Below are 230,686 nucleotides of genomic sequence, written 5' to 3' on the forward strand. Positions count from 1 at the left end.
GAAACACAAATTGGACGAATCAGTGGCTTGCTGTCAGAAGTTAAAACCTTAACCACGCCTTTGGTTGAACAAATGGATACTTTTGCTAAGTGGTTAAGCGTGGTGATTGTCGTCTTCGCAGCTTTCGTCTTTGCTGTCGGCTATTGGTTACTCCAATATGAGTTTAGTGAATTGTTCATGGCGGTCGTGGGTTTGACCGTTGCTGCGATACCTGAGGGGCTACCGGCAGTACTGACAATCTCTCTAGCAGTCGGTGTTCAGGCAATGGCGAAACGTCATGCGATAGTAAGACAATTACCTGCCATAGAAACTCTTGGTTCCATTTCGGTTATTTGTACGGATAAAACGGGGACACTTACCCGCAATGAGATGAGCGTGGTAGCACTGGCAACTTATGGAAAAGACTATGAAGTCAGTGGTGAAGGTTATGCGCCAATTGGAATCATCAGCAATGAAAAGCAGCCAGTTGAACAGAAGTCGGAAGAAGTTTTAAGACTGATGGGGCTGGTGGCGCTGCTCTGTAATGACTCGCAACTAAAAAAAGAAGCTAACGAATGGGGGGTTGAGGGTGATCCGATGGAAGGGGCATTATTAACTTTTGCAGGGAAGATTGGCCTTGAATTAGACAGTGATAAAAAAGAATGGGCACGAACTGATCTGATTCCCTTTGATGCCAGTCATCGTTATATGGCTACCTTAAATCATGAGCATCAGGGTAATGCAGCTATATACGTGAAGGGAGCTCCGGAAAAGCTGATAGAACTGTGTACCAGGCAGCAGATAGACAGCGAGAATACAGCAGAAATTGAACATCAATTTTGGGAGAAAAAAGCAGAAGCTCTAGCCAGTCAGGGACATCGAGTATTGGCATTGGCGACAAAAAAAGTATTAATCGAACATACAGCATTAACCCAGCAGGATGTTGAAACTGATCTAGTTTTATTAGGTTTGGTGGGATTAATGGATCCTCCCCGGAGTGAAGTGATTGATGCAATCAAGGAATGTTATAGCGCTGGAATTGAAGTAAAGATGATTACTGGCGACCATGCGCTGACTGCTTCAGCCATAGGGAAACATATTGGTTTGCACAATACTGATCGAGTGTTGACCGGAGCGGAACTCGATCGACTGGATGAGGCTGAGTTGTTACAGGCAGTCAAAGAGGTCGATATTTTTGCTCGCACCAGCCCTGAGCATAAGCTGAGGTTAGTAAGTGCATTTCAGGCTGGGGGCTTGGTGGTGGCGATGACAGGCGATGGCGTTAATGATGCACCGGCTTTAAAACGTGCGGATGCTGGAATTGCCATGGGCGTTAAGGGTAGTGAGGCAGCTAAAGAAGCATCTTCGTTGGTATTGGCTGATGATAATTTTGTATCTATTGTGGCTGCAGTTAGAGAAGGCCGGACGGTCTATGACAACATTAAAAAAGTCATCAGCTGGTCAATTCCTACCAGTACTGGTGAAGCCTTCACCATTATTATTGCATTGATGCTAAGCATGGCTCTACCTATTACGGCGGTTCAGATATTGTGGGTCAATATGATAACTGCAGTGACGCTTGGCATTGCTTTAGCGTTTGAGCCGACCGAAACCAATACCATGATGCAGCCACCCAGAGTGAGAAATCAGCCATTATTGAGCGGAACCCTAGTCTGGCATATTGTGTTTATCACAGCGCTGTTTGTAGCAGGTGTATTTGGAATATATCGTTATGCGATAGAACAGGGTTACACAATAGAGCTAGCCAGAACCATGGCCATGAATACCTTGGTGGTGATGGAAGTGTTCCATCTGTTCTTCATTCGAAACATGTATGGCACTTCGCTAACCTGGAAAGCGGTAAAGGGAACCAAAATGGTTTGGTATGCCGTGATTCTGGTGATAATCGGTCAGCTAGCAATAACCTACTTACCAATAATGCAGACCATATTTAAGACAGAAGCGGTACCTTTTCAGGATGGAATATTGGTGATCGCTATTGGCGTCGCATTATTTGCGGTGGCAGAAACGGAAAAGCAGTTACGGTTAGTGACAAAAAAGTATCGCAAAGCAAATAAGGCTAAAGCACGCTAATGTGATATAAAGTTAACTATATGAAGATGGTGCCATGCAGGAAATAGAGAAAAGCCGATGAAAACTGAGATTAATGATATCGCAGCAAGAGTTGTCGATTTATTGATGGATGTGGTTTGCGTGGTCGATCTCGAAGGTAATTTTGTCTATATCAGTGCCTCTTGCGAGAAAGTGTTCGGTTATACGCAGGCGGAAATGTTAGGCACTAATATGGTTAATTACGTGCACCCTGAAGATCGGGATAAAACCTTAGCTGTTGCTGGGCAAATCATGCATGGCAAGGAGCAACCTTACTTTGAGAACCGCTACCTCAGGAAAGACGGTACCACTGTCCATATTATGTGGGCAGCGCGATGGTCGGAAAATGATAAAGTCCGGGTGGCTGTTGCAAGAGACATAACGGAGTATAAACGCTACGAGCGTATTCAAAGCTCGATCTATAAGCTCTCACAAGTTGCACATCAAGCAGACGATTTATCAGAGCTATTTCAAAGAGGCCACCATATTATTAGTCAATTAATTGCAGCGGAAAGCTACGTTGTTGCTATATCTCAGCCCGGTAGCAATAGAGCTAAGCTGGCCCATTGTATTGACGGAAAATACCAGCCTAAGGATATCATTAAACTGTCGGACAGAAGTGCGTTAGGGGAAGTGATTCGAAGTGGCAGAGCGCTTTTAGTGAACTCAGTAAAAGAGTTTGCGTTACAGCAAGAAATAGAGGCTGGATGTGAATCACAAGATCAGGGTAATTGGCTGGGAGTGCCTTTAATAACCCAGGACAATATTATTGGGGCTTTAGTAATTCGAACCCATCGAGCAGATGGTTATTCTAGGCATGATGTAAAGTTGATGGAGTTTGTGGCAGAGCAATTTGCTTTGACAATCGAAAGAAAAGAATATGAGCAGAGGCTACACCATATGGCCAGTCATGATTGGTTAACTGGCCTACCAAATCGTCTGCTATTTAATGACCGATTGGATGTGGCTATTAAGCGGGCGAGACGAGTAGAAGAAAAATTAGCGCTGCTTTATATGGATCTGGATGGCTTTAAAGATGTTAATGATTCACTGGGACATGCAAAAGGTGACCTATTACTGAGCAAAGTTGCCAATCGAATTAAGTCCTGTGTGCGTGAGTCCGATACCATAGCAAGAATGGGCGGTGATGAATTTACGGTATTACTTACAGAGATTCACGATCAAGATGCTATTAGCATGGTGCTTGAAAAAATCAAAACCGCGGTGAATAAGCCTTTTGTTCTTGAAGGAAATACAGTCAATATTGGAATCAGTATTGGGGTCGCAGTATTTCCAGAACAGGGGCAGGAAAGAGAACAGTTGTTGCGAGTTGCGGATAATGCAATGTATGACGACAAGTACTTAAAATCAAAAGAAAAGCATAAAATAAATAGCTGAGTTCTAATACCATAGAGTAAGAAATTAACTCTATGTGTGACATAGTATTCGGTCGTAAAAACACTATAGCTGGGGGAAATCATGAGCAAGTTAAAAAAGAGCACAGAGTTGCTTGGGTTGTTTGGTTGGTTGATTGTGGTATTTATCACCGCAACAATTGGCGCCATTGCTTCAGTCGACGCTGGAGAGTTTTACAGTCAATTAGAGAAGCCATCCTGGGCACCTCCGGGTTGGTTATTTGGCCCAGTCTGGACGGTACTTTATGCCTTCATGGGGATTGCCGCCTGGTTGGTTTGGCGTGAGCGATATAATTTAAATGCTTCACTAAAAAGAGTCCATGCAGGCTTAACCGTTTTCCTTATGCAGCTGGTGCTAAATGCTTTGTGGAGTTGGTTGTTCTTTAGCTGGCATCTGGGTGGTTGGGCATTTGTTGATATCGTTGTGTTGTGGATATTTATTGGCTTCACCGTGGTCGGTTTTTTAGGGGTTAATAAATTAGCAGCCTTATTAATCGCACCCTATTTATTATGGGTACTCTTTGCAGCTATCCTGAATTATGCTGTCTGGAAAATGAACCCTGCATTACTCGGCAGTTAAGTGGCGTCTTGTAGATAATATTCTTACAATAAGCGCCATTAGTAATAACCATTATAAGACATGATAGAAGTTATTATTTTGGCGCTTGCCTTAAGTATGGACGCCTTTGCGGTGTCGGTTGGTCTTGGTTCAAAACCTGTTGAAAGTCATAAGAAGCTCGCTATCTGGGCTGCTGTTTACTTTGGTCTGTTTCAGGGTCTGATGCCACTGGTGGGTTATTTAGGCGGCAAGGGCCTGTTGGGCTGGATTGAAGCGTATGCACCTTGGATAGCTTTTCTTCTTTTGCTATTTATTGGCGGAAAGATGATCTTTGAGGCTTTTTCAGAAGGTATCGAAGAAGATATTTCACAAATCACGCAGCGCGTCATGCTGACGCTAGCCATTGCCACCAGTATTGATGCGATGGCAGCCGGGTTTGCCTTGAATCTGTTGCAAGTGAATGCGCTGGTGGCTTGCCTCATCATTGGTCTGGTGACTTTTGTGATGAGTGCCATTGGAGTGTATATCGGCAAGCGTAGCGGCACCTGGCTGGAGAGCAAGGCGGAGTTGCTAGGTGGTGTAGTATTAATACTGATTGGCATCAAGATTGTGTTAGGCTAAGTAGTCCCGATACTCAAAGAATTTATCAATAAGAAAGAAGCCGATGGCACCCAAAATATTTTCGATTAAAGGAATTAAGACATTTATTTTATTGATGCTACTTAGTGGTTTTGCCTTTTCCGTTAAGGCAAGTCAGGTGGTAAGCGAGCCGCAAGCTGTAACCAGCTTTGATTGGCTCTTGTTAAGCATTTATATTTTAATCGCTTTGCTGTTTTCGTTCTTATGTTCAGTCGCGGAAGCAGTTCTATTGAGTATCACTCCCTCCTATATTGAACATCTGCAAGAAAAGAGACCCAAAAAAGCGAAAGTATTACGGACGTTGCGCATTACCAGCGTTGACCGATCCCTTGCTGCCATTTTAACGCTCAATACAATTGCCCATACGGTCGGTGCCATTGCGGCTGGTGCTCAGGCAACGGTAGTGTTTGGCAGTGGCTGGATTGGAATTTTCTCTGCAGTAATGACGCTAGCTATTCTGTTTTTTTCTGAAATTATTCCAAAGACCATTGGCGCTGTTTACTGGAAGCCATTGGCTTCTATTACAGCGGTCTTCGTGCAATGGCTAATCAAGGTTCTCTATCCATTGATATGGGTTTCTGAGGCTATTACCAAGTGGATTTCTCATGGCAAAAAGCAACACATCTTCAGCCGAGATGAGTTCCTGGCAATGGCGGGTTTGGGTGAGCGGACCGGAGATATTGATGAGCATGAGTTTAGAGTGGTGCGTAGCCTATTTCGCTTCAGACAGCTAAGAGCTAAAGACATTATGACGCCTCGAACAGTGATGGTTTCGCTACCGGCCAACGCTAAGGTTGAGGAAGTGTTCCAGCAGGTGTTGAATATTCGGTTTTCGCGAATTCCGATATATAGTGAAGATAATGATGATATCACTGACTTCGTCCTGAAAGATGATGTGCTGATGACCCAGGCTAAAGACCATGGTGCTCGAACTCTGGCTCATCTCAAGCGTAAATTAATGTGTGTGCTTGCTGAAATGCCATTACCTGACCTAATGGAAGTGTTGTTGAATGAGCGTCAGCATATAGCTCTGGTGGTGGACGAGTATGGGCAAACCTCGGGTTTGGTGACACTTGAAGATCTGGTTGAGACGTTACTGGGCTTAGAAATAATGGATGAAATGGACGAAGTAAAGGACATGCAATTGTTGGCTCGACAACAGTGGCGTAAGAGAGCGGAAAAACGTGGCCTAATCATAGATAATGACTCTGAAAGCCAATAAAATAAGTCAAAACTGACAAAATTTGTCAGCGGCTTAAGTCATATATGACTTGTTGATTGCAATTTGTTTATGAAATATTTCAAATCAGTAGTGGGATAGGTTATGAACTAACCTATTGTTTAATCAGGGAAAAAAGGAAAAATACAACAAAACCTGTCAAAACATATCAAAAGTTGTAAAAAATATTGACACTGTGACCTAGTGCTCATTATTTATATTTGTTAAAGTGATTGCAGGTCAACATGAAAAAGGCTTCAGCTATGGCAAGACGCTACGGTAATGTTCGTGTGGCCGTCTCGATTGTAGATAGTGAAAGGAAGCCAATGCCCCAAACGAGGCGCCCAATAACATTGAAATATCTAATCTCTCCTTTATTCGTAGGAGCTCTCATTTATTGGTTGAGCCTTTCAGCCTATGCAATGAATTCTGTGCCTGGCATTAAAGGTACTTTTGACGATCAACATGACAATGAGTCTGTGGTGGGTGTACAGCCAAAAGAACTGACTGCGGAACAAAAAGTATTTGATGAACTATTGTATAAAATTGATAGTGGACAAATAGAGCTAGTCACCCAACAAGATTTTGATAAGCAATTGGAAAAGCTGGAACAGCTGATCCCTGATGGGGATGAAGATAGACGTTTAACCTATGTCTATTACCAATGTCTTTTGAGTAGTATTTATGATCCACAGCGAGGGACACAAATAGCAAACGACATGATCAGTAGTGCCAAAGGGCGAGATGAGCGGTTAGAAGAAGGCATCCTCTATTTATGTTTAGCTAATTATGAAGATAGGACTGGCAATACTCCGGAAGCACTATTGAATATCGAGAAGGCTATTGATATTGGCAAAGAAGTGAATGACAAGATTTTGATGGCTGACGGTTATGTAAGCCGTTGTGGTATTCGTTCTTTACTCGGTGAGAATGACTTTGCTTTAAAGGACTGTATTCAGGCGGAAGAATTATATCGAGAGGAAGGAGTGCTGGAAGCGTCCGATGGACTGATTTTTGATATAGGTATAATTTTCAGACGATTAGGTTTTTTAGAGCGAGCTGAAAAGTATTTCAATCGATCAGAGGAAGTTGCCAAGAAGGATAACTTGGGCTTTGGATTAATTCGTGTGTATTTGCAGCAGGGATTTATGGAAGAGCAGCGAAATAATCCTGGGAAAGCTATTGAGAAGTACCTTGCGGCTTTAAAGGTTGCGGAAGGAAAGGGAATCATTACTGAAATGGTCCCAATCCGAATTGCTTTAGCTGGCGGTTATAACCTTGATGGTCAATATGGTAAGGCCATGCAAGAATTGAAGCTCGCTGAAGAAGCTAGACAGAAGATGGGCAACAGTGGCTATGACGGTATGGCTTCGATGTATTATGGCGTCGCCTTTAGTAATCTGGAACAGCCTGAGCAAGCGGAAGAATTTTTTGTTAACGCGGAGCAACTGATGCTAGCGAATAACAATAAGCGTTATTTGGCTCTGTTATATGAGGGTTGGGCTAAAAGCTATGAGCGAGTGGGTAATAGTGCAAAGGCATTGGAAAAGTATGAAAAATATATGGCGTTGCAGAAAGAGCTCGATAGACAGCGCTCGGATCAACAAACTCAAGTGCTCCGCTTTGAGTATGATAGTGAAAAAACAGAAATTGAAAACGAGCGCTTGCAGCAGGAGCAGAAGTTAAAGGATGAGCAACTAGAATCTTTACAAGCTGCAAGAAAGTGGCAAATTTTGGCTATTATTCTAGGTAGCGTCTTAACGGTTGTTCTGATTTGGTTCTCATTAAGACAGGTAGCGAATTCTCGTAAGTTTAGATTGTTGGCGCATACCGATAGTTTAACTGGTCTTGCAAATCGTAGGCAGATTGAGCGTGCATTAAAAAGAGAAATGGAGTCCTCCAATCAAAGCGGAAAGCCATTAAGCATATTAATGTATGACATTGATCACTTTAAAGTTGTTAATGACATTCATGGTCACTCGGTGGGTGATGTGGTGCTGACCAATCTATCAAACTTTAGTAAAGAACTACTGCGTGATAATGATGTGTTAGGTAGAACTGGTGGTGAGGAATTCCTGGCAGTGTTGCCTAATGCCAATTTGGATCAAGCCATTCAGGTAGCTAAGCGTTTGCAGCAAGAAGTTGACCTCAAGCAATATACAGAGATCGAAAGCGAGTTAAATGCGACCATTAGTGTTGGCGTTACAGAATATAAGCAAGGCGAACACATGGATGAATTTTTAAGACGTGTCGATGAAGCTTTGTACCAAGCGAAAGAAAATGGCCGTAACAGAGTAGAGTATGTGATTTAAAAAAAGGGCTAAAGAGTTAGCCCTTCATTAATTCGATACCAGCCTGTAAGACTAAAGCGTGACTTATTAGCTGGTAACACTTCATGCGGAAATACTTCACTTAAAAATACTACTAAAGTACCAAAACTTGGTACTACAGTTTCTATCGGTGTTTTTGAGCGCTTACGGTAAATCAATAACTCACCACCATCTTCAGGATTCCACTGTGGATTCAAATAAAGCACTGTCGTCAAACGACGATTGGTGCCACCCCGAAAGGCATCCAGATGGCGCTTGTAGAAAGCCCCCTCCTGATAGTGTGCGAACATACACTCGTAATCAAACAAACCCAGAAACAAATGACGGTTTAAGCGTAATCGCAACTCTTCTATCCAGGCGAAATAATCCTGGGCAAAAATTTGATGTAGTTCGAGCCATTGGATTTGGTCAGTACGTACAAATTCGTTGGTGTGGAAATCCTGCTCACGTCCAATGCCAGCCTGATCGAACTGATGTGGGTTGCTGTCAATTAAGCCACTGAATAAATGATTTAGGACGTCTAGAGGTAATGCATTCGGCAGAACGATATAACCCTGCTCAGTAATAGCATCACAGATACGAGTAAAGATATCGTCATCGAAGTAACCAGTAGAACTCGAAGAAACAGATGTTAGGGCGTGGCTCAATGTCGTAAACCGAAAAGTTATATGCGCGTTTTATACTCCAAAAATGAGATTTTGTGAACAAAATTTACACACTGTGGGCAATAGGATTAGGCCAGTCGCAATTCTGCTATAGCTGATTTAGACTAGTCACTATCGATGAATAGATGTGAGTACACCCTTAATGATATACAAGCAGAATGTAGCAGAAGTGATTGGTCATACCGATTTACTGAGGATACCATCCCTTTCACAGCTAACGGATTGCGAGATTCTGGTGAAGTGCGAGTTTCAGAATCCCGGTGGCTCAATCAAGGACCGGGCTGCTTTGCAGATGGTGCAGGATGCCATTGCAAGAGGTGAACTCAAACCCGGCATGACTATTGTAGAAGGCACAGCCGGAAATACCGGTATTGGCTTGGCGGTGGTGGCCAAAGCTTTGGGCTTTAAGATGCTGACTGTTATGCCAAAGGGGCAAACACCGGAAAAAGAAAAGATGATTGCTCTGCATGGCTCAGAATTAATGTTGGTGGATCCTTGCCCCTTTGCCAACCCGAACCATTTTTATCACACAGCCAAGCGCCTTGGCGAAGAGAACGACAGCTACTGGTGGGCCAACCAGTTTGAGAATATCAGTAATGCCAAAGCTCATTACGAACACACTGGACCAGAAATTTGGCAGCAAACTGACGGTAATGTAGACGCTTTAGTATCGGTGTCGGGAACTGGTGGCACTATTGGTGGTTGTTCGCGTTTTTTAAAAGAGCAAAATGAGGATGTGCAGGTATGGTCAATCGATCCGGATGGATCTGGAATTTATCACTACCTCAAAACTGGTGAATACAAAGCCCAGGGGAGCTCGTTTACCGAGGGGATTGGCATTATGCGTACGGTAGCCAATTTTGCACAGGCCAGAATTGATAAAGGCATAACCTTACCGGATGATGATTTAGTCACCGTTTCGCGCGCAGTAAGAAATGCAGATGGTTTGGTTCTGGGCAGTAGCACGGCATTAAATATTGCCGGTGCACTCTTTGCCGCAGCCAAATCTGGCCCCGGAAAAACCATTGTCACCTTTGCGTGCGATGCGGGGGAACGCTCTTATTCAAAGTTATGGAATCCGGAGTTTCTGGCCGAAAAAGGCATACAGGAAGACAGAGAAACCATAGAGCAGATGTTCAACCGTTATAAGACAATGGATGACAGCGTTATAGTGAACGTTACTGGCAAGGATTAATGATGGATAAGAAACCACATTTGAAATTACTGGATGCACAGTTTGATGTGCATCGACTGTTATCAATGACGGATTTGGAGGACTTACAAGGAAGTTGGTTTTTGTCCTCAACCGATGAAGAATTATCACTGGTTTGTGAGGCGATAAACCGTGATTTGCTAAAAGACACTGTGCAGAAAAGTGAGCTGGGTTGGCGGGCAATAAAAGTCGCAGGACCGCTCGACTTTAACCTGACAGGAATTATAGCTGGAATAAGCCAGGTATTGGCAGAAGCAGAAATCCCGATCTTTGTCGTCTCCACCTTTGATACCGACTATGTTCTGGTAAAGGAAAGAAAACTTGCTGAAGCCTTGGTTGTGTTGAAGAAAGCCGGTTATGTGTTTGTTTAAATTGATGAAGTTGCAATGGATGGCTGATTATAGCTGAAATTGCAAACCGGTCGGCAGAATGGAAAAGTGGCGAGAATGGGCGAATTAAAGCAATGATAAGTGCATGTTAAGTGAAGTTGCCAACATTTCTCTACAAATCAAACGTTAATCCCATTTTGTCACCAAACTGAACAAAAAAATAAAAATTAATAAAATAATAATACTAATAATATCAACAGGTTATATAAAAAAAAGATATAAATGAAGCTGCCTGTTGAAAGTTTGTTCGATTAGGTTCAAAAAAGCTTCTGCAATAATATTAATGATTTCAATGCGTTATGAATATAACTGAAATTAATTGAAAGCACCGATCTATCGTCAATTCCTATCACTCAAAGTAACAATTTGAAATATCAGTCTTTGCTAATCTGTATTTGTGCAGCGACAAAGTGTCGTTGTCTTAAAAAGATTTCAGACGAGGAATTAGTGATGAACAACGAAGACGATAAAAAAACTGAAGGCACTGGTGAAAGTAAACCAGAGCAAGGTGGCGAACACAAAGAGCGAGTCTACGAAGGCGAAGCTGAAGTATTAGGTACTGAGGACATTCGTGGTGAAGAAAAGACCTGGTCTATGTTTGCTCACTTGGCGGCCTTTGTTGCTATGGTTCCGTTGGTGCCGGTTATAGGCATGGTGCTCGGCCCTTTAGTGGTCTGGTTATTGAAGAAAGACGATATGCCGCTCGTTGCAGAAAATGGTAAGCGTGCTTTGAACTTTAATATCACCATGTTTATTGCTTACTGTGCAGCATTAATCCTATGCATCATCTTAATTGGTATTCCGATTTTGTTTGGATTAATCATATTCCACTTCATTGTGACCATATTGGCGGCAATCAAAGCCAGCGAAGGTGGTGTCTATGAGTACCCATTCTCAATGAAGTTGATTCAATAAGTATTAGCTTAGGACATTAAAAAAGAATACTAATAATAAGGAAGTGACTCTCCACGCGGGGCAGCGGTTGACTCTCTCAAGCTGCATCGCCCCATTCTCCCCAGCGGCAATCGAAAGATGCCGCTTTTTTTGTATCTCTGGTAATAGTGCCTATTCATTTTAAAAACAAGGTGTGTATAATTTGTAGCAACTCTCGGGGTGCGCTTGGGATTAAGACTTCCGCCAATGGGCTGTCTTGAATCAAGAGCTGAGATGCATTTGCAAACCCGTATAACCTGATCCGACTCGCATCGGCGTAGGGAAGAGTAATGTCACAAGCTGACGATCTCACCATATAAAGCTCTGTTCTCATTACTTCTTTGCGCCTTGCCTGTTATCTTTTGGAGGCTATTGTGGCAAAGAATGATCCCATCGATTTAAATAAACATAAAATAACTCGCGAACCTTTACCTAAATCACAAAAAATTTATGTGCCTGGACATCTGCATGAAGATATTCGCGTACCGATGCGCGAAATTAGTCTGACCAATGGTGAAAAAGTCACGCTATATGATACCTCTGGTCCTTACACCGATCTGAGCATTGAAATTGATGTGCGCAAAGGTTTGCAGGAAGTACGTCGTAACTGGGTGGTTGGTCGTGGTGATGTGGAAGAATATCAAGGACGTGCAGTTAAGCCGATTGATAATGGCTATGAAGATGGCGATAAAGCCTTTGTCACCCATAATCCTGAGCTGCAACGCAAACCACTCCGTGCCAAAGTCGGCAACAATGTCACCCAGCTACACTATGCACGCCAGGGAATTGTTACGCCAGAAATGGAGTATGTAGCAATCCGTGAAAATCAAAAACGTGCAGCGTTATCTGAGGAAAAGGCTAATAGCGAAAGAGAAGAGCGATTAAAAGGTGAGTCGTTCGGTGCCAATCTTCCGCCAGCAATCACACCAGAATTCGTGCGAGATGAAATTGCAGCCGGGCGTGCGATTATACCGGCCAATATTAATCACACTGAATTAGAGCCGATGATCATTGGCCGCAATTTCTTGGTTAAGATCAATGCAAACATTGGTAACTCTGCCGTAACATCCAGCATCGAAGAAGAAGTTGAAAAACTGGTGTGGTCGACGCGATGGGGTGGTGATACGGTCATGGATTTGTCGACCGGAAAAAATATCCATGCCACACGTGATTATATTTTGCGAAATTCTCCGGTACCAATTGGTACTGTACCGATTTATCAGGCTCTGGAAAAAGTCGGTGGCGTCGCGGAAGATCTGACATGGGAAGTATTCAGGGATACATTGATTGAACAGGCTGAGCAAGGGGTGGATTACTTTACCATTCATGCTGGCGTTTTACTGCGCTATGTGCCCTTAACTGCTGACCGAGTAACCGGTATCGTGTCACGCGGTGGCTCCATTATGGCTAAATGGTGTATTGCGCATCATAAAGAGAACTTCCTCTATACCCACTTTGAAGAGATCTGCAAAATCATGAAAGCTTACGATGTAAGCTTCTCGCTGGGAGATGGCCTACGTCCGGGTTCATTGGCGGATGCCAATGATGCGGCGCAATTTGGTGAGTTGGAAACATTAGGTGAATTGACCAAGATTGCCTGGGAACATGATGTGCAGGTCATGATAGAAGGCCCGGGTCACGTGCCGATGCACATGATCAAAGAAAATATGGATAAGCAGTTGAAAGAATGTCACGAAGCACCTTTCTATACGCTTGGTCCATTGACTACCGATATCGCACCGGGTTACGACCATATTACTTCCGGCATTGGTGCCGCAATGATTGGTTGGTACGGTTGTGCCATGCTGTGTTACGTGACGCCCAAAGAGCATTTGGGTTTGCCAAATCGTGATGATGTTAAAACCGGAATCATCACCTATAAATTAGCCGCGCATGCAGCAGACATCGCAAAAGGACATCCAGGCGCACGCTACCGCGATGATCAATTATCACAAGCGCGATTTGAATTCCGCTGGGAAGACCAATTCAACTTAGGACTTGATCCGGATACAGCGCGAGAATTCCATGATGAAACATTACCGAAAGATTCCGCAAAAGTGGCACACTTCTGTTCCATGTGTGGACCAAAATTCTGTTCCATGAAAATTTCACAGGATGTTCGTGACTATGCTGAGGAGAAGAAAAAAATAGAGCAAGGTATGGCAGAAAAGTCAGCGGAATTTAAAAATCAGGGCGCAGAAATTTATGTTGAGGTTAAATAGCCTCGGCTAATAGACACGGCTAGTAAACACAAGAATGAGCAACTGTATGAAGATCGGAATTGTTGGTGCAGGCATTGCAGGTCGCCTGTTGGCCTGGCAAATGGTCAAAAAAGGCTATCAGGTGACACTGTTTGATAAGAATGCATTCAATAGTGAAGCAGCGTGTTCGTTTGCTGCGGCGGGAATTTTGTCACCGTTGGCAGAATTGGAAATGGCCGAGCCCACGATCTTTGAACTGGGTGAGCGCTCTATACAACTCTATCCGGAACTGATCAAAGAACTGGATCAGCCTGTGTTCTATCGACAAATAGGATCATTAGTAACGGCTCATAGCTCTGATAAAATTGAGCTCAATCATTTTCATCGTATGCTCAAACACAAGCTGGCCGATTGCGATGATTATGTGCAGAATATTTCAGTAGCCGATAAAGAACCAGAATTGGCACATATGGGCGATGGCCTATGGCTGACTAATGAAGGGCAGCTGGATACCATTGGCTTGCTTAATGCTCTGCAACAGGTTTTGCTGAAAAAAGATGTCGAGTGGAAAGAGCAGGTTGAGGTTCAAGCGATAGAGCCAGGACAAATCAAAACCAATGCAGAAACATATAGTTTTGATTGGGTATTTGACTGTCGAGGGGTAGGTTCTAAAAATGAATTGCCCTTAAGGGGCGTGCGGGGAGAATTACTCTGGTTGCAGGCACGGGATGTAAAAATTGATCACTTAACCAGATTGATGCATCCACGCTATCGGATTTATATAGTTCCACGGCCCAATGATATTTACTTATTAGGTGCAACGGAAATCGAAAGCGAAGATTATAGTTCAGTGTCAGTTCGCTCATCACTGGAACTGTTATCCGCAGCCTACAGTTTGCATAAATCATTTGGTGAAGCACGCATTATCAAACAGGTTGTCAACTGCCGTCCGGCGTTGCCCGATAACCTGCCAACAATAGAACTGGAAGATGGGGTTGGTAGAATTAATGGTTTATACCGACATGGTATTCTGTTGGCACCAGCAGTCGTTAAACAAATGATGATAAAGTTTGACCAGGCCATAAGCTCACAGAAAGAGGGTGACAATGCAGTTAATAGTTAATGATGAAACCATGGAAGCACCAGAGAAAATGACGGTCTTGGATTTTATACAATGGTTTAAGCAGGAAGGGAACTTTGCGATAGCAGTGAATATGGAGTTTATACCAAGATCTTTGTATGGCGAGACGATGTTGAAAGAGGGTGACAGGATAGAAGTAGTTTTGCCGATGCAAGGCGGTTAAATCGCCTAATCGTTGCTGGGGCAATTTACAAATTGTAATAATGTTTCGCTTTATAGCGAGTTACTTTTCTTGTGTGGCCAAGAAAAGTAACCAAAAGAAGGCCACCCCGATATTGGGGTCATAAAGATGACTTCCTTCGTAGTCCTCAAGTCACTTAACGCACCATGAAATACAGTCCATCCATGGCCTGAATTTCATTATTCGAATCATCCAAGATTCGAATTGCTATGACATTCGGACTACTCAGCCCAATATAAGGGGATTAATGGTGCTACTCTGATGCATCGACAGGTTAGTCAAGAAAAGCGAATACGTAGATAAGTAGGGTGCGTCGTGACGCACCGCTCTTTGCACAATAAAACAACCTAACTAAAAACTTATGTTAAAAATCGGTGGTAAAGAAATTAACAGCAGATTATTTGTCGGTACGGCTTTATATCCATCGCCGCAAATCATGCTGGATTCAATTAAGGCTTCTGAGGCGGATATCGTCACTGTGTCTGTTCGACGTCAGGGTTTGGGTGGTGAGAATTTCTGGAAGCAATTACAGCAGTTGGATTGTCATTGGTTGCCGAACACGGCGGGTTGTCATTCGGCAAAAGAAGCGATTACTACTGCGGAAATGGCTCGCGAGCTTTTTCAAACTGATTGGGTTAAATTGGAAGTGATTGGTGATGAATACAATCTACAGCCGGATCCCTTTCAATTAGTTGAAGCGACAAAGGAATTGGTTAAACGTGGTTTTGAAGTGTTTCCCTACTGCACGGATGATTTAGTTTTGTGTCAGCGTTTGTTGGACGCGGGCTGTAATACTTTAATGCCGTGGGGCGCGCCGATTGGAACCGGTCGAGGCTTGACCGATCCTTATGCACTGCAGACTTTGCGCAAGCGTTTGCCTGATGTACCGATGGTGATTGATGCGGGCTTAGGGCTTCCATCTCATGCCACGCAAGCAATGGAGATGGGCTTTGATGCCGTACTTTTGAATACCGCAATTGCACAGGCTGAGAATCCAGTATTAATGGCGACGGCATTTAAAGATGCGGTGAGCGCAGGTCGAAATGCTTATCAAGCTGGTGCAATGCCACAACGTGATTTAGCAAAACCGAGCACACCTGTGTTGGGTAAACCCTTCTGGCAGCAGGAATCATGAAGGTTACAGGCAAACCAGTTGTCTGGAGTTACGCTGGGCTCGATAACTCAGGTATGGCAGGACAAGTCGCGGATATAAGAACAATAGAAGCATTAGGTGCTCACGCTTGTTGTGTAACGACAGCTTTGACTGCGCAAAACAGTCAACGTGTGGTGGCGATTAATCCGTCTGCAAAAGAACAACTTCAGTCACAGCTCGAAGCCCTGCAAGAATTAGGCCAGCCCAATGCTATTAAAGTCGGCCTGTTACCAAGTGAAGAATCGATTCAATTATTAATAACTTATCTAGAAAAAGCATCAAATCCCATCCAGTTAGTTTTCGATCCAGTGATAGAAAGCTCGTCTGGTACACAATTTATGCCTGACGAAGTATTAGAGCAGCTGGAAAAGTTATTGCCGCTGGTGACCGTGTTTACCCCTAATATTGATGAGTTGGCAAGAATAACAGGGCAGAAGATTCAGTCTATAGACGATATAGAAAGTCAGGCAAAGAAACTATTAGAGTCAGGCACGAGTGCGGTATTGGTTAAAGGCGGCCATTGGCCTTCAGAACAGGCATCGGATTTTTTCGTTAATAGGCAGCATCAGTTTTGGTTACACAGTGACAGACAAGAAACAGATAACACTCGGGGTACAGGTTGCGTTTTGTCATCAGCCATAGCCACAGCCTTAGCCTTGGATTATTCGGTGGAAGATGCTGTAGTAATTGGCAAGATGGTGTTGAACCAGGGATTAAGACACAGTTATGGCATTAGGGATCAAAAAGGCCCGTTAGCGGTTCAATCGTGGCCGGGCGATGAACGGGACATGCCTCGATTAACCAAGCAGTATGCATTGAATGAGCATTGTTTCCCTTGTCTTAAAAATCAGGCATTAGATTTATACCCTGTGGTGGATAGTGCCAAATGGTTAGAGCGATTACTACCATTGGGCATACCGACCATTCAACTTCGAGTTAAAGATTTAAAAAATAAAGAATTAGAAAATGAGATCGTGGCAGCGATAAAAATTGCAAAGCAAAACGATGCAAAGTTGTTTATTAATGACTATTGGCAGCTAGCAATAAAACATGGCGCTTTTGGTGTGCATTTGGGACAGGAAGATCTGGATGATGCGGATATCGCAGCAATCAGTAAAGCTGGCCTGCATCTAGGCATTAGTACCCACTGTTTTTATGAAGTGGCTCGCGCGCATGCGATACAGCCCAGTTATTTGGCGTGCGGCCCTGTCTATCATACCGACAGTAAGCAGATGCCCTGGATACCCCACGGTATTGAGAGTTTAGGTTACTGGAACAACGTAATGCAGAGTTATCCATGGGTTGCCATTGGGGGCATCAATGCTGATAGAATTGCAGAAGTAGCAAGCACAGGAGTGTCGGGTATTGCGATGATTTCAGCAATTACTCGGTCTCATAATCCTGAGCAGACCGCTACCAATATGATGCAACTGATTGAACAACACAGGCCTTTAGTATGAGTACGTTCGAATGGCAAGAATCTGACCAGGTGCAGTTGATAAGCCCAGAACAATTAAAACAATGGGCAAGTCAGCAGGACGCGCCCTTAGTGATCGATGTTAGAAATGAGGATGAACATAAGACTGATAAGCAACAGTTAAAGTTTGTCATAGATGAGAGCTTAAAAAATATTCCGATAACGGAGTTTGGCAGCCATATCAATCAGCTCGATCCAGACCAGCCAATAGTACTTGTTTGTCAGGTTGGGCAGAAGAGTTTTAATGCTGCGAGCCTTTTAATACAAGCTGATTTTTCCTGTGTCTACAGTTTGCATGGTGGTATGGAAGCTTTGAAACGAAGTGAAGAGTGATAACAGACTGTAACATTCTGCTACAGTGTTGTATCTTGGGACGCGTTATAATTTTACTCATCAAGTAAGCTTTGGGGAAAACCGCTTATGAGCACTGAACAAGAACAACGACAAGTTACAACTAATAACCAAGCTCGCACACAAGAACAGCTACATGATGCGAGCCTGATCGAACAGTTGCCGGATAACAGCCAGCGTCTTCATCCTGATTCCATAAAGGTTTCCAGAATTACTGTAGCGCTAGTCAGCTTTATAATTATGCTGTTGCCGACAATAGTAGCGTTATTAAGTGAAACTTATCTGATTATCGCTATTGGTGTAACTGCGGGACTGATCGTTTTTACCATTGGTTTTATCTGGGCCAAAAAATCATACGACTACACCTGGTATTGGCTGGCCGATGAAGGCCTGTATATTCAACGGGGGGTCTGGTGGCGCAAGAAAACTCTGGTCCCTTTTAATCGGGTTCAACATACTGACGTAGCGCAAGGTCCATTAGATCGTAAGTATAAATTAGGCAAATTAGTGACCCATACTGCCGGCACCCGTGATGCATCAGTTTCCCTTGAAGGAATTTTATTAGAGACAGCGCATGAGTTGCGCTCAGTATTGCAAGAAGAGGGCGAAAGCGATGCAGTCTGACACTAACGCTTACCGCTTACATAAAATTTCACCCTTATTTATTCTCTTTGAAAATATTAAAAAGCTAATATTCCCGATTGTATTAGCGCTTTTTAGTACCCGCGGAAGTTCGTGGGAGTTATTCGCCTTAGGGTTTGCGCTGATTATCAGTTTGGGCGCGATTGTCCAATACCGATTTTATCGTTATTGGCTGGAAGGCGATAAGATTCGCGTCAAAGAGGGCATTTTTTTCCGCAACGTGCGGCAAGTTCCTTATAAAAAAATTCAGAATTTAAACTTAGTTCAATCACCCTTACATCGCTTGTTTGGGGTAGTTAAAGTTCAATTAGAGTCTGCCTCAGGCGGTAGGCCCGAAGCCGTAATTAATGTTATTGACATGGCGGCGGTGAAAGAACTGAAGCAAAAAATTAATGGAGAGGAAGAGGAGCAGCAGGAAGAAGAGGTTGCTGAACCGAAAGACAGTATCTTGAGCTTAAGCTTCGGCGAGATTGTTCGTTACGGGATCATCACCAATCGTGGCATTGTTGCTGTAGCGGTTTTTATGGGTTTCACCATGCAGTTTTTGGATGACCAGATTGAGCGCTTGGTAAAAAACTATATTAGCCAATTTACCCAATGGATTGATGGATTAATTAGTAGTGTCCAGATCGAGAATGGTTGGCTGTATTTTACCCTGCTAACTTTGATCGGAATCATCTTCGCTTTGCTAGCTTTATGGTTGCTTTCTATAGTCATGGCATTATTGAAATTTCATGGTTTCGTATTAATCAAAACTAAAGAAAAGTTACAAGCGACTTTGGGACTGTTGACTCGTCTTCAAGCGACGATTCCAATGGGCCGAATTCAGTCACTGACTATTCACGAATCATTACTGCATCGTTGGTTTAAGCGGATTGGCATCACCATAGAAACAGCCGGTGGTGTTAATAACGACCAGCAAGGCGTTAGCATGAAGCAGGTGGCGCCAATAGCGCCGAATACCATGCGCACTCAATTGCTGAAAGAGATTCAGGAAGATGTAGATTGGGATGTCATTGAGTGGAAAGGGTTGAATCCAAAGGGTTGGCGTCGAGTGCTGAAAGTGATGCTAATCATTGGCCTGGTGATAGGTCTACCGACACTCTTATATTCGATTTATGCCTACCCGGTCTGGTTGCTGATATGGGGGCTGTATAGCGTCTATTATTCAAAAGCCTATATTCGCACGGCAGGATACACTTTGAGTGGTGAGGTAATTGGCTTTAAAGATGGCGTGATCTTTAGTAAATGCACCTTTGTTCGACTACCAAAAACGCAAACTATTGCTGTTAAGGAAAGCCCTTTTGATCGTCGCCATCGAATGGCTAGCCTGGAAGTGGATACCGCTGGAGCCATGGTCGGAGCACACCATATTAATATCCCTTATATCAATCTCGACGAGGCGCTGGCTATCAAAAGAAGCATCAGCGATAAGATTAAAGGTACTCAGTTCAAGTGGTAGTCATCTTGAGATGTCACTACCGCCACTAAATTAAAGCCCACTGTCATTGTGGGCTTTAACTGTTTGATAGTACAAACCCTTCAAGCCGTATAATTTTCATACTGTAGTAGAGTAAATTCACGGCGCAGATGTTAGAATATCGCCAATTTATCGGTTTCAAATGGCCTGTCATGGGCAGGTGTCTAATATTAAAAAGGTTATTTCATGAATCAAGAATTTCTCAAGCATATCCAACACAATATTGATGAAGTAAAGGAAGCTGGCCTCTATAAGAAAGAAAGGGTCATTGATTCGCAGCAAGCGGCGGATATTCATGTCACCACTGGCGAAGATGTTTTGAACTTCTGTGCTAATAACTATCTAGGTCTGGCCAATAGTCCAGAGTTGATCAAGGCCGGTCAGGAAGCGCTCGATGAATACGGTTATGGCATGGCTTCTGTGCGTTTTATTTGTGGTACGCAAAAAGTGCACAAAGAACTGGAACAGCGTATTAGTGACTTCTTGGGCATGGAAGATACCATTCTGTATTCTTCTTGTTTTGATGCCAATGGCGGTTTGTTTGAGACCTTGTTGGACGCTGAAGATGCAGTGATTTCTGACTCTTTGAATCATGCTTCGATTATTGACGGCGTACGTTTGTGTAAAGCAAAGCGTTACCGCTATTCCAATAACGATATGGCTGATTTAGAAAAGCAATTGCAACAGGCTGATACAGACGGTGCTCGTTATAAGCTGATCGTGACCGATGGTGTTTTCTCGATGGACGGCATCATTGCTGATCTGAAATCAGTGTGTGACCTGGCGGATAAATACAATGCATTAGTAATGGTTGATGATTCACACGCAGTTGGTTTTATCGGCGAAAAGGGCAAAGGCTCGCATGAGTTCTGTGATGTGATGGGGCGAGTGGATATTATTACTGGCACATTGGGTAAAGCACTTGGTGGTGCATCTGGTGGTTACACCTCAGCGAGCAAAGAAGTGGTTGAATGGTTGCGTCAGCGTTCGCGTCCTTATCTGTTCTCGAATACTTTGGCCCCAGTGATTGCAGCAGCTAGCTTAAAAGTTTTGGACATGCTGGAAAATGGTGATGAGCTACGTCAAAAGCTACGTCATAACAGCGAATACTTCCGTAAGAAAATGACCGCGTTAGGTTTCGAACTGGTACCAGGTGAGCATCCGATTATCCCGGTGATGTTGGGCGATGCTTCCTTGGCCAGCAAGTTCGCAGACATGATGCTAAAAGAAGGCATCTACGTTATCGGCTTCTCATTCCCGGTGGTGCCAAAAGGGCAGGCCCGAATCCGTACCCAAATGTCAGCCGCACATGATATCGAACACATTGATCGCGCTATTGCCGCTTTTGAGAAAGTCGGCAAAGAATTGGGCGTAATCAGCTAATCCTGTCTGGGGTAGAAACAAATGAAAACATTAAGCAAAGCCAAAGCTGAAAAAGGCATTTGGATGGTCGATCATCCTAAGCCTGAACTGGGCCACAATGACGTTCTGATCAAGATTAAAAAGACCGCCATTTGCGGTACCGACATGCACATTTATCATTGGGATGAGTGGGCACAAAGCACCATTCCGGTACCGATGACCGTTGGTCATGAATATGTCGGTGTCATTGAAGAAATTGGGCAGGAAGTGAAAGGCTTTAAAGTTGGTGACCGTGTTTCTGGCGAAGGCCATATCACTTGTGGCTTCTGCCGTAATTGTCGTGCTGGCCGTCGTCACTTATGCCGCAATACGGTTGGTGTTGGCGTGAATCGCCCCGGCGCTTTTGGTGAGTATCTGGTGATTCCAGCAGAGAATGCATACAAAATTCCAGATGATATTTCCGATGAAGTGGCTTCGATTCTCGACCCTTTGGGCAATGCGGCGCATACCGCTTTGTCATTTGATCTGGTCGGTGAAGATGTATTGATTACCGGCGCTGGTCCGATTGGTATTATGGCTGCGGCCATTGCCCGCCATGCAGGCGCTCGCCATGTGGTGATCACAGACATCAATGACTATAGACTCGACCTGGCTAAGCAAATGGGCGCAACGCGCACTGTCAACGTCAGTCAGGAAAAGCTGGAAGATGTGATGAAGGAAATTGGTATGGTCGAAGGTTTTGATGTCGGCCTTGAGATGTCCGGTGTACCTTCAGCGTTCAAATCCATGCTGCAAACGATTAACCATGGCGGCAAAATTGCCATGCTAGGTATTCCTTCCAGTGATTTGGCCATCGACTGGAACCAGGTGATTTTTAAAGGATTAATCATTAAAGGTATTTATGGTCGAGAAATGTATGAAACCTGGTACAAAATGATCGCCATGTTGCAATCCGGTTTAGATGTATCGCCAATGATCACTCATCGCTTCAAGATTGATGAATTTGAAACCGGCTTTGAAACCATGGCCAGTGGTCAGTCTGGGAAAGTGGTTTTGAGTTGGGATTAATAGGGAAGCATCAAATTTGATCTCATTACGCTGGCGAAGCTGGAATGGTTTATCCAAGAAAGAGTTGTATGACTTACTGCAGCTTCGCTTGGCTGTGTTTTGCGTTGAGCAAAATTGCCCGTATCAGGATCTGGATGGTCTGGATAAAGAGGCGATGCATTTATTGGCCTATGAGGATGGCAAGCTGGTGGGATATTTGCGTTTGTTTGAGTCGTTGGAACATTATCATGGCTTGGCTGCAATTGGACGCGTCTGCACAGAGGGTTCAGCCCGAAAAAAAGGTTTAGCACGAGAAATGATGCAGCTAGCGTTGAGCTACAGCGATGAACACTTTGCTAAAAACATTAAGATCAGCGCGCAAGAGTATCTTGAAGATTTTTATTCAAGCTTAGATTTTGTCACGGTAACGGAACCCTATCTCGAAGATGGCATCCCACATATAGGCATGATTAGACAATACGAGGATAACGATGCTTAAAGATTTTTTATCGCAAGCCGGCTGGATGACTAAAACCTTGGTTGGTATTTCGGTGCTGGTCAGTATTCTGACTATGTCAGGCACAAATGAATACACCTTATGGTTTGCTTTTAACTGGAATCTTATCTTACAAGGTGAAGTTCACCGACTAATCACCCCCATCTTTTTACACTTTATGATTGGTGCTTTCCCTATTCACTTGTTATTCAACATGATGTGGCTTTGGGATCAGGGTGGCTCTATAGAAAAAGCCAGAAACGGCTGGTACTTATTAGTGATTGTGTTAATTACTGGCGTCGCTTCAAATGTTGGCGAGTATTTTTCCTCAATTTATTTTGGCTCAGGAAGACCATATCTGTTCGGCGGCATGTCAGGCGTCGTTTATGGCCTGTTAGGCTTTAACTTTGTACGCCGTCGTTTCGATCCATTCTTCCCTGTGCATGTCCATCCAGGTCTAATGCAGTTTATGTTGTTATGGCTAGTATTAGGCTTTACTGGGCTACTAGGAAATATCGCCAATGCGGCACACTTAATTGGTTTAATCAGTGGTGGCTTGCTTGGATTCATCACGGCAAAAACCAGAAGGTTTTAGAGTAACTTTATAATGTTTAAAAGAATCAGTATTGAAGATACCAAACAGCTAATGCAAGACAAGGATGTTTTGCTGGCCGATATCCGCGACCCACAATCATTCGCGGCAGGACACATGCCCGACTCCAGGAATATCAATAATCAGAATGCCGCAGAATTTATTGAAGAGTCTGATAAAGATAAACCGCTGGTGGTGGTTTGTTATCACGGCAACAGCAGCCAACCTGCGGCTCAATATTTTGCAGGACAAGGCTTTAAAGAAGTCTACAGTATGGACGGTGGTTTTGAGTTGTGGAAGCTGAATAACCCGGTTGAACGCTAACGCCTTTACGTTAAGCTGAAAAACTTTCTATCGGATCAGGCGGCAACTCTTCATTCAATATTTCCTTCGCTCGAATATAGTTCTCTTCGTCAACCATTAGCGGTACTTCTCCCAGAGCAAATGAGTAGGTGCTGTGGGTGTGTTCGTGCAGGATGGTGGCGTTAATGCCGTGGGATTCAAGAAGACCGCGAGCGATGTGCGCCTGCATGGTGTTGGGATAGGTTTCTGCAACTACTAGTGACATAAGGACCTCCTTGCTTACTAATATTAAGCCATGAAGGTAAGGTAATTGCAATTAGGATGCTAAGCAAGATTCATGAATTGCTTCTATGGTGCTAATAAAGAAAAAAAGCGGGCGCAAGGGCCCGCTTCTAACAAGACAACAGTTTACTATGCTGCTGCTGACTGGCTGGTTTGATGATTTTGATACATGGCATCAAGTCTCGATGAATTAGCCAGCAGGTATTCAAAGGACGCCAGTGACGCTTTAGCGCCTTCGCCCATGGCCACCACGATTTGCTTATAAGGTACAGTCGTCACGTCTCCGCAAGCGTAGATACCGGGCTGTGAAGTTTCACACTTCTCGTTAATGACCACTTCACCAAAACGTGTCAGCTCAACCACATCGCCTAAGAACTTGCTGTTTGGCACCAGACCAATCTGCACAAAAACGCCATCCAGTTTTAAACTGTGGTTCGCTTCTGTCACTCGGTCCTGATATTCAATCGCTGATACCTTACCGTTGTCGGCATGAATCTCTTTGGTGGCGACATTACGCAGAATGGTGATGTTGTCACGCGCTTCTGCCTGATCGACCAATACCTTGTCCGCTTTCAGTTCTGGCATAAACTCGAATACGGTCACTGACTTTACAATGCCCGCCAAATCCAGCGCGGCTTCAATGCCTGAGTTACCGCCACCAATAACTGCGACATCTTTTCCTTTGAAGAAAGGACCATCACAGTGTGGGCAGTAAGCAACACCATTACCGATGTTTTCTTTCTCGCCGGGAATGCCCAGTTCACGCCATTTAGCACCGGTGGCGATGATTAAGGTTTTACTGTCAATCACTTCACCTGATGACAGGGTGATACTTTTGATATCACCTTGTTCAATGTTAGTCACACGCAGATGCTCTTTGACGGTAACGTCATAATCATTCAAGTGCGCCTGCAAAGCACCGGATAATTCGGGGCCAGTGGTTTTAGGCACAGAAATCAGGTTTTCAATTCCCATAGTGTCCTTGACCTGACCACCGATTCGATCCGCAATAAGGGTAACTTTTAAGCCTTTGCGGGCACTATAAATTGCCGAGCCGACACCTGCTGGGCCACCGCCAATTACAACCACATCCTGCAATGGCATTTTCTCGCTGGGACCTGCTTGCGCAATGCTGGGATCTTTCTCCAGCAACTTATCAATCAATTCTGCGGCAGTAACTTTACCGTTGGCGAAGAGTTCACCGTTAAGATAAACACTGGGCACGCCCTGAATATCACGTGCTTTAACCATGTCTTGGAACAGGCCACCGTCAATCATTTCTGCGCTGATATTTGGATTAAGCAGTGCAAACTGATTCAGGGCCTGCACAACGTCGGGACAGTTGTGGCAGCTCAGGCTGATAAAGACTTCGAACTTCATTTCCTGCTGCACATTGGCAACCATTTTCTTCAGGGATTCATCAAGCTTCACTGGACTGCCAGCAGCCTGTAATACCGCCAATACCAATGAGTTAAACTCATGGCCGGATGGGATTCCTGAGAAAGTAATACCCGTGTCCTGCTCATCTGCCTCAAGAATGAAGCTGATCGGACTGCGAACCTGACCGGACAGGTCACGTTCTTCAAGTTGCAGTTTGTCGCTTACGCTGACAAAGCTGCTTAAAAATTCTTTAAGTTCATTTCGCTTTGAATGCTCACCGGTTTGCAAAACGAAAGTCACCGTCTTTTGCATCTTGGCGGTATAGCCTTTCAAGGCTTCTAAAATTTGATTGTTCAACATTGGGTATTCACCTTTGTCTTGCGTTAATTGGTTATTCCTTCGCCGCCTAAGAACGGCAGAGAAATGCTCAAGCTCCGGAGAGCTGGCTGGCCGAAGCCAGCCATCGTTTTAGAGTAGGCCTAATAAAAGTTCTACTTAGATTTTGCCTACCAGGTCTAATGAAGGAGCAAGAGTTTCTTCACCTTCTTTCCAGGCTGCTGGGCAAACCTGACCTGGGTTGTTGCGTACGTATTGAGCGGCTTTAATCTTACGAACCAACTCTTCAGCGTCACGGCCAACACCTTCAGCAGTGATTTCCATCACTTGGATGACGCCATCAGGGTCAACTACGAAAGTTCCGCGGTCTGCTAGACCTTGCCCTTCGCGCATAACGTCAAAGTTACGGGTGATTTCGCCCGTTGGGTCACCGATCATGGCATAGTTAATTTTGCCAATGGTGTCTGAAGTCTCGTGCCATGCTTTGTGGGTGAAGTGTGTGTCAGTTGAAACTGAGAACACTTCTACGCCACGGCTTTGTAGGTCTTCGTAGTGATCAGCCAAATCGCCAAGCTCTGTAGGGCAGACGAAAGTGAAATCAGCTGGGTAGAAGAAAAATACTGCCCATTTGCCTTCGATGTCTTTGTTAGAAACTTCAACGAATTCTCCATTTTTAAAAGCTGTGGCTTTAAATGGTTTAATTTCAGTGTTGATAAGTGCCATAAAATGTATCTCCTAAGATGATTAATAAATAAGGCTTTAATTAAGTTCGGGGACTACTTTAAGGGCCTGGCGTTGATAAGTAAATTTGGATATATTGAAGTTTATGTTCTAAAATAGTGAACGTTGATTCCTGAAGATAAAACCTAACTATCGGGTGGTACCCTATGCTTTCATTCAAACAGCTCACTTATGCTCTGGCGGCCGAAGAAACCTTACACTTCAAGAAGGCAGCTGATAAATGCCACGTTAGTCAGTCGGCGCTAAGCACGGCTCTTAGCCAGCTGGAAGAACAGCTGGGCGTGCAGATATTTGAGCGAGACAATAAAAAAGTGCTGGTAACGCCAATTGGCAGAGAGGTACTGGATCGCGCCCGCGAAATCGTAGCTCAGGTCAACTCATTGCAAAATCTATCTTCAAGCCTGAAAGAACCATTGAGCTTTCCTTTATCCGTTGGAGTAATCCCAACCATTGCCCCTTATTTACTGCCCAAAATGTTCCCGATTTTGAACCAACGCTATCCGAACGCAGAATTACGGATTGTCGAAGAGCAATCGCATGTATTGGTCGAAAAGGTACGAAAAGGCGAACTGGATACCGCGATCCTGGCCTTACCCTATGCCTGTGATGGTTTACTGACCATGGAGTTTTGGCAGGAGGATTTTTATTGGGTGACGTTAAAAGGGGATAAGTACAGTCAGCAAAAAGAAATTACCAGCGATGAGATGATGCACAGCAATCTGATGCTGCTTAAAGAAGGACATTGCCTGAAAGACCATATTCTGGATGCCTGTAAATTAAGCAAAGAACAGACAGAACACGGCTTTGGCGCGACCAGCCTGAATACTCTGATCCAGATGGTGCTGGGTAAGCTAGGAACGACATTAATCCCGGATATGGCGCTTGATCAGCTGATTTCACAAAATAAAGAATTAACCGCGGTGCATTTGAAAGAACCAGGCCCGCATCGTCGCATTGCCTTTATCATTCGCCCAAACTTTACCCGTCTATCGAGCGTTGAAGCCCTGAAGCAAGTCTGCAGAGACGCTTTGGCTGGGCAGAATGCCTAACACTTGGGTATTGTGAATAAGATCCAGTACAATGACCGCACTTTAGTTTAGCCTGACATCATGATGAATTTTAATCACTGGCAAAATGCAGACGATACAGCAATAAAGGAGCTTCCCTTTCATGTAGCCGAATGGCTCGCAGAGTTTGGCTCTTTAACAGAAAAGCTGTCGCGCAATGTAAAGCAGGTAAAGCTTGATGTATTGCAAGAAGGTGCTGGTATTTTAACGACGGAAGAGGCTACTGCACTAAACACAGAAGGTGATGTAAACTGTCAGGTTCGCGAAGTGGTGCTCTATGGCCCGCAGCAGCCTTGGATTTATGCACGTACTACCATGCCTGTTTCGAGCAAACATTTGATTGAAAAACTGGGCGATAAACCACTGGGAAGTATCCTTTTTTCCGATGAAGAATTAAGACGCCAGTTTTTACAAGTGTGTCAGCTCGAAGAAACCAGCCCGCTCTATCAAAGTGCTATTCAATATTTAGAAAATGAAAACTTATTAGTGACTCCCGAACAACCAAAACTGTGGGCAAGACGTTCACTATGGAAAAAGAAAGATAAAAAAGATGGTATGTTGGTGTGTGAAGTATTTTTACCGGATGCGCCCTTGTATCGGTAATATTTATTTATATTGGATTTAAATTAATGCTTTGTAACGAGCGTGTGCTTCAATTGAATATAGGGTTTCGCCTTTTGGCGGCCTTCTTTTTCTTATGTGCGTAAGAATAAGAAGCGTAACTTAACAGCATATAGTCGATATACCATCAAACAAGTAAGTAGGTTTCATAGACCACTAGAGATAGCGGCTAGCACCAAATAACCCATTAAAAGTTAGCCGAAGTATTCAAAATTATAGTGTAAATTGGGCAGGATAGCCCAATTTAGCAAATTCGAAACATGGATGTTTCGTTTTGCGGCACGTTAAGTGATTTTGAATGGTGAGGGAAGCGCACAGCGCCTAACTTTTAGGGCGAGTTTTTTGGTTCGTTTTTTGCTCGATCAAAAAATGAACATAACAAAATTTTATAATGACGTTCAACAAAGGGGACGAAATTGAATAAAAACAAATGGCACCAGTATGCGTTGTTAATGCGTTTGGATAAGCCGATTGGTACTTTTTTGTTGCTGTGGCCGACGCTGTGGGCGTTGTGGATCGCAGCTGAAGGGTTACCGCCGTTATGGATTCTATTGGTGTTTTGCTTGGGTGTGTTTTTAATGCGGTCGGCGGGTTGTGTGATTAATGATTATGCAGACCGTGACTTTGATGCGCATGTGGAGCGTACTCGTCAAAGGCCCTTAGCGCAGAATAAAGTCACTTCCCGTGAAGCACTAAGTTTGTTTTTGTTGTTGGTGTTGTTAGCTTTCGCTCTGGCCTTAACCTTGAATTGGTTTGCGGTGAGTTTAAGTTTTGTTGCTATTGCACTGGCTGCAACCTATCCCTTTATGAAACGTTACACCTATTTCCCGCAAGTGATATTAGGCGCGGCTTTTGCCTGGTCAATCCCGATGGCGTTTGCTGCAATTCAGAATGAGTTGCCGTTAATCGTATGGGTCATTTATACATCCACGCTGTTATGGGTATTGGCTTACGACACTCTATATGGAATGGTGGATAGAAATGATGATATGCGACTAGGACTGAAGTCCACGGCAATCTTATTTGGTGACATGGATCTGGTCATGGTTGGCACCATTCAGGCTTTGTTTTTAATGGGCATGCATCTGGTCGGTGAGCAGTTAGAGTTTGGAATTTACTATTACACCAGCTGGGTCATTGCAGCGATATTAATTGGCATACAAATGTGGCGTTGTCGCACTCGTGACGGACAGGAATGCTTCAACGCCTTTTTGAATAATAATTATGTTGGCTTAGTCTTCTTTCTGGGTATCGTCCTGCACTACCAATTCGGGTGAGTCCTTGTCAACGAGAAGAATTTGGTCACGAGCCTGTTGACGTAAACTACGAGCAGCTTGCTGCAAGCCCTGCTGGACAGGAATGCTTAACATGCTCAAGATACTTTGATATAAATCCTTGCAACTCTCGGTGGCACGCATGCCGATGCCTTCTCTATGCTCAACCCAGCCTTGCTCTTTTAGTACTTTGACTTGAGATTTGAAAAGATTCTTATCAAAGAACTCCGGTGCATTGATGCCATAAAGAGCTGCGATACGCTGCGCCAATTTTTGGCTTTCCTGTTCGAGTTCAGCACGATGGATAACCTGTTCAGGTTGTAAACTAAATAAAATGGTAAGACTCATAGCATAACGTTGTAATGCAGGTTGCGCTGCTTGAGCTAGCAACATTAAACGTGACCACTCAGGGGCTTCGCTATCGGCAGGAATATATTCATCACCACGTTTAAACAGCAGTTTATGATCAAGCATGGTTTGAATAAGCTGATTGGTGCGTTCTTCAAGTTCATTAATATCCCAACGGACATACAGCTCTTGATGCAAGAAGGGATAAACTGACTTAACGGCATTTAGGATGTGCTCATGAGTAACATCATCATGACGTTGAAAAATTGAGGCAATTAATGACGTCAGCGCAAAGACATGCAGAATATTATTGCTGTAATAAGTAGAAAGAACCGCTTCATCACCCTCAATTGAAATGACATCACCAGCAGGGTCATTGATTTCCTGAACCATACCCAACTTCTGTGCAGTGTCTAACAACTGAGAACCGTTTTCTTCGGGGATATTGATGTGCTCACTGTAAGGCGCTTGCCGAGCAAAGGTCATCAACAAATCGAGATGGGCAATCAGTTCTTGTTTGTCCATGGCTAAACGCGGAGTCGCTAATAAAGACAGACTGACCAGACAAACACTGTTAAGGCTGACCGCAGCATTGATACGACGATTAATTTCATCTCCTAAATCAACCACAAAGTTAGACAGCCAATCAGGGCGTGCCTGAGCCTGACCCTGTAGATCGCTCCAGTCTATGTTCTGTTTGGCCAGATAATCTTCTAATGCTAACGGTTGACCAAAGTTTAGATATACTTTGCCATAGAAACGCTTAAGTGCTTTGCGAACCCCTAATAACTGTCCAACTGATTCTTGCTTTTTGGCATGGCCGCGTAATTCCCCGACGTAACTTTTGCCTTCGAACATGCGCTCGTAGCCAATATAGACAGGCACAAACATGATAGGACGACGAATGCCACGCAACATACTTTGTACTGTCATGGCCAACATGCCAGTCTTTGGGGTTAATAAACGGCCAGTCCGACTGCGACCGCCTTCCTGGAAATATTCAACTGGAATACCCTTGTTAAAAAGTCGGTATAAGTATTCGTTAAAAACGGCGGTATATAATTTGTTGCCGCGGAAACTGCGACGTAAGAAAAAAGCGCCGCCACGACGGAGAACAGAACCGACAGGCCAGAAGTTTAAATTAATCCCTGCAGCAATGTGTGGAGGAACGAGACCTTCGTGGTAGAGCTGATAGGACAGTAATAAATAATCAGCATGGCTACGATGACATGGTACATAAACAAGTTCATAGTCTTTGGCCAGTTGGCGCACCTGTTTGAGATTGTTTACTTCGATGCCGGCATAAATCTTATTCCACAATCGCGTTAAGGTGGTGGATAAAAAGCGAATCATGCGGGGACTAAAGTTAGCAGCAATTTCCTTAACGTATTTGCCAGCTTGTTTCTCGATTTGTGCACGGGTTTTTCCAGTCTTTTTTATTTCGCGCTCAACTGCTTGATGCACCAGATCCGACGCAACAATACCATCAATCAAGTCGCGACGATTTTGGGTGCGTGGACCAACAGTAGCAACCCATTGACGGTTAAAGTGAACACGTAAAATTCGACTCAGTTTATGGGCTGTTTTTTCTGGTGGGTTATCAAGATTAACCTGAGAAGAGTTAAGGGCGATTGGTTCACCGTACTGAACCAAACATTGGCGACCCAGAAAGAGCATAATGAAGAACTTGGCAAAACGACCGGATTGCTCAACGTTAGACATAAAATAGCGTAAAAATGATTTTTCTTTGCCTGGGCTACGACCCCAGTAGATTGAAACAGGAACAAGTTTAAAGGTTTTATCTGGATTAGCTTTTTGTGCTTGAACTAATTTGGCAATTGAGACTTTATGAGCAGAATTAACTCGGCTTCGACGAAAAACACTGGGTCTGTTGTTTAAGAATAAGCAGCTACCTGATTCTGGTACCGCTAATTTCTTATCAGTAACTTTAGCCGTTGGAAGTTGAAGTTGCGCAGCCTGACGGCGAAGCAACTCAATCGCAGTCACTGACTGAGTTCTTAAGATATAAATAATATGATCGTCGTTGCTTAATTCGAACTCTTGTTTTGGATCAGACGGTGCTCCTTGCTCGCGCACCAAAAGCTTCAAAGGTAAGCGTAGTAAAGATAACGAAAAATGTTTTAAAGAAGATGAAATCGACATAAAAATCTCTATTGATAAAAACAGTTAGAGCAGTAGCTCAACAGGGTGCGGGTGGCTTAAAAAATCACGCGGACTGGCGGTAAAACCATAAGCGCCTGATTGATAAACAGCTACCCAATCACCAATTTGTGCCTTTGGGAGTTCCATCTTATTGGCAAGAATATCAAGCGGTGTACATAAAGGACCAACAATATTCACCAGCTCGGTGTCAGATTGTTGCATACGGTTAGCGATCGCAACAGGATAATTTTTTCGAATAACCTGACCAAAATTACCCGATGCCGCAAGGTGGTGATGTAAGCCACCGTTAGCAATTAAATAGGTCTGGCCACGGGATACTTTTTTATCGGTAATTTGGCAAAGGTAAATGCCTGCGTTACCGACCAGATAGCGCCCCAGTTCTAAAATCAATTCACAATCATTCAGTAGCGATTGGTGTTCATCAATCAGCTTATTTAGGTTTTCGGCAATAGGCTCAAGATCAAGCAGTTTGTCTCCGGGAAAATAGGGTATCCCAAAACCTCCACCAATATTAAGGTGTTTTAAGCTAAAACCATATTCTGCATGCAGACGAGCGACCAGCGCAAAGATACTGTTATGTGCAGTAATGATAGAGCCAGCATTAAGATTTTGTGAGCCGGTAAATATATGTAAGCCCATGAAATTGAGTTTTGGATGTTCTAGTAGTTCGAACACTTGATCAAGCTGCTCAACATCAATTCCAAATTGTTGCGGACCGCCACCCATTTTCATACCCGATGATTTGAGCTCGAAATCAGGATTAAGGCGTAAAGCAATATTGGCGACACGGTCATGGCTGTCAGCAATAGTGATAATACGTTTTAGTTCGGTAATGGATTCGATGTTAATGGTGATGCCTGAAAATATAGCCATGGTCAGTTCTTGTTCTGACTTGCCAGGGCCTGCAAAACTAACTTTGGATGGAGAGATTCCGGTTGATAAGGCGGTATGCAATTCTTTAGCAGAGGCCACATCAAGCCCATCGACCTGATGAGATAAATAGTTGACTACTGCGGGCATCGGATTGGCTTTAATGGCGTAATGCAAACTGACTTTAGGAAAAAAACGGCGTAGCCTATCTACATTCTGTTTAATCACTGAGCGGTCATAGACATAGCAGGGCGTTTGTCCAGCAATGGCTACCACCTCCTCAACAGAATACCCGGCAATAACCAACTGGCCATCACGGGATTCAAATTGGTTCATGTCAGCATGCGTCTTATGACTCATTCACTCAACCTTATGATTTTTTTGATAGTCGTTTTGTAATTGCTTGCGGTCAATTTTGCCGTTGGGATTACGTGGCAATTGATCGACAAATTCAATAGCTTTCGGCTGCATATAATTGGGCAATTGTTGTTGGCAATAACGTTTAACGTCTTGCTCGGTCAAGTCACCATCAGTTTTGATCAATAGCATGATGGCCTGACCCAACTCTTCATCAGGTAATCCAATAGCAACCACCTCAACCACACCGCCCATCTGGTAAAGGCTCTCTTCAAGCTCAGCAGGGCTGATGCGATAACCTGAACATTTTATCATATCGTCTTGGCGACCGATAAAATAGAGAAAACCGTCTTTATCGCGACGCACGGTATCCCCTGACCAGACCGCCAGTTCGGGCAAATAGTCAGGATTGTTACCAATGGGCTTAAAACGCCTGGCGGTCTTATCCGGCGCATTCCAGTAGCCAAGACTGACATGCACGCCTCGATGCACCAGCTCGCCGGGCTCATCGATATCGCACTCGCTCCCGTCAGGGCGTAGCACTAATACTTCGGCATTAGGAATCGCTTTGCCAATAGAATCGGGGTGCGTATTCACATACTGAGGCTCAAGGTAAGTAGAGCGAAATGCCTCTGTTAGTCCATACATTAAATAAGGAAGTGTACTCGGTAAGACCTGACGCAATTGATTCAAGGTCGTTTTCGGCATGGCGCCACCACTGTTGGTGAAATAACGCAGGCAACGAGCCTCTTCTGGCCATTCGAGCTTTGCCAGCTGAATCCATAAAGGCGGTACTGCTGCCAGGCCAGTGATCTGATGCTGAGCCACTTGACGAATAACATCGTGAGGAAACAGGTATTCCATCAATACCACTGTTGCACCTATCAGCAATCCCGTGGTGATCTGGCTTAAACCGTAATCAAAACTGAGCGGCAGAACGGCCAGTATTTTGTCTTCCGAGTTATTGTGTAAGTACTGACTGACGCTTTGTGCACCAGCAATAAGATTACGATGGGATAAGCAGACGCCTTTGGGTTGTCCGGTTGAGCCTGATGTATAAAGAATGGCGGCTAAGTCCTGATCAATGACCTGAATGGGCGGAGCAGGAATATCTGCTGTCGCTGGCTCAGGCCAAAAGTGCTGTTGAAGGGCCATTTCAGCCTCATCATCAGCCAAGCCTTGCTCGATGATTAACAGGTGGCTAAGGTCGGAGCAGCCTTGCAGAGCTTCAGTTGAAAGTTTTGCCCTTTGTTGACTTGTGATCAGCAGCTTGACGTTACAATCATCCAGGATGTAGGCCACTTGAGCAGGCTTCAGTACTGGATTGACCGGCACAAAGACTAGCCCTGCGCGGCTGGCGGCAAGAATACTGATAACAGTTTCAACTTGTTTAGGCAGATAGATCGCAACCCGATCTCCTCGAGCCAACCCCATACTCAGAAAGTATTGCGCAAGCTGATTAATAGCGCTGTCAAGCTGGGTATAGGTCAATTGACGCTTGTTATCATCAATCGCGACTTTGTCCGCGAATTTTTGCTTGCTTGCAGTTACAATGGCGTCAAGCTGGCAGTACATGATAGATCCGATTTGAAAAGATGCGGCTATTGTAGCTTTTTCAATGAATTACGTCAGCTGTTGACGCACAACTATGTCATTCTAGGTTCAGTAGACTTCAACCGCATGGCTCGACTGAGCCGATAGCGAAATAGATTAAGAAAAAGGGTTTTATGCGGCTCATCTGGTACATCGTCATTCTGTTTATTGCCTACGGTTCTCTCTATCCGTTTGATTTTGAGTTGGGTAGAGCTTTGCCTGCGGACTTTTCACAATGGTTATTCAGTTGGCACCATCGAACCATTCGCAGCGATCTAATTGCCAATATTCTGTTATTCATCCCTTACGGATTTTTCAGCGCCCTGACCATTAAGGAAGAAAAGCGACAATGGCCATTGCTGTGGCTTGTCCTGACATTTATTGGAGGCTTTTTATTTGCGCTGTTTCTCCAGTTGCTGCAATTTTACCTTCCATCAAGAATTCCTGAAGCGGCGGATGCGCTAACCAATACCATTGGTATATTAATTGGCTTTGCCATTGCTGGATTTACCAATAGCCAGCGAGTACAGCGACTGATTCCTCGTGGTTTACGCTTCCAGTTGACGCCAGCTTTGCTGGTGCTGGTGTTATGGCTAGCATGGCAGTTTTTCCCTTATATTCCGGTATTTGAAAGTAAGCAGTTTGGCGATGGTTTAGATCAAATTGCTAAAAGCAGTTGGTCGCTGGAGTTGTGGTTGGAACGCGTGCTGTTCTGGATGGTTTTTTACTATGTTCTAGAGCGTGTAGTTGCCAAGAAATACAACATTAACGTCATTATCGGCATCACTTTGTTTGTATTGATAATCAAGCTGGCTATGTACCGAAGCTATTTGGGGTGGAGCGAAATTAGCGCTGTTCCGTTAGCAATCTTGTTGCACGCATACCTTGGGCATAGTTTCAGAGTGGCTTTAATTGCCGTCGGCGCAGCGGTTTTATTTGTCTGGCAAAATCTGTTCCCATGGCAGTGGCAAACGACCCTTAATAGTTTTGAGTGGAAGCCATTTGATAACTTTCTGACGGGAAGCACCTGGCATAATCTCAGTGCCTTATTAAGAGAGTCCCTGCTACTGGCTTCCTTTGGTTATTTCCTGGGTAAATGGTTATCCAGTTATCGAACAGCGGGTATCGTTTTAACCCTATTTGTGGTGGTGATTACAGCCTTGCAATTCTTTATCGTAGGTAAGCAACCAGATAGCACCTCAATTATTATGGCTCTGGTATTAGCGATACTGTTCCAAAGACTAGCGAGAATAGCACCATAGTCTTCGCAAGAACTATGCATAAACAGTTACGCAAAAAAAAGCACCCGACCATTGGGAGTTCAGTCAGGTGCTAAAAGGAAAGTGAAGCTATAGGTTATAGGAAAAAAAATTAATCAGGCTGATACAAAGTATAGAGTTCGTTTTCTTCCAGTGAAACGCGGTGCGTTAATACCTTGCCAACGGTTTCAAAGTCTTTCTCAAAGCTTTGTTTCTGCTCTGCGGTGATAATCGGCTTGGAATAGGTCTTACAAAAACGAATCACTGCCTGAGCGATATCATTCATTTCACTGCGGAAATCCTTAACAAGATCCATACTGGAAGAATCATCGGATAGTTTCTGCTCAAGGTAAACATAGAATTTAACGTTTTCTTTAAGTAGGTGGGCCTGAAAGTCTCGTTTAAACTGAGTTACCAGATCAGCAGTTTTTTGCCGATCATTGGCTTCAAACCCTTCGCTCCAGATACGTCCATAAAGACCAACCAAATGGTTATGATCGCCTTTGAGATTATCAATCAGATGTGGGTCATAACTAACACCGTAATGATTACGTTTCCTGGTGAAATCAACTTCTTGAATAGGGTTTGGCTCTCGAGTATCGACGGATTCCGGCCGATCACTAAAAAAGTTTTTAATAAAACCAAACATGGTGCGACTCCTCAGCTGTAGGTAAAAGTAAAACAAAATATTATCTTTTTAATCTCGCTAGTAGACACTAATTATTGATATATATCAATAGGTTAGAATGCAGAAATGACCACTGTGTCAATGCGTAAATGCATCAATAAAAAAAGTATTTTTTATGCAGGATTTATAACCATTTTGTGAAAACTACCAGTAAAAGTGATAACTATTTCAAAAACCCTATAAATAACCCTTTGGTACATATGGTTATTTTGCCAAGGGTGTGATTATTTAGAGAGGCATAGAAAAACTGTAATAAAAAGAAGCAGTTAATGCATATCTGCATTTTTTAAATGTCAGGTAAGAACAAAAAATTTTAAAACTATAGCTGAACGAAGGACGGAAATTATGATTGAACAAAAACTCTCACCATTAAAGCAGGCCTTATCCCACCATAAAGCCTATGGATTATTAAACACAACAGACAATATACGCACTTTCATGGAGTATCATGTTTATGCCGTTTGGGATTTCATGACATTACTGAAAGCTTTGCAGCGACGATTAACTTGCGTGGATATTCCGTGGCGGGAATCAAGTTATCCCACGGAAGTTGTGCGATTCATTAACGAAATTGTGATTGGTGAAGAAAGTGATTTAGATCAGAATGGACAGCCCATCAGTCACTATTCATTGTATCTGGAAGCAATGCAGGAAGTAGGTGCTGACGTGTCTAAAGTACAGCAATTTGTTGCGTCTTTGGATACAAGCATTATTCCTGAAGGTGCTCGTGAGTTTGTGGAGTACAACTTAAAGTTGGCCGAAGAGGGAACGGACGAAGAAGTGGCGGCTGCTTTTCTGTATGGTCGTGAAAAGTTAATCCCAGAAATGTTCACCGGTATTAAAGATGCACTAATCAGTGAGAACGCAGATTGTCCGACACTGATTTATTATCTGGAGCGTCACATCGAACTGGATGGTGATGAGCACGGCCCATTAGCAGAAAAATGCCTCAAATCAATATGCGGTGATGATAAGGATAAGTGGCAACGTGCATTAACCGTCGGTGAAGAGTGCCTGCAGATGCGTGATGCGCTATGGAATCAGGTCGAAAAAGCATTGCTTCAAAAGTCAGGAATTAGAGCCGCATAAGTCATTTAGTCTTGATGTCTGGTCATAAAGACCAACCCCTCGCTGCCTGCTCGCTTAGTCGAGTAGGTGGCACTTTTTTTCCGGCAGTCTCCATTAGCACTTAAAATCAAGTTTGGTTACAATGCTTGAAACTCATTCAAGAAGTGCTGCTATGCAAGATATCGTTATTGCCCCCTCTATTTTATCCGCTGATTTTGCTCGCCTAGGTGAAGAAGTCGACAATGTTCTTAAAGCTGGAGCCGACTGGGTGCACTTTGATGTAATGGATAATCATTATGTGCCTAATCTAACCATAGGACCTATGGTTTGCGAAGCACTCAGAAATCATGGCATTAAAGCGCCTATTGATGTGCATCTAATGGTCGAGCCGGTGGACAGAATTATCCCTGATTTTGCAAAAGCTGGTGCTAGCTATATCACGTTTCATCCCGAGGCCTCTAAGCATGTGGACCGCACCATTGGTTTGATTAAAGAGCAGGGCTGCAAAGCTGGTATCGTGCTTAATCCAGCAACGCCATTAAGCGTCTTAGATTATGTGATCGAAAAGCTGGATATGGTGTTATTGATGTCTGTTAATCCAGGTTTTGGTGGGCAAAGTTTTATTCCTCATACCTTGCAAAAGTGCCAACAGGTGCGTCGCCTAATTGACGAGCGAGGCTTGGATATTCGTTTGGAGATAGATGGCGGTGTAAAGGTTGATAATATTGAGGAAATCGCAGCCTGTGGAGCAGATACTTTTGTGGCGGGCTCTGCGGTGTTCAATGCGGATGATTACGGTAAAGTAATTCACACCATGAAAGAGAACGCAGCGAAAGGTCGTCTTGGCTAGTTCTCGATAAATCGTTATTTGAAAGATAAACGTCAGCTTGTTAGGTTGAGTCTATGAGAAAAGTTTGGTGGGTCTTAGTAACCTTAGTTGTCGCAGCCTTTATTGGCCACTATATTACTGATCAAGCTGCGATTGATCAGTGTCTCGATTCCGGGGGCAGTTACTTTTATGATCAGCATTATTGCTCAGAGACTGAAAGTTATACCGGTTCAACCAACTATATTGCCAATCATCTAGGCTTTATCATCCTGTTAATTTTAAGCATTGTGTTTGCGGTTGGTGCCTATTTTATCAAAGCACCGAAGCCAATGGTCGGTAAACACAAGCGCTTATTGATGATCGATAACTATGACTCCTTCACCTATAACCTGGTGCAATATTTTGCCGATTTAGGCTTGGATGTTCTGGTTAAACGCAACGATGAGCTGACGGTGAAAGAAGCAAAGGAAATCAATCCAGACTATATCGTAATCTCTCCTGGCCCAGCGACACCGAATGAGTCGGGTATCTCTTTAGCGGTCATTGAAGAGCTGGCGCATGATTACCCTATACTCGGTGTTTGTTTAGGGCATCAGGCCATGGCCCAGGTATTTGGCGGAAAGATTGTTCGTGCAAAACAAGTCATGCACGGCAAGACCTCTGAAATTCATCATACTGATAAGGGCGTGTTCAAAGACCTGCCTAATCCTCTTGAGGCAACTCGCTATCACTCATTGATTGTTGATAACAAAAGTCTGCCAAAAGAATTCGAAGTGACCGCTTGGACTGAAGATGAAGAAGGTGAGCTTGAATACATCATGGGCATTAAACACCGCAGCCTGAAACTCGAAGGCGTGCAATTCCATCCAGAATCCATCATGAGTCAGCACGGCCATCAGATGCTGAAGAATTTTATAGTGGAATATCGCGACTAATTATCAGAAAAAAACCGACCCAACAAAAAAGCCATGTGTTTCCACATGGCTTTTTCATATCAACTGACTAATAAAACTAGCGCGCTCCGAAGATCACCATAGTCTTACCTTTAACGTGAATATGACCTTGTTCTTCGAGAGCTTTTAATACTCGGCCAACCATTTCACGCGAACAACCTACAATGCGACTTAATTCCTGACGGGTCACTTTAATCTGCATACCGTCTGGGTGAGTCATAGCATCTGGCTCTTTCGCTAACTCAAGCAAGGCATGAGCGACGCGACCGGTGACATCAAGGAAAGCCAAATCGCCCACTTTACGGCTGGTTTTACGCAGACGCGTTGCTAACTGGGTTGCCAGGCGGAATAGAACGTCTGGGTTTTCGCGAGTTAACTGGCGGTATTTATCGTAGCTAAGTTCAGCCACTTCGCATTCTGATTTAGTACGAACCCAGGCGGTGCGATCATGGTCATCAGTGAACAGGCCCATTTCGCCGAAGAAATCACCAGGGTTGAGGTAAGCAAGTACTAGCTCACGACCTTCATCGTCTTCGATCAACACCGTTACAGAGCCTTCAAGCAGGAAATATAGTGTGTTTGACGAATCGCCGGCATAAATCAGGGTACTTTTCGCTGGGAAGCGACGTCTTTGACAATGATTCAGGAACCATTGAATGGTCTCGTCTTGTGCCAAATGATAAGGTAACGCCATGAAGTCGTCCTATTTTATTGTAATCTAATGAAAATATAGCATGAAATCTTAGTCATGTACCCCTTCAAAATCAAATTTGTTGTGGCACTATATAGCCCCTGAATTATACAACTGAGTCACAAAACACCATGAAAGTAAGCTTAGACTGGGTCGGCGACCTTAATTTCGTCGGAAAGAACAGCAAACGCCAACGCGTAATGTTTGGCGGGGAGGGCGATTATGTTTCGCCAATGGAGAATTTATTGATGTCAGCGGGTGCTTGCGCGTCGATTGATGTAGTCATGATCCTCGAAAAAGCACGCCAGAATATCACTGGTTGTCATTGCGAAATCGAAGCTGATCGTGCAGATGAACCACCGCGTCGGTTTACCGGCATCAAATTCCACTTTGTGGTCAACGGCAAAGATTTATCGACCAAGCATGTGCAAAAAGCTATCGATCTGTCTGTTGAGAAATACTGTTCGGTGATGCACTCACTGGATCCTAATATGCCGATCAAAACGTCATTCGATATTGTTCCAGTATAGAGAAAGTCTAGGATAACGCCATGAAACGACCAGCAGAACATTTAGGAATGCGCCATCTGGCGCTATTCGTCGACAAGTTTGAAGAAACCGAAAAGTTTTATACCGACCTCATCGGCATGGAAGTGGAATGGCGACCGGATGAAGATAATGTATATTTATCTTCAAAAGGACACGACAACCTTGCACTTCACCGCAAGCAACCAGGCCTCGACATCAGTGGCGGGCAAAAACTGGATCACTTGGGCTTCATCATGAAAACCGCAGATGATACCTACGATTGGTATGAGTTTCTAAAAGGACATGGGGTGCAAATGTTCACCGAACCGAAGCTTCATCGAGATGGCGCGACTAGCTTCTATTGCGCCGATCCAGATGGCAATCGGGTGCAGATGATCCATCACCCACCCATCTCTAGCTCTTAATCGTCGGTGAGGTGAGGCTAAGCTAAGACTTTAGAGAGATAGCAAGCCCCGAAAGAGAAGAAACATTTTCAGGGTTTGCTTTTTAAATCTTTTAATTACTATGCTCGGAAGCCTGCTTCGCAACTCTTTGGTGCAACCAGGCTAGAGCGAGTAGCGAGAGGCCCAGCCCCATAAAAGAGGCGACGCGCCATAAACCATCCAGCCCCGCCATATCCACCAGAAATATCTTTCCAATAACAAAAACTAACAACCCCATGCCAGCTCTGTAGAGTTCTTTATTACTCCAATGAGTGCCAAACAATACCGCTGGAATAGACAGCAGTAGCCAAACGATTGAGTAGGTATAAATTTCACCATCGCCAGTCGAGCGATTTAATGCCAAAGAACTGCCCTGCCATAATTGTCGGATTTCTAATGTAACGAACAACAAGGTGGCAAAGCCAGCAACTCTAAGTGCCATTTTTTTGAAGTTGGGACTGTGAAAGCGAGCTATAAGTAACGCCAACGCGATTGGCGCACCATAGGCCAGCAGAAGTATGTTGAAAATCGGTAAGCCGGAAATGGATTCACCGCTCCACCAAGGATTTTTGATAACAACACAAATAGCGTAGCTGGCTGCCGCCATGAAAAGTAGTAACTTCGAGCAGATGCGATAGAAGTTGCCAAGGGTATTGCTCAGTGTGGCACGATGATAATAAATCAATGACAAGGCAGCCCACAATGACGTATTGATAGCAGCTTCCACCAAGCTGTATTCAGAGACGAATATTTGGCCATCATACAACCAATAGCGAAGTTCAGTTCCAATGGCGAGTATTAGAAGGTGTAGAGTAGCGGCTTCAAGCCAGCGCTTAAGGGGGCTTTCAGGAGCGCATAAGCGACTAGCCAAATACGCAAATAGTGTGGAGCCACCATAGGTATAAAGTGACCAGTGCACATCGGTTGGGTAGTCTGCCAGCCAGGGGTTCAAGGTTAGCCGAATGACCACAAGGGAAAGAACGGCCTTGAGTAGTAACTCTAACCATGGGAAATGATAGCGTTTGATTAACCAGGTAAATGTTAATAGTTGCGCTGCTAACGCCAGAGATAGCAAAGCTTCACGGAAGAACAGCACGGCAGCCAGAGAATAAGCAAAATGTGCCGACAAGGTAAGCCACAAAGCGACTTGGTCCTGTTTATTTCGTTGCAATCGCAAACCAGCGACAAGGGCATAGATTAAGCCAAGTAATAGAGTGAACACGCTCCAGAGCAGGGATGGTGTATGGCCATGAACCTGTAAATAACAAAGCGAAATCCAAACCAAAGGTGCTATTAAGGCTAATGAGGCGCGGCTATGGCTGAAGCCTCGCGCGTACCATTGCCATGCAGATAGCCCCGAATAGGTCAGTGTCATGGCACTGGCGAACATAAGGAACTGCTCTTTGAGCGCATCCGGTAAGAGTTGGAATTGGTAGCCATTGCTACCGGCAACAGGCTCAAATCCAATCGCAAACCAGACCAGCCACTGAACAATCAATGCAGCCCAAGGTAGCAGGGAGAGACTTTGTCGACCAAAGCTTGCTAGAAAAACAACAACAATGAAAGGAGTGGATAAAGCAAAGGACATTGCTCCCTCTCCTTGTCTTAGCATCGAAATGCCCCATGCCAAAGTAATTAACAGCACCACCAGCTGATGCATTGAGGTGGGTTGATTGGCGATACTGAATGTGTTGTTGTCAGCTTGAGAAGCCGACTCGGTTTGCTTGTTTGATAGCAACCAGTCAAAGCGCGGAATGGCTAATATTCCCCACGCCAATAGAGCTAGATAGAACCCTTGAAAAGAGTCGGCCTGATTTGTGGAGAGAGAGATAAGCCACCAGCCTAGCGAACCGGCAACCAGACTCCACCACAGCCATTCTCGAAATACATAACGAACCAGCAGAAGTGCGGAGCCGGTGATAATTAGCGAGTAAACCAAAGCGGCTATCATGTTACCACTGTTGGTGTTTACCAATATGGGCACGATGTAAGCACCAATCAAACCCATAATGGCTAATACTGGACCATGTAACAGTGACAGACCCATGGTTAGTAAGGACACAATAGCGAGCAAGACGAAAACCCAGCTGGGCTGCATCAGTTCATAGATGTGCAGGGCGGCCAGCAAAGCGGCATAGAGTGTAATACTTGCGCCGCCCGCCAAAGATGCAAATACCGGATCGCTACCTTTATTGCGTCGACGTAGCCACTCAGCTACCGCATGAAATGTTAGCCCAATAACGATGGCTAATGTTATTTGTGTTTTCGGACCCAATAAGCCAGCGCTGATGCTGTATTTAACTAAAAAGATTCCCGCTAGTCCGACAGACATGCCTCCCAGCCAGATCATCCAGTTATCGATTAAGTGGTCGAGCCAACCTGGACTCTCTATCTTTGTCGAAGTAGAGGCCGGAGATGGTCGAGGGGAGTTTATGGGTTTTTGCGGAGTCGGAGCCTTTACTCGAGAAGGTTCTGCAGGCTGTTCTGGTTGTTTTTCTGATGCAGGAGCTTTAACTTCAGCAACTGATTGTGCTGGCGCTTGTCTGTCGTTGGCAGACTTTAACTGCTTCAGCTCATGAGATAGTCGTTGATGAGCTTCATTAAGTTTGTTGATACGGAAAAAAGAAACAAAGCCTAATATCCCTCCGATAAATGCTACCAACAGCATTAATATCACTAACATTATAAGTGACTCCATAATGTAACTCCCAATTCCCTATAACTGTTATGGATTTATTTGATAGCCCAAAATATATCAGTTTAGCGGTCAAGCAAACAGCTAATTGATTGAAATATAGAATAAATCAAAGTTTGTTCTGAAAATTACGTGTTGTAGCATCAGGTTTTACGAGGAGAGGATTGAATTTAGCAGAGGAGAGGATTACCCTATTTTTTATAAGGATATATTCTGTCCAGGATGCCTGTCTGGAAGAGCTAGGGGTAGCCAATCTCCAACGCATAATCTATGCATATCTGACTTCTTATAAATAAAAGCTATCTATCTCATAGTTCTTTATAAATGTTAGCGATTCTAGGGTGAGAGTATATTCATTAGGAACCTTGTATTTCTCATACAAAAGGAGTCGTAAAATGTTAAAAAAATCAATCCCTTTAATCTCTGCATTAGCAGTGGCGGTGTCATTAGGAATGGCATCAACCCATGCTGTAGCAGCAGATGAAACAGGGTCTATGGCCAATGAATATTGGTGGCCTAACAAACTAGACCTTGAACCTCTCCGCCAACATAGTCCTGAGTCTAATCCCTACGGTGATGACTTTGATTATGCTGAAGCTTTCAGCAAATTAGACCTCAACGCTGTTAAAAAAGATATCGAAGCCTTAATGACCTCCGATCAAGAATGGTGGCCGGCAGATTATGGTCATTATGGTCCTTTCTTCATTCGTATGGCGTGGCATGGTGCGGGTACTTACCGGGTGCAAGATGGCCGCGGTGGTGCTGGCGGTGGCCAACAACGTTTCGAGCCGCTTAACAGCTGGCCGGATAATGTGAGCCTTGATAAAGCGCGTCGTTTGCTTTGGCCGGTAAAACAAAAATACGGGCGTAGCATTTCCTGGGCTGACTTAATGGTACTGACCGGTAACGTTGCGCTTGAGTCGATGGGCTTTAAAACCTTCGGTTTTGCGGGTGGTCGTGTCGATCAATGGGAACCTGATATCGTCTATTGGGGCCCTGAAAAAAAATGGTTAGCGGATGAGCGCTATGAAGGTGATCGTAAACTGGATAATCCATTAGCAGCTGTGCAGATGGGTTTGATTTATGTGAACCCAGAAGGTCCTAACGGCAAACCTGATCCATTATTAGCAGCCAAGGACATTCGCGATACGTTTGGGCGGATGGCAATGAATGATGAAGAAACGGTTGCCTTGATTGCCGGTGGTCACACCTTCGGTAAAGCGCACGGTGCGCACAAACCCGATGAATGTATTGGGCCTGATCCCGCTGGCGCACCAATCGAGAACCAGGGTTTGGGTTGGGAAAATAAATGTGGCAAAGGTAACGCTGAAGACACTATCACCAGTGGCTTAGAAGGTGCCTGGTCAGTAAACCCAATCGCGTTTACCACTCAATACTTCGATAATCTATTCGGTTTTGAATGGGAACAAACTCGCAGTCCAGCGGGTGCGATTCAATGGATACCCAAAGATGGTCAAGCGGCAAATTTAGTACCTGATGCGCACGTTGAAGGTAAGCGTCATGCGCCCATCATGTTCACCACTGACTTGTCGCTTAAGTTTGATCCTGAGTATCGCAAAATCTCCAAGCGATTCCATGAGAATCCAGAGGAATTTGAACTAGCATTCGCTAAAGCCTGGTTCAAGTTAACACACCGTGATATGGGGCCGAAAGCTCGATACTTAGGCAGTGAGGTACCAAACGAAGATCTTAGCTGGCAAGACCCGATCCCTGAAGTAGACTACACCTTGATCAATGACGACGAAATCGCTGATTTGAAAGAGGAGATTCTGGATTCAGGTCTAACCGTAGAGCAATTGGTCAGAACTGCATGGGCTTCAGCTGCAACGTTCCGCAATACTGACATGCGCGGTGGAGCTAACGGTGCGCGCTTACGTTTAGCACCGCAAAAAAGTTGGGCAGTGAACGATCCGAAAGAACTGGCGAAAGTTATGAAGAAGCTTGAATCGATTCAGAAGGCCTTCAACAAAAGCCTTAAGAGTGGCAAGAAAGTTTCCTTAGCGGACGTGATTGTTCTGGGCGGTGCAGCGGCCATTGAAAAAGCAGCCAAAGATGGAGGCCATGATGTGACAGTTCCGTTCTACCCTGGTCGTAACGATGCGACAGCAGAAATGACGGAAGTGGATTCAGTCCAGTATCTTGAGCCAAAAGCAGATGCATTCCGAAACTACTTTGGTAAAGACAATCGTTTATCACCAGCGCAAATGATGGTCGATAAAGCCGATACATTAGGCTTGACCGTACCAGAAATGACCGTGTTAATAGGTGGTATGCGTGCCTTGGGAGCCAACACTGGCGGCGTTAAGCACGGTGTCTTTACGGCAAAACCCGGCACCTTAACCAATGACTTCTTTGTGAACCTGCTGAGCATGGACACTAAATGGTCAAAAGCAAAAGGTACGGAAGGTTTGTATGAAGGCAAGGACCGTGCAACAGGTAAAGTGAAGTGGACCGCCACTCCCGTTGATCTGATATTCGGTTCTAACTCAGAGCTTCGCGCAGTAGCAGAAGTTTATGCACAAAGTGACTCGCAAGAGAAATTTGTCAATGACTTCGTTGCCGCCTGGAGTAAAGTAATGACAAATGATCGATTTGATCTAGAGTAATTACTAAGCGGCAATAAAACTGTAAGCTAAGAAGCCACCTGCGGGTGGTTTCTTTTTATGTTGTCATAAAGCATTCTACGAAGGGTATATGAAAATAATACTGTTATTAACGTTATTCTCAGTTTTGACTGGCTGCACCTTATCAGCTAACCAAACAGTGGAAGAATCGAAACAAAAACAGAATCAAGAAGTGGTTGCTGAAAATTCTGTATCCAAAGAACTGATCACTCAGGGCGCAAAATATTTTCGCTTTCGTTGTGGCGGTTGCCACGAAATGAGTACTGAAAAAGGTTCAAGCTTTGGACCGCACCTTGAGGGTATTATTGGGCGAAAAGTTGGGGCTGTAGAAGGTTATGATTATTCAAACGCATTAAAAGAAGCTGACTTTGTGTGGACTGAAGAAGTGATGGCTAACTGGTTGGCAAAGCCTGAATCATTACTGCCGGGTATGTGCATGACCTTTAAAGGTGTGCCAGACGAAGACGTGCGCAGGGCAATGATAGCTTTTATGAAAGAGCCAGGCTTATAAGAATAAGTGGTATTAGGAAGGCAATAAGAAATGTGGTCTGAGCGTTATCGATTATATAAATAACGCTCATTGAAAGTGATTGGCTAATAAATTAACAGTCGCCAATACGTTCAGAAGTCCATCGCATATTAATTTCCATCTGCATACCTTGCATCGACATATTCATATCCATGGTGCCATGCCCGGTATCATCTTCTGCTGTATATTCTCCATTAACAGTCACTTCATTACCTTCAGCACTACAGGCCATGCCAAAAGTTAAGGTGTTGCCTGAAATGTCATTTCTAATAACTTCACACTCACCTAATTCTTCGGTCATTTCTTCTGGATTAAATGAGGTCTCGGTAACGCACTCTTCCGTGGTTGAAGTTTGTGTTTGATCAAGTAAGGAGTTGCTGGTTGTTGTAGTTGTTTTCCAAAGGCCTGGGTTGATGGATAACTCCGATGCTTGCGCAGAGGAAAAAGAAAGGGCTGTAAAAGCGATAAGAGAAAGAGAAAATATTTTAAACATAATGATGTCCCTATAATGAATAAGTAAGAAAGCTTAAAGGCAATGATTAGAGAAATCCAGTTGTAAGGGGCTACCCATAGAAAATTTTACAAAAAGATTTCTGTAAAAAGTCAGCTAGAGAGATATCAAACTAGTATCAGGATATTTGCCGGTCCACAAGCCAAAAGCTTCTGCACCTTGCTCAATCAACATGCCCAGACCATCAAATTGTAGAGCGGTGTAATCTTTAGCGGCAGTTAAAAAGGTTTCAGCTTTAGCGCCATAATTTAAGTCATAAGCTACCGCGGTATTGTCAAATTTAATCTGCGGCAAAAACTGTTCCGCATTAAAACTGACAGAGTTAACCACTAGATCCACAGCGATATCATTGGTGTAAAGTTGAATCGGACCAAGATGATTTAATGCCTCGGCCATGGCCTGTGCTTTAGATTGAGTACGATTTATTAAGTAGACTTCGAAACCATCAAGTAATAGTGCCTGAGCAATGCAACGGGCAACACCACCAGCACCCAGCAACACCGCACGCTTATTCTGAAAGTCGAGTTCTTTATGGTGCAAGTCTTTAACAAAGCCAATGCCATCTGTGCTGTCGCCTAATATTCCTTCCTTGGTTTTGACCAAGGTATTGACGCTTTGCGAATCCTTAGCGCGTTGCGTAATAATGGTCGCGTAATCAAGCGCCTGTTGTTTGAAAGGCGCGGTAACATTAAGACCATAACCGCCACTCTGGAAAAAATCGTTCAGAACACGGTTAAAGCCTTTAGCTGTCGGACAGATTTTCCCATACTGAATATCAATGCCAAACTGCTGTGCGAATTGCTGGTGCAGCTGCGGCGACATGCTGTGTGAAATTGGATTGCCCACAACACCAAGTCGTAATGGTTGGTTAGGCTCGATAATGCTACTCATATAATAGAACCTTAACCGATCAAACCAAAAATAATATACAACACGATACTAATTCCGCCTGCAAACAGTGCATAAGGTAATTGAGTTTTAACGTGATCCAGAAGATCGCAACCCGCAGCCAATGACGAAATTACCGTGGTGTCAGAAATCGGCGAAGCATGATCGCCGAATACGCTACCGCCTAAAACCGCAGCTAACACCAGACTTGGTGAAATACCTAAACTGACCGCTAAAGGAATAGCGATTGGAATCAGGATGCCGAAAGTACCCCATGAGGTTCCAGTGGTGAAAGAAATAAAACCAGCCAACACAAAAATCAGTGCTGGAATAATCCACAAAGGCAGAAACTCACCGACGGCGCCCGCGACAAATTCACCGGTTTTTAAATCGGTCATCGAATCCGATAGCGCGAAAGCAAGCAATACTAGCGTGACCAAAGGCAACAGATGACCAAGTCCCTTGAATGATTCTTCCATCAGTTCTTTAGTTTTGCGTTTGGCATCAAAGCGTAACAAACCGAAAATCAAGAGGGTTGAAAGGATCACTGACCACAGAACTGACTCGGAGCCTGAACCCTGGCGCAAATCGCCATCGCCAGTGATATACATAAACACTAGAATGCTGATCACCATAAAGGAAAGCGGCCAAAGCATATACCGTTTCTTGGTGGCTGGTGGTAAGGGCTCGCTGGGCACTTCTAATGCTTTCGATTCCTCAGCTTTTAGCGGGCCATAAACCTTGCCCGTGTAAACCGTATAAAAGACTATCAGCAAAGTAACGATGGCATAAAAGTTTAAGCCAATACTGGTCACCAACACGCCAGTTGGATTAGCAACGCCGGTTTTTTCAACATGACCGAGAATGGCTGCGCCCCATCCGTTTAGAAGAATCAGAACGCTGATTGGCGCACAGGTAGAATCGATAATATACGCCAATCGGGCACGGCTCATCTTGAATTTGTCGAATAAAGCCTGCGATGATAGGCCGGCGGTTAACACACTCATATTAGTATCGATAAAGATGCTGCTTCCGAGAATAGTTGGAAGCATGCCTGCTCGGCGTTGATTGTGAACATATTCTTTGCGCGTCAGCCAATTGACCAATGCCGAAACGCCGCCAGAAATCTTAATTAGTTGAATCAGGGCGCCAATCAAAAGGCTAAACATCAAAATCCGCGTGTTATACGCGCTCGAAAAGACGCTGACTAAACGGTCAACGGTATCGGTGAACGCATGGATAGGATTACCACCAACCAGAATCAGCTCAGCAGTGAAAATCGCCATCAACAGAGCGATGATGACTTGGCGTTTCCAGACAGCGATTAAAATCGCTACAATGGGCGGTAGGATGCTTAACCAGGACATAAAGGTAATGGTTTTGTTATTCGAGTTTTCCGTCAAAGCACCATATAGCAATCATCAGGTAAATTCAATGCAAGAGAAAACCAGCCCCAAACGCTTCGTCGCCGGCGCCACCTGCCCCGAATGTAAGGCAATGGACACTACAGTCTGCTTTTATGAAGACGACATCTTTGTACGGGAATGCACCGAATGCGGTTTTATAGAAAGAATTGGTCATGATGAAGAGCCAGACGATAAATCAAAACCGCAGATGATTAAGGTCAAAGAGTTGTAGGGGGATAGCTACAATGTATCGCATACCAAAAGATTTAGATCTTTCTAAAATGATTGGAGAGTTCACAACGCAAATAGCTGTGGGGCAGAATGACATTCAGTTAAGCTTTGGGAGTGTCACCTTTACCATTGAATCAAAAATAATGATCATTCGAGATGGCAAGATCATTGGGATATGGGAAGGCGCTAACTGGCCAACATCAGAGTTCTACGAGATTATGAACGTCCATGTGGTGGATTATAAGGTTCCAGGTGAGAGAACAATCGTCATTGTCCTTGAGAATAATATGGAGATACATATGCATGATGACTCCGACCATTATGAATGCATACAAATATCAATTGATGGTAATGTTAAATGGTTATTTAATTACAACGAATAAATGGCAAGCATAAAGAGACTAAGAAGTGTAATTCATAGCACTGCTCACCATTCCGTGAGCGGGCTTTGCTACGTGCATCCTTATTTAGGAGAAGCATGTCAAGAAGTTGGTATAAGTACGGTATCTGTGAGCCTGTCAAAAATCGAGATAAAGCCTAAACTTGAAAATGAAAGGAAGGAATTAGAGTTATCAATTACCGCACTTCGACAGAAGTTCAAGGAACTGCTGGAATCTGAACGAATGATGATGGATGAAATAAAAAGTGCGGATATTATCTTTAATTTCAGCAAAAGTATTTGGCCAGATAGTTGTTATATTGAGGTGGTAACACAAGAGGATAAAAGGATTGAGGTCGCCGTAGACTCTTTGGGTAATCCAGCTGAGATTTTAAAAGCCGAAAGGTAGGAAGTGCCCTCGGTACCGCGGTATGACACGGTAATGTTTGAGTTGGATTATTGTGAGCATAAAAAAAGGTGCGTCGTGACGCACCCTACGTAGAACGAAATATATTAACTCTTTTCGGTTAAATCACCGATCAAATCATATTCACGTCTTGGTTTAACTTCATTAGCCAGTCCTTTTTGGTAGGCTTCCTGCGCTTGGATGGGATGGCCAAGTTGGTTGTAGGCCTGGGCGAGGTAATAGTGTGCTTCAGCGGATGGAATGATCGCCAGGCTTTGCTCCAGATAACTTTTGGCTTTGCCCCACAGTTGTGCTTTAAGCGCCAACTTACCTAGAGTTGCGAGTAGCACAGCGTTATGGGGTTTTTGTTTAAGCCAACCTTCGGCGTAGGCTAATGTCTTATCGGGCTGTGGTGTGTCGATATCACCGAACAGTTGAATCAGCTCGTCCTGCCATTGGTGTTTTACTGAATCTTTAACCAATACTTCCAATTCCTGATCCTGTTGCAATTGTGCAAGGGCTCTACCGTAGGTCAGTTCTAGCTCAGGCGATTTGCGCAAATGATTGGGTATACTGCTCCAGAACTCTGAAAGTTTGTCGAAGTTGGCGGTTTCAGCCTGTTTTTGCAGCTGATGATTCCAGGCCAAAATTTCAATGGTATTCAGTTCGCTGGATTCGAACACACGGTTTTTGCGTAGCTTGGGCAAGATATCGATGACATGTTGCCAGTCATTCAAGCGTGCATACAGTTGATAAAGCAATTTCAGGACATAAGGGTGATGTGGCGATATGTCACGTAAGTGGCTTAAAGTCGCTAGCGCTTGCTCGTATTGCTTGTGCTGCATCTGTAGCTGTGCCTGAGTCAGGCCAATCGCGACCTGCGCATCAGGCTGAGTTTTAGCGGCTATATGCAGATAATGATCACGTCCCTTGTCATTACCCTGTTCCTGCGCGGCACGAGCGGCTGCTAAGTAATTAATCAGTTTGGTATTGCGAATCTGAGCGCCTTTGGCCAATAATTTTTCTGCTGTTTTCCAATGACCTTCGGCTAAGGCAATCATGCCGTCGATGGTGTTTTGACGAGCTTTACGAAGATTACGATCACCGAACCAGTTGAGGGTCAGGTTGCTGGTGCGCAGTAAATAGCGAATCAGTAACCAGACCAGCCATAATAAAACTAGGCCTAAAACAAGCAGGCCAAGCGCAACATTGTTCTTAAACTCAATGGCGGTTTTATCGAGCAGGATATAAGTCGAACCAGGGATTTTGCTGATCAGCGGGCCAATAATCAGACCACCCAACAGACCGAATAGTAGATACCATTTTAACTTCATTGGGCGACCTCCTCAGAGGTTGCTGGTGCTGGATTGCTAGCTTGAGACTGGCGCCCGGTAATTTGCTCTATGACCCGTAACGATTGCAGTTGCTGTGGCAAATTAAGCGCCACGCTCATTTGTAATAATTCATCCAGCTGTTGCATAAAAGCAGTGGTAGTTGCAGGTTCACTTTTGAAATATTGGCTGACCCAGTCTTCAATTTCACCAAGAGCATTTTGATAGACTGCATCATTATGCTGAATAGCCGCCAGTTGTGCGGTTTGTAGATTCAACAGGATGTTTTGACGCAGCAGAGCATCATGTTGTGGCGAGATAAAAGGCTTCATTGATTCATCATAATGATGCACCGTGTAATACTGGCTGAGTGCAGAACTGAAAGAATCTTTAAAGCGTTGCCAGCCAGAAGTTTCTTCTTCGGTGGTGCCATCGGTAGCTTCAGTTGATTCAGTATCTTCGGCATCAGGTAGTTGCACCGTCGCTAATTCAAGATCTTCAACCAAAGGCTTGAGGCTTTGCAGTTTTATCGCGACGCCTTCGATATCCAGTGCACCGCTGGCGCGAACAATATTGATGTCGTTATTGATAGCCTGACGTAAACTTTGCAGACTGGAATCATTCATGGCCAACACCTGACGGTCTGCAGCTTGCAATAATCCTACGATGGTTTTGGCGTTGTCTGTATAATGCAGTTTGTAGGAAGCCTGGCGAATCAAATATTCCGCCTCGGCCAGCATCCATTGATTCTGTTGCTCGTCAGTTGAGGTGATTTTTTGTTGCGTAATCTTGAGCTCGTTTTGCAATTGTTCCAGTTGCAGAGAAAGTTGATGATTAACCTGCGACAGCTCATTGGCCTGCTGGCTACTTTCGCTTTCTAAATTATTAATAACACCTTGTTGTTGCTGTACCTGCTGTTGCAGTTGATCCAGCGTACTGGCTTTTTCCTGCGCTGATTGGTAGTTGTTCCAAAGGGTCCAGCCGTAGTAGCCGCCTGCACCAATAATCGCAAGAATAATGACGATGATGATCCACTTCATGGGAGATGGTTTTTTAGCGGAGGAGGTATTACTTGCTGGTGTTTTTTTGCCAGAGTGAGCCCCTGAGCTGGCAGCTTTTTTGTCTTGAGTGGCTGATGATTGAGAATTGCTGGAGCTTTTGTCTGACTTGGCATCGCTACCAGAGTTAGAATTATTGTTTGAGGTCGCTTTGTCGTCCTGGCTGGCAGGAGTCGTCTCTTGCTTAACCGTATCTTTTGCGTCCTTATCCTTTTTGCTCATAGGTTCTCTCTCTTTACTTATTCATTATCAGTTACTTATTCATATCAGAAATAAAACATTGCTGAACGAACTTCGCAAGCTGTTGCTATCAGGGTTGGCACCAGTTTAAGCAGGCGCTAATGATTTCAGCGTTGGATGCGTCTTTAGCAGTATAACAATTTGTATAGCCCATTTGTCGAGCCAAATCACTAATTCGCGAGCTACCGCTGATAATAACTACCTGTTCGGGTGTAATCCCTGCAGTTGATAACATCTTATCGGTCAGCTCGAGGATTTGACCGCTGGTAACTACCCAGCCGATGGGCTTTTCTGCACTTGCCTGCTGCATGGCTGGCGGCAGTGCCGCTGTCAGTTCGATGCGATGATAGACCGGCAAAACGCCAAGTTGATAAGGGCCGCCCAGTTCCTGTTCCAGTAGGCCGCGTCCTTTATCGCCACGAATTAACAAAATTGGATAGTCGGCGGGCAATGAGAATTGGTTGATTAATGCCAGAATGCCTTCGCTATCCGGTGTTTTCGGAACTAACGCTGAAAGACCATAAGGCTGCAATGCCTTTTGAGTGGCTTTGCCGACGGCTATAAGGGTGTGGCCGAGAAACTGGTCGAGTTGTTCCTGGCTAAGATCTTTCAAGGCATAATCCACTGCCTGCTTGCTGACAAAAATCCACAGCTTGTGTTGCTTTAATAGTGTTAGCTGCTGTTCAGGTGAGTAATCGGTATTGGAGGTAAAGCGGATCAGTGGGCAGTGAATAGCGCGGTAACCCTCATCATTAAGCTCCTGACATAAGCTCTCGCCCATTGGAGATGGGCGAGTAACGATAATAGTTGTAGGGTTAGCCATAGCTTAAACTTTTCAATGCCCTTGAGGTTAGTGGTCGACAGTAGCTGCCAACTCTTGAATCAGTTCACGCGCACCAAGCTCCAGTAATTCTTGTGAGACTTTATGACCAATAGCCAGTGCATCTTGCGCTGGGCCTTCGGCGCTGGCTTCGATGATTTGCTGGTCAACGCCGCCAACTAATGCACGCAATGACAAAGTATCATCGTTAATAGTAGCAAAGGCTGCCACCGGAACCTGACAACTGGCCTGCAAAGTTTTGGTAATAGTACGCTCGGCAAGCACGCGCAGACTGGTGGTTTCATCTTGTAATGGCTGCAAAATAGCATCGAGATCAGGATCATTGGTGCGAGCTTCGATACCGACCGCTCCCTGGCCTGGAGCAGGTAGCATCAGCTCAGGCTCAAACTGGCTACGAATACGTTCTTCCAATCCTAGTCGCTTAAGGCCGGCAGAGGCCAGCACGATGGCATCATAGTTGCCGTCATCCAGCTTGGATAAACGGGTACCGACATTGCCACGCAAATCGGTAATCTTGAGATCGGGACGGGCTCTTAATAACTGAATTTTACGGCGCAGACTGGAAGTACCAACGTTGGCACCACAGGGTAAGTCATCCAGATTATGGTATTTATTAGAGACAAACGCATCAGTGGGATCTTCGCGTTCGCAAATCACCTTGAGTTCTAACCCTTCAGGAAATTGATAAGGCACATCTTTCATCGAGTGCACTGCAATATCAGCGCGACCTTCCAGCATGGCCTGCTCCAGTTCTTTAACGAATAAGCCTTTGCCGCCGATTTTGGTCAGTGGTGTTCCCAGAATCTTGTCGCCCTGAGTGGTCATCGGAACCAGCTCGACGGTTAAATCAGGGTGCAGTTGCTGTAAGCGGGATTGCACGTATTCGGCTTGCCACATGGCTAGAGGACTTTGGCGGGTGGCAATGCGCAGGGTTGAGATACTCATAATTGGATAGTTAACTCTTAACAGTTAAGGGTAAAAGACAGCATGTTGCGACGATCTTAGCATAAAGATATTGGCTTACGCAGAATTTGCAGTCAAAAATTGACGTACATCAGGCTGATGGCGACGACTGATTTCAGGCTTGGTTTTAGCGTCCTGAATCAGTGCCAGACAACCGCTGTCGTCCTGCTCAATACCAATTAGGTGTTGGCGATTAACCAGGGTTGAGCGATGGATACGTATAAAGTCATGGCTAAAGCGCTGTTCCAGATCCTTAAGACTTTCACTGCTTAACAGCACCTCTTTCGCAAGGTGCACTTCGGTATATTTCTGGTCCGAATGTAAAAACAGAATCTCTTCCACCGCGACTCGGCGTACGGTTTCGCGTTCTCGTATGCTCAAGTAAGCGGTTTTAGTCTGGGTAAGCTGGCGTTGTAGTTTTTGTAGTGCTTTGCTTAAGCGTTCATGCCGAATCGGTTTCAGCAAGTAATCTTGTGCGTCTACGTCAAAAGCCTGCAGGGCATATTCATCATAAGCCGTGGTAAAAATAATGTGCGGCTGTGGGTCATTTTGATTGAGCTGCTTGGCAACTTGCATACCGTTCATGACCGGCATCGAAATATCGAGGAAGATTAGATCAGGCTGCAGTGAATTAATCAGATCCAAGGCCTGCTGACCATTTTCAGCCTCGCCAACAATCTCCAAATCAGAATGAGAGTCGAGTAAGCGACGTAAACGCTGGCGGGCGGGTTGTTCATCATCAACGATTAATACAGAAATCATAATCTATCCGTTTACTTGCTTTGGTATGGTCAGCGTACAGTAAAAACAGCCATTGGATTGATGGTAATTAATCGACGCCTTGTTGCCAAACAGTACATCCAGACGCTGTTGAATATTACTCAAAGCCAGTGAGTTACCCTTGTGACTTTTGGCACTATCTTCTGCCAACGGATTAATCACTTCCAACTGAATATGCTTGTGATAACTCACTCCTTTAATAATGATGGAGCCACCTTCGGAACGAGCCTGAATGCCATGATAAACCGCATTTTCGATTATTGGCTGTAATAATAGCGGTGGCACTAGCAAGTTTGGATCAATAGTCTCAGTTTGCCACTCAAAACGAAGCTTATCGCCCAGGCGCTGTTGTTCCAGGTTGAGGTACTGGGTACATAAATGTTTTTCTTCACTAAAAGGGATTAGAACATCCGAGCGTTGCATACTGGCACGGAAAATATCGGCCATATCCAATATCATATGTTCGGTTTTAACTGGATCAACAATTGCCAGATTGGCAAGGGTGTTCAGGCTATTGAAAAGAAAGTGCGGGCGAATGCGTGATTGTAGAGCTTGAATGCGTGCCTCTGCTTCTGAGCGGATGCGGCGTAGACTTTCTTCGCGTAAGTAGAAATAGCGGAAGAATATTCCGCTGACAATAAGGGCAATGAATATATTTCGCAGCAGGAACCAGATTGAGGGCTCCTCGCTTAAATAAAAACTAATAAGCAGGCTGTAACTTAATGTGACTAGTAAGATGACTCCAATGGCTAGTGCTGAAAACCTTTGAAGGCTGACGGTTGGCAACTTAAGCAGAAAATATCTTCGCAACAAACACAGAATGCCCAGGCTGGTCAGCGAGGTCCAAAGAATAAACAGAGAGTAAAGACTGAGGTTTATCCAGAATTGATGTTGCCAGTTGGCCGTAGCAAAACTGAGTAGCAAAGCCAGAATAACGCTGGCAATAACAATCAAATAAACGGTCGCTGCCTGACAGAAGTCGGGAAGTTGATTAACTAAGCTGTTAGTCTGTTTTGCTTCATTCATGTGGCTTATAGTCGCGCAAAAATGCTGGAAAATCCATAAGTTAGTGTAAAAATAGAAGAACTCCTGCGAGTGGATACAGACCTTCTTGGTGTATAAATATTCAACAATTGTCACTTGCAGCCGATTATGCTTAGTTTTAGGATAGTTTCATCGGTAGTGGTACCGAGGCCTGGAATGATTTATGGCTGGCTAAAGGAGCTGACATGGAAGCAACAAAAGTATTCGACTGGATAGGACGACATAGGAAGACTATCCAAGCCTACATTATCCCTGGTCTGGTTGTTCTGGCTGGACTGGTTTATGTTTTAGTTTACGCCACTGGCGGCATCAAATACGTCTATTCCCATTCAATGTATATCCCCATATTGCTGGCCGGATTCATCTTCGGCATCAAAGGCGGCATTCTAATGGGGTTATTTGCTGGTTTTGTGTTGGGTCCTTTTATGCCCATCAATATAGAAACTGGTGAAATGCAACAGACCGCCAACTGGCTCTATCGAACTGGCTTCTTCACCTTGATTGGTGCCTTTAGTGGCGCAGTCAGTGATGGTGTTGGCTATTATATGCGACATCTGAAATGGTTATCGCGACATAATGATGCCACAGAGCTACCTAATCGTAGTGCCCTGTTTGATGCTCTGAAAGTGTTGCGCGAAAAACGTAAAAGCGAAAGCACAATATATTTAGTGCTGGTGTCTATTGAAAATACACTGGAGCTTAAATCTGCTTTTGGATTTAACGTGATTGACCAGGCAACCCGTCAGCTGGCAAAGAGATTGCAAGACTGCAATGGAGGGCAGGTGGTTTATCATACCGATTCAGCTCAGCTGGCATTGGTATTAACTGGCAGCGATGAGCATAATCATGATGTATTGGAGCAGTTGGGCGAAGCAGTGCAGGAGCCAGTGCTATTCAATGATATTCCGATCCATATTGAAGCGCGTATGGGTTACGCGATGCTTAATAAAATCAAAAAAGATCCGCACGTTTACTTACAAAGAGCTGAGGCTGCGCTGGCCCTGGCGCAGGAGCGTGATCAGGATGTAACCGTGTTTAGCCCTGAGATAGTCAGTAAAACGGAAGAAAATCTGATGATTCTTGGTGAGCTGAAAAATGCATTAGCCAATGGACAGATTAGTTTGCATTACCAGCCTAAGATCGATTTGAGTAATGGTAATATTTGTAGTGTTGAAGCCCTGATGCGCTGGAACCATCCAGAACGCGGTATGATTCCTCCGGGCCTGTTTATCCCAAGAGCCGAACAAAGCACCCTGATTCAGACCGTCACCGAGTTTGCGTTGGAAGAGGCCCTGAGTCAGATCAAAAGCTGGAAAAGACAAGGTATTGAAATCCCTATAGCAGTCAACATCTCTACTCGAAACTTACTACATCCTCATTTCACCGACCTTGTTTTATCCTTACTTGAAAAGTATCAGCTGAGTGGCGAATGCCTGGAGCTTGAAGTTACCGAAGGGTCCTTGATGGTGGATATGGAAAAAACTATTGATGAGTTGATTCGATTGGCTGGGGCAAAGCTGACGATTTCGATTGATGATTTTGGAACTGGCTACTCATCACTGCAATACCTGCATCGATTGCCAGCATCCTTAATTAAAATAGACCAGTCATTCGTACGGCGTCTACCCAACGACAAAGGTGCAGCGCACATCATCGACGCCGCCGTTACCCTCGCCAAGAAAATGGATATCCAAACGATTGCTGAGGGGGTTGAAACCCGCGAAGTGTATGACTACTTGCGCAACATTGGTTGCAATATGGTACAGGGCTACTATATTGCCAAGCCGTTACCGGTTAAAGAATTTAATGACTGGTACCAGCAACGGCATGGGGTTTATGGGTAAGGGGTACTGGCTATCAAGTATCCTTCTTCACAGAGGGGCGAAAAGCTAAATTAATGAATTCTAAAATCTAGCCATCAAACCTAATAGAAAAAATCACGAATACCTACTACCCCAACACTCCCTGTATATACTTCCCCAATGCCTGGATTTCTTCTAAACACACCGCGTGTGGCATTGGGTAGTCGCTCCATTGTACCTTAAAGCCATTTTCTTCAAGCACTTTGGCGCTGTATTGACCGCGTTGGATTGGGACAACAGGGTCTTGCTGGCCGTGAGCCATGAAGATAGGTGTATTAAGGTTGGTGTCAGATTTTTCGTCAGCAAGTTTGTCGGGTACGGTCAGGTAGGTTGAGAGGGCGACAATTCCTGCCAGCTTTTTGTCCAGGCGAGTTGCCAGATGTAAAGCTATGGCTCCTCCTTGTGAGAATCCAGCGAGGATAATTTTGTCGGCTGGAATGCCCTGTTCTATTTCGTGCAGTATCAGTTGTTCTACCTGCTCGGCAGATTGTCGAACGCCAGCTTCATCTTCTCGTTGAGACAGATCAGCATTGCGAATGTCATACCAGGCGCGCATTTGGTAGCCACCATTGATGGTGACCGGAATGACTGGCGCATGCGGGAAGATGAACTTTACTCCCAGCTCGGCAGGGACTTTAAGCTCCGGCACGATCGGCTCGAAGTCATGGCCATCGGCGCCTAAGCCGTGTAGCCAGATGATGGTAGCTTTGTGTTCAGCAGCAGGTTCAACAGTGACGCAAGGAAGTAATTCAGACATAAATGTAAGCTTATGGTTATAAAGTAGTGGTTATAAAAGGTACGGGTTATAAAGTAAAAGACACTGACTCGCCGGATTGTTGTGTCATAACGCGAGATAATAATTGCTCTAGCGGTTCCTTGTCTTTGTCAGTAATCCATTGGTCATGTACCCAATCCAGATGGTAGCCACCGTCTTTCGCTGCCAACCATAGTTGTTTCACTGGGGTTTGGCGATTAATGATGATTTTGCTGCCATTCTCAAGCGTGATGGTCAAAATGCCACCGCTGGTTTCGTAGTCGATATCAAGGTCCAACTCATCCAGCGCTTCTTCGATGGAGATGAGGGTGTCATCAACTTGCTGATTGAATTCTGATTCAGTCATAGTGATTCCTGGTAATCTTAGTGATTAATGCTGCCACATTGTGCCAGATTGCTGGCGTAGGGTTAAGTTAAAAAAGCATAGTGAGCCTGATTTTATGGGCGATGCAAACTTGCAGGAAACGGCAAGCTGTAGGAAGATAGGGCTAATTCTCAAATTGATGAAAATACTCAACACACAATGTGTAAAAAACGAATTGGACAGCTATTAGGACTGTCGTTGCTGGCCTTGGTGCTCAATGCCTGTGGCCAAAAAGGTGATTTGTTCTTGCCTGAGAGCGAAGAAGCAGAGAAAGCTGCTGCTGAGGAAAAAGCTCCTGAGAAAGAAATGCCTGATGAGCGTGACCCAAAAGACGGGCCAATCATGGAAAAGGAAAAGCCAGCTGAGCAAGAGAGCGCTGAGCCGCAAGGTGACCAGCCATGATTATGCCGTTCAGCAAAATGCAGGGTCTGGGCAATGATTTCGTGGTGGTGGATGCGATTTCTCAGCCGGTTTATTTGAATCAGGGGCAAATCGCTAAACTGGCTCATCGAAATTTTGGTATTGGTTTTGATCAGCTACTGATTGTAGAAGCTCCGCAACATCCTGAATCGGATTTCCATTTTCGGATTTTCAATGCGGATGGCAGCGAAGCAGGACATTGTGGCAATGGTGCGCGAGCAGTAGCTAAATATGTCAGGCAGAAAGGTTTGACCTGGAAAAGACAGTTACGTCTTTCGACCAATACAGCGACCATGCAAGCGACTTTGGAAGATAATGGCCTAGTGACTATCGACATGGGTAAGCCGAGACTGGAACCAGCTCAGATTCCGTTGCGCTTTGCAGAAAAGCAAACGCTGTATTCAATTGATGCGGGCGGCATTAGTTATAAAGTCGGTGCGGTTTCGATGGGTAACCCACATTGCGTACTTAAAGTAGATAATGTGGAGAAGGCACCAGTACAAACCGTTGGCCCCATGTTGAGTCAGCATAAGTATTTTCCGTCACAAGCTAACGCAGGCTTTATGCAAATAGTGGATCGCCAGAATATTAAACTTAGAGTCTATGAGCGTGGCGTGGGTGAAACTTTAGCCTGTGGTACTGGGGCATGCGCAGCGGTGGTGGTTGCTCGCTTGCAAGGCTTGACCGACGATAAGGTCAAAGTGATGCTGCCAGGTGGAAGCCTATGGATTACCTGGCAAGGCGAAGGCTCAAGGGTATTCATGAGCGGACCAGCCAAAGTGGTATTCGAAGGCCAGGTTGAGATTTAATAATAATAAAGCGTTAGTTGGGAATGGTTTTAGGATCGTTTTCTATTAAAGATCCATTAACGGAATATCTTTTCGGGGAAGTAAAATGACAGAAGGTAATTCAGCAGAAGATCGGTTGAAAAGGGAACAGGAAATTGCTCTCTATTTGGAGCAGCATCCTGAGTTCTTTGAAAACCATCAAGACTTATTAGACAAACTGAGATTACAGCACAAAGTGTATGGCTCAGTTTCGTTAGTGGAACGACAAATTTTAGGCTTACGAAACAAAGCCGAGAAATTGCAAACGCAACTCAACACATTAATTGATAATGCACACAGCAACGGCGATTTATTGAATAAATGTGCAGAGTTGTTTGTAGCAATGATATCGTCACATTCAACGCAAGAAATGATCGACCGATTACTGGAACACTTACGCGATAACTTTGAACTTGATAATGTTCAATTGTGGTTGTTTGATGACTCTGGAACTTTACATCATGTGAATTACAGTGATATCCAAATGATTCGCCAATTAACCGATCAACATTTTATTCAAAATGATCCCATTTGTGGGCGTGTGACTGAAAGTATTTCACAACTGTTCGGTGGTGATCATGAATTGGAATCCTATTCAATTATTCCACTGGGTGAAAACTCCCGTGTGGGTATTATTGCTCTGGGCAGTAAGGATGTGGATTTATTTACCGCTGATATGGGTACATTGTTTCTACGCTTGATTGGCGATGTGACTGAAGCGTGTCTGGATAAACAGGAGAGTTAATTTTTAACTACTGACCATGGAATCTGATATTCAACGCTATCTAAACAGACTGTTGCATGAAAAGCGCTATTCAGAACACACGGTCAATAATTACAGACGTCAGTTAGAAAGATTATTAGCCTTTTGTCATGATGCTGGTTACAGCAACTGGCAACAAATCACCACACAAGATATTCGGATGCTCATTGCTAAACGACATCGGCAAGGAGCATCGCCTTCCAGTAGCGCACTCCAGTTATCGGCAATGCGCCGTTTCTTAGAGTTCCTATTAAGCGAAAAGAAAATAACAGTTAATCCTGCAGTGGGTGTTCGTGGGCCAAAAAAGGCAAAGCGTTTACCGAAAAATATCGATGTGGATAGTCTCAATCACTTCCTCGATCAAATGCCGGAAGATGAGCCAATTGAAGTTCGTGACAAAGCCATGATGGAATTATTGTATTCATCCGGTATCCGTCTTGCAGAGCTAAGCGCCATGGACATAGATGACTTGAGTTTTTCGGATCAAAGCTTACGCGTGCTCGGCAAGGGTAATAAAGTTCGTGAAGTCCCGTTCGGTAACAGTTCAAAGAAAGTATTGAGCCTGTGGTTAAAAGAGCGAAATAATTTTGCTAAGAACAGTGATGAAAAAGCATTGTTCTTAAGCCAACAAGGCAACCGACTGACCAATCGCGCCATTCAACAAAGACTGGCGCATTGGGGCAAAAAGCTTGGATTAAACGATCGACTGCACCCACACAAGCTCAGACACTCCTGCGCAACCCATGTTTTAGAATCTTCGAGTGATTTGCGTGCGGTACAAGAGTTACTTGGCCACGCCAGTATCTCAACCACACAAATCTATACTCATCTCGATTTTCAGCATCTAGCAAAAACCTATGATGCGGCACACCCAAGAGCCAGGAAAAAGAAAGAATAGAATATGACCGAGAAACTCCGTGAAATCGATTGGCAAAAAGTCAAAGTCATCAGTTTTGATCTGGATGATACCCTGTGGGATAACCAGGGAGTTATAGAAAAGTGCGAGCAAGACCTGCTAGATTTTCTGGCAAAAGAACATCCGCCCATAGGCAAGCAATTTAACGTTGAGGCTATGCAGGCAATCTCAAAAAAACTATTAGAAGAAGATCGTCCTGAACTCGATAACATGACACTGCTGCGTAAAGAAATGATCCACCAAATGCTGGAACAAACCGGTGGTGATTTAGCACTAATTAATCCAGCCTTTGCGGTTTTCTATGGCTGCCGAAGTAACATCAAAATCCCACAACTTACTCATGATCTATTGTCTGCACTAAAATCGAAATACAGCCTGTTCGCCACTAGCAACGGCAACTCAAATTTAAGCGCCTTAGGATTGATGGATTATTTTGAACAACATTTTATTGCAGGTATTCATGGTCGCGCCAAACCATCACCAGAAATGCTGCATAACATCTGCGAACTCAAAAACATTGAACCCCAACAACTTCTCCATATTGGTGATAGCTACGACACCGACATTAAAAGCAGCATTGCCGCCAATTGTCAGCACTTAGAAATCCATGTGAAGGATATCGGGAAGTTATATGAGTGGGTGGTGGGTTAATCTAACCTTTTTCATATCACAGCTCCGTGAGAACTTCCTCCAATAGCTAACCGCGGTCAAAATCGTCTGAAGCGATTTAGAACAGCGCAGTTGACTTTGGGTGAAATACAAAGAAGCATTTAATAGGATTATGTGATGAATAAAATTATATTGCTATTGCTTGCACTAGGCTTACAAGCTTGTGGACCCTCCATAGATCAAAATTCTTCGTTAGAAAAAGTACTTAAAGTTACTAAGCAGAATTTTAAGGATAACGTTGATGAATTTGAGTTTATTAAGAATTATTACTATGACAATAATCACAAATTTATAGGTGAAGAACACTGCATTTATTACTTTGATGGAGAGGATGTAAGAGAAGATGAGTACTTTAAATCACTATCTCTACAAGAGCAGAAAGAAATCTTGAACTATGAAGAGATTTGTACAGCTTTATACAATGCTAAGGTTAATCCCTTAGGTGGAGGTGATCCTAATGGGTTCGTTCTCTTGACGTTTGATACTGTAAAGCAAAATCGGTCTCATTCATTCTCTTATGAGTATTATAAGTCACATGTATCAGAATCTTATTTGTGTGAGGAAGATTACTTAGAAAATTTAGGTGAGCGTGGAATGTGTTACTTTGAACTCGATAAAAATTGGGCTTTAGCACATCGATATATTGTTATTCCACCGAGAACGCCGATTGAAAAAAAATAGTGTAAATGGGCAAATTCCTACAGACTCTGCGTCGTCATCCTCTACAAAAGATAGCTTTCAGATTTGCACCAATAACCCCCTTAGATTGAGCTGAGTAGTAGCTAAGACATAGCTATTCAAAACAGGAAGTTTTGAATAGAAAATTCGGCTAGGTGACCGAAGGAAATCCCTTTAGGGAGATGGTACGTATTTTACGGTACCCAAGGGGCAGACGCTGCGTTAAGTGGCTTGGCGGATACGAAGAGTGTTTCGCTTGCGAAACCTCAATCTCGGGGCGCGGTTCTTTTTGGTTCTTTTTTTGGCGTTAAGAAAAAGGAACTCGCCGAGTGGCGAAACGATTAATTGAGGGAAGAGATAAAGTCACTGGATACCGCGGTCAAGCCGCGGTATGACGAAAATAGGTATTGCAGGAATGGTGCAACACATCACCCAATTACGAAGTAATTACTCGACTAATCCTCTCATATTCTCTGCCATGCCTTCTATCAATCGAATTTTTGCTTCATGGCTGGCCCAGGCAATGTGGGGTGTGATGTAGGTGTTGGGGACATCGTCTTGCAGCAGCGGGTTGTCGGTACTGGGTGGTTCGACGGATAAAACGTCGAGGCCGGCACCGCCGAGTTTGCCGCTTTTTAGTGCATCGGCAAGATGTTGTTCGTTGATTATGGGGCCGCGTGCTGTGTTGATGATAAAGCTGCCGGTTTTCATGAGGTCGATGAAGTCTTTGTTAACTAACTCTTTTGTTTCTTTAGTCAATGGGCAGTGTATCGAGACGAAGTTAGCTTGTGGTAGTGCATTGTTGAGTGGCACCTGGTTGTCGCGCATGGGTCGGCCGGGAATATTGGCAATAATAACTCGCATGCCGAATGCTTTAGCTAATTCTTCCACTTTTTGGGCGATATTGCCGTAGCCAATCAGGACTAAAGTTTTGTCGGCCACTTCCATGGTTGGGAAATCGGTCAGGGTGAACATGCGGCTTTCTTGCCATGCGCCTTGTCGCGTGAGATTGAAATGGTCATTGGCGCGGGTCGCGAAATTAAGAATAAATTGCAGGGTCAGTTGTGCCACGGCAAAGCTTGAATAGTCGGCAACGTTAAAGCATTGGATGCCTTTTTCTTTGGCAGCTTCAAGATCGATATTGTTCATGCCGGTGGCAGCCAATTGAATGGCTTTCAGGTTGGGCAGCTGATCCATCAATTCACGATCAATAACTACTTTATTGGTGATAATCACTTCAGCATCTTGGCAGCGCTCAAGTCTTTGCTTGGGGCTGGTAAGGCCATACAGTTTGCATTCGTCGAAGCATTCCACGAGCGGTGACAAATCCACTTTCGCTTTGTGGTGTTCGCTATCTTGCCATTGGCCCAAGGTATCGGCATCAAGAAAAACTGCGCGCATAAATATCGTTCCTGTCTAAAAAATAAAGTATGTAAAAAATCGAATATGCAAAGCTATCGAATCGAGAAAGTCAGATGGCCAAGCTTGCCAAAGTCGGCATCATATTGACCGCGCTCGGCTGGAATCATGGGGCCTAATGCGCCAGTGATCAAGAGGTTGCCTTCACTGACTGGATATCCTGACCGGAGACTGCGATTAATCAGCCAGGCCAATGCCTGCCACTGATCGCCCATGGCATCGCTGGCTTTTCCTTGAATAACCATCTCGCCATTGCGGGTTAATAGTGTGGAGATTTCATTGATGTTGAGAGAGCTCACATCAATTGGCTTACCGACTAATACTTTATTGGAAGCCACATTATTCACAATGAGGCCATGGCCTGTAATGTTGTCCGGGTTCTCGAAGCGTAAGTCCGGCAACTCAATCACGGGTACCACGCTTTTAATCATGGCGGGTAATTGTTCCGCGGTAACCAGCTGTGTGATGTTTTGATTAAGGATGAAGCCGATTTCAGTTTCCAGCATTAGGTTAGTGTGGTCGCTAAGTAGATAGACACTGCGGTCAAAAGCCAATCCTGGCTGAAACAGTGCACCGGCTACCGGTTCGCTAACGCCAAACTTCTTTTGGCCGGCTTCGCTGGTGAGTCCTGCCTTATAACCAATGATCGGATAGGCAACCCTTTGAACTAATTGATATTGTAGCTGATAGGCTGATTGTAAATCGTCGGCGCCCGGATTCTCGTTTTGATTGTTACTGGAGACGCATGCGACAACTAATGTCGAGAAAACGAGGCTAATGCTGAGCAATGCTTTTTTCATGGTGGCTTTTTCCCTACAATAGGCCGATTATTTTCAATAGAAGCAAGCATACCCTAATGGATGCCACTAGCATAATACAACCCCTGAACGATGCCCAGAAAGAAGCCGTTACCGCGCCTAATAAAGCTCTGCTTGTGTTGGCTGGCGCTGGTTCGGGTAAAACGCGCGTTTTGGTTCACCGCATTGCCTGGCTGGTGCAGGTGGAGCATATCTCTGCCCATTCGATTCTGGCGGTAACCTTTACCAATAAGGCGGCCAAAGAAATGCTAGGGCGGGTTGAGGACATGCTGGCGATGCCTGCTCGTGGTATGTGGATTGGTACTTTCCACAGCATTGCTCACCGTTTGTTGCGGGCTCATTATCGGGACGTTGGCTTACCTGAAGGTTTCCAGATTCTGGATGCACAGGATCAGCTGCGGGTCATCAAGCGGGTCATGAAAGAGCTCAATCTGGATGATAACGAGTGGCCACCGAAGCAGGCGCAATGGTTTATTAATGCCAAGAAAGACGATGGCCTGCGGCCCGGTGATATTCATCATCATGGGGATTTCTTTGTCAGCACAATGGTCAAGGTCTATTACGCCTATGAAGAAGCCTGTAAAAGAGGTGGGTTGGTTGATTTCAACGAGCTGCTGCTTCGAGCCTATGAGCTTTGGGCAAACAACCCTCATTTATTAAAGCACTACCAGGATCGCTTCCAGCATATTCTAGTGGACGAGTTTCAGGATACGAATGCCATTCAGTACGCCTGGATTCGCCTGCTATGCAACGACAACAACCGCATCACCATTGTGGGTGACGACGATCAGTCGATTTATGGCTGGCGTGGGGCGCGGATTGAGAATATTCAGCAGTTTGAGAAAGACTTTCCGGACTGTAAGGTATCGCGTCTTGAACAAAACTACCGTTCCACATCCACTATTTTGAAAGCAGCGAATGCGGTGATTGCCAATAATCATGAGCGGATGGGTAAAAGCCTGTGGACGGACGGTAATCAGGGCGAACCGATTATTTTGTATTCGGCTTTCAATGAGCAGGAAGAGGCGCGTTTTATAGCCGCACGAATCGAAGATTGGATTCAGCAGGGCAACAGTTATGATGACATCGCGATTTTGTATCGCAGCAATGCCCAATCGCGGATTCTCGAAGATGCCATGCTGCAGAAAGGCATTCCATATCGAATCTATGGCGGTTTGCGCTTTTTCGAACGTGCTGAGATTAAGGATACACTCGCTTATATGCGCTTAATGGCCAATCGTGATGACGATACCTCTTTTGAGCGAGTGGTTAATCAACCAGCACGTGGTCTTGGCGAAAAGTCGGTGGATTTGATTCGCGCGCAAGCCCGTGAGGAGCAGACTTCATTGTGGCAAGCGGCTAATAAAATGGTGGTTGAGCAATTATTGCCACCGCGCGCTAAAACCGCCATGGCTGGCTTTTTGCATCTGATCAATGAACTGGAGTCGAGTACTGCGGAATTGGATCTGTGGGAACAGACTGACATTGTGATTGAGCATTCGGGCTTGCTGGAAATGTACAGCAAGGAAAAAGGCGAGAAAGGTCAGGCACGTAAGGAAAACTTGCAGGAACTGGTCAATGCTACTCGCGAGTTTGATCCGGATGAAGTGGTGCCGGATGAGCTGCCCGATATGTCGCCACTGCAGGCTTTTATCGCTCACGCCACTTTGGAAGCGGGCGAGACGCAGGCCGATGAATATCAGGAGTCGGTGCAGCTGATGACGCTGCATTCGGCAAAGGGTCTCGAGTTCCCACTGGTGTTTATCGCCGGTGTCGAAGAAAAATTGTTCCCACATCAAATGTCTGTGGATGAACCCGGCGGGCTGGAAGAAGAAAGGCGTCTGGCTTATGTAGGCATTACCCGCGCCATGAAGCAGCTTTATCTGACCTTTGCTGAGAAACGCCGTATTTTTGGACGCGAGACCTATCCGCAACAATCACGCTTTATTCGTGAAATCCCCGATGAGCTGTTAACCGAAGTTCGCTTGAATACACAGGTGCAGCGTCCGGTATTTAACCGCTCGGCCAAATCGCCCATCAAGCGCAAAGGCCCAGAAGGTTTTTATCTTGGGCAGTTGGTCAAGCATCCGAAGTTTGGCACCGGCATTATCATCAATTATGAAGGTGAAGGCCCGCAGGCATCGGTGCAAATTAATTTTGAGAAGGAAGGACTGAAGAAATTAATGCTAGCCTATGCAAAGCTAGAGCCTGTTACATAACTATTTGAATAATAAGACAATAATCACAGTAAATTAAATTGTTTTTGAAGTAGGCATTATAGAAACTAATACAAAGCTACCCTTGTAATCAATTTTTCTAACTGGTATAACCACAGCCAGCCCTAATCTCCTAAGACGGAACTCGTGAGTTAGTCTTAGGAGATTAGGGCTTTTTTTTTAACTAAAAATATAGCTAAGGGGTAACTAAATGTCTTTTAAATTAAAGATGGCCTGCGCAGCATCACTATTAGCAATGGGCGTGTCTGCTCATGGGGCTAATGGTCTTGGTGATCAGGCAACCGAAGCGCCAACCACTGCAAAGGGTAAAGAGCGCGTTATCATCAAATTTAAACCAGGACATGGACGAACTGTAAAATCTGCTGCAGCAAGAGCGGGCGGTGAACTTAAAGTTGATTTGAAGCAACATAATGCTTTCGCAATTGAAGTACCAGCTCAAGCACTTAAAGGCCTGCGCAATAATCCAAACATTGAATATGTTGAGCCTGACTTAAGGCGTAAACTGATGTCGACTGATCTTAATACCACTGAAGTGGAGCCTTGGGGGCTTGCCCGCGTCGAGGCTGATCTGGTTTCTGATACTAATGCGGGTAACCGTACGGTATGTATTATTGATTCAGGTTATGACATCAATAATTCTGACTTAAGCTCGAACAGTGTTTCAGGTACCAATGACTCAGGCACTGGCAACTGGTACGAACCAGGTGGTTCACATGGTACTCATGTGGCAGGAACCATCGCTGCGGTTGCTAACGGTTCCGGTGTGGTTGGTGTGATGCCAAATGCTAATGTTAACTTACATATTATCAAAGTATTCAACGAATCAGGTTGGGGTTATTCATCTGATTTGATTAATGCGGTCGATGATTGTGTTACAGCTGGCGCAAATGTTGTGAGTATGAGCTTAGGCGGTAGCGGCTCTTCCACTACAGAAGGCAATGCATTTTCAAACTATTACAGCAATGGTGTTTTGAGTATCGCAGCTGCTGGTAATGGTGGTGACACTTCTTATTCTTATCCTGCATCGTATGATGACGTTGTTTCTATCGCTGCAGTTGATTCCGGTAACCAACACGCCAATTTCTCACAGCGCAATGATCAGGTTGAGCTTGCCGGACCAGGTGAAGCGATTCTTTCGAGCGTTGCTATTGGTGACGGTTATTTAGGTCAGTTGGAAGTGGGAGGTGTGGATTACTTCGATAATGGCGTAGTACCACAGAACTTCTACAACAGCAGTCTACAGTTTGATAATAGTGCCAATGTTGGTTCTGCTTCAGGCACGCTAGGCGTTTGTTCAACATCTGGCACCAGCTACAGCTGTCCTAGTATGGTGGGCAAAGTCTGTTTGGTGGAGCGTGGTGAGAACCAGGCTGATAACACCAGCTCAACAGAAAATAACTATCCAGAATATCGTGCAGTTAATGCCTGTATGGATGCCGGTGCATCTGGCGTAGTGGTCTACAGTAATGCTGCTCGTCCTGGATTGCAGCACCCTTTCCTAATCGATTTCGATAGTAAAATTGGCAGCACTCCTGTGGTATCAGTGGATCGTTCCACTGGACTTGAGCTTGCTAATCGAGCAGGTCAAAGCGTTGCCATGTCGAAAGACGGTGGCCAGAACTGGGAATACTATAACGGTACTTCGATGGCCACGCCTCACGTCAGCGCAGTAGCGGCATTGGCCTGGAGTTATCATTCAAGTTGTACAGCAGCTGACATCCGTAATGCTTTACGAGCGACAGCCGTTGACCTAGGTACTTCTGGGGTTGATAACAAAACGGGTTATGGACTGGTTAAAACACAGGCGGCAATAGATTACCTGGCCAATAGTAGCTGTGGTGGTGGAACTGAACCGCCTCCTAGTGGTGACGATGAACTTCAAAAAGGTGTTGTGACTGCTGATCTAAGTGGTACTCAAGGTTCAGAAACATTCTTCACTTTTGAAGTGCCAGCAGGTGCTACCGATCTAACGTTTGACATGAGCGGTGGTTCGGGTGATGCGGATCTCTACGTGAAGTTTGGTTCAGAGCCAACCACATCGAGCTATGACTGTCGTCCGTACAAAGGTGGTAATACCGAGAATTGCAGTTTTGCCTCGCCACAAGCGGGTACATGGCATGTGATGATTCGTGGTTATCAAGCCTATTCGGGTGTTGACCTAGTTGCAGACTATGTAGATGGAAGCTCTAACCCAATCAATGACACACTGAGTGAGTCTAATTTATCTGGAGCACAAGCGAGCAAGCAGTACTTTACTCTGGAAGTTCCTGCAGGCCGTTCGGCTGTTGATGTTGTGATGTCAGGTGGATCGGGTGATGCGGACTTATACGTAAAGTTTGGTTCGGAGCCAACTACCTCAAGCTATGATTGCCGTCCTTACAAATATGGTAATGAGGAGTCATGCTCATTGACCGCACAGGAAGGCACTTATTACATCATGATTTATGGCTACGAGAGCTATTCAGGCGTGAGTCTTGAAGGAAGTTCTAACTAGATAGCAAGAGACAAGCTGTCGAAATAAAAGGTCGCTTCGGCGGCCTTTTATTTTGCCTGATGATTGTGAGACAGATAGTCCAGTTGAGAAACAAACCTAATGTGAGAAAGAGGATGGTCATGAAATAGAATAGATCGTCATTACTAAAACTAATGTTATAGTTTTAGTTAATCAAGCTGCCTACATCAATTAATGTCAATAAAATTTACAGTTATAATGCTACGTACTGTTACATTCGTGATAAGTTTATATACATTAAGGATTATTTTAACTAATTTGTCGAATTAGCTGTATTGTTCCTTGACGACATTGAAAGCCCTTTGCTTTAATCGGACGCACTTTATTTGCGAGATGTCGATCGCTAGATCGGAAATTTTAGCAAATGATTAAGTTATCATTATTTAGATAGATTAAATAATGATGAAAAGAGTTATCCAGACAAGGGGTAGGTTTAATGTCTTTTAAAGTAAAGATGGCTTGCGCGGCCACATTATTAGCGCTTGGTTCAGCTGCACACGCTGAACGTGTGATCGTTTCTTACGATAGTAACGGTCAAGGCCTTAAGAAAGGTCATCAAGTTAAAGTAGAAGGTAATGGCTGGTTTGCAGCCGAGCTGGACGAAAAGGGCAAAAGCGCTATTCGTGGCAAGAAAGGCTTCAAATCAATGGAAGCTGACCATAAGCGCTTCCCATTGGCTATCTATAATGATGATGCGGGTGATCCAAGCACTCAACAATTAACACCTTACGCGATTTACCAATCTCAAGCAGACCAACTATCACTAATGCCTGGCCAAAAGGTATGTGTGATCGACTCTGGTATTGCTGGTGGTAATGGCGAGACTGGCGGTAAGAACTTTGACTTTGATTGGTCAGTTATTACGGGTACCAGCAATTCAGGTACTGGCGATTGGTTCACTGACGGTGGTCCACACGGTACTCACGTAGCGGGTACAGTCGGCGCAGCTGACAACGGTTTCGGTGTTGTTGGTATGGCTCCTGGCGTTCCAATGCACATCATCAAAGTATTCAACGCTTCAGGCTGGGGTTACTCATCTGACTTAGCATTTGCAGCAGAAAAATGTACTGAAGGTGGTGCTAATATCATTACCATGTCACTAGGTGGCGGCGGTGCTAACTCAACTGAAGAAAATGCCTTCAATACTTTCACTAACAATGGTGGCTTGGTATTAGCAGCAGCGGGTAACGACGGTAACAACGTTCGTTCATACCCAGCAGGCTACAAATCAGTAATGATGATTGGTGCTAACGATGGCAACAACAACATTGCGAGCTTCTCTCAATTCCCATCAAACACCAAAACATCAGGCCGAGGTGGTAACAAAACGACTGAAACACATGATGGTTATGGTGTAGAAATCACAGCGGGTGGTGTTGATACACTTTCAACTTACCCTGCAGGCAGCGCTACTATTGCCAGCCTAACAGTTGATGGTGTTGGTGTTCCAACTGCAGCAACTGACAACACGGGTTCAGTTTCAGGTTCAACCTACTTCATGGGTACAGGTGAAGCGGTTGACTCTGGCGCGAACGGCAAAATCTGTGTGATTGATCGTGGTAATATTTCTTTCGCAGACAAAATCAATAACTGTGGCGACTCAGGCGGTATTGGTGCTGTTGTTATAAACAACGTAGCAGGCGAAGGTGTTATCTACATGGATATCACGGGTGTTACAACTAACATCCCAGCGGTAGGCACAGCGTATGAAGATCGCTCAGCCATCGTTGGCGCTTCAAATGCCAGCATCAGCTCAGGCCCAAGTGACTATGGTTACATGAGTGGTACGTCAATGGCGACTCCTGGAGCCGCGGGTGTTGCAGCTCTAGTATGGTCAAACTTCCCAAGCTGTACGGGAACTGAAATCCGCGAAGCGTTAAAAGCAACTGCGGAAGATCAGGGCGATCCTGGCCGTGATGACTACTTCGGTTACGGTATCGTTAAAGCTAAGAATGCTTATGATTACTTGTCAGCGAATGGTTGTGCCGGTGGCGGTACAGACCCAGTTGATAGCTCACCAGTAGCAGGCTTTGATTACTCGTGTACTGATTTGAGTTGTAGTTTCACAGACACAAGTTCCGATGACAATGGTATCGCAAGTTACAGCTGGAACTTCGGTGACGGCAACTCAAGCACTGCAGCGAATCCAGGCCACACTTATGGTGCAGACGGTTCTTACACTGTGACTTTGACGGTAACTGATACTGCGGGCCAAACTGACAGTTCATCGCAAACCGTAACAGTTTCGACTGGTGGTGACACTGGTGGCGATATCAGCTTGACTGCAACTGGCTACAAAGTGAAAGGTCGTCATAGTGTTGACTTGACGTGGAGCGGTGCTTCTTCAACTAGCGTTGATGTTTACCGTGATGGTTCATTGATTGCAACAACAGCAAACGATGGAGCTTACACTGATTCAACTAACAATCGTGGTGGTGCAGTCTATAACTACCAGATTTGTGAAGCGGGAACTTCAACTTGCTCATCAGAAGTATCAGTTGTGTTCTAAAACTAGCTTTACAATGTAAAACGAAAAAGCGGACTTAGGTCCGCTTTTTTTTTGGCTAAAATTATAAGCAATGCAAGAATGCATTAATAGTACAAATAACAACCTCTTTCTCGATACAAACTGATACATAGGTGTAAGAAAGTGTTACATTTCGCATAAAATGAGCTAATTTGTACAATTAGTTTAATTATTGCTTGACGACTTTTTGATCACTTTGCTTTAATCATTATCGCCTCATTTGCTATGGATAGAATTTTGAGATTTGCAATCCATAGCAAATGGGGCTTTTTTGTGGACAGAAAAAATTCATTGATAAGATCTTCGAAAATATTCTGAAACAACACAAAAGAACATTACTGATTTATTCAAGACATAAGTTAACCAACGAGGGGTAGGTTTAATGTCATTTAAAGTAAAGATGGCTTGCGCGGCCACATTATTAGCGCTTGGTTCAGCTGCACACGCTGAACGCGTGATCGTTTCTTACGATAGTAACGGTCAAGGCCTTAAGAAAGGTCATCAAGTTAAAGTAGAAGGCAATGGCTGGTTCGCAGTCGAGTTGGACGAAAATGGCAAAAGTGCTATTCGCGGCCAGAAAGGTTTCAAATCGATGGAAACAGATTACCAACGTTTCCCAATGGCTATCTATAATGATGATGCGGGTGATCCAAGCGCTCAACAGCTGACTCCATATGCTGTATATCAGTCACAAGCAGATCAATTAGTGCTTCAGTCTGGCCAAAAAGTTTGTGTAATCGATTCTGGTATCGCAGGTGGTCAAGGCGAAACTGGTGGCAAAAATAACGACTTTAACTGGTCAGTTATTACTGGTGATAGCGATTCAGGTACTGGCGATTGGTTCACAGACGGTGGCCCACACGGTACTCACGTAGCGGGTACAGTCGGCGCAGCTGACAATGGTATCGGTGTTGTTGGTATGGCTCCTGGCGTTCCAATGCACATCATCAAAGTATTCAACGCTTCAGGTTGGGGTTACTCATCTGACTTAGCGTTCGCTGCTGAAAAATGTACGCAAGCTGGCGCTAACATCATTACCATGTCACTAGGTGGTGGCGGTGCAAACTCTACTGAAGAGAATGCATTCAACACTTTCACTAACAACGGTGGTTTAGTATTAGCAGCTGCAGGTAACGACGGTAACAACGTTCGTTCATACCCAGCAGGCTACAAGTCAGTGATGATGATTGGTGCTAACGATGCTAACAATAACATCGCAAGCTTCTCGCAATTCCCAACTAACACAAAGACTTCTGGTCGTGGTAAACAAGCCACAACTGAAACTCATGATGGTTATGGTGTAGAAATCACAGCGGGTGGTGTTGATACTTTATCAACTTACCCAGCAGGTGGCGCTACTATCGCCAGCCTAACAGTTGATGGTGTGGGTGTTCCAACTGCAGCAACTGACAACACGGGTTCAGTTTCAGGTTCAACCTACTTTATGGGTACAGGCGAAGCGGTTGACTCTGGCGCGAACGGTAAAATCTGTGTGATTGACCGTGGTAACATTTCTTTCGCAGACAAAATCAATAACTGTGGTACTTCAGGCGGTATTGGTGCTGTTGTGATTAATAACGTAGCTGGCGAAGGCGTTATTTACATGGATATCACTGGTGTTACCACTAGCATCCCAGCAGTTGGCACAGCGTTCGAAGATCGTGCAGCTATCGTTGGTGCTTCAAATGCGAGCATCAGCTCAGGTGCCAGTGACTATGGCTACATGAGTGGTACCTCTATGGCGACTCCAGCAGCAGCTGGTGTGGCAGCTCTAGTATGGTCAAATCACCCTACTTGTACTGGTACAGAAATCCGTGAAGCTTTAAAAGCAACTGCGGAAGATCAGGGTGCAGCAGGTCGTGATGATTACTTCGGTTACGGTATTGTTAAAGCTAAAGCAGCTAGTGATTACATCACTGCAAACGGTTGCCAAGGTGGTGACACAACAGATCCTACAGACCCAACGGATCCACCAGCAGGTGATTTAACTGCAAGTGGTAGTCGTTCTAAAGGTGGCGGTCAGCTGGATCTAGTTTGGAGTGGTTTCTCTAACTCTAACGTAGACATCACCCTTACTTCAGGTGGCGCTACGGTACTACAAGATACTCAAGTAAATGATGGTGCAGTATCTTACTCCGGTGCAAGCAAGCAAGCGACTTACACAGTGACAATCTGTGAGTCTGGCACAACAACTTGTGCTGCTTCATTCGACTTATAATCGAATAGTCGTGAGATAATTAGCCCCGCTTTGGCGGGGCTTTTTTATGCGCAAATGAAAAAAGTACAATGCATATTTGCATTAGAAAAACTTATTGGTAAGACCTGTACATAAAATAGAAGAATTTGTTTGATTGTATCTATATATGTTGATATAAGTACGTTGCTTTCATTAGAAAAAATAATGTTTGAGAGCAAATCTTTTAACATAAATTATATACACACTAAGGGGTAGGTATATGAAAAAAACACTAATCGCTAGCGCTGTTGGTATGGCCGTTGTGTCATTCTCAGCTTCAGCAACTCAACCAACGTATTCATCAAATGATGAGTTAAATGTACAAAATCGTTGTATCGTTAGTTTCCACGATTCAGTTGATGGTTCACAGGTTAAAGGCCTAGCAAAAGGTATGGCTCAACGCGCAAACGCATCTATTCGTCACGTCTATCAAAACTCAATCAAAGGCTTCACAGTGAATGCACCTTGCCATGCTGCAGAAAAAGCATTTGGCGGTGACATGAATGTCAAAAGCATGAGTCCTGATGGCGTGGTTAGCGTCAGCTTTAAAGGTAAGCCAGGCGGCGGTGGTGGTGGCGGTGGCCAGACTACGCCATGGAGTGTCACTCGTGTTGGTGGTCCAGTAAGCGGTTCAGGCTACACAGCTTGGGTAATCGATACTGGTATCGATGTTGACCATACTGACTTGAATGTTGATGCCAATCGTGGTTTCTCAGCATTTACTTCTGGTAAAGATGCTGGTGTCGACGATGGTAACGGCCACGGTACGCACGTAGCAGGTACTATTGCAGCACTAAACAACACGCAAGATGTGGTTGGTGTTGCTGCCGGCGCAACTGTAGTTCCTGTTAAGGTTTTGGATTCACGCGGTTCAGGTTCATATTCAGGTGTTATCGCAGGTGTTGACTATGTAGCAGCCAATGCAAACTCAGGTGACTGTGCCAACATGAGCTTAGGTGGACCAGTAAGCCAAGAGCTTGACGATGCAGTTAAAGCTGCCGCGCAAAGCTCAGGTGCTTATTTCGTATTGGCAGCAGGTAATGACGGTGATCATGCCAGCAATCATTCTCCAGCGCGTGCTAATGGCACACGAGTGTTTACCATCTCAGCAACTGACTCAAGCGATAACATGCCGTATTGGTCAAACTATGGTAACCCACCAGTAGATTATGCTGCACCAGGTGTAAGCATTCTTTCATTACGTGCTGGCGGCGGTACTACGACTATGTCAGGTACTTCAATGGCATCACCAGCTGCTTGCGCTGTGATCATGATGCGTAACGGTAACCCATCAACTGATGGCACAGCCGGCAATGATCCAGACGGCAACCCAGATCCAATCATCCATCTATAGATAAGTTTGGATATTTTGGGGTAGGTAAAGGCGCTCTTAATCGAGCGCCTTTTTTATTATGAAAGAGGCAGTAGAGCAAATAGCAGTGAATTACTTTTTGCTAACTATTGCTACAAATCGCTACAAATGCAGTTGTTTTTGTAAAGCATACCGACACTTTTCGCATAAAAAATAATTATTGGTTTGTCCAGTTCTCAATATTAAAAATAATGATTGCGCGATAAAAATTTGATTGCTATAAAAATGGAGTCTGCTGAATCGAATAGAGTTTGAGCAGAAATTTGAAACAAAGATAAATAGAGCAATTCACAAATCCTAAGGGGTAGGTATATGAAAAAATCTCTAGTCGCAAGTGCCGTTGGATTAGCGGTCCTTTCAACATCTGCATTGGCGGTCGAACCAACGTTCTCATCGAATGACGAACTTAATGTCCAAAACCGCTGTATTATAAGCTTCAACGATTCTGTCGATGCATCTCAGGTAAAAGGTCTCGCTAAAGGTCTTGCCCAACGCGCTAATTCATCAGTGCGCCACGTTTACCAAAATTCAATTAAAGGCTTTGCTGTTAACATGCCGTGTCACGCTGCCGAAAAAGCATTTGGTGGGGACGCTAATGTGAAAAGCATGAATCCCGATGGCGTAGTAAGCGTCAGCTTTAAAGGTAAGCCAGGTGGTGGTGGTGGTGGCGGTGGCCAGACTACACCGTGGAGTGTCACTCGCGTTGGTGGTCCAGTTAGTGGAGCAGGTTATACCGCTTGGGTGATTGATACCGGTATTGACGTTGATCATGGTGACTTGAATGTGGATGCCAGCCGAGGTTTTACCGCTTTTACAAAAGGTAAAGACGCTTCTGTTGACGATGGAAACGGTCATGGCACGCACGTAGCAGGTACTATTGCTGCACTTAATAATACACAGGACGTCGTTGGTGTTGCAGCAGGTGCTACAGTGGTTCCAATTAAGGTATTAGATTCACGTGGTTCGGGTTCTTACTCAGGTGTTATTGCCGGTATCGATTATGTAGCGGCCAATGCTAATTCAGGTGATTGTGTGAACATGAGTTTGGGCGGCCCAGCTAGCTCTGACGTTGATAATGCAGTTGAAGCGGCAGAACAAAGCTCAGGCGCCTACTTTGTGGTAGCGGCGGGTAATGACGGCAGTCATGCGAGCAACTATTCTCCTGCACGCGCTAGCGGCAACCGCGTTTACACCATTTCAGCTACAGACTCGAATGACAATATGCCTTACTGGTCAAACTATGGTAACCCACCGGTAGATTACGCTGCTCCAGGTGTAAGCATACTATCGACTAGAAAAGGTGGCGGTACGACGACAATGTCAGGTACTTCAATGGCATCACCAGCAGCCTGTGCGGTGATTATGCTACGTAACGGCAACCCATCAACTGATGGCACAGCCGGAAACGATCCAGACGGCAACCCAGATCCGATTATTCATCTGTAAGGGTGTTGTCTACAACTAATAATAATTAACGGATAGTTAATTCAAGCGCTCCTCGGAGCGCTTTTTTTATGTAAAAGAAAAAGAGTTGAAAATTACTGCTGCGGCTTTTCCTGATTTTGTGGCGCGGTACCGTACATATCTTGCGCGCGCTGATAAAGCACCCAGCTGGTGAAAATATATTTGTCACCTGAGACTGGCTTCTGGCCGCGGTGGGTATGGGTAAAACCTGCGGGGAAGATAACCAGTGAGCCTTGCTCAGGTTTACTTTTAATTTGCTGGTAGAAGAATTCAGTTTCGCCGCCTTCTTCTACATCATTCAAATAAAACATCCAGACTAAACTACGGTGCAAACTGTCTTGATGCGGATCGGTTGGATGTGGGTAATGCTCTGAATGCCAATGAAAATAGCCACCTTGACCTTTATCGTACTTCTGCATATTTACAGGTCCAAGGCGATAAACGGCTTTAATAAATTCGCCTAAACTGGCGTCATCCATTTTTTCCACATCAACATAGCTAAGGTTTTCCATTTCACCATCTTTGTTTTGATACTGCAGTGAAATAGCACCGGCAAGCAGGAAAGGATATTGACGCACGTAGTGAATTAAGCCGCGTAGAACAACGTTCTGCAAATGCAGCATTTCTTCCTGCCATTCATCAGGAAAACTGGTGCAGGTAATATCGGTACTGTTCTTTTTAATTTTATCGACGCCTGCGCCGGTTTGGCCTTGGTGCTTGTGCTCACTTTTCTCGAATTTATCGATACAGCGCTGACAGAACTCTGGATCTAATGCTTCTTTATAAATATTGATAAAACTGGACATACCACTATAACCCCATTTCGTAATTTGCTGTTGGTCTTTTATTAATCAAAGTTGCCATAGCCTATTATACTGGGTACATTGTTGCCAGTCCTTTTATGTGTTCAATTATAATCAAAGTAATCAATGGTAAATATGATGAAAAGAAGAAAGTTTATTGGAGCTTTGGGTGCCGGAGCAGCTGTGGCAGGTTTGGCTGCCTGCGGGGGAGCGCCGACGGAATGTAGTGACGGCCAGGTAGCGGTTAAAAGTGGCGAAAAGATTAAATGGACCATGGTAACCACTTGGCCCAAAAACTTTGCCGGTTTAGGAGAAGGTGCTGAATATCTGGCTAAGTTAATTGGTCAGTTAAGTGGTGGCAGAATGGAGGTCAAAGTTTACGGATCCGGTGAACTGGTGCCAGCTTTGCAGGTCTTTGAAGCGGTGGCAACTGGCGCTGCCCAGATGGGCCACGGCGCTGCCTATTATTGGTCTGGAAAACTCTCGATGTCACCTTTCTTTGCTGCGGTTCCCTTTGGACTCAATGCGCAAGAAATGAATGGCTGGTTATTGCATGGAGGCGGTATTGAATTGTGGCGTGAATTGTATGCGCCTTTTAATCTGATTCCAGAGCCTGCAGGAAATACCGGGGTTCAGATGGCGGGTTGGTTCAATAAAGAAATCAATTCAATCGAAGATATTAAAGGTTTAAAGATGCGTATACCAGGGCTGGGTGGCGAAGTCTGGAAAAGGGCAGGCGGCATTCCTGTATTGATGCCGGGCAGTGAAGTTTTTACCTCGCTGGACACCGGAGCGATTGATGCTGCGGAATGGGTCGGCCCTTACAATGATTTAGCATTTGGTTTATTCAAAGCAGCTAAATATTACTACTACCCAGGCTGGCAAGAGCCGGGTTCAACGCTAGAGGCGCTAATTAATAAAGAAGCCTTTGAAGCATTGCCGCAGGATTTACAAGATGTCGTTCGTCATGCTTGTCGAGTAACCAATGCGGATATGCTGGCTCACTTTACGGCAGAAAATAATAAAGCTTTGCAGACTTTGGTTACGAAACATGGTGTGCAGTTAAAAGAATTACCAAAAGATGTGCTCGATGAGTTAAAGACTATTTCCGACGCCATGATTGAAGAGCAGGCCAAAACCGAACTTGATCAGAGAATCTTAAAGTCCTTTAAAACGTTCCGCGATCAAGCGAAAAGCTGGCATGAAGTTTCAGAGGTTAGTTATTACCGAGGAAGGCAGTAAGCTAAGTAAAAGACAGAGTAAAAAGAAGGCGCCAGTTGGCGCCTTCTTTATTGGGTGCTACTACCATTAAACGGTAATACCTCCACTTTTTCCTCAAGCAATTGGGAAAAAACTTTGGAGGAATTATCAATGTCACCGCTGGTATAAAAACGAGAGAACTGCTGGTCCTTAAAGTTGAGCAGGTTGTTTTCAGCAAGAACTCTGGTTAGATGTAAGGAAACAGCATCTGCGGTGTGAATAATTTGTAGCTCTTGATTGCCGGCCACTTGTTGCGATGAAATCTGGCGCATCAGTGGTGCTAAAAAAGGGTAGTGAGTACAACCCAGTACCAGAACATCGATATGCTCATCAATCATAGGCTGAAGATATTTTTCAACCAATTGAAAAGCTTTAACACTGGATAGATCGCCGGTTTCTACCTGCTCGACAAACCCATCACAGGCAGACTCAAATACTTTCTTGTCTTTGGCATATTCAGTTAATAATTTCTTATAGCGGTCGCTCTTCAATGTATGGTTTGTGGCAAAAACACCAATCTTTCCGGTGCGCGTTGCATGTGCAGCTGGCTTAATTGCGGGCTCCATAGCGATGATAGGTATATCAAATTCACTGCGTAACCATTCGGCCATGACAGCGGTGGCTGTATTGCAAGCGATGACCATCGCTTTGGCACCTTGCTCAACAAAAAAGTTGGCGATGTGGGTGCAGCGTTTATGCAAAATATCTTTAGGCAAACGGCCATAAGGTGCATAGGCAGAATCGGCTACATACAGTAGATTTTCATTCGGCAGATGCTCGCGGATAGACTTTAGAATGGATAAGCCGCCAACGCCTGAATCAAAAACACCAATTGGTGCATTACTCATTATCATGCACCTCAATTATCCACTGACATAAGCGGGCAGCCAGGTGGCTAAAGATGGCCAGGCAGCAATCATAGCCAGCACCACAATTTGAATCGCGATAAACGGAATTACACCGCGATAAATTTGCGAGGTGCGTATACTTTTAGGGGCAACTCCACGCAAATAGAACAGCGCAAATCCGAAAGGTGGTGTCAGGAATGAGGTTTGTAAGTTAATGGCAATCAAAATACCCAACCATATCGGATCGGCTCCCATCATCAATAACACAGGCCCAACGATAGGCACCACCACGAAAGTGATTTCAATAAAGTCGAGAATGAAGCCAAGCAAGAACATGACCAACATAATGATCAGCAATGCGGTGAATAAGCCACCTGGTAAGTCGGTAAAGAAATGTCGAATTAATTCATCACCGCCATACATTCTAAACACTAGCGAGAAGATGGAAGCACCGATTAAAATCAGGAAGACCATGCTGGTGGTTTTAACGGTCGAGCGCATAACATCCAGCAAACGAGCAAGGGTTAACTTGCGACGCAAAACAGCCAATAAAATAGCACCTAAGGCACCTATCGCTGCAGCTTCCGTTGGCGTGGCGATTCCATAAAGAATGGAACCTAAAACGGCGACAATCAGAATCAAAGGCATCGATAGATTAATCAGCGCTTTCCAGATAACGGTACGCATATCAACCTTGTCATCGAACTCGATCGCTGGAGCGGCTTGTGGTCTGCGCCAGGCGACAAAAGCGATATACAGCATATAACCAACCACCAGAATCATGCCCGGAATGACAGCGCCCATAAAGAGATCGCCAATAGATGCTACTTGATCGGTCTGTAAGCCAAGACTCTTGGCTTCGGTCATTGAGTTTGCAAGCACGTCGCCCAACAGGACTAAAACAATAGAAGGTGGAATGATTTGCCCCAGTGTTCCCGAAGCACAAATAACGCCAGTCGCCAACTCAGGTTGATAGCCGCGTTTAATCATCGCCGGAAGAGAAAGCAGGCCCATCGTTACAACCGTTGCACCAACTATGCCAGTACTGGCTGCTAGCAACATACCAACAATCGTTACTGCGAAGCCCATGCCACCGCGTAACTTACCAAATAGCGTCGCCATGGAATCCAAGAGATCTTCAGCAATTTTGGTGCGTTCCAACATCAGCCCCATAAAGATAAACAGAGGGACTGCAATCAGAGTACTGCGCTCCATGATTTTATAGAGTCTGCCGGGCAGAAAATTGAGTTGAATCGGTTCGATCATGCCGGTAGTGGCGCCAATTGCGACAAAAATTAGCGATACACCCGCTAAAGACAAGGCAACCGGATAACCCCATAGCAATACCAGACATACTGATAAAAACAGGAGCAATGGCATTAAGGTAAATAAAGAATCAACCATGATGCAGCTCCTTGTCACCTGTCACTTGCGGAGCGGTTGCTGTATCTTCCTCAGCGCCATGCGGCAGAGGCTTCCAGCCTAATAAATAAGCCAGATTATGCAGGAACTGGGCAGTACCTTGAATGATTAAGGTAATCGGCAATGCTAACAATAAGGTTTTCAGGATATAGAGGTAAGGTAGGCCGCCTGGCTGGCTGGAACCTTCCTTGATTTTCCAGTTGAAGATGACGTAATCAAGGCTATAAACAATCAGGAAAATACACACCGGCAACAACAAGATTAAAAAGCCCACCATATCGACCAGTGCTTTCTTGCGGTGCGAAAAACGATGATAAAACACATCCACGCGGACATGATCACTGTGCTTTAAGGTGTAAGCCGCGCCAAGCATAAAGACTATGCCGTGCATGTAGGTGACGGACTCTTGCAGTGGGATGGCGCTAAAACCAAAAATGTTGCGAAGGACCAAAACAGCAACCACGACCAGCACCATAAACAGGGTCAGCCAGCTAATCAGCTTGCCGGTCCACTCAGTAAAACTTTCGAGGATGTGTATTAGCGCAAGAATAGGGCGTTTGACCATAGTCCTGACTCTTAAATTTATGTTTATTAAGCACTAAATGAAAATTTAGGCACGGCTTATCCACAGGTTTGAATAAATATTAACAAACCCGCATATTAATAAGGTTCTTTTAGTTGGCTTTGTAACAGCCTGAAAATACTGAGAAAATTGACGAAGGATAGATTCCCCAAAACCTATATAGGTATATTATTATGCGTTTCTCAGTTTCCCCCAAAAAGTTTTCACCATAGTTATCCACAGAAATACTCACGTTGTGGATAAAAAATAAGCAAAAACTCAGGCTGATAAAGATACTCCAAAATAGGTCAAAGATCCAATAGCCGAAGGGGTAAAAAGTAACATTTAGAACCAACTTTATACATTGAATAAATATCGTGATAGAAGTAATGGGAATAAAATGATTGGCTCAGCGTTAAACAACCGAAATGAATAGTTTTTCAGGCCGATTGTCTGCTAACAAAATAGTGGAAGAAAGTGTCAGGAATATAAAGATAAAGGAAAAAGAGGAGAATCGTATGCAATCAACAGTGAAGAGTGCTTTGTTGAGTTTGGCCATCATAGCCAGCCCAATGGCTATCGCCGATAGCGTTAACAAGAATACCCAGGAGAACACCAAAAAAGCAGCTGAACAATTAACGGAGCAAAGCGAGCAGCAACTGGACCGCTACTTTCACCGATTAGCCGGTGAGAACCGATTCCTGGGAACCGCTGTTATTTATCAAGACACCACACCGGTCTACCAAATAACTATCCAACCCAGTAAAAAAGCGAAGAAAGGTTGGGCTACTAGTACCGATCACGATCTGAAATACAAAATCGGCTCAATCAGCAAAACCTACGCCTCAGCAATCATTTTCCAGCTGATAGAAGAAGGTAAGCTAACACTCGACACCAAGCTGTCGCAGTTTTATCCCAAGGTAAAGAACGCCGATAAGATCACCATCAAGCATCTATTGAATCACCAATCGGGGATCTTCAACTACACCAGCGAACCAGACTTTATCAACTATGTTTTTTTTCCAAAAGATAAAGACTTCCTGGTCGCTAAAATCGAAAGCTTCGACTCCGACTTCGAGCCGGGCGAAAAAGCGGAATACAGCAATAGTGGTTACTTACTTCTAGGCTTCATTGCAGAAGACATCGAAAAGAAACCCTACTCTGACATTATCGAGGAGCGCATTAGCAAGCCCTATAACTTGAACAATACCTACTACGGCAGCGACATTAAAGAAGGTAACGGCGAAGTGCATTCCTATGAGTACAAAGGGAAGTGGGGAAAAATGGCCGAATGGCACATGAACATTCCGGGAGCGGCCGGAGCACTGGTCTCAAATGCAGACGATCTGAATCAATTCATCAATTTATTATTCGACGGCAAGATCATCAGCAAAGACAGCCTCAAAACCATGACCACCATGGACATGAAATATGGCCTTGGCATATTCGAAACCAGCTACGGCGAGGACGAAGATAAGCTCGAAGGCTATTGGCACAATGGCGGCATCGAAGGCTTTAGGACGCATCTAGCTTATTACCCAGACAAAGATATAAGCGTCGTCCTATTATCCAATGCCCTACGCTACGACATGCGCGAAATCTACGAAGCCATGCTCGACGCCTATCATGGTAAAACTGTGGCGGAACCAGAGTTCGGCGCACCGATTGAGCTAAGTAAAGAACAGATGGAACCATTGGTTGGCAGTTACAGCAGCGACACCTTCCCGCTGGACATCAATCTCAGCATTAAAGACGGCCAGCTCTATGCCCAGGCAACCGGACAAGGCGCATTCCCACTAACCGCCTACCCAGACGACAAATTTGAATACGTAGAAGCCGGTATCGAAATACGCTATGACCGAGACATCGACCAGTTCTTATTAATACAAGGCGGACAAGGATACGCATTTAATAAAGAAGGCGGAAAAAAACACCAAGCCTTTGCAGTACCCGAATCCCTGCTCGAGCAATATGTCGGAGTTTATGGTGCAGACGACTTCCCGCTTGATCTGGAAATCATGGTTAAAGAAGGCAACCTCTACGGACAAGCCACCGGCCAATCCGAGTTCCCGCTAACTGCCGAAAGCGAAACCCGCTTCCGCTTCAAGCTAGCAGGCATCGTCATCAACTTTGACGCGGGCAAAAAACAGCTGACCATCACCCAGCATGGTAAAGACACAGTGCTCAGTAAAAAGTAAGGAAATAACAGGAAGGGTGAGCCAAGCTCGCCCTTCATAACCTCTTCACCTTATGGCTTAGAAAGGACGCAAAGTTAAGGGGCTCGATGCAGGGAACTTGGGACTTCTTATTGGGAAAACACTAGCAATTTATTGTGGTACGATATCCTTTTACAGCCCGAGAACCGAAATGGCTTCCGATTTAGAATTTGTGGAATTTGTTGTTGAGCAAATTGCTGATGAATGTGAAACCACCTTTAGAAAGATGTTTGGTGAGTATGCACTGTATTCAAAGGGCAAGGTAGTTGCGCTTATTTGTGATAATCAGCTTTTCATCAAACCGACTGTAGCAGGCAAGGAATTCATTGGCGATTATGTCGAAGCCCCTGCTTATCCAGGAGCTAAACCTTCTCTATTAATTGAAGACCAAATAGAAGAATCAGAATGGCTGACACAACTGATTAGGATCACCGAAAGAGAGCTACCGACTCCAAAACCAAAGAAAAAGAAAACTGCAAAAAAATCGATCAAGTAAACCAAAAACAATCAAGAAACCGGTCATAACCTCTTAGACCTGAATACTAACTTCTGTACCAATATTCATCAGTCCGAATAAGCGCAACCTTTAATCTGGCCATACGTGCGCTTGTAAAAAAAGACTAATGCTAATAAAGTCCTATGCACACCATTATTGATAATAACAATATAAGGCTGTGAGGAAATAACCATGCCAAACATAGAGATTCGTCGCCCATCAAACTTCTGTAATACATTTTTAGAACACTACCTTGCCGGTGGGTTAGGGCGCATGCAAAAGCGTGACATTGATGTTCTAGTTATGCACCTTCTCATTGCTGACGGGAGATATCAGTTTCCTAAAGATACCTTCAAAGCCGCTCGTGAACTAAGCCTGACCGAAGCGCGAATCCGAAATCTCTATCAAGAAGTTCAGTTACGATATCAACAACTGCCAGAAGAGGAAGCCAAAGCCGCCTTTGTTGATCTGATAAAAAAGAAAGCCTACGAACTGAAAGGAAGCCGACTGGTCTTTGTGGTGCGTGATCCAATGCTTGGCCAATGGTTTCAGGAATGGGTAGCAGACGTCGACGGTTTTACAGACTCATCCTTTAATCCAAACCTGGTGACCGTCCATAAGAAAGTCCTAGTGGACGTACTTGATAAAATCGCAGTCGAAGACATTCCAGAGTTTGACGATGAGCTAGACCAATTTAACCAAGCAGGCAGCAGAAAATCGAAACTCCAGCTATTTGTCGATGAGTTCGTTAAATCGGCAGGAAATGAAGCCGGCAAATTAAGTGTTAAAGCACTCGCCAAAGTATTGGCGGCGCTTCTGGGAGTATCGCTTTGATAGTAAGCACGAAACATAGCTTAATACTTATCATTATCTTACTCTCTGGATGTGCCATTTCAGAAAAAAACATTCACGAAGATAGTTGCACACCTTCATTACCGTGGGTAAATGGAAAGCCCGTAGAAAATTCAACCCATAACTTGTATAAGCCATCCGAGAGCGAAAGAACTGAGGTGTTTAAGCAAATAACGGATTGGCCAAATTATGGATTAGAGTGTTGGTATATTAAAAACAATGGCAACTTAGAGCTATACTCAGAAGCATACTTAGATATGGTAAGCTACGAATTTGAACCATCTGAAGGGCACTGGATATTCTTAAAAAAGTATGAGTACATTTTTTTAGTTCATTAGTGAACGTAGGGTACCCCTAGGGCAGGATCTGCGTCGTGACGCACCGTTATCGTTAAGGCAACTGAGAATTTCGACTGAGTTTAAAAATAATCTAAATAACCATGACAAATTGGTAACGGAATAATCAATGAACAAAGATAGATGGGAAGCGTTAATGCGCGCTTTGGGTATGGCGCCTTCAGTTGAGTGCTTCGAAAAACTCCATAAAGCCTACTCTGAAAAACATCGGTTTTATCATACCACTAAGCACATAGATGCAATGCTGAACCATTTAGATCGGACCGTGGAGCTATCAGAACATCCTAATGAATTAGAATTAGCAATATGGTTTCATGATGCCATATACAAACCTTTTTCATCCACAAATGAACTTGATAGCGCAAAATGGGCTAAAGAATTCCTGATAGATAATCAATACAGTCGTGATGGCGCAGAAAGAGTTTATAACTTGATCATGGCAACCCAGCATAATGTTGAGGTTAATAGCGACGATAAACAATTGATTGTGGATATAGATCTAACTATTCTGGGAGCTTCACCAACGGTTTACGATCAATTTGAAGAAAACATCCGTAAAGAGTACAGGCTCGTACCCTCGATAATCTATCGGAAAAAGAGAAAAGATCTACTGAAATCATTCTTGTCAAAACCTAGCATTTATAATCTAGATTACTTTCAAGAGAAGTATGAAAGTGCTGCGAGAGCGAATTTAGAGAAAGCAATTGAGATTCTATAAATTAGATGGCAAGTAGATGTATGGTGCTCAATGCGACAGAATCTGTGTTGTGACACACCTCTTTAACGCTTGTAAACTCAGGTCAATACTAATAAAGTCTTACGAAGCAATTCGTGTAATGAAGCTCTTTTGTGTATGATTCAGAGCTTAACTAGCTAATATATAAGGCAGTATAGTGTGATGAGTATGTTCGAAAATGTGAAGGCAAGATGAATCGCCAAGACTATCAAAAGTCCGTTATCAACTCGCTTACTTGGCTATCTACTCAGGTATCAGTACACAATAAACTGAATCTTACGGACATAAATATTCACTCAGAAAACTTCTACCGTGATTTATTGAATCTGGCTTTTGGCTACAACTTAGTCAATATAAACATCATTGATCGTAATGCTGCTGCAATAGACCTTGGCGACGAAGTTAATAAGTTTGCTATTCAGGTGACGTCATCTTCATCACTTGCCAAGACAAGGCACACTGTTACTAAGTTTATTGAAAAAGGTTTGTACGAAAAGTACGACCGCTTAATAATTCTAAACATCACAGCGAAGACAGCACATACTACCCCAACTATTGGCAATGACATTTACAGTCTGAACACCAAAGAAGATATTTGGGACATTGGGGACTTGGCTGTAAGGGTCAATGATTTAGAAACTTCAGAAATACAGGAAATAAGCAATTTTTTAAATCAACAGCTATACAAGAAACCTACTGAAGGTCTTCCACGTAATGTAGAAACCATATTGCGGTTAATTGAACTAATCAGTGACGAAGAACACCCTGCTGCTGGTGAAGGATTTCTTGATGAGCCATTTCCAGACGAAAAAATAAATAAACGTTTTGCAGATCATTCAGACTTCCTGAAACAGGAATTTTTGACACTATATCAAGATTATGGTGCTGTTCTTGATTCTGTTGAACAGGAATCAGACATAGGGCAGGTTAAAATTCGACGGGTATCTCAACATTTGCGAGTCTACAGCGATAAGGTGTTAACTGAGTGTGGAGGGAACCCGAAAAAAGCCCTTGAAAAGCTAATTGATAACTTTATTAGGATGCTGAGTGAAAACAGTTTTGAAGCTGATACCGGTGCAGCACAGTTCTATATTGTTAAGCATCTAATTAAATGCAACGTATTTCCAAACAAGGGAGTGACAAATGGCTAACTTGTTCACAAAAGATGAAGACTTAATGAAATCAGCACCCTATATTGGGTCTGAAATATTAAAGCAGTTGCAGAGTAGTGATGATGGTCGAATTAGCATATACGATTTGGCAAAGAGTTTAAGAAAGTCCAATAAAATAACGGCAAGAAGCATCTACTATGGAATGATCTTTCTGTATTCCCTTGATATAGTTGAATTCGACGAACCATATTTGATCAAAAATGTTGCAAATTAAGAAGCTATATAGCGAACCGAAAGTTTTTGAACCTATTACTTTTAAAGATGGGTTCAACCTTATATTAGGAGAAACAACGGAAGGCAATGAAAAAACTAATGGCGTTGGAAAATCTATGGCAATAGAGTTCATCAACTATGCCTTGCTGAAACGCCACAACGATAGCCGAGTATCACTAATACCTAAGGAAGACTTATCACGTGATACAGCCGTGTGTTTAGATTTTGAAATAAATGGTCACTATATTACTTCAAGAAGGGTTATAAATAATCACGAGTGCCCGACTCTAATCATAGACGGAAAAATAAAGTCTTACTCTAGGCTTGCTGATGCTACTGATCATTTAAGCACCTTGATATTTGAAGGCGTAGGCTATGAAAACCTACCATCATTTAGAATTATGATGGGGCCATTAATACGTGATGAAGGTTCTGAGTTTAAGTCCATTATTAACTGTTTCGACACTAACAAAAGAATTCCAGCTGATTACACGCCACACCTTTTTTTGTTGCAAGTAGACCCTAGCCCATACAGCGAAGCTAAACGGTTATATTCTGAAATGGAAAACATTTCAAAAGCGAGAAAAAAGATGGAAGAAAACATAACCGCGCTCACAAACAAAAATGTATCAGAATCTAAGGCAGACTTAAACGAATTAGAGAACCAAGTTCGTAGAATTCAAGGGGACATTGATAATCTGGAGAATATCGAAGGCTTTGATACCGTAAAAGATGAAATTGTTGACATTGAAAATCAGCTTGAGCAACAACGATCAAAGCAAGGCGTTCTTAAATCAGAGTTATCAAAAATAAAGCTGTTCCGTGGCGATAACTATATTGATGGCCAGGAAGTTGCAGACCTTTACAACCAGTTCAAAGAAGGATTAGGCGATTTGATAAAACGTGAACTGAGTGAGGTTACGGCTTTCAAACAAAAGATTGATAACTTTCAGCGAAGTATAATGGACGATAGAAAGTCTTCGATAGAAAGAGAAATAAAGGTATTCGAAGAAAGTATATCTTCACTCAATAAGTTGTACAGGGAAAAAATCTCATTACTTGACCAAGAAGGTCTTCTTGTAAGCTTGAAACAAACAATCGCTATACATGAAAAAAAGGTTGAAGAGTTTTCAGCATTATCATCATTTATAAGAAAACATGCTGATTACGACAGTGAGCATAAAGCCAAAAAGCGTGAACGAGAAAGTGAGATATATCTTCTAGAGAGCTTTGTAAATAACTCAAAACAAGTAATTGATTCTTTCGAAAAAACCATACTTGATATGCACGACTATATTTTTGGAAATAGAAGAAGCTCTTTTGATATTGAAGTTTCAAAACGAAAAGAAATTTTGAAATTCGAACTCCGAACTGACTCCGATGGAAGTCACAGTATTAACAGAGAAAAAGTTTTTCTATATGACTTTTCTTTATTAATAAATCCTGAAACATCAAAGCATCACCCCGGATTATTGGTACATGATAATATTTTTGATGTTGACCAAGATACTTTGATTCAAAGTATTAATTACATTGGAGAAAATATTAAGCTGCTCAGTGGTAAGCAATACATTCTCACAATTAATAGCGATAAATTCAGTAGTTCAGATTTAGAATTACTAAACATAAATCTTAATGACTACTCCCGCGCTGCATTCACAAAAGAGAGTAGATTTTTGAAAATTGAGTACCAAGAGTTACCACGCTGACGAAAGGTGAACTTGCTCTAATAGAGTCTTCTCAACCCCTTATGACTAATCACTACGTCACAATGAGAGTCAGGAGCTGCTATTCAAAATATAAAAGTTGAGTAAATCTATAGAGTCATGCAACACACATTTCTATTATTTGTAAAGGAAGAACAATATCAATAAAGTCTCATTAATTAATGTATATAAAACTATTGAATAAACTTAGAGGTGCAAGGTGCTCGGTTTCAGCAGTGAAAAATAAGGGCGGAGCTACACCATAACCGCTAAAGAAACGGTGCCAGGGGTGGATGCTTATGGAAAGATCTGAGGCATATACCACCACAGTAGTGGTGTATATTAGGATTATTGAGAAAAGATGATAGGCATAATATTTATGAGGAAGATTTATGAACTCATTGGGAATTAGAGTAACACCCTGTTCGGTAGTTATAGCAATCTACGATGTTGATAATAGTAATATTGTAAATGTCGAAGATATTAAAATACCCAAAGCCTTGCCCACACCGGAAGCCTTGAAATATATCCGTAATTCGGTTTTAGATATTCTTAGGGAGTTTAATATAGGTATTGCAGGTTTAAGAATTGTTGAGAGTAACTCCAAAAATTTGAATATACGGCGGATTGAAATTGAAGGGGTGATTCAAGAAGCTTTTGCAAGCAGTATGTTATTGGTATATTTTTGTGGCCAGATATCTACTATAGTAGCGAAGCTGAATGTTCCCCGCGCAGATTTTAAACTATATGTTCACGGAAAAAAGCAATTTGAGGCAGTTGAAAACTGGGGTAGACATAATAAAGAAGAAAGGGAAGCTATTTTAACGGCAATAGGAGCTGCTAATGCTTAATACAACACGAACTGCTGAATTAAGTTTTCATATAGTTAAGGAGGTTGGTCAGGAAGGGAAAAACTCTACTGTGTTTACAGCGACTGATCTGCAACTAAATGCAGAAATTGTTGTAAAAAAAATGTTGAAGTCGGATTTTGAAGATATAGATGAATATTTCACAGAGTCTAGTCTATTATATTTGAGCAGTCACCCAAATGTAGTCCCAATTTATTATGCGTGCCAAGATGATGAGCATATCTTTCTTGCCATGCCGTATTTTAAAAACGGTTCACTTAAGAGAATAATACAAAATACTTCAATTAGTGTTAGAGAGATGATCGTTTGGTCGACTCAGGTTCTTAGTGGGCTACATAATATTCACTCAAAAAACTTAATCCACTTTGATATTAAACCAGATAATATCCTCTTCTCGGATAGAGGAGAGGCGCTTTTATCCGACTTTGGGTTAGCTAAGCAAATTTCATTTAGCGGTACGGCTGAGCAGGATAGAATATACGGGAATATGGTTCCCCCCGAGGCTTTTAATACGGGAAGTTTTAATCACCAGTTTGACATATATCAATTTGGGCTAACGCTTCACAGAATGTGTGTAGGGGATGCGTCATTTTATGCAGAATATTCTAGTTTTGTGGAAGACGGAGTATTAAATCGCAATAGATACAGGCATGCTGTCATTAGTGGACAGTTTCCAGGCAGAGATAACTACCCAGAGCATATTCCTCAGGCATTAGTAACTACTATTAAGAGGTGTTTAGCTATAGAGCCTAGCAATAGATACGCTTCCGCGATAGATGTCGTCAATGATATAGCTGGTATTGACGGTAATCTCTTAGACTGGCGATTGTCTCATGAGGGAGGTATTCGAAAGTGGCGTAAGCAAGATACTGATGGTCGTTGTTTTGAGCTAAGTATTGAGCTTGATGGGGGGGCGTTGGCAAGTAAAACATCGGCTAAAGGAAATACTCAAAGAATAGCAGAGTATTGCAAGCCTGAGCTAACTCGAGCAGATGTAAAGCGTTTCCTTAGGAGATATTAGTTATGGTTAATATTACAAATAATAGAGAGTCTTATAAAAGTCGTTCAAAAAATATTGGTAATGTAAAAAGCTCACATAAGAAAAGTGAGAAGATTTATCAGTACCGAGAGGAATTCAAAGTTGATTGCAATGGTTACTTTGTTTGGGGATCTGACGAAAAGCTGTAGAAAACAGTGGAGTTAATGTGATTAGGGTAAATAAAATATGCCAAACTTGACTCAGATATGACTAAGCCTCACCACAGTGAGGCTAAAAGGGCCTTAACAAACTAAGGCAACTGATACTCAAACTCATAGAAATGGTTACCGTCCTCAATATAAATATTCATCTGTCCAGACAAACCTGATAACTCACCAACGCCCGAGTCGGGCACCACTTCGAGCGTTAATTTCTCTGCGCCTAATTCCATCACTCCATAATGCTGAAGAACAAAGCTGCCTTGTTTCCCATCAAGTGAACCGACAACTTGTTCTATTGCAACATATCCAGCCGAACCTTTGGTTGGAGTCATGACACTGAGCATTTCGCCGTTACTGGTGGCGTCCAATGGGCCTGAGAACTCTTTTTCAATCGACATGCGGCGAAAGGTCATGCCATCAGTTCCATTGATGGCAGAGTCGATAGGGTTGAGTGTGACTGTGAATTGACCTTCTATCTTCATTATTAATCCTTCGTTATAAATTTCTTAATTAGATCTATTGGTAATGGGAAGACGATAGTATTGCTGTTTTCTCCCGCGATTTCTGTGAGGGTTTGCAGATAACGAAGCTGGAGTGCTTCTTCTTTTTGCCCTAACACTTGTGCAGCCTCAAACAGTTTTTGCGAAGCTTCCATTTCGCCTTGAGCATGAATCACTTTTGCGCGTCGGCGACGTTCGGCTTCTGCTTGCTGGGCGATGGCGCGAATCATGCTTTCGTCGAGGTCGACATGCTTAATTTCAACGTTGGACACTTTAATGCCCCAGGCGTCGGTCTGGCTGTCGAGGATCTCTTGAATGTCTTCGTTGAGTTGGTCTCGCGAGGCGAGCATTTCGTCCAGTTCATGTTGACCCAGTACTGATCGCAATGTGGTTTGCGCTAACTGACTGGTGGCGTCGTAGTAGTGCTCAACATTAATGATCGATTTTTGTGGGTCGACTACGCGGAAGTAGACTACAGCGTTGACTTTGACCGAGACGTTGTCGCGCGAAATAACATCTTGCGTGGGAACATCCATAACGATAATCCGCAAATCGACGCGTACGATTTGTTGCACGAAGGGGATAAGGATGATCAGACCTGGGCCTTTGACCTTCCAGAAGCGGCCAAGCATAAAGATCACGCCGCGTTCATATTCGCGAAGAATCTTAAACATGCTGGCGATTGTAAGTATGATCAGCGCCAGTATGATCGGATAAAACATATTCATAATAAATCCTTCTATTGAGCTTAAAGTTTGGGTTTACCATCCTCGACAGGGATGACGTCTAAATCTAAATCATTAACAGCTACTACCTTTACGTGTTGTCCTGCTTTTAAGGGCTGGGAACTGTGCGCTTTCCATATCTCGCCATGGATCTTTATCCAGCCTTTTTCATCAAAGTCATTCTCGACAATACCTACTTCGGACAACATTTCTTCTGTGCCGGTCACTACCGGCTTGTTTCTTGCTCTGATTGCGAGACTGAGTACAAAGCTGAGCAAAATAACGCTGACGATTGTGACGAAAATGAGAATCGGCATTGCAACAGCCATACCTGTTTCTGGCTCATCAAAGAGCAGGAAGGAACCGAGTATGAAGGCGATAATGCCGCCCATGCCGAGAATACCGAAACTCGGAGCAAAGGCTTCGACAACTAATAAGGCAATGCCTAACACTAACAGTCCAGCCGCGACATAATTAACCGGCATAATTTGCAGGGCGTAGAAAGCCAGCAGCAGACTTATGGCGCCAATGACACCGGGAATAAAGGTGCCGGGGTTATAGCCTTCGAAAATTAGGCCATAAATACCCATGATGAGTAGGATGTAAGCGATATTAGGATCGCTGATTATGCTTAGCAGCCGCGTTCTCCAGCCAGCTTCAATCTCATCAATGATCATGCCTTTGGTATCAATCTCAAACTGTCCGCTGGGAAGGCGAACGGTTTTGCCATTAATCATTGCCAGCAGTTGCTGCGGGTTTTCAGCGATGAGATCGATGACGCCAATTTCTAAAGCTTCACTTGAGGAAAGGCTTTCGCCCTCGCGTACAGCATTCTTAACCCAGTCAATGTTGCGGCCATGATAATGGGCAAGACTTCTTAGGTAGGCTTCGGCATCGTTAATGACCTTCTTTTCCATGGCGGACTTGTTGGAGGGTGCGGATTGAGAAGGTGATTGCGCTGGCTGGTCTTTAGATTGTTCAGAGTCCGCTCCGTCCTGGTTTGGCTCTTTATTTTGTTCGGATTGATTCGGCTGATCGGGAGAGGGCATACCGCCAATTGAAACAGGCGTAGCCGCTCCAAGGTTGGTGGCAGGTGCCATCGCAGACACATGGCTGGCATACAGAATATAAGTCCCGGCACTGGCCGCTCGTGAGCCCGGAGGATAAACATAAGTGGCAACCGGAACTGGTGATGACAAAATGGCGCGGATAATGTCACGCATCGCCAGATCGAGCCCGCCGGGCGTATTCATCTTAATAATAATCAGCTGATAATCCTGCGCGGCCGCTTCTTCAATGTTCTCCACTAGAAAGTGAGCCGTGGCCGGGTTGACCGAGCCATCAAGTGTCAGCTGCATGGCGCGCTTGCCGGAATTTGTTTCAGCAGAATGAAGCTGCTGCGCAGAAAAGCACAGAAGAAGAAAAGACAGCGCAATGTACAAAGCCTGTTTCATACCAAATCCTTCTAGCTAGAGCTTCCAAGATAAGGAAGCAAGAATTCATGGCTTCATGCCATAAGAATAATGTAGCGCGAATGGCTCGCGAATACAAAATTAGTATAAGAAATGAACAGCAATAAATTGTGAAGATGCAAATGAAAAGAGAAGAAATAAGATGAAAATATGGCGTGCACAAAAAAGCCCGACTATTTCTAGTCAGGCTTTCTGAATAATGGTGGCCCGGGGCAGACCAATTTGCCGGGAGCAAATTGGCATATTGCAGCTTGCTGCAATGACCGTAAGGCAAACTACAGGGATGTAGTTTGTAATTGAACGCAGTTCAATTCGATCGAGTATTTCTGCAGACACAAAAAAGCCCGACTATTTCTAGTCAGGCTTTCTGAATAATGGTGGCCCGGGGCAGAATTGAACTGCCGACACAAGGATTTTCAATCCTCCGCTCTACCAACTGAGCTACCAGGCCGCAGGACGCGTATTAAACCGATTGAGGGGCTTTAAGTCAAGCCCCTTTCTTAAAATTATTAGAATTTTATAGGCTTTGGAAATCAGGTCCTTATTTGTCTTCTTCTGGAACGTAGCCTTCGGGCTTTTCGTAGTCGCCACCGAACAGGTACATTTCCATTTGTTCGGCCAGATAAGTCTGCGCTTGTGGGTCCATCAGGCTGAGTCGTTTTTCATTTATCAGCATGGTTTGGTGGTTTAACCATTGGGTCCATGCTTCTTGTGAAATCTCGTTGTATATTTTTTCGCCAAGTTCGCCTGGGTATGGTTTGAAGGATAGGCCTTCGGCTTCTTTTTGCAGTTTTTTGCAGAATACGGTGCGTGACATTTCTATCTCCACTTGTCATCGGTTAAGTGGTTTAGTATGGCTCTTAAAAACTCAGGAATCTCCGAGGAGTTTTGATAAAAGCTTGCTGACCGGAGTGGGCAGGCCAATCTCGCTCAGCTGGTTTTGACTAAACCAGTCTGCTTGTGCGGGCTCCATGATACTCGGATGGGATTTTTTTTCCACTAATGCTTTATCGGCTTTTGAACTGAGTAAAAGGGGTTGAACCTGTAAGTCGTAGTGGCTGAATTTATGCACAAAAGGGTCAAGCTGCGAGATCTTATCAGGGCTAATGTCTTGCTGTTCAACTTCAGGCAAAGCCCACAGGCCGCCCCAGATTCCGCTGGGTGGTCTTTTGTGCAGCAGGACTTGTGTTTGGTCGCTTGTCTCATTGATGCTAATCAGCCAATAGACAGCTTTGCTTGGGCGGGCTTTCTTGGGCTTTTTGCCGGGATATTGCTCAATACTGTTATTGTGATAGGCAAGGCAGTGTTTGGATAGCGGGCAGTCTGGACAGTTGGGTTTTGTGCGAGTGCAGACCACTGCGCCAAGATCCATCATCGCCTGGTTATAGGCAGCGGTTTCTTGTGTAGGCGTGTTAGCTTCGGCTCTTTCCCATAAAGCTTTTAAAACCTTGCCATTGCCTGGCCAGCCTTCTATGGCGTAGCAGCGTGCCAGTACGCGTTTAACGTTGCCGTCTAAAATGGCTGTGGGCTGGTCAAAGGCAAAAGAGGCGATGGCGCCGGCAGTTGAGCGGCCAATGCCGGGTAGGGTTTCGATGACTTCAGGGTCTTGTGGAAAGTCTCCACCAAATTCTGTTTCGATAATTTTCGCGGCTTTATGCAGGTTACGCGCGCGACTGTAATAGCCGAGTCCACTCCAGTGTTGCATGACCTGATCATCTGTCGCATGTGCAAGATCAAGAACCGTTGGGAAGCTTTCCACGAAGCGCTCAAAATAGGGGATAACGGTGGTGACCTGTGTTTGCTGCAGCATGATCTCCGACAGCCAGATTCGGTAAGGATCCTGAGTGTTTTGCCAGGGCAGATGTTTGCGCCCAAAGGCATGATAGTAATCGATAACTTGCCGAGCAAAGTTTGTAGCTGACCAGGGTTTTGTCATGTGGTTTCAGATTAGAACTGATAAAGAATAGGCAGCGCGATGGACAGGGTAATCCACATCAGAATCACCAGCGGTACGCCAACCTTGATAAAATCAGAGAATTTATAACCGCCTGCACTCATCACCAGCAGGTTAGTTTTATAAGCCATCGGTGTGGCAAAACTCATATTGGCACCAAATAGAACGGCCATCACAAAAGGTTCGGCGGGCAGATTAAGCTGATTGGCGATACTGACCGCAATTGGCGTGCCAATAACCGCTGCGGCATTGTTTGACACCACATTGGTGAGCAAGGCTAGCAACAACATCAATCCGCTCAAAAGCACCGCTGGCGGAGCGCCATACAGCGAAGCGACAAAGGCTTGAGCCAGGTACTCGGCGGCACCAGTTTCAATCATGGCTATACCGAGCGCTAAACTTGCTGCAACAATCAGTATGACCTGAGCGCTTAAGGCATGCATGGCTTCACGCCAGGTCATGCAATGAACCAGAATCATCAGCATGGCACCGCCGAGGGCGCTGATTGCAATTGGCAGTGCACCAACAGCAGCAAGCAGAACCACCAGTCCCATAATAAACAGGGCGCGCGGAGCACGATGTGACTTTGGTAAGTCAGTGGTCGCATCAAGAATCAAGATTTCGCCGCTTTTCTTAAATTCGGCAATATCCTTCTGACCACCTTGCACCAGCAAGACATCACCGACGTGCAAAGTGACAGTGCCAAGGCCTTTGTTGTGCATATCAACAACGCTATCCCCGCGATGCAGGGCAATGGCGACTAATCCATATTGGTCAATAAACTCAACGTCTTTGAGAGTACGCCCGGCTAACGGTGAACCGGGAGTTACAACAATTTCGGAGAGCTGTTGGTTTTCAGCGGTTAACGGGTGGTCTTCGCTGATCAGCTTGCCACGGCGGAATAATTTTGCGCCTAAGACCTGTTCATATTCTTTGAGGTGTTCCGGGGAGTCGATGACTCTCAATCTGTCACCGGCTTTGATCTTGGCATCGGGCATTGGGACGATTGAAATTTCGTCACCACGTTGAATGCGGATTACCTTCATCTGGCCATCGGTTTTATTTATAACTTCAGACAAGGTTTTGCCGACCGCAAATGAACCTTCATCAATATGCAATTGGGCTGTGAAAACACGCGGAGAGGTGTTTTTCATGACTGCCTTACGTTCCGGTAATATGCGCGGAGCTACTAGCCATAAATAAAGTATCGCAACACTACCTGCGATGCTGGCGGGTAGCAGGAAATCGAACATGCCAAATTTGCGCAGGCCCAGATCTGCGGCAACGGAAACCACTAAAAGGTTTGTGGAAGTACCGATGGTCGTTGCCATGCCGCCAATAATGGTCGCGAAACCCATTGGCATCAGTAGGTTAGATGGACTACTTTTGGTACGAATGGCGACGCTAACGAGAATGGGCAGAAGCAACACAACGATGGGTGTGTTGTTAACGAAAGCACTGAGGAAACCGGCGATAACCAGAGTCAGTAATAATGAAAACAGCGGCGCAGTTTTCCACACCTTGCTCAGAAATCGGCCGATGGGTTCGAGAGCACCTGTGCGCACCAAACCCTGGCCACAAATCATTAAAGCACAAACAGCAACCAACGCTTCATGGCCAAAGCCGCTGAAAAACTGCATCGGTTCAAGTCGACCGTTGAAGTTATGGAATGGCGCGAAGCTGAAGCCCATGGTCAGACATAGCAGAACGATCACGCAGGACGTTTCTAACGGAATATCATCGCGACGAAACAGATATAACGCAAAAACCGTCAGTAGCAGCACAAAAAGAGCGTGATTGTTGGGTAAATCAGGAAACGGCATTCCTTAGTTCCACTCCTACTTATGTCATTGTTTTTATGCCGGGTCGAACTGCTCACCTTACTGATTTAGGGCTATTTTCGCAATCCTTTTTGTCTGGTCAAAGCTAATGCTGCAAATGTGTACAAAGAGTGTGCTAAAATCGCGCCAATCCCTGCAAGTCGAGATAAATCAGTGAGTTCCGAAGAGACCAAAAGCGAAAAACGCATCCGTAAAATTCGTAGTTATGTTCTGCGTGAAGGGCGACTAACTAAGGGCCAACAACGTGCCATGGAAGAGCTATTCCCGCAAATGAGTCTTGAGCTTCAAGAACAGGCTTATGATTTTGAGAGTATTTTTGGCCGTAAAGCCCCAGTGGTTCTGGAAATAGGCTTCGGCATGGGAAAATCACTCGCTGAGCAAGCTGCCCATGAGCGCGATAAGGATTTTATCGGTATCGAAGTGCACAAGCCCGGAGTAGGTGCTTGTTTAGTGCTGGCCGAAGAATACGAACTGACCAATCTGCGAGTCATTAATCATGATGCAGTAGAGATTATCGACCATTGTATTCCCGATAATAGCCTGGAACGCATTCAGATATTCTTCCCTGACCCTTGGCATAAAAAGAAACACCACAAGCGCCGTATTGTGCAAACCGAGTTTTGCCAAAGACTGCATAAGAAATTGGTTAAAGGCGGCATCCTGCACCTTGCTACCGACTGGGAAAATTACGCCGAATACATGCTCGAAGTTTTGAGTCCCATGGCAGAGTTCAAGAATTTGTCAGAGGCTGGTGATTATGTGCCAAAACCTGACTCGCGCCCGTTGACTAAATTTGAAGCGCGGGGGCAGAGGTTGGGGCATGGGGTCTGGGATCTGATGTTTTCAGCTAAATAATTGTCTATTTTGCCGATAACTTTGTTATGTCATGCTCTCAAAATCGTCATTCCCTGACTTTCTTGAAAACCTTATCGTATAAAAATTATTAAGGATTTCCTGGCTGGGCTTTGATGGTTTCACCTTGGCTGGTATGTAAAATGAGTTGACCGTCTTTTGTTATATCAAAGCGGTTAATGTTGGCCAGGTGCTTGAGGAAATTTGCTTCCTGTTCCATCAATGAGGGCTCACAGGCCATCAGTGTGGTGGTGATGGGGCTGACGGTGAGGCTTTCTCCAGTCAAACTGTAGGAACTGGTGTAGCGGTTGCAACTGGCGATGCCGGACAGTTGAAAGTCAGCATTAAAGTTTAGCGAAATGCGAGATTCTTCAGCCAGCATATGATTGGCGATTGTCAGCACTGACCAAGGGTTTTCAGTCAGTAGTGAGCGTGGCTCGCCACCGCAGCCATTGTAGTCTTGCTGCTCGGTCTTGATGGACACCGCATATGGATATGGCATGCCACTCATAGAGTCATGACACAATTTAGCTTCGGCCAGAAAAGACAGTGGTCCTAGTCGTTCGGTTTCAAGCTGAATGGGTTTGCCAGCCTCAATAATTGAGCCGCCAGGCATTGGGGCAATGACAGTTAAGTGGCCATGATCTGAAATGAGCTCGAACTGATCTTTAGTTAAAGTTAACAGCCAGCCCGGTTCATTGCCTCGTGCAGTAAAGGGTAATGTTAATCTTTTACTAACAGCATCAGGACGCTGAATAGTGACTGTTCGACAATTGGAGAATCGTTGCCCATTGAATTCGAGTACAGCGCTATCACCTTTTTGCCAGAAGAGAGTTTTGGTAGCCTTGTTTTCATACTTGCTGCCGGAAGCGCTTCGGGTCTGATTTAGTTGGTAGCTTTTATCTTCAATAGTGAGTGTTAGATCGTCTCCAAAAAAATCTGCTTTTACCAGTAAGTGAGAGCAGATATATTCTGCTGAAACTTTTTGATCCAACGTGGTTGCATCGTTTTTGTTACTGCTGTTTGCTGTGCTTTCAGAATTAGAAGAGTCTGTGTCGCAGCCAATGAGTAACAGGCAGCCGAGCAAGCCAATGGTGAGAAATCGAATGTAATCCATACCGTATATCCTTTTATTTCCTGTAGTTGCTATATGGTGTATCAATTTTTAATTAAGTGTTTTTATATTAATTTGCCCATCTTTTATGATGTCATTTTTATTCTGAGCAGGTTCGTCTTTAATAAATCTTTGTAGTAATTCGTTCAAAAACAAGGAGCCTTTCTCAGTAGGCTCAATTCTATCTTTGCTGTTGTGCAAAAGTCCATCGGCAATAGCTTCATTAATAGCTGGTTGGATGTCGCTCAGTAGCAGGCCAGTACGTTGTTGGAAATAGGTCGTTGGAACGCCATCTAATAAGCGCAGGGCATTGAGCATAAATTCGAATGGTAATTCGGGCGCAGGGATGGGCTGGCTTGTGCGAATATCAGCTACTGACTTTTGCAAATAATCTTTAGGGTGACGGCTTTTGGTGGTGCGCTGGATCTGCTCAAGATCGAGGCGGGTAATTTTGCCGTGTGCTCCTGCGCCTATGCCCAAATAGTCACCGAATTGCCAGTAATTGAGATTATGTTGTGAACGGAATTTTGGTTCGCGAGCATAAGCTGAAACTTCATATTGGCCATAACTATGCTGCTGTAATAAAGCCTGTCCCTGCTCCTGGATAGTCCACAAAGTGTCATCTATGGGTAAGGTTGGTGGCTGCTGATAAAACAAGGTGTTCGGTTCAATGGTCAATTGATACCAGGATATATGCTGGGGCTTAAGGTCAATGGCAGTTTGTAGATCGGATAAAGCCTGCTCGATAGTTTGGTCGGGAAGGCCATGCATCAGATCGAGGTTAAAGGAACTAAAACCTGCCTGATGGGCAAATTCTGCAGCCGCTATTGCTTGTTCGGGATTATGCACTCGGCCTAATAACTCAAGATGACGGGCATCAAAGCTTTGGACGCCTATTGATAGACGGTTAACTCCAGCTTGACGAAAACCAGCAAAGCGCTCGGCTTCGAAAGTGCCGGGATTGGCTTCCATGGTAATTTCAATATCACCCTCAAAGGGAATGCGTGCGCGGACACCACTGATTAAGCGATCCATACCCTCTGCCGAAAATAGACTGGGTGTACCGCCACCGATAAAAATACTATGCAAACGTCGTCCCCAGACAAGTGGTAATTCCTGTTCAAGATCGACTAATAACCTGTCGATATACTCTTGCTCTGGAATATCGTCTAGCCCACCAAGCTGCTTGATGCCGTGTGAATTAAAATCACAATAGGGGCACTTTCGAATACACCAGGGGATGTGGATGTAGAGTGATAGTGGTGGATTGGTCAGTAGTGACATATAAGTTATACGTGCTTGGCGGTTTGAAGAGCTGATAATTGTTCCATCAAGCTACGCAGGGCCTTACCGCGATGGCTGATAGCTGCTTTCTGCTCGGGTGATAACTCGGCTGCAGCGCATTGATGCTCCGGAGCCCAGAATAAGGGGTCATAGCCAAAGCCACCATTCCCTGTCTCAGACTCTAAAATACGACCTTCCCAGCTGCCCTGGCAGATAATCGGAGTTGGGTCTTCAGCATGCTCCATAAAGACCAGAAGGCATTGGTAACGAGCGCTACGCTCGGCGGTCGGCACGCCGTTGAGTTTATCGAGTAACAAGTCGTTATTAGCCTGGTCATCGGCATTGCCTTTATGCTCTGAGTCATCCAATGCAGCAAAGCGTGCGGAATAAATGCCCGGCATGCCTTTTAAATAATCAACTTCAATACCAGAATCATCAGCAATAGCTGGCAAGCCTGTCACTTTAGCGGCATGGCGAGCTTTGATAATGGCGTTCTCAACAAAGGTGGTGCCAGTTTCTGGAACCTCGGAAACATTGAGTTCCGTTTGTGGAATTATCTGGTAATCAAAGCTGGCGAGTAGTTCGCTAAGTTCTTTAACTTTTTTAGCATTACCAGAAGCGAGAACAATTTTTTGCATGAGTTGATATAAGTCTAAGAGGTCAGAGAAGGATTATAACGTAAAAAGTAGCCGCCACTTAAACAAAAGCTTAAGTGGCACAGGACAATTGGATGAGTCGAGAAGGTTATTCAGCGTAGAACTTTTGCTTAAAGCTGATGGTTTCAGGACGATCCATGCCCGGAACTTTTATCGTGAATTCAATGTCAGTTTCTTCTTCGGGACGGAACTGAAAATCAGCAATATAGTATATGGCTTTTTCTTCTTTTATTTCTTTGAAGGCCAGCTGACTGAACTGTGACAGATTATTGGTCACTTTGCCCTGAACGTTGGCTGGGACCGCTGGTTGTTTCGTTGGTTCGCCATCTTTATGAATGGAAACATTCAATACAGCCGTTAAGCCACTGCGCGGGATCTTATAGTTGCTGGCGATATCAGGTTGCAAGAAAGAGCTGTTAAATGCGTTGTAATAAATGATGTAATCGCCAACTTTTTTTTCCGCGGCAACGGCAGTGTTGGACTGTAAGCCGAAAAGTAAAGATGCCACTGTGGTTAGCGAGTAAATCAACGTTGAGATTCTGGTGTGCATAAATACCTCCCAATATTCCCTTGAGGATGAGGTTTCCTCAGTGCTTATGAGAAAACGATTTGAAGGGTTAGTTTAATACAATATTGGGCAGTATTCATTGAAGAGTTGCCCGAATGCTCAAAAAACATTCGGGCAGAGTGATAATTGTTAAAGCTGTTATGGGCTAATTAGGCTAGCGCCAAAGTTATATAAAATACCCTGTAGGAAGAATAATCCAACCAAAACGATCATTGGAGACAAGTCGATAGTGCCGCCGAGCGGCGGAATGATGCGCTGAATGGGTCTTAGAATCGGACGAGTAACCTGTATCAGGAAAATTAAACCAGGATTGTGGCGGCCGCCGCTCATAAAGCTGGCGATCATTAAACCGATAAATAGTATCAACAGCAGGTTTGAGATAACCATGAATAAGCCCGAAATAGGGCCTAGACCAACCAACACCATAAAAAGTATAACTTGGGGAGTCAGCATCAGGGCCTCTTCCGCCGAGATGAAAAAATGCTTAATGAGAAAGATCTTACCGGTGATCAAGGCTAGCGCAATAACAAAGGAGGCCAGATTAAATTTGCCCAGATCAGGCAAGACCGACCGTAGTGGATTGATCACTGGCGCTGTGAATTTATGGATAAATTGCGCTACGGGATTAAAAAAATCCGCGCTTCCAAGTTGCAGCAATACTCGCAATAGGAAAACCATTGCGAACAGGTTTATAACATACTCAAGGATCGTTAATACTGGATTCATGCGTCAGAGTCTCAAGAAAAATCAATCATGGTCAGGTTTGCTGGCAATTTCAGCCAGTTCTTTACCGCGAACAACAGAAGCGTTAACAGCTTTGGCAACTAATTCAGGAAGCTTGCCGTCGTTTAATACATCCAAGGCAGCTGCCGTGGTGCCGCCAGGAGATGTAACATTGCGGCGCAACTGGCTGATTTCAAGGTTGGGGTTGTCCTGTACCATGCGCGCTGCACCAAGTGCTGTTTGTGCCGCCAGTTGACGGGCGGTGGTTTCAGGAAGGCCTTGTTTCATGGCCGCTACCACTACCGATTCCATGTACAGGAAGTAATGAGCTGGGCCGCTGCCCGAAACCGCAGTGACCAGATCCATTTGAGATTCGTCATCAACCCAGACACTAAGACCAACCGCATCAAATATGGCGGTAGCTGCTTTTTTCTGTTGCTCGCTGGTATGTTGATTGGCAAATAAGCCAGTAGCGCCAGCACCGACTAACGAAGGTGTGTTTGGCATCGAGCGAATCACTGGCAAGCCCTTGCCCAGTAAATCTTCAATAGTTTGGCAGCCAACACCAGCAGCAACAGATATGACGCAGCAATTCAAGTCAAGCTCTTGCAAAGGCTTGCAGGCTAAGGCCATTTTCTGTGGTTTAACTGACAGCAGAAGATAATCGGCATGTTCAGCAACATAGCCATTGTCGTTGCTGGTGTTCAGATCAGGATAGCGCTCCAGCAATGCGTCAAGTTTACCCTGACTAGGGTTGCTAACGTAGATTTGCTTAGCTGGCAGACCTGATTGAATCAACCCGCCGAGAATACTGGCCGCCATATTACCGGCGCCGATAAATCCAATTTTTGCATTGGCGATAGCTTGAATTGCGTCAGACATGAGTACCTTTATTTGTTTGAGTAAAGTGAATGGACAATGTGTTTGCCAAAAGTGCGCATAGCATAACAAAGCAAGGCCTGACTGGCTATTTTACAGGCCTGTAGCACGGTTCAGTCGCGCTCGCCAAAAATTGCCGTGCCAAGCCTGATCATGGTGCTTCCAGCCAGGATAGCTGGTTCATAGTCACCCGACATGCCCATTGAAAGAGTATCCAGTTGCGGATATTCAGCCTGCAACTCCTGATAAACCGAGTGAATTCGCTCGAACTGCTGAAATTGTGTTTGTGGATCGGTTTGTTTAGGGGGAAGAGCCATTAGACCGCGTAATTTTAGTCGCGGTAGTTGCATAATCTCATGAGCGAGCTTTTTGCATTCTGCAGCATTGACGCCAGCTTTTTGGCTTTCACCAAACAAATTAACCTGAATCAGTACGTTCAACGGAGACTGATCTTGCTCTCGATGTTGATTAAGCTTTTGCGCTACTTTCAGACGATCAACGCTTTGTACCCAATCAAAATGTTGCGCAATATCTTTGCATTTACGGCTTTGAATGACACCAATCATGTGCCAATTAATGTTCAGATCAGAAAGTTGGGAAATTTTATCAAGTGCCTCCTGCACCTGATTTTCGCCAAAATCACGATGTCCGGCGGCATAAGCCTCGCGGATGCTATCCGCTGGATGCCTTTTACTTACGGCGACGAATAGCACATTATGTTTAAAAATCCGACGCTTAGCGCAGGTTTTTACGATTTGTAGTTGCAGATCTGCAAGATGAGAGGCTATCCTAGACATATTAATAAAACGCAATTATCAGGTGTGGGGTCTAACATATGGATATTACAGAGCTTTTAGCTTTCAGTGTAAAGAATAATGCATCGGATTTGCATATTTCCGCGGGTATGCCGCCTCTTATTCGTGTCGATGGTGACATTCGTCGTATCAATGTACCGCCATTTGAAGACAAGGAAGTGCACACGTTAATCTACGATATCATGAATGATAAGCAGCGAAAGGATTATGAAGAATTCCTTGAGGCCGACTTCTCGTTTGAATTAAAAGATTTGGCACGTTTCCGTGTGAATGCCTTTGTACAAAATCGTGGCCGTGCCGCCGTTTTTCGTACAATTCCTTCTCGCGTCTTAACTTTAGAAGAGTTAAATGCGCCAAAAATTTTCCAGGATATCTCATTAGAGCCACGCGGACTGGTTTTGGTTACGGGACCAACGGGCTCCGGTAAATCAACAACGCTGGCCGGTATGATCGATTATGTGAATGAAAATAAGCATGATCACATTCTAACCATTGAGGACCCCATCGAGTTCGTACACGAAAGTAAGAAATGTCTGGTTAACCAGCGTGAGGTTCATCGTGATACGCACAGCTTCTCTAACGCATTGCGTTCAGCGCTTCGTGAAGATCCCGATATTATTCTGGTCGGTGAGATGCGTGACCTTGAAACTATTCGCTTAGCGCTAACAGCGGCAGAAACTGGTCACTTGGTATTTGGTACCCTGCATACAACCTCTGCGGCTAAAACGATTGACCGTGTGGTTGACGTATTCCCTGCAGGTGAAAAGGCGATGGTTCGCTCAATGTTATCAGAATCATTACAGGCGGTTATTGCGCAAACGCTATTGAAGAAAAATGGTGGTGGCCGTGTGGCAGCCCATGAAATCTTGGTGGGTACCCCAGCTATTCGAAACCTGATTCGTGAAGATAAGGTCGCGCAAATGTACTCTGCGATGCAGACAGGTTTGTCACTTGGTATGCAGACGCTGGATCACAGCTTAAAGCAGTTGGTCAGCAAGGGTGTTGTGTCGCGCACTGATGCTCGTGCAAAAGCTAAGAGCAAAGAAGATTTCTAGGAGACACACATGGATATTAATCCACTATTAAAAGCACTAATGGAGCACAAGGGTTCGGATTTGTTTATAACGGTCCACCGTCCCCCTTGTATTAAAATCAACGGACAGATTAAACCGGTAACTAAAAGTATGCTGACACCAGCTCAGGTTGAAGCCTTGATTCATTCTTCAATGAATGAAAAGCAAATGAAGGAGCTGGAAGAAAAGAAAGAATGTCAGTATGCGATCAGTGTCGAAAATATTGGTCGTTTCCGTGCCAGTGCCTTTTATCAACGTAACCAACCTGGTTTAGTGGTTCGCCGAATTGAAACCAAAATCCCGACCACAGAAGAGCTCAAGATTCCAAGTATATTGAACGATCTGGTCATGAAAAAGCGTGGGATCATCATTTTTGTGGGCGCAACCGGTACCGGTAAATCAACTTCCTTAGCAGCGATGATTGGATATCGTAATCGAAACTCTGCTGGCCACATTATCAGTATTGAGGACCCGATTGAGTATGTGCATCGTCATGATCAATGCATTATTACTCAGCGCGAAGTAGGGATTGATACAGAGTCGTTTGAGACGGCACTGAAAAATACTTTACGCCAGGCACCTGATGTTATTCTGATTGGTGAGGTTCGCTCTAAAGAAACTATGGCCAATGCAATCACCTTCGCTGAGACTGGTCACTTATGTTTATGTACCTTACACGCCAATAATGCAAACCAGGCGATTGACCGTATTTTGCACTTCTTCCCCAAAGAAGAACATAGTCGAGTATTAATGGATTTATCGTTAAATACTCGTGCCATTATTGCTCAGCAATTGGTTCCTACTAAAGATGGTAAAGGCCGTCGTGCAGCGATTGAGATTCTGATTAACTCACCTTTGATTTCTGATCATATTCGTAAAGGTGAAGTTCATATGTTGAAAGAGTTGATGGCTCGTTCAAGAGAGCTTGGTATGCAAACTTTTGACCAAGCATTATTTGACTTATATGTCGAAGGTGAAATCAATTATGACGATGCATTGCTGTATGCGGACTCAGCTAATGACTTGCGTCTTAAAATTAAACTGCATGAAAAAGATGCGGACTCTCTTTCCGAGGGGACAGAGGGCTTGCAGGTGGAAATGGATGAAGACCGTGGTGGTCGAATGTTTTAACCCATTCAGCAGCAATAAAAAGGCCAGCATAAAGCTGGTCTTTTTTATTGCTGAGAGTAGATTAAGTCATCGCAGGAGCCGTGGTTCCATTTTTGCGAAAAATCTTTTAATTCTTGTGCGGATAGTGGCTCACTAAATAGAAACCCCTGGATATGATAGCAACCATGTTGCTTCAGCAATTGGAGCTGAGCTTGAGTTTCGACACCTTCTGCCACTACGTCTAAATTAAACTCCCGGCCAATATCAATAATGGCTTTGCTTATCGCTAAATCTGAATAACTGTTTGGCAATGATTTTATAAAACTCCGATCGATTTTAATGGTATCGATGGGTAGATGCTTTAAATAAGATAAAGATGAGTAGCCTGTACCAAAGTCATCGATTGCAAGAGATATACCATGGTTTTTTAATTGGGTAAGGGCATTGTTGTCTTCTGGGAAAAACTCTAAAGATATGTGTTCAGTGATTTCAATCTGTAGTATTTCAGCTGGAATGCGATAGTTCTTTAGGAGCTGGAAAAACTGCTTCATGAAAACTGGATCATGAAGGTTAAGACTGGATAGATTAATAGCAAATTTAGGGGCTGGAAGCTCTGATTTAAGCCAGCTGGAGATATTTTCAAATAGGCTGTGTAACAACCAGATAGAAAACTCGCGAATCAGATGATGTTTTTCAGCCAGTTGTACAAAAACTAGTGGAGAGATAGCTCTGTTGAGTTGCTTTGAATACCAACGCGAAAAGACTTCAACGCCGGTAATAGAACTGGTTTCACAGTCAATCTGTGGCTGGAACACTAGTGAAAGTTCGTTGTTCTTGAGAGCATGATGAAATGCCTGCACTAGATTAGATTCTGTGGCCAACTGCTTAATCGAATTGCTGTGATACTGAGTGCTTTTTGCGCTGGTATTTTCTAGGGTAGACAGCGCAATATTTGCTTTATGTATTAGGTCAAAAACACCGCCATCTTCTGGATAGCAAACACTTGCCAAATTGATTGGTGTAACCACTTCCTGCTCTTGTCCATCATGGCTTATATGCAATGGATTATTTAATACTGCGGAGAGGTGCTGTAAACGGCGGTCTATGAACTGTGAGTTGGGAGTGTTTCGGAAAGGAACAAAAATCGCCAACTGATCATGAGCTATGGAGCCAACAATATAATCACGTGAGAAACTATTCTTAATCCGCTTTAGAGTTTGATGTTGAATGGAGTTGATAACATCCGGAGAGTAGCCAGACAGTAACGATGTCATTCTTTTAAATTGTATGATGACCAGCAAGCCATGGTTTAGGTTAGAAAGAGTTAACTTGTGCATTTGCTCCATGAAGGTATTTTTATTAGGCAGGTCAGTGTGGTAATCCATTTGGATTTGCCTAAGTATCGGTTTATAGATACGGCGGGTAAAAATTTTATGCAGTAAAATACTGCTTAAAGCTATTGCCATAAACAGCAACAAAATATTGGTTAAGTTGCGGTAAACAGGAGCGAATAAAGCTCGTTTATCAACTTCTGCGCTAAGCCACCAGTTGACGTGCTCGAGAGGGTACAAAACCACGATGGTATTGTCAGTTATCAACTTCGTAGTATCGGTTGCACTTAAAGCGTTTCTTAATTGGCCAGAGTCGATACTCGAAGAAAAAAAATCAGCAGGTACTTTTGGGTCGTTGGGATCTACTGGACGTAATACCACATCACCGTTACTTTTGATGAGATTAAACTGACCATTATAGCTGACTGGAGTCGATAGAATTTTTTGGTGGATATCGTTGAAGGTAACATCACCAGTTACAACACCGTAAAATTGCCCCTCCATAATAATCGGCGCAGTAAAAGCGAGATAAGTGGTTGTATAGTCATCAACACCTAAATAAGGTTCTGAGATAGTGGGAACCATCGCCTCTTTAGCATTTCGATACCAAGGGCGAAGCCTTGGGTCATAACCATCTGGAAGTGGCCAAGGGTTGGAAGTATAAAAACCATTCTCCAGGCCATAGCCTAGATATTGCAATAAACCGGTATCTGCAATTCGTTCAAAGTAAACAGGTGGAATTGATTCGTGTTTTTCTGGTGGTTTGGCGGCGATTTCATTGGCTAACCCGGTCACTACCCCAGCTCTTGATAGCATCCATTCATCTAGGGTGTTGCCAGCTATTTCAGATTGATGAGTGAGTTGTTGGAAAGCATTTTCAAGCAGTTGTTCACGTTGTGCAAAGTAGGTTAATGCAGCAAAAACGACAAAGTTAAACCACAGAAGCGTTAGAAAGCTCCAGAGCAGTTTTTTGCCATTTGACAGTTTACTCAGCATTAATTCCCTTGCTGTCTCCTTGTTGTCAGTTTAAGCAGTATTGAACAAAGCCTAGTAGCTTGCAAGTCTACATTGATTATAAGCAGGTTTTAGAAGAATTGACAAATATCAAGTTAAGAGGTCTGGTGTTGTTCAAAGAAGCTTTTCAATATGAGCTCGGCGGCATAGGCATCGATCGGATTTTGCTTCAGCTTTTTGTAGCCACCAATTTCATACAGGTAATCTTTTACTTCGGCCGAACTTAGACGCTCATCATGTAGGTGTGTGGGAAGACCAAAGCGGCCATGCAATCTATTGGCAAATTTGCGTGCTTTTTGTGTAAGTTCCTGCTCACTATCATCCATATTGAGTGGCAGTCCAACGACAAAGGCTTCTACGTTCCATTCCCTGATCAGGTTTTCGATAAGCTTCCAATCGGGCTGGTCATTGGTTACAGCGAGAACAGTAAGTGCCTGACTCGACATCTGGGTTCGAACACCGGTCGCAACCCCCAGTCGTTTTTCGCCAAAGTCAAAGCAAAGATAACGCTGAGCAGTGGTTAAGGTTGTCATCAGGCGTGACCTTCCTGATCAGCTATTTGGGTCCAGTCTATACCTAGCAGCTTAGTCGCTTTTAACCAGCGTTCTTCGGGACGAGTTTTAAAAATGATCTCTTTATCAGCTGGAGCAAATAACCAGGAATTTTCTTCCATTTCTTTTTCAAGCTGGCCTTCCTCCCAGCCAGCATAACCCAAAGCAATAACCACATCCTCTGGACCTTGCTGGGTCGCAATAGCCTGCAAAATATCTTCTGAAGTAGAAAGGGCAATTTCATCACTGATAGTTAATGAGGATTCCCAGCTACCGATCGGACTATGCAAAATAAAGCCTCGCTCGCGATCTACAGGGCCACCAGCCAGTAGCAAGCGCTCGTCACTTTGATCGCTGCTGGTGTCAATATTCAGGTGCTTAAATAATTCATCATAAGTCGCTTCTAGTGGCAAACTTAGCACGATACCCAAAGCCCCTTGCTCATTATGCTCACAAATGTAGGTGACACTACGCGAAAAAAAAGGGTCATGCAGGCTGGGCATGGCAACTAGCAGATGATTGGCTAAAGATTGAATCGCTTCCATGTTGAAATGAACACTTAGAAAATAGGTTTGTGAATAGGATCTATTGTATCAATTTCTGGTATTTAAGCTATTGTCAGGTTGAAACTGCCAGGTTCTAACAATCTCTAAAATATCAGTGTTGTGACGAATGGATTCAGGAAGCGGTTCGAATGGCGCAGACAAGCGCACAATATCAAGTGCTGCCTGGTCCAGGATTTTTTCACCGGAGGAGCGAAGTATCATAACATCAAGCAGGCTACCGTCTTTATCGATACTTACTTTGAGTGTCAGGCTACCGTAGATCCCTCTTTGCTTTGCCTGTTCGGGGTAATGCAAATTACCGACTTGCTCAACTTTTTTTCGCCATAACTCCAAGTATTGTGCATCAGCTGGGGACTCATAAATAGCTGCCGAAATTTGACGCTTCTTAAGGCCACGAGTTTGCAGTTGGTTAGCAACATCCTGTTCCAGATTGTATTGTTCAAGTAGTTCCGGTGGTGGCGTGATTTCGGTAGGTTTGTCGACCTGGTCGGGAGTGTTCTGCTTGTTGTTATGGGTTTCAACAGGCTGTTCTACAGTTTGCTGTGAGTCATCAGTAGTAACCAGTTGTAGCGCTTCCTGGGATTGATGTTGCTCAGGTATCAGTTCTAAAGAAGGCATATCGGTTTGACCTTCAATATTTTTAAAGTGTTCAAGTTTTGTGGTTGCCCGCTCTGCTGTTTCTGACTCGCCAGCCCCTTGCTGGTTGGTTTGGCCCACGAAATCAGCTTTGTCGGGAGGGTCAATACTTTCACGCTGAGCCAAGGTTACATCCAATGCAATAGGAATTTGGCTTGGTTCAGTTTGCGGCAATACAAAACGAACTCCAAGGAAAAGGAGTAGGTGGAAACAAATGGCCAGAAATAGGGTGAACTTCAAACGATCACCGTCTTTTACCGGCGATTGATTGAGTTTTACCAGTTCTTTCTGAGGCGGCTGCATAACCTGGCTCATAAGCTCTTATTCATAGGTTGCTGTTAATAGTAAAGGGTTAGAAATATTCTTATTGTGTTATTTGTTGCTCAAGACCTTGGAAAAGCTTGGCAGCGATATTAATACCATATTCTTTGTCTAATTCTCGCATACAAGTTGGGCTGGTAACGTTTATTTCGGTCACAAAGTCACCAATCACATCCAGTCCTACGAAGTATAAGCCACGCTTAACCAGCTCGGGGGCGATGGTCTCGGCAAGTTGTTTTTCCTTTTCACTGATAGGCATGGGTACGCCGCTACCACCGGCCGCAAGGTTGCCACGAGTTTCACCTTTTTGAGGAATGCGCGCTAATACATAAGGAATAACTTCACCATTAACGATTAGAATGCGTTTATCTCCCTGCGTAATTTCAGGGATAAAGCGCTGAGCCATAACCAGATGCTTTCCGCCCTCAGTCAAGGTCTCAATGATGACCGAAGTATTGGGATCATCTTGCTTTACGCGAAAGATAGAGGCGCCACCCATACCATCCAATGGCTTCAAAATGGTATCTTGCTGCTCAATGACGAACTGTTTTAGAAGTCGTGCATTGGCGGAAACCAAAGTGGCTGGTGTTAGCTTGGGAAACCAAGCGGTAAACAGTTTTTCATTACAGTCTCTAAGGCTTCTGGGATTGTTGACCACCAAAGTTCCTTGGTTTTGAGCCAGTTCCAATAAGTAGGTGCTATAAATATAATTCATGTCAAATGGTGGGTCTTTACGCATAAAAACTGACCCAAATTGATGTAAGGGAACCTGCTCCGGGGCTTGTAATGCAAACCATTGCTTGGGATCGTTGAAGACTTTGAGTGACTGGCAGGCGGCTCTAACTTCACCTTGCTCCAGGTAAAGATCCTGCTGCTGACAATAGTACAAATCCCAGCCACGACGTTGCGCTTCTAGCAGCAACCCGAAACTGGTATCTTTAACGATATTAACCTGGTCGATGGGGTCCATGACCATTAATAGAGAATATGACATAAAAGAAAAAGCATGTGGTTTAATAATAAGTTATCATGAAGCATTAACCAGCAAAACCTTTATTCTTGCAAGAAAAAGGTTGCATGGATTCAGCAACAGAATTAGTCTGAAAATGTGAACTGTTTTGCGACTTCTTGACTTTTATGCTAAAAGGTAAGTAGAAATCTAAAAAAAAGTTGAAGAAAAGGCGCTAACTCTTTATTAAATAGTGAATTTTCGCTGTTCATAGGTAGCCATACATGAGTGATTTGTTCAAAGGTTTAAAAGTGATGGTGGTGGACGATAGTAAAACTATTCGTCGTACTGCTGAGACACTTTTGAAAAAACAAGGATGTGATGTTGTAACTGGTGTCGATGGGTATGACGCCCTATCCAAGATAGCCGACTACAAGCCCGATATCATTTTTATTGATATTATGATGCCTCGCCTTGACGGGTATCAAACATGTGCACTAGTTAAGAGTAACCAGAATTTTAAGAGCACCCCAATTATAATGTTATCCAGTAAAGATGGGGTGTTTGATAAGGCTAAGGGTCGAGTCGTAGGCTCTGATAACTATTTAACTAAACCATTTAGTCGTGACGAATTATTAAATGCCATATCCCAGCAGTTGCAAAACAAACCGGCTGTGGCTTGATTAAGAATTGAAGATTTTAAAGAGAGGTAATTTATAATGGCGCGTGTACTTATTGTTGATGATTCTCCAACAGAAGCACATATATTGACCGGGATGCTGGAGAAAAATGGCCACCAGGTTATTACTGCTCCAGATGGTGAGTCGGGTATAGTTTCGGCGAAAGCTAATCATCCGGATGTGATTTTGATGGATGTGGTTATGCCGGGCTTGAATGGCTTCCAGGCGACCCGTCAACTGAAAAAAGATCCTGCAACGTCTTCTATTCCAATCATTATTGTCTCCACCAAATCACAGGCCACAGACCGTGTCTGGGGTATGCGTCAAGGTGCCAATGATTATATTACAAAGCCCGTAGATGAAGCCTCTTTATTAGAGTCTGTGAATAACGTATTAGGATCATAACCTCTTATGCCTGGAACTGATGCGAGCAATATCGTCGGCATACTTGCCGACATAGCAGAACGTAGTCAGAAACATCGTGATTCGCTACCACAACATGACGTTAGTGGTGGCGCTTTCTATAGTGGGGTGAGTTTTGTGCTTAATGGCGTAAGCTACCTTGCTCCTTTGGATGAAATTTCTGAAATTATTCCCGTCCCACAGACTACTAAGGTGCCTGGCGCCAAAGTGTGGTTAAAAGGTGTAGCGAATTTGCGTGGCGTGCTTTTAGCGTTAGTTGATTTGCAGGAGTACTTAGGGCGTCCAAGTTCTAGAAATATTTTAAAACAAAGAGTTTTAGTGCTTGATCAACAAGGCTCTTACCTTGGTTTGGTTGTTGATGAAGTGCGCGGCTTGCACCATTTTGAAGAAAGTGAACAGGTCGAAGGCAGTCTTTCTGCCGATGCAGTTATTGCTCCTTATATTGTAGGGGGCTTTGAACGAAACGGGGAGTTATGGCGGGTCTTTGGGATGAAGGAGTTATCGGAAAGTCCGGAACTTCACCAGGTCGCTGTGTGAATTTTTACAACAATATGAAGTTAAGATGTCTCGGGAGCAACCTATGAGTGAGACCACAAAGAAGATGAAGAAAGCTAGCCGATCTGGTATCGGTGTTTATGCTTTTTTACTAGTCATTGTCTTGATCGCGCTGGCGGTTAATGCAGGTTATGGTTTCTTAGAAAGTCAAAACCGTATTAAGCGAACAGAGCTTGCGTCGGAAATGAAGGTATTGTCGCAGCAGATTGCAACAAATGCCTCAGAAGCAGCGCAAGGTACTCAATCAGCATTTGCTGAATTGGATGCGGCGACCAAGCAGTTCAGTGGTAATTTACGAAAACTGATCGACGGTGAGAGTGTTACTAACCTTCCTCCTGCACCAAGCAGTATTCGAGGGAATGAGCTTCGAGCTCTAGAGAATATGTGGCGTGAAGTTGAGCCACAAACTCAGTCTATCTTGGCTAACCAGGAAGTGGTAAACCGCATGTACACGAATGCGGACGACTTGGCAGAACAAATCCCAACCATGCAACGTCAATATGACAGCGTCATTGATACACTTCTTGATAATCGTGCAGATGGCGAGGAAGTACATCAGGCAACTCGTCAGAAGTGGTTGGCAGAGCGTATTTCATCTGGCATGCAGAAAGTCTTGCGTGGTGGTGAGGAAGCCGAATTAGCAGCTGAAGACTTCGGTCAAGACGTTGATACTTTCGGAGTATACCTTGAAGGCCAGTTGAATGGTGATGCTTTACTAGAGATTCGACGCGTAAACAATCCCGAGGCACGCGCGTCTCTTGAGGCAATCGTTAGTGAATTCCAAAGTGTCAGCGAAAAAGTTGATTACATTGTATTTAGTACACCAAAACTGTTTGAAGTACAAAATGCATCGGACAGCATTTATACCAATGCTGATTCGTTATTAAGAGCTACATCTAGTGTAGAAGCGGCTTTTGCTGCAATGACCACCAGCTATACTGAGCCAGGTAGTCCAATTATTTCTGGTGCATTGTTCATTCTAATCTTGTTATTACTGGTTGGTATGTATGCGAATCAGCGTAAAGCAGAGAAAGTTCGTCTCCGTGAGTCAGAAGTTTCAGCAGAACGTGAGAAAGAAGAAAATGCTCGAAACCAGGAAGCGATTATTCGACTACTGGATGAGATTGATAGCTTGGCAGATGGTGACTTGACTGTTAAAGCAACGGTAACCGAGGACTTTACAGGTGCGATTGCTGACTCATTCAACTTAACGATTGACCAGTTACGTGGTGTGGTTGGCGCGATTAACGAAGCGGTTGACCAGGTTTCAAAATCAGCTGAAGAAACGCAGCAAACATCAAGTGCGCTGGCTGAAGCCTCTCGCCAACAGGCGCAGGAAATTACCGGTGCATCAGCAGCGATTAATGAAATGGCAGTCTCAATTGAGCAAGTATCTGCTAACGCATCTGAGTCATCTCAGGTTGCGGAAAAATCGGTGGAAATTGCGAAGAAAGGTGGTGAAGTTGTACGAAATACCATCCGAGGCATGGATACGATTCGTGAGCAAATTCAGGAAACATCGAAACGTATTAAACGTCTGGGTGAGTCTTCGCAAGAGATTGGTAACATCGTATCCTTGATTAACGATATTGCTGATCAAACGAATATCCTAGCATTGAACGCGGCAATTCAGGCATCGGCAGCGGGTGAAGCCGGTCGTGGTTTCGCGGTTGTTGCGGATGAGGTTCAGCGATTAGCGGAACGTTCGTCCAATGCGACAAAACAGATTGAAGCTCTGGTTAAAACGATTCAAACAGATACTAACGAAGCGGTAATTTCAATGGAAGATACTACTTCTGAAGTTGTTCGTGGTGCTCGCTTAGCACAAGATGCGGGTGTAGCACTGGAAGAAATTGAAACGGTATCAACCAACTTGGCGGACTTGATTCAAAGTATCTCGAACGCAGCACGTCAGCAAGCTGCATCAGCTGGTCATGTATCCAATACGATGACGGTTATTCAGGAGATTACAACGCAAACTTCTGAAGGTACCCAGGAAACTGCTCGTTCGATTGGTAAATTAACAGAGTTGTCGGAAGACCTTCGTCGCTCGGTTGCAGGCTTCAAGTTGGACTCAACTAACGACGATTACTTCCGTTCGGATGATAGTATAAGCGCTGCGGACGACTCAGAAGAAAGTTTCGAGAATATGTTCGATGATGCTGATGAGATAGATGAAGAGTCATTCACTGATGATTTGGATGAATCGCTGGATAATTTAAACGAAGAGGCAAGCGAGTTGGAAGATGCAAAGGATGATTTGCAGACTTCTAATGAAGAGCTTGAAGACTTTCTTAAAGAAGCGGGTGAAAGTCTTGAGGAATTAGATGAAGATATCTTCTCTGAAGATGACTCTAAGAAAAAAGATTAATTGAGAGCGTATAGTTGAAACAAAGCTCTTTAACTCATGTACCTGATATGGAGACTGCTAGCTTTGAACGTTGGCAGTCTTTAATACGAAAATATTCGGGTATTTGGATACCAGCAAATCGGCAGCTGTTTCTTAAAACGAGTCTGCTAAAGAGAATCCGGGATCTGAATTTAAAGGGGTACGATGAGTATTACTTGAAGCTACAGGATAAAAGTTGGGCTTCAATAGAATGGTTTCAATTAATTGATGCACTGACAATTCATGAAACGAGCTTTTTTAGACATAAAGAATCGTTTGATTTAGTTCAGCATGTTTGTCAGCAGAAAATTAATCAATCAGCTAACTCAAACAGTGACTGTAATGTACAAATTTGGAGTGTCGGATGTTCCACTGGTGAAGAGCCATACAGTTTGGCAATAGCACTGGAGGAGTTAAGTCTGAACTCCTTAACGGAAAAGGGTTTACGATTCTATTATGGGATTACTGGAATAGATATCAGTTACCCCGCGCTGACTGCAGCGAGGCGTGCAATATATAGTGATAGAAAATTACACATGATGTCTCCTGATATTCAGGCATCTTATTTTAATCGTCATGACGGCAGACATTGGCGGGTTAAAGAGAGCATTCGTAATCGAGTGTTATTCTTACAAGGCAATTTGAATGATATTGCACAGTCGCCAAAGCGTAATTATGACGTCATATTTTGTCAGAACGTGCTAATTTATTTCCGCCCTGAAGATCGTATTAATATTCTAGAAGGGCTGGTTGAAAGGTTAATCCCAGGCGGTGTGTTGATTTTAGGGCTTGGAGAAATCATTAACTGGAATCATCCTGAGTTAGTAAGAATTGACGAAAAGAACTGTTTGGCATATCAGCGACAGCTATAGCTACAAAAAATGGTGTAGGCATGAGAGATAATCAAACAAAAGTAGCTTTAAATTGGGTTAAAGACGAGGTTGAAAGCACGCTTGAGCAAGCGCAAAATGCGATAAAAGCGTACGCAGAAGACGAGTCTGATAAGACCCAAATACATTTCTGTGCAAATTGCATGCACCAGATCCGAGGCACTATGCAAATGCTAGAGTTTTCTGGCGCAGCATTACTGGCGGAAGAAATGGAAGCACTAGCCGAAGCTATCGGCGAAAGAAAAGTTGAATCAAATGAGAAAGCCTATGAAGTCTTTCTTTCTGCCATTTTAAGATTCCGTAGCTACTTATCACGTTATGCTGAAGGAAAATCTGATCTACCTGTTATTTTACTGCCCGCCATAAACGATATGCGTATCTGTCGTGGTGCTGATAATCTGGGTGCAGGCAACCTGATCAGTATTCCAACCGAGGGTATTGATGCTCCTTCGCCTAAAAACAAGACAGAACTTAAAGGTGATATTTTAGCCGAAGTCAAAGCGCTTCGTTCCAAGTTCCAACAAGGATTGCTTGGGGTCATAAGAGACGTTGAAGTGCAAGCCAACATGGAGCAGATGCGTGAAGTCACAGAGTCCTTATGGGGACTGGAGAATCGTGTTCCATACCAACCTCTTTGGTGGGTTGCTTCAACCTTCCTAAAAAATATTGGTCTACTTCCTAAGAAAGATAATCCTGTTGTAAAAAGTTTACTGGGTCAAGTTGACCGTCGTATCCGTGAGCTAATAGAGCAAACGGCTAATCAGGAAGAAGCTAATAAAGTTTTAATTAATATTCTGTTCTACGTTGCTCAATTTGATACAGAAGATGAGCAAGTGAAAGAAGTACAAGATAAATTCCAGCTAAATCAATTAATGGATTCTTTAGGTGATCTTGAAAGTGAGTCTAGTGATTTGACTGGCCCTGATACTGCGAGTGTTCGAATTGCTCTCAACGTTATCAAGGAAGATCTTGGTGAAATCAAAGAGTCGCTTGATCTTTACATTCGAACTAAATCTCAGGAAAGCGAACCACTGGAAGATATGATTCCAGCAATGCAGAAAATTTCAGACACTATGTCGATGCTTGGTTTAACACAATCCAAAGAGATGATAAGCAAGCAGATGGGCTCGATTGGTGACTTGCTGGATGGCTCTGAAGCTGATCGCGAACAGGGTCTGATATATATTGCCGAGGGAATCTTGTCACTGGAAGACTACATTGAGCGTGCGCTAAAAATGGATAGTAAGCAGCTTGCTAATGAAAGCCTTGGTCAAGGCGAAGGGGAGTCATTACAGATAATTAATGCCAGATATCAGTTGGTTCAAGAAAGTCGCGGCAACTTGCATAAAGTTAAAGATGCAATTACTGATTATCTAGATGAAAGCCATAATATTAATCGCCTTGAGAATGTTCCTGAATTATTGAAAGAAGTAGAGGGTGCTTTAACTTTTGCCCAGCTTGATACACTATTAGATGTGATCACCAAGTCAAAAAACTTTGTAGTCAAATACCTTATTAGTGAAAAAGTCGTATTAAGCGATGCTGAGGTTTCAACGCTGGCTGATGCAATAAGCTCAGTTGATTATTACCTTGAAGGACTGATGTCATCTGGACTGCATGGCTTACCAGTGATCTTACAGCGAGCCATTGATAGTATTAGTGAGCTGGAAGAGCACTACGGCAACCTGGATGAAGAGCTGCTACCAGTCTTGGATGAGCCGCTTGAAATGCCTGAAATCGAAATGGTTGAAAGTGAGAATCATGACCAAGACGATGACAGTGATGAGTTGATTGATGATGAAGTCCGAGAGATTTTTATCGAAGAAGCAGATGAAGTTCTTGAAGAAATGCACAGTTTGCTTCCTGAGTGGAAGCAGGACCAGACGAATAAAGAAGCTATAAACACTATTCGTCGTAACTTCCATACCTTAAAAGGTAGTGGTCGCATGGTGGGTGCTACTGATATCGGTGAATTGAGTTGGGCAATTGAAAATATGCTCAATCGCTTGCTTGATCACAGTATTGAATATTCGCCCGCATTGTTTGTCACCACTGAAGAAGTGGCAAATATATTACCGAAAATGGTAAAACAATTTGCCGGTGGGGAAAGAACGCAATATCCAAGAGATTTGGCTGAGCGAGCAAATCGTATCAGCAAAGGTGAAATTATCACCGATATCCAACCACACCAAGAGCAAACAGAAGAAGAAGCTGATCAAGCAGCAGAGCAAGAGTTGTTTGATATATTCAAGCAAGAAGCTGAGGGCCATGTAACTAATCTTGAAATGTTTGCAAATCAGCGTCAGCAAGGTATTACCCAGAGTCAGATCAGCGACAACCTTCTCCGCTCATTACATACCTTAAAAGGTGTGGCACATATAGCAAATATTCAATCACTAACTAACGTTATAGTTCCAGTTGAAAGCTATTTTCAAGAGCTGAAAACTCGTGAGTTGTTAGCTGAAGAAGGAGATATGGCCTTAATTGATCATACTAAGGATCTGCTGAGATATATTATTAGCACACCAGAAGATGATCAGGTGATTTCAGTTCATGAAGATGAAATTCTTCAGCAATTATCAAAGCAACAAAAGAGATTTGATGAATCTGGCGAAACAATTCAGGAACAAGGCCGAGATCCGGAGCTAATAAAAGATATTTTCAATATAGCTTCAGATGTGCTGGTAGATATTGAAAGCACAAATCTACAGGAAACACCTGAGAAAGAGCGTTTAGAAAAAATCTCATATCTAATGGCATCAGTGGATCGCCTGAAGAGTATTTTGGGTGAAGCAGAGCTTAATGAGATTGAGCAAGTGGTATCTGCACTTAGTGATGCATTACAACGTAATATGACTGCCAGTAAAGTAGATACCTCGATTGGTGTTCTGCTCAATGAAACCTATAACCAACTTGAAAATCAATTTGATTGTCTGGCTGCTAACTTATCAATTACAGAAGCTAGCGACTTGGTGCAGGCGCTACAAACCTGGAGCCCAGCTGAAGCTACTGCGGGTTTAGAATTAGAATTGGAGCCGGCCACGGGAGAAGCTGCTGCTAAAGATGAGAGCTCATCTGAAGTAGAGTCAGGACTTGAGTCATCTGATGAAACATCCGCTGCTATTCCAGCAGAAGAAAGCTCTGAACCAGAGGAAAAACAAGCGACGGAAGATAACAGTATTGAGTTCAGCCTTGATGACGACTTCTTGACTACAAAACCTGAAGATAAGCAGGAAGAGAAAGATACTAGCTTTGAAGAAAAAGCCACTTCTGATGATAATTCGATAGAATTTGAATTCTCGGATGACTTCTTAGCTTCTGAGCCGGCGGAAGAAGAGTCTAGCACTGAAGAAATTGAGGACGACTCAGACATAAGCTTGGAAGATGCGGCAGAAGAACTTGGTTTAGACCTCAGTGAGGACCTTGACCTATCAGATGAGCTAGATTCGGATGAAACCAGTGAAGTGACAGAAGAAACTTCACATGAGGAAGTGCAGCAAAAAGAAACTGCTGGAGAAGACTCATTAGAGTATAACTTTGAAGAATTAGACGAAACAGCGGAAACAACAGAGACGACAGAAGACGTTGTTTCTAAGCAAGAAGAGCCGCTTGAAGCCGATGAGTTGGCGGATCAAGATGAAGCTGCCACCACCGAGGAAAAAACCGGAGAGATTATAGAGGAAGCTCCAGAAGAGGAGACCTCACAAGCAGTCGAAGAAGAGCCTAGAAAAGAGTCAGCTAAAACAATCAGTCTCGATCTTGATGTCGATGATGAGTTGCTTGAAATCTTCAGCGAAGAAGCAGAAGAACTCTTTGATAGCGATGCAGCTCTACTGCAAAAATGGCGCCAAGAACCTAATAATGTAAAAATCATTGCTGAATTACAGCGTAACCTGCATACCCTAAAAGGTAGTGCAAGAATGGCTGGCTTCTCACCAATCGGTGACTTGGCTCATGGTTTAGAAGATTTATACACCGCCATTACTGATCAGCTGTTTGCTGCTTCTGACCAAGCGATTGATCTAGCTGAGCGAGCTGAAGATCAGTTGCTTGCTATATTTAATGCAAGAAATACTCCAGACCAGATTCCTTCACCTGCAGCCATGCTCGATGAAATCCAAGGATTTATTTCGGCTCAGAAAGCTGGCAGAGCCTATGTAAGGCCACAAGCTGAAGACATTAAACCTACGGAAATAGTAGAAGAGCCACAACAGCCAGTTGAAGAGGCTAAAACTGAGTCTCCGAAAGAAGAAAATAAAGCGGAAGAACCAGAACAGATTAAGACAGAAGAACCCACGCAAGATAAAGGCGCTTTAGAAGAGGCAGCCTGGAATGAAGAGCTAGCAGAGTTATTCTTAGGTGAAGCTTCTGAACTGCTGAGTTCTTATGAAGAAGCCATTGAGCGATGGTCAGGGGACTTGCATAATACGCAACCATTAAACTCTGCCATGAGAAATCTGCACACGCTGAAAAGTGGTGCAAAGCTGGCAGCGATTACACCAATAGGTGAATTAACTCACAAGCTGGAAGGGCTTGTTGAAGCTTTAGCAAGAGACCCTCGTTTGGGCAATAGTCGTTGGGCTGATGTACTACGTCGTAGTTATGATCAACTTCATGAAATGGTTGAGCAAGTTCGTAATGGTCATATGCCTGAGAAGCCAGCAGAGCTGCTGCGCAAACTTGAAAGTGATAAAGCAACGATTGAATCTCAGCTAGATCAGCTTGATAAGCGCGATCTGGCAGAGTCTGGTGAGCAGGCTGAGGTCAAGGTTGTTTCATTAGCTGACAGACAGAAACAGAAAGAAGAAGCAGCTAAAGAAGCGGCAAATCGCGATGTGATTCGTGTCCGCTCAGAGGTTCTGGATAACTTGGTTAACTTATCTGGTGAGGCTTCGATCTTCCGTTCTCGTCTTGAGCAGCAAGTAGCCGACTTAAACTTCAACTTGAAGGAAATGTCATCGACCGTTGACCGCTTGCGTGAGCAATTACGTAATCTTGAGATTGAAACTGAAGCACAGGTTCTGTATCGCCGAGAAATTTCCGGGGTAGATTTTGATGAGTTTGACCCTCTCGAGATGGACCGTTATACCCGTCAGCAAGAGTTGACTAGAAGCCTTCTTGAGGCTGCGAGTGACTTAATGTCAATTCAGGAAACATTGGAAACGAAGGTTGGTGACGCGGAAGCAACGCTTTTGGCACAGGGCCGAGTAAATACAGAGCTTCAAGATCGCTTAATGCGTACGCGAATGGTGCCGTTTAATAGTATTGAAAGTCGTTTGCGCCGCATGGTGCGTCAGATTTCAACTGAGCTAAATAAAGATGTTGATTTAATACTCGAGTCTGAAGGTGAAATGGACCGTACGGTAATCGAGCGTATGGTTGCACCACTTGACCATATGTTAAGAAATGCAATCGACCACGGTATTGAGTCTAAAACAGAGCGTAAGAAGGCAGGTAAAGTTGAAAAAGGTACCGTGCACTTGAGCTTGTCGCGTCGCGGTAATGAAGTTTATATTCAAATTCAAGATGATGGCGCAGGTATTCGTAAAGATAAGGTTCGTGCAAGAGCAATTTCTCAAGGCATGATTGACGAATCTTATAACCCAACCGATCGTGAATTATTCCGCTTAATTCTACAACCTGGATTCTCCACTGCTGAAACAGTGACTCAGATTTCTGGTCGCGGTGTTGGTATGGACGTGGTTCACAGTGAGATTTTGCAGTTGGGTGGTTCATTAAACATCAGCTCAGAAGAAGGTCAAGGCACTACTATGACAGTGCGCTTACCATTCACTCTGTCCTCTAACCAGGCACTGATGGTGAGAGTTAAAGGCGAGCCTTATGCAATTCCATTGTCGAATATCACAACGGTAGCACGTGTTAGTGCAAAAGAAGTTCTTGAGATTTACCAAGATAAAGACAAAACCTTCTCTCACTTGGGAGAAGAATTTGAATTGCGCTATTTAGGACAAATCCTTGACCGAAACTCAGATATTATTCCACCAGTTGATGAATACGTACCAGTACTGATTATTCAAGGTGAAGACAAGCCGATTGCGGTTCATGTAGATGAATTGATTGGTTCACGTGAAATCGTTGTTAAAAACATTGGTCGTCAGATTTCGACGGTACCAGGTATTTCAGGTGCTTCGATTCTTGGTGATGGTAGCGTTGTTTTGATTCTAGATATGCAGACGTTAGTAGACAGATTCCACGAATGGGATTTCGCACACGAAGCGGGTATGGTACAAGAAGCTCCAGTTGAGAATCGCATACCAATAGTAATGGTTGTCGATGATTCGATTACGGTTCGTAAAGTAACTGCAAGGCTACTACAGCGCAACCAGTTCCAGGTAATGACTGCGAAAGATGGTGTTGATGCAATTACCCAATTGCACGACGACATTCCTGATGTCATGCTGCTGGATATTGAAATGCCAAGAATGGATGGTTTCGAATTAGCAACTATCATTCGACATGATGAGCGACTTAAGCATTTGCCTATCATCATGATTACCTCACGTACAGGTGAAAAACACCGTGAGCGTGCTGAGCAGATAGGTGTAAATCGCTATTTAGGTAAGCCCTATAATGAGGAAGCTCTATTAGGCACAATTGATGAAATGCTTAAGTTGGAAGACTAAAGGATTAAACAAGCTGTAATGAATACAATGTTGGTGCTGCTGGGCGCCTCGACAGGTGGCCCTGCAGCAGTTAAGGCTTTTATTGATGCCTTGCCTGATAAACCTTTACCGGTTTGTTTTGTTCTGGCAAACCACATTAATGAAGGATCACTGCCGAACCTACAAGCAATGCTGAATGAGCATCCATTTATCGATGCTGAAATTATCGATCAGTATAAAGATATAAAGCCAGGCAAACTTTATATCGCACCGATTGATAAAAAGATTAGTTTTGTAGTTCAGGGGAAAGTAATTCTAACTGATGAGCCTTGGAGTAAGCCCTACGCTCCAAATATCAATGAATTATTCGCAGAGTCTCTGGAGTTAAGAGATGTCGAAAAGTTAGCAATAATATTTAGTGGCATGGGCGAAGATGGTTCTGAAAATGCTGAGCTGCTAACTGAAAGTGGGGTTGATATCTGGTGTCAGACGATTGAAAGTTGCATCCAGTCATCAATGCCGGAAAGTATGATGAAAACAGGACAAGTAACTTATAAAGATGATCCAGCAGGATTAGCTGCACAGTTGGTTATTTTATTAGAAGCCTTGTTTCCAGTTGACCAATACGCGTGAGATAAAGCATGACTGATACAGTAAAAGACGTTTATAGTTTTTTGATTCCTATGATTGAAAACAGCTTGCTGTTGCCGAATGCAACAGTGGCGGAAATCGTTCCATTCATGAATGTGGATCTAGCAGAGAATGCAGAGTCGAGCGATGACTGGCAAATTGGTCAAATAATTTGGCGCAACATCAAGATTCCTGTTGTTTCATTAGAAAGAATTCAAGGTAAAAAAGATCTCGGCGAGCTGCGTCGTTCACGTATCGCGATTGTTTACACCCTAAACAGTAATCAAGATGTGCCTTATGTGGCAATCATGGTGCAGGGTATTCCGCGTTTGGTTCCAGTCGATGAAGACAATGGAAAAATGTTGGAAGAGGAGTTACCAACGGGTGTTAAGGCGTGGGTTGACCTGGATGGACGTAAGGCGCTAATTCCTGATCTGGATTTAATTGAAAACATGTTGGTTGAGCGCGTTTAACTCTAGAGGATAGTTCTAGAAGTCACCCCACAAACTATTCATGACTGATACGGCAGCTAAGGCTGCCGTTTCTGTTCTTAGTATTCTTGGTCCCAGTTGGACAGGTTTGCAGCCATGCGATTCAACCCATTCAACTTCTTCATCACTAAAGCCGCCTTCGGGCCCAACCCATAACTGAAGCTCAGACTGAGCATCAGCTATGATGGTTTTGAAACTGTGCTTGCTGTCAGGGTGCATGAAAAAACTAGTGTTATTTAGTTGAGACAAAGCATCCTGTAATTTCACTGCTGGATATAGACTGGGAATTGAGTTACGACCACACTGTTCACAGGCACTTTCAATTACTTTTTGCCAATGCTGCAGTTTCTTTTGCCAGCGTTTTGCATCAAGTTTTACACCACAACGTTCAGTAATGAGAGGGGTAAATTGTTTAACTCCAAGTTCAACTCCCTTTTGCAATGTCAGCTCCATTTTGTCACCGCGAGATATACCTTGGAATAAGTGAATATTTAATGGAGATTCGTTGTTGACCTCTATGGCTTCAACCACACGAACTGAAACCTGATTACGTTCAATAGCTTGGATTTGGGCAAAATAACTAAATCCATCACCATTAAATAATTCTATTTGTTGGCCTGTATTCATACGCAGCACGCGACTAATATGCGTCGAAGCTTCTTTATCTAGCGCCATCTCAGTGGATAGCGACAGTGCTTCAGAGGTGAAAATACGGGGTACACGCATCGGTTTAGTCCTTAGTCGCTAACTGTATACCTTGCCAGGCAATATCGGCAAGCTTATCGATCTCTTCAGGTGTAATAACATAGGGTGGCATGAAATAAACAATATTGCCTAAGGGTCTAAGCAGCGCACCTTGTGATAAAGCGTGCTCATACACACGCATACCACGACGTTCTTTCCAGTTATAAGGTGTACGAGACTTTTTATCCTGAACCATCTCGGCGGCTAGAATCATGCCGGTTTGGCGCACTTCGGCGATGTTAGGGTGATCAGCAAAATGGGCGGTTGCCTGAGCCATGTGTTGTGCCAAGACTTTATTGTTCTCAATCACCGGTTGGCTTTGAAAAATATCCAATGTTGCCTTAGCAACGGCACAACCTGTAGCATATCCAGTGTAACTATGTGAATGAAGGAAAGCAGTCAACTTTTCGTAGTCATCGTAGAAAGCCTGAAAGATTGATTCACGGGTCAGCATTGCTGAAAGTGGCAAAAAGCCAGCAGTAAGGCCTTTTGATACGCACATAAAGTCGGGGCTAATATCTGCTTGTTCACAGGCAAACAAAGTACCAGTACGGCCAAAGCCGACAGCGATTTCATCGGCAATTAAATGAACGTCAAATTCATCACACAGTTTACGTAATTCGCTAAGATAGACAGGATGATACATACGCATCCCAGAAGCACACTGCACCAGTGGCTCAACGATAATAGCCGCAACCTTCTTGTGTTCGCGCTCAACAAGCTCACGCATTTTTTCAAACTGACGTAACGAGTAATCATGCCAACTCTCGCCTTCTTCACGGTAGAAGCAGTCAGGAGAAGGGGCTGTCATAACATCAAACATAAGCGGTTTATAGGGCGCTTTATATAATCCTAAATCAGAAACTGCCAATGCTCCCGTAGTTTCACCGTGGTAACCACTTTCTAAAGCGATAAATTGTGTTTTCTCGGGCTTGCCTGCTAGCTGCCAGTAATGCAGACTCATCTTCAGGGCAATTTCGACCGCTGAAGAGCCATTCTCACCATAGAAGACACGGTCTAATCCTTCTGGAGTCATGGCTACCAGTTGCTCAGCCAGATCAATTGCTGGCTCGTGAGTGAAGCCAGCAAAAATCACATGCTCCAGCTTATCGACCTGCTCCTTCATGGCGTTGGCAATAATAGGATTACTGTGGCCAAACAGATTGACCCACCAGGAGCTGACAGCATCAATGTAGCGGTTACCGTCAAAATCTTCTAAATAGACACCTTCGCCACGCTTGATAGGTGTCATAGGGTAGCGCTCATAATCTTTCATTTGACTGCAAGGGTGCCAAAGAACAGCTAAGTCACGTTTTTTCAGGGAAGCGTTATCCATAGAAATATATTGAAACCATTGAAAAATGATGGCGCTATTATCGCGTATTTATGTAGAAGTCTCAAAGGATCCTAGTTAATAGTTATAAACTGCAAAGTCAGCTGACTTATATTAGAATGACAATAAAATAGAATAATACTTAGGAAACAATATGCTTATTAGTAGGGTGCTATCATCTACTTTAACTAATGTAGAAAATAATAAAATTGCTTTCTTAAGATTGTCGTATCTACCAATTGTATGTTTTCTCATAATTGAGATTTGGCTAATAAAATCTGAAAGCAGAATATTGCTAATACTGGCCATTCTACTAAACATTTATGTCTATTCAATATTTTGTATCGGTATCCATAGGCTAAACCTTATTGGCAAAAGAGCTAATCCTCCGTTAGGAAATATAAGACTAAAATTACGAGAGTGGAATTATATTGGCTATTTGTTAATTATTGGGCTTTTTACTGGCTTAGCCCAAATCGTGGGTTTAATACCTTATATCGGCCACTATCTGGCCATAGTATTAGTCATATATGTTTTTTCAAGGTTGGCTTTAGTTTTACCAGCTGTCGCTATTGATAGGTCTTTAAGTATTAAAGAAGCTTTGCATATCAGTAAGCAGTATCACCTAGAAACCTTTTTACTATTGGGAGTGATCCCAACTTTAACAATATTGCCTTTGTACTTATTAGATTACAGCTTGATTAGCCAAATTGTCAGTTCGATTTATACAACAACTATTATGATCTTTAATATTGGGCTTATTTCCCAGACATATGAATTATTGGTTGGGGTTGAAGAAGATGAAGATAGCTCAAGTATTAATATTTAACGACGAAGAATGAAGTGGCTTTAACTCTTATAAATATGAAAGAGTTATTGGAGAGTTAGTAAATTGAAGACAATAAAAAGCCGGCAATAGCCGGCTTTTTTATAGAGCAATGTATTACAAAAATTAGTAACGGTAATGTTCTGGCTTGTAAGGGCCTTCAACCGGTACGTTGATGTAATCTGCTTGGTCTTGGCGAAGAGTTGTCAAACGCGCACCGATTCTTTCAAGGTGCAGGCGCGCTACTTTTTCATCAAGATGTTTAGGCAGGATATAAACATCGTTGTCGTACTTATCGCCATTCTTCCACAGTTCAATCTGTGCTAACACCTGGTTGGTGAATGAGTTGGACATTACGAAGCTTGGGTGGCCGGTGGCACAACCAAGGTTCACTAGGCGGCCTTTAGCCAATAAGGTAATGCGTTTACCATCAGGGAATCTGATTTGGTCAACCTGTTCTTTAATGTTGACCCACTCGTATTTTTCCAGGCTGGCAACGTCGATTTCATTATCGAAGTGACCAATGTTACAAACGATAGCCTGATCTTTCATACGCTCCATGTGTTCATGGCGAATGATGTCATAGTTACCCGTCGCCGTTACCACAATATCTGCTTGCTCAACAATGTTTGGATCTTCAAGGTCCACAACACGATAACCTTCCATCGCAGCCTGTAGTGCACAAATTGGATCGATTTCAGTAATCCAAACTGTTGCACCTAAACCGCGAAGCGATTGAGCAGAACCCTTACCCACATCACCGTAACCACAAACGATAGCAATTTTACCAGCAATCATGACGTCAGTAGCACGCTTAATACCGTCTACTAGAGACTCACGGCAACCGTATAAGTTATCAAACTTAGATTTAGTCACTGAGTCATTGACGTTAATGGCTGGGAACGGAAGTTCGCCACGTTTTTTCATTTGATATAGGCGAGCAACACCTGTGGTCGTTTCTTCAGTCACGCCTTGGATATTGGCTAAAGTGCGAGAATAAAAGTCACTGTCTTCGGACAACTTAACTTTGATAGCTTTAAATAAGGCTACTTCTTCTTCGCTCTTTGGGTTATCTAATACTGAAATATCTTTTTCGGCACGAGTTCCAAGAATAAGAAGAGTCGTAGCATCGCCACCATCATCCAAAATCATGTTCGGAGAACCGCCATCATGCCATTCCATGATGTGGTGCGTATATTCCCAGTACTCATCCAAAGTTTCGCCTTTATAGGCAAAAACAGGAATGCCTTGATCGGCAATTGCAGCAGCGGCGTGATCTTGAGTTGAGTAAATATTACATGACGCCCAACGAACTTCGGCGCCTAGTGAAATTAAGGTTTCAATTAACATGGCCGTTTGAATGGTCATGTGTAAAGAACCCGCAATGCGAGCACCTTTAAGAGGTTGTTCTGAACCGTACTCTTCGCGAACAGCCATCAAACCAGGCATTTCGCTTTTTGCCATGTCGATTTCTTTGTGGCCCCAGTCAGCGAGAGCAATATCTTTAATGATGTGGTCAGTCATAATTTTCCTAAATTTTTTCAGGGCTCTTTAAATCGAAAGCTGATCGATAAAAGGCCGTTCAGTGAGTGTAAAAGTAAATAGATTATAATCCGGCTGCAGCACGTAACTCTTCGGCTTTATCGGTTTTTTCCCAAGTAAAGCTGTCTTCAGTTCGGCCAAAGTGACCATAAGCTGCTGTGGACTGATAAATTGGTTGTAGCAAGTTCAACATTTTAGTTAAGCCGCGTGGGCGCAAGTCAAAATGTTCGCGAACCAGGCCAACGAGTTTGTCTTCGCTGATTTTGCCGGTACCAAAGGTATTGATACTGATTGATGTTGGTTCGGCAACACCGATTGCGTATGACACTTGAATCTCACAACGATCGGCAAGACCGGCGGCAACGATGTTTTTGGCAACATAACGACCAGCATACGCTGCGCTACGGTCAACTTTTGATGGATCTTTGCCGGAGAAAGCACCGCCACCGTGACGTGCCATACCGCCATAGGTATCAACAATAATTTTACGCCCCGTTAAGCCGCAGTCGCCCATTGGACCACCGATAACGAACTTACCGGTCGGATTAACGAAATATTTAGTTTTGTCACTGATCCATTCAGCAGGTAGAACTGGCTTAATGATTTCTTCGATAACAGCTTCCTGTAGATCTTTTAGAGAAATCTCGGGGCTATGTTGAGTGGATAAAACGACAGCATCAATACCTACTGGCTGGTCATTTTCGTAGCGGAAGGTGAGCTGGCTTTTAGCATCTGGGCGTAACCATGCTAGCGTACCGTTTTTGCGAAGTTCAGCTTGCTTTTGCACTAAGCGGTGTGAGTAAGTAATTGGTGCTGGCATAAGCACGTCGGTTTCATTGCTGGCGTAACCAAACATTAAACCCTGGTCGCCGGCACCTTGCGCTTCTGGATCATCGCGATCAACACCTTGAGCAATATCAGGACTTTGCTTGCCAATAGCATTCAGTACCGCGCAAGATTCCCAATCGAAACCGATTTCAGAGCTGTTATAGCCAATTTGCTTAATGGTATTACGTGCAAGCTCTTCAATATCAACCCATGCAGTGGTCGCAACTTCACCTGCGACAATTACCATACCCGTTTTAACCATGGTTTCCACAGCAACGCGCGCATTGGTATCTTGCTTAAGGATTGCATCAAGTACCGCGTCGGAAATCTGATCGGCAATTTTGTCTGGATGTCCTTCGGAAACGGACTCCGACGTAAATACGGAATAATTGCTCATTTCTATTAAGTTACCTTTTATTTAAAACAGAATGATGTAAACCAACTTAACAACACTAAAATGCTGGTCAAAAAGTAGGCGGATTTTACACTGTTTAGACGTCTAAATCACCTATTTTTACACCCTTGACTGTGAAAATCACATGAAAAGAATTCAACATCATTATAATCAGACTAATAGATAAAGAAACCGAGAAAAAGTTACATAGATCAATAAAATCAATAACAAAAACCTCACATAAAATAATGGTATACCGTCAGGTAAAGGCTGGCCTTAAATTAGGAAGTGCTAAATAGATGTTGTTACATACCACCTATAACTAATCGTAATAATTGATTAGAATCATATTATAAGCAATGAAGATAATGACAGAGCAGGAAGGATTAATGACGCCACAACTAAAATACCGTAAGCATAAATTTGACGAAGGTGAGCCCTTATCGCCCTGGCGAGAAAAAATTCATGAAGTAATTTTTGAAGCAGACACCTTTGCTGGCAAGTCATTTGATGTGGCTTTAATTATCACAATTTTTATTAGTGTGTTAGCTGTCATGCTCGATAGCGTAAAAGTGATTTCGGTACAATACGGTAGTCTGCTGCTTGCAGCGGAATGGGCTTTCACCATCTTGTTTACTATTGAATATATCTTACGTTTAATAAGTGTCCGAAAGCCTCTGCAATATGCAAAAAGCTTTTATGGGGTGGTGGATTTACTCTCAATTATTCCTACTTATTTAACGTTAATTATTGTCGACGCAAAGTATTTCCTTATTATTCGTATTTTAAGGGTACTGAGAATATTCAGGATTTTTAAGCTGGCTAACTATATGGGCGAAGCCAGCTTGATGATGAATGCGCTGAGAAATAGTGGTACTAAAATTAGTGTATTCCTGTACACGGTTCTTATGTCTGTGGTTGTGTTTGGTTCATTGGTTTATGTCATTGAAGGTCCTGAAAATGGATTTAGCAGTATTCCGACTTCAGTCTACTGGGCCATCGTAACCCTAACCACCGTTGGCTACGGCGACATCTCACCCCAAACTCCCGTCGGACAATTTCTCGCATCCTGCATCATGATTCTAGGTTACGGCTTGATAGCAGTACCGACCGGGATCTATAGCGCAGAAATCACTCGCGAAGTTATGAAGAAAAAAGATGTTACCAATAATGCTTGCCCAGCCTGTGCCTACGAAGGGCACGATAAAGATGCGGAGTTTTGTAAGAAGTGTGGGACTAAATTGTAATAAAAGTGTCGAAAAATTGAACACAAGTCAAAAATGCATATAATACGCCTTTTATAATAAAATGGCTGGGATATGAAAAAAATACAATATGGAATCTTGTTGGTGATTCTGCCACTGGTGCTTGCGTTCAGTTATTACTTTTCACCTTCTAAACCGCTATCAATCGTAAAGGACATAGGTCAACTGCCTGTAGACGCGGGTATTATAGATATGAATAACTCTATAACGTTTGAAGGTAGCCTCTATTTTATAAGTAGAATTCCTGAGTTCGGAGCAGAACTCTGGAAGGTGGATAAAGATAATAATGTAAGTTTAGCTTTGGAAACTATTCCAGGTAGAGAGTCCAGTGGCATACGAATACTGTTTGAGTCAGAAAATATACTGTATGTCTCTGCAAAGAAACCGGGCTCAAATACTAGCTCTGTCTATTATCTTGATGATCCTAATGGTGAATTCATTGAACTTGATCTGGGAGTACCTATCCACACTGGTAACCTAAAAGAAGTAGATGGTAAATATTTTGCATTGACTAGCTCGAATGAAAATAACGTTGATACCATTGTTGAGCTTAATGGAGAAGGTAGTTTACTTCATACGATTACAGGGAATGAAAACTTTTATTCAATTCATGACGTTACTTATTTTAATAATGAAATTTACTTTAGTTTTAGCGATGGTTCGTCTCACGAATTGAGAAAGAAATCAGCTGGCGTTGTAGAGACTATTTATACTAGTGATCATCAAATATCTCGATTAATTAAAACAACCGCTGGAATTTATATAGTAGAGAATAATTATAATGTCACGCCATCTTCTTTTGATCTTAGTTTTTTGAGTGAAGATCAAATAACTCCATTAAAGAGCTTTAGCCATATAGATACTGATCAAATTTTAGCTCAAGGAGACTATTTGACCTTGCTTGCAGTGCCTGTAGGAAGTGATGTGCAACAGATTTGGGAGTTTAATGGGGCTGATATTGATCAATTGACGAATTATATCGAAGGAGAAGTATGGGATATAAGACACCTGACTCGAGTAAGTAGTACATTATATTATTATGAGTCCGGGGTAGAGGGAGAAAAGGTAAAGTTCAGTGATGGAGCCGGACTTTATGATGTAAGTACAGGATATGAATATTATGAGTTTTTTGGCCATACTAGACTGTTAGAATTGAACAGCAAAGTATTTATCCAAGGTAACAAGTATCAAGATGGGCAAGCTATACCTAGTGTGTCAGTCATAAGCAATGGTATCGCGACAGAGATAATAAGTGACCAAGAGGTATACGATTACCAGCCTTTCTCTATGGGTGATAAGGTTTATGTAATAGCTAAAAAATATAACTCTATTATCGAATTGTATGAAATAGATACCGACTTTGGAGTAGCTAACTCAAAATTAGTGTTTGAAAGTCAAAGCGTTGATTACCTTGCAGCTGATGAATTAAATAACAAAATTTATATTCTTAATGGAGAGACTGCAGGAGGCCAATACCTACTATCGGTAATTGATAATTACATAGTAAATCAATTAACAGTTTCAAGTAATACAGGCGGTAGTTATCCCAGACAATTCACTGCACTGAAAGATAAGACATACTTTATCGCGGAGCATGATGAATTAGGTACAACCTTATGGGAATCTGATGGACACGAAGCACTGCTTATCGATGCTGAATTTAATGAAATTTTGAATGTAAGTCCTGAGATGTTATTTAATGTGGATGATCATCTTATTTATTTAGTAAAAGAAGGAAGTGGCTTTAATTCAAAATTTCAGATTTGGATACATAAAGAGGGAAGCTCATATCGACTATCCCAATATACATTTAACGAAAGTGAACTATCAATTCTAAATGATGGTGTTGGATTGTACTTCATTAGCGGTTATGAAGGGGGTACAAGAAGAGCACTGTGGTTTATATCTCCTGAGGAAGCTCGAATAATTGAGGAATTAGATGGTGTTTCAAATGAGACAAAACTTATAAATACTCCACATGGAATTTACTTCACAGATGGTTTTGGGGATTCTGCAGGTCTTTGGAAGCTTGATGGCATGTCCCTGATAAAGATCGAGGATAATGGTTTGCAGTTCTCCTCATCATATGAAAGGGAAATCATTTGGGATTCGCAGCATATCTACCTAAAGCAATGTATTGATTATACAACAGTGGTATACAAAAGTGATATTGCCAATGGCTTAGAGGCTATGGATATCGGGGAGCTGTCTGGTAAGAATTGCAATGACTCAAAGTATTATCAATTATCTGAGGAAGTAGCAGTTCTGTTAAGTAGTTATGAGACAGATTTGTATGGTGTTTGGAGCTTGAAAGATGGTGTACTCAATCGTATAGATAGTTTCGCAGATGTGAGAGGTGAGGCTATAGCTATGGATAGCAGATTATATTTCAATGCACAACCAGCAGATTCTTATCGTGACTATCTTCATGTTTATGAGAACGGTGTTGCGAACAACTTGTATATAGAAAGTTCAGATGGTCTTAAAGTGGCAAAGGTTTCAACTGAGGATAACTCTGACTGGATATTTAATAAGTATGTAGGTTATCAGCTTTATCAATATAGCGAAAATGGACTTAGTGAATATGGAGTTATCCCAGACGGTTACGATAACATACATTCTATAATAAAAGTTGGAAATATTAACTTTATACAAGCTAGCGGTCAGTATGGGAGCAATCAGTTAATTGCTCTTGAGGAATCAGGAGAGTTAACTTTTCTAAACCAAGACCAAAGTATAAACTTCAGTAATAATGGTTATTATGGAGGCTCTCCGATAGGTAAAGGTCATGGAGAGTGGTTGTTTATGCAAGGGTGTAACTACATAGTAGGCTGTGAGCCTTATTCATTGAGCTTGAGTAAAACACTTTTAGCATCCTTCAATACAGATAAAAACCATTATGTTGCTGGCTATAAAGTTTCTGTAGATGGCTCTCTGTCTGAAATGGGAGAGGCTGATATTGTGGAATATAACTGGAAGTTAGTTGGTTATGAGGGTGCTCAAATTGAGAATAATGGTAATGCTCAGGCAAGTATTAAGTTACCTTTAATAGAGCAAGGTACTAATCTGACAGTTGAGTTGGAAGTTATTGATGCTAATGATAATAGTAGTACGGCAACCAAAGAAATAAGTGTTGAGGTAAATCAAGCTCCAGAAATTGTTATTAGCGCTCCTGCCTCTGCTGTAGAAGGGAGTGTAGTTAAGTTGGATGCGAATGCTTCAAGTGATAAAGAAGGAGAAGCACTAAGTTTTCAATGGAGTATTGTGGAAGGCAAAAATATTAATCTTAACAATGCACATCAAGCGATTGCTTCATTTACAGTACCTGACTTAGAAGAAGATGCAGTCATTACTTTCAAAGTTGCTGTGGGCGATACTGTTGGAAATGTTTCTGTGGCTGAGGTGCAAGTTTCCTTGGAGAAGGCTGAAGGAACCACCAACCCTAATCCAGATAATGGTGCGGGTGATGGTGACTCAGGCGGCGGTGGTTCTACAAATTGGCTACTGTTATTGATGCTTGCTTCACTGATGATGATGAGGTTCGGCTATCATCGCAGAAGAGTTAACTGAGTCACAAAAAGGGTAGCCATGAGCTACCCTTTTTTATAGGTTAGTAGATTACTTTCCTAACAAATCTTTTGTGCCTTGAAGATATTCCTTACCTTTTTTTTGCACTGTTTCCGGGTCATTGGTTTCTGATGCAATATGAACTTTTTCTAGATTGTCCTGAGTCTTGTCTAGGTGTGCTTCAATAAACTGTAATGCGTTTTCCAGGCTGTAAGACATCTGGTGGATTTCGGCCATAGTATATGGGGTTAATTCGTACTGAATACGTCCTTCTAGCTGGGCATTGTACTTTTCTATGATAGCAATGGCTTCGGCCATGGTTTCTGGCTTTTCACCTTTGAAATGTCTGACATCGGTTGCATGGGCAACGGACAATGTTGCTGCTGCAAGAATAATGGCTGATAAGGTTTTGCGAAGTAACATGTTGAGACCTTGTTGAGAATGATTGTTGTTTACATTCTACTCTTGGCCTGAAGTAGTGCCAAGTGATTCAGATCAATTCATTGATAGAAATTTTTAATAGTTGGGACAACTTATACGTAGTAAACGCTGGAGGTCATAACCTTTGACATCAGGCTCATTACGCCTTTTATTGGCTTGGGCAGCTCGGCGGCGCCATGCTCCAGGGCAACGGTGGCATGCTTCAGTTCTTCTTCACGCATCTGTTGCAATATGACACGACTCTTGCTGTCCTGAATCGGTAGCTTTTGTAGGTGATCATCGAGATGGCGACAGACCTGATGCTCGGTTTCAGCGACAAATCCCAGGCTCCACTTGTCACCAGCTATACCGGCCAGTGCGCCTATAGTGAAGGAACTTGCATACCAGAGGGGGTTGAGCAGACTCTCGTGGCTACCTAGCTCGTGAATGCGTTCGCTACACCAGGCCAGATGGTCGACCTCTTCCTGCGCAGCCTGTTCCATCTTGTCACGAATATTGGGTAGTTTGGCGGTCAGTGCTTGCCCTTGATACAGAGCCTGGGCGCAGACTTCGCCAGTATGATTAATACGCATAAGGCTCGCGGCATGGGTCTTATCTTGATCAGACATTTTAGATTCATCAATGTCGTGCGCCGGGTTAGGTCGAGGCTTTGCATCATAAATGCCCCGAGTGGTCTTCAGCGCTGAGTCTGCTACCAGACAAAGTCGATCAAAAAAGCTGTATTGACGCATAGATCTGCTACACTTATTCGCTCAAAGAAAAGCTATTGTAGCGATAAATCATAAGAAAGTTAATCTCGGGCGTTAGCCATTTAAAGCATGAAATAGAGGCAATTTATTAACCATGGGCGATACTTTAGAAAAAAACGATCTGGCAATACTGATTGAATCCAAAAATCCCATCATAGTTATTGAGTCGCACGAAGAAGCTCGAGTCACTGAACTACTGACAAAAGTAGCGATTAAGCTCAAAAAGCCACTGTTTGGTTGGCATTTAACAGAAGGTCTACGCCGGGTTGAAATGACAAGTTCGCACTTTGCACCATTAGAGGATACGCAAAAACCGGATGATTGTTTAAAGCATATCAAACGCATGGAACGCCCGGGAATTTACGTTCTCTATGACTTTCATCCTTTTCTGGATGAGCAGCATCCTGAGCAGGTACGTTTGGTTAAAGATATTGCACTGCAGTTTCAAAAACATCATCAAACCCTGGTGCTGGTCAGCCACAAGTTGAAGCTGCCGGAAGAAATACGACGCTTTTCCGCAAAGTTCGAATTACGGCTTCCCTGTAATCAAGAGTTGGAGAAGTTAATTCATGCAGAAGCAACCCGGTGGGCGCTTAATAATCAAGGACGAAAAGTAAGAACTGATAAAGCAACGATGCAAAGATTGGTGCAAAACTTAACTGGCCTGACTTTGAGTGATGCTCAGCAAATCATTCGTAACCTGATTTACGATGATGGAGCCATTACCGATTGCGAAATGGATAAAGTGAATCAAGCCCGATATGAATTATTAGATCTGGAAGGCGCGGTGCATTATGAATATGAAACGGCACACTTTGCCGATGTTGGCGGTATGACAAAGCTCAAACAATGGCTGGAGATGCGCCGTAAGATCTTTATAAGTGATCAGGATATGGGGCTGGATAAGCCGAAAGGAATTATGCTGGTGGGCGTGCAAGGTGGTGGTAAGTCGCTGGCGGCAAAAGCCGTTGCCGGGATGTGGGGCGTACCGTTGTTGCGTCTGGATTTTGGCGCCTTGTACAGCAAGTGGCATGGTGAAAGCGAAAAGAATCTACGTGAATCACTCAAGCTGGCTGAGATGATGGCGCCTTGTGTCTTATGGTTGGATGAAGTAGAGAAAGGGATCTCGACGGGCGATAACGATGGCGGAACTTCTAAAAGAGTGTTGGGTACCATGCTGACTTTTATGCAGGAAAATAAGCTACCCATTTTTATTGTCGCAACCGCCAATGATATTTCAGCTTTGCCACCAGAGTTGGTGCGTAAAGGGCGACTCGATGAAATCTTTTTTGTTGATTTACCAGATTATAACTCTCGTCAGGAAATATTTCACATCCATTTAAGCAAACGCAAACAAGAGCCAGAGCAGTTTGATTTGCAAAAGCTGGCTGAAGCTACTGAAGGCTTTAGTGGAGCAGAAATTGAGCAGGCAGTCATTGCAGGCTTATACGCTGCGCATTATGGTGATAAGCCTTTATGTGACGAAACTTTGCTGGGTGAGGTTGCAGCTACCAGCCCATTATCTAAAGTGATGGCAGAAAAAATGGTCGCGCTTAGGCAATGGGCGGAAGGTCGTGCTGTCGTTGCCAATTGATTGAGAGAAGATGGGAGCTTTTATGAAACTGATATATTCAACCGCCTCGCCGTATGCTCGAGCTGCACGAATTTTTGTCCAGGAATTAGGTTTGAGCGAACAAGTAGAAGAAGTGTTCCGACATCCTTTTGAAAATCCTACGGAGTTAATTGAAGCCAATCCGCTGTGCAAGGTTCCCTGTCTGATTGATGACAGTGGCAATGCACTATTTGATAGTCAGGTCATTTGCGAATATCTGGATGCACAGGCAGGTAATCGTTTGTTTAATGAAATTAACAACGATTGGCATCTAAAAACATTATATTCATTGACGCGGGGGCTATTGGATTCAGCTGTCGCTTGGCAGCAGGATAAAATGCGTGCGGAATTGCAATCTGACTTTTGGCAAGAACGATTCATCAAGAGTATTGATCGTGGCTTAGACTACCTTGAGCAGCGACTCAATGAGTTACCAAAGAATTTTTCAGCCATCCACATTAATCTAATTGCTGTGCTGGACTATCTGGATTTCAGACATGCCGAGTATCAATGGCAGACTAAGTTTTCCAAGCTGAAAGATTGGTGGTTAAGTTATAAAGAAAAGCCTTCGATTGTTGCAACACAACCGAAGGCTTAGAGACCGGTTAAAGGAACTGAGCAATCAGTTACTTTTTACGCCATGCACCATTGATATTAATGTAATGGCCGCGCTGGGTCTTGTCCAGATTTCGCTTCGCCGCAATGGCCTCAACTTCCGCTAAAGTAATATTGGCTTTACGTGCTTCCTGTGCGTAGATAGTACGTCTTTTATCGTTAATATCTTGCACAAAAGAACGGATTTGCGCGCTTGGATTAGAAACTACAATGCCCACATAACCTGTAGACATTTCACCCACAACGCCTTGATCTTTAAGGGTGCCAATATCCAGAGCAGCTGCCTGGGCCGCAAAAATAAAAGTTGCCAATAAAGTCAGTAACGATTTTCGTAATAGGGTCATGATATTCTCTCCTAAAATAACCCTGAGTCTTCGCTCAAGGCCTTATCCAATTCACGTTCTACCTTAACCACAATTTCATGCTTAATGGTGAAATCACCGATGATGTGGATAGGCTTGTCTGGTGCTTCCAATTTTACGGTGCAAGCCGTTGCCATCAAAGATAGGCTGGCGACTGCAAGTAAAGAGGGTAATCCGCTTAATTTCATACTAGTTCCTTACACAGATTATTAACTGAGGATAACTGTTATTCTACGAGCTTAACATGAATGATCACTGAATTTTGAGTAAATCCTTCTGTTTTAAATCATCCAGCACGGGCGTCGCCATATCCCCGGTAACCAACATTGAATAGAGCAGGTTGGGGAGGTTGCCACGTAATGTCAGATCCAACTTGATAGGGAAGCCATTATAAACATCAGGGTTAGAGCCAAGCGTGTACAGGGTAATGATGTAATCGCCTTCGCTACTGTAATCAATAGTACCGCTGAGTTCTTTATAATGAAAGTTTTCCAGCGCCTGAAAGGCAATGTTAGCTTCTTTGCCACCATCTGATTTGAGCTTGAGAATACCAGGTTTTTTACTGATAAAAGTACCATTGATGATCTGCCGTGAATCGGGCTTGATGACTAATGGCAGTATCAGGTCAAATTTGCTGGAGACCGAAAGCTTCTCACTTTCCAAGGCCGTAAGAAGGCTTTGCAAGTTGATATCCGACAAAAGGAGCGTGAATGGCTTGATCGAAGTTTTATGCATATCAAAACGTGGGATGCTAATAGTGCCCCCCAGTAATTGACCGCTGATATCATGGAAACGATAGTCGGTAGCAGTATGTTCAAGCTTAAAACTGAGGTTAGTCATAGCGATTCCGGCAGCTAACTCAATGCTTTCAACTTTGGCATTGACCGAACCCTGCAAGGAAGACTGTTTGCTCAAGTTATCGGTAACCGATGCATTGTTGAGGGCAAGCTTGTCATAGAGCAAACTTAAATTGTCTACACTTAGAGCCCCCTCAAAAAGCAGTTTCAGGGGATCGCCTGACAGTTTCTTTATATTGAGATCGCCGCCGGTAACCCTCAATGCTGGATAAGCTTTTAAAAAAGGCGTCCAACTTTTTAATGTCATCATCGGCAAACTTGAACGATCAACCTGAAGATTGTGTGTACCTGACTTTAGGTTATAAACATAACGAACGGGAATCGTATTTTGTGAATGCTGTAAGGAGCCTTTGGCAGTGAAGGTCTGCTTGAGTAGCTTCCAGTCAAATTTACCACTGACATAATCCACGGCGATATTGTCATTGAGATAGCTGGCCTGAATAAAGCTCAGCTCACCATTAATTGCCGCATTAGACGGATCTGGTTTTAGCGAACCTTTGATGTCGTAGAGCGTTAGGGGTTGCTTGGTCAGTGACAGTTGTTTTGCAGAATAATGTGCTTTGAAAATGTCGTTAGTAAGATCGATTTGAGCCATCAGCTGAGTGGCACTAACCGTTTCATCGGTTAAAACAAGTTTAAGACCAACGGGTTTTATAAGCTGTAAGTTAAGCTTTTTGTCAGTTACAACTGATGGTTTAGTCTTGTTTGGTTCGCTGAGTGTGCCACTCAAATTTTGCGTCCAATCAACAGCGCCCTGCCATTGGTGGGCGGGTAAATTAACACTGTAGGCATTACCTTTCAAAGTGCTATTAGCAAGGTCGAGATGTAACTGCTGGCTTTTCAGCTGAAGCTTGCCATCAAGCAAGCTGGCTGAAGCATCAATATAAGCCTTGAGCGATTCAGAATTAACGTTAATGCCTTTGTCAGCAGTGCGATAACTGGTCTTGGGTAAATTCAGGTTAAGAGAAACTTGAGCTGAAGCCTTTTGTTCAGGTGCGGTGAGTGTTTTAGTCAGGTCGAGTGAGACACTATCAATTGAAGCCGTGCTTTGTAGGTTATTATTGTTAGCGGTAAGCTCTAACTTACCATTGGTTTTGACGAGCTGTGTTTCAAGATTGAAGTCAAGCTGCGTTTCCTCTTTAGCAACCAGTTCAAGCTTAACTTTGTTATCAAGTTGTTGTGTGTCTAAGGTTAAGCCATATTCCTTTGCATAACTTGTTACCTCTTGCTCAAACCATGCGGGATTTAATCTTAACGGAATCTGTAGCCTGCTGTTTTCTTTAAGTGTGGTTATAAATTGCTTATCGGCTTTTTGTTGAAGAGTGGCAGCTAGGTTAAAACTGACAGCGTCTAGATCGGCAGAGTAAATTTGCACCCAAGGAATGCGTTTAATTTCACCGGTTAGTCCAAGTTGCCAGCTGGAATCAGACAAAGGCGTTGCATTTACCGTCAGCTGGTTATCGTCTTGCATTAATCTAAGTGTTAGCGACTCAAGATTGTTGTTCTGATGCTGAATCTTAGAATGGAGAGTGAAGTTTAAACCCATCCAACCAATGCGGCTGTCTAAACTGAGCTGCTTGTCGTTAGCCTTAAATACGATATCGGTCAGATCAAAGCTTTGACCGCCTATTCCTTTAAGCTGCACTTCATCAATTGATAACTGATTAAGAGGAAGCGGTGGAATTGTGATTGTCTCAGGCAATTTAAAATCAGCGGTACCGGACTCGCTTGTTGAAGGAGCTATTTGGATAATGGCTTTTTCAGCGGAAACGCCGAGCAGCTTTTTCTGCCACAAAGAATAGCGAAGCTGAGTGTTGTGTAATTCTAAATTAATGGTTTGCTCGCCATCAATTTGTAGAGTGAGTTGCTTGACCTTGGTACGGGTCAGACCGGGACGATCTAAGTCGAGCGTTTCTAGCTTAATTGATGGTGGCAGAAATTTGGCCAACTGGCCGGGTACCCAATAGGGCGAAGTCCAGTAGGCGATCACAAACAGTAACGCCAGAAAGGCGCCGATCCATGCAGTCCATTTAAGAATCTTTTTAATCAAGTAAAAACCAGTCCGCTTCTATTGTTTTAATGCATAAAAAAAGCCTTACGGGTTAGTGTAAGGCTTTTTGATGAATGGTCAATGAACTGGGTTTATTTTGCCTGTTCGCGAGCAATTGCCCTATGACCGATATCAGTACGGTAATAAACATTATCCCAGTTGATCTGCTTGACTCCTTCGTAGGCTTTAGCCTGAGCTTCAGTCACAGAATCACCTAAGGCGACAACACACAGAACACGACCGCCATTGGTCACAATCTGGCCATCTTTTTCGGCGGTTCCAGCGTGGAAAACCTTAGCGCCGGAAATAGAGTCAAGACCATGAATGACATCGCCTTTGTTGTAGCTTTCTGGATAACCACCAGCGGCCAACACCACGCCTACTGCTGCGCGTGAATCCCACTCGGCTGTGGTTGAATCGAGCTTGCCATCAAGTGCGGCTAAACATAGCTCAGCCAAATCTGATTGTAAGCGACTCATGATCGGCTGGGTTTCAGGGTCACCAAAACGGCAGTTATATTCCAATACTTTCGGTACACCATCAGCATCAATCATCACGCCGGCATACAAAAAGCCAGTGTAGGGGTGACCTTCTGCAGCCATGCCTTCAACCGTAGGAATAATCACTTGCTGCATGATGCGGTCATGCATTTTAGGCGTGACGACCGGAGCAGGGGAATAGGCACCCATGCCGCCTGTATTGGGGCCTGTATCGCCATTGTCGCGAGCCTTATGATCCTGTGAAGTTGCTAATGGCAAAATATTCTTGCCGTCGACCATCACGATAAAGCTGGCTTCCTCGCCTTTCAGGAACTCTTCAACCACTACTCGGTGACCAGCATCACCAAATTTATTGCCTGCCAACATATCGTCAATCGCTTCGTCGGCCTGTTCGATTGTCTCAGCGATAATCACGCCTTTACCTGCGGCTAAGCCATCAGCCTTGATTACGATAGGCGTACCCATTTCGCGAACATAAGCTTTGGCTGGTTCAATCTCAGTGAAGTTCTGGTAAGCCGCGGTTGGAATATTATGGCGTGCTAAAAAGTCTTTGGTGAAGGCTTTTGAGCCTTCCAGCTGTGCAGCACCTTTAGTTGGGCCAAAACATTTCAAACCAGCTTCAGTGAAAGCATCTACTACACCAATGACCAGCGGCGCTTCCGGACCAACAATAGTCAGCTCGACGTTGTTGTCTTTAGCAAAAGCGATTAAGCCATCAATATCTTCAGCGCCAACTGCAACCGTCTGCACTTTGTCTTCTCGTGCGATGCCGGCATTGCCGGGTGCTACAAATACTGTCTCGACGTTAGCAGATTGAGCGACTTTCCATGCCAAAGCATGTTCACGGCCGCCGCTACCAATAATCAATACGTTCATATCAATTCCTATAGCAAACACTTATTAATGACGGAAATGGCGCATGCCAGTAAAGACCATAGCCATGCCATGCTCATTGGCAGCTTCGATGATTTCATCATCGCGAATCGAGCCACCAGGCTGAATCACGGCAGTAATGCCGGCTTCAGCAGCTGCATCAATACCATCGCGGAATGGGAAGAAAGCATCAGATGCCATCACAGAACCTTTAACTTCAAGATTCTCGTCAGCAGCTTTAATGCCTGCAATTTTGGCACTATAGACACGGCTCATCTGACCGGCACCAACGCCAATAGTCTGGCCATTGCGTGCATAAACAATCGCATTAGATTTAACGTATTTGGCCACTTTCCAGCAGAACATCAGGTCACGCATTTCTTCTTTGCTAGGTTCGCGCTTGCTGACGATGCGTAAATCATCTTCAAAGACCATGCCCAGGTCGCGATCTTGCACTAACAGGCCGCCATTAACGCGTTTGAAATCGTGTGCAGCAAGAGACGCTGACCATTCGCCACACTCAAGCAGACGAACATTCTGTTTGCTAGCGACAACTGCTTTGGCTTCATCAGACACTTTAGGCGCGATAATAACTTCGACAAATTGACGCTCAACAATGGCTTTTGCTGTGTTGCCATCCAACTCGCGGTTAAAGGCAATAATGCCGCCAAACGCTGAGGTTGGGTCTGTCTGGAATGCAAGGTCATAAGCCTGACCAATGTTGTCAGCAATAGCCACACCACAAGGGTTGGCATGCTTAACGATAACGCAAGCCGGTTCTTCAAAGCTTTTTACGCATTCAAGCGCGGCATCGGTATCAGCTACATTATTAAAGGATAGTTCTTTACCCTGTAATTGCTTAGCCGTAGCAACGCTGGCTTCTTGCGGATTATGCTCAACGTAGAAAGCAGCGGTTTGATGAGGGTTCTCACCATAGCGCATATCTTGTGCTTTCTTGTATTGCACAGAATAGGTTGGTGGAAATTCGCTGTTATCATCCGCTGCCTGCACACCAAGGTAGTTGGAGATGGCTGCGTCATAACGTGCGGTGTGCGCATAAGCTTTAGCCGCTAAACGAAATCGGGTTGGCAGATCAACACCACCATTGTCGGTAATTTGACGTGCCACTTCACTAAAGTCATCGTTTTCGACGACGATAGTGACGTCTTGATGGTTTTTGGCTGCAGAACGAACCATGGTTGGTCCGCCAATGTCAATGTTTTCAATCGCATCTGAAAGGGTTGCATCCGCACGAGCGATAGTGCTCTCGAAAGGATAGAGGTTTACTACAACCAGATCGATGCCAATGATGTCATGTTGCTGCATAACGTCATCGTCCATACCGCGACGACCTAGGATTGCGCCATGAACTTTAGGGTGTAAGGTTTTAACTCGGCCATCCATCATTTCAGGAAAGCCGGTGTAATCCGCAACGTCGGTCACTGTGATGCCGTTGTCGCGCATCAATTTTGCAGTACCGCCAGTGGATAATATTTCGATGCCTTTATCGGCAAGGGCTTGGGCAAATTCAACTACACCAGTTTTGTCAGAAACGCTGATCAATGCGCGCTTGACTGGGCGATAGTTAGACATGGTAGCTCCTTAAAAAATTTAGGGTTCTGATACGAACCCTAATTTGAGGTGACTGTTTGTGTTACAGAAGATTGTAGCGTTTAAGCTTTTTACGCAAGGTACCGCGATTAAGACCTAACACCTGGGCGGCTTTAGTCTGATTGTTGCGCGTGTAGTCCATAATGGCGCGTAACAATGGTTCTTCTACTTGCGTTAGAACCAAGTCATACACTTCGCTTAACGGCTGACCATGCATCTGCTTTAAATAGTTCTGCATTGACATGGCAACGTGCTCACGCAAAGTTGGGTTTGATGCAAACGAGTTACCGTCTACAGGGTTGTCTTGGTTGTTACTTTCTCGAGTTAGATTTGTATCAAAGATAGTCATGCTGCTATAGCCTGTTGCTTTTGTTCAAAATAACGGTCTAAAACGCCCAACTGTTCAGCACCATCATCGATGGCATTGAAGGTTCGACGAAACTCATTGGCATCTGCCTGTTCTTGCAAATACCAGGAAACATGCTTGCGTGCGATGCGAGGTCCCATCACAGCGCCATAAAACTCGTGTAAAGCGGCAATATGGCCGAGTAACACCTGGCGCACCTCCTGCCAGCTGGGTGGTGCGAGCTTATCTCCAGTCTGCAGATAGTGCCAAACCTCGCGAAAAATCCACGGATTGCCCTGTGCGCCGCGACCAATCATCAACCCATCAACGCCGGTGTAATCCAATACAAACTTGGCTTTTTCGGGGCTGGTGATATCGCCATTGGCAACCACTGGAATCGATACTGACTGCTTAATCGTCGCAATTGTGTCGTATTCAGCGTTGCCCAGATATTTATCAGCGCGGGTACGGCCATGAACCGCCAGCGACTGAATGCCTGCCTGTTCCGCAATCCGGGCAATCTGCACACCATTTCGGTTGTCATGATTCCAGCCAGTGCGGATCTTAAGGGTGACCGGAACCTCAACCGCGGCCACAACGGCATTCAGAATGTCTTCCACCAGCTGAGGATCTTGTAAAAGTGCTGAACCAGCGGCCTTTTTACAGACCTTCTTGGCGGGACATCCCATATTAATATCAATAATTTCAGCACCATTTTGCACATTGTATTGCGCGGCCTGAGCTAACATTTCTGGCTCAGCACCGGCAATCTGCACAGAGCGGATGCCTGGCTCTCCCTGATGATTGCTACGCTGCATGCTTTTACGCGTATTACGAAGCTGTGGGTTGGCGGCGATCATTTCAGAAACGGTCAGGCCAGCCCCAAGCTCTTTGCAAAGTTGACGGAAGGGACGATCAGTCACACCCGCCATCGGCGCCAGGATCAACGGATTGTCTAGTTGATAAGGACCAATTCGCATAAGCGCCATCAGGGTTGAATTTAAGGTGGCCGATCATACACGCTTTAAATAGCTTTTTGAACGGAATTTGTATAAAAAAGCATCAATTTTTTGCTTGACAATATAGCCGTCAACGGCTTACGTGTAATTCGTAAATACTATATTAAATTGGTCATTGGATATGCTTACAATGGGTACCTATATGCATTTGCTCGATGTATTTATTGAACCAGCTGCACTTGATAGCCACTGTAATGCTCCAGGCTACTATTAAAACTAAAGCCAATTTGTACCGATTGGTTTGGCTGGATCAGGGCATTGTGGTTCACTTCGGGCAAATATTGCTCGGGCGAGTAAACTGGGCTTTTATATTGGTTACCTTTAATATCGCTCAAAATAACCTGTATTTTGGGGAAAGGTTGGGCAAAGTCTGCCAAGTTCTTTAGTACCATGCTGACTTCTTTTTGCCCACCAGGACTTTCAGACACATCAATAGAGCTAACACGATACTGCTTTAAGTCCTGCAATGGTGGTACTACGCACTGAAATACTTTACAGGAAGTCTGCAGCACAGGGCGCCAGCTTGCATCCTGTGACAATACTGCTTTGTTTGGCCAAATATATAGAAACCATATTCCCAGGAATATTAAGATCAGCCCGGCCAAGGAATAGATGAACCACTTGAAAAAGTGTGGCGCAGAACTGTGAGTAGCCTCAATCGCCAGCTCGTAATGCTCGCTTTTATCTTCGTCGGTCAATTCTGGGATAGCGCTATCCATGATCTTGTCTTCTGCCTGTTCAACCGTCTCTTCCATTTGCGCTTTTTGCGTTTCTTTATCTAACGACACCAAGGAATCGGTTGCCAGAAATAAAGAATGGCAATTACCACAACGGACATGCCCGGACGCCACTTCAAGGTGCTCACGACGCAATTTGAACACAGATTTACAGTGTGGACAGTTGGTTAAAAAGGTTTCGCTCATAGCTCTGAAATGACTACCCCATAGAACAACTTAATAGTGAAAAGCCCAAAACAACATTTAAGAGTTAAGATTTTTTGGTTCCTGATAAACGTGCCCAGTCTTCCTGAACTTTGGCATCATCCATCTCGAACCATTGACTGTAAAGGCTGTTTAATTCAGCAGCCTGAGTTTCAAGCAGGCCTGATAATACCAGATTACCGCCTACTTGCACCGAATTTGCAATAGATTCTGCCAACTGGCGCAAAGGTTCGGCCAGAATATTGGCGACCAGAATATCCGTCTGCGGTAGTTCAACTTGCTCAGGCAAGCCTAACACCAGTCTATTACTGTTAATGCCGTTACGTTGAAGGTTTTGTTTAGTAGCCTCTATCGCCTGCGGATCAATATCAACCGCGTAGACTTTTTCCGCACCAAGCAGTAAAGCAGCGATGGCTAAAATGCCAGAGCCGCAGCCATAATCGATCACCGTTTTACCTGTGAGATCAGAACCATCCAGCCATTGTAGACATAATGCGGTGGTGGCATGAGTGCCAGTACCAAAGGCAAGGCCGGGATCAAGTTTGATATTAACCGCATCAGGTTCAGGCGCTTCACACCAGCTGGGTACGATCCAGACTCTTTGCCCAAACTGCATCGGTTTGAAATTGTCCATCCATGAGCGCTCCCAGTCCTGATCGCGAATGATTTCCCATTCATATTGGTCACCGATATGCTGCGCAAATTGGTGAGATTGAATGGCAGTATCAATAGAGTTAGTGTCAATATCAGCTTCAAATAACGCCAGGACAACAAGGTGTTCCCATAGTGGAGTTTCGCCTGGCTTTGGTTCGAGAATCGGTTTATCTTCTGCGTCCAGAAAGGTTACTGCTAACGCACCAAGCTCCATTAAATAGTCGCTTAATGAGTCAGCATCAGGGTTTTTATAGTCGAATTTGAGTTGAATCCAGGCCATGAGAAAAGTAAATCAATAATTTGTGGCTATTATAGAGGGAAAGCGCAGGATCTACTAATCGGCTAATTGTATTGGAAAGGGTAACTTGTTATAACTTAAGGAAGACTAACAGAGAAGGTTAGTCGCTTTCATTAAAAGTGAAGGTTGCAAAAGGAACAAGGAGTTATTATGTCGCTTAAGGACAGCGTAAAGGATGCATTGCTCGAGCAGATTGAAAGGCTTGAAGGTCGCGTTAATCATTTCTATTTAGATTCTGTAGGTAGAGTAACGATTGGGATTGGTCATCACGTTGCTTCAGAGGCCACCGCCGCAGAACTTCCTCTTTACATACCTCGAATGTTCGGTTGGTGGTTGCGTAAGGCTACCGTGGAAGAGAAACAAGCCGAATACCAGTTTGTGCAATTGAATGGACCTGAAAGTCTGCACCGTTATAAAGCCAGCTACTACAAGCAATTTACTCGTCTCATCATGCTGGATGAGGATATCGAGAAGTTACTGTTAAATCATATTAATAGTTTTCATGACGAATTATGTCGGCTATATAATCGAAAAAATGGCTTTTACAGAGACTTCGATGAATTACCCGATGAAGTGCAAATGGCCTTGTTCGATATGATTTTTAATTTAGGTATGACTAACTTACGTTCAGCTTGGCCGAAATTTAATGGCGCTATGAAAATTGAAGACTGGAAAACTGCCGCAGAAGAATCGCGTCGCCGGCAAGTGTCGTCAGCGCGAAACCATTATGTAAGAGATTTATTATTGGTTGCCTATCAGAAAGAGGCAGGGTTTGAGGCTGATAGATCTAAGGTTTCTTAAGAAGAATGGAAAAGGCCGCTCGACTAATTCTAATGAGACAGTGAGCGGCTTAAGATCGTGCTATGTGAGCTAAAGATGCTTACTCTTTTTCAGCGAACATATGCTGTTCCAAATAGTGGATATTAGTGCCACCTTTTTGGAAGTTAGCATCAGCAAGAATTCGCTTCTGTAATGGAATATTAGTTTTAATTCCATCAATCACGATTTCTTCCAGCGCCATCTGCATACGTGCAATAGCAACTTCACGAGTTTCGCCGTGCGTGATCAGTTTACCGATCATCGAATCGTAATAGGGCGGAACCTTGTAGGTTGCATAAATGTGCGAATCAATACGAATACCGGGACCGCCTGGAGCGTGGTAACGCTGAATAACGCCTGGAGAGGGAATGAAAGTATCCGGATCTTCGGCGTTAATTCGACACTCAATCGAATGGCCGTTCAATTTAATATCTTCTTGCTTGAACGATAATGGCTGGTTGCTAGCGATACGCAATTGCTCTTTGATGATATCAACGCCGGTGATCAGTTCGGTCACTGGATGCTCAACCTGAACACGAGTGTTCATTTCGATAAAGAAGAACTCGCCTTTTTCATACAAGAACTCAAATGTACCTGCGCCACGATAGCCAATTTCTTTACAGGCCTGCACACAGCGTTCGCCAATATGTCGACGCATTTGCTCAGAAATACCTGGGGCAGGAGCTTCTTCAACCACTTTCTGATGGCGACGCTGCATCGAGCAATCGCGCTCACCTAGATAAATCGCGTTGCCGTGGCTGTCTGCTAATACTTGAATCTCAATATGACGTGGGTTTTCAAGGAATTTTTCCATGTAAACCATGTCATTATTAAATGCAGAACCGGCTTCAGCTTTAGTTAACTCAATCGCTTTTATTAATTCGCTTTCCTGGCGCACAACACGCATACCGCGACCACCACCACCACCGGCAGCTTTGATAATCACTGGATAGCCAATACGTTTGGCCATGGCAATATTTTCTTTCTCGTTGTTGCCCAGTGGACCATCAGAGCCAGGTACACAAGGCACGCCAGCTTTTTTCATCGAAGCAATTGCAGAGACTTTATCGCCCATCAGTCGGATGGTATCTGCCTTAGGGCCGATGAAAGTGAAACCACTTTGTTCAACTTGTTCGGCGAAGTCGGCGTTTTCGGCAAGGAAACCGTAACCTGGGTGAATACCAACAGCATCGGTAATTTCAGCCGCCGAAATAATCGCTGGGATATTTAGGTAGCTCAATTGCGCTGAAGCGGGACCGATACACACTGACTCATCGGCCAGTCTAACGTGCATCAAGTCTTCGTCAGCGGTTGAGTGCACGGCGACGGTCTTGATTCCCAACTCGCGGCAGGCGCGTAAAATGCGCAGGGCAATTTCACCGCGATTGGCTATGACCACTTTTTCTAACATATTCAGTGTCCTATTAATTCATCGGGCTAAATTTAGCCGCAGGATTTACTCAATGATGAACATTGGCTCGTCGTATTCAACAGGCTCGCCGTTGGATACAAGAATTGCTTTAACCGTACCGGTAACATCCGATTCGATTTGGTTCATCATTTTCATGGCTTCAACAATACACAGAACGTCGCCTGCTTTAACTTGTTGGCCAACTTGGACAAAATCTTTAGCGCCAGGAGATGGAGCGGCATAGTAGGTACCGACCATTGGTGAACGGATAATATGGCCACTCATTTCTGGCTCAGCCGCTTCAGCCGGAGCGCTCTCTTGTTGAGGTGCTGGCGAATGTTGCTGAGGTGCTGCTTGCGGGACTGAGTAATGAACTGGCGCAGGAGCTGTAGAACTGTGACGTGAAATACGTACCGACTCTTCGCCCTCTTGAATCTCAAGTTCGGCAACGCCTGATTCTTCGACCAATTCGATGAGTTTTTTAATTTTGCGTAAATCCATAAATAACTACCTATTAATGTTGTAGGGTTTTAATGGCTGCATCAATGGCGTAGCGGTAGCTGTCCGCCCCAAAACCTGCCACCACGGCTAGAGCGACATCACTAAAATAGGAGTGACGACGAAAAGCTTCGCGACGATGGGGATTGGATAGATGCACTTCAATAAAAGGAATATCGACTGCCAACAAAGCATCACGTAAAGCAACGCTGGTATGAGTGAAAGCAGCAGGGTTGATAACAATTAGCGACACATTGTCGGTTTTTGCATGCTGAATAGCGTTAATTAGCTCAGCTTCGGAGTTACTTTGCAAGCTTGAAAAGCGTAGGTTGGCAGCTTCAACCTGCTTTTTTGCGGCCATATTGATGCTGTCCAGGGTGTCGCTGCCATAAACTTCAGGCTCGCGTTGACCGAGAAGATTCAAGTTTGGACCATGTAAAAGCAAAATATGAGCCATATCACTACCCAAGTAAGAGAAAAGTAACAGTAAAGTTAGCTTATTTTCGGTTATTTTCGCTGAAAAGCCAGTTTATCGACTTGGAGCGGCATTTTAAAGCCGATCCATTGTGACGCAGTAAGCAAAAAATAAGATGGTGCATTTTACAGTAATTTAGAAGCAAATAACCACATTTAATCTTAATGGTCGGAGTAGTTTTATTGCAGACAAGCCGACTTAAGGGCGGTGCTATATTTGGCTACTTAAAGATTTTACATTTCATTAAAATCTGCTAGTGTAGTTAAAGCGTATAAAAAATATACGAATTAAAGAGTAGGCATCAGTCAGTATAGATTCGAGCCGATCATTGCAAGGAGCCACAGAGCGAGCAGAGCTAGTAATGACAAAGGGAGAAAGGAACTATGTCAAAATTACCAAAAGTATTACATTTGGCTCAAGAGCTGGAGTTTGACGAACCACATCTTAATGTTTTGAGAGAAGCAGGCTACCAATGCTATATAGGTAGAGATAGGAAGCATCTTCTCAGTCAACTTGAGGCCGAAGAATTCGATCTGCTGATCATCGAATGGCGGAATGACGACACAACTGACTGGATGTTAGAACAGGTTCGTGAATTCTTGCAATGGCATGGACCGATACTTTTTATCGCTGATAAAAACGATGAAGAGGGGCTCCATCAAGCCTGTGCACATCATAGAGATAACTTCCTGACGCGCCCCATACAACCCAATACTTTGCTGAGCTGTGCTAATAAATTGGTGCAGAATGCTCGTTATACCATGCATCAGGATTGTTTTGAGTTCGGACCCTATCAGGTTTCATTGGGACTAAAACAAATCTCATTGGAAGGAAAACCGATCAATCTCACCACTAAAGAGTTCGAGTTGGGTGTCTTATTCTTACGTAATCCTGGGCGACTCTATTCAAGAAAATTTCTGTTAAAGAAGGTATGGGGCATTGATTGTGACATCAGTACTCGAACGGTTGATGCTCATATAAGCTCATTACGAAAGAAACTGAACATTAAAGGTGATAGCCTTTATCGGATTAAAACGGTTTATCAGCACGGATACCGCTTGGAATTATTGGAAGAAACAGAAGCGGTGGCCTGAGTCTTTGCCATGGCACATTAACTTATTGGTTCCCCACCCTTTTTGCCTTGAAAAAGGGGACTAGACTTTTTTGCTTACCTACAACGATTAGCTTCGTACACTTGGTAATTTCAATGAGATGCCGGTCTGCCTTTTAAGGACTGCTATAACTTAAACTTATTACAGGGATGAAAAAAGATCGTTTTTCTTATTTGAACGAAATTCATACAATGCGCGGCTCTAACAGATTGATTGTTTTGGGCAGGGCATATCATGACAAAATTACCTCAAAAGCAACTGGCGATGGCAGGGTTAATCCTGGCAGTCGTTCTATGGTCAGCATCGTTTGTAGCTATGAAACTAGCTATTGCCGAGTTTGGGCCGATTATGACGGTATTCCTGCGCATGATTCTGGCCACCGCCGTACTGATCTTCTTTTTGCCACCTATGGCCAAAAAACAGCAGTATCAAAAAGGCGACTGGTGGTTATTACTGCTATTGGCGCTGTGTGAGCCATGCCTCTACTTCATCTTTGAAAGCTACGCGTTGACGTACACCACCGCATCAGAAGCTGGAATGGTAACAGCATTACAGCCGCTTATGGTGGCAGTGGGCGCTTACTACCTATTGAAAGAAAAGCTCAATAGCCGCTTGCTGATTGGTTGTATTATCGCGGTGGTTGGTGTCGTTTGGCTAACATTGGCCGGCACATCCAGCGAACATGCTTCGAACCCAATGCTCGGTAACGCACTAGAGTTTGGTGCGATATTAGCCGCCACTGGCTATTGCTTATTGGCTCGGAAACTGGCGCAGCGCTACTCGCCAATATTCTTAACCTTACTGCAAACTGTAATGGGTAGTATCTTCTTCCTGCCATTAATATTCGTGCAGGGAGCGCCGCTGAATTTTGATGTCTCAGCAGAAGCGGTACTTGCGATCATGTTCCTCGCCTTCGGCGTCAACATCTTCGCCTTCACTTGCTACAACTTCGCATTTAAAACTATGCCAGCGAGCCAGGTTGGCAGCTTAATGAACCTGTTGCCTTTAGGTACCTTGTTCTTCGGTTGGGCCTTGTTGGGCGAAACCTTAAGCGGCATGCAATACCTGGCAGCAGGTCTGGTTCTGTTCGGCGTCATCTGGTCACAGACCAAGCCGCGTCCGAAAACAGTCTTCATCGAACAGGATATGGTTACCCGCTCATTGCGCCATAAAGCAAAGCAGAAAATCCGTAAAAGTTTTGGCTTAGTAGAAACCCCTTAGTGTGTGTTAAGCCAAAGGAGAAAGCCGGCGCAAGCCGGCTTTTTTTATGTAGAAATAAAGTTGAGATGTATAAATATTGTGTGCTACTCAGGTTTGTTATGAATAACTTTCTTATGATAGCGGTCTAGTTCGGCTATTACTTCTTTGTACTTTATTTGAGCGTTTGCATAAGCCTCTCTGCATGCTTGCGAGAAACTATCGTTTGTGCCCCAGTTGTTGGCCGACTTTGATTGCTGCATCATTTCATTAAGGTAGGACTGTTTTAAGTCTAAAAGTATTTTAAGTTTATGCAGTACATTTGAACGACTAGCTGTGTCAACAGCCCTTTTAGAGTACAAGGCAGAAATACCAGCAACAATAACGGCAAGCAGAGAGATGATTTCGGTAATCAAAGTGGGAACTCCGTTGAGTGTGTTTGGTAAAGTATATATAAAAAAATTCTATAGAACATGAGGAGAGATGAAGGTGAGGATATTTGTTGCCGGTCGGCTTGCTCCAATAATCCCCTTATATTGAGCTAAGACACGGACAAAATATAGCAATCAAAATCGTGGAAGATTTTGATAAGAATTTTCAGCACAGGGATGTGATGTAAATTCTGGTGCGTTAAGTATTTTGGGAGTGGCGCAGGAAGTCACGCGAAGCGTGGCCTCAATATCGGGGTGGCCTTCTCTTTGATTACTTTCTCTTGGCCACTCAAGAGAAAGTAATTCGCTGAGTAGCGAAACAACAAATGAAGGAAAGATGAAAGTCACTGGATACCGTGGTTAAACCACGGTATGACAAGTAATAAAAAAGAAACTACAACCCAAACGCCGCTTCTATTCTTCTGACAAAAACATCTGCTTTTTCAAAGCCATTGGCTCTGTATTGCGATAGCTCATTTCCTTGCAGGTCGAAGAATATAATGCTGGGCAGGCCGAGTATTTTAAAAGCGTTCATGAGTTCTACATCCAGTTTATCATTGGCGGTGACGTCGGCTTGCAGCAGGACTGTGTTAGCGAGGGCTTGATGCACGGCTGGATCAGTGAATACAAGCTCTTCGAATTCGTAGCAGGCAGCGCACCATTCGGCAAAAAAATCGACCATGACGGTTTGACCTTGAGCGTTGGCCTGGGCGACTCGTTGCTCTAATTGGTCAAGAGTTTTGATACGGTCAAATTGCAGATGGGGTTTTGAGGGATTGGTGAGGGTGCTTTTTGATTGTGCTTGTGCCGGGCCTTCTGCCATCTGTGAGTATTCGGTGGTCATCATGGAGTAGGATTGGCCAAGCGGTTGTAGCAGGTTGCGGTTACCTTGTGCCCCACCAATCACTAATAGTGCTCCGTAGATCATTAAGACTAGACCGAGTCCGGCAAAAAGATTTCTCCAGCCAAGATTAGGAAGCTGGTTCTTGAACAGGTAATAACCTGGAATAAGCGCCAGTAATGCCCAGCCATACATATAAATGCTGTTTGGAAGTAGGTGTTTTACCAGGTACAAAGCAACGGCCAACATGGCGACACCAAACACTGCTTTTATGGCGTTCATCCAGTTGCCAGCTTTTGGCAGGAAGCGCCCTTCGGTGACGGCAATCAGAATCAAGGGAATCCCCATGCCGACGCCGAGTCCATAGAGTGAAGCTGCGCCTAGAACCACATCGCCCGATTGTGCGATGTAAATTAATATGGCGATCAGCGGCACAGTAACGCAGGGTGAAACGATCAGCGCTGAGATTGCACCCATGATGGCGCTACCAATATAGCTGCCTGATTTTTGACTATTGCTTTTGGCAGCAAGCTTTGCCTGTAATCCTGCTGGAAGTTGCAATTCGTAAAAACCAAACATGGATAGCGATAAAAGGACAAAGACAATCGCTGCGCCAATGACAAAGACGGGATTTTGCAGGTAACCGGATAAGGACTGTCCCGCCAGAGCAACCAGTACACCTAGAATGGCATAAACAATGGCCATCGCCTGCGTGTAGCTCAATGCAAGTCCAAAGGCTTTGCGGGTGGTAATATTTTTGCCCTGCCCAGCAATAATGCCCGAAATGATAGGAATCATCGGGAAGACACAGGGGGTAAAGGTAAGGCCTAAACCAATCAGAATAAATTTAAAGAAATTCCAGAAAGCGTTCTTTTGTTCAAGGTCTTCAATTAAGCTTTGCTGTTCGCTGACAAAAGCTTTCTTGCCATTCTCAGCAGTGGGCTCGCCATCAGCTGCGACCGTACCAGTATTTGCCAGCGCAAGGGTGGAGGCTGGAACCTCAAGGACGACTTCGCGAGTGGTCGGTGGGTAACAAAGGCGATCTTCGGCGCAGCCTTGAAAGTCGATACTGAGTGCCATCGGATTGGTTGCATTCGAATAAGGCACGGCAATTTCAATAAAGTTATAGTAAACCTCGGTCTGGCCTAAATATGGGTCATCTTTTTCCAGGCCTTCTGGAATCAACGGTTCGCCAAGAGTTGCATCGTCGCTTTGGAAACCAAACCGCTCACGGTACATGTAGTAGCCTTCGGCAATTTCAAACTTCACCAGAACCGTGTTGTCGAGAATTTCTGCCTGCAGTACGAAAGCATCGTCAACGCGCAGTAACTCTTCTTCTTCGCCCAGCAAGCTATTGAGATCAATTTGGGCAGCCTGAGTTGAAGGCGCAAACCCCAGCCCTAAAAAGCTAACTAATAGTAAGAGAAAAGATTGGATTAAATTGTTCATGCCGATTTTCATGTCAAGAATGACCTATTGATGATGGTTAACTACAGTTCAATCACTGAGATAAGACGTTATTTTACGCAATGCCAGGTGAACTGTATGTAAATTCATGAAAGCCAATGTCAGCTTTCTGTAAATAATCTGCTAAATGCTCTTAAATTTATGTTTTATGCGCTTATCGGCGCTGTATCCAATGCTCAACTTCCTGCGTAGCCAGAAACTCTTCAGCTCCTGGTCCTTGCAGCATAGCCAGGGTCGAAAGCATGCCTGCCTGGGTGCAGTTATTGGCCAGAACGGTTACTGATGCCGGTGCATCGGCAACTGGCCAGCCAGTTTTCGGGTTAAGCACATGACTTAACACTCTTCCTTTATGCTGCAAGAAACGTTTGCTGTCACCACTGGTTGCAACTCCTCCATGCTTTAAGGCTACCTGCGGAGGTACGCTATTCTGTCCCAAGGCCAGTGGCTCAATGCCAATGAGCCAATGCTGACGACTGGCAGGTGGTGCGGTCGCGACTATGTCACCGCCAAAATTGATCAATATCGGCAGTTCGGTAATTTGACGAGCCAGCTGTGCTGCCGAGTCGACTGCATATTCTTTGCCAATGCCACCAAAATCGAGTGCCATGCCCGCTGGCATTTGCAGCATCGGATTTGACCAGGACACCTTTTCCCAACCAATTTTCGGCAACAGCCTATCAATATCCTTCTGGTCAGGGATGTTGGAACTGCCGTCGAATTTCCAGATCTTGCCGAGCAAACCGGAGGTAATATCAAACATGCCATCACTGACCTCAAAACACAGATCGGCAAAATCCAGCAGGCGCGCTGTTTCAGCGTCGACCTCAACGGGCTCTCCGTCCGCGTTGTTGATTCGGTAAATGATATTGTCCGCACGGTAACGACTGAAGGTGCTTTCAATGCGCCAGGCTTCGTCGGCAATAGCCTTGGTCACTTTTTCGGCCAGCTCCTGATCCGAAGTTTCGATAATGACTTCGCATGGCCCCGCCATGGCCGTAAAGTGGCCAGTGACGAAACCTTGCGAGTCTTTATAGGCAATCGAGTGCAATGCCTCATTCATGAGTGAAACTGTCGTTAGAAGGAGTAATTGACTCTTAACATAACGGCATTCCAGTCCGGTAACAAGGTTTGCTGCTGTAGCGCACCGTATTTTTCCGGCTCGGTTGGCGTCTGGTTATACATCTCCAGCGAGAAGCGCCATTGATTGCCCGCCGCCGTCTTCAAACCGTATTCCAACCCCACCGTGATCGCATCGTATTCAGCCAGTCGATAGTCGGATGACGCGAATTGTGGCAAAGCTTGATCCTGGCGCAGATAAGGCTGGTAGAAATCAGCCTGAGTTTGTGTGTAATAGCGGACATGCGGCTGCCAATAATCGCCATTATCCAGCCCAAAGCGATACTTGAAATCGACAGTATGCGAATCAATTTCCCAGTCATCGGTCATATAACGGTAGGATACGTCAAGAATGTCACCATCAATATAGCGTTTGTAACGACCGAATAAGCCGTGCTTGGTTCGCTTGTCTGGACGGCTTTCAAATAAAACGTTAGCAACCGGAATCCCATCATCAAAGTAGTTACCCTGATCATCCAGCACGCTCAGTACCTTGTAAGGATCATTGTGATAGCCATCCGACATGCTGTAAGAGTAGTTGAACTGGAACAGGCTTTCGCGATCAATCACCTGAGTGAGCCCAAGCAATAAATCCAACGTATCTTTATCCTGAGTATCGCTCAATTTGTTTTGCGGGTCGCCAACAGGCTGCATCCGGCCAAAAGCAATCGGTGCTCCACCAACCGGATCAATCGAGTCGAAAGCATAAGATAGTCCGGCAAACAGGGTGCTGTTTCGATTGTTGAAGTCGTAACTGATGTTGCCGTTGATAGACGCTGACAGATAATCGTACTCTTTAGAAATATTGGCGCCTAGACCGGCTTTGGTCATATCGGATACTGGGAAAGTCCAGTTTGCTGCAAGTGCCGCGCGAGTATCTTTAAAAGTGTCGTCTAACGGATATTCATTAGCGTTAACCGTATAACTGGCGTTGCCCGAGGGTCGCGTAAAGGTCAGTGGCTGATCGCTGGCTACTGCGCCACTTGGGGAGGCACCAGTCAGGGAGTCAACGGTCAGCTTTAGGTTCAGGTATTCATCTTCATCCAGACGTTTATTGGCATTGAAAACGGGTTCTATTGCAGAAACACGGCTATCGCTTTCTGAATAAAACAAAAAGGCGGCATCAAATTTCCAGTCGCCAATCGCCTGTTCTTTGCTGACTGGTTCGCTTTTATCCTGCTCTTCTTCAGCATGTGCAGTACCCGTAATGAGGGTTAGCGTTGCGGTAGCCAGTGCTGATTTTAGGAATAGATTTTTCTTCATAGGTGAGTACTCGCTATAGTGTTCTTATCTTGAAATTAATTACAGCCACAACCGCCGCCAGCATAAGCGCGACCACCGCTGGAGGCTTCCTTACTGAAATAGATGTGGTCATCCAGCGCATCAGTCAGGGGTTGCTCATCAAGCGCCATTTCTGGCTTGGCAAGAAGATCTTTTTCCCACGCATTGACGCCCATGGTTGAACAGCCGCTTAGCAAACTAAAACCGAGAATGGCGACTAACAGTAGTGATTTTTGTTTCATTCTGTATCTCCTGAGTTGCTGGTATTGGAAGGCCCAGCATTGAATGATTGAGCGGAAAGTAAGGTTTCAATTTGTTGCTCCAGCTTGGCGACATCTTTTTGGTGAAATCCTCGATGACGGTATTTGGCTGTACCAGCCTGATCGAGCAGATAGCTGGTTGGCATGGCGTCAACTTTAAAGTACTTGGCCAACTCGCCATCCTGATCGTAAAAAATGGTGAAACTGGCTGGATACTGTTCTAAGAACTGCTTTGCGGCACCTGGCTCGGAATCCTCATTGATGGCAATGATGACAAAATTATCTTCACCATAGGTTTTCTGTAATTCATTCATGACTGGAAAGGATTGTCGACAGGGGCCGCACCAGGAAGCCCAGAAATCTACATAAACCACTTTGCCGTGATATTGCTCGAGATTGAGTTGCTCTAACAAATCGTTGTTTTGTCCAGCATCATTAGCTGTGGCGATAGATGATCCGAGTGAACTAACGGCCAGCAGTAGCAGGCTCGGGAAAAGCTGAGGTATATTAAGTCGCATGGAACAAGCCTAAATATGTCATATTAATGTTGGCTAATATGAGTGCAGGCTTGATCTGGAACAACGAACAAATGCGCGTTAGTAGTATTTAAAAGAAGAAAAGGCAGGGGACATATGTCTATAACAACAGCAAGTCGGTTATATAAAGTCAATTATTTCAATGTGATAGCTTATCTGTGGTCTATGTCGCAAAAAAAGAGCAATGAAACTGTGACTAGAATCTAAGACTGTTTTCCAGCCATTCCAGATAAGCCGCTGATGCCTGTTCAATATTGCAACTGATCAGCTCGAAAACATCGTAAGGGTGTTCTCGCTCCAGTAGGTCACCGAGTTCGGCCATTAATTCGGCATGGGTTTTAATAATCATCAATACTTCAGAGTCTTTTTCAACAGAAGCTTTTCCAGACGAATCATGCCAGCGATAAACGCTAGTGACATTGGGCACGATGTTAACGCAGGCAGCCAATTGGTCATTAACCATTAACTCTGCTAAACGTTCCGCAGTGTCCTGATCGGGTGCGGTACATAAGGCGACCTGAAAGTCTTCTTGCTCAGAAAGTCGTGACATATCAATCGAACTTGTGATTTACTCGAATGTCCCCATTATAAAGCTATCGTTTAACAAAGACAGACCTATGTTTTTTCGTTTCTTTTTCTTAATTTTTATTGTTCTAGCCGCTCTCGAAATCTATGTGCTGATTGAAGTCGGCAACTGGATTGGCGCTCCTGCGACTATTGGTTTAATTCTATTGACCGGTATCATTGGTGTTGGCCTATTGAAACACCAGGGCCTATCAGTATTCGAACGCTTTAAAGGCAAGATGCAACAAGGACAGGCGCCTGCGCAGGAAATTATTGAAGGCGTATTATTGATTATTGCCGGAGCCTTCTTAATCACTCCAGGCTTTGTCACTGACACCATTGGCTTTCTATGGCTGATCCCGGTCACTCGCAGTGCTTTCGCCAAAGGCATGGTGAAGGCTGGCTGGTTCAAATTCCAGAAGATGAATGGGCAGGGAAACTTCCACTACGAATATCATCAACACACTGAAACCCGATCCAGCTCCACTCAAGATAGCCATTCCGAAGAGCAAACCAAAGTCAGTGGCAGCCGTGTGATTGAAGGTGAATACGAACGTAAAGATGATGAAAAACAATAGGTTATAAATATTTTCGAAGAAAAGAATAAAAAAATGTAAAAATTAGCACTCAAGCCCCTTGAGTGCTAGCAAAAAGCCCCCATATAAAGCCGCAACTAATTTCTATTAGGTTATTTCTTAAAAACAAACTTTCTATAGTCAGTTAACTACTTTCTATATCAGGAGAAAAACATGAACTTACGTCCATTACATGATCGCGTCATCGTGCGCCGTTTAGAAGAAGAAACAACCTCTGCAGGCGGTATCGTTATTCCTGATAACGCCAAGGAAAAGCCAAGTCGTGGTGAAATTCTTGCCGTAGGTAACGGTAAGCCACTTGATTCGGGCGAAGTACGTGCAGTCGACGTAAAGGTTGGCGATAAAGTATTGTTCGGCAAATATGCCGGTACTGAAGTGAAAGCCGATGGCGAAGAGCTTCTAGTATTGCGCGAAGACGACATCATGGCCGTAATTGAAGGCTAATTAACAGAAATTAACCGAAAATAAACTAATTTTAGAGGAAATTTATCATGGCAAAAGAAGTAAGGTTTGGTGATGATGCCCGCCAACGCATGCTTAAAGGCGTAAATACGCTAGCTAACGCAGTACGCGTAACTCTAGGTCCTAAAGGCCGCAACGTGATTCTAGACAAATCATTCGGCGCTCCAACAATCACTAAAGATGGTGTTTCTGTTGCGAAAGAAATCGAGCTAGAAGATAAGTTCGAGAACATGGGCGCTCAGATGCTAAAAGAAGTAGCATCGCAAACTAATGACATCGCTGGCGACGGTACTACAACCGCAACTGTATTGGCTCAGTCAATCGTTACTGAAGGCTTGAAAGCTGTTGCCGCCGGCATGAACCCAATGGATCTTAAGCGCGGTATCGAAAAAGCGGTTATCGCTGCTGTTGCAGAATTGAAAAACATCTCAGTACCTTGCGAAGACCAGAAAGCAATCGCACAAGTAGGTACCATCTCAGCAAACTCTGACGAAAGCGTCGGCAAAATTATTGCTGAAGCGATGGCCAAAGTGGGCAAAGAAGGCGTTATCACTGTTGAAGAAGGTTCAGGCCTAGACAACGAATTAGACGTGGTTGAAGGTATGCAGTTTGACCGCGGTTACCTGTCTCCTTACTTCGTGACTAACGCAGAAAGCATGCAGGCTGAACTTGAAAGCCCATACATCCTTTTAGTAGACAAGAAAATTTCAAACATCCGTGAATTACTTCCAGTATTAGAAGGCGTTGCCAAAGCAAGCCGTCCATTATTGATTGTTGCAGAAGATGTTGAAGGCGAAGCACTAGCAACGCTAGTAGTGAATACCATGCGCGGTATCGTTAAAGTTGCTGCCGTTAAAGCACCTGGTTTCGGTGACCGTCGTAAAGCCATGCTAGAAGACATTGCGATCCTGACTGGCGCGACAGTGATTTCAGAAGACATCGGCATGAGCCTGGAGAACACCACTCTTGAGCAATTGGGTACAGCGAAAAGCGTACAAATCACCAAAGAAAACACAACCATCATTGATGGTGCAGGTGATAAAGCGCAAATCGATGGCCGCGTAAAACAAATTCGCGCACAAATCGAAGAAACTTCATCTGATTACGACCGCGAAAAATTGCAAGAGCGTGTTGCTAAATTAGCCGGCGGTGTTGCAGTAATTAAAGTTGGCGCAGCCACTGAAGTTGAAATGAAAGAAAAGAAAGACCGTGTTGATGATGCACTACACGCAACTCGCGCAGCCGTAGAAGAAGGCGTTGTAGCAGGTGGCGGTACAGCCCTAGTACGCGTGCTTTCAAGACTAGGCGAACTACGTGGCGACAACGAAGAACAAAACGTTGGTATCAAAATCGCACTACGCGCAATGGAATCACCACTACGTCAAATCGTATCAAACTCTGGTGGTGAACCAGCAGTCGTCGTAGACAAAGTTAAAGCAGGTAAAGATAACTATGGCTTCAACGCCGCAACCGGTGAATTTGGTGACGTGGTTGAAATGGGTATTTTGGACCCAGCCAAAGTTACTCGTAGCGCCCTACAAAATGCCGCTTCGATTGCAGCTCTAATGATCACAACCGAAGCCATGATCACTGATCTTCCGAAAGAAGATAGTGCGCCTGATATGGGTGGTATGGGTGGTATGGGCGGTATGCCTGGCATGATGTAATTTAACGGGTCTTTTTGCTGCATTTCTTTGTTAGGTTAACTTTTACGTTTGGTCATTGGCTATTAGCCAACTCCTGCACTTAAAAAGTTAACCTGCCTCGAACTGAAGCAAAAATCCTCCGTTAAAACCATACCTTGAAAGCCTCGCGGAAGCGGGGCTTTTCATTTTAAGGTCTTATTGCGATGCTCATTGGTTTATTACCCAGATTTTGCATAGAAAAGGGCTTCTCATTACGACTTGCGCCGCGTTACAAAGCAAAACATCGGCGTTAAATACTCACCTGAATCTAAAAGCCCTGCCAATGCTAGGGCTTTTTCTTTTGTGGTATTTCTTTGTTAGGTTAACTGTTACGTTTGGTCATTGGCTAGTAAGTAGCCAACTCCCGCACTTAAAACGTTAACCTGCCTCGAACTGAAGCAAAATTCCTCCGTTAAAACCATACTTTAAAGGCCTCGCGAAAGCGGGGCTTTTTTATGCCTGCATCAAAAGCGGGAAATAGGATGGGTTATAGAATTACCGAAGGTTATTTACTGTGGCAAATGATTATGATTAAAGATAAAGTTGGCCTTGTCTTTTATCGGGCACTATTTTGATGCTGTTCGATTTGAATAAAAATAGAGGAAGTAGGATGGGTACTATAATTAAAGTGGTCATTGGAATAATTATTGGAGCTGTGGGTTTTTGGACACTAGATCAATATGTTATTGAAGGCGCGTTAGTTACAAAACAGACTGGCAATATCAAGCAGGAAGTTCCAATGTCAGGAAATGATTTGAGTCATGCTCAAGATAATAAAGTATCTAATGCTCAGGAAAAAGATGAAGCAGGGGAGCTAGAAAGTTTAACCAATGAAATTGAGTCATTAAAGCAAGAAATGGAAATCAAAAATCAGGAGCTGCTGTCTTCAAAGCTAGAAAGCAAGCGATTGAATGCAATTATAAAAGGCGATGATGCTAGTCTTGATGATTTAAAATTAAACCAAAACAGCGCAAATGATAAGAGTTCTAGCGGCTTGAATAAGTTTGAGGGTATTCCTGAATCACACCATTCATTATTAAGCCGTCCTGAGTCGACGCCTAAAGCTACTTATGAGCTACACAATGATTTAACTAGCGAGGAGGAAGACATCAGTTGGGCAACGATGAAAGAGCAACAGATCAATCACTTCCTTATGAGCTATAAAGATAGTGCTCAGTACATTATACATCGCGTAGACTGCCGTAGTACCCTGTGTGAAATCATAGGGACTGAACACCCTTCTGAGAGAGACATATGGTCAGAGGTTACTGGACAGATGCGAAATCAGGCTTGGTGGGAATTTATAGGTTCTCATACCACAAGTTCGACGGATTCTAATGGTAACTTGCTATTTGTAACTATACTGCAGCGGAATCAAGGTGTGGAGAAAGCAAATTAGAGGTCGGAAGATCTCGCAAGATTAATCGTGGTATTATTCAGCCATTAACTGATTCAGACAGATAACAAGGTTTATCATCAATGAGTGACATTCAGGAATTATTAAAAAACAATAAAGAGTGGGCTGAGCAGGTTGAGAGGGAAAACCCTGGCTTTTTTAAGACGCTGTCGGAGCAGCAGTCGCCGAAGTATTTATGGATTGGTTGCTCCGATAGTCGGGTGCCTGCCAACCAGATCACGGGATTATTGCCTGGAGAGGTGTTTGTCCATCGCAATGTGGCTAATGTAGTATCGCATAGCGACTTCAACTGTTTATCAGTACTGCAGTTTGCGGTTGAGGTGTTGAAGGTTGAGCACATTATCGTCTGTGGTCATTATGGCTGTGGCGGTGTGAATGCGGCTTTAACCAATAAAAAACATGGCTTTATCGATAACTGGTTGAGCAATATTAAGGATGTGTACTTAAAGCATGAAACCAAGTTTAAACCGATAAAAGATGAGCAGGAGCGCTCGAACTTGATGTGCGAACTGAATGTTATTGAGCAGGTCAGCAATGTTTGTCGTACGACAACGGTGCAAGATGCCTGGGATCGCGGTCAGGATTTAAGTGTACACGGTTGGTGCTATGGTTTGAAAAATGGCTTGATCACCGACTTGAAAGCGACTATTAGCGGAAAAGACCAGGTACCAGATATTTTCAATTACGAAGAATAAGCGGTAAGCTGTAGAAGGCTGTGGTTTTGGGGAATCACAACCTGACTAAAAAGTTCGACAAAAAAATTGATGGGTCAGAACAGCCTGATACCAATAGGAGGGGGGATGCGCAGTGATAAGGATAAATCTGTTGGTGAAGTTAGTCAGTCAGCAGAACAGCACTTTACTTATCGGATTTTTTCACCACTAGGGGCTTATCCAGCCCAGAGTTTGAGCTCTCCTTTGGGGCAGCTGATAGTGGAAAAAGATCTGATTGCTTTGGCATTTAAGAATAGTAGCCGAGCTTATGATTTAAAGTTTATGTTGGCGATGCTGTTATCAGTTAATGACGACAAAGGCTTTTTAAAGCTTTATCCCTTCCCTTATAAACACATCTTTGAGTCACGCAGTTATCAAATAACTGGGCAACAACTTCAATTCGATATTAAGCACAAGCTCTCAGAGCACTACCGTCAGAGTGGCGAAACTATTCCTGAATTTGATCTCTATCAGAATGCTAAAGGGGCCTCATTACCAATTATTTTAGGCGGCACTTTATACAGCACTTTTACTGACCTGATTGATATACACCAATTTAACCTTTTATCTGATGTTTTATATCAAACCAATAACGGGCTGCTGAATTTGATTTGTAAAAGCTTGCTGATGAGTAATCAAAATAGCTGCCACATTCAATTTAGTCAGCAAGCGGTTTTGTTTTTATTGGACGCGCTGATTTTGTTCGAAGAGTTTATGGGTAAAAGCAAAGTTGACAGTTCTCGGTTGCAAACTTTGCTGACTCAGTTAGGTGATAATAAAACTGATGCGATAATTGCGAAATATCAATTGGCAGAATCGATAACTCCAATGGAATACCATAAAGCCTTTGATGCTTTATGCCACGCCTTGACTAAACACTTATTAAATAAGGGTTAGCGTCCAACCCACACTTCAACACGACGGTTTTTATTACGGCCGTTTTCGGTGCTGTTAGAAGCAATGGCCCCTTTGCTGCCAAAGCCTTGCACATAAAACGGTTTTACACCTGCCTTTTCAAGCTCACGAGCAATGATCCGCGCAAGTCGTTTAGAGTCATCTTTATCAGTTTCTTCGGTACCTGATTCATAGGTAAATCCGAACAAAAACAGGTCTTCGAGCTGGTTTTGCTCAACATATTTAACCAGCCGCTGAATATCTAGCTTGGCTTTATTATCCAGTTCATCAGTGCCCTCATCAAAGTGGAAGGTGATAGATAGGCGTTTGGAGTCGGTGATCATGTTGAGGTAGCGTGGTGGATAATTACGATTAAAGCGAATCGTTGCATCGTTTACTTTTAATGAAATTAACCCAGTATTTTCAACTACGCTTTGCGCCTGATCCTGTTGCACAAACTGCATAAAACGGCGCGCATACGGATTGGTATTGTTACTCGGGTAATACATATACAGGCGGCGACTTAGCACATAGTCTTCCGTACTGACTGTGAAAAGATTAGGTTTGAAAGAAAGAGCAACCCCAGTTTCTGACAAAGCTAGTAGTTTGGTGTCATTAACATAGGAAAGACCAATAAAACCGATAGCACCAGGTGTTTTGTACACCATATCAGATAGTTCACTTGAAGATTCATATCGTTTGGCGTACTCGGATAGTTTGACTTGATGATGATCGAGGACCAGTGATTTAAAGGTATCAAAGGTTCCTGAATTATCGTCGCGGGCAAACAAACTGATTTTTTGATTGATACCGCCAACTTCTTGCCAGTTGCGAATCTCGCCGGCAAAGATGCGGGCCAATGTTTCCGTGTCCAGGGTGTTGATGACAAGCTGTGGGTGGACAATCACCGCCAGACCATCGACCGCAATGGTCAATTCGCTATCCACTGATTTGAGATCACCATATAAAGCGCGCAATTGCCCACGTTCCTTTTCCTTGATGCGGCGAGATGACATAGCGATATCGGTGTCTTCAGCTGACAGAGCCTTAAAGCCAGTACTAGAACCATGCGCCTTGATATCAACCCCTTTAATCGAGCCGTCAGCGAACTGGCCAAGTACGGTTTTTTCTACCGCATGGGTCACCACGATATTTGTATTAGTGGCGCCTTCTGCTTTCAAGAATTCTTCAACCAATCCAGGGGCGAGTGATTCTCCAATGGTGTTTGAGCCTTTCATTTCAAACAGGATGGTTGCTCTGCTGATATCGCTCTCAGAAAGTGTCTGGCTTTGATTTTTGGTAGTTTTGGCAATTAAGGGCTGTACCAATAGTGTGCTAAGTAATATGGCAGTAACAAGGATTCGCGCAAGTGATGTCATGATCACTCCTGATAGTGTTAATCGAGCGGTTAGAAACAAGTCCGCAGGATTATAAGATCTAACAGGGAGTGGGAAATGACAGTTTTATGACATTACAGTTGAGTTTGCTCGTCAACATGACAAGGTGGAGCTTTAAATAAATTCAGCCTTGTCGGAGTACTGCAAAGTCGGCTTGCATGGTAGCTTTGCTTTCGCCAGCTTCAATCACATCAATCTCAAGCGACAGTCGGCCGCGTCCCCTTGAATCAAATCTTTTAAGAAAGTGCTCAATAATATCTGGATTTGCAATTTGGCAGCTGGCAACGATATCGCCATTGATAGGCTTGCTGTAACGGATGGTGGCGCTAGCCAAGACTACAGAACCGTGACGTTGCCGTTGTTGAACCATATGCGTCACCAATGACCAGCCGGCGAGTGTTGCGGTGGTGTAGATGCTACCGGCAAATGCGGTGTTATGAATGTTCTTATTGGCTTCAAACGGTGCCGATACCTGAATACTGTTACTGGTCAGGCTATCGACCTGAATTTGTAGTGCCTGGGTGATCGGAATTTCTTTATACAGCAGTTGTTGCAGTTCAGCGGCTTCCATGGGTACACAAGGGTTTACAGATGGTAAGAGGTTACTCTAACAATATTTTCGAAAAAGTTAACCCTTTTCCAACTGGTCGGCGTTTATAGCAATGTCATTAACATAAATGCGAATCAAATGGATGGAGCACGAAAATGAATACTGATAAAGCAAATACAGTGAAAACATCATTAAAGATCAGCGTTTTGGCCAGCATGGTTGCCTTGGCAATATCCGGCTGCCAAAACACGGATACCGGTGAGCAAAGAGCTGAGCAAGACAAGCGAGTCGAGATTGCAAAAACTGAGGAGCTGCAGCGACAAAAAAAAGAGCAGGAGCAAGTTGTTGTGACTGGAGCTCGGATCATGTCAGAGGCCAAAGAAAGAAATGTACCTATGTATGATATGGCGATGCCTGCCCCTCAGTCGCCTGGGATCTGGCAGCAGCCTGAAGTGAATCGCGAACAATATCAGCACCTTGATGAATCGGGTATTTTTCTGGCCAAAGAGCAGCCAGTATCGACTTTTAGTATTGATGTGGATACCGGTTCTTACTCCAATGTCCGCCGTATGTTAAATGATGGTTATTTGCCACCGGAAGATGCGGTACGTCTAGAAGAGTTTGTTAATTATTTTAACTATGACTATCAAACGCCCGACAGTACTGAGCAACCTTTTGCGGTGAACACTCATGTATTTAGTGCGCCTTGGAACTCTAATGCCTACCTGATGGAAATTGGTATCAAAGGTTTTGAGCCTGAGCAGCAGGAATTACCGCCATCCAATCTGGTGTATCTGATTGATGTATCGGGTTCGATGAATAGCGAAGATAAATTGGGATTGGTCAAAAAGTCATTAAAACTGTTAGCGCAGGAAAGTAGTGATCAGGATAGGATCTCAATCGTGGTGTATGCCGGTGCCAGTGGTGTGGTGCTTGAGCCGACCAAGGGTAATGATCGCATGGCCATAGAGCAGGCTCTCGATCGATTGAGCGCGGGTGGTTCGACTAATGGTGGTGCTGGGATTGAGCTGGCTTATAAGTTGGCTGAGCAAGCCTTCATTAAAGACGGCATTAACCGTGTGATTCTAGCCACCGATGGTGACTTTAACGTGGGAACGATCAATCGTGAGCAGCTGATCGATCTCGTTGAGCGTAAGCGCGAAAGCGGTATCTCATTCACCACGCTGGGATTTGGCAGCGGCAATTACAATGAGCACTTGATGGAGCAGCTGGCTGACAAGGGTAACGGTAATTATGGCTATATTGATAGTTTGCAGGAAGCGCGTAAATTATTGGTCGAGCAGCGTGCGGGAACCCTGATGACGATTGCCAAGGATGTCAAAATCCAGGTGGAGTTTAATCCGCAGGTGGTGGCTGAATACCGTTTACTGGGTTACGAAAACCGTGCCTTGAACCGCGAAGATTTCAATAATGACAAGGTCGATGCAGGTGAAATCGGAGCAGGACATACCGTAACAGCGCTCTATGAAGTGGTGTTGGTAGGTTCCGAAGGGCGTCGTGTGGATGAATTGCGTTATAGCGAGAAAGAAGTGCAGCAGCAAAAGCTGGCCGATGAGGCAGCGCTGGTGAAATTGCGCTATAAGATGCCGGATGAAGATGACAGTAAACTCATTAGCCATGTCATTGATCGCAAGCAGTTTAACCACGGCGATACTATCGCTGGTGACCGTCAGTTTGCAGCCAGTGTCGCTGGATTTGCACAACTGTTGCGTGGCGGACGCTACTTGAATGGCTGGGATTGGCAACAGGCGATTGAGCTGGCGCAGAATAGCAAAGGCGCTGATAAAAACGGTTACCGTGGCGAAATGATTCAACTGATGAAGATGGCGCAGCTACTGGATGAGCAGAATGACCAGGTTGATGAACAAGTCAGTAACCAATAAGTTGTGGCTAACCCAGGCATTGAACAGGTAACAATATGCTTGAAAGCCTTACACTAAAAAGCCATGATGGCGCTGGGGATGTGTTTCATAAGAGATCAAGCGTGACCAGAAGTAACGAAACCTTTAACAGCAATCAACAGCGCCAAGCCTCTTGCTCAGACCAACTGAGCGATGAGGCTTTGATGGTTGGCTATACCAAAGGCAATATGCGTGCTTTTGAGCAACTTTATTTGCGGCACAAAAATCCTTTGTTACGTTACTTTTTACGACAGGTAGATGGTCGTGCCACGGCTGAAGAGTTGTTTCAGGAAACCTGGCAAAGCGTGATAAAAGGTAGCGACGGTTATCAGGTCAGTGCCAAATTTACCACCTGGCTCTATCACATGGCGCGTAACAAATTGATTGACCATTACCGCAAACAAGGCCGAGGTGAGGTTTTATCATTGGATGATGATACTGATATGCAGCCGGTGGCGAATTCAGCCAGCGAGCCTGAGCAGCAGCTCAACGAGGCTCAATCCAAACAGCAATTTTTTTGGGCTTTGAATCAATTGCCGCTGGTGCAGCGCGAGGTGCTGGTGTTGAAAATCGAGAGTGGCATGACGGTGCAAGACATTGCAGAAACCATTCAGGATGATGCGGAGGCGGTGAAAAGCCGTTTGCGGTATGCGGTACAGAAACTCAAGCAGTTAATCAATGAAGCAAAGCTTGAGGTGGAATTATGAGTAAAGATAAAGACATAGAAAAGTTGCAACAATGGCAGGGCGAGGAAGAAACCAGTCCAGAACTGGATCAAAATATCCTGGCCATGGCTGAACAGCATCTCAAACAAAAAGAGCAGAAGGCTGCCGGTGGCAGCTGGTGGCATCGTTTGCGCGTGCCTGTTTCAGTGGCTGCTGGGTTACTGGTGACCCTTGGTGTGGCCCGTCTGATGGTCAATTTAAGTGGCGAAGACATGAATAATATGGCGCAGGTAGCCAGTTCAAAACCACTAGAAGAGCGTTATGCGATTGAGATGGATGCCGAGATGGCTTATTTAGAAAGGGAGCGTCAGAAACAAGAGCAGGTCAACGCTCAAGCAAAGCGTGAAAGCAAACAGCGAATGCTGGCTGCGCCTGCAGCACCGCAGGAGCCGGTACTGGAATTTGAGCCGCCTAAAGTCAGTGATATGGCTGAAGAATCGATAGTAGTTACCGGTTCGAGAATACGTGCTGTAGACCTTGAGCAAGCAGAGCCTGTGACAGTTATCGACGGAGAAATCGAGCAAACATCAGGCTTTGATGAGCATGGCGTATTAGATGAAGCGGTCCTCGGTTATCCCTTGCCGGAAGTCTGGATCGAGGAAATTGAACAGGCGTTAGAAGCAGGCGATGAGATTACCGCGTTGGATGAGTGGGGGCAGTTTAAGCGCACCTATCCTGAGTACGAAGTTGATGAAAAGTTGCTTAAGCGTATAAAAACCCTACAAAAACTACGAGAAAACCCATAGATGTGTTGGGTTTTATTACAGATCCGTCTAGTTTTTCCCTATCTTCTCAGATAAAATGGCCGCCCTTAAATCTTGATTCGGATCAAGGTTGATTGGTCAAATTCCTGTTAGGGCAGACGGGGATACCTGGTTTTATTATCAAATTAATAACAATTTCCGCATTTTGCGGGTTAACGTTAGTGGAGAGAAGAGCATGTCATTGTTCCGCAAAGTCGCTCTCGCTGTAACCGCGCTAGCTGTTTTAGTGCTAACCGGTTGTAGTGAACAGGCGTATAACATGCGTGAAGGTGTGACTGAGATCAGTAAAGAAGTTTACGAATTACACATGATCGCGATCTGGGTCTGTGTAGTGATCGGAGTCCTAACTTTTGGCGCAATGTTTTACTCGATGTTTGCGCATCGTAAAAGCAAAAATCCTATTCCAGCTAAGTTTTCTCACAGTACCACCGTTGAGATTATTTGGACCGTTATTCCTTTCATTATCCTTATTGCCTTAGCAGTTCCTGCTGTTAGCTTGTTGATAAAGATGGAAGATTCCAGTGATTCAGACATGACCGTTATGGTTAAAGGCTGGCAGTGGAAATGGGAATATAAGTACATCGATGGCGATAATGACCCGAGCAACGATGTCAGCTTCTTCTCAAACCTTGATGAGCAGTCTCTGAAAACTAGAGACAATTCAGGTAAAAACTTCTCTGGTACTCCTATTGATTATGAAAACTATCTTTTAGAAGTTGATAACCCTCTGGTTATCCCTGTTGGTCAAAAAGTTCGCTTTTTGGTTACTTCTGAAGACGTTATCCACTCTTTCTGGGTACCTGACTTCTCCGTCAAAAAAGATGCTATTCCAGGCTTTGTTAATGAAGTGTGGACAAAAGTAGATGAGCCAGGTATTTACCGTGGTGTCTGTGCTGAGCTATGTGGTAAAGACCACGGCTTTATGCCAATCGTGGTGCACGTAGTAGAACAAGCTGAATATGACGCTTGGATGGCTTCTAAAGTTGAAGAGGCTAAATCTGGTCCTGACTTGAATGAGCGCACTATGGCTCAGCTGATGACTGAAGGTGAAGCAGCTTATAACAAGTACTGCGCAGCCTGCCACATGCCAAACGGCCAAGGTAACGGTCCATTCCCATCATTGGTTGGTAGCCCGATCATTGAAGGCGATATCGAGAAGCATATTGATGTGGTGGTAAATGGCGTTTCTGGAACTGCGATGCAGGCGTTTGGGCAACAGTTAACTGAAGCTGAAATTGCTGCTATCGTCACTTATGAGCGTAATGCTTGGGGCAACGATAAGGGCGATAAAGCTCAGCCACAAGACGTCTACGACTTCAAAAATGCCGGTAAGGAGGAATAATTATGGGTGATCATAAACCAACCGGCATTTCACGCTGGTTATTTACTACGAACCATAAAGACATTGGTACCATGTACCTGGTCTTCTCGTTCATCATGTTCCTGATTGGTGGTGCTATGGCAATGGTTATCCGTGCCGAGCTTTTCCAACCAGGCTTACAGTTTGTTGAACCTAACTTTTTCAATCAGATGACAACCCTGCATGGCTTGATCATGGTCTTCGGTGCTGTGATGCCAGCGACTGTTGGTCTTGCTAACTGGTTGATTCCGATGATGATTGGTGCGCCAGACATGGCCTTACCACGTATGAACAACTGGAGTTTCTGGATTCTTCCAGCAGCCTTTATCCTGTTGTTGTCATCACTGTTTATGGAAGGTGGTGCGCCTAACTTCGGTTGGACTTTCTATGCGCCACTGTCGACCACTTATGGTCCTCCATCCACTGACTTCTTTATCTTTGGTGTGCACTTGATGGGTATCTCATCCATTATGGGTGCTATCAACGTTATCGTGACTGTATTCAACATGCGTGCTCCTGGCATGACTTTGATGAAAATGCCATTGTTCGTATGGACCTGGTTGATTACAGCCTTCTTGCTGGTCATGGTTATGCCAGTACTAGCTGGTGCGGTAACCATGATGCTGACAGATCGTCACTTCGGTACATCATTCTTTGATGCTGCCGGTGGTGGTGACCCAGTGATGTTCCAGCACATTTTCTGGTTCTTCGGTCACCCTGAAGTTTACATCATGATTCTTCCTGCGTTTGGTATCGCTTCTGCGATTATTCCAACCTTTGCTCGTAAGAAACTGTTTGGTTATTCTTCAATGGTTTACGCTACAGCATCGATCGCTTTCCTATCATTCATCGTATGGGCGCACCACATGTTTACCGTGGGTATGCCAGTTAAAGGTGAATTGTTCTTCATGATTGCGACCATGTTGATTGCGGTTCCAACCGGTGTGAAGGTATTTAACTGGGTTGCAACTATGTGGCAGGGTTCAATCACCTACGAAACGCCTATGTTGTATGCGATTGCTTTCGTGATTCTATTCACTATCGGTGGTTTCTCTGGCGTGATGTTGGCGTTAACTCCGGTGGATTGGCAGTATCATGACACCTACTTCGTGGTAGCTCACTTCCACTATGTACTATTCCCGGGTGCTATTTTCGGTACCATGGCAGCGGTTTATTACTGGATGCCTAAGTGGACTGGTCGTATGTATGATGAGAAGTTGGCTAAAATCCACTTCTGGTTATCAATCGTGTTTGTTAACTTAACTTTCTTCCCAATGCACTTCTCAGGTTTGGCGGGTATGCAACGTCGTGTTCCTGATTACAACATCATGTTCTCTGACTTCAATATGTGGTCAAGTATTGGTGCATTCGGCTTAGGTTTGACTCAGTTCTTGTTCTTGTGGATTCTGGTTAAAACCTGCATGTTGAAGAAAGGTGAGAAAGCGACTGATCAAGTATGGGAAGGTGCAGAGGGTCTTGAATTTAATCAATTACCTTCACCAGCGCCGTACCATTCATTTAGTACGCCACCTAAAGTCGACTAATAGTGATTAATCTGACGAAGTAACTGATTATGAGTGATATTAACCAACAGCCAGAGCAAGACAAAAACAAGGTCATGACCCGTAAGTTGGTCATGGTGGTGTTGATTATGCTGGCTTTCGGTTTTGCCATGATTCCTTTGTACGATGTGTTCTGTGAAATCACGGGCTTAAATGGTAAATCAAACGGTCTTGCTGTTTACGAACAGCAAGAACCGGATACCAGCCGTGAAATTACCGTTCAATTTATGACAATCACCAAGAACGACATGCCTTGGGATTTTCAGCCAGTACAAACACAAATAAAGGTCTATCCTGGCAAGGAATATGAAGTGAACTTCCGAGTTAAAAATCGCGCAGGTAAAGCCATTGTAGGACAAGCGATTCCGAGCTTTTCGCCAAACCTGGTCAGCCAATATTTCAATAAAACAGAGTGTTTCTGTTTTAATCAGCAAACATTGGCTGCGGGCGAAACTGAAGAAATGCCGATGCGTTTCTTTGTCGATAAAGATCTACCGGAAAAGTATGACACCATTACATTGGCTTACACATTGCATAATGTGACCCCTGCCGAACAACAAACACAGGCTGCTGACTAAGACGTCAGCGCAACGGTCTTTAACGGAGACATACGATGAGTGAACAAACAAATACAGAATACGAAAAGTATTATGTACCAGAGCAGAGCAAGCTGCCGTTTATCGGTTCTATCGGCTTGTTCCTAACTGCTTTTGGTGCAGGCAATATGGTCCAAGGAAATTACCCTGAGGGTTATATCTTGTACCTTGGCTTAGCAGTACTGGTTTACATGTTATCAACTTGGTGGGCTGCCACTATCCGCGAATCTATGAGCGGTTTATACAGCGCACAAATGAGCCGTTCATTTCGTCAAGGCATGTTATGGTTCATTACTTCAGAAGTAATGTTCTTTGCTGCTTTTTTTGGCGCATTATTCTATGTACGTATTTTAGTCATGGAGTGGTTAGGCGGTTCTAGCAATAACGCTGCTACTCATGAGTTCTTATGGCCTGAATTTATTCCTAACTGGCCTATGGAGAAGACTCCTGCTGGTGAAACCACACAAGGTATGGGTGCCTGGGGCTTGCCGGCAATCAATACGGCGATTCTTTTATTCTCATCATTCACTTTGACCATTGCGCACCACGCATTGATTGAAAAGAATCGTGCGACCTTAATCCAGTTCACTGCAATTACTGCAGCTTTGGGTGTTATTTTCATGGGGCTTCAGATTTGGGAATATATTCATGCATACACTGAAATGGGATTAACCTTAGGTAGCGGTATTTACGGCTCAACCTTCTTTATGTTGACGGGTTTCCACGGCTTGCACGTAACGGTAGGTACAATTTTCCTAATTATCCTAACCATTCGTTGTGCTAAAGGTCATTTTACCCCACAAGATCACTTTGCTTATGAAGCCGGTGCCTGGTACTGGCACTTCGTTGACGTGGTCTGGGTATTCCTGTTTATCTTCGTTTACATCCTGTAAACAGCTAAAAAGTCAGACAAAAAACCGCCTCTTGGGGCGGTTTTTTTTGGCGTTAAAATGAGTAGGATATTATCGGATTAGTCAGCCCACATCCGTAATAAGTTACTGTATGATTTGCTGAGCCGATCATACTGTTCTGACTTTCCCTGGGTCTCGAGCTCATGTGTCACGGCTTGTTTCAAATCAAATAATAATTCTCGCTGGCTAGCATCACCAACCTTACTTTGTAACCAACCGACCATGGCAATGCGTGTACCCTCGGTTACAGGGTTAACTCGATGTAAGTAGCTGCTTGGATAAATTAGGACTTCACCCTTGTCGAGCTTCCATGAGCGTTCTCCAGTAGAATCACATAACACCAGTTCTCCGCCATTATAGTCGCTGGTAGAGGACAGGCAGTACGTAAAAGATACATCCGTACGCACGCCTGCGATATAGGCGTCATCTATATGATTACCGTATTGCATGCCTTGCTGGTACCGATTGAGCATCACTCTGGCAAACTGTTTGGGTAAACAGGCCGCTTGAAAGATTGGGCTTTTTTGAAGGTGCCTGAAGAGCATGGCTAAAGGTGCAGGCTGATCATCCACTAGCAGAATCTGCTGGTTATTCTTAAGCGAGCGTACTGCTTTGCCAGCCGTTTGCTGGCCGGAATGGAAGTCGAGCTTTGCTACCTCTTCACAGATTACATTGAGGGTATTCGGTTCGATGATGTCAGAAAGCTGAAGTATCATAAATATGTTATTGAGAATCAATCGCATCTATGGAATGATAGCCAGTATAAAGCAATGTAAGTTAGAAAAGAAACTTCAAAGGGTAATTCTATGTACGAAAAGCGAAAAATATGGCTTGGAGTCAGTTCAGCCTTGCTGGCAACTAGCGTGGCTTCAACGGAAGTGGATGCGAAATCGTTGCCATCTGATGGAAATCAACTCGTCACAGCAATAAGTAGCGTGTCTTTACTTAGCGTAGGAGAAGGTGGTGAAGGCGAGGCCGGCGAAGGTGAAGGTGGAACTAATATCGATTTAGCTAAAGATGATGCAGCTTTCTTGGCCCAATTAGGATTGATTCGTGGTCATTTATGGGTTGGCTATAAGTTGTATCAAGAAGGCCATATAGACATGGCTAAAACGCACATGAAGCATCCTGAAGATGAGCTCTATGCTGGATTGAAGCCTGTATTTGAGGCGCGAAAAGTGAATGGTTTTGCGAATGAGTTGCAAACTCTTGCGAAGGCCGTCAATGAAGAGAAAGGCGAAGCTGCAGTGAAAAAAGCCTATAGAGCCTTACAAAGCAGAATTACTCAAAGTGAAGAAATCCAGGTGAAGTCAGCGCGTGATATTTTGCTGAGCATTAGTTTAATGATCAGAACAGCTGCTGATGAGTATGCTATTGGGGTAAAAAAAGGTGATGTGGTTAATGTCCATGAGTATCAGGATGCTTTTGGATTTACCGAAATAGCGATTGAAAGATTAGACTCTATCAGTAGTGAGCAGCAAGAATTAGCACAAGACGATATTGCCAATACACGACAGTGGCTGCTAGAGCTGAGAGAATTATGGCCAAGTGTGGATCCAAAAGGTAAGTTGGAAGGCGATGCCAGTCATTTATATGGAGCAGCAGCAAGAATCGAGTTAGCCGCAATGAATAACTAAAATTAATGTTTATAAAAAGCCGCCCATAGTGGCGGCTTTTTTATGCCAATTTCACATGAGTCAGATGATAATGCATCTTTGTTTGATTAATGACTGACTGTAATGAATATTTTCGTATTGGATAAGGATATAAAATTATGCGCGCAGTACCATTGCGATCAGCATGTGGTGAAGATGATTCTAGAGAGCGTGCAAATGCTGTGCACCGCGTTGAATAAAAAAGGCTTCGTGACGCCCTATAGGTCAACACATGCTAAACATCCTTGTGTGCTTTGGGTCGAACACTCATACAGTAATTTTATTTGGTTGACTGAATTAACCAGGGCATTGAACGCTGAATATCGATTTCGGTTTAACAAAACGGGTGACCACAAATCAATGAGTGTATTGCAAGAAGTAGAAGCAATGCAGTTCGAAGACTCGGGGTTAACTGAGTTTGCTCAGGCCATGCCGAATGAGTATAAGGTTAGAGGTAATGCAGTTGATGCTTATCGCAACTTTTATCGAGGTGATAAGCTGCGATTTGCCAAATGGACTAAGCGATCAATGCCATACTGGATTAATACGGGCTCTATTGAGCTTCAAGGTTGAGCTGCTCTAAAAGGAAATCATCCAGCCAACTGTGTAGCTTAGAGTTTTTGATGAAACCGCAATGTCCGCCATGTTCTGACAAAAAGTATTCAATATTAGGATTAACGGGCAAGTCATAGATAGCCCGATAATCGATGATGGGATCATCCTTGGCTAACAATACGGTAGTATCAACATCAAGATTACTAAGATAGTCGCCAGTGATATCGTAACCATCAAAATACGCGTTGATGCTGTCGTAGTCACCATAAAAATTAACTAACTCTTCGGTCAGTTTGCGCATTGAATCGGTTCTTAGTGACTCTTCTATATCATATAGATGGGGAAAGAGTTCCTGCTTTTTGCGCAATGACCGCTTCCATTTATACATAAAGTATTTGATGTAAAGCGACAGTCCGTTCTCTAGCTTTTCTAAAACGTCTGTAGGATCTAGGGCCGGACAAATAGCAACCGTTTTAGCTAGCCGAATATCATGCTTGGTAGCTTGTTTGGCTACTCGTAATGCAAAATTCCCGCCTAGTGAAAAGCCGGTAAGAAATAGTTTACTGGGTTGATATTTAGTTTGAATTTTTTTTACTGCATTTATGACTTCATCAAGACGATTGGAATGAAATAATTCCTGGTTTAGATGATGGCTATCACCGTGGTCTCGTAGGTTGAGTCTGACTACATTGTATCCATGATTAAATAAAGTGCTAGCGCAGGAAATCAGGTAAAGAGATTGATGACTGCCTTCCCATCCATGAATCAGAACAACTAGCGGCGCATCAGCTTGTGATTGTGCGTAAAAGCTTTGTAGCTTAACACCATCGTCGCACTCAATGATTACTTCTTTGGATGCTTGCAACATGGGCTGAGCACGATGCTGAACGAAACGGCGTCTTAATTTGAAAGTTGCCAGTAGCGATTGAACATGTTGGTTTTGTGCCCAGGTAGGTGCTTTATAATTAACAGTATTGGGAGATGGAGTTGTTGACTCAGCTTGCATAGAAATGATCGGCAAATAAGGTGGCCTTAAGCATAAGCAAAAAAGGCGCAAATGTCATTGTTACAGTCGATTATTGAGGTTCTTCAAACAACATCTTTGATATAGGATTCGTAACAAAAATCGACCTCTGAATCAGCTAAAGCTTTTTTAATACGTAATATATTACCCGCAGTGTCGGTAGGATGCTTGGATAGGTCACTGGCGATTGGTTGGATGCGCCTGCCTTCTGTATCTGTTAACAATTCAACAACAGGTTCCAGCTTATGTTCTTCATTAACCGAAAGTATCAGCGCAAGTTGCCCATTGTTCATTTGGACCAGACTGCCAACAGGGTAAATGCCAACCATATGGATGAACTGTTGTACCAGCTCAGCATCGTAATGATTGGTTTGCTCTTTATAAAGAATGGAAAGAGCCTGACTGGCTGGAATGCCTTTATGGTAGCAACGGTCACTGGTCATAGCGTCATAACTATCAACTATCGCAATAATTCGGTCATAGAGTGATAGTAGTTGAGACTCAACATTTCGGGGGTAGCCATCGCCGTTCATTCGCTCGTGATGATTGCGGGCTACGGCACAAATTTGTTCATCGACTCCACCATGTTGCTTGAGGAAGTCGTAGCCGAGAACAGTATGTTTTTTTACTTCAGCAAACTCTTCCGGGCTTAAACTCGCAGGTTTATTGAGAATGTCCTGTCGTACCTTCATTTTACCAACATCATGCAGCATGCCGCACATACCCAGAACTTCAAGGTTTTCCCGCGGGAGTTGAAGGTGTTTGCCAAAAGCAATAGCTAAAATACCGACGCGAACACAATGCTCTGAGGTGTATTCATCTTGGTGCTTAATTTTTGAGAGCCAGAACATTGCGGTTTCATTACGCAGAATGCTATCAACAGTTTGTGACACAAGATCTTTAGAACCTTCGATATCAATTTGACTGTCGCGCTGGACGTCCTTCATGAGTTGATAAATGTGGCTATAAGAACGATCAAAGGTGGTTTTTACTTTCTTGAGTTCTTCGCGTAGGAATTGACTTGCTTGGGTTGGGCGTAAATCAAGTTTTGGGTAAATGACTTTTTGATTATCGAATTCTACGATGGTTTTGTAGTAGGTTCGATAGGATTGAGCGTCAATGAATACGTGTTGGCAGTATTTTTGTAACAGGTGGATTTCGTTCTGGGTGGAGATTTTGAGTTCCTGAAACATGACTGGAACTTCTGTCCAGGGTCTATCAAGTTCAACAACCGTCATACCAACCCGCAAGCGAGAAGCTAGTATCTTCCGCTTTTCTATGACTTTTTCTGTAGTTTTTTTAGGTTTTAAGTTACTATCTCTTTGATTAGCCTGAGCTTTTTGACTGCTGCGCTTAAATCCTAATAAGTCGAATACTGCCATATCCTAATCTCCCTTGCTACTTAATGATAGTACTTATTGCAAGGAAATGACAAGCAAATCTGACTAAAAAATAGACAAAAATAAAGTGCTACATATAATCTAGTAACCGTTAGGCCACCTGGTATGAGGGGGAAGAACGTAATAAGACTGCTTTTAAATCAAAGTCTACCTCATGATCGGCCAGAGAGCGTTTGATTCTCAAGATATTTCCATAAGAGTCGAAGACTTGTTTAGATAGGTCGACAGCAACGGGTGGAATTAATTTTCGATACTGATCAGTCAGTAACTCTACAACTGGTTCAAGTTTATGATCTTCATTGGTTGAAAGTACTACCGCAATTTGGCCATTAGAAATTTTCACCAGGCTACCCACTGGGTATATACCTACCATTTGGATAAACAGCTGCACTAGCTGGCTATCATAATGATTATGTTGCTCATTATATAATATGGATACAGCCTGAGAGGCGGGCATGCCAAGTCGATAACAGCGATCGCTGGTCATGGCATCATAACTATCAACAATAGCAATCATTCGGTCGTAAAGAGAGAGACTTTCATCTGATATTTTGCGGGGATAACCCTCACCGCTGATATGTTCGTGATGGTTATGGGCAGCCTGTTGCACTTCTGTTGCAACCTGACCATGAGATGATAGGTAGTTATAACCTAACACTGTGTGTTGCTTAATAAGGTCAAATTCTTCCTGAGTAAGCGTGGTGGTTTTATTCAAAACGGTGGTTGGTATTTGCATTTTTCCGACGTCGTGCAACATGCCACATAACCCCAATAATTCTAGTTGCTCCCTGTCAAGTTGCAGGTACTTACCAAAAGTTATGGCAAGAATTCCCACCCGTAAGCAATGCTCTGCTGTGTACTCGTCTTGATTTTTAATTTTACTCAACCAGAACATTGCTGTGTCATTGCGTAGAATACTGTCGACACAGTCCGCCACCACTTCTCTTGCGGCTTCAATATCGATTTGGCTATCACGAGCGACCTGCTCAAGAACTTGATGAATATGCTTCAAGCTACGATCAAATGCCTTTTTAGCTTTGGGTAATTCTGCCCTGAGAGCCTGACTAGTTTGTTTGGCGTTGAAAGCTTTTTTATTATGAGCGTGCTTTGGTTTATTGCTATGGAAAAGGTTGTCCGAGGTGACGCTGGTATAAGAAAGGTAATCAACATAAACCTCTTCACAGTATTGCTGGAGTAAAGCGATATCGCTACGAGTGTGAATGGTGATTTCCTGGAAATCAACCGGAACTTCAGTCCAAGGTCGATCTAGCTGTATAACCGTCATACCAATTTGTAGATCAGTGACTTTGAGTTTCTTCTTTTCTAGTTTTTGGTGGTGTTTTGGGTTGGGGTTATGAGTCTTGGTAGACTGATAGTGGTGTGCTGATTCATGAATCGAATCACGATCACGACGTGCGGCTTTGCCCATCCATTGGGTGATTTTGTCCAAAAAACTCATGGCAACCTCCTTGTGTCGAATTTTTATACTATTCGCTTATAAGGGAAGGTGCAAGAAAAAAATAGCCTATACAAAATAGGGGCTTAGCCATTACCCCGGATAAAGTCCTCTAAGTTAATATCTCGCGAACTATCTCTTAGCGGTTTTTTAATGGCATAGAGGTTATTGTCTTGATCATATTGCTCTTTCGTTAAATCAATGACAATAGGACGACGGAAATTACCTTTGGTATCAAGAATAATCTCGATCTTGGGCTTAAGCTTTTGATCGGGGTTAGCCGCTAACACAATGCCGGTTTCACCATTGGTCATTTCAACTAAGCTTCCTGGGGGATAGATGCCGACCATTTGAATAAACTTTTCCACCAGATCAGTATCAAAGTGTGTGCCACGTTCTTTAAAAAGAATACCCAGTGCCTCAAGAGGAGCTAGGCCATCACGGAAACTGCGATCACTGGTTATGGCATCGTAAGCGTCAATGATACCGATAATTTTAGGATACATGCCGATACGTTCACTTTCCAGGCGTTGTGGATAGCCTTTACCATCAACCCGTTCATGGTGGGCATGGGCAACGTCACTGACAATTTCATCAAAGCCACCGTGCTGTTTTAAGAAAATGTAACCAAGCACCGTATGTTCTTTCATGACTTTAAATTCATCGTCAGTCAATGGACCTGGTTTATTGAGAATTTCAGGTGGAATTTTCATTTTACCGACATCATGCAATAGCCCACACATGCCGATATTTTCAAGTTCTTGATGGCTGAAGCCTAACATCTGGCCGAAAGCAATGGCCATAATGCTAACTCGCAAGCAGTGTTCGGAAGTATATTCATCACTGTCCTTGATACGTGATAACCAGAACATGGCATTGGGGTTGGCGAGGATACTGGTTACACATTCAGAAACCAGGTGCTTGGATTCATCGATGTTAATGGCTTTATTGTTTTTTACCGCGTCAAGTAGCTCTTTAATGCTTTTCTTAGAAGCTTTAAAGATACGTTCAGCGCGGGGTAACTCCTGATGCAGGCTATGATGAGCTTCTTCGGCTTCAGAGCGTGCCTGTTTATATTCGGCGCTGGGATAATCGTGTTTGATGGTCTCCCAGTACTCTTCGTCAAGCTCGACATAGACATGATTACAGTAGACAGCAAGTGTATCCAGATCTTCCTGATTTTGTAATGGGAATCCTTGAAACAACACAGGAACTTCAGTCCATGGGCGATCAAGCTCGGCAATTTGCATACCAAGCGTTAATTCGTCGACAGGGATCTTGATTTTGACCAAACGGGTGCGCTTCTTGCGCTGGGTCTCTGACTCCCGTGTGGTAGAAGTATCGTCTTGCTCTTTTTTGCTTCGTTTAAAAATCATTGAGATACATCACTTGAGTCTTGTTAAACCATACTAAAATAATTCATCGAAATAGCAAAGCGTTCTATAGCGCAATTTTGTAACTTTGTGTTGTAATGCATATTAGCAGGGCTGAAAGGACGAAGTATGGGGACTAGCCAAATCTCTGAACTGCTGGTAAGGTATTTCAAAATAAGTAAAAACTTATTGATATATAAGGAAACAGGGCGCGCATGAGACTCATAAATCTATGATTGAACAATATGCACCAATCCTCGTTTTTATCATCATTGGGCTGTTATTCGGCACAGGACTATTGTTAGTCGGATATTTTGCCAGCCCAACCAATCCTGATCCCGAAAAAGAAAAAGCATTCGAGTGCGGCTTTGATGCGTTTGAAGATTCCCGAATGAAATTTGATGTGCGCTTCTACCTGGTGGCCATTCTTTTCATTATATTTGATCTGGAAATTGCTTTTTTATTCCCTTGGGCTGTGGTGTTTGATGATTTAGGTTGGTTTGGTGTGGTTAGTATGGGGGTCTTCTTGTTATTACTTTTGATTGGTTTTGCCTACGAGTGGAAAAAAGGCGCTCTTGAGTGGGAGTAGTGAATGCTATGAACAAGTTGTTAGTAGAGTCTTTTCAAGAAGCATTGTGTATTCGACCGATACTGTGTTCAGTAAATGCAGTAATTAATAAGTGCGGTAATTAATAGGTACGACAATGGGACTGGAACAACAATTACAGGGTGACGGATTTGTAACGACCAGTATCAAAGACCTCTTTGACTGGGCGCGTACAGGTTCAATGTGGCCAGTAACTTTTGGCCTGGCATGTTGTGCCATCGAAATGATGCATGCCGGTGCGGCGCGTTATGATATGGATCGCTTCGGAGTAATCTTCAGGCCGAGTCCACGTCAGTCCGACGTGATGATTGTGGCCGGTACTCTAACCAATAAAATGGCGCCAGCGTTGCGCCGCGTTTACGACCAGATGCCGGAACCTAAGTGGGTCATCTCCATGGGCTCCTGTGCCAACGGTGGCGGTTATTATCATTATTCATATTCTGTTGTTCGCGGTTGTGACCGCATTGTCCCAGTCGATATTTATGTGCCGGGTTGCCCACCTACAGCAGAAGCTCTCCTTTACGGCATTATTCAATTGCAAAATAAAATTCGCCGTCAAAAAGTAATCCCTCGTTCTATGGCTCACGACGAAGACTCTGTTGCGCAGACTGGCTCAGCGAAATCGATTTCCTCAAACAAAGAGGTGTCTCTTGGCTGAATCACTGGTTAACACACTGGGCAACATCTTTGGTGACAAGCTAATTGCTTGCGATAAGGCTTTCGGTGAGGTGACTATTGAAGTGGCACAAGATGATTTGCTGGAAGTTGCCAAAGAATTGCGTGACCAAGACGAACTCAAGTTTGAGCAGCTTATTGATCTGACTGTGGTTGATTATATGACTTATGGTCAGGACGAGTGGGCAACTACTGAAGCAACCGGTACAGGTTTTGGACGTGCTCGTGAGGCAATCAGTTCGCCGGTTCACCAAGAATGGCAGCGAGATCGATTCGCGGTGGTTTATCATCTATTATCGATTAGTCATAATTGGCGCTTACGTGTTAAGTGTTTTGTTAAAGAAAATCGTCCAATGTTACCCTCGGTCATTCCCGTCTGGAATAGTGCTAACTGGTATGAACGTGAAGCCTTTGACCTGTTTGGTATCTTGTTTGAAGGCCATCCGGATTTACGTCGCATATTGACTGATTATGGTTTTATTGGTCATCCTTTCCGCAAAGATTTCCCTTTGATAGGCAATGTTGAGTTGCGCTATGACGCTAAACAAAAACGCTGTGTTTATGAGCCGGTTTCAATCGAGCCGCGTGTGCTAGTACCAAGAGTCATTCGCAAAGAAAAAGATCCTGCGGTCTACGTCAGCAGTCCTGAGCAAGGAGGCAAGCGTGGCTGAAATTCGTAACTACACTATTAACTTTGGCCCACAACATCCGGCTGCGCATGGTGTCTTGCGTTTAATTCTGGAAATGGACGGTGAGACGGTAGTGCGAGCTGATCCACATGTGGGTTTGTTGCATCGCGCCACTGAAAAGTTAGCGGAAAGTAAACCTTACAATCAAAGCATTGGCTACATGGACCGACTCGATTACGTGTCCATGATGTGTAATGAGCACGCTTATGTTCTGTCGATTGAAAAATTGATGGGCATTAAACCACCAGAGCGCGCGCAGTATATTCGCGTTTTGTTCTCGGAAATTACCCGCATTTTAAATCATTTGATGTGGATCGGGGCGCACGCACTGGATATTGGTGCCATGACGGTTTTCCTTTACGCTTTTCGTGAGCGAGAAATCTTAATGGATTGCTATGAGGCTGTCAGTGGTGCTCGTATGCATGCCACTTATTTCCGCCCCGGTGGTGTCTATCGCGACTTGCCTGATGAAATGCCACAGTACAAGGTATCGCCTTTTAGTAATGAAAAGAAGGTTGATGAACTTAATGCAAATCGACAAGGTTCGCTATTGGACTTTATTTGGGACTTTACCGAAACCTTCCCTGACCGAGTTGATGAATACGAAGCCCTGCTGACCGAAAATAGAATCTGGAAACAGAGAACCGTTGGCATTGGTGTGGTGACACCGGAACGTGCATTACAACTGGGTTTTAGTGGGCCCATGCTACGTGGCTCTGGTATCGCTTGGGACCTGCGTAAAAAACAGCCGTACGAAGTGTATGACAAGATGGGCTTTGATATTCCGATTGGAAAAACCGGTGACTGTTATGATCGTTACCTGGTACGAGTCGAGGAGATGCGCCAGTCGAATAAGATAATTCGTCAGTGTGTGGAATGGTTGCGTGAAAATCCAGGGCCAGTCATGTTAGAAAATCATAAGGTGACCCCGCCAGACCGCGAAACCATGAAAGATGATATGGAAGCCCTGATTCATCATTTTAAATTGTTCACCGAAGGTTATTGTGTGCCAGAAGGTGAAGCATATGCTGCAATTGAGCACCCCAAAGGCGAGTTTGGAATTTATCTGGTTTCAGATGGTGCTAACAAACCTTATCGCGTCAAAATTCGTGCTGCCGGCTTTGCCCATCTGAGCGCTATGAATGAAATGGCGGCAGGTCATATGTTGGCGGATGTGGTGGCTATTATCGGTACCCAGGACATTGTATTTGGAGAAATAGATCGATAACCATGAGTGCAAATGACTTAACAAGTATGTTGTCCGCAGAGTCAATCGAGAAAATTGACTTGTGGATTAGCAAGTACCCTACCGAGCGCAAGCGCTCGGCGATTATTCCGGTGCTGACCATTGTGCAGGAAGAGTTAGGGCATTTAAGTCGCGAGGCGATGGATGCATCGGCTGACTATTTGGAAATCCCACATATTGCAGCTTATGAAGTAGCAACTTTTTATTCGATGTTTCGCTTAGAGCCAGGCGGTAAACATGTGGTGTCTCTCTGTACCAATGTGTCATGCATGATGGCAGGCAGCGAAGCATTAAAGAAATGGTTTAAAGATGAACTAGGGATTGAGCCGGGACAAACCAGCAAAGATGGACGCATTTCTTTAAAAGAGGTGGAGTGTATGGCCGCTTGCGGTGGTGCACCGATGCTGGAAGTAGATAAGCAATATCACGAAAATTTAACAGTGGAAAAGATGGCGGATTTAATTCGCGATCTGAATTAGAGGTTAGTTAACCGATGGCAAATGAAGTCTGTTTTAGAACTTTGCACCTGGATAAGCCTTGGACGCTTAAGACCTATGAGTCTGCCGGCGGCTATCGCATGTGGCGCAAAATTCTGGCAGAAAAAACGCCACCGGAAGAGATTATTGAAGAACTTAAGTTGTCAGCTCTACGTGGACGCGGTGGGGCTGGTTTCCCCACGGGGCTCAAATGGAGCTTTATGCCGCGACATGCGCCGGGACAAAAGTATGTGGTCTGTAATTCTGATGAAGGTGAGCCGGGTACTTTTAAAGACCGAGACATATTACGCTTTAATCCGCACCAGCTGATCGAAGGTATGGCAATTGGTGGTTATGTGATGGGCGCGACCGTGGGTTACAACTATATGCGCGGTGAGTTTTACGAGCCCATTGACCGTTTTGAACAGGCTCTTAAAGAAGCTTATAAGGCAGGCTTATTAGGCAAGAATATTTTAGGTTCGGACGTGGATTTTGATTTACACAGCCACATTGGCGCCGGTGCTTATATTTGTGGTGAAGAAACCGCATTGCTGGAATCTTTGGAAGGTAAAAAAGGCCAGCCACGTTTCAAACCTCCTTTTCCTGCGAACTATGGCTTGTATGGTCGCCCAACCAATGTGAATAACACGGAAAGTTATGCTTCTGTACCAGTTATTTTAGATAAGGGCGGCAAATGGTTTTTAGAGCTGGGCAAAGAAAATAATGGCGGCACTAAAATCTTTTCAGTGTCAGGCCATGTCAATAAGCCGGGCAATTATGAAATTGGTTTAGGTACCCCCTTTAAGGATTTGCTGGATATGGCTGGTGGCATGAAAGATGGCAAAAAACTGAAAGCCGTTATTCCCGGTGGGTCCAGTGCGCCAGTATTACCAGCGGATGTGATGATGGATATCACCATGGACTATGACGCCATAGGCAAGGCCGGTTCAATGTTGGGATCGGGAGCTGTGATTATCATGGATGAAGATACCGACATGGTCGAAATATTAGGACGTATTGCTCATTTTTATTATGAAGAGTCTTGCGGACAATGTACTCCGTGCCGCGAAGGTACCGGCTGGATGTCACGCATGATTCATCGCATTGCCAATGGGCAGGGTAAGCAAAGCGACCTCAAAGATTTGGATGAAATTGCAGGCAATATTATGGGGCGTACCATTTGTGCGCTGGGCGATGCAGCAGCCATGCCGGTGCAAAGTTTTATTAAGTGTTTCAAACAAGAGTTTGAAGCGAAAATTGAGCAGGCGGTTGCTGAACAAGAGCAAGCCGCAAAGCAAGCTGTTAATGAATAACGAGGCACGATAATTTTATGATTTCGATAGAAGTCGATGGCCGAAAAATTGAAGCCGAAGAAGGTGCAATGATTATCGAAGTGGCGGATGCCAATGGTATCACCATTCCTCGTTTTTGTTATCACAAAAAATTATCCATCGCCGCCAACTGCCGTATGTGTCTGGTCGAAGTTGATGGCGTCCGTAAACCATTACCTGCCTGCGCTACCCCAATCTCTGATGGAATGGTGGTGAAAACCGGCTCCGATATGGCACAGGGTGCGCAAAAATCAGTGATGGAGTTTCTGCTTATTAACCACCCACTGGATTGCCCAATTTGCGATCAGGGTGGCGAGTGTGAGTTGCAGGATTTAGCAATGGGTTGTGGTGGTGATGTGTCACGCTTCACTGAAGGTAAGCGAGCGGTTTTTGATACTGACTTAGGCCCATTAATTGAAACCGAAATGACGCGTTGTATTCACTGTACTCGATGTGTGCGATTTGGCCGTGAAATTGCGGGTATTCGTGAAATGGGTGCTACTGGCCGTGGTGAGCACATGGAAATCACCACCTTTATTGAGAAATCCGTGGACTCGGAAGTATCCGGCAATATTATTGATTTATGCCCAGTTGGTGCATTGACCGCAAAACCTTCTCGCTATCGTGCCAGAGCCTGGGAAATGACTCAGTATGATTCGGTCTCGCCACACGACTGTATCGGCGCCAACTTGCATGTACATACTCACCGTAACCAGGTTATTCGAGTTGTTCCGAAAGATAATGAAGCCGTCAATGAAGTCTGGTTATCGGATCGTGATCGCTATTCTTATGAAGCGGTGACGATGCCGGATAATGACAATCGTCGTTTGCTAGAACCTATGATGAAGATCAATGGCGAGTGGCAGCCAACGGACTGGGAAACGGCTCTCGAAAAAGCGGCCAGTAAATTAAACATGTTGGCGCAAACTGATGGCCCTGAGCATATCGGCGCTATCAGTAGCCCCAGTGCAACTACCGAAGAAATGTATTTGTTACAAAAACTGATCCGTGGGCTGGGTTCAAATAATGTGGACCATCGCATTCGTATCAGCGATTACTCGATGCAGGAAAATGAATCATTGTTCCCGGAGCTGAGTATTGAGCTGTCGGAGCTTGAAGCTTTAGATGCTTGCCTGCTGGTTGGAAGTGACTTACGCAAAGATCAACCATTGGCGGCATTGCGGGTGCGTAAAGCTACCCGGCATGGGCAGATCGCGATCATTAATGCGCGAAAACTGTATAACAACTTCAATGTGCTGCATGAAATTGAAGCGACGCCCGATGATTGGTTGCAACAGGTGGCGGGAGTGGCTAAATATTTACTCGACGAGGCTATGGCCTCTGAGGATGTGTCTGCGGACAGCTTAGGCTACGAAGGCTTCGATGTGTTGCTCAAAGATATTAACGTTGAACAAGCGCATATTAATATCGCAAAGATGCTGACCAAAGCGGAAAAAACTGGCGTGGTCTTGGGTTTGAGCGCGCTGGAGTTTAGCCACGCGGCAACCTTGAGAATGCTTTGTCGCGCAATCGCTGGCTTATCCGGTGCAACTTTTGGCATCATGACTCATGGTGGCAACAGCGCTGGTGCTTATCTGGCCGGCGCGATTCCGCACCGTGGGCCCGGTGGTGCGGATGTGGAAGAGGGTGGCCAGACTGCTCAGCAAATGCTTAGTGAGGGCAAAAAAGCGTTCATTCTACTGAAAACGGAAATAGGCAAAGAAGCGGTCAATGCCGAGCAGGCTAAAGCCAGCTTGCAAGCCAGTGAGTTTGTGGTTGCGCTCAGCAGCTATACCGATGATGAAGCGTTTGAATATGCTGATATTATTTTGCCGATTGCCAGCTACCTCGAAAGTCCTGGCTCTTATGTCAATGTAAACGGACATTGGCAGGATTTTAATGCCTGTGTCAGTGCGCCGGGCCAGGCCAAGCCAGCGTGGAAAGTGTTACGGGTGATGGGTAACTTGCTGGAACTGAAGAACTTTGACTATGTTTCTGCACAGGATGTGATGCAGGAAGTTAAAGGTCGTATGGGTGCCGTAGGTGACCGCATCAAGTCACGCTGGCAGTGTCCTGAAAGCCTGCCAAATGAGGGCTTCTGTCCGGAGCGATTAAATATCTATCAGGTGGATTGTTGGACGCGTCGGTCGAAAGCCCTGCAAAAAACAGCTTTAGCGAAAGGCCAAGAAGATCTGAAGCGCCCAAAACTGAGTCCATTCCATAATATTTTAGGAGGCGTCTGATGATTGATATCATTATAGACGCACTCATTATTGGTTTTAAAATCAACCTGATTTTATTGCCATTAATTTTAGCGGTTGCATACACCACTTTTGCCGAGCGCAAATTGATCGGTTACATGCAGATGCGTTTAGGCCCAAACCGCGTGGGCCCTAAAGGTTGGTTGCAACCAATTGCGGATGTTATAAAGCTGTTGATGAAGGAAATCGTTATTCCTTCAGGGGCCAATAAAACGCTTTTCTTGCTCGCTCCAATACTGTTTATTGCACCGTCTTTTGCTGCCTGGGCGGTGATTCCTTTTAGCGCTGAAATAGTGCTAGCCGATATTAATGTTGGTTTACTTTATATTTTAGCGATGACATCCATCGCGGTTTATGGCGTTATTATTGCCGGCTGGGCTTCAAACTCTAAATATGCACTAATTGGCTCCCTGCGTTCTGCCTCACAAATCATTTCCTACGAAATAGCCATGGGGTTTGCTTTGGTGGCGGTGCTAATGGCGTCAGGCACTATGAACCTGGGCGACATTGTTATGGCACAGGATGGTGGTTTCTGGCACTGGTATTGGATTCCACTGTTGCCCATTCTAGTGGTCTATTGGATTTCGGGAGTGGCTGAAACCAACCGCGCACCTTTTGACCTTCCAGAAGGAGAGTCAGAAATTGTTGCCGGCTTCCATGTGGAATATGCGGGAATTGGGTTCTCCTTATTTTTCCTTGCCGAATACGCCAATATGATTCTTATTTCGGTGCTAACTGCACTATTTTTCTTCGGTGGCTGGCTCAACCCCTTTCAAGGAATACCCTATCTTGAAAGCGCGACAGACTGGATTCCGGGCACAATCTGGTTATTGCTTAAAGCGGCCTGGTTCCTGTTTATGATGATCTGGTTGCGGGCAACTTTCCCTCGTTACCGTTATGATCAGGTGATGCGCTTAGGCTGGAAAATATTCATTCCAGTTACTGTAATTTGGTTAATTATTTTGACCTTTATGATTAAAGCGGGTGTTAGTCCGTGGTTTACTGGGCGGGGTGTGCTATGAGTAGAATCCGCCAAATCTTCCGTAGCTACCTGCTAACTGAATTATTCCGTGGCTTAAGGCTCACTTGGGCGCACATGTGGAAAAGAAAGGTTACCGTCCAGTACCCAGAAGAGCAAACACCACAATCCCCACGCTTTAGAGGCATCCATGCTTTGCGTCGTTACCCGAATGGTGAGGAACGTTGCATTGCCTGTAAGTTATGCGAGGCAGTGTGCCCCGCCGCTGCGATAACGATTGAGGCGGGCCCTCGAGAGAGTGATGGTACACGACGCACTACGCGCTATGAAATTGATATGTTTAAGTGTATCTATTGTGGTTTTTGCGAAGAGTCCTGCCCAGTAGATTCGATCGTTGAAACACGAGTTTTCGACTATCACTTTGAGAAACGAGGCGACAATATTTTAACCAAGGAACAATTATTGGCGATCGGTGATCGTTATGAGGCTCAGATTGCTGAGGATAGAGCGAAAGATGCTAAGTACCGATAACAGTACCGTTAGGATATACACAGGTGAAAAAGAACCGATATGACCGCTGAGCAGATAGTATTTTACATTTTTGCAACCCTGACCATTGTGTCGGCGCTGGGCGTGGTGACGGTGCGCAATTCGGTGCAGGCGGTGTTGTGTCTGGTTCTGACCTTTTTCTCGGCGGCAGTGTTATGGATGTTGCTGGAAGCTGAATTCCTGGCAATAGCCTTAGTGCTGGTTTATGTCGGTGCGGTAATGGTGCTGTTCCTGTTTGTTGTCATGATGCTAGACGTGGATTTTGCCAGCTTGAATCAGGGCTTTACTCGGTATGTCCCGTTGGGCATTTTAGTGGCGATTGGTTTGTTGATCGGTTTGTATTGGGTATTGCGTGGTGAAGTTTTTGGGTTAGAGGCGATGCCGGAACCTGTCAAGCATGGCGCAGAGCATAGTAATGTTGAAGTGCTGGGCAGACTGCTTTATACCGATTATTTTTATGCGTTTGAAATTGCCGGTGTGATTTTGCTGGTAGCAATTGTTGCTGCGATTTCTTTGACTTTCCGCGGACGTCGCGAACGTCGCGGACAAAGTGTTCCCAGTCAGCATCGAGCGAGTAAAGACGAGCGTTTACATATTGTCAAAATGGACGCTGAGGTTGCAGAACCCGAAGAGAGTGAGCCTGAGGAAAAAGGCAAGCGCAAAAGCAAACGAAATAAAAAACCGAAGGGAGAATTACCATGAGTTTGACGCATTATTTAATGGTCAGCGCAATATTGTTCTCCATTAGCGTGGTGGGGATCATTATTAATCGTAAGAATGTGATTACCTTGTTGATGTGTATTGAGCTCATGCTTCTGGCAGTCAATACCAACTTCATTGCCTTCTCGCGTTATTTGAATGATGAAGTCGGGCAGATCTTTGTGTTCTTTATTCTGACTGTTGCAGCAGCCGAAGCGGCGATCGGTTTGGCCATTCTGGTGGTCTTGTTCCGTAGCAACAAGGACATTGATGTAGAAGACTTGCGGGAGTTAAAAGGCTGATGAGCATGCAAACCCAGCTATTATTGATAGTATTAGCGCCTTTAATAGGAGCTATGCTGGCGGGCCTGTTAGGCAAGCGGCTGGGTAGGCGTTTAACGCATCGACTAACCATTATTGGTGTCGTCATTTCCTTCATATTGTCATTACGAATTTTCTGGGGCTTCCTGTACGGTGATGCCACTCCAGTGGATATGACCGTCTATCACTGGGCCAGCTTTTCAGACCTGACGATCCAAATAGGCTTTATGATTGATAGCCTAAGTGCGTTGATGATGGTGGTGGTCACATTCGTCAGCTTGATGGTACATATCTATTCGATAGGTTATATGCACGATGATGATGGCTACCAGCGATTCTTTAGTTACCTGTCATTATTTACTTTCTCAATGCTGATGTTGGTGATGGCCAATAACTTCTTACAACTGTTTTTCGGTTGGGAGGCTGTCGGTCTGGTGTCTTATCTATTGATCGGTTTCTGGTATCAGAAGGAAAGCGCAATTTTCGCCAACATGAAAGCCTTTCTGGTCAATCGGGTTGGTGACTTTGGTTTTATTCTCGGTATTGGCGCAATCTTTTTACTATTCGGCACTTTCGATTATGCACCGATTTTTAAATCCATGGGGCAGGCCGAAGAAATCATGCAGATCAGTGAGCGTAGCGCTGAAAACGCACTGGGACTGATGAGCCTAGACGGTAGCTTTGTAGCATGGGGCGATACCAGCTGGCCAATCATCACCTTTATCTGTATCTGTTTGTTTATCGGCGCGATGGGTAAGTCAGCACAGGTGCCATTGCATGTCTGGTTACCAGATTCGATGGAAGGCCCAACGCCGATTTCTGCTTTGATTCATGCGGCAACCATGGTCACTGCCGGCGTCTTTATGGTGGCGCGCATGTCGCCGCTGTTCGAGTTTTCCGAAACAGCTTTAACCATGGTCACCATAATTGGTGCCATAACCGCGCTATTTATGGGGCTGGTAGCAATAGTGCAGAATGATATCAAGCGCATTATTGCCTATTCGACCTTGTCGCAATTGGGTTACATGGTGGTGGCGCTTGGTGTATCGGCCTATTCGGCAGCCATTTTTCACCTGTTTACTCATGCCTTCTTCAAGGCACTGCTATTCCTGGGTGCTGGCTCGGTTATTGTTGCTCTGCACCATGAGCAGAATATACGCAAAATGGGTGGGCTCTATAAACGATTGCCATTGACTTACTGGACGACTTTGGTAGGCACTTTGGCCTTAATTGGTACGCCTTTCTTTGCCGGCTTTTATTCCAAAGATGCCATCATCATGGCGGCTTCAGAGGCCCAAGGCCCAGCAGCCAGTTTTGCCTACTTTGCGGTGATGGCCGGAGTGGTTGTTACCGCGCTCTACAGTATGCGTATGCTGCTGGTGGTATTCCACGGCAAAAGTAGCCTTGATGAGCAACATTTGAATCAACTGACCGAGTCGCCTCGCGTGATTACCTGGCCCTTGATTGCCTTAGCAGTGCCATCGCTCATAATCGGCTGGTTTATGACTAAGCCAATGTTAGACGGCGACTATTTTGCTGAGTCATTAATGGTACTAACCAGCCACGACACTATGCAGGCGTTCCGCGACGAATTTGCCGGAGCCATGAGCTTTGCGGTGCATGGCTTTATGACGCCAGTGTTCTGGCTGATGTTGGCGGGAGTGATGACTGCGGTGATCTTTGTATGGCTTAAGCCTGGCTGGGGAGCCGCCGCGGGCAAAATGTTGAGTCCAGTAAATCGATTGTTGCAACGTAAATATTATTTTGACGAGGTTTATCAGAAGGTCTTTGCCAAAGGTTCTTATTCGTTAGGCGATATGCTCTGGCAATATGGTGATAAGGCAGTGATTGATGATGGTATCGTCAATAGTGGCGCTCAGACGTTAGGGCGGATTGGTCAAGCGCTACGAAAGTTGCAAAGTGGTTATTTATATCATTATGCGCTGGTGATGGTCCTGGGGTTAGTCGGACTATTACTGTGGCTAATCCTGAGAAGTTGATGAGAAGAATTATGATGGCAGCAGCCCAGTTAAAGCAAAGCCAGAAAAGAGAAGGATGAATAATAACTTATTATGTTAGAACAATTACCCATCCTCAGTTTATTAATCTGGATACCGATTATCGGTGGCCTGGTGATCATGTTTGGTCCGGGCGATCGCTTACTTGCGGTTAGCCAACGTATTGGTATTCTGCTCGGCATTATTACCTTACTGTTAAGTTGCTGGCTAACGTGGGCATTTGCGACCGATACTGCCGAGATGCAGTTTGCCGAAACGGCACGCTGGATTCCATCGCTTAATATTCGCTATGACCTGGCTATTGATGGGATTTCTCTACCTCTCATTGTATTGACCAGCTTAATTGGTTTACTGGTGCTGATTAGCGCCACGGGGTCGATAAAGAAACGTCAGTCGCAATACTTCGCTGCGGTGTTAATGATGACGGGTCTGATGAATGGGGTATTCGCTGCCCAGGATTCGATTTTGTTCTATGTCCTGTGGGAAGCCATGCTGATCCCGATGTTTTTAATGATTGGGGTGTGGGGTGGGGAAAACCGAATTTACGCTACCGTTAAGTTCTTTCTGTTTACCTTCTTCGGCTCAATCTTCATGTTGGTGGCGTTGATTTATATGGGGCGTGAAGCTGACAGTTTTGCGATTAGTAAATTACAGCAGTTGTCTTTATCCCTGACCGAACAAAAGTGGATTTTCTTTGCCTTCCTGGCTGCATTCGCAGTTAAAATTCCGATGTTTCCAGTGCATACCTGGTTGCCGGATGCTCACGTTGAAGCGCCCACTGGTGGCTCGGTGATTCTGGCAGCGATTATGTTGAAAATGGGCGGCTATGGCTTCTTACGCTTCAGCTTGCCAATCACTCCTGATGCAGTGGCTGAATACGCTTACTGGTTAATTCTCTTTTCATTAATTGCCATTGTCTATATTGGATTAGTAGCGCTGGCACAAAAAGACATGAAAAAGCTGGTCGCCTATTCCTCTATTGCTCACATGGGTTTTGTCACTCTAGGCACCTTCATTATTGTTTTCCTCACTGCAACTCAAGCACAATCAATGGCGCTACAAGGCGCTATGATCCAGATGATTTCTCATGGCCTGGTTTCTGGTGCATTATTCTTTTCAATTGGTGTCTTGTATGACCGTATGCACAGCCGAGATATTGCCGATTACGGAGGTGTGGTGAATTCGATGCCCATATTTGCGGCACTGTTGATGCTGTTTATTCTGGCCAATGCCGGCTTACCCGGAACATCGGGATTTGTGGGTGAGTTCTTTGTCATTATTGCTTCATTCCAGGCCGACTGGAGAATCGCTTTAGTGGCTGGATTAACATTGATTTTGGCGGCTGCTTACAGCCTCTGGGTTTATAAGCGAGTGATTTTCGGTAAGTCAGCAAATGAATCGGTGGCGCGTCTGGACGATGTGACCAAGCGTGAGCGATTGGTGCTGTTTACCCTGGCAATTTTAATTTTAGCATTGGGTATTTACCCGCAACCTCTGATTGAAATAATGCAACCCAGTCTGGAAAAGATTATTGAGTCAGCAACTTTAAGTAAAACCGGAGGTATGGGATGACAGTTGATTTGATGCCAATGCTGCCGGAAATATTTCTACTGACAGCGACTTGCGCAGTGTTGTTGATTGATGTGTTCGCAAAAGATTTTGATCGTCAGCTAACCTACCGACTGGCACAGCTGAGTTTGCTGCTAACGGGCGTTATGGTAATTGCCCAGTTCCCGGATGTGCAATACCACCTCTATCACAGACATTTTATTCTCGACCCGATGGCGGGGATTGTTAAGGTCAGTGTGATTGCCTTAACCATGGTTGCCATGATGTTCGCACGACCCTACATCTTACAAAGACCAATATTGCGCGGTGAATATTTTATCCTACACTTATTTGCAGTACTGGGCATGATGGTGCTGGCAGGTGGCGGTAGCCTATTAACCCTGTATTTGGGACTTGAGTTACTATCACTAAGTCTTTACGCACTGGTTGCGATGCATCGCCATTCAAGTTTGTCGTCGGAAGCTGCAGTAAAATATTTTGTCATGGGAGCCATAGCTAGCGGCTTCTTGTTGTACGGCATGTCGATGGTTTACGGTGTCACTGGTAAAATTCACATCACTGATATCGCCTCTTTTCTTGAAACTAATGATGCCAGCCTGACTTTGCGTTTTGGCCTGGTTTTCATGGTGGTGGCAATGGCCTTTAAGTTTGGTGCCGTGCCTTTCCAGATGTGGGTGCCGGATGTGTATCATGGTGCGCCAACTTCGGTTACAGCCTTTATAGCGTCTGCTCCTAAAATTGCTGCTTTCGCTCTAATTATTCGAATTTTGGGTTATGGCTTTGAGCAGGTTTTGATTGATTGGCAGGGCATGTTGATCATCATTGCCACTTTGTCGATGGTTATTGGAAACCTGGTTGCGCTGGCGCAGGAGAACATAAAGCGGTTATTGGCCTATTCAGCGATTGCTCATGTGGGTTACTTTATGCTCGGCATCATTGCTGGTAATGGCGTAGGTTATTCCGCCTCATTTTTTTATATCATCACTTACGCAATAATGTCATTAGGTGGCTTCGGTTGCTTGATTTATTTAGCGAAGGGAAAGCAGGAAGTTAATTTAATTAGTGATCTGAAGGGCTTAGGGCAGCGCAGCCCATGGGGCGGTTTGCTAATAAGTTTCCTGTTTCTGTCTATGGCAGGCTTACCCCCTTTTGTTGGTTTCTGGGCAAAACTGGAAGTGATCCGCGCGGTTTTAGACGCTGAACTGGTATGGTTAGCTATCCTGGCCGCAGTGATGTCAATTGTGGGACTCTTCTACTACCTAAAAGTAGTTAAAGCCATATTTTTCGATAAACCAGAAAACGAAAGTAAGCTTAAAGCAGAGCGTGGCTTGCGACTTGCATTGGGTATTACAGGCATGGCAGTCGTGGTTCTTGGCTTGTTTCCAGCACAGTTGCTTGAAGTGTGTCGGCAGGCCTTCCAGTATCTATAGAAGTATGTGAAATGGTAGGCTTGGCCATAGAGTGAAGCTTACGATTTGGCTGCTTATAAAAGATAATAAATATAAACCCTCATCCCCCTTGTCAAAACATTATAAATGCGTATAATGCCGCTCTGTCGATTGGGGTGGGACTTGAAAAAAGTCGGTTAAACCCAATCTATAGAGATGACGGCTGAAAAGCCTGAGGCTTATGAGCATTACCAGAAGCTCATGAGTAAGTTCTCAAAAAAGTATTGATACAGGTTGAGCAGACTGATAATTGTCGGGCTCTCAAACTGAAAGGCGAAGGTCGAACGACCTGAGACTTATGAGAAGACTTTTAATTTCATAAGTAGCCAAGAATTGATGCGGGGTGGAGCAGCCTGGTAGCTCGTCGGGCTCATAACCCGAAGGTCGTTGGTTCAAATCCAGCCCCCGCTACCAAATTAAAGTGAAAAGCTATTGGTAGGATGCCCGACGAATGTCGGTCTCAGCTTTTCATACGGCGCAGCCGCTAAAGGTCGTTGGTTTGAACCCAGTGTCCGCTACCACTTTTATATTAAGGGCTAATAGTTCCTTAATTTGCTCAGATAATATAAATTGACTGAGCTTTATTGATGAATATAATAATAAGGCCCCTTCATAGGGGCCTTATTTTTTCTGAGCTGTTCTATTTTTTATGTTATGGCTCATGTGGGCAATGGCGCTGCCTTTGACCCATCACATTAATGATTTTGCTGATGGGCCTGTTTAGGCCCATTTTTGTATGTAAAAAAGCTTGAAAAAGCAAAGAGTTATAGAGTAACTAATGGCTAGAAACGCTGAGTTAGAAAAAATAATCCGCCCTGCAGTAGAAGCTGCTGGCTTTGAGTTTTGGGGGTTAGAACACCTCGCTCAAGGAAAGCATTCGGTACTTAGGGTGTTTATTGATCACGAAAATGGTATTTCAGTGGATAATTGCGCTGAGGTAAGCCATCAGGTGAGCGGTGTTTTGGATGTGGAAGACCCAATTAAAGGTCTCTACAATCTGGAAATTTCATCGCCTGGTATGGATCGCCCGCTATTTAATGAGCAACAGTTTGCGCGTTATGTGGGTGAGGATGCTGAGGTGAAGTTGTCAGTGCCATTAAATGGTCGGCGCAAATTTAAAGGGACTATCGAGCAAGTTGAAGCAGGTGTTTTATTGCTTCTGGTCGATGGTGAAGTTTATGAGATCAATTGCCATCAGATAGATAAAGCGCATTTGGTCCCTAAGTTTTAGTCTTAATTGATGAATATCAGGTATTGATTAAAGGTTAACACGTATGAGCAATAAAGAAATTTTATTAGTGGTAGAAGCTGTATCTAACGAAAAGGATGTACAGCCTGAAGTGATTTTTGGTGCGATTGAAGCTGCCTTGGCCACTGCCACAAAGAAAAAGCATGGCGTAGATATTGATGTACGTGTTGATATTGATCGTCATACAGGCGATTACGATACTTACCGCCTTTGGACAGTCGTTGCTGATGATGCAGTTGAAGATCCTTTAACAGAAACAACATTGTCTGCGGCTCAGGTTGAAGACCCTGAGATTCAAATTGGTGATTATGTTGAAGAGCAGATCGAGTCAATTGAATTTGGCCGTATTGCTGCGCAAACGGCAAAGCAGGTCATCGTACAAAAAGTTCGCGAAGCTGAGCGTGCTAAAACAGTTGAAGCTTTCCGCGACAGAGTGGGCGATTTGGTCACTGGTGTTGTTAAGAAGGTTACGCGTGATTACATCTTCATTGATTTGGGAAGCAATGCCGAAGCCGTTATTCAGCGCGAAGAAATGATGCCACGCGAAACCGTTCGCACTGGCGATCGTGTTCGTGGTTTGTTGTATGCAATCAGCACTGAAAATCGTGGTCCACAATTATTTGTTAGCCGTACTCGTCCAGAAATGTTGGAAGAGTTATTCCGTATTGAGGTGCCTGAGATTGGTGAAGAAGTCATCGAAATTAAAGGCGCCGCCCGTGACCCTGGTTCGCGCGCTAAGGTTGCCGTTAAAACGAACGACAAGCGTATTGATCCAGTCGGTGCTTGTGTGGGTATGCGTGGAGCACGTGTGCAAGCAGTTACCGGTGAGTTAAACGGTGAGCGTATTGATATCGTGCTTTACGATGATAACCCAGCGCAGTATGTCATTAATGCGATGGCGCCAGCAGAAGTGGTTTCTATCGTTGTTGACGAAGATCGTCGCAGCATGGATATTGCCGTGAATGAAGATCAGTTAGCGCAAGCAATTGGTCGAAACGGCCAAAACATTCGTCTAGCCAGTGAGTTAACGGGTTGGGAGTTGAATGTTATGACGGAAGAAGATTTTGCCACTAAGAATCAATCGGAAACTGAATCGATTGTTTCGATGTTTGTTGCAGATTTAGGGGTTGATGAAGATTTAGCAGACATACTGGTTCAAGAAGGTTTCACGACTCTTGAAGAAGTGGCGTATGTTCCGCAATCTGAAATGCTCGAAATCGAAGGTTTTGATGAAGATTTAGTTGATGCGTTGAAATCACGTGCTAAAGATGTGCTGTTAACCAAAGCGATTGCAAACGAAGAACAGTTAGAAGAAGTTGAGCCAGCCGAAGATTTGTTGACAATGGATGGTATGGATCGCCACCTAGCTTTTGTTCTCGCGAGCAAGGGTATTGTCACTATGGAAGATTTAGCAGAACAGTCAGTGGATGAGCTTATTGAAATCGAAGAACTTGATGAAGAGCGTGCCGCGAAGTTAATTATGACCGCGCGTGCTCCTTGGTTCGAGGAGCAGGAATAATATAGCGGGGGATAGCGAATGTCGAAAATTACAGTAAGAGATCTAGCTGATACGGTAAAAACTCCAGTTGAAAAACTTATGGAGCAATTGTCGGCAGCTGGAATAAAAGTTAAAGGTCCGGAAGATGGCATCACTGATGAGCAGAAGAAGACCTTATTAACTTATTTGCAAAAAAGTCATGGTGGTTCTGAAGATACCGGACCAAAGAAAATTACGCTTAACCGTACCCAGAAAAGTACCTTGAGTGTGACCAGTTCTGAAGGTAAAAGAAAATCAGTGCAGGTTGCAGTAAAGAAGAAGCGTACTTATGTAAAACGTTCTAACGAAGAGTTGGCTAAGTTAGCGGAAGAAGAAGAAGCGCAACGTAAAGCGGAAGAAGAAGCTAAGCGTCAGGCGGAAGAAGAGGCTAAACGCAAAGAAGAAGAAGCTAAGCGTCAGGCGGAAGAAGAGGCTAAACGCAAAGAAGAAGAAGCTAAACAAAAAGCTGATAAATCTAAGAAAGAAACTCAGGCAGACGAGCCAGAAGATAAACCAGCGAAAAAAGCTGAGCCGGCTCGTGATGAGAAGAAAGGCAAGCCGTCAAAGGCTAAGCCTAAATCAAAGTCACGCAATGATGATGACGAAGATGAAGTTGTTGTTAAAAAGCCTAGCAAGCCAAAAGGGCCTGTTAAGCCAATGTCTATAGCTGACTTTGAAGAGAAGAGCGGGCATCGCAAAAAGAAACGCAAGAAAGGTAAGAAGAAAACTTCAGACGTCGACTTGGTCGCACGTGCACTTGAAGACAGTAAGCGCGGTGTAGTGATTGAACAGAGAGTATATCAGGCACCAGAAGCTATGAAAAAACACGGTTTTAAGAAACCAACGGACACTATTGTTCACGAAGTTGAGATTCCGGAAACTATTACCGTTGGAGAGCTTGCAAAAGCCATGACGGTTAAGGCACCGGAACTGATGAAAGCTATGATGAAAGTGGGCGTAATGGCCACCATTAATCAATCGCTTGATCAGGAAACGGCCAGTTTGGTTGTTGAGGAAATGGGCCATAAGCCTGTTCTCGTCAATGAGAATCAAATGGAAGAGAACGCCTTGTCAGAAGCGCATGATGAAACCGGTGAAACAAAGCCTCGTGCACCTGTAGTAACTATTATGGGTCACGTTGATCACGGTAAAACGTCTTTGCTCGACTATATTCGTGCAACTCATGTTGCATCCGGTGAAGCGGGCGGTATTACCCAGCATATCGGTGCTTACCATGTTGAAACAGATAAGGGCATGATTACTTTCCTTGATACCCCGGGTCACGCAGCTTTTACAGCGATGCGTGCACGTGGTGCGGAAGTAACTGATATTGTAATTTTGATCGTTGCTGCAGATGATGGCGTTATGCCACAAACAATCGAAGCGGTACAGCATGCAAAAGCGGCTGGCGTTCCGATGATTGTGGCAGTGAACAAAATTGATAAAGAAGAATCAGACCCAGAACGAGTTAAAAATGAATTGTCGCAACATGACGTCATCCCTGAAGACTGGGGTGGTGATGTGCAGTTTGTTCATGTCTCTGCGAAAAGCGGGGAAGGGGTTGATGATCTTCTCGACTCAATTCTTCTGCAATCTGAAGTATTAGAATTAAAAGCTACCGACGAAGGCGCTGCTAAAGGTTTTGTTATCGAAGCTCGTCTTGATAAAGGTCGTGGTGCTATTGCTTCCATCCTGGTACAGAAAGGTCAGTTGCATAAAGGCGATATTTTATTAGCCGGTACTCATTATGGCCGTGTTCGAGCCTTGTTAGATGAAAACGGTGAGCCAATTGAGTCAGCAGGACCTTCGATTCCAGTTGAAGTGTTAGGCTTGTCTGGCGTACCAGTAGCGGGTGATGAAGCAACGGTCGTTGCCGACGAACGTACTGCTCGTGAGATTGCGGATCGTCGTGAATCTAAACAACGCGAAGCGTTCCAGGCTCGTCAGCAAAAAGCCAAGCTTGAAAATATGTTTGCCAATATGGGTAATGAAGAAGAGACGCAACAACTCAACATTATTATTAAAGCAGACGTACAAGGTTCGCTTGAAGCCTTGAATAAATCATTAACTGACTTCTCAACAGATGAAGTTGAAGTGAAAGTTATATCAAGTGGTGTCGGTGGTATTAAGGAAACTGATGTTTCACTGGCCGCAGCATCGAATGCCATCATTATCGGCTTTAACGTTCGTGCCGATTCTGCATCGCGTAAATTAGCTGAAAAAGAAGCGGTAGATATTCGCTACTACAGCGTTATTTATGAGGCAATCGAAGAAGTTAAGGCCGCACTTGGTGGTATGTTATCACCTGAGTCTCGTCAGGAGATTATCGGTCTGGCTGAAGTTCGTGATGTCTTTAAGTCACCAAAACTAGGCGCAATTGCTGGTTGTATGGTGGTTGAGGGTGTCGTTAAGCGCCATAACCCTATTCGTGTATTACGTGATGATGTAGTTATCTATGAAGGTGAGCTGGAGTCACTCCGCCGCTTTAAAGATGACGTTAATGAAGTACGTAATGGCATGGAGTGTGGTATCGGTGTTAAGAACTACAACGATGTTAAACCTGGCGATAAGATCGAAGTATTCCAGATTGTTATCGTTGAACGTACTCTATAACTTGGTTTAGGAAGAAAAATGTCACAAGCACGCGCAAAAAGAGTTGCTGATCAGATCCAACGAGACTTGGCGGTATTGCTACAACGTGAAATGAAAGATCCACGTTTAGGGATTGTCACTGTTTCCGGTGTTGAAGTAACCAGTGATTTACAGAATGCGAAAGTGTTTGTGACTTTTTTAGGTAAAGATGAAGAGCAGGAAATTAAGCAGGCGCTGGAAGTTTTAACTGGCGCTGCTGGTTTTCTGCGTTCTCAGTTAGCTAAGTCTATTCGTATGCGTAGCGTTCCCAGCCTACGCTTTTTATTTGATAAATCGATTGTTGAAGGCCAGAAAATGACGTCTTTGATAGACAAGGCCATCTCAGAAGACGAATCGAAGAAATCGTAATTTAGAATTTCCGGAGAAAGACCATGGGCAGACGACGTAAACGCGGTCGCGATATTACGGGCATCTTGCTATTGGATAAACCCACTGACATCACTTCCAATAAAGCACTGCAACAAGCCAAATTTTTATATTTTGCTGCTAAAGCTGGCCATACCGGTGCCTTGGATCCGATTGCCACTGGTGTGTTGCCTATTTGTTTTGGTGAAGCTACCAAATTTTCGCAGTATTTGCTGAATGCTGATAAAAAATATCGGGTTACTGCAAAGCTAGGCGAAAAGACCACCACTGCCGATCGCGAAGGAGAAGTGGTTGAAACCAGACCAGTTGATGTCAGCGAGTCGCAACTTGTCAAACTGCTGCAACAATTTAAAGGTACTATCAGCCAGGTTCCTTCGATGTACTCAGCCTTAAAGAAGGATGGTGTGCCACTTTACAAGTTAGCTCGCCAAGGCATTGAAGTTGAAAGGGATGCGCGCGAAGTGGACATTTACTCACTAGAGCTGGTGAGCTTTTCAGGTGATGAGTTTGTGCTGGATGTGCACTGTTCTAAGGGAACTTACGTGCGAAATCTGGTCGAAGATATTGGTGAAGAATTGGACTGTGGCGCGCATGTGTTAGAATTACGCCGCACGGCAGTCGGTGACTTTGGTTTGGAGCAGACCGTAACTATGGCGCATCTGGAAGAATTAAAGCAGGCTGATGCCAAGCTAGAAATGGATGAGCTGTTACTGCCGATAGAGCAAGCGCTGAAACACATTCCGATCGTACATTTGAGTGATGATCAGGCTTACTACATACGTATGGGCCAAGCAGTGCAAGTTCCTGGTTCACCGCTTGAAGGTAGTGTTTGCTTGCTACATGACAATCAATTTATTGGCGTTGCAACTATCAATGATGATGGTAACGTTGCGCCGAGCCGTTTAGTCAGAACTGACGAAGCGAATGTATAAAGAACAAATAATAAGGATTTAGGGTAATGACTGATATTGTAAAACCACTGGTGATTTTTTCTCACGGTAAAGTTAGTGGTCCGAAAGGAAGTCGTATCCAAGCATTATCAAAAATTGCTGAGCGCATGGGCTTTGAGGTGGAATCATTGGATTACCGCCGCTTACCAACTAACGAAAGGGTTGTTAAGCTCAATAATCATTTAGCCAATTTGCAACGTCCCTATATATTGGTCGGTACCAGTATGGGTGGTTATGTGTCAGCTGTCGCCGGTATCGAAAACCATCCATTGGGAATGTTTCTAATTTCTCCGGCTATCTATCTAGATGGTTATGCAGAAGCAGAATTAGAAAACGTAAAATGCCCAGTGACCATAGTTCACGGCTGGAAAGACGACATTGTACCGGTCACTAATGTCATTAAATTTGCTCAGGCGGCAGGTGCTAACTTGCATATATTTGATGGTGGCCATCGTCTACGCGAAAAACTTTCCGAAACAGAATCCTGCTTCGAGCAGTTCCTGCGTCAATGTTTTATCGAATCAAGTATAGATATGCCGCTTAAAGATGCGGTAAATCAGTAGAATACTCAATAATATCGGGCAATTTCACGCTTTATCACTTGCTGAATGGTGAGTGACTAAGGTAAAATCCCGCATTCATTTGACTGGCTGAATTAGTGATTGGCCGGTCTTGTTTAAAATCTTGGGCAAGTCCCTGAAATTTGGAGTAAAAATATGTCACTAAGTCCAGAAGCGAAAGCTGATATTGTAAAAGAACACGCGCGCGGTGAAGGCGATACTGGTTCTCCTGAAGTTCAAGTAGCGTTATTGACTGCGCAGATTAACCATCTGCAAGATCACTTTAAAGTGCATAAGCATGACCACCACTCACGTCGTGGTTTGTTGCGCATGGTTAGCCAGCGTCGTAAGTTGCTTGATTATTTAAAACGTAAAGATCAAGACCGCTACTCTGACCTCATTAAGAAATTAGGTCTGCGTCGCTAGAAAGAATTAAAGGGGCCCTTAGGCCCCTTTTTGCTATCAGACGGCTTTACTTTCAGACGAGATAGGTTCTGAAAGTGTTGAAACTTAAATAGGAAAATACTGTGGAATATACAAAAAAATCTTTTGAATACGGTGGCCGTACAGTCACTATCGAAACGGGTCGTGTGGCTCGTCAAGCGACCGGTGCAGTTGTTATTGACTGTGATGGTACAACAGCATTTGTTGCTGTAACAGGTAAGAAAGAAGTTCGAGAAGGTCAGGATTTCTTCCCGCTAACAGTTAATTACACTGAAAAAACGTATGCGGCAGGTAAAATCCCAGGCGGCTTTTTAAAGCGTGAAGCACGTCCTTCAGATGAAGAGACATTAATTGCACGTTTGATTGACCGTCCTTTGCGTCCTCTATTCCCAGACGGCTTTATGAACGAAGTTCAAGTTGTTATTACGATTGTGTCAGTTAACCAGGACGTTCCAACTGAAGTGGTCGCCATGTTAGGTGCTTCAGCAGCTCTAGAAATATCAGGTATTCCGTTCAGTGGTCCTGTAGGCGCAGCTCAGGTTGGTTATCTCGATGGCGAATATGTATTGAATCCTTCAGTTACGCAACTGAAAGAATCGAAATTAGACTTGATGGTGGCCGGTACTGAAAGTGCCGTGTTGATGGTTGAGTCTGAAGCAAATGAACTGCCTGAAAATGTCATGCTTGGTGCCGTTATGTTTGGCCACCAGGAATCTCAAGTTGCGATTAAGGCGATTAAAGAGTTAGCGGCAGAAGCGGCTAAGCCAAAATGGGACTGGACTGCTCCTGAGAAAAATGTACCGCTTTATGACGCAGTAAAGAGCCATTCATTTGCAGCGATTGAAGACGCTTATCAAATTGCCGATAAGGCTGAGCGTTATACCAAAATTAATGAGCTACAAAGTGTTGCTGTAGAAGCTTTAGCGGGTGACGAAGAAGGTCAGCCTTCTGCAGATGACGTTAAAGATATGTTCCACTCGATTGAAAAGGAAGTGGTTCGTACACGTATCATTTCTGGCAAGCCTCGTATCGATGGTCGTGACCCAGATATGGTTCGAGCTTTGGATGTGCGCACTGGGGTATTCCCACGTACACACGGTTCGGCGATCTTTACTCGTGGCGAAACTCAGGCCATGGTTTTCGCAACCTTGGGTACTGAGCGCGATGCACAAATTAAAGACAGCATCATGGGTGAAGCGAAAGATCACTTCATGTTGCACTACAACTTCCCTCCATACTGTGTAGGCGAAACCGGCTTTATGGGTTCACCTAAGCGCCGCGAGATCGGTCATGGCCGTTTAGCGAAACGTGGTGTTGCAGCGATGGTTCCGGGCATTGCTGAATTCCCATACACCATTCGTGTGGTATCTGAAATTACTGAGTCAAACGGTTCAAGCTCGATGGCTTCTGTTTGTGGTACTTCATTAGCATTGATGGATGCGGGTGTACCGATGAAAGCTCCGGTTGCGGGTATCGCTATGGGCTTGGTTAAAGAAGCTGATAACTTTGTTGTACTTTCGGACATCTTGGGTGATGAAGATCACTTAGGTGATATGGACTTTAAAGTTGCGGGTACTGAAAACGGTATTACTGCACTTCAGATGGACATTAAAATTGAAGGTATTACTCAGGAGATTATGGAGCAAGCCTTGCATCAAGCAAAAGGCGGTCGCTTACATATCTTGAGTGTGATGAATCAGGCTCTTGAAAAGCCACGTGATGATATTTCTGAGTATGCACCACGTATCACTGTGATTAAAATCCCAGTGGACAAAATTTCTGAAGTAATTGGTAAAGGTGGTTCAACTATCCGTGCCTTGACTGAAGAAACTGGCGCTACCATTGAAATTAACGATGATGGTACGGTCAAAGTAGCTTCTTCGGATGCTGAAGGTGCTGCTGAAGCGGTACGTCGTATCAAGTTGATGACTATGCCAATTGAAGCGGGCATGGAGTTCGAAGGCAAAGTTGTCCGTTTAGCGGACTTCGGTGCATTCGTTGAAATCACTCCTGGACGTGATGGCCTGGTTCATATTTCACAAATCGCTCATGAGCGTGTGAATAAAGTCACTGACTACTTGAAAGAAGGTGATGTGGTTAAAGTTAAAGTACTGGAAGTGGATCGTCAAAACCGTATCCGCCTAAGTATGAAAGCGATGATCGACCCACCTGCGCAAGAAGAAGCTCCAGCTGACGCTGAGTAATTATTGCGAGAATCAGTTTGACTGATATAAAAAAGGGAGCCTTGGCTCCCTTTTTTGTTGGTTGAAATATTATCTTACTGAGGTGTTGCTTCAATTCGAAGAGTGATTCCCGACGAAGCGTTGTAACCACGAATACCGATGTACCAGGTGCCTGACTGAGGCGCATTGAAGGTACAGACTTCTTCGTTGCCCCATTTATATGGACGACAGTCATAGCTTGAGGTTGTCGGCGCTGAGCCACGACGAACATATAAGTCTGCATCGCCTGAACCGCCAGTAATGGTCACGGTCAGATTGCTGTAACCTTCCCCAAGTTCCTGGGTGTAGTTAGCCCAAGCATTTTGTGCAACCGAGATGTTGCTGATGGTTCGATCAACTGGTTGAGGGCCTGGATCACTGGCTTCATCATAGTTGCCGATTAGGCTGACGTTAGAGAAGCTTGAATAAGCTTTGACACGAACATAATAGGTGCCGCCACCACTGCCCGAGCATGACTCGCTGTTACCGTTCCGGTACGGACGACAGTCATAGCTGGAGTCAGTTGGAACGCTGCCTTTCTTGACATAAAGGTCGGCATCACCTGAGCCACCGCTAATTGAGAAGTTAATATTAGAGGCTCCAGTTGGGACTTCCATGGTGTAAACGATGTCGTTGCCTGTAGAAGCTGAAAGCCCTGTTTCAGGAACGCCATTTTCTAGAACGTTATCGCCCGGAGGTGGGTCAGTTGGGTCTTCGCCACAATCTCGGCCTGGGCTGACATTACTGCTGACTCCAACTGCTTGCAGTGTCGCTTGTACGTCATTGACGTCATAACCTAAGTCACAAGCTGAATCAAGAACGCCATCGCCAGCGTTATCCCAGTTGGTATTAGAAGTCCAGTAGTTGCGGTTTGCCTGAGTGTAAACTTCGAAAGCTTTCTTAGTGTCCCAGCCAGAAGTTGTGGCTAGTAGATAGAAGGCTTTATTATAAACACCTGAGCTATGGTGAACGTCCATACCTGAAGTGAAGTCTGATTGGTGATCAATCGAGCGATTATCTTGCGGTGGGTTGTTCATGTAACGAAGTGCGCCATTACCTTTGAAGATCTGCTCACCGACTAAAAAGTCATTGCTACCATTCATATAAAACTCAGCTGCTTCACCTGACATATCCGAGTAAGACTCGTTTAAGCCGCCCGACTTGCCGCTGTAAACCAGATTGGAATTTTGTTGTGTGAAACCGTGGCTGACTTCGTGCGCCATGACGTCGAGTGACACCAATGGATAGAAAGTAGAAGCACCATCACCAAAGGTCATTTGCTGGCCATCCCAGAAAGCATTTTCGTAGTTATTGCTGTAATGCACGCGTACACGCAGTTTTTGCGTCAATGGGGCAGCGTTAAACCAGTCACTAAACATGTTAAAGACCACGTTACCGAAGTAATGACCGTCGTTTAGCGGCGAGTAAGCGCCATTGATTTGCTTAACCGTATTTTCGGGGCAGGTGAAACTATGAATGCTTCCGCCTGAAGTGGAGTTGTTCATATTGATGGTGTCAACGTTACTGCTACTCATACTACAACTGCTGCCAGACTGGGTGACATCTAAATAGCCAAAATCAGTACCATAGTCATAGCGGCCAGTTTTCTGGTTACCACCAGGACCGGTTGCATTAGCGGTTTGCAAGTTTTCATAAGAATGAATCACCTGACCTGTTTTAGCATCAATAAACATTTGCGGACGAGAAGGTTTATCACTATGTGATACATAGCTGACAGAGTAAACCAGACGTGCAATACCGTCCGGATCTTGCCAGATAGCAAGTTGAGACGATTCGTTTTCATAAACAGGCGGTTTACTGGTCGCAGTAGTAGAGTGTTGGTGCCCTTTAGCGATTGCCAAGGCTCTTTGACCAGAGACTTTAGGATTGACACTGTTAATGTCGAGCTCGATACCTTGCAATACCGCACCGTGTGCAAAACTCGAGACACCATTTTGATTGGTGGTAATAATAATATCATCACCAATCACAGGAATGCCCTTATAGTACTGTTGATAACGTGTGGTCACGGTACCATTATTATTTTGATAAATTTTTCGAGGCTTTAAGGTTTCCTGGCCGGATAATCCCACCAGCTGTGCAGCATTGGCTGCTAAGCTCGATGGAATGCTTTGCTGTTGAGCAATGGCGTTTTGTAGGTTGCTGTTATCGCGCAACGATTTTCGTTCCGCGGCCTGGCCAACAGAAGCCAGAACGCAAAGTGACAATGCACTGAGCGTAAACTTATGGATTGTTTTCATTGAAACTCCTTCAATATAACCTTATGGAATAAGAAATAATTATGAATGCCACTGCTTATCTTTTTAGTAATAAGACAATCTATCCCCTTAGTGTGTGAATATTTTTTCAGCGACGAATAGCAAGCTAGCAACTGACTGATTACTGAACAATTGCAAATATGACGTACAATGTAGACTTCTGTATTCTTGTGATGAATTGTTAGTTATTGATGTGACTGAAAGTGAACTTGGCTTGCGATGGAGTCGACCTTTACTCCCATATTTGCATTAGTTTTATTAATTATTTAGGCAAGGAATAAAAAAAGCGCCTTTCGGCGCTAAGCACAGCTTCGGAGGAGAGAGTAGGAGTCATGTCTAGCTGTGGGAGTGGGCTTCCGAGCCCTTGTTATAGTCCTTATGGGGTTGGGGGTTAGGCTCATGACTAAGGTTATCTTTTAAAAGTATGGTGATTAGTGGGCCACTGCGACTTGAGGTGCAAGGACCTCTTCAGCGTAGAGACTTGGTACTGTGCTATGAAAGCTGACTAATTGGGTTTCAAGCAGGTTATAAGTCACAGTTACGGTAACCGATTGTCCGGGCGTAATAACCATGTTGTCAGCAGTGGCAGGTTCGCAACCCAGACTCGAGTCCACTGTAATTTCATAATTCACCAGAGCTGCTGGGTTAGGCATCGCAACCTGATACTCAGCGAAAATCAAATCATCAGTAGAGTTAGTAAAAGTTTCGGTCAAAGTGATTTGCTTTAACTCGCCAACAGTTTGAACTTGGCTATTGGATGACTCTGCTTCAAGATAGTAAGTCTCATCATTCAACGTGTAATTAACGATGCCGGAAGGCACCTGTTCAATTTCACTGGCTTCCACTGCAGCTGCCGCAGAAAAAGCAGAAACGATTAATGTTGCGACCAAAATGCGTTTTAGGGAAATAGTTTTCATGTTGCTTCTCCATCAATTTTGAATTTGTGTAAGTTTTGTCTTTCGATGGTGTTATTAAAGCGCAACAGTATGCAGAGAAAGGCGATTGAAAAAGGCCGGTTATGGATAAATCTGGCAGAAAAAAGGCAGGGGTGAGAGTGTTTAAATGAAGGTTACAAGTTGAAGGAGAGTAATATTATTTAAAGATAGCACCAATGCCCCCTTTGATTGAGCTGAGAAGTAGCCAAGACATAGCAATTCAAAACAGGAAGTTTTGAATAGTAAAATTCGGGCCATGGATGGAACGTATTTTACGGTGCGTTAAGTGGCTTGGCGGAGACGAAGGTAGTTGAACGAAGTGAAACCTCAATCACGGGGTGTCGTTTCTTTTGGTTCCTTTTCTTTGGACAAGCAAAGAAAAGGAACTCGCTGAAGAGCGAAATAAAAACGAAAAAAAGTCTTATAGTCACTGGATTATGAAATACATCCTTGTATTTCACCAAAGGCCAGCTTAGCTGTTCAAAATCGCTCCCTACGATTTTGTCCGCGGTTAAACCGCGGTATGACAGAAATAAAAACTACTCACCCTTCGGCTGCAAATATAAATCAAAAGTCACAGGAACCACACGATCAATACTACGCAGTCCTGCCAATGATTTAAGTTTATCCACACCTTTGTCTAACTTGAGGTTACTGATTGAAATCACAACGGGACTGACTGAGGTCACACGCAGTTGATGATCCGCTAATGTCTGAATAGTTACGGGTGCTTGGATATCCACCGTTTCGTTACCGAGCTGAATAGTAGCTTCCAGTGTGTGCTGTGAGCTTGAGCCGGTTTCCTGGTCTTCGATCTCGCTTAAGTCGAAGCTGCCATTAACGATAAAGGCAATGTTCTTTTTGCTGTCGAACAAATGCTCTTTCATACGCTGATCGCGGATCTCTATACCGGTATTAACGCTATCGAGAAGGATTTCCAGAGCAAACTGTCCATTGCCGCTTAAATGCCCTTTAAGGGTTTCGAAAGTGCTGACTTCGCCAATTTGGTTATTTTTGACCGACACAAAATGTAGGTGCGAGGCATTATTATAAATAGTCCACTCATTGTCTTCTGAAGCGATGGCTGGCGTGCTTTGAAGAGCAAATACTGCACTCAAAGTAATAAAGGCTTTAGTAAAAAAAGCGTTAGACATACTATTTCTCCTGTCTTTTTAAGTGACTCTATTGAATCACGTAGGATCACTATTGGCTAAATATGGTATTGCATGACTAAGACTCTAGCAAACTGGATGTGAAAAAAATCTGGAGTTTTCTGTAAAAAAGGATTAATTTTGCGAACTTTAGTTGTTTAACTTTTAGGCAGGGCAAGTAGGGCATGAATATTGTTGTTCTAGGGGTTATCTTTTTTGTACTCATTCAGTTTGCAGTGGGGCTATGGGCTTCGCGTAAACCGAAGAATGAAACTGACTTTTTACTGGCTGGACGACGATTAAATCCGAGTTTGGCCGTATTTACCATTTTCGCGACCTGGTTTGGTGCCGAAACCTGTATCGGTGCAGCATCTTCCATCTATGAAAATGGCCTGTCGGGCGGCACCGCCGACCCCTTTGGCTTCTCCCTGTGCTTGCTGTTTATGGGCTTTGTCTTCGCCAGACCCTTATGGAAACGCAAATTCATTACCTTCGCTGACTTGTTCAAGCAACGCTATTCAGTACGCATTGAAAAATTGGTGGTTATTATCCTCGTACCTGCCTCGATGCTGTGGGCAGCCGCGCAAATCCGTGCTTTTGGCCAGATATTATCATCCCTTTCGGGTCTACAAGTTGAATACGCTATTACCATTGCGGCCTCAGTAGTAATTATTTACACCATGCTCGGTGGTTTGTTGGCGGTGGCAGTAACTGACGTCATTCAAGCAGGATTCTTGATTGTGGGATTAGTTTTGCTCGGTATTTTTGTGTTTGCCAGTGGCGATCCGAATGCCAGTCTTGCGTCAGTGGATGCCGCTCGTTTCAGCTTTGTCTCAGAAGACTCCACATTACTACAAAAATTTGAAGCATGGTCGATTCCGATATTCGGTTCGGTGTTAACGCAGGAGCTGATTACTCGGGTGCTTGCTTGTCGTAGTGCTGAAGAAGCGCGTAGTTCGACCCTTAAAGGTGGAACCCTATACTTGCTGGTAGGCTTGATCCCTGTCTATTTAGGTTTGGTTGGCTTGAACTTGATGCCAGATCTGGCCGACTCAGAACAGTTATTGCCTGAGCTGGCGAAAACCTATTTGCCCACTGTGCTCTATATTCTGTTTGCCGGTGCTTTGGTTTCAGCAATTCTGTCAACTGTGGACAGCGCCTTGCTAGCTTCCAGTTCATTGATATCACATAACATTGTAGTGCCATTAAGCAAGCGTAATCATGAGGTCAGCGAGCGTCAGAAAGTTCTGTTTGCACGGATCGGTATCGTGATATTAGGTGGGCTGGCTTATTATATTGCCCTACATGCTAAAGGGGTTTACGACCTGGTGGTTACGGCCTCCGCTTTCGGTAGTGCGGGTGTCTTCGTGGTCGGCACTTTTGGGCTGTTCACCCGCTTCGGTGGCGAAATTACCGCAGGCTTGACCTTGGTCAGCGCAGCAACGATTTGGATTCTGGGAGAATTCGTATTCGGCTGGGCGACTCCATTCTTTATTTCATTATTAACCGGCTTTGGCGTTTACATTGTCGCAGCCTTAATTGAAAGACACTTTTCGGGACCAGCAAAGGGTTTTCAAACTGCCTAAAAAATAGCCAGCCACTACTGGCTAATGTCCTTTTGCTAATGGTATAATTCGCGCCCATTTTATACGGGGTGGTAGATGCTAGAGTCTACCACCCTGGTTTTATCTTATTGATTTTACGGCCAAAGTGCCAAACAGCGGTGATTGAAAGCATGAGCAAAAAGTTATTTATCAAGACCTGGGGTTGTCAGATGAACGAGTACGATTCGTCGCGTATGTCGGATCTGCTGAATAAAACTCATGGTTTGGAAGCGGCGGCATCAGCGGAAGAGGCTGATGTGGTGTTGCTAAACACTTGCTCGATCCGTGAAAAAGCGCAGGAGAAAGTCTTTTCTCAGCTGGGTCAGTGGAAAAACCTGAAGCAGAACAACCCTGATTTGATCATTGGTGTTGGTGGTTGCGTGGCGTCGCAAGAAGGCGAAGCCATTCGTCAGCGTGCGCCTTATGTGGATGTGATATTTGGACCACAAACGTTGCACCGTCTGCCGGAAATGATTATGCAGGCCAGTGGCCAGAAAAAAGCCGTGGTTGATGTCAGTTTCCCTGAAATTGAGAAATTCGACCGCTTGCCTGAGCCTCGTGCCGAAGGCCCAACTGCGTTCGTGTCTGTGATGGAAGGTTGTTCAAAATATTGCTCTTTCTGTGTGGTGCCATACACCCGCGGCGAAGAAGTGAGTCGTCCGTTTGATGATGTGTTGGCAGAGTGCGCGCAATTAGCCGAGCAGGGCGTTCGTGAAATTAACCTGCTGGGTCAAAATGTAAATGCTTACCGTGGCATCACTCACGAAGGCGATACGGCGGATTTAGCTGAATTGATTACTTATGTGGCAGCGATTGATGGCATTGACCGTATTCGCTACACAACCTCGCATCCGGTTGAATTCTCTGAGCGTCTGATTCAAGTTTATGCAGAAGTGCCAGAGTTGGTCAGTCACTTGCACTTACCAGTGCAGAGCGGTTCAGACCGTGTGCTGGCGATGATGAAGCGTGGTCATACTGTGCTTGAGTACAAATCGAAAATTCGCAAATTGCGCCAGATCCGCCCTGATATTTCGATGTCTTCAGACTTTATCATTGGCTTCCCGGGCGAATCGGATCAGGACTTTGAAGACACCATGAATTTGATTGGTGACATTGGCTATGATCATTCATTCAGCTTTATCTACAGCGCGCGCCCTGGTACGCCAGCTGCCGATATCGTGGATGACACGCCAATGGATGTGAAAAAGCAGCGCCTATCCATTCTCCAGCAGCGCATCAATCAGCAAGCGTTTTCGATCAGCCGCAACATGATCGGTACTAAGCAAAAAGTTTTGGTTGAAGGGCCGTCGAAGAAAGATCCGATGGAGCTGCGTGGTCGCACCGAAAACAATCGTATCGTTAACTTTGTTGGTCCACATAGCTTGATCGGCAAATTTGCTGAAGTGACTATCACTGATGCATTCCCAAATTCATTGCGCGGTGACTTTGTCACTGACGGACTGGTTCACTAATACAGTGAGCCGGTTCTACACCGCCCGTTTTAAAAACAAAGGATAGTACTTGTCACAACTTACTAATCAGACGTTTGAATTACAGCCCGCTGACAATCATCGCTTGTCAGCTCTTTGTGGCTACCTTGATGAGCACCTTAAACATATCGAGCGACGTCTTGGCGTTGAAGTGAACATTCGCGGCAATCAGGTTAATGTGATTGGCGAAGGCGTTCACGTAGCAGCAGCCCGTCAGGTGATCGAAGCGGTTTATCAGGACACCACTAAAAAGCGTAGTCTGGACAGCGCCGATGTGCATCTGGCGATCCAGGAAGCGTCGGCGGATCTGGAATCACTGCAAACTGATAAGACGCAAACGGATGATGTTAAGTTGATGACCAAGCGTGGTTTAATTAAGCCTCGCAGCCCAAACCAGAAACAATATATTCAGGCCATCAAGCACCATGATATCAGTTTTGGTATTGGCCCTGCTGGTACCGGTAAAACCTATCTGGCAGTTGCCAGTGCCGTCGATGCCTGGGAAAAGCAGCAAGTACGCCGCATTTTGTTAACTCGCCCAGCAGTTGAAGCGGGTGAACGCTTAGGTTTCTTGCCGGGTGATTTGGCCCAGAAAGTTGATCCTTATTTACGTCCCTTATATGACGCTCTGTATGAGATGTTTGGCTTTGAAAAAGTGGCCAAGTTGATGGAGCGTAGCGTGATTGAAGTGGCGCCATTAGCTTATATGCGCGGCCGTACTTTAAATGATGCCTTTATCATTCTCGATGAAAGCCAGAACACCACGCCGGAACAGATGAAAATGTTCCTAACCCGGATTGGCTTTAACTCCAAAGCCGTTATTACTGGCGATATTACTCAGGTGGATTTGCCGCGCGGCCAGCGCTCGGGCCTTCGTCACGTCATCGACATTCTGCAAAAAGTCGATGGTATCAGTTTTACGTTCTTCCAATCAAAAGACGTGGTGCGCCACCCGGTGGTGCAACGCATCGTGCAAGCCTACGAAAGCTTCGACGTCAGTGAAGAAGCCAAGCGTGCCAAGGCAGAGCAAAAGCAGGCCAAAAAGCAGCAGTCATCAGATGACAATGATTAAGGCTTATGATGGACTTTAATCCGCTATTTAATCTGGATCTGCAAGTTGCCTGCGACTCATCGACAGTCCCTGATGAAATCGATATCAAGCAATGGTTGGCGACTGCCTTTGAGGTCGAAGCAGCAAAGTTTGGGCGTGCAAAAACCTTAGCACAACCGTTTGAGATGACCGTCCGGGTTGTTGAACAAGCAGAAAGCCAGGCACTAAACAACGACTATCGTGGTAAGGACAATCCAACCAATGTTTTGTCTTTTCCCTTCGAAATGCCGGAAGGTATTGAGGGGCTCGAATTATCAATTTTAGGTGATTTGGCCATTTGCGCCGAAGTGGTTGAGCAAGAAGCCGCCGAACAGAAAAAAGAACTGCGTTCACACTGGACACATATGGTGGTTCATGGGGGCTTGCATTTGCTAGGGTACGATCATATAAAAGACAATGAAGCGCTGGAAATGGAGTCTTTAGAAATAGAGATTTTGGCGCAACTGGGTGTTGAAAATCCTTACCAAGAGCGCGATTAGCGTTTTCAGTGTGCGATTAAGACATTTACTTTAGGCAACATGAGGACAAGATAAACTGCTATGAGCGACGACAAACCTCCGTCGAGAAGCTTCTTTCAACGTTTTACTGATATTTTCACATCTGAACCACAGGATCGTCAGCAACTGGTCGATTTATTGCGGACAGCTAAAGACGACAAGCTGATCAAACCCGATTCTTTATCCATGATGGAAGGGGTGTTGCTGGTTGCAGAAATGCAAGTGCGCGACATCATGATTCCTCGTTCTCAAATGGCCGTAATTCAAGAAGACATGACATTGGAAGAAATCATTCCAATGGTCAAAGGTTCGCGCCATTCCCGTTATCCGGTGGTCGGTGAAAATCGAGATGATATTGAAGGCATCATGTTAGCCAAAGAACTCTTGAGCTATGCCTTTTCCGATAATGGCGAGCGCGCCTCTTTTGATATTAAAGACGTACTGCGCCCAGCCTACATCATTCCTGAAAGTAAGCGTCTGGATGTATTGTTGACAGAGTTTCGTTCAAAGCGTAATCACATGGCCATTGTGGTCGATGAATACGGTTGTGTATCGGGTCTGGTTACCATTGAAGATGTGCTGGAACAAATCGTTGGCGACATTGAAGATGAATTCGATGTAGACGAAGAAGAAAGCAATATTAAGCAACACACCAATGGCGAATATATTGTTAAAGCGCAAACTGAAATCGGTGATTTCAACGAGCGTCTGGGAGCCGATTTCCCGGAGCAGGAATTTGACACCATTGGTGGTTTATTAGTGAACAAGTTTGGTCATATGCCTGAGCGCGATGAAACCATTGCCATGGGTGAGTTTGAGTTCACGATACTCAATGCCGATCAGCGCCGAGTTCACTTGCTGCGCGTCAAACCACTGATAGGAGCGCCGGTTGAAGTTTAAAAACAACCGATATAGCAATATCATGGTCATACAGGTAAGTTAATAGGGCGTGCTTTGGCACGCCGTATTTTTTAGCCCTGATTGAAAACGCTTTTAAAGTGACGCGCACTTGATTAGCCTGACCCCCATTCAAATAACAACTAAGAGACAAACAATGATACCAATGGTTAAAAGCCCACAGGGCTGGCTGGGTTTAACACTGGCGCTCATCGCAGGCGCAATTTATCCGCTCGGCTTTGCACCTCTCGAGTGGTGGCCAGTTGCTATCTTCTCCGTTGCTACTTTCTGGTGGTTACTGAACGGACAAACAAAGAAATATGCCATGGCTATAGGCTTCAGTTATGGCATGGGATATTTCGGTGTCGGGGTTTCCTGGGTTTATGTGTCCATTAATACATTCGGTAATGCTGCACCGCCGTTAGCTGTATTATTAACCATTCTATTTATTGCCTTACTTTCTTTATTTTTTGTCCTGCTCGGCTGGTTTAATTCGAGATTTATCAATCGCTATAACCTGCTCGCGCAAATCATATTCTTCAGTACTGCTTGGCTAATTCTTGATATCGCGCGTGGCTCAGGTTTTGTCAGTTTTCCGTGGCTCTATTTAGGTTATTCGCAAACGTCAGGCCCATTACTAGGTGTCGCCAGCTACTTAGGCGTTCACGGTGTTACTTTTTTATTAGTGATTACCGCCTGTCTGGTTACATTGGCATTGACGCACAACAACAAGAAAACACGCTCTCACTCGATACTGGTTATGGTCGTGCTTTTAATGTTGGGAACAAGCAGTAGTTTGTATGAAGTCAAAAAAGACACAGCGCAACAAAAGACGCTGACCATCGCATTAATTCAGCCCAATATCGATCAGCATAAAAAGTGGGATCGCAATTACTTTACGCCGATTGTAAAAGGACTGTTTGATCAAACTGAAAATTATTGGGGAGCCGATCTGATTGTCTGGCCTGAAGCGGCTATTCCTGCATTTGATACACAGGTACCTGGAATTTTGTATGAGTTAGATGAGCTGGCAAAAAGCAGTGGCAGCCAATTCATCACAGGCATTCCAATGCTGGAAACTCGCGATGAATATTATGCCGGTATCAAAATGCTTGGTAGCCAACAAGCCGATTATCAAAAACAACAGCTAGTGCCATTTGGTGAGTATGTTCCACTAGGCGAATGGATTCGCGGAATGATTGATTTCTTTGATTTACCCATGTCCAGCTTCACTCCCGGCAGTAGCGCGCAAACTGCAATGAAGACCGCCAAAGCGGATTATCTGCCAGCAATCTGTTATGAAATCGCCTTCTCAGGATTGATGCAGCAACTGGCCACCAGCACAGACCCAGACCAATTTAAAGCCATCGTCACCATCAGTAACGACACCTGGTTTGGCAAATCATGGGGCCCGATTCAACATTTCCAAATCGCAAAAATGCGTGCCATCGAAACCGGCCTACCCGTTATTCGCAGCACCAACAACGGCATCACCGCCATCATCGACGACAAGGGCCGCGTCATCAACCAGATCGACCGCTTCCAAAGCAGCGAACTCGCCGGTGCATTCCTGCTTGAAAACCGCAATACCTGGTTTAGAGAGCATGGGTATTGGAGTTTGCTGATATTGGTGATGTTATTAATTATTACAGCATTTGCTTTAAGGAAAAGGTAGTTTAGGTAGAAAATGATACGAACATTGATTTTTCTTGTGCTATTTCTATATTACGGATGGATGGTTATTAGTGCAGTACTACATGGAGAGATAGAGTCCATGAGAAGCACGAGAGAAATTGCATTGTCCAGTGATCCGTTTCGTTATTATCTTCACCTTTCTATTCGTAGCTTTATGTTCCTTTTACTGTTAGTAGCTGTAATAATTTCTGTAAAGTATAGAGAAAAGTAGTAAGTAGGGTTATTCGTCAGACTCTAACCCTAGGAATTCAGATTTAGAGTGTGATTTAGAAGTAATAGAAACTGTGGAGTAGGAGAATGTCTGTATTCAACTTGACTGGTAAAGGGGAGCTACACTGTAAAAAGTCCGGAAGTGTTGCGAAAGTTAAGTTAAAAATTTCGCCAGTAAATGGTCGAACGCGTCTTCATTGCTCTCCACTGCAACCAAACGATTCTTTTTCTTTAGCAAAGCTTGCTTTTTCCCACAGCGAGATAGCTTTGAAAAATGTTTACTTTAGCAGTGCTGCCGGAGTGCTCTCAGCAGATCACCTGTCTGATGTTTATATTAATTACCTAACGTCAGTTGATGAACAGCCGCCCCAGTTAATCACGCAGCTGACTAAACCACCAGACAATGAACACACTTTGAACTTAGAGGCTGCATACTTAGAATTACCTAGGTCAATTTTACAAGTCGAGCTTGAAGTAAAGCAAAGTATAGAAGGCTATCAGTTAATGTTTATTGGGGCAGCTCAAAGTCTAAAAGCGTTTAAAACAAAAATTATTCTAGGAAATCAATCTATTAAGATAAAGTCGTTTGGTAATTGTCATCCGACTTTAGCCGGAATAATAGTTGCTGAGTTTAACAGCAAACTGAACGGTGACAACGAGACAGCTTTGCGTATATCTCTTGAATTATACCTACGACAGAAGCTGAGCTTTCTTGCGGAAATTGGGCACAATAAAGTTAATATCAATTTAATCGATCACTCAACAGTGAGTTATAGCCCTCTGAATAATAGCCCACAGCACAGCTTCCAAAAGATTAAAAACTTTGTAATTAAAAATCCTTCGTATAGAACATACTTTCGTTTCCTAGTTGAGTTGGCAGGTAATAGTGGGGTAATTGATGACAGGCTGCAAAATGGCTTCGTTGCATTAGAAGCATTATTCGATGGTAATAAATTGCGTAAAGAGAAAGTTAGTGAAAAGCTAAAGGTTTCAATTGGCACAGCGGAACTAATAGTAGAGTTAAGAAATAAAATGTTTCACTATGGAGAAAGCATCGCAGAGACAGTTCAAATAGTCTCAAGAGAAAAGCAGGTTCATACAAAGTCACCCTTAAGACCTATTATTGATGAGCTGAAAGATAACACGGATCTGAGCTGGGTTCTGTATAGTGGATTTACAGATCTTATGTTCATGTATTTTGCAGAACTCGTGGGGTTAGGGGTAGGGTCAGTTAAACGATGGTGTCCTGTTAATCTACGCGATGATGACTGGTATAAAAAGTTGAAAGTTGATCAGTAGGGTGCGTCGTGACGCACCGTTAGAATTTATAAGTTTGATTTAGTTTATGGCATTCCTAGAGCAGGGTCTAAGTCACGACGCACATTACATTTAATAACTTTAAACTCCTGTCATACTTCTCATTCCACCGTAATCTTGTAAGGGGTTACGATTTGATACCGACAGGTATCTATAGAAGGCAGGTAGGCCGTTTTGGCCGAATAGTTAATGCGGTCTTAATACCGCATCGCGGCCTGGGCCGCGCTCCCCTTCATAAGCTGGAACGAGCTTTATACCTGTTTCCTGACAGGATACAACCCAATCACCGCCACCACCGACATAAGATGAATGTTTGTTGCTACCTGAAATCTCTTGTGGTCCATCTGATAATGGCCCTTCAGCAGTTCCTTCATAAGTAAATTTTTGAAGATCAATCTTGAGAATCCCATCTTCAATTTTCCAAAGACCGGAGTGGGTGTAGGTGTTGTAATCAACAGTGGTTTTGCCATCGCTCATCATGTGTGGGTCTTCGATGATGAATGAGCCGCCTCTTGCTAGAGTCACGATCGGGCCGTCGTTATCGAAGGTTACTGTTCCGCCGTCCATCTCGAATATTTGTTTGGCGGCACCCCTGAATCGAAATCTATCCTTGGTATCTGCTGCTTCGATCATTCGTTTGGCTTTTTCCAGGTCTGCAAGCTGCTCGGGGGGAACCATTGCTCGGTACATTTCAATCGCCTCAAGCGCACCGTCGAAAGTATCTTCTGCTTCAGGGTCGGCTGTTGCCACTTCCGTCCAACGGCCGATATGACAGCCGCAGGTTAAACCATTGGTGTTGTCCAGCGTGAGATTGACATTTAAATCATCGCCGGAGGGCATGATAGTTGCGAATAAAACCGGGGAGCTTGATGGTTCCAGTTCCACCGTTTCTGTCACCCTAATCCAGTTGTCCTCTGAGTCTTTGTAGGCGAGCTGTGCGTCACCGGGTGCGATAGTTAATGGTGATGCTGAGCCCTCTGGAAATGTAACTTCCCGCAATTGAACTGATAGTGGTGGTCCTTCAATTTTGGCGCCACAGGTTTCGCCAAGCTCCAGCGATTCGACCTCTGCCTGAAACGGTAGTGGGCGACCATCCGGCATGGTTATGGTTTGCTCAGCCTGAGCAATTGCCCAATCCAGCCAGCGCTCCGGCGGCAGAATTTCGGCAGCGCGGCGTGGCTCCTTCAGGTATTCACGCCCGCCCATGCCGAGGGAAATCCCCCAGCTGGTATCAAATTGCTGATCACCCCAGAAAAAGAAGGGTTGGGCATCATAGCTGTGCTGGGTGAGCGAGCATTCCGGCTGACGTTCGAAAAATTGTTCAATCTTGTTGTCACGTTCGGTTGCGCCCGGGACAACCTTGTGTGCAGCCCATTCTGCGGCACCTTCTACCCACCACAGTTCTCTCATTGCTGGTCTATAGGCGCCATTCTGCATGCTATGCATCCACTCATGAGCCAACGCAAAACGGGTCTTTCGTTCACCAACGATGGTGTGCGGACGAACCACAATCAGACACAATCCTTCCGGTAATTTAACATCAAGGTCTTCACCCTCATCAACGTAATTTGATAGATCATGTTTTTCATCTTTTTTAGCACATTGCGTGAAAGCTAAGGTATCGCCCAGAAGATCAAGTTCGCTTTCAACCAATAACACCGCTCGATCTGGCGGGGTGGCAAAGTAGGCTTGTAGTTCTTTGAGCGCTGGAGCAATTGACCGCAATCGTTCGAGCATCGGATCTCTGGTGCCTTCATCCCCACGCTTGCGAATACGGTAGATGACCTGATCACCAATCTGAAAGTCGGCACGCTGGAGAGTGCCCATATTAACAATTTCGTTCATATGAGCATCCCAGACACCGGGAGGTGGGGCAACACCCGAAGGGGCTGTGCAGGTAGCACTAACAATCGGGACGCAGAATACTGCGCTGATAAGACTCAATATTCTCAACCAATAGAGTCTTTTGTCGCTCCTTTGCACAGACTCATTAGAGGAGAAGTTAAATAAAGAGGGCAAACCTGAATCCATATCCATAGCACCTGTCCGAATTAATGTGATCAGTGGGGTAAGTATATTATGTTTTTTGACCCGATACTGTGGAACGGGTTGGGCGATGTACCATGACCATGCAATAAGCTCGCAACTATTCGACCGCGTCATTCTGATGTTATTAAATCCCGCTAAAACCTTCATTTTACGGGGATTTGCGCTTGTTGCGATTGGGTCACTCAGGTATCCTTAGAGGCTTGTGTCGGTGGGCCGTAGCGATGGGCCTGTAACGAGTCATTAATTCAAGAATCTGCAAGCAATGCAACTATCAGAACAATCTCTACCAGAACATTATCAACCTTCTGAAATTGAAGGAAAAATCCAGCAAAAGTGGGAACAGAATAAGACTTTTAAAGCGGTGGAAGATGCTTCCCGTGAGAAGTATTACTGCCTGAGCATGTTTCCCTATCCGAGTGGTCGTTTGCACATGGGTCATGTGCGTAACTATACCATTGGTGATGTGATTTCGCGTTTCCAGCGGATGCAGGGCAAGAATGTGTTGCAGCCGATTGGTTGGGATGCGTTTGGTTTGCCTGCGGAGAATGCGGCGGTTAAGAATAAGGCATCGCCTGCGCCCTGGACCTATGAAAATATCGAATACATGAAAGGTCAGCTGAAAATGCTGGGCTTTGCTTACGACTGGGATCGCGAGCTGGCGACCTGTAAGCCAGAGTATTATCGCTGGGAACAGTGGTTCTTCACCAAGCTGTATGAGAAGGGACTGGTCTATAAGAAGACCTCATCGGTCAATTGGTGTCCGAATGACCAGACGGTGCTTGCGAATGAGCAGGTGGTTGATGGTGCCTGCTGGCGCTGTGATACGCCGGTTGAGCAGAAAGAAATTCCGCAGTGGTTTATTAAAATCACTGCCTACGCAGAAGAATTGTTGAATGATCTGGATAAGCTGGATGGCTGGCCTGAGATGGTTAAGACCATGCAGCGCAACTGGATTGGCCGCTCGGAAGGGGTTGAGGTTGAATTCTCTGTAGAGACAGGCGATGAAAGCGAAAATGGCAATGGCATTGAGCCGTTGCACGTATATACGACGCGTCCTGACACCCTATACGGCGTAACCTATCTGGCAGTCGCTGCCGCCCATCCGCTTGCCACTAAAGCAGCGAAAAGTAATTCTGAGTTGGCGGCCTTCGTTGATGAGTGCAAGCACAGCAAAATGTCTGAAGCAGACATGGCGACCATGGAAAAGAAAGGGATGCCAACTGGAGTTTATGCGATTCACCCATTAAGCGGCAAAAAAGTGCCGGTGTGGGTGGCAAATTTTGTATTGATGGATTATGGCACCGGCGCTGTGATGGCGGTTCCGGGGCATGACCAGCGTGATTATGAATTCGCGACCAAATACGGCATCGATATTGCGCCAGTGGTCAAGCCTGCCGATGGTTCCGAGCTGGATATCAGCGAACAGGCACATACCGAGAAAGGTGTTCTGTTTAATTCGGGCGAGTTCGATGGCCTGGATTTTGAAAAAGCATTTGCTGCTATTACCGCGAAGTTAGAAGCCGAAGGCAAGGGCAAGAAGACGGTCAATTACCGCCTGCGTGATTGGGGTGTTTCCCGTCAGCGTTACTGGGGGGCGCCGATTCCGATGGTTAATATGCCGGATGGTTCGGTGGTTGCTGCACCGGAAGATCAACTTCCAGTCCGTTTGCCAGAAGATGTGGTGATGGATGGCGTGACCAGCCCATTGAACACCGATGAAGAGTGGAAAAAAGCGATTGTTGATGGTGTTGAAGGTGTTCGTGAAACCGATACCTTTGACACCTTCATGGAGTCGAGCTGGTATTACGCGCGTTACACCAGCACTGGTTATGACGAGGGTATGTTAGATCCTGAGCAGGCCAATTACTGGCTGCCAGTGGATCAATATATTGGTGGTATCGAACATGCCACCATGCATCTGATGTATTTCCGTTTCTTCCACAAATTATTGCGCGATGCAGGTCTGGTCAATTCTGATGAGCCGGCTAAACAGTTGTTGTGTCAGGGCATGGTGTTGGCTGATGCCTTCTATTACACCGATGACAAAGGTGCCCGTCACTGGGTCTCACCGCTTGAAGTTGAAGTGGTCGAGCGTGATGATAAAGGCCGTATTACTAAAGCAGTGGACAGCGAAGGTCGTGAGGTCACTCATGCTGGCATGACCAAAATGTCGAAGTCCAAGAATAATGGTATCGACCCACAGTCTATGGTCGATGAATATGGCGCTGATACTATGCGCCTGTACACCATGTTTGCTTCGCCGCCGGATCAGGCGCTTGAGTGGCAGGATTCAGCGGTTGAAGGCTCGCTACGTTTCTTGCGTCGTCTGTGGAAACTGGTGCAGAGTCATCAGCAAAAAGGGCAAGTGGCGAAGCTGGATGTGACAAGCTTGAACAATGATCAAAAAGCGCTACGCCGTAAAACTCATGAGACAATTGCGAAAGTCACTGACGATTATGCACGTCGCTATACCTTTAATACAGCGATTGCTGCGGTGATGGAATTACTCAATCATGTCAGCAAAGCCGAAGAGTCAAGCGAGCAGGATCGTGCGGTAGTACAGGAAGCGTTGGATGCGGCAGTAGCCATGTTGGCGCCTATTGTGCCACATATCTGTACTGTCTTATGGCAGTCGCTAGGTGGGCTGGTTAATGAAGAGCGTGTTGATGTGGTCGATGCGGATTGGCCAACAGCGGATAAATCTGCCATGGTGCAGGACGAAAAGCTGATCATCGTCCAGGTTAACGGTAAGGTTCGTGCCAAGATTACCGTTGCAGCTGATGCGAGCAAAGATGAAGTCGAAAAGCTGGCGATGGCCGATGAGCATGTGCAGAAGTTTATTGCTGATAATACGGTTCGCAAAGTGATTGTGGTGCCAGGTAAACTGGTGAACATTGTTACTAATTAATGAGCTGCTAAACATTAGAACAGCGAATGATTAATGAAACCAAAGGAAGATAGTGATGAAGCAATTAAATCTAAGCTTACTATTGATGATTGCAGTCATTGGTCTGAGTGCTTGCGGTTTCCAATTGCGTGGACAGGGCGCTGAATTATCCAACACTAAGGTCTGGTTGATCAGTCAGGACATGAACGCGAATTTTGAGCGTCGCCTTCAACAACGTCTTGCCTATCAGGGCGCTGAATTGGTTGCACAGCCTGAACAATCTGAGCTGCAACTGGCGATTGTCAATTATGGTGTTGAGCGTCGCACCGTCGCTCGGGACAGTTTAGGTCGTGCTGCAGAACTGGAATTGATTTTTAGTTTAGAGTATCAAATGTTGACACCTGAAATGGTTACCGAGCAAGAGCCAGAAACGCAGCGCATGACCAGTCGTCGTGAGTTTGCCTATGAGCGCAACCTGGAGTCTGGGCAGGAGCGTGAGCAACAGCGTTTAATTGCTGACATGCACGAAGAAGTGATTGGTCGCTTATTATTGCAGATTGCTGGCACTGTGAGTCGCTAGGAGAAATCGTAAAGCGTGAAAATTTATCCCGAACAGCTGGAAAAAAACCTTAATACACTGTATCCGGTTTATCTGGTTGCTGGGGATGAGCCTTTGCAAAAGATGGAAGCAGTTGATGCTATTCGCGCTTATTGCAAACAACAGGGTCTGCTCGAACGACAAATTATTGAAGAAGCTGGAACCAGCAATCCGCTGACTGACCAAGCCGGTACCATGTCTTTATTCGCTGAGAGTCGGTTGCTTGAATGGCGCTTTGATAAAAGTATCAAAAAAGCGCACGGCGAATTTATCCAATCTTTTATCAACAGTGAACCGCAGGATGTACTGCTGATCACTGCGCCAAAACTTTCCTCTGAAAAACGCTTAGCCTGGTATAAAACTGTTGAGCAGAAAGGCTTGGTGGTAGAAGCCTGGCCGGTGCCGGCTGAGCGACTGGGTAATTGGTTATCGACACGGGCACGCAAACTTGGAGTGGCATTAGAGCCTGATGCCTTGGCGACACTGATTGAGCGTTGTGAAGGCAATCTTTTGGCAGCGCAGCAGGATTTGCAGATGTTGTCCTTGTTGTCCGATGGACAGCCAGTCAGTTCGCACAATATTAAAGAATACGTTGGTGATAATGCGCGCTATTCTGTCTATGAATTATCGGATGCCTGTCTTAGCGGGCAAACTGATCGTGCTTTGCGCATGTTGGCCACCTTGCAGGCCGAAGGCGTTTATCCATTAGTACCCATTAATCAACTGTTGCGTGAATGCCAGCTACTGGCGGACTGGGCTGAAAAAATGGCTAAGGGTGAAACACTGGCGAATATCATGCAGAGTCAGCGAGTCTGGCCAAAGCGACAGAAAATTCTGCAAGTGGCCATGGGCAAAGGCAGTGTTAAAAAATGGTATGCCTTGGTTCAACGGCTAACCTATCTTGATAAGTCAGCAAAGGGTCAGGCGGATGCCGATGTCTGGCAGGAACTGGCACATGTGGTGTGTTTGATGACCAATCGCAATCCGTTACGAGGAAGTGGTGCTAAACCTGCAGCATCTAAAGCGTCAGCGCCGAAGGTTACAGCAGAACAAGGTTTATCCGATCTGAAAAAGTCCTTAGGAATGAATTAGTTATGAGTACCAGCTGTGGCATGGTTCATATCATTCTTGGTGGCACCTTTGAT

206 protein-coding genes, 2 tRNA genes, 1 pseudogene and 1 riboswitch (2 of these 210 only partly in view) are annotated in these 230,686 nt (G+C 44.4%); of the genes and pseudogenes, 127 read left to right on the forward strand and 82 right to left on the reverse strand.

Annotation, left to right across the window (positions count from 1 at the left end; all coding sequences use genetic code 11):
* The 6 genes from KKOR_RS00560 to KKOR_RS00585 all read left to right on the forward strand — a co-directional run.
* Positions 1-2,073 carry the 3' portion of an HAD-IC family P-type ATPase gene (locus KKOR_RS00560; RefSeq protein ID WP_012800052.1) on the forward strand. It extends 654 nt beyond the left edge of the window, so 2,073 of the gene's 2,727 nt are visible here — the last part of the coding sequence; its start codon lies beyond the left edge, outside the window; the stop codon is at positions 2,071-2,073.
* A gap of 57 nt (positions 2,074-2,130) precedes the next feature.
* Positions 2,131-3,489, forward strand: a complete 1,359-nt coding sequence (locus KKOR_RS00565) for a GGDEF domain-containing protein (protein ID WP_012800053.1) — start codon at positions 2,131-2,133, stop codon at positions 3,487-3,489.
* Positions 3,490-3,567: 78 nt separating this feature from the next.
* Entirely contained in the window at positions 3,568-4,086 is a 519-nt protein-coding gene (locus tag KKOR_RS00570) for a TspO/MBR family protein (protein ID WP_187287330.1), read from the forward strand.
* A 60-nt stretch (positions 4,087-4,146) separates the two neighbouring features.
* The gene (locus tag KKOR_RS00575; protein WP_012800055.1) at positions 4,147-4,686 is read left to right on the forward strand and encodes a manganese efflux pump MntP; all 540 of its coding nucleotides are present in this window, start codon (positions 4,147-4,149) and stop codon (positions 4,684-4,686) included.
* 43 nt (positions 4,687-4,729) lie between these two features.
* The gene (locus KKOR_RS00580) at positions 4,730-5,926 is read left to right on the forward strand and encodes a hemolysin family protein (RefSeq protein ID WP_012800056.1); all 1,197 of its coding nucleotides are present in this window, start codon (positions 4,730-4,732) and stop codon (positions 5,924-5,926) included.
* Positions 5,927-6,168: 242 nt separating this feature from the next.
* Positions 6,169-8,235: a tetratricopeptide repeat-containing diguanylate cyclase gene (locus KKOR_RS00585; RefSeq protein ID WP_012800057.1), complete on the forward strand. Its 2,067-nt coding sequence runs from the start codon at positions 6,169-6,171 to the stop codon at positions 8,233-8,235.
* 8 nt (positions 8,236-8,243) lie between these two features.
* Here the strand turns inward: KKOR_RS00585 and KKOR_RS00590 are convergent, their stop codons facing one another.
* Complete coding sequence (locus tag KKOR_RS00590) at positions 8,244-8,900, reverse strand: 2OG-Fe(II) oxygenase (RefSeq protein WP_012800058.1); 657 nt, start codon at positions 8,898-8,900, stop codon at positions 8,244-8,246.
* A gap of 160 nt (positions 8,901-9,060) precedes the next feature.
* Here KKOR_RS00590 and KKOR_RS00595 point away from each other — a divergent pair, with 160 nt between their 5' ends.
* The 16 genes from KKOR_RS00595 (at position 9,061) to glpE (ending at position 23,900) form a co-directional block, all read left to right on the forward strand.
* A complete protein-coding gene (locus tag KKOR_RS00595; protein ID WP_012800059.1) occupies positions 9,061-10,113 on the forward strand; it encodes a cysteine synthase A in 1,053 nt (350 codons plus the stop codon).
* 2 nt (positions 10,114-10,115) lie between these two features.
* Entirely contained in the window at positions 10,116-10,502 is a 387-nt protein-coding gene (locus KKOR_RS00600) for an ACT domain-containing protein (protein WP_012800060.1), read from the forward strand.
* A 468-nt stretch (positions 10,503-10,970) separates the two neighbouring features.
* Positions 10,971-11,435: a DUF4870 domain-containing protein gene (locus KKOR_RS00605; protein WP_012800061.1), complete on the forward strand. Its 465-nt coding sequence runs from the start codon at positions 10,971-10,973 to the stop codon at positions 11,433-11,435.
* Between the two features lie 184 nt (positions 11,436-11,619).
* A riboswitch (TPP riboswitch) is annotated at positions 11,620-11,754 on the forward strand.
* Between the two features lie 73 nt (positions 11,755-11,827).
* A complete protein-coding gene (gene thiC, locus KKOR_RS00610) occupies positions 11,828-13,675 on the forward strand; it encodes a phosphomethylpyrimidine synthase ThiC (protein ID WP_012800062.1) in 1,848 nt (615 codons plus the stop codon).
* Between the two features lie 46 nt (positions 13,676-13,721).
* A complete protein-coding gene (locus KKOR_RS00615) occupies positions 13,722-14,777 on the forward strand; it encodes an FAD-dependent oxidoreductase (RefSeq protein ID WP_012800063.1) in 1,056 nt (351 codons plus the stop codon).
* Entirely contained in the window at positions 14,761-14,958 is a 198-nt protein-coding gene (gene thiS / locus KKOR_RS00620) for a sulfur carrier protein ThiS (protein ID WP_012800064.1), read from the forward strand. The genes KKOR_RS00615 and thiS overlap by 17 nt, the downstream gene beginning before the upstream one ends.
* Positions 14,959-15,337: 379 nt before the next feature.
* The gene (locus KKOR_RS00625; protein WP_012800065.1) at positions 15,338-16,111 is read left to right on the forward strand and encodes a thiazole synthase; all 774 of its coding nucleotides are present in this window, start codon (positions 15,338-15,340) and stop codon (positions 16,109-16,111) included.
* Entirely contained in the window at positions 16,108-17,589 is a 1,482-nt protein-coding gene (thiE, locus tag KKOR_RS00630) for a thiamine phosphate synthase (protein WP_012800066.1), read from the forward strand. Before KKOR_RS00625 ends, thiE begins: the two co-directional genes overlap by 4 nt.
* Positions 17,586-17,939, forward strand: coding sequence for a rhodanese-like domain-containing protein (locus KKOR_RS00635; RefSeq protein ID WP_012800067.1), 354 nt, complete (start codon positions 17,586-17,588; stop codon positions 17,937-17,939). Before thiE ends, KKOR_RS00635 begins: the two co-directional genes overlap by 4 nt.
* 87 nt (positions 17,940-18,026) lie before the next feature.
* Positions 18,027-18,581: a PH domain-containing protein gene (locus KKOR_RS00640; protein ID WP_012800068.1), complete on the forward strand. Its 555-nt coding sequence runs from the start codon at positions 18,027-18,029 to the stop codon at positions 18,579-18,581.
* On the forward strand, positions 18,571-20,061 hold the full coding sequence (locus tag KKOR_RS00645; protein WP_012800069.1) for a PH domain-containing protein: 1,491 nt from the start codon (positions 18,571-18,573) through the stop codon (positions 20,059-20,061). Before KKOR_RS00640 ends, KKOR_RS00645 begins: the two co-directional genes overlap by 11 nt.
* A 204-nt stretch (positions 20,062-20,265) precedes the next feature.
* Positions 20,266-21,462: a glycine C-acetyltransferase gene (locus KKOR_RS00650; protein WP_012800070.1), complete on the forward strand. Its 1,197-nt coding sequence runs from the start codon at positions 20,266-20,268 to the stop codon at positions 21,460-21,462.
* Positions 21,463-21,483: 21 nt separating this feature from the next.
* The gene (gene tdh, locus KKOR_RS00655) at positions 21,484-22,509 is read left to right on the forward strand and encodes an L-threonine 3-dehydrogenase (RefSeq protein ID WP_012800071.1); all 1,026 of its coding nucleotides are present in this window, start codon (positions 21,484-21,486) and stop codon (positions 22,507-22,509) included.
* Positions 22,510-22,525: 16 nt separating this feature from the next.
* Complete coding sequence (locus KKOR_RS00660) at positions 22,526-22,987, forward strand: GNAT family N-acetyltransferase (RefSeq protein ID WP_012800072.1); 462 nt, start codon at positions 22,526-22,528, stop codon at positions 22,985-22,987.
* Complete coding sequence (locus tag KKOR_RS00665) at positions 22,980-23,579, forward strand: rhomboid family intramembrane serine protease (RefSeq protein ID WP_012800073.1); 600 nt, start codon at positions 22,980-22,982, stop codon at positions 23,577-23,579. Before KKOR_RS00660 ends, KKOR_RS00665 begins: the two co-directional genes overlap by 8 nt.
* Positions 23,580-23,591: 12 nt before the next feature.
* Complete coding sequence (glpE, locus tag KKOR_RS00670; RefSeq protein ID WP_012800074.1) at positions 23,592-23,900, forward strand: thiosulfate sulfurtransferase GlpE; 309 nt, start codon at positions 23,592-23,594, stop codon at positions 23,898-23,900.
* Between the two features lie 10 nt (positions 23,901-23,910).
* Here glpE and KKOR_RS00675 read toward each other — a convergent pair whose 3' ends face one another.
* From KKOR_RS00675 to ahpC, 3 genes are all read right to left on the reverse strand, one after another.
* Positions 23,911-24,144 carry a putative signal transducing protein gene (locus KKOR_RS00675; RefSeq protein WP_012800075.1) on the reverse strand — a complete coding sequence of 78 codons (234 nt, stop codon included), beginning with the start codon at positions 24,142-24,144 and terminating at the stop codon, positions 23,911-23,913.
* A gap of 146 nt (positions 24,145-24,290) precedes the next feature.
* Complete coding sequence (gene ahpF / locus KKOR_RS00680; RefSeq protein WP_012800076.1) at positions 24,291-25,901, reverse strand: alkyl hydroperoxide reductase subunit F; 1,611 nt, start codon at positions 25,899-25,901, stop codon at positions 24,291-24,293.
* Positions 25,902-26,036: 135 nt separating this feature from the next.
* The gene (gene ahpC / locus KKOR_RS00685; protein ID WP_012800077.1) at positions 26,037-26,600 is read right to left on the reverse strand and encodes an alkyl hydroperoxide reductase subunit C; all 564 of its coding nucleotides are present in this window, start codon (positions 26,598-26,600) and stop codon (positions 26,037-26,039) included.
* Positions 26,601-26,764: 164 nt separating this feature from the next.
* Between ahpC and KKOR_RS00690 the strand changes: the two genes are divergently transcribed.
* The 3 genes from KKOR_RS00690 to ubiA all read left to right on the forward strand — a co-directional run bounded on the left by KKOR_RS00690 (position 26,765) and on the right by ubiA (position 29,583).
* The gene (locus tag KKOR_RS00690; protein WP_012800078.1) at positions 26,765-27,667 is read left to right on the forward strand and encodes a hydrogen peroxide-inducible genes activator; all 903 of its coding nucleotides are present in this window, start codon (positions 26,765-26,767) and stop codon (positions 27,665-27,667) included.
* Positions 27,668-27,727: 60 nt separating this feature from the next.
* On the forward strand, positions 27,728-28,288 hold the full coding sequence (locus KKOR_RS00695; protein ID WP_012800079.1) for a chorismate--pyruvate lyase family protein: 561 nt from the start codon (positions 27,728-27,730) through the stop codon (positions 28,286-28,288).
* A 470-nt stretch (positions 28,289-28,758) separates the two neighbouring features.
* A complete protein-coding gene (gene ubiA / locus KKOR_RS00700) occupies positions 28,759-29,583 on the forward strand; it encodes a 4-hydroxybenzoate octaprenyltransferase (protein ID WP_049756768.1) in 825 nt (274 codons plus the stop codon).
* Here the strand turns inward: ubiA and plsB are convergent.
* The 3 genes from plsB to KKOR_RS00715 are packed head-to-tail and all read right to left on the reverse strand — an operon-like array spanning position 29,539 to position 34,914.
* Entirely contained in the window at positions 29,539-32,091 is a 2,553-nt protein-coding gene (gene plsB, locus KKOR_RS00705) for a glycerol-3-phosphate 1-O-acyltransferase PlsB (protein WP_012800081.1), read from the reverse strand. The two genes, ubiA and plsB, sit on opposite strands and share 45 nt — an antisense overlap.
* Before the next feature lie 24 nt (positions 32,092-32,115).
* On the reverse strand, positions 32,116-33,342 hold the full coding sequence (locus tag KKOR_RS00710; protein ID WP_012800082.1) for a pyridoxal-dependent decarboxylase, exosortase A system-associated: 1,227 nt from the start codon (positions 33,340-33,342) through the stop codon (positions 32,116-32,118).
* The gene (locus KKOR_RS00715) at positions 33,343-34,914 is read right to left on the reverse strand and encodes an acyl-CoA ligase (AMP-forming), exosortase A system-associated (protein ID WP_012800083.1); all 1,572 of its coding nucleotides are present in this window, start codon (positions 34,912-34,914) and stop codon (positions 33,343-33,345) included. It lies immediately after the preceding gene.
* Positions 34,915-35,066: 152 nt separating this feature from the next.
* Here KKOR_RS00715 and KKOR_RS00720 point away from each other — a divergent pair, with 152 nt between their 5' ends.
* Complete coding sequence (locus tag KKOR_RS00720; protein ID WP_012800084.1) at positions 35,067-36,194, forward strand: VanZ family protein; 1,128 nt, start codon at positions 35,067-35,069, stop codon at positions 36,192-36,194.
* Between the two features lie 109 nt (positions 36,195-36,303).
* Here the strand turns inward: KKOR_RS00720 and KKOR_RS00725 are convergent, their stop codons facing one another.
* On the reverse strand, positions 36,304-36,840 hold the full coding sequence (locus tag KKOR_RS00725) for a hemerythrin domain-containing protein (protein WP_012800085.1): 537 nt from the start codon (positions 36,838-36,840) through the stop codon (positions 36,304-36,306).
* 384 nt (positions 36,841-37,224) lie between these two features.
* On the opposite strand from KKOR_RS00725, the gene KKOR_RS00730 reads away from it, so the two are divergent.
* The 3 genes from KKOR_RS00730 (at position 37,225) to KKOR_RS00740 (ending at position 39,711) form a co-directional block, all read left to right on the forward strand.
* On the forward strand, positions 37,225-37,968 hold the full coding sequence (locus tag KKOR_RS00730) for a DUF3050 domain-containing protein (RefSeq protein ID WP_012800086.1): 744 nt from the start codon (positions 37,225-37,227) through the stop codon (positions 37,966-37,968).
* A 151-nt stretch (positions 37,969-38,119) separates the two neighbouring features.
* The gene (gene rpe, locus KKOR_RS00735; RefSeq protein WP_012800087.1) at positions 38,120-38,797 is read left to right on the forward strand and encodes a ribulose-phosphate 3-epimerase; all 678 of its coding nucleotides are present in this window, start codon (positions 38,120-38,122) and stop codon (positions 38,795-38,797) included.
* Between the two features lie 308 nt (positions 38,798-39,105).
* Positions 39,106-39,711, forward strand: coding sequence for an anthranilate synthase component II (locus KKOR_RS00740; protein ID WP_041296086.1), 606 nt, complete (start codon positions 39,106-39,108; stop codon positions 39,709-39,711).
* Positions 39,712-39,787: 76 nt separating this feature from the next.
* Here the strand turns inward: KKOR_RS00740 and crp are convergent, their stop codons facing one another.
* Positions 39,788-40,423, reverse strand: a complete 636-nt coding sequence (gene crp, locus KKOR_RS00745; RefSeq protein ID WP_012800089.1) for a cAMP-activated global transcriptional regulator CRP — start codon at positions 40,421-40,423, stop codon at positions 39,788-39,790.
* 128 nt (positions 40,424-40,551) lie between these two features.
* Between crp and KKOR_RS00750 the strand changes: the two genes are divergently transcribed.
* Together KKOR_RS00750 and KKOR_RS00755 are read left to right on the forward strand one after the other, a co-directional pair.
* A complete protein-coding gene (locus KKOR_RS00750; protein ID WP_012800090.1) occupies positions 40,552-40,950 on the forward strand; it encodes an OsmC family protein in 399 nt (132 codons plus the stop codon).
* A 20-nt stretch (positions 40,951-40,970) separates the two neighbouring features.
* Positions 40,971-41,372, forward strand: a complete 402-nt coding sequence (locus tag KKOR_RS00755; protein WP_012800091.1) for a VOC family protein — start codon at positions 40,971-40,973, stop codon at positions 41,370-41,372.
* 91 nt (positions 41,373-41,463) lie between these two features.
* Here KKOR_RS00755 and KKOR_RS00760 read toward each other — a convergent pair whose 3' ends face one another.
* Positions 41,464-44,088, reverse strand: coding sequence for a DUF2339 domain-containing protein (locus KKOR_RS00760; protein WP_012800092.1), 2,625 nt, complete (start codon positions 44,086-44,088; stop codon positions 41,464-41,466).
* Between the two features lie 392 nt (positions 44,089-44,480).
* Between KKOR_RS00760 and katG the strand changes: the two genes are divergently transcribed.
* On the forward strand, positions 44,481-46,712 hold the full coding sequence (katG, locus tag KKOR_RS00765) for a catalase/peroxidase HPI (RefSeq protein WP_012800093.1): 2,232 nt from the start codon (positions 44,481-44,483) through the stop codon (positions 46,710-46,712).
* A gap of 88 nt (positions 46,713-46,800) precedes the next feature.
* Positions 46,801-47,241, forward strand: coding sequence for a c-type cytochrome (locus tag KKOR_RS13305; RefSeq protein WP_012800094.1), 441 nt, complete (start codon positions 46,801-46,803; stop codon positions 47,239-47,241).
* Between the two features lie 91 nt (positions 47,242-47,332).
* On the opposite strand, the gene KKOR_RS00775 is transcribed toward KKOR_RS13305, so the two are convergent.
* From KKOR_RS00775 to KKOR_RS00785, 3 genes are all read right to left on the reverse strand, one after another.
* Positions 47,333-47,752, reverse strand: a complete 420-nt coding sequence (locus tag KKOR_RS00775) for a DUF3617 domain-containing protein (RefSeq protein ID WP_012800095.1) — start codon at positions 47,750-47,752, stop codon at positions 47,333-47,335.
* 114 nt (positions 47,753-47,866) lie between these two features.
* Positions 47,867-48,661, reverse strand: a complete 795-nt coding sequence (aroE, locus tag KKOR_RS00780) for a shikimate dehydrogenase (protein ID WP_012800096.1) — start codon at positions 48,659-48,661, stop codon at positions 47,867-47,869.
* 11 nt (positions 48,662-48,672) lie between these two features.
* On the reverse strand, positions 48,673-50,025 hold the full coding sequence (locus KKOR_RS00785; protein ID WP_012800097.1) for a Na+/H+ antiporter NhaC family protein: 1,353 nt from the start codon (positions 50,023-50,025) through the stop codon (positions 48,673-48,675).
* Positions 50,026-50,032: 7 nt separating this feature from the next.
* Here KKOR_RS00785 and KKOR_RS00790 point away from each other — a divergent pair, with 7 nt between their 5' ends.
* The 3 genes from KKOR_RS00790 to KKOR_RS00800 all read left to right on the forward strand — a co-directional run bounded on the left by KKOR_RS00790 (position 50,033) and on the right by KKOR_RS00800 (position 51,083).
* Positions 50,033-50,296 carry a YheV family putative zinc ribbon protein gene (locus KKOR_RS00790; RefSeq protein ID WP_187287323.1) on the forward strand — a complete coding sequence of 88 codons (264 nt, stop codon included), beginning with the start codon at positions 50,033-50,035 and terminating at the stop codon, positions 50,294-50,296.
* A 13-nt stretch (positions 50,297-50,309) separates the two neighbouring features.
* Positions 50,310-50,678, forward strand: coding sequence for a hypothetical protein (locus KKOR_RS00795; protein WP_012800099.1), 369 nt, complete (start codon positions 50,310-50,312; stop codon positions 50,676-50,678).
* A gap of 72 nt (positions 50,679-50,750) precedes the next feature.
* The gene (locus KKOR_RS00800; protein ID WP_143715027.1) at positions 50,751-51,083 is read left to right on the forward strand and encodes a hypothetical protein; all 333 of its coding nucleotides are present in this window, start codon (positions 50,751-50,753) and stop codon (positions 51,081-51,083) included.
* A 104-nt stretch (positions 51,084-51,187) separates the two neighbouring features.
* Here KKOR_RS00800 and KKOR_RS00805 read toward each other — a convergent pair whose 3' ends face one another.
* The 6 genes from KKOR_RS00805 to KKOR_RS00830 all read right to left on the reverse strand — a co-directional run bounded on the left by KKOR_RS00805 (position 51,188) and on the right by KKOR_RS00830 (position 57,319).
* A complete protein-coding gene (locus KKOR_RS00805; protein ID WP_012800101.1) occupies positions 51,188-52,414 on the reverse strand; it encodes a heme biosynthesis protein HemY in 1,227 nt (408 codons plus the stop codon).
* On the reverse strand, positions 52,411-53,691 hold the full coding sequence (locus tag KKOR_RS00810; RefSeq protein WP_012800102.1) for a uroporphyrinogen-III C-methyltransferase: 1,281 nt from the start codon (positions 53,689-53,691) through the stop codon (positions 52,411-52,413). Before KKOR_RS00810 ends, KKOR_RS00805 begins: the two co-directional genes overlap by 4 nt.
* An 88-nt stretch (positions 53,692-53,779) precedes the next feature.
* On the reverse strand, positions 53,780-54,532 hold the full coding sequence (locus tag KKOR_RS00815) for a uroporphyrinogen-III synthase (protein WP_012800103.1): 753 nt from the start codon (positions 54,530-54,532) through the stop codon (positions 53,780-53,782).
* 27 nt (positions 54,533-54,559) lie between these two features.
* A complete protein-coding gene (gene hemC, locus KKOR_RS00820; RefSeq protein WP_012800104.1) occupies positions 54,560-55,495 on the reverse strand; it encodes a hydroxymethylbilane synthase in 936 nt (311 codons plus the stop codon).
* Positions 55,496-55,570: 75 nt separating this feature from the next.
* Positions 55,571-56,275, reverse strand: a complete 705-nt coding sequence (locus KKOR_RS00825) for a LytR/AlgR family response regulator transcription factor (RefSeq protein ID WP_012800105.1) — start codon at positions 56,273-56,275, stop codon at positions 55,571-55,573.
* Between the two features lie 3 nt (positions 56,276-56,278).
* Positions 56,279-57,319 carry a sensor histidine kinase gene (locus KKOR_RS00830; RefSeq protein WP_012800106.1) on the reverse strand — a complete coding sequence of 347 codons (1,041 nt, stop codon included), beginning with the start codon at positions 57,317-57,319 and terminating at the stop codon, positions 56,279-56,281.
* A 203-nt stretch (positions 57,320-57,522) separates the two neighbouring features.
* On the opposite strand from KKOR_RS00830, the gene KKOR_RS00835 reads away from it, so the two are divergent.
* The gene (locus KKOR_RS00835) at positions 57,523-59,181 is read left to right on the forward strand and encodes a putative bifunctional diguanylate cyclase/phosphodiesterase (protein ID WP_012800107.1); all 1,659 of its coding nucleotides are present in this window, start codon (positions 57,523-57,525) and stop codon (positions 59,179-59,181) included.
* A 106-nt stretch (positions 59,182-59,287) separates the two neighbouring features.
* Here KKOR_RS00835 and KKOR_RS00840 read toward each other — a convergent pair whose 3' ends face one another.
* Entirely contained in the window at positions 59,288-59,956 is a 669-nt protein-coding gene (locus KKOR_RS00840; RefSeq protein ID WP_012800108.1) for an alpha/beta hydrolase, read from the reverse strand.
* 46 nt (positions 59,957-60,002) lie between these two features.
* Entirely contained in the window at positions 60,003-60,320 is a 318-nt protein-coding gene (cyaY, locus tag KKOR_RS00845) for an iron donor protein CyaY (protein ID WP_012800109.1), read from the reverse strand.
* 177 nt (positions 60,321-60,497) lie between these two features.
* On the opposite strand from cyaY, the gene lptM reads away from it, so the two are divergent.
* From lptM to KKOR_RS00875, 6 genes are all read left to right on the forward strand, one after another.
* Positions 60,498-60,740 carry an LPS translocon maturation chaperone LptM gene (gene lptM / locus KKOR_RS00850; protein ID WP_012800110.1) on the forward strand — a complete coding sequence of 81 codons (243 nt, stop codon included), beginning with the start codon at positions 60,498-60,500 and terminating at the stop codon, positions 60,738-60,740.
* Positions 60,737-61,567 carry a diaminopimelate epimerase gene (gene dapF / locus KKOR_RS00855; RefSeq protein ID WP_012800111.1) on the forward strand — a complete coding sequence of 277 codons (831 nt, stop codon included), beginning with the start codon at positions 60,737-60,739 and terminating at the stop codon, positions 61,565-61,567. The genes lptM and dapF overlap by 4 nt, the downstream gene beginning before the upstream one ends.
* An 85-nt stretch (positions 61,568-61,652) precedes the next feature.
* Complete coding sequence (locus KKOR_RS00860; RefSeq protein ID WP_012800112.1) at positions 61,653-62,330, forward strand: DUF484 family protein; 678 nt, start codon at positions 61,653-61,655, stop codon at positions 62,328-62,330.
* Positions 62,331-62,346: 16 nt separating this feature from the next.
* Positions 62,347-63,246, forward strand: coding sequence for a tyrosine recombinase XerC (gene xerC, locus KKOR_RS00865; protein ID WP_012800113.1), 900 nt, complete (start codon positions 62,347-62,349; stop codon positions 63,244-63,246).
* 3 nt (positions 63,247-63,249) lie between these two features.
* Positions 63,250-63,915, forward strand: a complete 666-nt coding sequence (locus tag KKOR_RS00870; protein ID WP_012800114.1) for an HAD-IA family hydrolase — start codon at positions 63,250-63,252, stop codon at positions 63,913-63,915.
* 135 nt (positions 63,916-64,050) lie between these two features.
* A complete protein-coding gene (locus tag KKOR_RS00875) occupies positions 64,051-64,614 on the forward strand; it encodes a hypothetical protein (protein WP_012800115.1) in 564 nt (187 codons plus the stop codon).
* Positions 64,615-65,058: 444 nt separating this feature from the next.
* Here the strand turns inward: KKOR_RS00875 and KKOR_RS00880 are convergent, their stop codons facing one another.
* Together KKOR_RS00880 and KKOR_RS00885 are read right to left on the reverse strand one after the other, a co-directional pair.
* Positions 65,059-66,012 (reverse strand): D-2-hydroxyacid dehydrogenase, encoded by a 954-nt coding sequence (locus tag KKOR_RS00880; RefSeq protein WP_012800116.1) that lies wholly within the window; start codon positions 66,010-66,012, stop codon positions 65,059-65,061.
* Positions 66,013-66,065: 53 nt separating this feature from the next.
* Entirely contained in the window at positions 66,066-66,830 is a 765-nt protein-coding gene (locus tag KKOR_RS00885; RefSeq protein ID WP_012800117.1) for a 2-keto-4-pentenoate hydratase, read from the reverse strand.
* A gap of 56 nt (positions 66,831-66,886) precedes the next feature.
* Between KKOR_RS00885 and uvrD the strand changes: the two genes are divergently transcribed.
* The 6 genes from uvrD to KKOR_RS00915 all read left to right on the forward strand — a co-directional run bounded on the left by uvrD (position 66,887) and on the right by KKOR_RS00915 (position 79,178).
* A complete protein-coding gene (uvrD, locus tag KKOR_RS00890) occupies positions 66,887-69,067 on the forward strand; it encodes a DNA helicase II (RefSeq protein ID WP_012800118.1) in 2,181 nt (726 codons plus the stop codon).
* Positions 69,068-69,275: 208 nt separating this feature from the next.
* Complete coding sequence (locus tag KKOR_RS00895) at positions 69,276-71,579, forward strand: S8 family serine peptidase (protein ID WP_012800119.1); 2,304 nt, start codon at positions 69,276-69,278, stop codon at positions 71,577-71,579.
* Positions 71,580-72,033: 454 nt separating this feature from the next.
* Positions 72,034-74,106, forward strand: coding sequence for a S8 family serine peptidase (locus KKOR_RS00900; RefSeq protein WP_012800120.1), 2,073 nt, complete (start codon positions 72,034-72,036; stop codon positions 74,104-74,106).
* A gap of 400 nt (positions 74,107-74,506) precedes the next feature.
* Positions 74,507-76,342 (forward strand): S8 family serine peptidase, encoded by a 1,836-nt coding sequence (locus KKOR_RS00905; protein WP_012800121.1) that lies wholly within the window; start codon positions 74,507-74,509, stop codon positions 76,340-76,342.
* 238 nt (positions 76,343-76,580) lie between these two features.
* On the forward strand, positions 76,581-77,714 hold the full coding sequence (locus tag KKOR_RS00910) for a S8 family serine peptidase (RefSeq protein ID WP_012800122.1): 1,134 nt from the start codon (positions 76,581-76,583) through the stop codon (positions 77,712-77,714).
* Positions 77,715-78,044: 330 nt separating this feature from the next.
* On the forward strand, positions 78,045-79,178 hold the full coding sequence (locus tag KKOR_RS00915; protein ID WP_012800123.1) for a S8 family serine peptidase: 1,134 nt from the start codon (positions 78,045-78,047) through the stop codon (positions 79,176-79,178).
* A gap of 92 nt (positions 79,179-79,270) precedes the next feature.
* On the opposite strand, the gene KKOR_RS00920 is transcribed toward KKOR_RS00915, so the two are convergent.
* Positions 79,271-80,002, reverse strand: a complete 732-nt coding sequence (locus KKOR_RS00920) for a 2OG-Fe(II) oxygenase (RefSeq protein WP_012800124.1) — start codon at positions 80,000-80,002, stop codon at positions 79,271-79,273.
* Between the two features lie 132 nt (positions 80,003-80,134).
* Between KKOR_RS00920 and KKOR_RS00925 the strand changes: the two genes are divergently transcribed.
* On the forward strand, positions 80,135-81,241 hold the full coding sequence (locus KKOR_RS00925; protein ID WP_041296091.1) for a TRAP transporter substrate-binding protein: 1,107 nt from the start codon (positions 80,135-80,137) through the stop codon (positions 81,239-81,241).
* Between the two features lie 47 nt (positions 81,242-81,288).
* Here the strand turns inward: KKOR_RS00925 and murI are convergent, their stop codons facing one another.
* Genes murI through KKOR_RS00940 form a run of 3 tightly spaced genes read right to left on the reverse strand, consistent with a single transcriptional unit; the run spans position 81,289 to position 84,094 of the window.
* Positions 81,289-82,107, reverse strand: coding sequence for a glutamate racemase (gene murI, locus KKOR_RS00930; protein ID WP_012800126.1), 819 nt, complete (start codon positions 82,105-82,107; stop codon positions 81,289-81,291).
* Positions 82,108-82,122: 15 nt separating this feature from the next.
* Positions 82,123-83,511, reverse strand: coding sequence for a TRAP transporter large permease (locus KKOR_RS00935; protein ID WP_012800127.1), 1,389 nt, complete (start codon positions 83,509-83,511; stop codon positions 82,123-82,125).
* On the reverse strand, positions 83,504-84,094 hold the full coding sequence (locus KKOR_RS00940; protein WP_012800128.1) for a TRAP transporter small permease subunit: 591 nt from the start codon (positions 84,092-84,094) through the stop codon (positions 83,504-83,506). Before KKOR_RS00940 ends, KKOR_RS00935 begins: the two co-directional genes overlap by 8 nt.
* Positions 84,095-84,609: 515 nt before the next feature.
* On the opposite strand from KKOR_RS00940, the gene KKOR_RS00945 reads away from it, so the two are divergent.
* The 9 genes from KKOR_RS00945 (at position 84,610) to KKOR_RS00990 (ending at position 93,728) form a co-directional block, all read left to right on the forward strand.
* Positions 84,610-86,289 carry a serine hydrolase domain-containing protein gene (locus KKOR_RS00945; protein WP_012800129.1) on the forward strand — a complete coding sequence of 560 codons (1,680 nt, stop codon included), beginning with the start codon at positions 84,610-84,612 and terminating at the stop codon, positions 86,287-86,289.
* 169 nt (positions 86,290-86,458) lie between these two features.
* Positions 86,459-86,803: a TfoX/Sxy family protein gene (locus KKOR_RS00950; protein ID WP_012800130.1), complete on the forward strand. Its 345-nt coding sequence runs from the start codon at positions 86,459-86,461 to the stop codon at positions 86,801-86,803.
* Between the two features lie 192 nt (positions 86,804-86,995).
* Positions 86,996-87,637 (forward strand): hypothetical protein, encoded by a 642-nt coding sequence (locus KKOR_RS00955; RefSeq protein WP_012800131.1) that lies wholly within the window; start codon positions 86,996-86,998, stop codon positions 87,635-87,637.
* 483 nt (positions 87,638-88,120) lie between these two features.
* Positions 88,121-88,729 carry an HD domain-containing protein gene (locus KKOR_RS00965; protein ID WP_012800133.1) on the forward strand — a complete coding sequence of 203 codons (609 nt, stop codon included), beginning with the start codon at positions 88,121-88,123 and terminating at the stop codon, positions 88,727-88,729.
* A gap of 209 nt (positions 88,730-88,938) precedes the next feature.
* On the forward strand, positions 88,939-89,898 hold the full coding sequence (locus KKOR_RS00970; protein ID WP_012800134.1) for an SMEK domain-containing protein: 960 nt from the start codon (positions 88,939-88,941) through the stop codon (positions 89,896-89,898).
* Positions 89,891-90,133 carry a hypothetical protein gene (locus KKOR_RS00975; protein WP_012800135.1) on the forward strand — a complete coding sequence of 81 codons (243 nt, stop codon included), beginning with the start codon at positions 89,891-89,893 and terminating at the stop codon, positions 90,131-90,133. The genes KKOR_RS00970 and KKOR_RS00975 overlap by 8 nt, the downstream gene beginning before the upstream one ends.
* Entirely contained in the window at positions 90,120-91,841 is a 1,722-nt protein-coding gene (locus tag KKOR_RS00980) for a DUF2326 domain-containing protein (RefSeq protein ID WP_012800136.1), read from the forward strand. Before KKOR_RS00975 ends, KKOR_RS00980 begins: the two co-directional genes overlap by 14 nt.
* Before the next feature lie 389 nt (positions 91,842-92,230).
* Positions 92,231-92,689, forward strand: a complete 459-nt coding sequence (locus KKOR_RS00985; protein ID WP_012800137.1) for a hypothetical protein — start codon at positions 92,231-92,233, stop codon at positions 92,687-92,689.
* A complete protein-coding gene (locus tag KKOR_RS00990) occupies positions 92,682-93,728 on the forward strand; it encodes a serine/threonine-protein kinase (protein ID WP_012800138.1) in 1,047 nt (348 codons plus the stop codon). The genes KKOR_RS00985 and KKOR_RS00990 overlap by 8 nt, the downstream gene beginning before the upstream one ends.
* A gap of 268 nt (positions 93,729-93,996) precedes the next feature.
* Here the strand turns inward: KKOR_RS00990 and KKOR_RS00995 are convergent, their stop codons facing one another.
* The 7 genes from KKOR_RS00995 to KKOR_RS01025 all read right to left on the reverse strand — a co-directional run bounded on the left by KKOR_RS00995 (position 93,997) and on the right by KKOR_RS01025 (position 100,381).
* On the reverse strand, positions 93,997-94,389 hold the full coding sequence (locus KKOR_RS00995) for a DUF3224 domain-containing protein (RefSeq protein ID WP_012800140.1): 393 nt from the start codon (positions 94,387-94,389) through the stop codon (positions 93,997-93,999).
* A gap of 2 nt (positions 94,390-94,391) precedes the next feature.
* Positions 94,392-95,135 carry a slipin family protein gene (locus tag KKOR_RS01000; RefSeq protein WP_012800141.1) on the reverse strand — a complete coding sequence of 248 codons (744 nt, stop codon included), beginning with the start codon at positions 95,133-95,135 and terminating at the stop codon, positions 94,392-94,394.
* Positions 95,136-95,155: 20 nt separating this feature from the next.
* A complete protein-coding gene (locus tag KKOR_RS01005; RefSeq protein ID WP_228638681.1) occupies positions 95,156-96,490 on the reverse strand; it encodes an NfeD family protein in 1,335 nt (444 codons plus the stop codon).
* A gap of 489 nt (positions 96,491-96,979) precedes the next feature.
* A tRNA-Phe gene (locus KKOR_RS01010) sits at positions 96,980-97,055 on the reverse strand.
* 90 nt (positions 97,056-97,145) lie between these two features.
* On the reverse strand, positions 97,146-97,421 hold the full coding sequence (locus KKOR_RS01015; RefSeq protein ID WP_012800143.1) for an oxidative damage protection protein: 276 nt from the start codon (positions 97,419-97,421) through the stop codon (positions 97,146-97,148).
* Between the two features lie 51 nt (positions 97,422-97,472).
* Positions 97,473-98,540 carry an A/G-specific adenine glycosylase gene (gene mutY, locus KKOR_RS01020; RefSeq protein WP_012800144.1) on the reverse strand — a complete coding sequence of 356 codons (1,068 nt, stop codon included), beginning with the start codon at positions 98,538-98,540 and terminating at the stop codon, positions 97,473-97,475.
* A gap of 11 nt (positions 98,541-98,551) precedes the next feature.
* Entirely contained in the window at positions 98,552-100,381 is a 1,830-nt protein-coding gene (locus KKOR_RS01025) for an SLC13 family permease (RefSeq protein ID WP_012800145.1), read from the reverse strand.
* Between the two features lie 171 nt (positions 100,382-100,552).
* Between KKOR_RS01025 and trmB the strand changes: the two genes are divergently transcribed.
* A complete protein-coding gene (gene trmB / locus KKOR_RS01030; protein WP_012800146.1) occupies positions 100,553-101,254 on the forward strand; it encodes a tRNA (guanosine(46)-N7)-methyltransferase TrmB in 702 nt (233 codons plus the stop codon).
* Between the two features lie 88 nt (positions 101,255-101,342).
* Here trmB and KKOR_RS01035 read toward each other — a convergent pair whose 3' ends face one another.
* The 7 genes from KKOR_RS01035 to KKOR_RS01065 all read right to left on the reverse strand — a co-directional run bounded on the left by KKOR_RS01035 (position 101,343) and on the right by KKOR_RS01065 (position 107,272).
* Positions 101,343-102,368, reverse strand: a complete 1,026-nt coding sequence (locus KKOR_RS01035) for an META domain-containing protein (RefSeq protein ID WP_012800147.1) — start codon at positions 102,366-102,368, stop codon at positions 101,343-101,345.
* A 48-nt stretch (positions 102,369-102,416) separates the two neighbouring features.
* Entirely contained in the window at positions 102,417-103,649 is a 1,233-nt protein-coding gene (gene hemW, locus KKOR_RS01040; RefSeq protein WP_012800148.1) for a radical SAM family heme chaperone HemW, read from the reverse strand.
* Positions 103,650-103,654: 5 nt separating this feature from the next.
* The gene (rdgB, locus tag KKOR_RS01045) at positions 103,655-104,287 is read right to left on the reverse strand and encodes an RdgB/HAM1 family non-canonical purine NTP pyrophosphatase (protein ID WP_012800149.1); all 633 of its coding nucleotides are present in this window, start codon (positions 104,285-104,287) and stop codon (positions 103,655-103,657) included.
* Between the two features lie 106 nt (positions 104,288-104,393).
* A complete protein-coding gene (locus KKOR_RS01050) occupies positions 104,394-104,855 on the reverse strand; it encodes a DUF4426 domain-containing protein (RefSeq protein WP_012800150.1) in 462 nt (153 codons plus the stop codon).
* A gap of 156 nt (positions 104,856-105,011) precedes the next feature.
* Positions 105,012-105,599 (reverse strand): YggT family protein, encoded by a 588-nt coding sequence (locus tag KKOR_RS01055; protein ID WP_012800151.1) that lies wholly within the window; start codon positions 105,597-105,599, stop codon positions 105,012-105,014.
* 21 nt (positions 105,600-105,620) lie between these two features.
* A complete protein-coding gene (proC, locus tag KKOR_RS01060; protein ID WP_012800152.1) occupies positions 105,621-106,478 on the reverse strand; it encodes a pyrroline-5-carboxylate reductase in 858 nt (285 codons plus the stop codon).
* Positions 106,479-106,588: 110 nt separating this feature from the next.
* Positions 106,589-107,272 (reverse strand): YggS family pyridoxal phosphate-dependent enzyme, encoded by a 684-nt coding sequence (locus tag KKOR_RS01065; RefSeq protein WP_012800153.1) that lies wholly within the window; start codon positions 107,270-107,272, stop codon positions 106,589-106,591.
* A 38-nt stretch (positions 107,273-107,310) separates the two neighbouring features.
* Between KKOR_RS01065 and KKOR_RS01070 the strand changes: the two genes are divergently transcribed.
* Positions 107,311-108,345, forward strand: coding sequence for a type IV pilus twitching motility protein PilT (locus KKOR_RS01070; RefSeq protein ID WP_012800154.1), 1,035 nt, complete (start codon positions 107,311-107,313; stop codon positions 108,343-108,345).
* Between the two features lie 9 nt (positions 108,346-108,354).
* Positions 108,355-109,494 (forward strand): PilT/PilU family type 4a pilus ATPase, encoded by a 1,140-nt coding sequence (locus KKOR_RS01075; RefSeq protein WP_012800155.1) that lies wholly within the window; start codon positions 108,355-108,357, stop codon positions 109,492-109,494.
* Positions 109,495-109,538: 44 nt separating this feature from the next.
* Here the strand turns inward: KKOR_RS01075 and KKOR_RS01080 are convergent, their stop codons facing one another.
* From KKOR_RS01080 to gshB, 5 genes are all read right to left on the reverse strand, one after another.
* A complete protein-coding gene (locus KKOR_RS01080) occupies positions 109,539-111,800 on the reverse strand; it encodes an EAL domain-containing protein (protein ID WP_012800156.1) in 2,262 nt (753 codons plus the stop codon).
* Between the two features lie 113 nt (positions 111,801-111,913).
* The gene (gene ruvX, locus KKOR_RS01085) at positions 111,914-112,351 is read right to left on the reverse strand and encodes a Holliday junction resolvase RuvX (RefSeq protein WP_012800157.1); all 438 of its coding nucleotides are present in this window, start codon (positions 112,349-112,351) and stop codon (positions 111,914-111,916) included.
* A complete protein-coding gene (locus KKOR_RS01090) occupies positions 112,351-112,914 on the reverse strand; it encodes a YqgE/AlgH family protein (protein WP_012800158.1) in 564 nt (187 codons plus the stop codon). Before KKOR_RS01090 ends, ruvX begins: the two co-directional genes overlap by 1 nt.
* Before the next feature lie 48 nt (positions 112,915-112,962).
* The gene (locus KKOR_RS01095; RefSeq protein WP_143715028.1) at positions 112,963-113,886 is read right to left on the reverse strand and encodes an energy transducer TonB; all 924 of its coding nucleotides are present in this window, start codon (positions 113,884-113,886) and stop codon (positions 112,963-112,965) included.
* Positions 113,887-113,935: 49 nt separating this feature from the next.
* Entirely contained in the window at positions 113,936-114,886 is a 951-nt protein-coding gene (gene gshB / locus KKOR_RS01100) for a glutathione synthase (RefSeq protein ID WP_012800160.1), read from the reverse strand.
* A 239-nt stretch (positions 114,887-115,125) separates the two neighbouring features.
* On the opposite strand from gshB, the gene pilG reads away from it, so the two are divergent.
* The 8 genes from pilG to KKOR_RS01140 are packed head-to-tail and all read left to right on the forward strand — an operon-like array spanning position 115,126 to position 127,504.
* Complete coding sequence (gene pilG, locus KKOR_RS01105; protein ID WP_012800161.1) at positions 115,126-115,524, forward strand: twitching motility response regulator PilG; 399 nt, start codon at positions 115,126-115,128, stop codon at positions 115,522-115,524.
* Between the two features lie 36 nt (positions 115,525-115,560).
* On the forward strand, positions 115,561-115,926 hold the full coding sequence (locus KKOR_RS01110; protein ID WP_012800162.1) for a response regulator transcription factor: 366 nt from the start codon (positions 115,561-115,563) through the stop codon (positions 115,924-115,926).
* Positions 115,927-115,932: 6 nt separating this feature from the next.
* Positions 115,933-116,481, forward strand: coding sequence for a chemotaxis protein CheW (locus KKOR_RS01115; RefSeq protein WP_012800163.1), 549 nt, complete (start codon positions 115,933-115,935; stop codon positions 116,479-116,481).
* A gap of 43 nt (positions 116,482-116,524) precedes the next feature.
* Complete coding sequence (locus KKOR_RS01120; RefSeq protein WP_012800164.1) at positions 116,525-118,870, forward strand: methyl-accepting chemotaxis protein; 2,346 nt, start codon at positions 116,525-116,527, stop codon at positions 118,868-118,870.
* A gap of 14 nt (positions 118,871-118,884) precedes the next feature.
* A complete protein-coding gene (locus KKOR_RS01125; protein WP_012800165.1) occupies positions 118,885-119,760 on the forward strand; it encodes a CheR family methyltransferase in 876 nt (291 codons plus the stop codon).
* Positions 119,761-119,780: 20 nt separating this feature from the next.
* Positions 119,781-126,422, forward strand: coding sequence for an Hpt domain-containing protein (locus KKOR_RS01130; RefSeq protein ID WP_012800166.1), 6,642 nt, complete (start codon positions 119,781-119,783; stop codon positions 126,420-126,422).
* Between the two features lie 18 nt (positions 126,423-126,440).
* On the forward strand, positions 126,441-127,034 hold the full coding sequence (locus KKOR_RS01135) for a chemotaxis protein CheB (protein ID WP_012800167.1): 594 nt from the start codon (positions 126,441-126,443) through the stop codon (positions 127,032-127,034).
* A gap of 8 nt (positions 127,035-127,042) precedes the next feature.
* A complete protein-coding gene (locus KKOR_RS01140; RefSeq protein WP_012800168.1) occupies positions 127,043-127,504 on the forward strand; it encodes a chemotaxis protein CheW in 462 nt (153 codons plus the stop codon).
* Between the two features lie 15 nt (positions 127,505-127,519).
* On the opposite strand, the gene KKOR_RS01145 is transcribed toward KKOR_RS01140, so the two are convergent.
* Both KKOR_RS01145 and KKOR_RS01150 read right to left on the reverse strand, forming a co-directional pair.
* A complete protein-coding gene (locus KKOR_RS01145) occupies positions 127,520-128,248 on the reverse strand; it encodes a 16S rRNA (uracil(1498)-N(3))-methyltransferase (RefSeq protein ID WP_012800169.1) in 729 nt (242 codons plus the stop codon).
* 4 nt (positions 128,249-128,252) lie between these two features.
* Positions 128,253-129,602, reverse strand: coding sequence for an adenosylmethionine--8-amino-7-oxononanoate transaminase (locus KKOR_RS01150; protein ID WP_012800170.1), 1,350 nt, complete (start codon positions 129,600-129,602; stop codon positions 128,253-128,255).
* Positions 129,603-129,753: 151 nt separating this feature from the next.
* On the opposite strand from KKOR_RS01150, the gene KKOR_RS13490 reads away from it, so the two are divergent.
* Positions 129,754-130,428: a hypothetical protein gene (locus KKOR_RS13490; RefSeq protein ID WP_012800171.1), complete on the forward strand. Its 675-nt coding sequence runs from the start codon at positions 129,754-129,756 to the stop codon at positions 130,426-130,428.
* Positions 130,429-130,551: 123 nt separating this feature from the next.
* Here KKOR_RS13490 and ahcY read toward each other — a convergent pair whose 3' ends face one another.
* Both ahcY and metK read right to left on the reverse strand, forming a co-directional pair.
* The gene (gene ahcY / locus KKOR_RS01160) at positions 130,552-131,949 is read right to left on the reverse strand and encodes an adenosylhomocysteinase (RefSeq protein WP_012800172.1); all 1,398 of its coding nucleotides are present in this window, start codon (positions 131,947-131,949) and stop codon (positions 130,552-130,554) included.
* 82 nt (positions 131,950-132,031) lie between these two features.
* Positions 132,032-133,192 (reverse strand): methionine adenosyltransferase, encoded by a 1,161-nt coding sequence (gene metK / locus KKOR_RS01165; RefSeq protein ID WP_012800173.1) that lies wholly within the window; start codon positions 133,190-133,192, stop codon positions 132,032-132,034.
* 386 nt (positions 133,193-133,578) lie between these two features.
* Here metK and KKOR_RS01170 point away from each other — a divergent pair, with 386 nt between their 5' ends.
* Positions 133,579-134,436, forward strand: a complete 858-nt coding sequence (locus KKOR_RS01170; protein ID WP_012800174.1) for an ion transporter — start codon at positions 133,579-133,581, stop codon at positions 134,434-134,436.
* Between the two features lie 72 nt (positions 134,437-134,508).
* Positions 134,509-138,024 (forward strand): PKD domain-containing protein, encoded by a 3,516-nt coding sequence (locus KKOR_RS01175; RefSeq protein ID WP_012800175.1) that lies wholly within the window; start codon positions 134,509-134,511, stop codon positions 138,022-138,024.
* A 48-nt stretch (positions 138,025-138,072) separates the two neighbouring features.
* On the opposite strand, the gene KKOR_RS01180 is transcribed toward KKOR_RS01175, so the two are convergent.
* Together KKOR_RS01180 and coq7 are read right to left on the reverse strand one after the other, a co-directional pair.
* Positions 138,073-138,444 (reverse strand): DUF6746 family protein, encoded by a 372-nt coding sequence (locus KKOR_RS01180; RefSeq protein ID WP_012800176.1) that lies wholly within the window; start codon positions 138,442-138,444, stop codon positions 138,073-138,075.
* Positions 138,445-138,554: 110 nt separating this feature from the next.
* The gene (coq7, locus tag KKOR_RS01185; RefSeq protein WP_012800177.1) at positions 138,555-139,193 is read right to left on the reverse strand and encodes a 2-polyprenyl-3-methyl-6-methoxy-1,4-benzoquinone monooxygenase; all 639 of its coding nucleotides are present in this window, start codon (positions 139,191-139,193) and stop codon (positions 138,555-138,557) included.
* 112 nt (positions 139,194-139,305) lie between these two features.
* Here coq7 and KKOR_RS01190 point away from each other — a divergent pair, with 112 nt between their 5' ends.
* Both KKOR_RS01190 and KKOR_RS01195 read left to right on the forward strand, forming a co-directional pair.
* Positions 139,306-140,805 (forward strand): AAA family ATPase, encoded by a 1,500-nt coding sequence (locus KKOR_RS01190; RefSeq protein WP_012800178.1) that lies wholly within the window; start codon positions 139,306-139,308, stop codon positions 140,803-140,805.
* A 22-nt stretch (positions 140,806-140,827) separates the two neighbouring features.
* The gene (locus KKOR_RS01195; RefSeq protein WP_012800179.1) at positions 140,828-141,421 is read left to right on the forward strand and encodes a glutathione S-transferase; all 594 of its coding nucleotides are present in this window, start codon (positions 140,828-140,830) and stop codon (positions 141,419-141,421) included.
* A 28-nt stretch (positions 141,422-141,449) separates the two neighbouring features.
* On the opposite strand, the gene KKOR_RS01200 is transcribed toward KKOR_RS01195, so the two are convergent.
* The 9 genes from KKOR_RS01200 to prmA form a co-directional block, all read right to left on the reverse strand.
* On the reverse strand, positions 141,450-141,782 hold the full coding sequence (locus tag KKOR_RS01200) for a YdbL family protein (protein ID WP_012800180.1): 333 nt from the start codon (positions 141,780-141,782) through the stop codon (positions 141,450-141,452).
* An 11-nt stretch (positions 141,783-141,793) separates the two neighbouring features.
* Positions 141,794-141,988, reverse strand: coding sequence for a YnbE family lipoprotein (locus KKOR_RS01205; RefSeq protein ID WP_012800181.1), 195 nt, complete (start codon positions 141,986-141,988; stop codon positions 141,794-141,796).
* Positions 141,989-142,052: 64 nt separating this feature from the next.
* Positions 142,053-144,707, reverse strand: a complete 2,655-nt coding sequence (locus KKOR_RS01210; protein WP_012800182.1) for an intermembrane phospholipid transport protein YdbH family protein — start codon at positions 144,705-144,707, stop codon at positions 142,053-142,055.
* 92 nt (positions 144,708-144,799) lie between these two features.
* Positions 144,800-146,083 carry a phosphoribosylamine--glycine ligase gene (gene purD, locus KKOR_RS01215; RefSeq protein WP_012800183.1) on the reverse strand — a complete coding sequence of 428 codons (1,284 nt, stop codon included), beginning with the start codon at positions 146,081-146,083 and terminating at the stop codon, positions 144,800-144,802.
* Between the two features lie 24 nt (positions 146,084-146,107).
* Positions 146,108-147,673 (reverse strand): bifunctional phosphoribosylaminoimidazolecarboxamide formyltransferase/IMP cyclohydrolase, encoded by a 1,566-nt coding sequence (gene purH, locus KKOR_RS01220; protein WP_012800184.1) that lies wholly within the window; start codon positions 147,671-147,673, stop codon positions 146,108-146,110.
* A 61-nt stretch (positions 147,674-147,734) separates the two neighbouring features.
* The gene (fis, locus tag KKOR_RS01225) at positions 147,735-148,040 is read right to left on the reverse strand and encodes a DNA-binding transcriptional regulator Fis (protein ID WP_012800185.1); all 306 of its coding nucleotides are present in this window, start codon (positions 148,038-148,040) and stop codon (positions 147,735-147,737) included.
* Positions 148,037-149,017, reverse strand: coding sequence for a tRNA dihydrouridine synthase DusB (gene dusB / locus KKOR_RS01230; protein ID WP_187287324.1), 981 nt, complete (start codon positions 149,015-149,017; stop codon positions 148,037-148,039). The genes fis and dusB overlap by 4 nt, the downstream gene beginning before the upstream one ends.
* Before the next feature lie 200 nt (positions 149,018-149,217).
* A complete protein-coding gene (locus tag KKOR_RS01235) occupies positions 149,218-149,979 on the reverse strand; it encodes a zinc-ribbon and DUF3426 domain-containing protein (RefSeq protein ID WP_012800187.1) in 762 nt (253 codons plus the stop codon).
* 64 nt (positions 149,980-150,043) lie between these two features.
* Positions 150,044-150,931 carry a 50S ribosomal protein L11 methyltransferase gene (gene prmA / locus KKOR_RS01240; protein ID WP_012800188.1) on the reverse strand — a complete coding sequence of 296 codons (888 nt, stop codon included), beginning with the start codon at positions 150,929-150,931 and terminating at the stop codon, positions 150,044-150,046.
* A gap of 168 nt (positions 150,932-151,099) precedes the next feature.
* Here prmA and KKOR_RS01245 point away from each other — a divergent pair, with 168 nt between their 5' ends.
* Positions 151,100-151,750 carry a hypothetical protein gene (locus tag KKOR_RS01245; RefSeq protein WP_012800189.1) on the forward strand — a complete coding sequence of 217 codons (651 nt, stop codon included), beginning with the start codon at positions 151,100-151,102 and terminating at the stop codon, positions 151,748-151,750.
* Positions 151,751-151,829: 79 nt separating this feature from the next.
* Here the strand turns inward: KKOR_RS01245 and accC are convergent, their stop codons facing one another.
* The 3 genes from accC to aroQ are packed head-to-tail and all read right to left on the reverse strand — an operon-like array spanning position 151,830 to position 154,134.
* Positions 151,830-153,179, reverse strand: coding sequence for an acetyl-CoA carboxylase biotin carboxylase subunit (accC, locus tag KKOR_RS01250; protein WP_012800190.1), 1,350 nt, complete (start codon positions 153,177-153,179; stop codon positions 151,830-151,832).
* Positions 153,180-153,224: 45 nt separating this feature from the next.
* A complete protein-coding gene (accB, locus tag KKOR_RS01255; RefSeq protein WP_012800191.1) occupies positions 153,225-153,680 on the reverse strand; it encodes an acetyl-CoA carboxylase biotin carboxyl carrier protein in 456 nt (151 codons plus the stop codon).
* A 13-nt stretch (positions 153,681-153,693) separates the two neighbouring features.
* Positions 153,694-154,134 carry a type II 3-dehydroquinate dehydratase gene (aroQ, locus tag KKOR_RS01260; RefSeq protein WP_012800192.1) on the reverse strand — a complete coding sequence of 147 codons (441 nt, stop codon included), beginning with the start codon at positions 154,132-154,134 and terminating at the stop codon, positions 153,694-153,696.
* Between the two features lie 401 nt (positions 154,135-154,535).
* Here aroQ and KKOR_RS01265 point away from each other — a divergent pair, with 401 nt between their 5' ends.
* Positions 154,536-155,246: a response regulator transcription factor gene (locus KKOR_RS01265; protein WP_012800193.1), complete on the forward strand. Its 711-nt coding sequence runs from the start codon at positions 154,536-154,538 to the stop codon at positions 155,244-155,246.
* A 252-nt stretch (positions 155,247-155,498) separates the two neighbouring features.
* Complete coding sequence (locus KKOR_RS01270) at positions 155,499-156,485, forward strand: DMT family transporter (protein WP_012800194.1); 987 nt, start codon at positions 155,499-155,501, stop codon at positions 156,483-156,485.
* Between the two features lie 83 nt (positions 156,486-156,568).
* Here the strand turns inward: KKOR_RS01270 and KKOR_RS01275 are convergent, their stop codons facing one another.
* From KKOR_RS01275 to cutA, 7 genes are all read right to left on the reverse strand, one after another.
* Positions 156,569-156,877 (reverse strand): hypothetical protein, encoded by a 309-nt coding sequence (locus KKOR_RS01275; protein WP_012800195.1) that lies wholly within the window; start codon positions 156,875-156,877, stop codon positions 156,569-156,571.
* Positions 156,878-157,286: 409 nt separating this feature from the next.
* Positions 157,287-159,182, reverse strand: a complete 1,896-nt coding sequence (dsbD, locus tag KKOR_RS01280) for a protein-disulfide reductase DsbD (protein WP_228638685.1) — start codon at positions 159,180-159,182, stop codon at positions 157,287-157,289.
* A 172-nt stretch (positions 159,183-159,354) separates the two neighbouring features.
* Positions 159,355-160,260 carry an FAD:protein FMN transferase gene (locus KKOR_RS01285; RefSeq protein WP_012800197.1) on the reverse strand — a complete coding sequence of 302 codons (906 nt, stop codon included), beginning with the start codon at positions 160,258-160,260 and terminating at the stop codon, positions 159,355-159,357.
* Positions 160,261-160,274: 14 nt separating this feature from the next.
* The gene (locus tag KKOR_RS01290) at positions 160,275-161,579 is read right to left on the reverse strand and encodes a DUF3570 domain-containing protein (protein WP_012800198.1); all 1,305 of its coding nucleotides are present in this window, start codon (positions 161,577-161,579) and stop codon (positions 160,275-160,277) included.
* Between the two features lie 35 nt (positions 161,580-161,614).
* Positions 161,615-161,839 carry a DUF4266 domain-containing protein gene (locus KKOR_RS01295; RefSeq protein ID WP_012800199.1) on the reverse strand — a complete coding sequence of 75 codons (225 nt, stop codon included), beginning with the start codon at positions 161,837-161,839 and terminating at the stop codon, positions 161,615-161,617.
* Positions 161,836-162,375: a TlpA disulfide reductase family protein gene (locus KKOR_RS01300; protein ID WP_012800200.1), complete on the reverse strand. Its 540-nt coding sequence runs from the start codon at positions 162,373-162,375 to the stop codon at positions 161,836-161,838. Before KKOR_RS01300 ends, KKOR_RS01295 begins: the two co-directional genes overlap by 4 nt.
* Before the next feature lie 214 nt (positions 162,376-162,589).
* The gene (cutA, locus tag KKOR_RS01305; RefSeq protein WP_012800201.1) at positions 162,590-162,943 is read right to left on the reverse strand and encodes a divalent-cation tolerance protein CutA; all 354 of its coding nucleotides are present in this window, start codon (positions 162,941-162,943) and stop codon (positions 162,590-162,592) included.
* Between the two features lie 67 nt (positions 162,944-163,010).
* Between cutA and KKOR_RS01310 the strand changes: the two genes are divergently transcribed.
* The 6 genes from KKOR_RS01310 to KKOR_RS01335 all read left to right on the forward strand — a co-directional run bounded on the left by KKOR_RS01310 (position 163,011) and on the right by KKOR_RS01335 (position 168,727).
* Positions 163,011-163,535: an FxsA family protein gene (locus tag KKOR_RS01310; RefSeq protein WP_012800202.1), complete on the forward strand. Its 525-nt coding sequence runs from the start codon at positions 163,011-163,013 to the stop codon at positions 163,533-163,535.
* 171 nt (positions 163,536-163,706) lie between these two features.
* Entirely contained in the window at positions 163,707-163,997 is a 291-nt protein-coding gene (gene groES / locus KKOR_RS01315) for a co-chaperone GroES (protein WP_012800203.1), read from the forward strand.
* A 44-nt stretch (positions 163,998-164,041) separates the two neighbouring features.
* Positions 164,042-165,682, forward strand: coding sequence for a chaperonin GroEL (groL, locus tag KKOR_RS01320; protein ID WP_041295982.1), 1,641 nt, complete (start codon positions 164,042-164,044; stop codon positions 165,680-165,682).
* Positions 165,683-166,310: 628 nt separating this feature from the next.
* Positions 166,311-167,099, forward strand: a complete 789-nt coding sequence (locus KKOR_RS01325; RefSeq protein WP_012800206.1) for a hypothetical protein — start codon at positions 166,311-166,313, stop codon at positions 167,097-167,099.
* Positions 167,100-167,179: 80 nt separating this feature from the next.
* The gene (gene can / locus KKOR_RS01330; RefSeq protein WP_012800207.1) at positions 167,180-167,812 is read left to right on the forward strand and encodes a carbonate dehydratase; all 633 of its coding nucleotides are present in this window, start codon (positions 167,180-167,182) and stop codon (positions 167,810-167,812) included.
* 105 nt (positions 167,813-167,917) lie between these two features.
* A complete protein-coding gene (locus KKOR_RS01335) occupies positions 167,918-168,727 on the forward strand; it encodes a hypothetical protein (RefSeq protein ID WP_012800208.1) in 810 nt (269 codons plus the stop codon).
* Here KKOR_RS01335 and KKOR_RS01340 read toward each other — a convergent pair.
* Positions 168,724-170,103 carry a substrate-binding domain-containing protein gene (locus tag KKOR_RS01340; RefSeq protein ID WP_012800209.1) on the reverse strand — a complete coding sequence of 460 codons (1,380 nt, stop codon included), beginning with the start codon at positions 170,101-170,103 and terminating at the stop codon, positions 168,724-168,726. The two genes, KKOR_RS01335 and KKOR_RS01340, sit on opposite strands and share 4 nt — an antisense overlap.
* A gap of 142 nt (positions 170,104-170,245) precedes the next feature.
* Entirely contained in the window at positions 170,246-170,692 is a 447-nt protein-coding gene (locus tag KKOR_RS01345) for a YiiD C-terminal domain-containing protein (RefSeq protein WP_012800210.1), read from the reverse strand.
* A gap of 134 nt (positions 170,693-170,826) precedes the next feature.
* Between KKOR_RS01345 and KKOR_RS01350 the strand changes: the two genes are divergently transcribed.
* From KKOR_RS01350 to KKOR_RS01380, 7 genes are all read left to right on the forward strand, one after another.
* The gene (locus KKOR_RS01350) at positions 170,827-172,575 is read left to right on the forward strand and encodes a vWA domain-containing protein (protein ID WP_012800211.1); all 1,749 of its coding nucleotides are present in this window, start codon (positions 170,827-170,829) and stop codon (positions 172,573-172,575) included.
* 101 nt (positions 172,576-172,676) lie between these two features.
* Positions 172,677-173,300, forward strand: coding sequence for an RNA polymerase sigma factor (locus KKOR_RS01355; protein WP_228638690.1), 624 nt, complete (start codon positions 172,677-172,679; stop codon positions 173,298-173,300).
* A complete protein-coding gene (locus KKOR_RS01360; protein WP_012800213.1) occupies positions 173,297-174,064 on the forward strand; it encodes a hypothetical protein in 768 nt (255 codons plus the stop codon). Before KKOR_RS01355 ends, KKOR_RS01360 begins: the two co-directional genes overlap by 4 nt.
* Positions 174,065-174,257: 193 nt before the next feature.
* A complete protein-coding gene (gene coxB / locus KKOR_RS01365; RefSeq protein ID WP_012800214.1) occupies positions 174,258-175,424 on the forward strand; it encodes a cytochrome c oxidase subunit II in 1,167 nt (388 codons plus the stop codon).
* 2 nt (positions 175,425-175,426) lie between these two features.
* Positions 175,427-176,986, forward strand: a complete 1,560-nt coding sequence (ctaD, locus tag KKOR_RS01370) for a cytochrome c oxidase subunit I (protein WP_012800215.1) — start codon at positions 175,427-175,429, stop codon at positions 176,984-176,986.
* Between the two features lie 29 nt (positions 176,987-177,015).
* Positions 177,016-177,582, forward strand: a complete 567-nt coding sequence (locus KKOR_RS01375) for a cytochrome c oxidase assembly protein (protein ID WP_012800216.1) — start codon at positions 177,016-177,018, stop codon at positions 177,580-177,582.
* A 35-nt stretch (positions 177,583-177,617) separates the two neighbouring features.
* The gene (locus KKOR_RS01380) at positions 177,618-178,493 is read left to right on the forward strand and encodes a cytochrome c oxidase subunit 3 (protein ID WP_012800217.1); all 876 of its coding nucleotides are present in this window, start codon (positions 177,618-177,620) and stop codon (positions 178,491-178,493) included.
* A gap of 77 nt (positions 178,494-178,570) precedes the next feature.
* Here the strand turns inward: KKOR_RS01380 and KKOR_RS01385 are convergent, their stop codons facing one another.
* Entirely contained in the window at positions 178,571-179,227 is a 657-nt protein-coding gene (locus tag KKOR_RS01385) for a Fe2+-dependent dioxygenase (RefSeq protein WP_012800218.1), read from the reverse strand.
* Between the two features lie 90 nt (positions 179,228-179,317).
* Between KKOR_RS01385 and KKOR_RS01390 the strand changes: the two genes are divergently transcribed.
* Together KKOR_RS01390 and KKOR_RS13755 are read left to right on the forward strand one after the other, a co-directional pair.
* A complete protein-coding gene (locus tag KKOR_RS01390) occupies positions 179,318-180,148 on the forward strand; it encodes a hypothetical protein (RefSeq protein ID WP_012800219.1) in 831 nt (276 codons plus the stop codon).
* A 102-nt stretch (positions 180,149-180,250) separates the two neighbouring features.
* Entirely contained in the window at positions 180,251-180,739 is a 489-nt protein-coding gene (locus tag KKOR_RS13755; protein WP_012800220.1) for a pyrimidine dimer DNA glycosylase/endonuclease V, read from the forward strand.
* On the opposite strand, the gene KKOR_RS01400 is transcribed toward KKOR_RS13755, so the two are convergent.
* From KKOR_RS01400 to KKOR_RS01415, 4 genes are all read right to left on the reverse strand, one after another.
* Positions 180,720-181,742 carry a YheT family hydrolase gene (locus KKOR_RS01400; RefSeq protein ID WP_228638698.1) on the reverse strand — a complete coding sequence of 341 codons (1,023 nt, stop codon included), beginning with the start codon at positions 181,740-181,742 and terminating at the stop codon, positions 180,720-180,722. The two genes, KKOR_RS13755 and KKOR_RS01400, sit on opposite strands and share 20 nt — an antisense overlap.
* Before the next feature lie 68 nt (positions 181,743-181,810).
* A complete protein-coding gene (locus KKOR_RS01405; protein ID WP_012800222.1) occupies positions 181,811-183,127 on the reverse strand; it encodes an HD-GYP domain-containing protein in 1,317 nt (438 codons plus the stop codon).
* A 109-nt stretch (positions 183,128-183,236) separates the two neighbouring features.
* Complete coding sequence (locus KKOR_RS01410; RefSeq protein ID WP_012800223.1) at positions 183,237-184,604, reverse strand: HD-GYP domain-containing protein; 1,368 nt, start codon at positions 184,602-184,604, stop codon at positions 183,237-183,239.
* 83 nt (positions 184,605-184,687) lie between these two features.
* Positions 184,688-185,977 carry an HD-GYP domain-containing protein gene (locus KKOR_RS01415; protein ID WP_012800224.1) on the reverse strand — a complete coding sequence of 430 codons (1,290 nt, stop codon included), beginning with the start codon at positions 185,975-185,977 and terminating at the stop codon, positions 184,688-184,690.
* A 229-nt stretch (positions 185,978-186,206) separates the two neighbouring features.
* Here KKOR_RS01415 and ndhC point away from each other — a divergent pair, with 229 nt between their 5' ends.
* The 23 genes and pseudogenes from ndhC (at position 186,207) to pnp (ending at position 210,803) form a co-directional block, all read left to right on the forward strand.
* Entirely contained in the window at positions 186,207-186,563 is a 357-nt protein-coding gene (gene ndhC, locus KKOR_RS01420) for an NADH-quinone oxidoreductase subunit A (protein WP_012800225.1), read from the forward strand.
* Positions 186,564-186,678: 115 nt separating this feature from the next.
* Positions 186,679-187,155: pseudogene (locus KKOR_RS01425) on the forward strand (NuoB/complex I 20 kDa subunit family protein); the annotation flags it as partial.
* 76 nt (positions 187,156-187,231) lie between these two features.
* Positions 187,232-187,927, forward strand: coding sequence for an NADH-quinone oxidoreductase subunit C (locus tag KKOR_RS01430; RefSeq protein WP_012800227.1), 696 nt, complete (start codon positions 187,232-187,234; stop codon positions 187,925-187,927).
* Positions 187,920-189,173, forward strand: a complete 1,254-nt coding sequence (locus KKOR_RS01435; protein WP_012800228.1) for an NADH-quinone oxidoreductase subunit D — start codon at positions 187,920-187,922, stop codon at positions 189,171-189,173. The genes KKOR_RS01430 and KKOR_RS01435 overlap by 8 nt, the downstream gene beginning before the upstream one ends.
* Before the next feature lie 2 nt (positions 189,174-189,175).
* The gene (locus tag KKOR_RS01440; RefSeq protein ID WP_012800229.1) at positions 189,176-189,670 is read left to right on the forward strand and encodes an NADH-quinone oxidoreductase subunit NuoE family protein; all 495 of its coding nucleotides are present in this window, start codon (positions 189,176-189,178) and stop codon (positions 189,668-189,670) included.
* A 14-nt stretch (positions 189,671-189,684) separates the two neighbouring features.
* Complete coding sequence (gene nuoF, locus KKOR_RS01445; protein WP_012800230.1) at positions 189,685-190,980, forward strand: NADH-quinone oxidoreductase subunit NuoF; 1,296 nt, start codon at positions 189,685-189,687, stop codon at positions 190,978-190,980.
* A gap of 17 nt (positions 190,981-190,997) precedes the next feature.
* Complete coding sequence (nuoG, locus tag KKOR_RS01450) at positions 190,998-193,241, forward strand: NADH-quinone oxidoreductase subunit NuoG (RefSeq protein ID WP_012800231.1); 2,244 nt, start codon at positions 190,998-191,000, stop codon at positions 193,239-193,241.
* The gene (gene nuoH / locus KKOR_RS01455; protein WP_012800232.1) at positions 193,241-194,281 is read left to right on the forward strand and encodes an NADH-quinone oxidoreductase subunit NuoH; all 1,041 of its coding nucleotides are present in this window, start codon (positions 193,241-193,243) and stop codon (positions 194,279-194,281) included. The genes nuoG and nuoH overlap by 1 nt, the downstream gene beginning before the upstream one ends.
* Positions 194,278-194,769: an NADH-quinone oxidoreductase subunit NuoI gene (nuoI, locus tag KKOR_RS01460; protein ID WP_012800233.1), complete on the forward strand. Its 492-nt coding sequence runs from the start codon at positions 194,278-194,280 to the stop codon at positions 194,767-194,769. The genes nuoH and nuoI overlap by 4 nt, the downstream gene beginning before the upstream one ends.
* Positions 194,770-194,808: 39 nt before the next feature.
* Positions 194,809-195,489 (forward strand): NADH-quinone oxidoreductase subunit J, encoded by a 681-nt coding sequence (locus KKOR_RS01465; RefSeq protein WP_012800234.1) that lies wholly within the window; start codon positions 194,809-194,811, stop codon positions 195,487-195,489.
* Positions 195,486-195,788 (forward strand): NADH-quinone oxidoreductase subunit NuoK, encoded by a 303-nt coding sequence (nuoK, locus tag KKOR_RS01470; protein ID WP_012800235.1) that lies wholly within the window; start codon positions 195,486-195,488, stop codon positions 195,786-195,788. Before KKOR_RS01465 ends, nuoK begins: the two co-directional genes overlap by 4 nt.
* Positions 195,788-197,806, forward strand: coding sequence for an NADH-quinone oxidoreductase subunit L (gene nuoL / locus KKOR_RS01475; RefSeq protein ID WP_012800236.1), 2,019 nt, complete (start codon positions 195,788-195,790; stop codon positions 197,804-197,806). The genes nuoK and nuoL overlap by 1 nt, the downstream gene beginning before the upstream one ends.
* A 72-nt stretch (positions 197,807-197,878) precedes the next feature.
* Positions 197,879-199,396 (forward strand): NADH-quinone oxidoreductase subunit M, encoded by a 1,518-nt coding sequence (locus tag KKOR_RS01480; RefSeq protein ID WP_012800237.1) that lies wholly within the window; start codon positions 197,879-197,881, stop codon positions 199,394-199,396.
* A complete protein-coding gene (gene nuoN, locus KKOR_RS01485) occupies positions 199,393-200,823 on the forward strand; it encodes an NADH-quinone oxidoreductase subunit NuoN (protein ID WP_012800238.1) in 1,431 nt (476 codons plus the stop codon). Before KKOR_RS01480 ends, nuoN begins: the two co-directional genes overlap by 4 nt.
* Positions 200,824-201,178: 355 nt before the next feature.
* Positions 201,179-201,255, forward strand: a tRNA-Met gene (locus KKOR_RS01490).
* Positions 201,256-201,619: 364 nt separating this feature from the next.
* The gene (rimP, locus tag KKOR_RS01495; protein ID WP_012800239.1) at positions 201,620-202,072 is read left to right on the forward strand and encodes a ribosome maturation factor RimP; all 453 of its coding nucleotides are present in this window, start codon (positions 201,620-201,622) and stop codon (positions 202,070-202,072) included.
* A 43-nt stretch (positions 202,073-202,115) separates the two neighbouring features.
* Complete coding sequence (gene nusA, locus KKOR_RS01500) at positions 202,116-203,609, forward strand: transcription termination factor NusA (RefSeq protein WP_012800240.1); 1,494 nt, start codon at positions 202,116-202,118, stop codon at positions 203,607-203,609.
* A gap of 18 nt (positions 203,610-203,627) precedes the next feature.
* Positions 203,628-206,240 carry a translation initiation factor IF-2 gene (infB, locus tag KKOR_RS01505; protein ID WP_012800241.1) on the forward strand — a complete coding sequence of 871 codons (2,613 nt, stop codon included), beginning with the start codon at positions 203,628-203,630 and terminating at the stop codon, positions 206,238-206,240.
* An 18-nt stretch (positions 206,241-206,258) separates the two neighbouring features.
* Positions 206,259-206,627 carry a 30S ribosome-binding factor RbfA gene (gene rbfA / locus KKOR_RS01510; protein ID WP_012800242.1) on the forward strand — a complete coding sequence of 123 codons (369 nt, stop codon included), beginning with the start codon at positions 206,259-206,261 and terminating at the stop codon, positions 206,625-206,627.
* A 23-nt stretch (positions 206,628-206,650) separates the two neighbouring features.
* Positions 206,651-207,577: a tRNA pseudouridine(55) synthase TruB gene (truB, locus tag KKOR_RS01515; RefSeq protein WP_012800243.1), complete on the forward strand. Its 927-nt coding sequence runs from the start codon at positions 206,651-206,653 to the stop codon at positions 207,575-207,577.
* A 26-nt stretch (positions 207,578-207,603) separates the two neighbouring features.
* Positions 207,604-208,158, forward strand: a complete 555-nt coding sequence (locus KKOR_RS01520; protein WP_012800244.1) for an alpha/beta hydrolase — start codon at positions 207,604-207,606, stop codon at positions 208,156-208,158.
* A gap of 153 nt (positions 208,159-208,311) precedes the next feature.
* The gene (gene rpsO, locus KKOR_RS01525; protein ID WP_012800245.1) at positions 208,312-208,581 is read left to right on the forward strand and encodes a 30S ribosomal protein S15; all 270 of its coding nucleotides are present in this window, start codon (positions 208,312-208,314) and stop codon (positions 208,579-208,581) included.
* 101 nt (positions 208,582-208,682) lie between these two features.
* Positions 208,683-210,803, forward strand: a complete 2,121-nt coding sequence (gene pnp, locus KKOR_RS01530) for a polyribonucleotide nucleotidyltransferase (protein ID WP_012800246.1) — start codon at positions 208,683-208,685, stop codon at positions 210,801-210,803.
* A 74-nt stretch (positions 210,804-210,877) separates the two neighbouring features.
* Here pnp and KKOR_RS01535 read toward each other — a convergent pair whose 3' ends face one another.
* The 3 genes from KKOR_RS01535 to KKOR_RS01545 all read right to left on the reverse strand — a co-directional run bounded on the left by KKOR_RS01535 (position 210,878) and on the right by KKOR_RS01545 (position 215,189).
* Positions 210,878-213,082: a M4 family metallopeptidase gene (locus KKOR_RS01535; RefSeq protein WP_012800247.1), complete on the reverse strand. Its 2,205-nt coding sequence runs from the start codon at positions 213,080-213,082 to the stop codon at positions 210,878-210,880.
* Between the two features lie 449 nt (positions 213,083-213,531).
* Positions 213,532-214,017, reverse strand: coding sequence for a hypothetical protein (locus KKOR_RS01540; protein WP_012800248.1), 486 nt, complete (start codon positions 214,015-214,017; stop codon positions 213,532-213,534).
* Positions 214,018-214,574: 557 nt separating this feature from the next.
* Complete coding sequence (locus KKOR_RS01545; RefSeq protein WP_012800249.1) at positions 214,575-215,189, reverse strand: YceI family protein; 615 nt, start codon at positions 215,187-215,189, stop codon at positions 214,575-214,577.
* A 182-nt stretch (positions 215,190-215,371) separates the two neighbouring features.
* On the opposite strand from KKOR_RS01545, the gene KKOR_RS01550 reads away from it, so the two are divergent.
* The 7 genes from KKOR_RS01550 (at position 215,372) to KKOR_RS01580 (ending at position 223,989) form a co-directional block, all read left to right on the forward strand.
* Complete coding sequence (locus tag KKOR_RS01550; RefSeq protein WP_012800250.1) at positions 215,372-216,772, forward strand: sodium:solute symporter family protein; 1,401 nt, start codon at positions 215,372-215,374, stop codon at positions 216,770-216,772.
* A 149-nt stretch (positions 216,773-216,921) separates the two neighbouring features.
* Positions 216,922-218,262 carry a tRNA (N6-isopentenyl adenosine(37)-C2)-methylthiotransferase MiaB gene (gene miaB / locus KKOR_RS01555; RefSeq protein ID WP_012800251.1) on the forward strand — a complete coding sequence of 447 codons (1,341 nt, stop codon included), beginning with the start codon at positions 216,922-216,924 and terminating at the stop codon, positions 218,260-218,262.
* Between the two features lie 49 nt (positions 218,263-218,311).
* Positions 218,312-219,352, forward strand: coding sequence for a PhoH family protein (locus KKOR_RS01560; protein ID WP_012800252.1), 1,041 nt, complete (start codon positions 218,312-218,314; stop codon positions 219,350-219,352).
* Between the two features lie 8 nt (positions 219,353-219,360).
* The gene (ybeY, locus tag KKOR_RS01565; protein WP_012800253.1) at positions 219,361-219,870 is read left to right on the forward strand and encodes an rRNA maturation RNase YbeY; all 510 of its coding nucleotides are present in this window, start codon (positions 219,361-219,363) and stop codon (positions 219,868-219,870) included.
* Between the two features lie 60 nt (positions 219,871-219,930).
* Positions 219,931-220,788, forward strand: a complete 858-nt coding sequence (locus KKOR_RS01570) for an HlyC/CorC family transporter (RefSeq protein WP_012800254.1) — start codon at positions 219,931-219,933, stop codon at positions 220,786-220,788.
* A gap of 163 nt (positions 220,789-220,951) precedes the next feature.
* Complete coding sequence (gene lnt / locus KKOR_RS01575; protein WP_228638706.1) at positions 220,952-222,460, forward strand: apolipoprotein N-acyltransferase; 1,509 nt, start codon at positions 220,952-220,954, stop codon at positions 222,458-222,460.
* A 317-nt stretch (positions 222,461-222,777) separates the two neighbouring features.
* Positions 222,778-223,989, forward strand: a complete 1,212-nt coding sequence (locus KKOR_RS01580; protein ID WP_012800257.1) for a hypothetical protein — start codon at positions 222,778-222,780, stop codon at positions 223,987-223,989.
* Between the two features lie 204 nt (positions 223,990-224,193).
* Here the strand turns inward: KKOR_RS01580 and KKOR_RS01585 are convergent, their stop codons facing one another.
* Positions 224,194-226,038 (reverse strand): hypothetical protein, encoded by a 1,845-nt coding sequence (locus KKOR_RS01585; RefSeq protein WP_228638709.1) that lies wholly within the window; start codon positions 226,036-226,038, stop codon positions 224,194-224,196.
* Between the two features lie 280 nt (positions 226,039-226,318).
* Between KKOR_RS01585 and leuS the strand changes: the two genes are divergently transcribed.
* The 4 genes in view from leuS to nadD are tightly spaced (at most 55 nt apart) and all read left to right on the forward strand, a layout consistent with a single transcriptional unit that may run on beyond the window.
* Positions 226,319-228,964: a leucine--tRNA ligase gene (gene leuS / locus KKOR_RS01590; protein WP_012800259.1), complete on the forward strand. Its 2,646-nt coding sequence runs from the start codon at positions 226,319-226,321 to the stop codon at positions 228,962-228,964.
* 55 nt (positions 228,965-229,019) lie between these two features.
* Positions 229,020-229,523 (forward strand): LPS-assembly lipoprotein LptE, encoded by a 504-nt coding sequence (locus tag KKOR_RS01595; protein WP_012800260.1) that lies wholly within the window; start codon positions 229,020-229,022, stop codon positions 229,521-229,523.
* 15 nt (positions 229,524-229,538) lie between these two features.
* Positions 229,539-230,633, forward strand: coding sequence for a DNA polymerase III subunit delta (gene holA, locus KKOR_RS01600; RefSeq protein ID WP_012800261.1), 1,095 nt, complete (start codon positions 229,539-229,541; stop codon positions 230,631-230,633).
* Positions 230,634-230,635: 2 nt separating this feature from the next.
* Positions 230,636-230,686 carry the 5' portion of a nicotinate-nucleotide adenylyltransferase gene (gene nadD / locus KKOR_RS01605; protein ID WP_012800262.1) on the forward strand. Its footprint extends 624 nt past the window's final position, so the window shows 51 of its 675 coding nt (coding positions 1-51); the start codon lies at positions 230,636-230,638; its stop codon lies off the right edge, out of view.

Source organism: Kangiella koreensis DSM 16069, from assembly GCF_000024085.1.
Classification (GTDB): domain Bacteria; phylum Pseudomonadota; class Gammaproteobacteria; order Enterobacterales; family Kangiellaceae; genus Kangiella; species Kangiella koreensis.

What these genes read in the sequence shown, in the direction of transcription:
- dusB (WP_187287324.1), bottom strand. Translation starts at nt 149,017, where the DNA reads ATGCGAATTGGTCCTTATCAACTAGACAATCCGTTGATCCTGGCGCCG.
- KKOR_RS00600 (WP_012800060.1), top strand. Translation starts at nt 10,116, where the DNA reads ATGGATAAGAAACCACATTTGAAATTACTGGATGCACAGTTTGATGTG.
- murI (WP_012800126.1), bottom strand. Translation starts at nt 82,107, where the DNA reads ATGAGTAATGCACCAATTGGTGTTTTTGATTCAGGCGTTGGCGGCTTA.
- KKOR_RS01265 (WP_012800193.1), top strand. Translation starts at nt 154,536, where the DNA reads ATGTCAAAATTACCAAAAGTATTACATTTGGCTCAAGAGCTGGAGTTT.
- KKOR_RS00785 (WP_012800097.1), bottom strand. Translation starts at nt 50,025, where the DNA reads ATGTCCTGGTTAAGCATCCTACCGCCCATTGTAGCGATTTTAATCGCT.
- KKOR_RS01340 (WP_012800209.1), bottom strand. Translation starts at nt 170,103, where the DNA reads ATGACATCACTTGCGCGAATCCTTGTTACTGCCATATTACTTAGCACA.
- KKOR_RS01415 (WP_012800224.1), bottom strand. Translation starts at nt 185,977, where the DNA reads ATGATTTTTAAACGAAGCAAAAAAGAGCAAGACGATACTTCTACCACA.
- ctaD (WP_012800215.1), top strand. Translation starts at nt 175,427, where the DNA reads ATGGGTGATCATAAACCAACCGGCATTTCACGCTGGTTATTTACTACG.
- KKOR_RS01410 (WP_012800223.1), bottom strand. Translation starts at nt 184,604, where the DNA reads ATGAGTTTTTTGGACAAAATCACCCAATGGATGGGCAAAGCCGCACGT.
- KKOR_RS00645 (WP_012800069.1), top strand. Translation starts at nt 18,571, where the DNA reads ATGCAGTCTGACACTAACGCTTACCGCTTACATAAAATTTCACCCTTA.
- KKOR_RS01130 (WP_012800166.1), top strand. Translation starts at nt 119,781, where the DNA reads ATGAGAGATAATCAAACAAAAGTAGCTTTAAATTGGGTTAAAGACGAG.
- KKOR_RS01120 (WP_012800164.1), top strand. Translation starts at nt 116,525, where the DNA reads ATGAGTGAGACCACAAAGAAGATGAAGAAAGCTAGCCGATCTGGTATC.
- KKOR_RS01480 (WP_012800237.1), top strand. Translation starts at nt 197,879, where the DNA reads ATGTTAGAACAATTACCCATCCTCAGTTTATTAATCTGGATACCGATT.
- KKOR_RS00880 (WP_012800116.1), bottom strand. Translation starts at nt 66,012, where the DNA reads ATGCGCGCAGTTTTTCTTGATGCCGATACCTTGGGCCAATGGCAAGAT.
- xerC (WP_012800113.1), top strand. Translation starts at nt 62,347, where the DNA reads ATGGAATCTGATATTCAACGCTATCTAAACAGACTGTTGCATGAAAAG.
- KKOR_RS00835 (WP_012800107.1), top strand. Translation starts at nt 57,523, where the DNA reads ATGGAAGCAACAAAAGTATTCGACTGGATAGGACGACATAGGAAGACT.
- KKOR_RS00975 (WP_012800135.1), top strand. Translation starts at nt 89,891, where the DNA reads ATGGCTAACTTGTTCACAAAAGATGAAGACTTAATGAAATCAGCACCC.
- KKOR_RS00825 (WP_012800105.1), bottom strand. Translation starts at nt 56,275, where the DNA reads ATGATTTCTGTATTAATCGTTGATGATGAACAACCCGCCCGCCAGCGT.
- fis (WP_012800185.1), bottom strand. Translation starts at nt 148,040, where the DNA reads ATGACTATCTTTGATACAAATCTAACTCGAGAAAGTAACAACCAAGAC.
- KKOR_RS00895 (WP_012800119.1), top strand. Translation starts at nt 69,276, where the DNA reads ATGTCTTTTAAATTAAAGATGGCCTGCGCAGCATCACTATTAGCAATG.
- KKOR_RS00870 (WP_012800114.1), top strand. Translation starts at nt 63,250, where the DNA reads ATGACCGAGAAACTCCGTGAAATCGATTGGCAAAAAGTCAAAGTCATC.
- KKOR_RS00900 (WP_012800120.1), top strand. Translation starts at nt 72,034, where the DNA reads ATGTCTTTTAAAGTAAAGATGGCTTGCGCGGCCACATTATTAGCGCTT.
- KKOR_RS01115 (WP_012800163.1), top strand. Translation starts at nt 115,933, where the DNA reads ATGCCTGGAACTGATGCGAGCAATATCGTCGGCATACTTGCCGACATA.
- KKOR_RS00980 (WP_012800136.1), top strand. Translation starts at nt 90,120, where the DNA reads ATGTTGCAAATTAAGAAGCTATATAGCGAACCGAAAGTTTTTGAACCT.
- miaB (WP_012800251.1), top strand. Translation starts at nt 216,922, where the DNA reads ATGAGCAAAAAGTTATTTATCAAGACCTGGGGTTGTCAGATGAACGAG.
- nuoN (WP_012800238.1), top strand. Translation starts at nt 199,393, where the DNA reads ATGACAGTTGATTTGATGCCAATGCTGCCGGAAATATTTCTACTGACA.
- KKOR_RS00910 (WP_012800122.1), top strand. Translation starts at nt 76,581, where the DNA reads ATGAAAAAAACACTAATCGCTAGCGCTGTTGGTATGGCCGTTGTGTCA.
- KKOR_RS01195 (WP_012800179.1), top strand. Translation starts at nt 140,828, where the DNA reads ATGAAACTGATATATTCAACCGCCTCGCCGTATGCTCGAGCTGCACGA.
- KKOR_RS00625 (WP_012800065.1), top strand. Translation starts at nt 15,338, where the DNA reads ATGTTAAAAATCGGTGGTAAAGAAATTAACAGCAGATTATTTGTCGGT.
- KKOR_RS01080 (WP_012800156.1), bottom strand. Translation starts at nt 111,800, where the DNA reads ATGCTGAGTAAACTGTCAAATGGCAAAAAACTGCTCTGGAGCTTTCTA.
- plsB (WP_012800081.1), bottom strand. Translation starts at nt 32,091, where the DNA reads ATGTCGATTTCATCTTCTTTAAAACATTTTTCGTTATCTTTACTACGC.
- KKOR_RS01300 (WP_012800200.1), bottom strand. Translation starts at nt 162,375, where the DNA reads ATGCGACTTAATATACCTCAGCTTTTCCCGAGCCTGCTACTGCTGGCC.
- KKOR_RS00810 (WP_012800102.1), bottom strand. Translation starts at nt 53,691, where the DNA reads ATGAGCAAAAAGGATAAGGACGCAAAAGATACGGTTAAGCAAGAGACG.
- truB (WP_012800243.1), top strand. Translation starts at nt 206,651, where the DNA reads ATGGGCAGACGACGTAAACGCGGTCGCGATATTACGGGCATCTTGCTA.
- can (WP_012800207.1), top strand. Translation starts at nt 167,180, where the DNA reads ATGAGTGACATTCAGGAATTATTAAAAAACAATAAAGAGTGGGCTGAG.
- ahcY (WP_012800172.1), bottom strand. Translation starts at nt 131,949, where the DNA reads ATGACTGACCACATCATTAAAGATATTGCTCTCGCTGACTGGGGCCAC.
- KKOR_RS00995 (WP_012800140.1), bottom strand. Translation starts at nt 94,389, where the DNA reads ATGAAGATAGAAGGTCAATTCACAGTCACACTCAACCCTATCGACTCT.
- KKOR_RS00650 (WP_012800070.1), top strand. Translation starts at nt 20,266, where the DNA reads ATGAATCAAGAATTTCTCAAGCATATCCAACACAATATTGATGAAGTA.
- accB (WP_012800191.1), bottom strand. Translation starts at nt 153,680, where the DNA reads ATGGATTTACGCAAAATTAAAAAACTCATCGAATTGGTCGAAGAATCA.
- KKOR_RS01235 (WP_012800187.1), bottom strand. Translation starts at nt 149,979, where the DNA reads ATGAGCGAAACCTTTTTAACCAACTGTCCACACTGTAAATCTGTGTTC.
- hemW (WP_012800148.1), bottom strand. Translation starts at nt 103,649, where the DNA reads ATGTCACTACTGACCAATCCACCACTATCACTCTACATCCACATCCCC.
- uvrD (WP_012800118.1), top strand. Translation starts at nt 66,887, where the DNA reads ATGGATGCCACTAGCATAATACAACCCCTGAACGATGCCCAGAAAGAA.
- KKOR_RS01380 (WP_012800217.1), top strand. Translation starts at nt 177,618, where the DNA reads ATGAGTGAACAAACAAATACAGAATACGAAAAGTATTATGTACCAGAG.
- KKOR_RS01375 (WP_012800216.1), top strand. Translation starts at nt 177,016, where the DNA reads ATGAGTGATATTAACCAACAGCCAGAGCAAGACAAAAACAAGGTCATG.
- KKOR_RS01055 (WP_012800151.1), bottom strand. Translation starts at nt 105,599, where the DNA reads ATGAATCCAGTATTAACGATCCTTGAGTATGTTATAAACCTGTTCGCA.
- KKOR_RS00950 (WP_012800130.1), top strand. Translation starts at nt 86,459, where the DNA reads ATGGCTTCCGATTTAGAATTTGTGGAATTTGTTGTTGAGCAAATTGCT.
- katG (WP_012800093.1), top strand. Translation starts at nt 44,481, where the DNA reads ATGTTAAAAAAATCAATCCCTTTAATCTCTGCATTAGCAGTGGCGGTG.
- KKOR_RS01385 (WP_012800218.1), bottom strand. Translation starts at nt 179,227, where the DNA reads ATGATACTTCAGCTTTCTGACATCATCGAACCGAATACCCTCAATGTA.
- KKOR_RS00955 (WP_012800131.1), top strand. Translation starts at nt 86,996, where the DNA reads ATGCCAAACATAGAGATTCGTCGCCCATCAAACTTCTGTAATACATTT.
- KKOR_RS01580 (WP_012800257.1), top strand. Translation starts at nt 222,778, where the DNA reads ATGTCTGTATTCAACTTGACTGGTAAAGGGGAGCTACACTGTAAAAAG.
- KKOR_RS00750 (WP_012800090.1), top strand. Translation starts at nt 40,552, where the DNA reads ATGAAAGTAAGCTTAGACTGGGTCGGCGACCTTAATTTCGTCGGAAAG.
- KKOR_RS01535 (WP_012800247.1), bottom strand. Translation starts at nt 213,082, where the DNA reads ATGAAAACAATCCATAAGTTTACGCTCAGTGCATTGTCACTTTGCGTT.
- KKOR_RS01520 (WP_012800244.1), top strand. Translation starts at nt 207,604, where the DNA reads ATGACTGATATTGTAAAACCACTGGTGATTTTTTCTCACGGTAAAGTT.
- coxB (WP_012800214.1), top strand. Translation starts at nt 174,258, where the DNA reads ATGTCATTGTTCCGCAAAGTCGCTCTCGCTGTAACCGCGCTAGCTGTT.
- metK (WP_012800173.1), bottom strand. Translation starts at nt 133,192, where the DNA reads ATGAGCAATTATTCCGTATTTACGTCGGAGTCCGTTTCCGAAGGACAT.
- KKOR_RS13755 (WP_012800220.1), top strand. Translation starts at nt 180,251, where the DNA reads ATGAATATTTTCGTATTGGATAAGGATATAAAATTATGCGCGCAGTAC.
- KKOR_RS01360 (WP_012800213.1), top strand. Translation starts at nt 173,297, where the DNA reads ATGAGTAAAGATAAAGACATAGAAAAGTTGCAACAATGGCAGGGCGAG.
- hemC (WP_012800104.1), bottom strand. Translation starts at nt 55,495, where the DNA reads ATGAGTATCTCAACCCTGCGCATTGCCACCCGCCAAAGTCCTCTAGCC.
- KKOR_RS00790 (WP_187287323.1), top strand. Translation starts at nt 50,033, where the DNA reads ATGGTTTTGTTATTCGAGTTTTCCGTCAAAGCACCATATAGCAATCAT.
- KKOR_RS01465 (WP_012800234.1), top strand. Translation starts at nt 194,809, where the DNA reads ATGACCGCTGAGCAGATAGTATTTTACATTTTTGCAACCCTGACCATT.
- KKOR_RS00915 (WP_012800123.1), top strand. Translation starts at nt 78,045, where the DNA reads ATGAAAAAATCTCTAGTCGCAAGTGCCGTTGGATTAGCGGTCCTTTCA.
- KKOR_RS00725 (WP_012800085.1), bottom strand. Translation starts at nt 36,840, where the DNA reads ATGTTTGGTTTTATTAAAAACTTTTTTAGTGATCGGCCGGAATCCGTC.
- KKOR_RS01110 (WP_012800162.1), top strand. Translation starts at nt 115,561, where the DNA reads ATGGCGCGTGTACTTATTGTTGATGATTCTCCAACAGAAGCACATATA.
- lnt (WP_228638706.1), top strand. Translation starts at nt 220,952, where the DNA reads ATGGTTAAAAGCCCACAGGGCTGGCTGGGTTTAACACTGGCGCTCATC.
- KKOR_RS01550 (WP_012800250.1), top strand. Translation starts at nt 215,372, where the DNA reads ATGAATATTGTTGTTCTAGGGGTTATCTTTTTTGTACTCATTCAGTTT.
- mutY (WP_012800144.1), bottom strand. Translation starts at nt 98,540, where the DNA reads ATGACAAAACCCTGGTCAGCTACAAACTTTGCTCGGCAAGTTATCGAT.
- cutA (WP_012800201.1), bottom strand. Translation starts at nt 162,943, where the DNA reads ATGTCACGACTTTCTGAGCAAGAAGACTTTCAGGTCGCCTTATGTACC.
- purD (WP_012800183.1), bottom strand. Translation starts at nt 146,083, where the DNA reads ATGAACGTATTGATTATTGGTAGCGGCGGCCGTGAACATGCTTTGGCA.
- KKOR_RS01545 (WP_012800249.1), bottom strand. Translation starts at nt 215,189, where the DNA reads ATGTCTAACGCTTTTTTTACTAAAGCCTTTATTACTTTGAGTGCAGTA.
- nuoI (WP_012800233.1), top strand. Translation starts at nt 194,278, where the DNA reads ATGAGTAGAATCCGCCAAATCTTCCGTAGCTACCTGCTAACTGAATTA.
- glpE (WP_012800074.1), top strand. Translation starts at nt 23,592, where the DNA reads ATGTTTAAAAGAATCAGTATTGAAGATACCAAACAGCTAATGCAAGAC.
- KKOR_RS00830 (WP_012800106.1), bottom strand. Translation starts at nt 57,319, where the DNA reads ATGAATGAAGCAAAACAGACTAACAGCTTAGTTAATCAACTTCCCGAC.
- KKOR_RS01390 (WP_012800219.1), top strand. Translation starts at nt 179,318, where the DNA reads ATGTACGAAAAGCGAAAAATATGGCTTGGAGTCAGTTCAGCCTTGCTG.
- KKOR_RS01050 (WP_012800150.1), bottom strand. Translation starts at nt 104,855, where the DNA reads ATGCACACCAGAATCTCAACGTTGATTTACTCGCTAACCACAGTGGCA.
- KKOR_RS00730 (WP_012800086.1), top strand. Translation starts at nt 37,225, where the DNA reads ATGATTGAACAAAAACTCTCACCATTAAAGCAGGCCTTATCCCACCAT.
- rdgB (WP_012800149.1), bottom strand. Translation starts at nt 104,287, where the DNA reads ATGCAAAAAATTGTTCTCGCTTCTGGTAATGCTAAAAAAGTTAAAGAA.
- KKOR_RS01205 (WP_012800181.1), bottom strand. Translation starts at nt 141,988, where the DNA reads ATGAAATTAAGCGGATTACCCTCTTTACTTGCAGTCGCCAGCCTATCT.
- KKOR_RS01310 (WP_012800202.1), top strand. Translation starts at nt 163,011, where the DNA reads ATGTTTTTTCGTTTCTTTTTCTTAATTTTTATTGTTCTAGCCGCTCTC.
- KKOR_RS00675 (WP_012800075.1), bottom strand. Translation starts at nt 24,144, where the DNA reads ATGTCACTAGTAGTTGCAGAAACCTATCCCAACACCATGCAGGCGCAC.
- KKOR_RS01405 (WP_012800222.1), bottom strand. Translation starts at nt 183,127, where the DNA reads ATGGCAGTATTCGACTTATTAGGATTTAAGCGCAGCAGTCAAAAAGCT.
- KKOR_RS00970 (WP_012800134.1), top strand. Translation starts at nt 88,939, where the DNA reads ATGAATCGCCAAGACTATCAAAAGTCCGTTATCAACTCGCTTACTTGG.
- KKOR_RS00715 (WP_012800083.1), bottom strand. Translation starts at nt 34,914, where the DNA reads ATGTACTGCCAGCTTGACGCCATTGTAACTGCAAGCAAGCAAAAATTC.
- KKOR_RS01285 (WP_012800197.1), bottom strand. Translation starts at nt 160,260, where the DNA reads ATGAATGAGGCATTGCACTCGATTGCCTATAAAGACTCGCAAGGTTTC.
- KKOR_RS01295 (WP_012800199.1), bottom strand. Translation starts at nt 161,839, where the DNA reads ATGAAACAAAAATCACTACTGTTAGTCGCCATTCTCGGTTTTAGTTTG.
- KKOR_RS00965 (WP_012800133.1), top strand. Translation starts at nt 88,121, where the DNA reads ATGAACAAAGATAGATGGGAAGCGTTAATGCGCGCTTTGGGTATGGCG.
- KKOR_RS01065 (WP_012800153.1), bottom strand. Translation starts at nt 107,272, where the DNA reads ATGTCTAGGATAGCCTCTCATCTTGCAGATCTGCAACTACAAATCGTA.
- groES (WP_012800203.1), top strand. Translation starts at nt 163,707, where the DNA reads ATGAACTTACGTCCATTACATGATCGCGTCATCGTGCGCCGTTTAGAA.
- KKOR_RS00805 (WP_012800101.1), bottom strand. Translation starts at nt 52,414, where the DNA reads ATGAAGTTAAAATGGTATCTACTATTCGGTCTGTTGGGTGGTCTGATT.
- KKOR_RS01270 (WP_012800194.1), top strand. Translation starts at nt 155,499, where the DNA reads ATGACAAAATTACCTCAAAAGCAACTGGCGATGGCAGGGTTAATCCTG.
- KKOR_RS01070 (WP_012800154.1), top strand. Translation starts at nt 107,311, where the DNA reads ATGGATATTACAGAGCTTTTAGCTTTCAGTGTAAAGAATAATGCATCG.
- KKOR_RS00875 (WP_012800115.1), top strand. Translation starts at nt 64,051, where the DNA reads ATGAATAAAATTATATTGCTATTGCTTGCACTAGGCTTACAAGCTTGT.
- KKOR_RS00990 (WP_012800138.1), top strand. Translation starts at nt 92,682, where the DNA reads ATGCTTAATACAACACGAACTGCTGAATTAAGTTTTCATATAGTTAAG.
- lptM (WP_012800110.1), top strand. Translation starts at nt 60,498, where the DNA reads ATGTGTAAAAAACGAATTGGACAGCTATTAGGACTGTCGTTGCTGGCC.
- rpe (WP_012800087.1), top strand. Translation starts at nt 38,120, where the DNA reads ATGCAAGATATCGTTATTGCCCCCTCTATTTTATCCGCTGATTTTGCT.
- KKOR_RS01145 (WP_012800169.1), bottom strand. Translation starts at nt 128,248, where the DNA reads ATGCGTGTACCCCGTATTTTCACCTCTGAAGCACTGTCGCTATCCACT.
- prmA (WP_012800188.1), bottom strand. Translation starts at nt 150,931, where the DNA reads ATGGCCTGGATTCAACTCAAATTCGACTATAAAAACCCTGATGCTGAC.
- rpsO (WP_012800245.1), top strand. Translation starts at nt 208,312, where the DNA reads ATGTCACTAAGTCCAGAAGCGAAAGCTGATATTGTAAAAGAACACGCG.
- KKOR_RS01180 (WP_012800176.1), bottom strand. Translation starts at nt 138,444, where the DNA reads ATGTTACTTCGCAAAACCTTATCAGCCATTATTCTTGCAGCAGCAACA.
- KKOR_RS00920 (WP_012800124.1), bottom strand. Translation starts at nt 80,002, where the DNA reads ATGTCCAGTTTTATCAATATTTATAAAGAAGCATTAGATCCAGAGTTC.
- KKOR_RS00755 (WP_012800091.1), top strand. Translation starts at nt 40,971, where the DNA reads ATGAAACGACCAGCAGAACATTTAGGAATGCGCCATCTGGCGCTATTC.
- KKOR_RS01150 (WP_012800170.1), bottom strand. Translation starts at nt 129,602, where the DNA reads ATGGATAACGCTTCCCTGAAAAAACGTGACTTAGCTGTTCTTTGGCAC.
- KKOR_RS01000 (WP_012800141.1), bottom strand. Translation starts at nt 95,135, where the DNA reads ATGAATATGTTTTATCCGATCATACTGGCGCTGATCATACTTACAATC.
- KKOR_RS01540 (WP_012800248.1), bottom strand. Translation starts at nt 214,017, where the DNA reads ATGAAAACTATTTCCCTAAAACGCATTTTGGTCGCAACATTAATCGTT.
- KKOR_RS01200 (WP_012800180.1), bottom strand. Translation starts at nt 141,782, where the DNA reads ATGACCCTATTACGAAAATCGTTACTGACTTTATTGGCAACTTTTATT.
- rimP (WP_012800239.1), top strand. Translation starts at nt 201,620, where the DNA reads ATGGCTAGAAACGCTGAGTTAGAAAAAATAATCCGCCCTGCAGTAGAA.
- KKOR_RS00615 (WP_012800063.1), top strand. Translation starts at nt 13,722, where the DNA reads ATGAAGATCGGAATTGTTGGTGCAGGCATTGCAGGTCGCCTGTTGGCC.
- ruvX (WP_012800157.1), bottom strand. Translation starts at nt 112,351, where the DNA reads ATGACAACCTTAACCACTGCTCAGCGTTATCTTTGCTTTGACTTTGGC.
- dsbD (WP_228638685.1), bottom strand. Translation starts at nt 159,182, where the DNA reads ATGAACAATTTAATCCAATCTTTTCTCTTACTATTAGTTAGCTTTTTA.
- cyaY (WP_012800109.1), bottom strand. Translation starts at nt 60,320, where the DNA reads ATGACTGAATCAGAATTCAATCAGCAAGTTGATGACACCCTCATCTCC.
- KKOR_RS01175 (WP_012800175.1), top strand. Translation starts at nt 134,509, where the DNA reads ATGAAAAAAATACAATATGGAATCTTGTTGGTGATTCTGCCACTGGTG.
- KKOR_RS00760 (WP_012800092.1), bottom strand. Translation starts at nt 44,088, where the DNA reads ATGGAGTCACTTATAATGTTAGTGATATTAATGCTGTTGGTAGCATTT.
- KKOR_RS13490 (WP_012800171.1), top strand. Translation starts at nt 129,754, where the DNA reads ATGCTTATTAGTAGGGTGCTATCATCTACTTTAACTAATGTAGAAAAT.
- KKOR_RS00635 (WP_012800067.1), top strand. Translation starts at nt 17,586, where the DNA reads ATGAGTACGTTCGAATGGCAAGAATCTGACCAGGTGCAGTTGATAAGC.
- KKOR_RS01585 (WP_228638709.1), bottom strand. Translation starts at nt 226,038, where the DNA reads ATGGATTCAGGTTTGCCCTCTTTATTTAACTTCTCCTCTAATGAGTCT.
- accC (WP_012800190.1), bottom strand. Translation starts at nt 153,179, where the DNA reads ATGTTAGAAAAAGTGGTCATAGCCAATCGCGGTGAAATTGCCCTGCGC.
- coq7 (WP_012800177.1), bottom strand. Translation starts at nt 139,193, where the DNA reads ATGCGTCAATACAGCTTTTTTGATCGACTTTGTCTGGTAGCAGACTCA.
- KKOR_RS01245 (WP_012800189.1), top strand. Translation starts at nt 151,100, where the DNA reads ATGTCGCTTAAGGACAGCGTAAAGGATGCATTGCTCGAGCAGATTGAA.
- KKOR_RS00595 (WP_012800059.1), top strand. Translation starts at nt 9,061, where the DNA reads ATGATATACAAGCAGAATGTAGCAGAAGTGATTGGTCATACCGATTTA.
- KKOR_RS13305 (WP_012800094.1), top strand. Translation starts at nt 46,801, where the DNA reads ATGAAAATAATACTGTTATTAACGTTATTCTCAGTTTTGACTGGCTGC.
- infB (WP_012800241.1), top strand. Translation starts at nt 203,628, where the DNA reads ATGTCGAAAATTACAGTAAGAGATCTAGCTGATACGGTAAAAACTCCA.
- KKOR_RS01090 (WP_012800158.1), bottom strand. Translation starts at nt 112,914, where the DNA reads ATGGAAGCGATTCAATCTTTAGCCAATCATCTGCTAGTTGCCATGCCC.
- KKOR_RS00860 (WP_012800112.1), top strand. Translation starts at nt 61,653, where the DNA reads ATGACAGAAGGTAATTCAGCAGAAGATCGGTTGAAAAGGGAACAGGAA.
- KKOR_RS00885 (WP_012800117.1), bottom strand. Translation starts at nt 66,830, where the DNA reads ATGAAAAAAGCATTGCTCAGCATTAGCCTCGTTTTCTCGACATTAGTT.
- KKOR_RS00775 (WP_012800095.1), bottom strand. Translation starts at nt 47,752, where the DNA reads ATGTTTAAAATATTTTCTCTTTCTCTTATCGCTTTTACAGCCCTTTCT.
- KKOR_RS01140 (WP_012800168.1), top strand. Translation starts at nt 127,043, where the DNA reads ATGACTGATACAGTAAAAGACGTTTATAGTTTTTTGATTCCTATGATT.
- thiS (WP_012800064.1), top strand. Translation starts at nt 14,761, where the DNA reads ATGCAGTTAATAGTTAATGATGAAACCATGGAAGCACCAGAGAAAATG.
- KKOR_RS00940 (WP_012800128.1), bottom strand. Translation starts at nt 84,094, where the DNA reads ATGGTCAAACGCCCTATTCTTGCGCTAATACACATCCTCGAAAGTTTT.
- crp (WP_012800089.1), bottom strand. Translation starts at nt 40,423, where the DNA reads ATGGCGTTACCTTATCATTTGGCACAAGACGAGACCATTCAATGGTTC.
- nuoK (WP_012800235.1), top strand. Translation starts at nt 195,486, where the DNA reads ATGAGTTTGACGCATTATTTAATGGTCAGCGCAATATTGTTCTCCATT.
- KKOR_RS01005 (WP_228638681.1), bottom strand. Translation starts at nt 96,490, where the DNA reads ATGCAGCTGACACTTGATGGCTCGGTCAACCCGGCCACGGCTCACTTT.
- KKOR_RS01335 (WP_012800208.1), top strand. Translation starts at nt 167,918, where the DNA reads ATGCGCAGTGATAAGGATAAATCTGTTGGTGAAGTTAGTCAGTCAGCA.
- tdh (WP_012800071.1), top strand. Translation starts at nt 21,484, where the DNA reads ATGAAAACATTAAGCAAAGCCAAAGCTGAAAAAGGCATTTGGATGGTC.
- KKOR_RS00905 (WP_012800121.1), top strand. Translation starts at nt 74,507, where the DNA reads ATGTCATTTAAAGTAAAGATGGCTTGCGCGGCCACATTATTAGCGCTT.
- KKOR_RS00815 (WP_012800103.1), bottom strand. Translation starts at nt 54,532, where the DNA reads ATGGCTAACCCTACAACTATTATCGTTACTCGCCCATCTCCAATGGGC.
- ahpC (WP_012800077.1), bottom strand. Translation starts at nt 26,600, where the DNA reads ATGGCACTTATCAACACTGAAATTAAACCATTTAAAGCCACAGCTTTT.
- aroQ (WP_012800192.1), bottom strand. Translation starts at nt 154,134, where the DNA reads ATGGCTCATATTTTGCTTTTACATGGTCCAAACTTGAATCTTCTCGGT.
- KKOR_RS00710 (WP_012800082.1), bottom strand. Translation starts at nt 33,342, where the DNA reads ATGAGTCATAAGACGCATGCTGACATGAACCAATTTGAATCCCGTGAT.
- KKOR_RS00585 (WP_012800057.1), top strand. Translation starts at nt 6,169, where the DNA reads ATGAAAAAGGCTTCAGCTATGGCAAGACGCTACGGTAATGTTCGTGTG.
- KKOR_RS01170 (WP_012800174.1), top strand. Translation starts at nt 133,579, where the DNA reads ATGACGCCACAACTAAAATACCGTAAGCATAAATTTGACGAAGGTGAG.
- KKOR_RS01095 (WP_143715028.1), bottom strand. Translation starts at nt 113,886, where the DNA reads ATGAGCCAGGTTATGCAGCCGCCTCAGAAAGAACTGGTAAAACTCAAT.
- KKOR_RS00565 (WP_012800053.1), top strand. Translation starts at nt 2,131, where the DNA reads ATGAAAACTGAGATTAATGATATCGCAGCAAGAGTTGTCGATTTATTG.
- KKOR_RS00840 (WP_012800108.1), bottom strand. Translation starts at nt 59,956, where the DNA reads ATGTCTGAATTACTTCCTTGCGTCACTGTTGAACCTGCTGCTGAACAC.
- ubiA (WP_049756768.1), top strand. Translation starts at nt 28,759, where the DNA reads ATGCGTTTGGATAAGCCGATTGGTACTTTTTTGTTGCTGTGGCCGACG.
- KKOR_RS01345 (WP_012800210.1), bottom strand. Translation starts at nt 170,692, where the DNA reads ATGGAAGCCGCTGAACTGCAACAACTGCTGTATAAAGAAATTCCGATC.
- ahpF (WP_012800076.1), bottom strand. Translation starts at nt 25,901, where the DNA reads ATGTTGAACAATCAAATTTTAGAAGCCTTGAAAGGCTATACCGCCAAG.
- dapF (WP_012800111.1), top strand. Translation starts at nt 60,737, where the DNA reads ATGATTATGCCGTTCAGCAAAATGCAGGGTCTGGGCAATGATTTCGTG.
- KKOR_RS00690 (WP_012800078.1), top strand. Translation starts at nt 26,765, where the DNA reads ATGCTTTCATTCAAACAGCTCACTTATGCTCTGGCGGCCGAAGAAACC.
- KKOR_RS01595 (WP_012800260.1), top strand. Translation starts at nt 229,020, where the DNA reads ATGAAGCAATTAAATCTAAGCTTACTATTGATGATTGCAGTCATTGGT.
- KKOR_RS01350 (WP_012800211.1), top strand. Translation starts at nt 170,827, where the DNA reads ATGAATACTGATAAAGCAAATACAGTGAAAACATCATTAAAGATCAGC.
- KKOR_RS01325 (WP_012800206.1), top strand. Translation starts at nt 166,311, where the DNA reads ATGGGTACTATAATTAAAGTGGTCATTGGAATAATTATTGGAGCTGTG.
- aroE (WP_012800096.1), bottom strand. Translation starts at nt 48,661, where the DNA reads ATGAGTAGCATTATCGAGCCTAACCAACCATTACGACTTGGTGTTGTG.
- KKOR_RS00945 (WP_012800129.1), top strand. Translation starts at nt 84,610, where the DNA reads ATGCAATCAACAGTGAAGAGTGCTTTGTTGAGTTTGGCCATCATAGCC.
- KKOR_RS00575 (WP_012800055.1), top strand. Translation starts at nt 4,147, where the DNA reads ATGATAGAAGTTATTATTTTGGCGCTTGCCTTAAGTATGGACGCCTTT.
- purH (WP_012800184.1), bottom strand. Translation starts at nt 147,673, where the DNA reads ATGTCTAACTATCGCCCAGTCAAGCGCGCATTGATCAGCGTTTCTGAC.
- KKOR_RS01035 (WP_012800147.1), bottom strand. Translation starts at nt 102,368, where the DNA reads ATGGATTACATTCGATTTCTCACCATTGGCTTGCTCGGCTGCCTGTTA.
- KKOR_RS00695 (WP_012800079.1), top strand. Translation starts at nt 27,728, where the DNA reads ATGATGAATTTTAATCACTGGCAAAATGCAGACGATACAGCAATAAAG.
- KKOR_RS01075 (WP_012800155.1), top strand. Translation starts at nt 108,355, where the DNA reads ATGGATATTAATCCACTATTAAAAGCACTAATGGAGCACAAGGGTTCG.
- nusA (WP_012800240.1), top strand. Translation starts at nt 202,116, where the DNA reads ATGAGCAATAAAGAAATTTTATTAGTGGTAGAAGCTGTATCTAACGAA.
- KKOR_RS01290 (WP_012800198.1), bottom strand. Translation starts at nt 161,579, where the DNA reads ATGAAGAAAAATCTATTCCTAAAATCAGCACTGGCTACCGCAACGCTA.
- nuoH (WP_012800232.1), top strand. Translation starts at nt 193,241, where the DNA reads ATGATTGATATCATTATAGACGCACTCATTATTGGTTTTAAAATCAAC.
- nuoL (WP_012800236.1), top strand. Translation starts at nt 195,788, where the DNA reads ATGAGCATGCAAACCCAGCTATTATTGATAGTATTAGCGCCTTTAATA.
- KKOR_RS00665 (WP_012800073.1), top strand. Translation starts at nt 22,980, where the DNA reads ATGCTTAAAGATTTTTTATCGCAAGCCGGCTGGATGACTAAAACCTTG.
- KKOR_RS00640 (WP_012800068.1), top strand. Translation starts at nt 18,027, where the DNA reads ATGAGCACTGAACAAGAACAACGACAAGTTACAACTAATAACCAAGCT.
- KKOR_RS00605 (WP_012800061.1), top strand. Translation starts at nt 10,971, where the DNA reads ATGAACAACGAAGACGATAAAAAAACTGAAGGCACTGGTGAAAGTAAA.
- KKOR_RS01570 (WP_012800254.1), top strand. Translation starts at nt 219,931, where the DNA reads ATGAGCGACGACAAACCTCCGTCGAGAAGCTTCTTTCAACGTTTTACT.
- ndhC (WP_012800225.1), top strand. Translation starts at nt 186,207, where the DNA reads ATGATTGAACAATATGCACCAATCCTCGTTTTTATCATCATTGGGCTG.
- ybeY (WP_012800253.1), top strand. Translation starts at nt 219,361, where the DNA reads ATGGACTTTAATCCGCTATTTAATCTGGATCTGCAAGTTGCCTGCGAC.
- KKOR_RS01025 (WP_012800145.1), bottom strand. Translation starts at nt 100,381, where the DNA reads ATGCCGTTTCCTGATTTACCCAACAATCACGCTCTTTTTGTGCTGCTA.
- KKOR_RS00580 (WP_012800056.1), top strand. Translation starts at nt 4,730, where the DNA reads ATGGCACCCAAAATATTTTCGATTAAAGGAATTAAGACATTTATTTTA.
- leuS (WP_012800259.1), top strand. Translation starts at nt 226,319, where the DNA reads ATGCAACTATCAGAACAATCTCTACCAGAACATTATCAACCTTCTGAA.
- KKOR_RS01015 (WP_012800143.1), bottom strand. Translation starts at nt 97,421, where the DNA reads ATGTCACGCACCGTATTCTGCAAAAAACTGCAAAAAGAAGCCGAAGGC.
- proC (WP_012800152.1), bottom strand. Translation starts at nt 106,478, where the DNA reads ATGTCTGACGCAATTCAAGCTATCGCCAATGCAAAAATTGGATTTATC.
- KKOR_RS00925 (WP_041296091.1), top strand. Translation starts at nt 80,135, where the DNA reads ATGATGAAAAGAAGAAAGTTTATTGGAGCTTTGGGTGCCGGAGCAGCT.
- pilG (WP_012800161.1), top strand. Translation starts at nt 115,126, where the DNA reads ATGAGTGATTTGTTCAAAGGTTTAAAAGTGATGGTGGTGGACGATAGT.
- rbfA (WP_012800242.1), top strand. Translation starts at nt 206,259, where the DNA reads ATGTCACAAGCACGCGCAAAAAGAGTTGCTGATCAGATCCAACGAGAC.
- gshB (WP_012800160.1), bottom strand. Translation starts at nt 114,886, where the DNA reads ATGTCATATTCTCTATTAATGGTCATGGACCCCATCGACCAGGTTAAT.
- KKOR_RS01190 (WP_012800178.1), top strand. Translation starts at nt 139,306, where the DNA reads ATGGGCGATACTTTAGAAAAAAACGATCTGGCAATACTGATTGAATCC.
- KKOR_RS00720 (WP_012800084.1), top strand. Translation starts at nt 35,067, where the DNA reads ATGCGGCTCATCTGGTACATCGTCATTCTGTTTATTGCCTACGGTTCT.
- KKOR_RS01135 (WP_012800167.1), top strand. Translation starts at nt 126,441, where the DNA reads ATGAATACAATGTTGGTGCTGCTGGGCGCCTCGACAGGTGGCCCTGCA.
- nuoG (WP_012800231.1), top strand. Translation starts at nt 190,998, where the DNA reads ATGATTTCGATAGAAGTCGATGGCCGAAAAATTGAAGCCGAAGAAGGT.
- KKOR_RS00795 (WP_012800099.1), top strand. Translation starts at nt 50,310, where the DNA reads ATGTATCGCATACCAAAAGATTTAGATCTTTCTAAAATGATTGGAGAG.
- KKOR_RS00740 (WP_041296086.1), top strand. Translation starts at nt 39,106, where the DNA reads ATGGTCGGTAAACACAAGCGCTTATTGATGATCGATAACTATGACTCC.
- KKOR_RS01440 (WP_012800229.1), top strand. Translation starts at nt 189,176, where the DNA reads ATGAGTGCAAATGACTTAACAAGTATGTTGTCCGCAGAGTCAATCGAG.
- KKOR_RS00935 (WP_012800127.1), bottom strand. Translation starts at nt 83,511, where the DNA reads ATGGTTGATTCTTTATTTACCTTAATGCCATTGCTCCTGTTTTTATCA.
- thiE (WP_012800066.1), top strand. Translation starts at nt 16,108, where the DNA reads ATGAAGGTTACAGGCAAACCAGTTGTCTGGAGTTACGCTGGGCTCGAT.
- KKOR_RS00985 (WP_012800137.1), top strand. Translation starts at nt 92,231, where the DNA reads ATGAACTCATTGGGAATTAGAGTAACACCCTGTTCGGTAGTTATAGCA.
- nuoF (WP_012800230.1), top strand. Translation starts at nt 189,685, where the DNA reads ATGGCAAATGAAGTCTGTTTTAGAACTTTGCACCTGGATAAGCCTTGG.